Genomic DNA, 226,299 nt, shown 5'->3' with positions numbered 1-226,299 from the left:
ACTCCCGCCGTATCGACTCCCGGCGCGACGCCGCGCGCGCCGACGCGGCATGATTGACGACGTGGCGACCGACTCCAGCACCAGCAGCGAGAAAAACCGTCCCCCCTCCGCCCGGCGCACCCGCCGGGTGAGGATGACCGGCAAGGAACGCCGCGAGCAGCTGCTGGACATCGGCCGCACCCTCTTCGCCGACAAGGGCTTCGAGGGCACCTCGGTCGAGGAGATCGCGGCCCGGGCCGGCGTCTCCAAGCCGGTCGTCTACGAGCACTTCGGCGGCAAGGAGGGCCTGTACGCCGTCGTGGTCGACCGCGAGATGCGCCAGCTCCTGGACATGGTCACCGGCGCCCTGACCGCGGGCCACCCCCGCGAACTCCTGGAACAGGCGGCGTTCGCCCTGCTCGACTACATCGAGACGTACACGGACGGCTTCCGTATCCTGGTCCGCGACTCCCCCGTCGCCCAGTCCACGGGTACCTTCGCCTCCCTCATCAGCGACATCGCCACCCAGGTGGAGGACATCCTGGGCCTGGAGTTCAAGGCCCGCGGCTTCGACCCGAAGCTGGCCCCGCTGTACGCGCAGGCACTGGTCGGCATGGTCGCCCTGACCGGCCAGTGGTGGGTCAACGCCCGCAAGCCGGAGAAGGCGGAGGTCGCGGCTCATCTGGTGAACCTGGCCTGGCACGGCCTGGAGAACCTGGAGTCGAAGCCGCGGCTGATGGGGCACCGCAAGAGCTGAGGGGGCGGCGCGCAAGGGCCGTCCCGAGCGGTCAGCCGGATCAGTTCGAACGGGGCAACCGGAGCTCAGTGGGACCTTCAAGGCCGAAGTGATCGCGGCCGCGAGGGCTCACGCAATGGCGGCGATGTCACCGTTGTCGAAGTAGATCGCCTGATGCAGCTGCCCGCCGAGGGCTGCGGCGTACCGGGCGAGTACTTCCTGTCCGGAAATCTTGCCCTGTTCGATCTGGGAAACACGCCCCTTGGTGACCTCCATCCTCTCGGCGACCTGCTCCTGTGTGAGGCCACGCGCCCGTCGGATCTCAGCCAGCCGGTACCCGAGGACCTCGGCCAGAAGCTCCTGCTTCCCCTTCGCCACAGCAGCCTCACCGCCGGCACGTTCGACGTGCTCGGCGCGGATGTCCTTCCAACGTGCATAACCAGTCATGCCGTGTCCCCTTCCTCTTCCTCTGTACGGGACTGCAAATAGATCGCGTAGCGCTGCTCAGCCAGCGGGATCGCTTCGTCGTACCACTCATTCCAACGACCGCGCTTGTCTCCCGCCACCAGCAGAATGCTGCATCTCCACGGATCGAAGGCGAACAAGATTCTCGCCGTGCCCGGGCGCAGCTCCTTGAGATTCTTCACCGTGGAATCGGTGATCGTGTCGACCAGCGGGCGCCCCAGGCCGGGGCCACCCTCGGCCAGAGCGTCGATCGCTTGCACCACCCGGGTGTGCGCAGCGTCGTCGAGGCGATCGATCCACTCGCGCACCTCATCGACGATGTAGATCTCCCACTCGTCCTCCGTCATACAGAAAGTATAGCGATAGGTATACCCGGGTCGGGGTGCTGAAGGGGTGGACGGGGCGGGTGATCCCGGCAGGACGCTCCGCGCTGGGCCGTACGCCACCGATCACCCCCCATCGACGACCAGGCCACCGCCCTGGCGCGGCCCCATCCGGGTCTTCGACGGCGCAAAGAGGTCAACCTCGAGATCGCGCTGATGGACGCCTCCGCGACGGAGGCGGCGGAGGCCAAGTCCCCCGGCGAGCTGGTTCGGGAGATCGCGGTCGACCTGCACGAGGCGCTCACGGAGATCGACGCACCGGCCAAGTCCCTGGGCGTGAAACTGCCCGCCCCGGCCGCCCGCGAGTGACACAGGACAACGAAGCGGACCGCCCCGGCTGGGGCGGTCCGCTTCGTGTTGTTCCAGAGGCGGTCGCGTCAGACGGTCCGGTCCAGCCCACTGCCCTTGGCTCCGCCAAGAAACGCAGCAAACGCGTCGCCGGGTGTAGCCGGCACAGGGCTGCGCGCGACCTTCGAATCCCGGATACCGGTCATGCCTGCCACGAAGGCCACGTCGACGCATTCCCTGTCGCCCGAGCTGTAAGTGCTCGTGGCCCAGCGCGATCCGCGCGAGTCAGCTTGCGCTCTCACGTCAGCTCCTCGCCCTTCACACCGTTCACGAACGCGGTGAACGCTTCCGCAGTCACAGGGAGTACGGGCCCCCGCGTTGCTTTCGAGTCCCGGACCCCGACCCACAACCTGGCGAATGCGACCTCCACACACTCGTTGTCGGCTGCGCTGTAGCTGCTCTTCGTCCAGTCCGTAGCAGCGAACTGAGCATCGGTTGGTGCGTTGTTCATCGGATCAGCTCCTGTCGTGCTGCGGCCAGCAGTTCGACGCTGTTCGACGTATCGGCCGCTTGGGATCGCAAGTAATCAAACATCAGCTTGTAGCTCTGCACTTCGGTGGGTGCGTCGAGATACAAGCCGCGCTTGTGCAGTTCGAGGTAGACCACGTTCATGCTGTTGAGCGGATTCTTCTCGTCGTCCCGTCCAAGGATCAGAAAGTGTCCGCCGGACCCTGCGGCGTGAGCCCCCGCGGCAAACTTGAGCACCTGGATGTCCACGTTGGGACGCTGGGCCATGGCGCTCAGGTGGTCGATCTGCGCGGACATCACGTCCGGACCCCCGATAGGGCGGCGGAGAACAGCGTCGTCAAGAACGACCCACAAGTGAAGGGCGGGCGAGCGCTCCAGAATCGCCTGACGCTTGATTCGTGCGTCGACCTTGTCTGCGATCACGTCCGCGTCCGCCCGGACGTCCTGCACCCGGTGGAGCGCAAGCGCGTAGTCAGGCGTCTGGAGCAGCCCGGGAACCAGTGCGTTGGCGTAGACGTGCTCGTACTCGGCCACGTCTTCAAAGGACATCAGCGGGTCCATGACTTCAGGCAAACCGGGGTGATCCATCCACCAGCCGTTCTGCTGGTTGCGGGACCAGCCTCGCCACCCGCGCCACCGCCCTGCTGCGAAGCCTCTTCGCCCCACGCGGCCGGCACCGTGCCCTGCACCCCTCCCCCACACCCCCGCAGGCCGCCTCCCCAGGCTCCCGGCCCGGGCCGTACGCCACCGACACCCCCATCGACGGCCGGGCCACCGCCCTGGTCCGCCCCTACCTGCTCACCCCCGAGCAGCGCAGCCGCCGCCGGGCGCTCTGGCTCGCGACGTACGGCATCGACGTCGGCCCGCGCCGCATCCACGGTATGGAGGTGGCGCGGTGATCCGGCTGCTGCCCTGGACCGGGGCAGACGGGAAGCCCAACTACCTCTCCACTGACGGCACCGGCCCGTTGTCCCGGCTCGCCGACCAGATCGAGTACGTACAGCTCGGCCTCGCGGGCAAGCTCCTCGACCACGTACGAGTCGTACTCTCCGGCGCCACACCGGAGACCTCGGAACTCAGGCTCCTGACCTCCCAGTTGGCCGACGCACTGCGCGACGCCCTGCTCATCGCCGAGAGCCGAGGCGCCCGCCTCGCCCCGGTGGACACCAATGAGGACCAGTGAAGGAGGTGCGGTCATGCCGCCGCTCATCGAGATCGTCCACAACACCCTCGCGCACTGCGCCACCGCTCCACAGGCCCTGGGCCTGGTCTCCTTACCCGGCGGAACCCTCGCGTCAGCGAGCGCGGCCCGCTGTTACGTAACGACGACGGCCCGGACCTGGAGACTGCCGCCGGATGCGGTGGAAGCTCTGGAACTGATCACCGGAGAGCTCGCCGCCAACGCCCTGGAGCACAGCGCAAGCCGCTCCATCACCGTTGTGCTGTCCCGTACCGCCCGGACGGTCGTCGTCGGAGTGATCGACGAAGGGCGGGGCAGCGCCACCGCAGCGGGCACACCACCGCCGGATCAGGAGGACGGACGCGGGCTGCTGATCGTCGGCGCGCTGGCCTCCCGTTGGGGTCAGCGTCGCGCATGCAGCGGTCTCATGGTCTGGGCCGAGGTCGACACCGGCCCGGCGTCACTCCTTGTGATGACGCCGCTCGATTCCGACCGCTACCGTGAGGGAGCAGGCCCAGAATCCCGCCCATGGGAGGAATCATGACCGCCGAGCCGATCGCCGGGCACAGCAGCCGCTGGCCGGTGCCACCCCAGGACGGATACACGGTGGACGATCTGTTCACCTTGCCCGATCTCCCGCCGCACACGGAGCTGATCGACGGGAGCCTGGTTTTTGTGAGTCCACAGCGAGACTTTCACGGCACGGTGATCGATCTGTTGATGGCCGGGCTGCGTGGCACGGCGTCACCCGCGGTGAAGATTCGCCGCGAGATGACCGTCGTGCTCGACCGACGCAACGGCCCGGAGCCGGATATCTCCGTCGTCCGTGCCGAAGCCGTCACCGGCCCCGAACTGACCCGCTTCCGGGCCGCCGACGTCCTCCTCGCCGTCGAGGTCGTCTCCCCCGACTCCGAGGCCCGCGACCGCAACGCCAAGCCGCAGAAGTACGCCGCGGCCGGTATCCCGAACTTCTGGCTGGTCGAGATGGCCGGCACCGACCAGCACCCGGTGGTGCGGGTCTACGAGCTGGACCCGGTCTCCAAGGCGTACGCCCTGACGGGAATCCACCACGACCGGCTCAAGACGGGTGTTCCGTTCCCGATCGACATCGACATCACACGGGACGCACTCAAACAGCTCTGACCGCCGGGCACGGGCCACTGTGCCCCGCCGGCCTTACTGGGCGAACACCGCACCGGCACCTCTGTCGGTACCGTACGAAGACCGAACCACCCGCACCGGAGGTCACCGTGAGCGCCCAGCCCGACAGCCCATACGGACCGCTGATTCCCATGCCTGAACTCACGCCTGATGCCCTGCGGGCTGCGGTTGCCCGGATCGCCCCCAGCCGCATTCCCGCGCTCACTCAACACCTTTTCGAGGCTACGACGAACGCACAGCAGACGCAGAGCCTCGCTCCGCTACGGGCGTTCGTCCACTCCTGGGCCGTGTTCGTGGCAATCGAGCGGCATCCCGTGCACGCCGCCCGGCTGCATGCACTGGAGCGGGTTGTGAACGCGGGCGAGGAAGACCCGACCGAAGCAATCACCGAGATACAGCGTATCCGTGAGACAGCCGAGGCGGAGGCCGGACTGCGGTGACCGGCTGGACGTGGGACTACAACCCCAGCGCGGAGTACATCACTGGTGGACTACCGCCCGGCGTCGTGGCGGAAGTCGAGCGGCTCGCCACTGAGCTCACCGCGCTCGGGCACGACGCGGTGAAGGTCGGAAGGCCGCTCGACAAGGAAGGAGGTCTCAGAGAGTTCGACCTCATGGGCGGGCGCGGATTCATCAGCTTCCTCGCCGTCCCGCGCCACGAGTGCGTCTACATCTGCAACGTCACCTGGTACGGCTGAGCCCTGCCGCTCGTCAGGCAACCGGCTCCAGGAACTCCAGCCGGTTGCCCACCGGGTCGTGGCTGAAGAAGCGCCGGTGCCCCGGCAGTTCGTCGTCCCAGCGCACCTCGGCGCCGTGCTTCTCCAGTCGCGTCGCGTATGTCTCGATGTCCGTGACGCGCAGGCCCGGGTGGGCCTTCCTCGCCGGGTGGAAGTCGGGGTCGATGCCCACGTGGAGCTGGACCGGGCCCGCCTCGAACCAGCAGCCGCCGCGGGCCGCGAGGGCGGGGGGTTTGGCGATTTCCGTCATGCCGAGGGTGTCCGCGTAGTACGTGCGCAGCGCATCCTCCGAGCCTTCGGGGGCGGCCAGCTGGACGTGGTCGACGGCGGCGATCATCGCGTCTCCTTGCGGGCCACGGCGAAGATGCGGCGGAACGGGAACACCGTGCCGTGCGGGCCCTTGGGGTAGGCGGTGCGGAGCTGGTCGCGGTATTCGGCGAGGAACGCTTCGCGGGCCTCGGGGTCGTCGGCGAGGGCGGTCAGGACGGGGCGCAGGCCGGTTCCCTTGACCCAGTCGAGTACCGGGTCCTCGCCGGGCAGCAGATGCAGGTACGTGGTCTCCCAGACGTCCGCCGTGATGCCGGGGGCCGTCAGCGCGTCGAGGTAGGCGGCGGGGCTGAGCACCGCGTCGGCGTGGCGCAGCTCGCCGGCCAGACGGTCGCGCCAGCGCGGGGACCCGGCGAGTTCCCGCATCAGGACATGGCTGGGCTGGTCGAAGTTGCCGGGGACCTGGAAGGCGAACGTGCCGCCGGGGGTGATCGCGTCCAGCCAGGCCGGGAAGCGGGTGGTGTGGTCCGGGACCCACTGGAGCAGGGCGTTGGAGACGATCAGGTCGTACGGCTCCGCGGGGGTCCAGGTCGTGGCGTCGGCCTCGGCGAAGTCCAGGAGGGGGCCGGCGTGCGCCCGGGCCCGCTCCAGCATCTGCGGGGAGTTGTCGTAGCCGGTGATCCGGGCCTTCGGCCAGCGGTCGGCGAGGAGGGCGGTGACGTTTCCCGCTCCGCAGCCGAGGTCGGCGACACGGGGCGTGGCGGCGGCGGCCGGAGGCTCGGCGATGCGGGCCAGGAGGTCGTGGAAGGGGCGGGTGCGATGGTCCGCGTGGCGCAGGTACTGCTGCGGATCCCAGGTGGGTGCGGTCATGGAACAAGGATCACGCCGGAAGTATCTTGATGTCAAGACACTCGAATTCAAGAGACTTCATGTCGACAGACCCTCTACACTGATCCACATGGAGGACGAGGTCGACCGACTGGTTGCTGCATGGCGCCGCGAGCGCCCCGACCTCGACGTGGAACCACTCGAGGTGCTCAGCCGCGTCTCCCGCCTGGCCCGCCATCTGGACCGGGCCCGCCGGATCGCCTTCTTTGAGCACAATCTGGAGCCGTGGGAGTTCGACGTACTGACGTCGCTGCGCCGTGCGGGTGATCCTTATCAGCTGTCCCCCGGCCAGCTGCTCACCCAGACCCTGGTCACCTCGGGCACGATGACCAACCGCATCGACCGGCTGACCAAGAAGAACCTCGTCGAGCGGCTCCCCGACCCCAGCGACCGCCGCGGCGTGCTGGTCCGGCTCACCGCCGAGGGGCGCGACAAGGCCGACCAGTCACTGGCCGGCCTGCTCGCCCAGGAGCGCGCCATCCTGGCTGAACTCTCCACCCGGCAGCGCGGTGAACTGGCTGGACTGCTACGCCAGTTGACTGCTCCGTTCGACAACATCCCCTAGGCCCCGGGCCGGTTCCAGATCGACCGGTCCGACACCCGCCCGCCGGGCCAGCGCGACCGCCGCCAGCGTGGAGTGCACGCCGAGCTTCCCCAGCACGTTCTGCATGTGCGTACGCACCGTGTGCGGGGAGAGGTAGAGCCGCTCCGCCACTGCCTTGCGGCCCAGGCCCGCCACCATGCAGCGCAGCACCTCGCGCTCGCGCGGGGTCAGTGACTCGACCAGCTCCTCGCTCTCGGTGCGGTGCTTGCGCGCTGCCGTCAGCTCCCGCAGCACGCCCGTGAGCAGGGCCGGGGGCAGATGTGTCTCGTCCCGCAGCACCCCCCGGATGACCGTGAGCAGCCGTTGCAGCGAGCAGTCCTTGGCGACCCATCCCGAGGCCCCGGCCTGCAGCGCCAGCGCGGCCCGGTGCGGGTCGTCCTTCTCGGCGAGCACCACCGTATGCACGGAAGGCCGGCCCGAACGGACCCCGGCGACCAGCGAGATGCCGTCCACCGGGCCGTTCTCCCCGCTGCGGGGGACCGGGACGGGTGCCCGGCGCTCCCTCGCCGCGGCCAGGATGCCCAGTTCGGCATCGACCAGCATCACGTCATAGCCTCGCCCCTCGGCGGCCGCCCGTTCCAGACATCGCAGCGCGGCGGGGCCACTGCCCGCCGCCGCCACCTCGACGTCCGGCTCGGCCGCGAGCGCCGCTGCGAGCGACTCGGCGAAAATGCGGTGGTCGTCCACCACGAGAACCCGGATACGAACCACAGGCACCCCCATGCTGCCTCTGTTGCTGGGCCACCCCCGGCCCACCGAAGGGACGGAACGGCGCGGGTACGGCCGCCCGGATCGGGGAAATGGACCGCAGTCCCACGGCCGCCGCCGTGTTTCGACTGCAACCCGCCCCGGGCGCCGTACCCGACTGTCTCGTACCCCTGAATCAGCACCGGCCCCCACCGGTGCTGTGCATCAGGGTACGTCCGGGGCGCCGGTACGGAAGGAAATTCGCAGAACTGACAGGCTCTGCTCCGTAGGCTGTGTTACATGTTCCGTCTTGAGACAGAAGTGGACAAAGGGCGGCGCACCCTGCTCAGCCGGCGACTGCGCGACGACAACACAGCCGGCTCCCCTGAGCTCCGCGTGCTGCGCACCGACCCCGCCGGGCAGGAACTCCCGCTGGAAGTGTGGGTACTTGACGAGCTGGGCGCCGTCGCCGGTGGTCTGACCGGCCGCACCTGGGCGTACTGGCTTCATGTGGACCAGCTCTGGGTCGATGCCCGCCACCGCGGCTGCGGCCTCGGCTCACGGCTGCTCGCCGAGGCGGAACGGGTGGCCGGGGCCGACCGGGCCTGCACCCGCTCCCGGCTGGAGACCTGGGGTTTCCAGGCGCCGGACTTCTACCGGAAGCGGGGCTACGAGGTGAGCGGGCAGGTCGAGAACTACCCGCCCGGAGTCACCGAATTCATCCTGACCAAGAACCTCAGCTGAGGCGTCGGGCACCCGCCGAAGGAACGGCGGGGAAGATCCGCGGCGCCGCGTACCCCGCCGAAGCGAACGCCTCCAGCACGGACTTGGCGACCGTGTCCGCCTGCGCCTCGTCCACCAGCACGATCGCCGAGCCGCCGAAGCCACCGCCGGTCATCCGCGCACCGAGAGCCCCGGCCTCGCCCGCCGCCGAAACCACCAGGTCCAACTCCGGGCAGGAGACCCGCAGATCGTCGCGGAGCGAGACGTGCCCCGCGTCGAGGACCGGGCCCGCGCCCCGCACATCGCCCGCGTCGAGCAGCGCGATGACCTGCTCCACCCGCTCGTTGTCGCTGACCACATGGCGTACGTATCGCACCACGGACTCGTCGACCCCGGCCTCGGCCAGGGTGTCCAGGGCCGCGCCGAGACCCTCGTACGGGAGCTCGCGCAGCGTTCGCAGGCCGAGCGCGGCCGCTCCCGCCTCGCAGCCGGCCCGCCGCTCGGCGTACGCGCCGTCGCCGAGCGCGTGCTTGACCTGGGTGTCCACGACCAGCAGCCGCAGCCCGTGGGCGGCCAGGTCGAAGGGGACCTGGCGCTGAGTGAGGTCGCGGGTGTCGAGGTACAGCGCGTGGCCCTCGGTGCAGCAGGCGGATGCCATCTGGTCCATGACCCCGCACGGCACGCCGACGAACGCGTTCTCGGCGCGCTGGCCGATGACCGCCATCTCCGAGGCTGAGAGCCCCAGTTCGAAGAGGTCGTTCAGGGCCAGCGCGGTGACGACTTCGAGGGCCGCGGAGGAGGAGAGCCCGGCGCCGGTGGGGACGGTGGAGGTCAGCTGGATGTCCGCCCCGGTGACCGGGTGACCGGCCTCGCGCAGCGCCCAGACGACTCCGGCCGGGTACGCCGCCCAGCCGTGCCCCTGGTGCGGGGCCAGTTCGTCGACCCGGAGCCGGACGACACCGCCCGGTACGTCGGTCGAGTGGAGCCGCAGCTCGCCGTCGGTGCGGCGGGCGACGGCGGCCCGCGCGGTGTGCGGCAGCGCGAGCGGCATCACGAAACCGTCGTTGAAGTCGGTGTACTCGCCGATCAGATTCACTCGGCCGGGCGCCGCCCAGACCCCTTCGGGGGCACTCCCGTACAGCTCGGTGAAGGCGGCGGCCGGCTCACTGTTCTCGGTCATGGGGTGGTGGACTCCTCTCGGCGGGCGAACGTCCAGGCGTCGGAGACGATTCCGGCCAGGTCCGCGCGCGACGGCGTCCAGCCGAGCCGCTCCCTGGCAGTGGTGGCGGAGGCGACCAGCACTGCGGGGTCACCGGTGCGGCGCGGGGCCGCGGTCTCGGGGACCGGGTGGCCGGTGACCTCGCGGACTGTCTCGATGACCTCGCGCACCGAGAAGCCGTTGCCGTTGCCGAGGTTGCAGATCAGGTGCTCGCCCTCGGTGGCCGCGTCCAGGGCCAGCAGGTGGGCCTCGGCGAGATCGGCGACATGGATGTAGTCGCGGACGCAGGTGCCGTCGGGGGTCGGGTAGTCGTCGCCGTACACGGAGATCGACTCGCGCTGTCCGAGGGCGACCTGGAGGACCAGCGGGATGAGGTGCGACTCGGGACTGTGTCGCTCCCCGCAACTGCCGTACGCCCCGGCCACGTTGAAGTAGCGCAGCGAGACGGCGGCCAGTCCGTGCGCGGCCGCCTCGCCGCTGATCATGTGGTCGACGGCGAGCTTGGTGGCGCCGTAGGGGTTGGTGGGCGCGGTCGCGTCGGACTCCGTGATGGGGGTGGTGACCGGTTCGCCATAGGTCGCGGCGGTGGAGGAGAAGACCAGGGTCCGCACCCCGGCGTCCCGCATCGCGGCGAGCAGCGCCACGGAGCCCCCGACGTTGTTCACCCAGTACTTCTCCGGGTCCACGACGGACTCGCCGACCTGCGAGTACGCGGCGAAGTGCAGCACCCCGTCGTAGGAGGGGTCCAGCCACTTCGCCGCGTCCTGGATGCGGCCCTCGATGAACTCGGCCCCGGCCGGGACGCCCTCCCGGAACCCGGTCGAGAGGTCGTCGAGGACGGTGACCGCGTGACCGGCCTCCAGCAGATGCTGGGCGACCACGCTGCCGACATAACCCGCGCCACCCGTGACCAGGTACTTCTTCTGGGGCTTGCTCACTCGCTCGCTACCTCTCGCAGTCGCTGGGCCGCGGCCTCCGGCGGCACATCGTTGATGAACACATTCATGCCGGATTCGGAACCCGCGAGGAACTTCAGCTTGCCGGAGGTGCGTCGAATGGTGAAAAGCTCCAGATGGAGCCCGAAGTCCTGCCGCCCCGGGACACGGAACGGCGCCTGGTGCCAGGCCGAGATGTACGGGGTCGGCGGCTCGCCGGGGCCGAAGATCCGGTCGAATCGCCTCAAGAGTTCCAGATAGATCTGTGGGAACTCCGTGCGCGCGGCCTCGTCGAGTTCCCTCAGGTCGGGGACGCGGCGGCGGGGGTGGAGGTGGACCTCGTACGGCCAGTGCGCCGCGTACGGCACGAAGGCGACCCAGTGCTCGCCACTGATCACGATCCGCGAGCCTTCCTTCTCCTCGCGGGCCACGACGTCGTCGAAGAGGTTGCGGCCGGTCTCGGCGCGGTGGGCCTCCATCGAGCGGAGCATCAGCTCGGTGCGCGGGGTGACGAAGGGATAGCCGTAGATCTGACCGTGCGGATGGCCGAGCGTGACGCCGATCTCGGCGCCCCGGTTCTCGAAGCAGAACACCTGCTTGACCTGCGGCAGCTCGGCGAGTTCGGCGGTGCGGTCGGTCCATGCCTCCAGGACCAGGGCGGCCTGGTCCTCGGTGAGGTCCGCGAACGACGCGTCGTGGTCGGAGGTGAAGCACACGACCTCGCAGCGGCCGGAGTCACCGGCGAGCGAGGGGAAGCGGTTCTCGAAGACGGCGACGTCGTAGTCCGCCTCGGGGATCTCACTCAGCCGACCGTCCCGCGAGGGGCAGAGCGGGCACTCGTCGGCCGGCGGGTGGTAGATGCGGCCCTGGCGGTGCGAGGCGATGGCGACGCTGTCACCGCGAAACGGGTCACGGCGAATCTCGGAAGAGGTCGAGACGGCATCGAGGGGCCGCCGGTCGACGGCGTCGCGCACGACATCGTCACGACTGTCGTAGTAGAGCAGCTCCCGGCCGTCGGCGAGCGTCGTAGCCGTCTTCTTCACCAGATTCCTCCAAACACAACCAAACACAATGAATCACAAGTCAACATACGCGTCAATGGTGATCACGGCTCGAGAGATGCGCGCACAGGGGTCCGGAATCCGGGTCTGCCCGTGCGTGTGAGCTGAGGGAAAGTGTTCAGTTCTTGAACACAAACGGGGTGATCGTCACCATCGCCGGGATCAACCCGTCCGAGGCGGCCAGGGAGTCCACATCAACCTGTAGACCGGCTGGGAGGGGCGGTTGCCGCGTTCGACGTGATGACAGTGCGAGACGCACCGCCTTCAGCAGAGGCCCGGCGACATCACCCGATGCCGTCGGGCCCCTGCTTGTCCAGCGGCACCGCCCGGTCCAGCAGCCCCGTGCGGGCCGCGAGCGCCGCGGCCTCCAGCCGGGAGCCGACGCCCAGCTTCATCAACACCCGCTGCACATGTGTACGCGCGGTGCTCGACGCGATCCGCATCCCGGCCGCGATCAGCCGGGTGTCCTCGCCCTCGGCGACCCGGATCAGGACCTCGACCTCGCGCGGGGTGAGCATCTGCAGCAGCCGCTGCCCCTCGTCGTCCGGCGCCGCGACCGGATTGAGCAGCTCGGCGAAGGCGCCCTGGAGCATTTGCGGCGCCACCGCGGCCTCTCCGGCTCGCGCCTTGACCATCGCCCGTTCGACGCCCTCCATGCGCTCGTCGTGCCGGACATATCCCGCGGCGCCTGCCGCGAAAGCCGCCGCGATCCCGCGCGGGCTGGGCACGGGCCCGAGCACCACCACGGCCACCTGAGGGCGCTCGCGCCGGATCCGTACGATCGGGTCGAAGGCGCCGGGTTCGGCAGGTGCCGCGGTGCCGAACAGGCAGACCTCCGGCGCTCTGCTGACCACCAGCTCCGCCGCCCCCGAAGTCGGCGCGGCCGCCGCGAGCACTCGGTGGCCCCGCAGTTTCAACGCCGAGGCGAGCGCCTCGGCGAGCAGTCGGTGATCATCGACCACCATGAGCCGCACGCCCATCGAGCACACCCCCATAGCAACGGCACCAGGCCCCCCGGCCCGCCCTGACCCGGCAAGCTACACGCTTGTTCGACGTTCCGGACCCCTAACCCGGCAGAAGGCCCCCGGAGTGTCGGATTATGTGCCATTCAGGGCCGCTCGACGGGCGGAAAACGATCGGCCCTGCCGGTCGAATGATCGACCGGCAGGGCCGGGTCACAGGTACTGCGTACGGATCAACTGGTGCCGAAGGAGACGGCGAGGTACTCCTTGTCGGTCAGCGAGGCCCCGCCCCCCTTGCTGATCATCGTCTGGGAGATGCACAGCCGGCCACCGGAGTAGAGCATCTCGGAGTACTCCCCGGTAAAGCTGGTCTCGGCGTCGCGGGCGGACTTCTCGCTCGGGTTCTCCATCAGCACGGTCTGCTTGAAGGTGGCGCCGTCGATGGAGATGATCTGGCCGCCCTTGTCGTACGGGGGCGTCTTGTACGCGATGATGTTGCCGCCGTCCATGCGGAGCGGGAACATCGTGTAGCGCTCGCCCGCATCTGCCCGGTCACTGGTCGGCTTGCCCGTGGTGAGGTCGAAGGAGACGATCTCGTTGGTGTCGCCGTACTCGCCGGTGCCCTCGTGGCCCTCGGTCGGCACGTAGATGCGGTTGTTGCCAACGGCCAGTTTCCGGCAGCTCTCGACCTCGGTGGATTCGCAGCGCGCGGCGTACTTCTCGCCGCCCGCCGCGATCCTGGTGAGCAGTTTGCCGGTGGAGGCGTCGATCGAGAAGAAGTCCGAGATGCCGCTGCCGTCACCGGCGGTGCCGCCGACGTCGGCCGCGACGACCAGCGGCTTGGTGGAGACGATACTCGCGTATTCGACACCGGGTGGCATCTTGTAGGAGGAGAGCGGGGCGCCGGTGGTCGGGTTCAGCGCCTGGATGACGAGCTGCGGGTCGTCGTGCGCACCGCACCTGCGGACGGCGGCGAGCGCCTCGCCACCGGCGTAGCCCGCGTCCAAGCAGCCGTCGGTGGAGACCTTGGGCTTCCAGCGCTCGGCACCGGTGTTCAGGTCGAACGCCGCGCCGCCCTCCAGGCCGGCCGCGGCGACCGTGGTGCCGCTGAGCGTGACCCCGTGGTACCTGACCGGCTCGTCACCGCTGGTGGAGGCGGTCACCGACTTGCTCCACATCAGCTTGCCGGTGTTCAGGTCGATCGCACCGACCTGGTTGCACGGCTGGTACTTCTTGGCCTTGGTCGGCTTGGCCTCCTCGAAGGCGATGGCCGTCTTGTAGTCCTTGGACATGTGCCGGGAGGCGGCGCAGACCTGGCCCGCCAGCGGGATGGACCACAGCTTGGTGCCCTTGACCGCGTCATAGCCGACGATCTCGTTCAAGCCGGTCTTCACATACGCCTTGTCGGTCAGCCAGGAACCGTCGACCATGGTGATGTCATCGACCTTCGGCTCCGGCAACTGGAACACGACCCTGGACTTGGGGTCCGCCGGTGCCTTCTCCTTGCCTCCGCCACCGACAGCGCCGCCCTGGCCGCCGTCCTTGCCCTCGGCGGTGCCGCCGCTGGACTGGGCCGCCTCGTCCTTCTTGCCGTCGTCACCACCGCTGGAGGAGAACCATATGCCCGCGGCGACTATCAGCACGATGGCGACCGACGCGGCGACGATGATCTGCATCTGGGTGGTGAACTTCTTGCCCCCGTTCCCGTTCTGCTGCGGCGGGTACGGCTGCTGCATCGGGCTGGTCGGGTATCCGTACCCCTGCTGCGGCGGCTGGCCGGGCGGCAGGCCCTGCGGGAATCCGTAACCCTGCTGCGGCTGGCCGGGCACGGGCGACTGCGGGTAGCCGTAACCGGGCTGCGGGGGCCGGCCCTGCGGGTAGCCGTAGCCCGGCTGCGGCGGCTGGCCCTGCGGGTAGCCGTAACCCGGGCCCGGCTGCTGCGGGGTGCCTGCGGGCGGCGGGGTCTGCGGGGCGCCGAATCCGCCCGCGGGCAGGGTGGCCGGCTGCTTGCCGAACGGGTCGGCGGGCGGCGGGGTCGGTGCGCCGAACCCGCCCGGCGGGGGGTCCTGCGGGGCACCGAATCCGCCCTGGGGCGGCTCATTGGGCGGCTGGGGGGGCTGCGTCATGGCGTACGTACCTCTGGGGAAAGGGAGTTGGTGGGTCGGGGCCGTCGAATGCCTGCGTGTGCCGTCAGTTGCCGAAGGCCATCATGGTCTTCGTCTCCAGCTCTTCCTCGTCGTTGCTCGCGCTGACCCGTCCGCTCGCGATGAAGGAACGGCCGTCCGCGTAGACGATCTTCGAGTTGTAGAAGAAGTTCTCGATCTGGGCCGTCGACACCGGATGCCGCAGCACCATCTGCGGCGTGCCACCGGTCGGTGCGAGGGTGGCGATCCCGCCGCCCTTGTTGTACCCGGCCTTCACGTAGAGCAGCACATTGCCGCCCTCCATGCGCAGTGGCTTCACCACGCGCCCGGCCGGGGCCGCGACCTTCCACTTGGACTTGCCGGTGTTCAGGTTGAACGCCACGACCTTGTTCGTGTCGGTGATGCCGCTGGAGTTCGGCGTGGTCGACATGTAAAACGTGTTGGCGTCGGCGGCGACACCGGTGCAACCGTCCAGGGACTTGCCGAAGATGGCGAAGGCATTGCCGCAGTCCGGCGCGAATTTGTCGCCCTTGTCACTGACGAGTCCGGAGCGGAGCGAGCCGTTCTCCTTGAGGGAGAGGACACTCCATTCCTTGTCCTTCTTCAGGGAAACCACCAGCGGGCTCACCGAGAAGACCCGGTCGATCTCCCATCCGCGCTTGGGCCGGTACGTCCACCGGGGCTTCCCCGTGACCGGGTCGAGCTCCTGGATCTGATGCTGGGGATTGTTGACGTCATCGGTGCGGCAGCTGGAGGCGGCGATCAGCTTGGGCCCGCCCGCGAAGGCGAACGGCTGGCAGTTGCCCGGCTGGTTGCCGAACAGCTCCTTGCCGTCACTGACCCGGAAGGCGTTGGAGTTGCCGGTGCGCCCGACCGCCACGGTGTCGCCGCTGATGGCCAGCGAGATGTCCGACATCATGTCCCAGATGCCGTTCTGTTTGATCGACTTCTTCCAGCCGGCCTTGCCGGTGTCGAGGTCGATCATCTGGAGGTCCGCGCAGTCCGCCTTGTCGGTGGTGCCGTTCTCGACCCCGATGACGATCTTGCCGTCGGTGGTGGGCTGCGAGGGCGCCGCGCACAGGTCGGCGGGCAGCTTCAGCGTCCACTTCCGCTTGCCGTCGGCCACGGAGTAGCCGGAGACGGTGCGGTACATGGCCTTGACGACCGTGTCGCCGACGACCCAGGGGCCGTACACGTCCGAGCCGTTGCCCGGCAGGTCGATGTCGTTCTTCTGCAGCCAGAGAACCTTCGCCTCACCCTCCTTGCGCCCGGCGTTGAGGTCGTCATCGGCTTCTCGGCCGTCGCCGTTGCCGTCGCCCTCGTTGACGGAGGGCGAGCTGCTCGGCTCGGCGTCGCCGCTCTTCTCCGCGACGGGCTTCTTGTCGTCGTCGCCCCCGCTCGTGGCGATGAAGATGCCGCCGCCGATCACCAGGAGCGCGACGGCCGCGGCGCCGATTATCAACGCGGGCTTACGCTTGGAGGAGTTGCCACCGCCCTGACCACCGGGGCCGCCGGGGGCCGGTGCGCCGGGGTACTGCTGCTGCGGGTAGCCGTAACCGGGCTGCGTCGGCTGACCGTACGGACCGGGCTGCTGGTTGTACGGACCCGGCTGCTGGGCATAGGGCCCCGGCTGCTGCTGGTTGTACGGGCCGGGCTGCTGGGGGTAGCCGTAACCGGGGGCCTGGCCCGGCGCCTGACCGGGCGTCTGCGAGTAGCCGTAGCCGGGCTGCGCGGGCGGCGGGGACTGCGGCGGACCACTCGGCGGCGGACCCTGGGGCGGCTGAGGACTCCCCTGCGGCAGCTCCTGCGGTGCGCCGAAGCCTCCCTGCGGCGGTTGCTGGCTGGGCGGCTGGGTCATCAGCACGTCCCCCTTCGTGCGGTCCGGTGCCCGTTCCGTTCTCCCCCGCGATTCCGCAGGGCTCGAAGAGTCCGACAGACCCCCTGAACTCCCCGGAAAGGAGCGAATCGGGCATGAATCCCGCGGCGTTACGACAGTCGAGCGGGGCTTCTTTGTACCACCCGCAACACCTCGGACACCGGGGCGGTCCATCCCCTGTTCCCAAGGGAGAACCGGCCCGTGATGCCCCCGTTACGCCTCGGGCCGTCAGCTGCCGAAGCCCACGATCGACCTCATCGACTTCTCCGCCTCGTCGTCGATCCCGCTGATCCTCGCCTGCACAAGGAAACAGCGCCCGTTCTCATAGGCGACCCGGGAACGGGAGAAGTCCCTTTCGACCGCGGCGGCCACCGCCGGGTGCCGCAGCACCATCTGCGGCGTACCACCCGTCGGCGGGAGGGACGCGATACCGCCGCCCTTGTTCTTCTCCGCCCCCACGTAGAGCAGCACATTGCCGCCCTCCATCCGCACCGGCATCATGGTCTGACCGGCCGGCGCCGCAGCCTTCCACTTGGTCCGACCGGTGTTCAGGTCGAAGGCCACGACGTTGTTGGTGGGATGGTCGGCCGCCGGGTCGGCCTTCGTCGCGAGGTAGACCGCCCGGTCGTCGGCCGTCACGCCGAGGCAGTTGTCGAGACTCTGGCCGTCGGTGAGGAGTTCATCGTCGCACTCCGTCACGTAGTCCTCGGTGCCACCGATCAGTTGGGAGCGGTAGGTGCCGTTCTCGTTGAGCACGAGGATGGCCCACTTGTCGTCCTGCTTCAGCGAGACGACCGGTGGGCTCGCCGAGTAGAACTGCGCGACCTGCCAGCCCTTCTTGACCTTGTACGTCCACCGGACCTTGCCGGTGACCGGGTCGATCCGCTGCACCTGCTGTTCCTTGTGGTCGTCGGCCGCCGTCTGACAACTGGCCGCGGCGATCCCCTGCGGGCCACTGGCGAAGCCGAACGGCTGGCAGTTCCCCGGCAGTTCGCCCCAGAGCACCTTGCCGTCACTGACCCGGTAGGCATCCGTCCTGGTGGTGCGCCCCACGGTCACGGTGTCGCCGTTGATCGCCATCGCGACATGGGAGAGCCCGTCCCAGAGGCCCTGGCGCTCGTACGTCTTGTGCCAGCCGGCCTTGCCGGTCGTGAGGTCGACCATCTGGAGCGCTTCGCAGGACGCCTGGTCCCCGTTGCCGGACTTGATCCCGAGGACGATCTTGCCGTCGGCGGTGGCCTGCGAGGGCGCCGCGCACAGGTCCGACGGCATACGCAGGCTCCACTTCTGGCTGCCGTCGGTGACCGAATAACCGGAGAGCGTGTGGAACATGGCCTTGACGATGGTGTCGCCGACGATCCAGGGGCCGTACACGTCCGAGCCGTTGAGCGGCAGGTCGACGCCGCCCTCCTGGAGCCAGAGGACCTTCGCCTCGCCCGGCTTGCGCTTGGCGTTGAGCGCGTCGGCCTCCGCACGGAGGTCGTGCGTGCCCTGGTCCTGGCCCTTGGCCTTGCCGTCGCCCCCGCCGCCGGTGGAGTCCGGCCCGGGGTCGGTGCTCGCCTTTGCCGTGGGCTTCGACCCGTCGTCGCCCCCACTCGTGACGAACCAGATGCCACCGCCGGCCAGCAGCACCACCGCGAGCGCGGCAGCGATGACCGCACCGCGCCTGCGCCGGAAGAACCCTCCGCCACCGGGCTGCGGAGGCTGCTGCGACTGCTGCTGCTGCTGCGGGTAGCCGTATCCGGGCTGCGGCTGCCCCGGATAGCCGTACGGACCCGGCTGCGTGGGTGCGTCGTACGGACCGGGCTGCTGAACGCCGTACGGGCCCGGCTGCGCGGGCGCACCGTACGGACCCGGCTGCGCAGGCGCACCGTACGGACCCGGCTGCGCGGGCGCACCGTACGGCCCCGCGGCCTGAACGGGCGGCGGCACGGGGCCGTATCCGGAAGGTGGTGGTGGCGACGGCTGAACCGCCCCCGGCGGCGGATCGTACGGAGCCCCAAAGCCTCCCTGCGGCGGTTGCTGGCCGGGCGGCTGGGTCATCAGCACATCCCCCTTCGTGCGGACCGATCCGGCATCTGTACCTGTGCCGGGCGAGCTTTCTTTCTATCACCCGCCCCCACAGGCCCCACCGGTCACGCCGAAGGCACCGCAGCGGTCAGGCGTCCTCGGCCAGTTCCAGCCAGCGCATCTCCAACTCATCGCGCTCAGAAACCAGTTCACGCAGCTCCGCGTCCAGCTTCGCCACCTTCTCGAAGTCCGTGGCGTTCTCCGCGATCTGTGCGTGCAGCACGGTCTCCCGCGTCGACATCTTGTCGAGCTGCCGCTCCACCTTCTGCAGTTCCTTCTTCGCCGCACGTGCGGCCTGCGGGGAGACGCTCGCGGCCGGCGCGGCCTTCTCCTTCGCCGCCGCGGGTGCGGCGGAGGGGGTGGCCGCCTCCTCCATCCGCTGCCTGCGCTCCAGGTACTCGTCGATCCCGCGCGGCAGCATCCGCAGCGTGCGGTCGCCGAGCAGCGCCATCACCCGGTCCGTGGTCCGCTCGATGAAGAACCGGTCGTGGGAGATCACGATCATCGATCCGGGCCAGCCGTCGAGGAGGTCCTCCAGCTGGGTCAGGGTCTCGATGTCGAGGTCGTTGGTGGGCTCGTCGAGGAAGAGGACGTTCGGCTCGTCCATCAGCAGGCGCAGGATCTGGAGCCGGCGCCGCTCACCGCCCGAGAGGTCACCGACCGGGGTCCACTGCTTCTCCTTCGAGAAGCCGAACTGCTCGCAGAGCTGGCCCGCGGTCATCTCCCGGCCCTTGCCCAGGTCGACCCGGTCCCGTACCTGCTGGACCGCTTCGAGCACCCGCAGGTTCGGGTTGAGCTCGTGGACCTCCTGGGAGAGGTAGGCCAGCTTGACGGTCTTGCCGACGACGACCTTCCCGGCGGCGGGCTGCGCGTCGCCCTGTGTGCGGGCCGCTTCGGCGAGCGCCCGCAGCAGCGAGGTCTTGCCCGCGCCGTTGACCCCGACCAGGCCGATCCGGTCGCCGGGGCCGAGCTGCCAGGTGAGGTGGGTGAGCAGCGTCTTGGGTCCTGCCTGGACGGTCACGTCCTCCAGGTCGAAGACGGTCTTGCCGAGCCGGGCGTTGGCGAACTTCATCAGCTCGCTGGTGTCGCGCGGCGGCGGCACATCGGCGATCAGTTCATTGGCCGCCTCGATGCGGTAGCGCGGCTTGGAGGTACGGGCGGGGGCGCCGCGGCGCAGCCAGGCCAGCTCCTTGCGCATCAGGTTCTGCCGCTTGGACTCCTCGGTCGCGGCGATGCGCTCCCGCTCGGCCCGCGCGAAGACGTAGTCGCTGTAGCCGCCCTCGTACTCATGGACCGTGCCGCGCTGGACGTCCCACATGCGCGTACAGACCTGGTCGAGGAACCAGCGGTCGTGGGTGACGCAGACGAGCGCCGAGCGGCGTGCCCGCAGATGGCCGGCCAGCCAGGAGATGCCTTCGACGTCGAGGTGGTTGGTCGGCTCGTCGAGGACGATCAGGTCCTGCTCGGCGATGAGCAGCTTTGCCAGCGCGATCCGGCGCCGCTCGCCTCCGGAGAGCGGGGCGATGACGGTGTCCAGGCCGTGCTCGAAGCCCGGCAGGGCGAGCCCGCCGAAGAGTCCGGTGAGCACATCGCGGATCTTTGCGCTGCCCGCCCACTCGTGGTCGGCAAGGTCGCCGATCACCTCGTGGCGGATGGTCGCCTCGGGGTCGAGCGAGTCGTGCTGGGTGAGGACGCCGAGGCGCAGCCCGCCACTGTGGGTGACGCGGCCGCTGTCCGCGTCCTCCAGCCTGGCGAGCATCCGGATGAGGGTCGTCTTGCCGTCGCCGTTACGGCCCACGACACCGATCCGGTCCCCCTCGGACACACCCAGGGACACACCATCGAGCAGGGCACGGGTGCCGTACACCTTGCTGACCTGCTCGACATTGACCAGATTGACGGCCATTTCACTCCTGCCCGGGGGGTCGATCGACGTCCCAGGGTAGTCGGCTCGCGGCTGCGATAGCGTGCGGCAATCGATCAAGGGGCGGGGGCCCCGGTCGGAAGATCTTCGAACATCTCAGGGGTGGGGATTCCAGTGGGGACTTCAATGGGGACTTCGACGGTGCGTGACACCGTGCGGAACGCTGTCCGAGGGCCGGTGCGGGGCATGGTTCCGGCGGCACTGCTGGCGACGCTTGTGCTGGCCGGCTGTTCGTCGGCGTCGCAGGATGCGGGGGCCGTGGCCGAGAAGCCCGGCAGCGGGAAGCCGTCGCAGAAGACCGGGGCGGCCGGGAAGACCGCCGTCGAGGGAGGCACGGTCGGCAGCCGCGGCTCGGCCTGCCCGCTGCCCGTGACCTTCGACCTCGCGGCATCGTGGAAGCCGAAGGCCGTCCACGTCGATCCGGACTCCGAGCTCGGGGCCGCGCTCGGCGTGCAGGGCGGGGTCACCATGGTCTGCGAGATCGACGCGAAGCCGGCGGGGAACATCGGGTATCTGCGGGTGTGGCAGGGCGAGAAGCCCGGCCGCACCCCGCGCCAGGTCCTGGAGGCGTTCATCGCCGACGAGGACAGCGCCGAAAAGGTCACGTACGGCGAGACCAGGGTCGGTGACCTGGCCGCGGCCGAGGTCGGCTACACGGTCAGGAGCAAGCTGCTGGACGAGCTCAAGAAGCAGCGGGCCTTCGCCGTCGCCACCCCGGACGGGCCGGTCGTGGTCCATCTGGGCGGGATGGACTCCGAGGAGCACGAGGCGATGCTCCCGGCGTACGAGCTGGCCAAGAAGAGCCTGCGACTCGGCTGACCGGCCGGGCGGCGCCGCCCGGCCGGCCCGGCTCACAGGACCGTGGCGCCCGGCGCCGGGGACACCGCGGCCCGTGCGTTCCTGCATGTCCCCGAGGTGATCAGCGCCTCGGCCACCTTCCGCGCCGACTCCGCGTCCGCCACCAGGAACGCGGTGGTCGGCCCGGAGCCCGAGACCAGGGCAGCCAGGGCGCCGGCCTCGGTGCCCGCGGCGAGGGTGTCGGCGAGGGAGGGGCGCAGGGAGAGCGCGGCGGGCTGGAGGTCGTTGCTCAGGGCGCCCGCGAGAGCCGTGGCGTCACCGGTCCGCAGCGCGTCCAGAAGTGCGGCGGACGCGGCAGGATCCGGGACGTCCGTACCGGCCGTGAGCCGGTCGAACTCGCCGTAGACGGCCGGGGTGGAGAGCCCGCCGTCGGCAACCGCGAAGACCCAGTGGAAGGTTCCGCCGACGTCGATCGCGGTCAACTGCTCGCCGCGTCCGACGCCGAGAGCCGCGCCGCCGACCAGGCTGAACGGCACGTCACTGCCCAGCTCCGCGCAGATGGCGAGGAGCTCCTCCCGGCCGGCACCGGTGGACCAGAGGGTGTCGCAGGCCAGCAGGGCGGCCGCACCGTCGGCGCTGCCGCCCGCCATGCCGCCCGCGACGGGTATGTCCTTGGCGATGTGGATGTGCACATCGGGTGCGATGCCGTGCCGTTCGGCCAGTGCGATCGCGGCGCGGGCGGCGAGGTTCGTCGCGTCCAGCGGGACCTTGGCGGCGTCCGGGCCCGAGCAGGTGACGCGCAGTTCGTCGGCGGGGGTGACGGTGACCTCGTCGTACAGGCCGACGGCGAGGAAGACATTGGCCAGGTCGTGGAAGCCGTCGGGGCGCGGGGCGCCGACCGCGAGCTGGACGTTGACCTTGGCGGGTACGCGGACGGTGACGCTCACTCGCCACTCCCGGAGGGCTTGTTCTCGGCAATGGCGGCGAACTCCTCGACCGTCAGCGCCTCGCCGCGGGCCTGCGGCGAGATCCCGGCCGCGACCAGGGCCGCTTCTGCGGCGGGCGCGGAGCCCGCCCAGCCGGCCAGGGCCGCCCGCAGCGTCTTGCGGCGCTGGGCGAAGGCCGCGTCGACAACCGCGAAGACCTCGCTCCTGCTCGCACTCGTCGTGATCGGCTCGGTGCGCCGGACCAGCGAGACCAGACCGGAGTCGACGTTCGGGGCGGGCCAGAAGACATTGCGGCCGATGGACCCGGCCCGCTTGACGTTCGCGTACCAGTTGGCCTTCACCGACGGCACGCCGTAGACCTTGTTGCCCGGCCTGGCGGCCAGCCGGTCGGCGACCTCGGCCTGGACCATGACGAGGGTCCGTTCGATGGACGGGAAGCGCTCCAGCATGGTCAGCAGGACCGGCACGGCGACGTTGTACGGAAGGTTCGCGACCAGCGCGGTCGGCGCCGGGCCCGGCAGCTCCCGGACCAGCATCGCGTCGGAGTGCACCAGGGCGAACCGGTCGGCGCGCCCCGGCATCCGGGCGGCGACCGTGGCCGGCAGGGCGCCCGCCAGCACGTCGTCGATCTCGACGGCGACGACCCGGTCCGCCGCCTCCAGCAGCGCCAGGGTCAACGAGCCGAGCCCCGGACCGACCTCGACGACGACATCGTCCGGGCGCACCTCCGCCGTCCGCACGATCCTGCGGACCGTGTTGGCGTCGATGACGAAGTTCTGACCGCGCTGCTTGGTCGGGCGTACGCCCAGCTTGGCGGCCAGTTCGCGGATGTCTGCGGGGCCCAGGAGGGCATCGGGCTCAGTGGTGCTCACCCGGTAAGCCTACGGCCGCGGCGCGGCCGGGGGCTCGCCCCCGTTGCGCGTACGGCCTCCCGCTCCGCCGCCTCCGCTACCTCCACGCCCGGACGACGACCTCGTCGCCGTCCGCGAGTGAGCTGCCGAGGGCAGGGGTGACGGAGTCGTGGGCGGTGAGGGTGACCCCCTGGTCGGCGAGGAGTTCGTCGACGTCGTCCGCGAAGGTGTGCAGGGTGCGGGGCGTGCCGTCGACGTCGAGCGTCACCGCCTTGTCGCAGGCCACGAACGCGGTGGTGCCACCGGCCAGGAACGCGACGACGAGGGCCTGCGGGACGAGGCGGCGCAGGCTCTCGGGGCGGACGGGGACCTTGCGCCGCCGGGCGGCCCGGCGCGCCTCCGCCCGGCCGCCGTTGGTGCCGGGGAGGGCCGGCCGGCCGGGCAGGGGCGTATCGACGACTGTCGGGACACGGACCGCCCAGGCGGCGAGCGTCAGCTGCTCATGGAGCGGTACGGATGCGGCGGCCGGGAGACGGGCGGGCGGCATCGCCACCGCCGTACGCCCCCTGCCGCGTGCTGCACGGTGACTGCCCTTCGAATTGCTCACGACGCTCCAGAGGATCCGATCGGCCGGCTCGCCTGATGGCGCCCGGGACGATAGCGGAGCATCGGCAACTCTCCAAAACGGCTCAACTACACACCGTAGCAGCGGAGTCGGCCGGCACCGGCCCGTACCGGTCAGTAGTCGAATGCGCGGGCGGTGTTGTCGGAGATGGCCGACGCCAGGGTGTCCTCGTCCACGCCCTTCACCTCCGCCATGGCACGCAGCGTGACCGGAATGAGGTAGGGCGCGTTAGGCCGTCCGCGGTACGGGGCAGGGGTCAGGAACGGTGCGTCCGTCTCGACCAGGACCAGTTCCATCGGCGCGACGGCCAGTGCGTCACGCAGCGGCTGGGCGTTCTTGAAGGTGACATTGCCCGCGAAGGACATGAAGTACCCGGCGTCCGCGCAGATCCGGGCCATGTCGGCGTCGCCGGAGTAGCAGTGGAACACGGTCCGCTCGGGGGCACCCGCGTCGGCGAGGATGCGCAGCACATCCGCGTGCGCCTCGCGATCGTGGATGACCAGCGCCTTGCCGTGCCGTTTGGCGATCTCGATGTGGGCCCGGAAGGACTCCTCCTGCGCGGCCATTCCCTCCGGGCCGGTACGGAAGCAGTCGAGCCCGGTCTCGCCGACACCTCGTACGTGGTCGAGTGCGGCCAGCGCGTCGATCTCCGCGAGGGCCTCGTGCAGCGCCGCCCGGCCGCCCGCCTCACGCGCCCCCTGCCGCGACCGGCCATCGGGGTCGCCGTGCACGATGCGCGGCGCCTCGTTGGGGTGGAGGGCCACCGCCGCGTGCACGTTCGCATGCGCGGCGGCGGTCTCGGCGGCCCAGCGCGAACCGGCCACGTCGCAGCCCACCTGGATCACGGTGGTCACATTGACCGCCGAGGCCCTGGCCAGGCCCTCCTCGACAGTTACGTCCTGCATGTCCAGGTGGGTGTGCGAATCGGCGACCGGTACCCGGAGGGGTTCGGGCAGCGGCGGGGCGTCCTTGGAGCTCATAGGGCGATCCTATGAGAGCCCGGTGTCACCGGGCCCGGACCTCACTTACGGCGCTGCCGCGCACGAAACCGCTGCACGATATGCCACTGGCGCGGGCGGTGCTCCGACGCGCTCTCCGAGGACGGTATGGGCCCGGCGGTGGCGCCGGTCGGGGTCGCGAAGTGCAGGCGTCGCAGGGTTTCCGCGATGGAGGAGACCTGCCCGGCGCGCATGATGCGGACTTTGTGCCCACTGCAGTTGAGGCAGGTGAGCCGGTTCAGCGGCGAGGGAACGAGCTGCCCCTGCACGCGGTACACAACGAAGGGCTGGCCGCGGCCGTCCGTGTGGTGCTCGATGTCGTAGACCTGTTCCCAGCCGTATCCACAACTCATGCAGGCGAAGGCATACGCCTCATGCACGGTTGCTGCGATCTCGCTCATGCCTGCTCCTCTTGTCCGCCGGACAAGCGCTCCGGAGAATGCGTCCCTGGTCCAGTGGACGCCGTTACCGGCGGGAGCGCATCAGGTCCTGTCGAGTGTTGGAGCGAATTTGGCCTTCTCGTGGCAGAAAGGCCCGGTGCGCGGCTCGCACTTTGCCTTTTACGATAGTCCCTTGCCCTCAGCCAGGCCGGTTCGCGCCGCATTCTTTGCCGCAACGACCGCATCGAAGACTTCGCGCTTGGGCAGCCCCGCATCTGCGGCAACAGCGGCAATGGCCTCCTTGCGCCGTTCCCCCGCCTCCTCGCGCACCTGCACCCTGCGTACCAGCTCCGCGGCGTCCAGTTCTTCGGGCCCGGAGTCGGCAGCGCCCTCGACGACCACGGTGATCTCGCCGCGAACCCCCTCGGCCGCCCAGACCGCCAGCTCGCCCAGCGGGCCGCGTTTCACTTCCTCGTACGTCTTGGTCAGCTCTCGGCACACGGCCGCCCGGCGGTCGGCGCCGAAGACCTCGGCCATCGCCGCGAGGGTGTCGTCGAGCCGGTGCGGGGCCTCGAAGAAGACCATGGTGCGGCGCTCGTCGGCGACCTCGCGCAGTCTGCCGAGACGTTCGCCCGCCTTTCGCGGAAGGAAGCCCTCGAAGCAGAAACGGTCGACGGGCAGCGCGGACAGGGCAAGAGCCGTGAGCACTGCGGACGGGCCGGGGACCGCGGTGACCTTGATGTCCTTCTCCACGGCTGCGGCCACGAGCCGGTAGCCGGGATCGGAGACGGACGGCATCCCGGCGTCCGTGACCAGCAGGACGCGGGCACCGCCGGTCAGTGCCTCGACGAGTTCGGGCGTACGGGCCGACTCATTGCCCTCGAAGTAGGACACGACCCGCCCCGTGGTGTGGATGCCGAGCGCCTGCGTGAGGCGGCGCAGCCGTCGGGTGTCCTCGGCGGCGACCACATCGGCCGTCTCCAGTTCGGCGGCGAGGCGTGGCGGGGCGTCCGCCACATCGCCGATGGGGGTTCCTGCGAGTACCAGCGTTCCAGTCGTTCCAGTCACATGAGTCATCCTCCCAGCACGGGCGACAGCGCTCGCACAGATGCGTTCCCTACGATGGCGCGGTGACGAGTACTGCGCCCGAAGCCCGGCAGGGCCAAGACGCCGGGGAACCGCACGGCGAAGAGCCGGCATCCTGGCAGCAGCGGCTGCGCCGCTTCGGCCATTCACCCCGGCCCGGAATCGGGCTGCGTGAACGGCTGGTTCCGCCGTACACCCGCCCCGGCGCCCAGTTGTGGGCGGTGCTCGGGATCTCTCCGCCCATGGCCGAGCGCCTGGTGCGGTGGTCCGCCTGGGGCGGTCCGCTGCTGGTGGCGCTGCTCGCCGGGGTGCTGCGGTTCTGGGACCTGGGCAGCCCGCACGCGCTGATATTCGACGAGACGTACTACGCCAAGGATGCCTGGGCGCTGATCAACCAGGGCTACGAGGGGGACTGGCCCAAGGACATCGACAAGCTGATCCTCGACGATCCGTCCAAGGTGAGTGTCCCGGTGGATCCGGGCTATGTGGTGCACCCGCCGGTCGGCAAGTGGATCATCGGGATCGGTGAGAAGATCTTCGGTTTCACGCCGTTCGGCTGGCGGTTCATGGTGGCGGTGCTCGGCACGCTGTCGGTGCTGATGCTGTGCCGGATCGGGCGGCGGATGTTCCGCTCGACGTTCCTGGGGTGTCTGGCCGGCACGCTGCTCGCCGTCGACGGTCTGCATTTCGTGATGAGCCGCGCCGCGCTGCTCGACATGGTGCTGATGTTCTTCGTACTGGCGGCTTTCGGCGCTCTGCTGATCGACCGCGACTGGGCGCGGCGCAGACTCGCCGCCGCGCTGCCGGTCGACGAGGAGGGGGTACTGCGCCCGGATGCCGGGGTCGCGGAAAATCTGCGGCTGGGCTGGCGCCCCTGGCGGCTCACCGCCGGCCTGATGCTGGGGCTGGCCTTCGCCACCAAGTGGAACGGCCTGTACATCCTGGCCGCCTTCGGTCTGATGACGGTGCTGTGGGACGTGGGCGCGCGACGGACCGCGGGTGCGGTTCGGCCGTACACGGCGGTGCTCAAACGGGATCTGCTGCCGGCGTTCGTCTCGACGGTCCCGGTCGCGATCCTCACCTATATCGCCTCCTGGACCGGCTGGATCGTCACCGACAAGGGCTACTACCGGAACTGGGCGGAAACCGACGGCAGCGGCGGCAACTGGACGTGGTTGCCGGACTGGCTGCGCAGCCTGTGGCATTACGAGTACCAGGTCTACGAATTCCATGTGGGTCTGACGTCCGGCCACACCTACGAGTCCAATCCCTGGAGCTGGATCGTGCTCGGCCGGCCCGTCTCGTACTTCTGGGAGGAGCAGCCGGGCTGCGCGGCGTCGGAAACCGGCAAGTGCTCCCGCGAGGTGCTGGCCATCGGGACACCGCTGCTGTGGTGGGCGGCGTGCTTCGCCCTGGTGTACGTGCTGTGGCGCTGGTTCTTCCGGCGCGACTGGCGGGCGGGGGCGATCGCCTGCGGTGTGGCGGCGGGCTGGCTGCCCTGGTTCTTCTACCAGGAGCGGACGATCTTCCTCTTCTACGCGGTCGTGTTCGTGCCGTTCCTGTGTCTGGCGGTCACGATGATGATCGGCGCGATGCTGGGTCCGGCGGCGGGGACCGGGGCCAAACGGGAACTCGACCTGGTGACCGGCGATCTGTCGGGGGAACGGCGGCGGACGCTGGGGGCGATCGCGGCGGGTGTGCTGGTGTTGCTGATCATCTGGAATTTCATCTATTTCTGGCCCATTTATACGGGAACACCCATTCCCGACGGGTCCTGGCGGGACCGAATGTGGCTGGATACCTGGATTTGACCGGCACACCTTGATTTGACCGGCATATTCACGCCGCACGTATCGCATTCCGATAACAACCGTCTCGGCTGTCACCATCGTCCCTTAGTGTGCCCAGCAGCATTCCCTTGAACGCGTTCAAGGGAACTCCTGGGGAGGGGGACTGCAAGGATGCGCAGTGGAGCGAAGGTTGCGATAGTCGGCGGAGTGTTCGCGGTCGTGGTCGGCGGGGTGGGCTACGGGGCGTACAACGTCCTGGACGACCTGAACGGCGGTGGCGGCGGCACGGACAGCAAGTCCACCTCGGCCGAAGTGAAGACGGGGCCGGTCACCAAGGCGGAGATCGACGACACGTCGAAGAAGTTCCTCAAGGCCTGGGCGAGCGGCGACGCGGCCGTCGCGTCCCAGCTCACCAACAACGCGGCCGAGGCCGAACCGGCCCTGACCGGCTACCGCGAGAGCGCCCATGTCACCGAGGCGGTGATCACTCCGGGCCCGGCGGTCGGCACGAAGGTGCCGTACACGGTGAAGGCGACCGTGTCGTTCGAGGGGAAGTCCAAGCCCTGGTCGTACTCCTCCGAACTGACCGTGGTGCGTGGCCTGACCACCGGCAGGCCGCTGGTCGACTGGGCCCCCACCGTGATCCACCCGGATCTCACGGCCGGTGCGTCGCTCAAGACGGGTGAGGCGTCGACGCCGTCGATCGAGGCGGTCGACCACAACAACAAGGTGCTCACCAAGGAGGACTATCCCTCCCTGGGGCCGATCCTGGACGCACTGCGCGAGAAGTACGGGGAGAAGGCCGGCGGCACCGCGGGCATCGAGACCTGGATCGAGAGCGCGGACGCGGGCGGCCCGGACAAGACTCTGCTGACGCTCACCAAGGGCAGGCCGGGCAGGCTGCAGACCACGCTGGACGCGAACGCCCAGGCGGCGGCCGAGGTGGCCGTGAAGAAGTTCAGCCAGGCCTCGGTGGTCGCGGTCCGGCCGTCCACGGGCGCGATCCGCGCGGTCGCCAACAATCCGGCCACCGGGTTCAACGCGGCGATGCAGGGCAAGCAGGCGCCCGGTTCGACGATGAAGATCGTGACGGCGGCGATGCTGATCGAGAAGGGCCTCGCCTCGGCCAACCAGAAGATCGAGTGCCCGCCCACCGCGATGTACCAGAGCGTCACCTTCCAGAACCTGGAAGGCTTCTCCATTCCCGACGGCACCCTGACGACCAGCTTCGCCCGGTCCTGCAACACCGCCTTCATCAAGCTGATCGACGACACGAAGGACGACGCGGCGCTCACCAAGGAGGCCCGCGACGTCTTCGGAATCGGCCTGGACTGGCAGACCGGCGTCGTGTCCTTCGACGGCAGCGTGCCCGAGGCCACGGGAGGCGAGGCGGCCGCCCAGTACATCGGTCAGGGCACGGTCCAGATGAACGCCCTCAACATGGCATCCATCACCGCCACCGCGAAGAACGGCACCTTCCGCCAGCCGATCCTCGTGGACCGGGACCTCGACGGCCGACAACTCGCCACCGCCTCCCGGTCGCTGTCCCCGTCCGTCTCCCAGCAGCTCACCAACATGATGCGCCAGACCGCGAGTTGGGGCACCGGAAAGGCCGCGATGGCCTCGGTCGGAGGCGACAAGGGCGCCAAGACGGGCTCGGCGGAGGTGGACGGCCAGGCCACGTCCAACAGCTGGTTCACCGGCTTCAGCAACGACCTGGCCGCAGCGGCGGTCGTCCAGTCCGGCGGCCACGGCGGGGACGCGGCAGGACCGGTGGTGGCGGCGGTGCTGCGCGCGGGGTCGTGACGCCCCACTCGCCGAGGCCGTCGGCCCGCCCGGTCTCGGCGAGTGCCTCGGCCCCGGCCCGCTCGGGCCTGCTTCATGCAAAAGTGCCCTCCTGCTCGGACTGCAAAGGCCTTGGGTAAGACAGGCCTCATCGTCCCGGTTCAGAAGGCACTCTTGCTTTCCCGATCAGCATCGAGGCATTGGCCACCGCGAGCTACAGCCCTAGAACGGGAGGGGGAAGGGGAAGGGGAGGGGGGGGAGGGGAAGGGGGAGGGGGATCTGCGGGATCGGGATCTGCGGGATCGGGATCTGCGGGATCGGGATCTGCGGGATCGGGATCTGCGGAACCGGGACCTCCGGAACGGGGACCTGCGGAACCGGGACCTGCGGAACCGGGACCTGCGGAACCGGAACCTGCGGAACCGGGACCTCCGGAACGGGGACCTGCGGAACCGGAACCTGCGGAGCCGGGGGCGTCTGCGGGGTCTGCGGGTTCTGAGGTGTCTGCGGCGTCTGAGGTGTCTGAGGTGTCTGCGGGGTCTGGGGCGTCTGCGGGGTCTGCGGCGTCTGCGGGGTCTGCGGCGTCTGCGGCGTCTGCGGCGTCTGCGGCGTCTGCGGGGTCTGCGGCGTCTGCGGGGTCTGCGGCGTCTGAAGAACCCGCGACGTCTGAGAAACCCGCGGCGTGAGCACCGTCACTGAACGAATCGGTGCCGATGCCCTACACGTCGTGTTGAACCCCGCCCGATAACCGCTCTCGAACGCCACCAGCTGCCCCCGAGGGAGGTCGAACCTGCAGTTCCTGCCGTCGATCAGGCCCAGGCCGTAGCCATTGCTGTAACCGGGATCGCCCGGTCCCACTGCAGGGGCCGTTACCGCCGTATGGGCTGGGGACGGGGCGGCGAAGGCTTCCCCGGCAAGAGCCGATGGGAGTGCTAGAGCGGCCAGAACCACTGGACTGATCCGGATGACGTATCGCTTGCCACGCATGGCATTCTCCGTTCCGTCTTCGGAATGAAAGACACGCGCCGTCGATGAACGATGAACGATGAGCGGTATTCATTTTCCACACTTCAGCGCGGCGCTGCCTTTTTCAGCAGCGTCACACACGCCAGATGCGCGCAGCAAGAAAGCCGCTATCCTAGGAGTGGGGATCGTAGGGTAATGAATATCCGTAACTGTCCGCCCAGCAAAGGGGACAACGGATGAGTCACGACCAACGGCGAGCAGAGCTCGCGGACTTCCTCAGGACACGACGGCTGGCCCTTCAACCGGAAGCGGTCGGCCTGACATCTCGGGCGTCACATCGGCGCACCCCCGGCCTGCGGCGGGAAGACGTCGCAGACCTCGCGAGCATCAGCGTCTCCTGGTACTCCTCCCTCGAGCAGGCCCGGAACATCCGGGTGTCCGACCACGTTCTGACCTCGCTGGCAGAGGCGCTGCGCCTCAGCGCCGAAGAGCGTGACTACTTCTTCGCCCTGGCGAGCGAGGGCGACGCGCGTTCCAGCGCCGACGTTCCCACGGACGGTGTACCCCCGACGCTCCAGCGCATCCTGGACAGCCAGCAACCTCATCCGGCATTCGTCCTCGGCCCCCGTTTCGACATTCTCGCCTGGAACCGGGCCACCACCGATGTCTACGGAGATCCGACCGCCATTCCTCCCGAGCATCGCCACCTGGTGTGGCTTTTCTTCGGAGGCTATCTGCGCGATCTGATCCTGAACTGGGAGCCGAGTGCGCGCTCCCTGCTGGCCGAATTCCGCGCGGCCACTGGAATGTACGTCCACGAACCGTGGTTCATCACTCTGGTCGGCGAACTGAGCCGGAACAGCAGGGAATTCTGCCGATGGTGGCAACAGCACGAGGTCGAACGACACCACGTCACCGCGCGAGAAGTGAAACACCCCCGGGTCGGCCGGTTGGTATTGGAGGAGACGGCACTCGTTGTCGACGACCGCTCGGGGCGGCGGATCGTTGTCGAGATTCCGCGACCCGGTACCGAGACCGAGAGCAGGCTGGCAGCGCTCTCCTGGCGTCCCCGCGGGGTACAAGGTGCACCGCGGCAGGCGCATCCGACGCCGCCTCCAGCGGATCGACGGGACAGTCACTGACCCGGGGCCGTCCGGCACGTCCGTACGCAGTGGCATGCCGGCCATCGGGCTCATTCCTGCGCGATCGCCCTGCGGAAGCCTGCGTTCACCGCGGTCAGCCCGCCGTCCACGCGCAGCGTCGTCCCCGTGATCCAGGCCGCGTCCCGCGAGGCGAGGAAGGCGACGGCGGACGCGATGTCGTCGGGCTCGCCGACCCGGCCGAGCGGGTAGAGGCCGCTCAGCCGGGACAGTTCCGCGTCGCGGCCCGCCCAGGCGTCGGTGCGGATCGTGCCGGGTGCGACCAGGTTGACGCGTACGCCGCGCGGTCCCGCATGGCCCGCGAGGGTACGGGTCAGGCTGCCCAGACCGGCCTTGGCCGCGCTGTAGGCATGGTTACCGAAGTCCTGTTCGCCGTTGACCGAGCCGATGTTGACGATCGCGCCCCGGCCGGAGGCCACCAGGTGCGGGAGGGCGGCGCGGGCGCAGCGGTAGGGGCCGGTGAGTGTGATGTCCAGGTCGCGCTGCCAGACCTCGTCGGGCTCGTCCTCGAAGAGTGGGGCGTCGCCGGTACAGGCGTACGCGTTGTTCACCAGTACATCGAGGGAGCCGAAGGCGGCGACGGCGTGGGCCACCGCGGCCTCGACCACGGCCCGGTCGCCCACGTCGCAGGGCAGCGACTCGGCCGTCGCACCCGTCTCGCGTATCTCCGCGGCGGTGTGTCCGGCGCGGTCGCCGTCCAGGTCGGTGACCAGGACGCGCGCACCCTCCGAGGCCAGTCGACGGGCCGTGGCCGCACCGATGCCCCGGCCCGCTCCGGTGATGAGTACGCCGTAACCGTCGAACCGTGAACCAGCAGAGCGAGGAGGAGTCATAGCGCCGACCGTACTGCCCTGACCAAGGCCTGCGCACGGGGATCGGCGGTGACTCCCTTCTGCAGACCGTTCGTCACATAGCCCAGCGCGATACCGGATTCGGGGTCGGCGAATCCGAGCGAGCCGCCCCGGCCGGGGTGGCCGAACGAGCCGGGGGCCAGCAGCGGGGCCGCCGGGCCGTGCAGCATGTAGCCGAGGCCGAAGCGGGTGCTGACGACCAGGACCCGGTCCGGGCCCGCCGACTCCTCGGTGCGGGCGAGGGTGAGCGTGGCCGGGGCGAACAGTCGGTGGCCGTCGACCGGGCCGATCATCGCGGCGTAGCAGCGGGCCAGCGCGCGGGCGGTGGCGATGCCGTTGGAGGCGGGGAGTTCGGCCACCCGGTAGGCGGGGTCGTTCTCGTCGGGGAGGGGGTCGATGGCCCCGAAGGCGCGGCGGGTGAGGGACTCCGGGTCGCGGTACGCCTCGACGACGGACCGCTTGGGGCGCATCCTCAGGGCGCCGCCGTTGCCCGCGTCGGCCGGGGGGTCGACGGGCCCGATCCGGCCCACCCGGTGCGCCTCGTCCGCCGGGAGGCCGAACCAGAAGTCCAGGCCGAGCGGGCGGGCGATCTCCTCGGCGACCCAGCGGCCGACGGTGCGGCCGGTGACCCGGCGCACCAGTTCACCTATGAGCCAGCTGTAGGTCTGGGCGTGGTAGCCGTGGTCGGTGCCGGGTTCCCACTGAGGGCGCTGGGCCGCGACGGCCTGTGGCCCGGAGATCTCGTCGGCCGCCTCGGAGGGGGTCAGCGGGCAGTCGAGGGCGGGGATGCCGGCCCGGTGGGCGAGGAGGTGGCGGACAAGCACACGCTCCTTGCCGGCCGCCTTGAACTCCGGCCAGTACGTGCCGACCGGGGCGTCGAGGTCGACCTGGCCGCGCTGATGCAGCATCAGCGGTACGGCGGCGGCGATGCCCTTGCCCGCCGAGCGGACGATCTGCACGGTGTCGACGGCCCACGGTTCCACGCCGTCGACGTCTCTCGTACCGGCCCACAGATCGACGACCTTGCGGCCGTCCCGGTAGACCGCGACGGCCGCACCGCGTTCGCCGCGCTGCTCGAAGTTACGGACGAAAGCATCCCGGACCGGTTCGAATCCGGCCGCCACCGTGCCCCGTACGTCCACGCCTGCTCCTGCGCTCCCGCTCATCCCCCCATGGTGCATCCCGTCGCAGGTCGGACGCGGGGCGGGTCACCCCATGTTCACAGTCACGGAACGCGGGTCGAAGCCGAAGGGCAGCTCCAGACGGTGGGCGCGCATCAACTCCCCGTCGCAGAGCAGATCCTGGGTACGGTCATCGGCGGCGATGACGCCCTCGCTCAGGACGACCGCGCGCGGGCAGAGCTCCAGGGCGTACGGCAGGTCGTGCGTGACCATGAGCACGGTGACGTCCAGGGACCGCAGGATGTCGGCGAGCTCGCGCCGCGAGGCCGGGTCCAGGTTGGAGGACGGCTCGTCCAGCACCAGGATCTCCGGCCGCATGGCGAGGACGGTGGCGACGGCGACGCGGCGGCGCTGGCCGAAGGAAAGGTGGTGCGGCGGCCGGTTCGCGTACTCCTCCATGCCGACCTGCCGCAGGGCTTCGGTGACGCGTTCCTCCAGTTCGGCGCCGCGCAGCCCGGAGGCGGCGGGACCGAAGGCGACGTCCTCGCGGACGGTGGGCATGAAGAGCTGGTCGTCGGGGTCCTGGAAGACGATGCCGACGCGGCGGCGGATCTCGGCGAGGTTGCGCTTCTCGACCGGGAGACCGGCGACCCGGACGGTGCCCGCGCCGGCGTCGAGGATGCCGTTGAGGTGGAGGACGAGGGTGGTCTTACCGGCTCCGTTCGGGCCGAGCAGGGCGACGCGTTCGCCTCGGGCGACCGTCAGGTCCACCCCGAAGAGCGCCTGGTGGCCGTCGGGGTAGGCGTAGGCGAGGCCACTGACTTCCAGGGACGGCGCGGGGGCGGTGGGCATGCTCATACGGTCCATCCCAGCAGACAGATGATGAGGGCGAGTACGGGGAGTGCCGAGGCGTGCGCCCACTGGGTCCTGGAGGCCGTCACCTCGTCGATGACCGGCATGGAACCGGCGTAGCCGCGGCTGACCATCGCGAGGTGGACGCGTTCGCCGCGCTCGTACGACCTGATGAAGAGCGCGCCCGCCGATTTGGCCAGGACACCCCACTGACGTACCCCGCGCGCCTCGAAACCGCGGGAGCGGCGGGCGATCGACATCCGGCGCATCTCGTCGGTGATCACATCGCCGTACCGGATCATGAAGGAGGCGATCTGGACGAGCAGCGGCGGCAGCTTGAGCCGCTGGAGGCCGAGCAGCAGCGAGCGCAGTTCGGTGGTGGAGGCGAGGAGCACGGACGCGGCGACGCCGAGGGTGCCCTTGGCAAGGACGTTCCAGGCGCCCCAGAGGCCGGGGACACTGACGGAGAGGCCGAGGACGTGGGTCTGCTCGCCGGGCACCACGAGCGGCATGAGCAGCGCGAACGCGACGAACGGCACCTCGATGAGCAACCGCTTGAGCAGGAAGCCTGCGGGAATGCGGGCCAGGGCGGTGACGGCGCCGATCAGTGCCGCGTACAGCGCGAACGCCCACACCGCCTCGCGCGGCGTCGAGACGACGACCACGACGAAGCAGAAGGCGGCGGCGAGCTTGCAGTGCGGCGGCAGGTCGTGGACGGGCGAGTGCCCGTGCCGATAGAGCCTGTGCGCATGTCCGGCGCCCATGTCAGACGGTCTCCTCGGTGCGTGGGGTGCCGACGGGCGCGTCCGGCGTGCGGCGGCGGCGGACCACGTAGAAGACTCCGCTGCCGACCACGATCGTGGCACCGACACCGATCACTCCGGCGAGGCCGCCCGAGATCCGGGCGTCGGAGACGTCCTTGACGCCGTAGTCGGCGAGCGGGGAGTCCTTGGCGGCGTGCTCCTCGGTCTTCTTGTCGATGCCCTGGTCGGCGGCGACCTTCTCCAGGCCGTCGGGGTCTGCGGAGGCGTAGAAGGAGACGAAGCCCGCCAGGACGAGGGCGGTGACCAGGCCGGTGGCCCAGATTCCCCGGGTGGAGCGGGCGGCGACGGGGGCGACGGACTGCCGGGCGGGGGCGTCGACGAGCTCGCCGTCGACCCGGAGCTTGAGCGGGGCGGTGAGTCCGCGGGCGCCGTGGACCAGATCGGGACGTACGGCGACGACGGCGCCGACGGTCAGAGCGGTGATCACGGCTTCGCCGATACCGATCAGTGCGTGGACCCCGACCATGGCGGTGAAGACCTGGCCGATCGGTATGTCGGTGGTGCCGCCGATCCAGTAGATGAACGTGAACGCACAGGCCGCAGCCGGTACGGAGACCAGAGCGGCGACGAAGGACGCGGCCGTCATGGAGCGACGGGTGCGCGGCAGCACACGGACCAGCCCGCGGAAGAGGGCGTACGCGACAACGGTGGTCGTGATGCCCATGTCGAGCACGTTCACGCCGAGCGCGGTGAGGCCGCCGTCGGCGAAGAGGATGCCCTGCATGAGCAGTACGACGGAGATGCAGAGCACCCCCGTGTAGGGCCCGACCAGGATCGCGGCGAGCGCACCGCCCAGCAGATGCCCGCTGGTGCCCGCCGCGACCGGGAAGTTCAGCATCTGTACGGCGAAGATGAACGCGGCGACCAGGCCGGCGAGCGGAGCGGTGCGTTCATCGAGTTCGCGGCGGGCGCCCCGCAGGCTGACGGCGACGGCACCCGCGGCGACGACTCCAGCGGCGGCGGAGACGGGTGCGTCGATGAATCCGTCGGGTACATGCATGGGGAGGCTCCGCTTCCTGCGATCCTGCGTTGCCGCGGACGGTGTCGTGAACCGTTCGATGATAGGGCCTTGTTGCAAACACATCGCAAGAGCGGGAATGTCACAGCTGGCCGCTCGCCGTGCCCATATCTGAAAATATGCGACATTGGATGACGAAGCAGAATGCACAGGAGGAGTCGGCCCATGCCCCCCGTGATCCATGAGCAGGCCGAGGCCTGGCTCGTCAATGACACCCCTGACCTGCCGGCGGTGCCGGTCGACCTGCTGTACGACGCCGACGACGACCCGCGTACCGTCCATGTCGCCTTCCCCGGCGGCATCGACTGGGCGTTCGGCCGCGACCTGCTCGAACGCGGACTGCGCTCCCCCGCCGAGCGCGGCGGCATCCGGGTGTGGCCGTGCGGACGGACGCAGGTGGTCGTGGAGCTCCGCTCGAAGGAAGGCGTGGAGGTGGTTCAGTTCGACAACGCGCCACTGATCCGTTTTCTGCACCGCACACACGACGAGAACCCCGCCGGTCCCGCACCCATGACACACACGCACGCATGACACCACACGCACGACAGAAGCCCCCGTGCCGCTCGCACGGGGGCTTCTGTCATGGCCCCGGCCCCCGTCCCCACAGGTAACCGGCGCATCCTGGGCCGCGCTCCGCTCAGACGCGGACCCCGGAGGCTCTACGGCCCGGCCGTGCGGCTCGGACTCGGGCAGGGCCCGGCTCAGACGCGGGTCAGCTCACGCTCACCCCCGGCGTCACCGCCGTGTCCGTCGCGGCCGGTACCGCCCTCGGGCGTCTCGCCGAGCTCCTTGCGCAGCCCCTCACCCTCCACGTCCACGTTCGGCAGGAGGCGGTCCAGCCGGCGCGGCAGCCACCAGGCACGCTTGCCGAGCAGGGCGAGAACCGCGGGCACGATCGCCATCCGGACGACGAACGCGTCGAAGAGGACGGCGATGGCGAGCCCGAAGCCGATCATCTTGATCATCTGCTCGCTGGAGCCGATGAAGCCGGCGAAGACCGCCATCATGATCACGGCCGCGGCCGTGACGACCCGGGCGCCGTGGTTGAAGCCGGTGACGATCGCCTGGCCGGGCTTCTCGCCGTGGACGTACGCCTCCCGCATCCGGGTCACGAGGAAGACCTCGTAGTCCATGGCGAGGCCGAAGACCACACCCACCAAGAAGATCGGCATCATGGACATGATCGGGCCGGGCTGTTCCACACCGAAGAGCGAGCCGAGCCAGCCCCACTGGAAGACCGCGACGACCGCGCCCAGGGCCGCGACGACCGAGAGCAGGAAGCCGAGGGCCGCCTTCAGCGGCACCAGCACCGACCGGAAGACCACCATCAGCAGCAGGAAGGCCAGGCCGACGACGAGCGCCAGGTAGGGCAGCAGTGCGTCGTTCATCTTCTGCGAGAAGTCGATGTTCATCGCCGTGGCGCCGGTGACCAGGACCTCGGCGCCGGTGTCGGACTTGATGTCCTTGCCCGTGTCACGGATCGCGTGGACCACGTTCTCGGTCTCGGTGGAGCTCGGCCGGTCCTTCGGGACGACGGTGATCATCGCGGTGTCGCCGGCCTTGTTGAACTGGGCCGGGGTGACGGCGACGACGCCCGGGATGCCCGCGATCTCGTCGGAGACCTGCTTGACCGCGGTCTTGCCGTCGGAGCTGTCCGCGGTGTCGACGACAACCATCAGCGGCCCGTTGAAGCCGGGGCCGAAGCCTTCGGAGAGCAGGTCGTAGGCGCGCCGCTGGGTGGTGCTGGTGGGCTGGGAGCCGTCGTCGGGCAGGCCCATCTCCAGGGATGCGGCGGGTACGGCGATCGCACCGAGGCCGATGACTCCGGCCAGCAGCACCCACACCGGCCTGCGCAGCACGAACCGCGCCCAGCGGGTGCCCATGTTCGGCTTCGCCTCGGGCCGGTCGGAAGCGTCGGCGGCCTTGCGGACCTTGCGTCCCATGACGCGCTTTCCCGCGAAGCCCATCAAGGCCGGGACCAGGGTGAGCGCGATGAGGACGGCGATCACGACCGTGCCGGCCGCGGCGAAGCCCATCTTCGACAGCATCGGGATGTTCACGACGGCGAGGCCGCCCAGCGCGATGACGACCGTGAGACCGGCGAAGACAACCGCGGAACCGGCCGTGCCGACGGCCCGTCCGGCCGCTTCCTCGCACTCCCGACCCTCGGCCAGCTCGGCGCGGTAGCGGGAGACGATGAACAGCGCGTAGTCGATGCCGACCGCGAGGCCGATCATCATCGCGAGAATGGCGGTGGTGGAGTCCAGGTCGAGTACGTTCGCCAGTGCCGTGATCGTCGAGACCCCGATCCCGACCCCGATCAGGGCGGTGAGCAGCGGCAGTCCGGCGGCGATGAGCGAGCCGAAGGTGATGACCAGCACCACCGCGGCGATCGCGACACCGATGATCTCGGTGACCCCGATCTCCGGAATCACCAGGAGCGCGTCACCGCCGATCTCCACGGTCATCCCGCTCTTCTGCGCCGTGTGGCCCACATCCTTCAGGGCGTCCCGGGTCGCATCGGTCAGCTCCATCGTGTTGACCTTGTAGGACACGGAGATGTACGCCGTGGAGCCGTCCCTGCTGACGGCGTCGACGGTGTACGGGTCGGTGACCGAGGCGATCTGGTCCGAGCCGGACTTCAGCTCGCCGGCGATCTTGTTCACCTCGGCCTTGTTCGCCGGGTCCGTCATCTTCTGGCCGTCGGGGGCCTTGAAGACGACCCGTGCGGTCGCGCCGTCGGCGCTGCTGCCGGGGAAGCGCTGTTCCAGCAGGTCGAAGGCCTTCTGCGCCTCCGTACCCGGGATCGAGAAGGAGCTGGAGGCGGCGGTGGACGCGGAGGCCGCGCCGATTCCGGCGAGTGCCAGCAGTGCCACCCAGATCAGGGCGACGTAGCGGCGGCGCCGGAAGGCGAGCCGTCCGAGCTTGTAGAGGAATGTGGCCACGGAGGCGTACTCCCGGTCAGGTCGTGTGAGTGGAAAAGGGCGTGAGGAACCGGCCCGACGACGAGAGCGGCGTGTCAGGTGGGGCTTGGGGAGGGGCGGCGCGAAGGGGACGGGAGGGGTCAGACTCCGAGTGCGGGGAGAATCACGGAGTCGACGTAGTCGGCGAGGAACGCCTGGTCGACGGGGCGGCCCTCGACCAGCTGCCGAGCGGTGAAGGCACCGATCAGCATGTGCGATACATATTTCAGCGCCGGATGGTCCGGACGCAGTTCACCCCGGTCCACGGCTCGGCGCAGCAGTGTGTCGAGGCCGGTCATCTCCGGCTCGATCAGCAGTTCGCGCAGGGCCTGGAGCAGATCGGGATTGTCGTGGGCGGCATGGCTCAGGCCCCGCATCAGCGCGGAGTCCTTCTCCATCTGGCAGTCGTCGGAACGGCTCAGTGCGGCGTGGAAGTCGCCGCGCAGCGATCCGGTGTCGATCTCTGCGAGGGACACCGGCTTGTCGTGCCGCAGGGCCATGACGACCAGCTCGGGCTTGCTCCCCCACTGGCGGTAGAGGGTGGCCTTGCTGGAACGGGTGCGGGCGGCGACGGCGTCCATGGTCAGGGCGTCGTAGCCGACCTCGCGGAGCAGGTCGAGCACGGCGCCGTACAGCTCGCTCTCGCGCTCGGGCGTGAGCCGGGTGCGCGCCATGTGTCGACCTCCTGTTCGCGCTTCCGTTCGCGACTCCCGTACAGAGTCAATCGAACGAAACTGTTTCGTACACATCGACGCTACTCCGCCCGCCCAGCGAAACGAAATCGTTTCGCTTGTGTTCCGCACCACAAGTTGCCGGGGCTCTCCAGCGCGGAAAGCATTGGAGGGTGAGTGACGACGTCGCGTATCTCCGTTTCCCGCACCTCCACGAGGATCTGCTCTGCTTCGCGGCCGAGGACGACCTCTGGGTCGCTCCCCTCGCGGCCGAGGGGCAGCGGCCCGGCCGCGCGTGGCGGGTGACCGTCGACCGGACCAGAGTCGGCCACCCGCGGTTCTCCCCCGACGGGAGCCGTATCGCGTACACGACCTGGCGCAGCCTCGACCCCGAGATCCATCTCGCGCCGGTCGAAGGCGGCCCGGCGCGCCGGCTCACCTACTGGGGGTCGACGGACGCCCGGGTCTGCGGCTGGACCCCCGATCCGGGCGACGCCGCCCAGATCCTCGCCGTGTCCTCGCACAACCAGCCGTTCTCGTACGTCTCCTGGGCCTACGGCCTCCCCACGGACGGAAGCCCCGGCGGCAAGCTGCCCTGGGGGCCGGTCTCCGACATCGCGGTCTCCGACATCGACGGCGAGCGGCGCACCCTGCTGCTCACCGGCAAACCACCGCACGAACCGGCCTCCTGGAAGCGGTACCGGGGCGGCGCGATGGGGCGGCTGTGGCTGCACGGCGAACGGCTGCTCCCGGACATCGGCGGCCACCTCGACTCGCCCATGTTCGTCGGCGGCCGGATCGCGTTCCTCTCCGACCACGAGGGCGTCGGCAATCTGTACTCCTGCCTGCCCGACGGCAGCGATCTGCGCCGCCACACGGATCACGACGCCTTCTACGCCCGGCACGCGTCCAGCGACGGCAGCCGGGTCGTCTACCAGTGCGCGGGCGATGTGTGGCTGGTGGACGACCTGGAGTCACCGGACGCGGTGCCACGGAAGCTGGAGGTACGGCTCGGCGGTCCGCGTGCCGGACGGCGTACGTACCAGGTGCCGGCCGCCAGCAATGTCGACTCGCTGTCCGTGGACGAGACGGGCCGGGCCAGCGCCGTGTCCGTACGCGGCAGCCTGTACTGGCTCACCCACCGCGACGGCCCCGCCCGGACGATCTCCGGCACCCCGGGGGTCCGGGTCCGGCTGCCCGAGATGCTCGGCAGCGGCGGCCAGGTCGCCTACGTCACGGACGCGGACGGCGAGGACGCGATCGAGATCGCCTACCTGCCGCGCGCCAGCGGCGACCGCGAACCGCGCCGGCTGGCCTCCGGACAGGTCGGCAGGGTCCAGGAGCTGATCGCCGACCCGGACGGCGAGCGCCTGGCGATCGCCACGAACGACGGGCGGCTGCTGCTCCTGGACACGGACGAGGAGGAATCCACCGGCGAACCCACCGAACTGATCCGCTCCGTCAACGGCCCGGTCCGGGACATGGCGTTCTCGCCGGACGGCGCCTGGCTGACCTGGTCGCACCCCGGGATCGGCCGTTCGCTGCGCCAGATCAAACTGGCGCGCATCCTGGGGTCCGGCGCTCCGGTGATCGTCGATGTCACCAACGGCCGCTTCGAGGACGAGAATCCCGTCTTCACGGGCGACGGACGCTACCTCGCCTTCCTCTCCTGGCGCGGTTTCGACCCGGTGTACGACGTCCACACCGGGGACCTTTCCTTCCCGCTGGGCTGCCGCCCGTATCTGGTGCCGCTCTCCTCGGCCACGCCCTCCCCGTTCGCCCTGTCGCCGGAGGGCCGCCCGGCGGCGGGCGGTCTCGACCCGGCCGACGACGTCGTCGTCGAGGCCGGTACGGGCGAGGGGCCGTCCACGGTCACGGTCGAGTTCGAGGGCCTGGAGAACCGGGTGACACCGTTCCCGGTCTCCGCGTCGAAGTACTCGGCCCTTCATCCGGTCAGTGGTGGCGGCCTCGTCTGGCTGCGCTGGCCGATCTCGGGCGCGCTCGGCGAGACGTTCGCCAACCCGGCGGACATGTCGGGCCGCCCCACGCTCGAACACTTCAACATCTCCAAGGCCAGGAAGACCGAACTCGTCGGCCATCTGGACCGGTTCGCGGTCAGCGGCGACGCGACGCGGCTGGTCGTCATGGACGAGGGCGAGCTGCGCGCCGTCCCCGCCACCGAGACCGGCGACAGCGACTCGACGGTCTACATCGACCTGCGCCGCATCCTGCACGAGGTCGACCCGGGGGCCGAGTGGCGGCAGGCGTACGGGGAGGGCGGCCGCATCATCCGCTCGCACTTCTGGGAACCGGACATGTGCGGCATCGACTGGGACGGCGTGCTCGACCAGTACCGCCCGCTGGTCGAACGGGTCGCCTCCCCCGACGAGTTCGCCGATCTGATGCGCGAGGTCCTGGGCGAACTGGGCACCTCGCACGCGTACGTGGCCCCGGCCCGGCGCAACGAGGGCCCGCCGCACTACCAGCGGGCGATCGGGATGCTCGGCGCGAACCTGGTGTGCCGGGACGGCGACTGGACGATCCGGCGCATCCTGCCCGGCGACTCCTCCGACTCCAAGGCCCGTTCCCCGCTGGCCGGTACGGGCATCCGGGAGGGCGCGGCCCTCACCCATGTCGACGGCCGCCCGGTCGACCCGGTGACGGGCCCGTACCCCCTCCTCTCCGCAGCAGGCGGCACTACGGTAGAACTCACCTTTCGCCCGTCCGACAGCGAGGGCCACTCCCGCCGGGTCGCGGTTGTCCCCCTGGTCGACGAACGGCCTCTGCGCTACCAGGACTGGGTGGCCAAACGCCGTGAAGTCGTACGGGAGTTGAGCGGCGGCAAGTGCGGGTATCTGCACATCCCCGACATGGGCGGCTCGGGCTGGGCCCAGTTCAACCGGGACCTGCGCATGGAGGTCTCCCGCCCGGCCCTGATCGTCGACGTACGCGGCAACGCGGGCGGCCACATCAGCGAGTTGGTGGTCGAGCAGCTCACCCGCACGATCCTCGGCTGGGACCTGACCCGCAACGCCCAGCCGGTCAGTTACGCCTCCAACGCCCCCCGGGGCCCGGTGGTCGCCCTGGCCGACGAGGCGACGTCCTCCGACGGCGACATGATCACCGCCGTGTTCCGCCTGCTGAAACTGGGCCCGGTGGTGGGCCAGCGGACATGGGGCGGCGTGGTCGGCATGACCGGCCGGCACCGACTGGGCGACGGCACGGTGATCACGGTGCCGATGAACGCGGCCTGGTTCGACACATACGGCTGGACGGTCGAGAACTACGGCGTCGAACCGGACCTGGAGGCCCTGCGCACCCCGCTCGACTGGGCCGAGGGCCGGTACGCGGTACTGGACGACGCGGTGCGGGTGGCGCTGGACCTCCTGGAAGCGCACCCGGCGGCAACCCCTCCGACCTACGAGTCGGTCCCGGACCGGCGGCGTCCGCCCTTGCCACCACGGTAGAAGGACCACCGCGGCGGCACACCGCACACCGCTGCTCAGCGCGTCGGGTCGACTCCGGCGTCGGCCCCGCCATCGACGATCCGGCACTCGTGATGCAGTACCGCAAGACATACGATCGGCTGAGGGCCGCCGCATTGCCGCCGGAGGTGTCCCTCGCCCTGATCGAAAAGGCGGCTGAGGAGTACCGGCATGGCCAGCATCGACCTTGACCTCAGCATGGCGACCCGGCGCAAGAGCAGCTACAGCAACGGCAGTGGCGGCGACTGCCTCGAAGTCGCGGACGGCCACCCCGGCATCGTCCCCGTCCGCGACTCCAAGCGCCCCGAAGGCCCGGCGCTCGTCATCCCCGCGTCCGCCCGGACACCGTTCGTCGAGGCCGTCAAGGCGTCCTGACCGCCGCGCCGTTCGCCGCCGGGTCTGTGGGCGTCCCACCACGCGAGGGAACGGATCGCGGGCGGGCGGCGGATCGCCTTCGCGTACTTCCTCGCCCCACCACCACCGGCCGGCTCGTCGCCCGGCCGTGAACCTCTCTCGGCAGGAGCAACGACGTGCACCAGCTCACGTACGACGACATCAAGGCCGCCACCGACCGGATCGCCGGACACGTCCGCCCGGTCACCGTCGCCCCCGTCGACCAGGGAACGATCCGCACGGCACACCGCGGTCCCCTCGGCGCCCGGTCCGAGGAGCCCTGCGAGGTCTGGTTCGCGCTGGAGTTCATGCAGCACACCGGCTCCTTCAAGGCGCGCGGCGCGCAGAACTTCATCCAGGCCCACCGCGAGGCCGGCACCCTGCCGGGCGCGGGGGTGACCATCGCCTCCGGCGGCAACGCCGGGCTGGCCTGCGCGTGGGCCGCCCAGCAGCAGGGCGTGCGCGCCACGGTGTTCCTGCCGACCGTCGCCCCGGCGGTGAAGGTGGCCAAGCTGCGCGACTTCGGGGCGGACGTGCGGGTGGTCGGCGCGGAGTACGCCGAAGCCCTCGAAGCGTGCGAGGAGTTCGCCGCCTCGTCCGGCGCGCTCGCCGCGCACGCCTACGATCACCCGCTGATCGCCGCCGGGGCCGGCACCTTGCTGGAGGAGATCCACGCCCGGATCCCCGGTCTGGACACCGTGGTGGTCTCGGTCGGCGGCGGCGGCCTGTTCGCCGGTGTCGCCACCGCCGCCCAGCACCACGGAATCCGCACGGTCGCCGTCGAGCCGGAGAACTGCCGGGCGCTGAACGCCGCCATCGAGGCCGGTCACCCGGTCGACGTTCCCGTCGACTCGGTCGCCATCGACGCCCTCGGCGCCCGCCGCGCCACCGCGCTGGCCCTGGACGCCGCCCGCCGGGACGACGTCCGCTCCGTCCTGGTACCGGACGGCGAAATCGTCCGCGCCCGCCAGGAGTTGTGGGACCACCGCCGCGTCGCCGTCGAGCACGCCGCCGCCACCGCACTGGCCGCGCTCACCGCCCCGGACCTCCCGACCGGGCCGACAGCGCCGAGCCTCGGCTACCGGCCGGGCAGCGGCGAGCGAGTCGCCGTCGTGCTGTGCGGGGCGAACACCGACCCGAGCGATCTGGTGCACCCGGCCGGGAGCTGACCTCCGGTCGCCGGACAGGCTACAGACAGCTGAGCCGAAGCGCGGCAGCCGACACGGCGTCAGGTCTGCCCGCACAGGGGAATGGCCGGCCGGGTAGCTGCTCGCGTGACGGCCAGCCGCGGATGCCGGAGCGGCATGGCGCCACGCGCAAGGGGCGCACCCGGTCACCCGGGCACGCCCCTCACGGACAACGCGCAGAGTCGCGAAACGCGTCAGCGGTCGTACTCGTCGCGGACGTCTTGCGTCGTCTGCTGGGCCTTGTTACGGCCCTGCTGCGACGTCTTCGAGGCCCGCTCGGACGCGCCCTGCGTCCGCTCCCGGCTCTCGTTCCGACCCTCGCTCTGCTTGCTCTTCGCCTGGTCGGCGAGCTCCTGCGCCTTGTCCTTGAACTGGTCTGCGATACCCATGCTGTTCACTCCTAGTGGGTGCGTGGGGGACGGCCTGTAACGGCCTCGACCAGAGTTACACGCCCCGACATTCATCGCATTTCGATCACTTACTCTGCGTACGCACCGCCCGCGCATCCTGATCCGCCGCGCCTCCTGCGCCCACGAGTCCCTTGCTCACGCCCTCCAGCCGCGCCCCGAACCGCCGCATCTCGCGCTGTCCGACGACACCGATCACCGCGGGGAGGTATCCCCGCACGGACTGCATCCCGCGCAGCCACCACTGCGCGTACACATGCGCCGACCGCCGCTCGATACCGGCCACGATCCGGTCGACCGCCGGGCCCAGCGGATACGTACGGTTCGACGGCCGGGGCAGCCGCTGCCGCAGTTCCCGCATCACGTCGTCCTGGTCGGCGCCCCGCACCATGTCCGTGTCGGTCCAGGACAGATAGCCGACCCCGACCTTCACCCCGCGGTAGCCGACCTCGGCCCGCAGGCTGTGCGCGAACGCCTCCACGCCCGACTTGGACGCGCAGTACGCGGTCATCATCGGCGCCGGCGTCATCGCCGCGAGCGAGGCGATCTGCAGGAAGTACCCGCGGCTCTCCATGAGCACCGGCAGGAAGGCCCGCCCCGTCACCGCGCCGCCGATCAGATTGACCTCGATGACCCGGCGCCACGCCTCCGGGTCCGAGTCGACGAACGGACCGCCCGACGCGACTCCGGCGTTGGCGACGACGACGTCGACCTTCCCGAACCGCTCCTTGACCTGCTCGACGACGCGCGCCATCGCCTCGTGGTCGGTGACATCCGCGAACCAGTGGTCGCTCTCCGAGTGCAGCCGCTCGGAGACCTTCTTCAGCTCGTCCGGTTCCAGGCCCACCAGCGCGAGCTTGGCTCCGCGCGCCGAGAGCTTGCGCGCCAGCAGTTCGCCCACGCCACGCGCCGCGCCCGTGACGACGACGACCTGTCCTTCGAGACTCCGCCTGTCGCTCATGCGACATCCTCCTTCTCGGCCGTACCGTCCACACCGTCCGCGCCGCCCGCCGGGACGTACGCGGTGACGAGCTCCCGGATCTTCGCGGCGACCGTCTCCGGCGCCTCCACCGGTGTCATGTGGCCCATACCCGCCAGCTCGGTGAGCCCCAGGCAGTCGGGCAGCGCCGCCGCGATGGCACGGGCGTGCACGAGCGGCGTCAGCCGGTCCTCCGTGCCCGCGATCAACGCCGTGGGAACTCGCAACTCCCGTACCCCCGCATCGAGATCGAGCTCCGCGAGGACATGCCCCCAGGCGACTCTGGCCGCCCGCGGGCACGCGTGCACGATCCTGGCGCAGAACTCGACCCGTTCGGGTGCCGAACCCGCCCCCATCGTGCCGTACTTGAGTATCCGCCTGGAGACCGGTGTGACCGGCCCCAGCGGGGCACGCGCCCCGAGAATCGCGCGGGTCATCCGGGTACGGACGGCCCCGGCCCGCAACGGCACCACCAGCGACTCGGCGATCAGCCGCGAACTGCCGGTGCTGCACAGAAGTACGGCCGCCGCGTGCTCGCGCAGCCCGGCCCGCCGCGAGGCGGCCATCATCGTCATCCCACCCATGGAGTGCCCGGCGAGCACGGCCTTCTCGCCCGGTTCGAGGGCGACGGCCAGCACCGCTTCGAGGTCGTCGGCGAGGGCGCTTGTGCTGTACCCGTCGCGGCCGACCGCGGGCGAACGGCCGTGGCCCCGCTGGTCGTAGACGACGACCCGGTGGTCCACCGCAAGGTCCCGGATCTGCGCGGTCCAGAAATGGGTGTTGCAGGTCCAGCCGTGCGACAGGACCACCGCGGGGGCGCCGTCCTGCCCGTACACCTCGACACGGATCCGGGCGCCGTCGGCGGAGATCGCGGTCAGTTCGCGCGCGGGGACCGGCGGGGCGTCGTCGCGCCGCAGCAGCCGGCTCATCCCACGATCTCCTCGACGACGGGCCGCTCGGGGGCAGCGGCCTGCTTCGGTGCCCGGACGACCTCGTACTCCTCGAGATCGACCGACCGCGTCCCCTTGCGGAATTCGGAGGTGGTGCCCGGCCAGACCGTCGTGTTGCGACCGTTGGCGTCCAGGTACCAGCTGTTGCAACCGCCGGTGTTCCACACGGTGCGCTTCATCCGCTCCTGCACCCGGCGGTTCCAGGACCCGACCGCAGAGGCCCGCGCGTCGAGTGCGACACGGCCGCCCAGCACGTTCAGCCGGCGCAGATAGTCGGCCATGTAGTTCAGCTGGGACTCGATCATGAGGATCATCGAGGAGTTCCCGAGCCCCGTGTTGGGGCCGATGATCGTCATCCAGTTGGGGAAGCCGGACGCGCTCGCACCGCGCAGCGCCTGCATGCCGTCCTTCCAGGATTCTGCGAGCGTGATGCCTTCCGCGCCCACCACCCGGTCGGCGATCGGCATGTCGGTCACATGGAAGCCGGTGCCGAAGATGATCGCGTCGACGTCGGCCTCCGTACCGTCGGAGGCGACGACCGTGGAGCCGCGCACCTCGGCCAGACCGGAGGCGACCACCTCCACATTGGGCTGGGCGAGCGCCGGGTAGTAGGCGCTGGAGAGCAGGATGCGCTTGCAGCCGATGCGGTACGAGGGGGTCAGCTTGGCCCGCAGCGCCGGGTCCTTGATGGACCGCGCCATGTTGGACTTGGCTATCGCCTCGACCGGGCCCAGCTCGTTCGGGCGCTTGGTGAAGGCGCTGACCTGCAACTCCCTTATGCCCCAGAGCAGTCCGCGGCGCGCGGTACCGGTGAAGGGGAGCGTGCGGTGCAGCCAGCGCTCGGCGCCGCTGATCCTGCGGTCCATGCGCGGCATGACCCATGGCGGGGTGCGCTGGAAGAGCGTCAGCTCGGCAGCCTTCGGCTGGATCGAGGGCACGATCTGGATGGCGGAGGCTCCGGTGCCGATCATCGCGACGCGCTTGCCGGTCAGGTCGTAGTCGTGGTCCCAGCGGGCCGAGTGGAAGACCTTGCCGGGGAAGCCGTCGAGCCCGGGTATGTCCGGCATCTTCGGGTCGGAGAGCGGGCCGGTCGCGGAGACGACGACATCGGCGGTGAACGTGGCCCCGCCCGCGGTCTCGATGACCCAGTGGAGCTCGTCGCGCTCCCAACGCATCATCTTCACTTCATGGCCCAGCCTGATGTGCGGGCGCAGCCCGAAGGTGTCCGCGACATGCTCCAGGTAGGCACGGATGTGCTCCTGCCCGGAAAAGGTGCGCGGCCACTCGGGGTTGGGGGCGAACGAGAACGAGTAGAGATGGGACGGTACGTCGCAGGCGCAGCCCGGATAGCTGTTGTCGCGCCAGGTGCCGCCGACGGAGTCGGCCCGTTCCAGGACGACGAAGTCCGTGATGCCTTCGCGGCGCAGCCGGACCGCGGCCCCGAGGCCCCCGAATCCGGATCCGATCACCGCCACTCGTACGTGCTCGTGTTGGGCCATGCTGCCGCCTCCCGCGGTACGCCACACGACTCCGCCAGCAATCACTGGCATTGTTGGGAGAGTAGAACAGCTCCGTACCGATGGGTAGGGGGGAGACGAGGGAAAGTTACCGGCGGTACAACATAGGGTGCGGGTGTGGCTGAAGGACGCGAGCACCGTGAATACCGGATGGAAGAGCTGGCCAAGGAGGCCGGCATCCCCGTGCGGACCGTGCGCTTCTACCGGGAGCGCGGCCTGATCTCGCCACCCCGGCGCGAGGGGCGCATCGCCTGGTACGACGACCACCACCTGGCCCGGTTGCGCACCATCGCGGGCCTGCTGGAGCGTGGCCACACCCTCACCGGCATCGCCGATCTCGCCCGCACCTTCGAGAGCGGCCGCGATGTCGCCGAGGTGCTGGGCCTGGGCGAACCGACCGAGGAGACCCCGGTACGCCTCACCCCCGAACAGCTCGCGGACTACTTCGAGGGCGAGGTCACCCCGGAGAATCTGGCCGCCGCCCTCGACCTGGGCTATCTCGCCACCGACGGCGACGAGATCGTCCACATCAGCCGACGCCTCCTGGATGTATCGGCGGAGCTGGTACGGGAAGGGGTACCGCTCGCCACGGTGCTCTCGGCCGGCCGCCGGGTCCGCGAGCACGCGGACGCGCTCGCCGAACTCTTCGTCAGCGTCCTCGAAGCCCACAGCGACGGAACGGAACCGCCCCAACTGCGCCCGCTGGCCCGCGCGGTGGTGGACGCCGAGCTCTCCATGGCCCTGGACCGCCGCCTGCGCCGCGAGAACACCGACCGCCCGCCGCGGGGACCCGCCTCCTGACGGGACGGGCCAAGGCCCCCGCCACCTGCCCCGCGCCCCTGAACACGCCTGACGGAGGGCTCCTGATCAGCGCGCCCCCGCACGCCCTACAGGTCGAAGACCACCGTCACCGGCGCATGGTCGCTCCACCGCTCGCCGTGCGTCGCAGCCCGCTCGACCCAGCCCTTCACCGCACGCCCGGCCAGCCCCGGCGTCGCCACCTGGTAGTCGATCCGCCAGCCCGTGTCGTTGTCGAAGGCCCGCCCGCGGTAGGACCACCACGAGTACGGCCCCTCCTCCTCCGGGTGCAGCGCCCGCACGACATCGACGTACTCCGCCTCGTCGAAGACCCGGGTCAGCCACTCCCGCTCCTCGGGGAGGAAGCCGGAGTTCTTCTTGTTGCCCTTCCAGTTCTTCAGGTCGGCCTCCTGGTGGGCGATGTTCCAGTCGCCGCACACCACGACCTCACGGCCGTCGGCCGCCGCCCGCTTCCTGAGGCCCTTCAGATACGGGAGGAACGCGGCCATGAACCGTTCCTTCTCGTCCTGCTTCTCCGTGCCGACCTCGCCGGAGGGCAGATACAGGCTCGCGACCGTGACACCGGGCAGGTCGACCTCGATATAGCGGCCGCTCGCGTCGAACTCCTCGCTCCCGGCGTCCCCGAAGCCGCCGAACCCGATCTGCACGCGCTCGGGCGCCCGCCTCGTGTAGAGGGAGACGCCGGCCCGCCCCTTGGCGGCGGCCGGTGCGTGCACGGTGTGCCAGCCCTCGGGGTCGCGCACCCCGTCGGGCAGCTGCTGCGGCTCGGCCCGCACCTCCTGCAGGCAGATCACATCGGCTTCGGTCCCGGCCAGCCACTCGACGAAGCCCTTCTTGGCGGCGGCGCGGAGCCCATTTACATTGACGCTGGTCACAGTGAGCATTACGGCACGATACCGACAGACAGTGGGCGCATACCTGTACCATTTCCCGCATGAATATCCACTCTCGGCCCTTCGATCACGCCGATGCCGTCGAACTCAACGACCAGGTGCAGCTCGAATACGCCGAGCGATACGGCGACGAGGGCGATGTCACACCGCTCGACGCGTCGATGTTCGAGCCGCCGAACGGTCTGTATCTCCTCGCCTACGATGCGCAGGACCGCCCGGTCGCCACCGGCGGCTGGCGCTCCCAGGAGCAGAACGACGAGGGCTACTCCGACGGAGACGCCGAGATCAAGCGGATGTTCGTGATACCCGAAGGCCGCGGCAACGGGCTGGCGCGCCGCATCCTGGCCGCCCTGGAGGCCGACGCGCGGGCGGCGGGCCGTAGTCGCATGGTGCTGGAGACCGGGGACAAGCAGCCCGAGGCGATCGCGCTGTACACGTCGAGCGGTTACAGCCCGTGCGAGAAGTTCGGCCACTACCGCACGTACGAGAACAGCATCTGCCTCGCGAAGCCGCTGCAGTAGTCCGCGGGTGGCGGCCGCGGACAGGCCTCAGGCCTCGGCCGCGTACCGCCAGAACTCCCGCATCACCGCGGGCGGGGTCGGTCCGGCCATTTCCAGCTGAGTGAGCAGGACGGTGACCGTGCCGGTGGACGGGGTGAGGTGCGCCGCCGTACCGGTGCCGCCCACCCAGCCGTAGCGTCCCGGTACGTTCCAGGGGTCGATGGCCTCGACATCGACCGAGCCGCCGAAGCCCCAGCCCTGCCCCTCCAGGAACAGCGTGCTGTCGTCACGCTGCGCCTGCGTCAGATGGTCGGTGGTCATCTGCCGCACCGACTCGGCCGACAGCACCCGCTGTCCGTCGGCACTGCCCTCGGCGAGCAGCATCCGGGCGAAGGAGTACCAGTCGTCCACGGTCGAGACCAGTCCGCCGGCACCGGACGGAAACGCCGGCACGCTGCTCCACTGCCCGTCGGGCGCGTCGACCAGTTGGAGACCGCCGCCCTCCGGGTCGGTCCGGTAGTAGCTGGTGAACCGGTCGAGCTTGTCGGCCGGTACCGCGAATCCGGTGTCGGCCATGCCCAGCGGCGCGAACAGTCGCTCGGCCAGGAACTCGGGCAACGGCCGGCCCGAGACCCTGGCGATCAGCACGCCCAGGATGTCGGAGCAGGTGTTGTACAGCCAGGCCTCGCCCGGCTGGTGCAGCAGCGGAATGCGGGACAGGGTGGCCATCCACGCGTCCGGCGCCTCGATGAGCCGGGGCTGCGGCGGTCCTTGTTTCAGCTCGCTGAACAGCAGTCCGACCACCGGCAGCGAGAAGTCGGACGGGAAGCCGCACCCGGCCCGGAAGGTGAGCAGATCGGCCACCGTGATCGCCCTGGCAGCCAGGACCACGTCGTCGACCGGGGAGGCCGGGGTGCGGACCACGTTCGGTGCCGCCAGTTCCGGCAGCCACTGCCCGACCGGGTCGTCCAACGCGATCCGGCCGTCCTCGACCAGCATCATGACGGCCGCGGCGATGACGGGCTTGGTGAGGGATGCGATGCGGAAGATCGAGTCCCTGGCCATCGGGGCCGTGCCGTCCGCATCGGCGGAGCCGACCGCCGTCACCTCGACCCGGTCACCACGGGCGACCAGGCCCACGGCTCCCGGCGCCGCCCCGCCGCCGACATGCTTCTCCAAGAGGTCGTGCAGAGTGCTCATCGGTCCACCCTCTCGCCAGTGCGCTCAGAATTAGGACTGCCGCACCGCCCCGGACTCATCGGTCCCGGACATCACTCCCCCCGGATCGGCGCACCCGCCCGACACCCACGTAGAAGCCGCTGCGTTCCCGCACCGGTGCGGGCTCCTCCTGGTACCACTCCGTGGCGAACACCAGCCCGGGCTCGACGAGGTCCAGGCCGTCGAAGAAGGGCTCGACCTCGCTTCGGGTACGCATCCGCAGCGGGATCGCCCCCTTCCTGTACGCGGTCTCGGTCTCCTGCCGGAGCTCGGGATGCTGGTCGGCCGTGCCGTGCGAGAGCACCAGGAAGCTGCCCGCGGGCAGGGCGTCGACCAGGGTGCGGGTGATGCCGTACGGGTCCTGGTCGTCGGGCAGGAAGTGCATCAGGGCGATCAGGGACAGCGCGATGGGCCTGCTGAAGTCCAGCCGCTCACGGGCGTGTTCGAGGATCGCCTTCGGCTGCCGTACATCCGCGTGGATGTAGTCGGTGGCACCCTGTGAGCTGCTGATCAGCAACGCTTCCGCGTGGCGCAGGACTATCGGGTCGTTGTCCGCGTAGACGATCCGGGCGGTCGGTGTGATGGCCTGGACGACCTGGTGCAGATTGGGCGCCGTGGGGATGCCGGTGCCGATGTCGAGGAACTGGTCGATCCCGCCCAGCGCCAGCCAGGCGGAGGCCCGGTGCATGAAGGCCCGGTTCCGCGCCGCGTTGCCCCGCGCCTCCTCGGGCAGTGTCTCCCCCACCTGTTGGTCGACCGGGTAATTGTCCTTGCCGCCGAGCAGCCAGTCGTAGACGCGCGCGGGGTGGGGCTTGCTGGCGTCGATCTGAGGCCTGGGTATTCCGGCCGTCACAGGACACTCCTCCGTACGGTGAAATCACGAGCAGCTGAGAAACCCGGACCGACACGGGAGCACCCCTGGCAGGAGCCACGGAACGGGCGAGCAGTGCCAGCGTAGTTGGCCCCGCCCGCACCGTCCCGCCCCGGGCACCGGGGAACTGCCGACGAACGCTCTGCGGCCTCGCACGGCGGTCCCCGCCCTCACCCGTCGTCGGCCAGTGGCGCGGCGCCGCGGCCGTCATCGGGCAGCACCATCAGGCGTACGGCCATCTGGCCTGCGCCCGGCGGGTGTTAACCGGGCTCGCTCGCGTACTTGTGCAGCAGCACCTGGTACTCCTCGGTGAACGCGGCGACCTGTTCCTTCGTCATCCGCAGCCCGGCGCGGTGGATCTGGTTCCAGGCCGGCAGGGCGGGGCGGCCACGTGAGTGGATGAGCCCCTACGACGGCCCCACGTCCAGTACGGCCCACACCGTTTTGCCCGGTCCGTCGACGCACGGATACCAGCCCCAGCGGTCCGTGAGCGCAGCCACCAGGAGGAGGCCGCGGCCTGCATCCAGGTCGTTCGACGGTTCCGTGAGGGCGGGGATGCTCTCGCCGCGTGAGTCGGTGACCTCCACGCGCAGGGTCGCGCCCTCGGCGGAGAGCCGGAGGCGGAAGTCGCGTCCGGGTACGCGCCCGTGGCGTACGGCGTTCGCGCTGAGTTCCGCCACGATCAGCGTCAACTCGTCGTGGGCGTCGCTTCCGTAAGCGATGCCCCAGGCGTCGAGGCGTTCCCCGGCCAGGCGTCGGGCGAGTCGGGCACCGCGTGGGGTGGAGCTGAACCGCATGGTGAAGTGGTGCCAGGGGAAGCGGGGTTGGGCGGGACGGACGGGACGGACGGGACGCACGGGGAGGGGTGACTGGTCGCTGTTCATGCCTTCACGTTGCCGCTCAGTGGCGTAGCGTGACCAGGAGTGACGCGCCGTCGCGGGGTGGTTGTACGCGGCGGCCGTACGGCGTGTACGTGCATGGAACAGGCAGTGGCGATGACGCAGGACGAGGCGGTTGCGGGGGATTCGGGGAAGCGGCCGGAGGACGAGCCGGGCTCGGGCGTGGTGACTGCGTTCGGGCGGCAGTTGAAGCTGCTGAGGATGAGAGCGGGGCTGGAGCGGCCCGAGTTCGGGAAGCGCGTGGGCTACGCGGGGCAGTCGGTCGCGTCCTTCGAGCAGGGGCGGCGTATCCCGCCGCCGACGTTCATCGACCAGGCGGACGAGGTACTGGGTGCCGGAGGCGTGCTCAAGGCACTGAAGGAGGAGGTGGGGCGGGCGCAGTACCCGGCCTTCTTCCGGGATATGGCGCGCTTGGAGGCGGAGGCGGTCGAGCTATGCGCCTATGACACGCACGTGATCAAGGGACTATTGCAGACGGAGGAGTACACGCGAGCCTTGCTCGCAATGCGGCGCCCGCTGCTGGACGAGGAGACGATCGAGTTGCGAGTGGCAGGCCGTCTCGCTCGGCAGGAGATCTTCAACCGCTGGCCTGCGCCGCTGCTCAGCTTCGTACTTGAAGAGACCGCTCTGCGTAGGCCACTTGGCGGGACTGTGGTCCTGCGAGGGCAGCTCGAACAGCTGCTGCTCATCGGTCAGAAGCGCAATGTCGAGATCCAGGTCATGCCCCTCGACCGTGAGGACAATGCAGGCGTGGATGGCCCGTTCACAGTCATCACGCGCAAGGGTGGAGAGCAGCTCACGTACATGGAGGTCCAAGGGCGAAGTAGCCTGCTGACGGATCGCGAAGAGGTCCGTCTCGCGGCCGCGCGCTATGGGATCATCCGGTCCCAGGCTCTTACTCCGCGCGAGACCCTGAGATTCGTCGAGAAGTTGCTGGGAGAGCTATGAACATCGCAGAGACCTCGGTCGCAGCTCCGGAACTTGCGTGGTTCAAGAGCAGCTACAGCGGTGCTGAGGGGGGCGACTGTGTAGAGGTTGCTTGGTTCAAGAGCAGCTATAGCACTGGCAATGGCGGGGAGTGCGTGGAGGTGGCCAACGCCACCGGAGCCGTACACATCCGGGACTCCAAGGTCCCCGCTGGCCCGATCCTGACCGTCGCCCCCCAAGCCTGGGCCGGGTTCGTCGGGCTTGCCGCCGACCGTTCGGCCTGAGCCGTACTCAACCCCCGTGGGACCTGCCGCGCACCACTGGCGACAGGTCCCACGAGTGCGTCCGGGCCCCGGCCGTCAGGCCGCTTCGTCCACGCCCTCCTCACGGCGGATCATCCGCCACGCCGCGCGGCGGGCGCTGCGGTTGAGGGAGGACCGGAAGCCCTTGTCCAGGGCGAAGTACCGCTTGCCGAGGTCAGTGATGAGGCCCACGCGCTCCTCCACCTTGTTGGCGAAGACCTCGTCGAAGACTTCACCGAAGTTCGCCTCGTCGTTGACGCGCGCCACCTCGCGTACATCCGGGTCGGCGACGGCCGCCTGCCCCGGAGGTCACACTCATACGGCCACTGCGGCCGGCGGCCATCTTCAGCGCGTCCACAACCATCTCGGCACGGTGGTGCTCGGCCATCCTGTACCCGACCACCTCGCGCGTGGTCAGGTCGAGGACCGAGGCTCAATATCACCAGCCAGCCAGCATGGGCAGGTAGGTAATGTCCGAAACCAGCTTGATGCCCGGCTCGACGGCGGTTAAGTCGCGCCGACCGGGTCCCGCGACGGGGCCGCTCACGGTCCGGCCGGTTCGAACCGCAGCGCTCGCGGCGAGTGATGTGGCGGATGTTGCACTCGCGCATCAGCCGCTCGGCCCTCTTGGAGAATTGCCGCGCGGCGCTCCCCGCATGCGCGGAGCGGGCGCAGGTCCGGACGCTGGCCGGCTGGCCATTCCTGTCCGTTGCTCCCGGGAAGCGCACCATGACAACATTCGACGCGTGTTCGATAACGGGGATGACATAGCAGGGCCGCCTACTCGGCGTTCGAAGATTGCCGACTTGGCCGACTGGCCTGCTGACCAGGCGCCTTCCGCACCGCTTGAGGTGCCGGAGCCGGCCCGTGCCATGACGCCGGACGATGATCCGACGGCAGCGGCCCGGCATGAGTTTGCTGTGTTGCTGGGTGAGTTCCGGCGTACGGCGGTGCTGGTGCCGCTGGATGAGGCCGGGGATCTGTGGTCGGCGGAGCAGAACGGGGTGCGGTGGATCTGTGCGTTCTCGGACGAGGAGGCGCTGGCCCGGTTCGCGCGGGCTCGGGGGGATGCCGGGCGGGAGTGGACGTATCAGGCGGTGTTGGGCGCGCGGTTGCTGGATGTGATGGTGCCGATGCTGCCGGGGCCGGCGGGGGTGGCGCTGGATGCGGGCAGTGAGGACGGGATGTTGTTTCCGCCGGTGGCGGGCATCGTGCCGGACGCGGTGGCTGTGGATCTCGGGGGGATGCAGTGAGTGGGGATGGCGCTGATCTTCAGGTGCCGCCGGAGGCGTTGGCTGCGATCGCGAAGGGGATCGATCTGGCGCATGCCGAGTTGAAGGATCTCGGGTTCATCGGCCAGGCGTCGACAGGCCGGGGTTTCTCGGATCTGGCCTTGTCGGGGCTGGAGTTGGGGCACGGCGGGCTGACGTCGCAGTTCGAGACGTTCTGCAACCGCTGGGAGTGGGGTGTGCGGGCGCTGACGCAGAAGGGGAACGGCTTCGCGCTCGGGGTCGGCTTGTCGGCGGGTTCCTTTGCGGAGCAGGAGCAGTACATCAAGGACTCGTTCAAGGTCGGCGTGAACTCCCTGAACGGGAACCCGCACCTGTCCGAGGACGAGGTCAAGACGATGAGCTGGGACACGATCAGCAAGCAGTCCGCGTACGACGACCCGGACTGGAGCGGGGAGTCGATGCTGAAGGCGAATGAAGAGGTTAAGCAGAACTGGCAGAACACCGCCTACGACGTGGAGGACGCCGCGCTCGACTCGATGGAACGCTCCGGGCTGGTGGACCCGGCGGTGCGGGCAGCGGCGGATGAACGGCTCAAGGAGCAGCTTGATCCGTCGCAGGAAACGATCGATCAGGCCGAGCAGCCGCGGTGGGGGGAGAGCCGCTGATGGTGGACTGGGGGAAGCTCGGCGGAGACCTTTACGACGGTGCGGGCAAGCTGGTCGACAAGGGCAAGGAGATCGTCGGCGAGGGGATCGACAAGGGCACCGATTTCATCGGTGCCGGTCTGGAGAAGGTCGGCGCCGATGACTGGGCGGATGCGGTCGAGGACTGGGGCGATGAGACCGCGTCGTCCCTGGGTGCGGAGGTCGGTGAGCAGCAGCTCGGGCAGACCGAGGAAGCGAACGAGCTGATCCACGGCAGGCCGGAGAAGATCGCCGCCACGGTGAAGAACCTCCGGGACTTCCAGAAGGCGTTCGATCTCGTCGGCGGCGGGATGAAGAAGCTCGACTCCGGTCACTGGAAGGGTGAGGCCGCAGACGCCTTCCGGGCGAAGTTCGAGACCCTGCCCACGGACTGGCTGCGCGCGGCGGATGCGTTCGAGGACGCGGCCAAGGCGTTGGAGACGTATGCCGGGACGGTCACCAGCGCGCAGGCCAAGGCCGGTGAGGCGATCGCTCTCTACAAGGAGGGCAAGCAGGACTACGAGACAGCTGCTGCCGCGTTCCGGGAGAAGGCCGAGGCATACAACGCGGTCCGCACCACCGATCATCCGCTCCCGCATCCGGGAACGTTCTCCGATCCGAGCGTGGCCAAACGACAGCACGCTCAGGAGATGCTGGAGCACGCCAGGCGGGCGCGCAACGAGGCCGCCGAAGCGGCCAAAGGCGCGATCACCGCGGCGATGGCACACGCCCCGAAGGAACCCACCGGCCTGGACCGGGCCAAGCAGGAGTTCTTCGACTACGGCGTCGGCCAGGGCATCGAGCTGGCCCACTTCGGCGGCGGAATCATCAAGGGCACCGCGGCAGGGCCTCGGCGAAGTCGCGTGATGCCCGGTTTGTGATCGTGGGGTCCCAGGAGGTGAGGGGCGCCGAACGTCGCAGGCCCCACGAACTCGAGTGCTGATAGCTTCGTGCCCGTGATCGTGTATCCGCTGTGGCATGTCGGCCACCAGAACGAAGCCGGCGACGACGGCTCGACAGTGCACGTCGATGAGAGCGGCGTGTTCTGCGACGAGTCAGACGGCGACGACGTAAAGCTGCTCGGCATCTACTCAACCCTTGAACGGGTTGAAGAGCGTGTGCGGCAGGCTCGACTGCTACCGGGCTTCCGTGATGAACCGGAGTGCTTCTGCTTCGACCCGTACGAGCTCGATGCGGACGAATGGACCGAGGGCTTCGTTCGAGTTCCGCCGGGCGAGTAGGCCCGTGGGCAGAGTCTCGGCGGGATGCCGTTCCGTGGTCACGTAAGCCCCAGGGTTTCGGCATAGTCGGGTTGTGGCTATGTGAGTCCCAGGAGGGCGAGGGGGCGTCGTGCGTCGCGGGCGTTGTATCGCAGGCCGGCGGCGATGTTGGTGCTCCCTGCGAGGCGGAGGGCGCCGATGGCGAGGTTGCGCCAGGTGGCCATGGCGCGAGGGGCGGTGCCGGTCCGCAGTTGGGAAGCGTCCTCGGCGAACGTCACGTCTCGGACATGGTGTAGGGCCTCGACCTTCCAGTGGTCGCGGATCAAGCTCGCGAGGTCGGCGGGTGTGGTCTGTTCGGCGGTGAGGCTGGTGACGGCGTAGACGGTCTTGATGCTGATCCTGCCGGTCTTGCGATCCACGCGGCGACGCTTGAGCTGGACGGCCTGGCGGGCCCCAGGGAAGAGCAGGTTGTTCACCGTGCAGACCTTGATCCGGCGGATCTCGCCCCGGCCGTGTCCGGCGTCGCGGGTGCGTGACTGCAGCGGAATCTGCTTCCACGGAAGGGACTTGAGCTGCTTGCGGAGCTTCTTCTGGTTACCTTTCACGATCACGATGTAGTGCGCGTCCCGGCCGAGCAGGTACTGAGCGTGCTCGCGCTGGGTGTGCATCGCGTCGCTGGTCACGACCACGCCCGCCAGGTCGGCGATGGTCTCGAGCAGCGGCTGGAAGCAGGTGATCTCGTTGGTCTTCTCGCCCACGTCGAGCTGGGCCAGGACCAGGCCGCGGACGTGGTCGCATGCGGCGAGCAGGTGGATCTTCCGCCCCCTGGACCTGGCCGCTCCGCGCAGGCTCTTGCCGTCGACCGCCAGACCGCGCAATTGACCGTCGGTGCTGGTGCGCCGGTCGGCCAGCCAGTGACCCACCGCCTGGTCCAACGCGTCGCCGTCGATGCGGCCCAGCAGCCGCCGTACCGTCGTTTCCGCAGGCAGGCACCGCTTCGGGAACAGCGGATCAGGTCGTATGCCAAGGTGTTCCAGGACAGAGGGCGGAGCGTCAGCGATCCACTCGCCGACTGCGAGCAGGGAGGTTGCTCCGGCCAAAACCGCGCACGCGGTCAGCGCGAGCACGACGACCAGAGCATGCCGTACACCGCGCGGATCTCGCGGGTCGGGCACCTCGTGCAGTCGCTCCAGCAGGCCCGGGATCTCCCCGGGAACGGCCTGGGGCTGCTGGCGGAGTTGGTCAAAGGCAGGCGGGATCGGCAATGATGCGTCGGCAGGCACGGTCTTCCACCCGGATCACAGAGCGTCGAGAACTCCATGATCTTGGAAGTCCGTGCCTGTCACGTTCCCGGAACCCCGCCGAACCGGCAGATCATCACGAACCGGACGTCAAGCGACTACGCCGAAGCCCTGGGCACCGCGGGACTGCTGAACTTCGTCCGCTCGGTCAACCCGACCGACCCGTACAACCTGACTCACCCCGCCGAGTACTACAAGGGCGTCAACATGACGCTCGCCGGCCTCGCCTCCACCGCCGCCAACCCCGACCGCGCCCTCAAGAACGCCTGGGACGCCGCCAAGGGCGACCCCTCCGAATTCATCGGCCGACTCGTCCCGGAACTGGCCGGCACCAAGGGCGGCGGTCTGATCAAGGGCGGCCTGCGGGCCGGAATGAAGGACCTCCTCAAACACCCGACGGGCAAGAACCGGCACGGCCACGAGAAGAACCCCGACTCCAACGCCAAGAAGTGCAGCGAGGTCAAATGCGCCGGAGACCCCGTCGATGTCGCCACCGGGCGCATGCTGCTCCCTCAGACGGACATCGGGCTGCCGGGATCGCTGCCCCTTGTCTTCGAGCGAGTCTTCGACTCCTCGTACCGAGCCGGCCGCTGGTTCGGCACCGGATGGTCGAGCACGGTCGACCAGCGCCTCGAGATCGACGCGGAAGGCGTGGTGTTCAGCTGCGACGAGGGCAGCCTGCTCGCCTACCCACACCCCGCGCCCGGCGTTCCCGTCATGCCCACGCACGGCCGACGCTGGCCCCTTGACCGGGTGGACGACGGCTACACCGTCACCGACCCGGAAACCGGCAGGGTCCGGCACTTCGTCGACCACCCCAACGGAGAGCTGGCGCTCCTGGCCCAGATCGACGACCGCAACGGCCGATGGATCACCTTCGAGTACGACGAGGCCGGTGCCCCGACGTCGATCGTGCACAACGGCGGCTACCACCTGAAGCTCACCACGAACGACGGAAGGGTCACCGCCCTGCACCTGGCGGGCGCCGCACCGGACGGCACCGATCAGGAGATCCTCCGCTACGGCTACATGAACGGCCACCTCACCGAAGTCACCAATTCCTCAGGCAAGCCCCTGCGGTTCGGCTGCGACGAGCTGGGCCGCATCACGTCGTGGACGGACACCAACGGGAGCCGGTACGAGTACGTCTACGACGAGCACGACCGCTGCGTATACCAGGCAGGAACCAACGGACACCTCGAAGCCCACTTCACCTGGGACGACACCGACCCCGACACCGGCCTGCGCATGACGTCCATGACTGACGGCCTCGGCCACACCAAGCGGTATGTGATCAACGACCGCTCCCAGGTCGTCGCCGAGATTGACGACTTGGGAGCGGTGACCCGCTTCGAGCGCGACCGCCACCACCGGCTGCTGTCCGTCACGGACCCGCTCGGACACCTCAGCCGCTCCACATACGACGAGCACGGCCGCCTCACCTCGGTAGTCCGCCCGGACGGGCGGGAACTGACCGCCGACTACAACGCCCTCGGCCTACCAGTGCGCGTCAAGGGCGCGGACGGGACGATCAATCGGCAGACCTACGACGAGCGCGGCAACCGTACGTCGGTCACTGACGCTTCCGGCGCGACGACGGCCTACACGTACGACGAGGCCGGACACCTCACATCCGTGACGGATGCACTCGGACACCGCTCCACGGTGCGGTGCGACATGTCTGGCCTGCCCGCCGAGATCACCGACCCGCTGGGCGCAACGACGCGCTACGAGCGCGACGCCTACGGCCGCCCGGCATCAATAACCGACGCCCTGGGAGCTGTCACCCGGTTCGCCTGGACCACGGAGGGAAAACTCACTCACCGGATCGATGCCTACGGCAGCGAACAGTTCTGGACATACGACGGCGAAAGCAACTGCCTCACTCACACCGACGCCATGGGCGGCGTCACCACCTTCGAGTACACAGACTTCGACCTGCTCGTGGCACGGACCGGCCCGGACCGGGCGCGGTACGAATTCCGCCACGACCCGCTGCTCCGGCTTACCGAAGTCACGGACCCACGAGGGCTGACCTGGACCTACCAATACGATCCAGCCGGTCGGCTCACTACGGAGAACGACTTCGACGACCGGGCGATCACGTACACGTACGACGCCGCGAACCACTTGGCTTCCCGCACGAATGGTGTCGGTCAGACCATCCGGTTCGAGCGCAACGAACTCGGCCAACTGCTCCGCAAGGACGCGGACGGCGCACTCACCCACTACGAGTACGACATCTTCGACCAACTGGCCGTCGCGGCAGGACCGGACGTCACTCTGACCCGGATGCGGGACCGGTACGGTCGTCTGCAGTATGAGACAGTCAATGGTCGACGTCTCTCCTTCGAGCATGACGCCCTCGGACGCCGCACCAGCAGGAAAACCCCCGGCGGAGCCGTCAGCGCCTGGACCTACGATTCGGCAGGCCGACGCAGTGAGCTCACGACGTCAGGCCGCACGCTCACTTTCGAACGGGACGCGGCAGGCCAGGAGCTGACCCGGCACATCGGCGACGCGGTCACGCTCAGGCACGAGTTCGACGTCATGGGCCGCCTCACCAGCCAGTACGTGACGGGGACAAACCGCCTCCTTCAGCGCCGCGCCTACTCATATCGTGCTGACGGCAACCTCGCTGGCATTGACGACCAGCTCCGCGGCATCCGGACCTTCGATTTGGACGCACTCGGTCGGGTCACCGCCGTGCACGCCTCGGACTGGACCGAGCGATACACGTACGACGCAGCCGGCAACCAGACAGACGCGACCTGGCCCGCGTCACACCCGAGCCAGGAAGCAACGGGTGCACGCACCTACACCGGCACACGCATCAACACAGCAGGAAACGTCCGCTACGAGCACGATGGGCAGGGGCGGATCGTGCTCCGCCAGAAGCGGCGGCTTTCCCGGAAACCGGAGACGTGGCGGTACACATGGGATGCCGAGGACCGGCTCACTTCAGTGACAACGCCGGACGGCGTGGTGTGGCGCTACCAGTACGACCCGCTGGGCCGTCGCACGGCCAAGCATCGGCTCGCCGACGACGCTGACGCCATCCTGGAACAGACTTCCTTCACTTGGGACGAAGCGAACCTCTGCGAGCAGTTGACCAAGGGAGAGGGCCTACCGAACCCCGTAACGCTCACCTGGGACCACGAAGGCACGCGACCCCTGACCCAATCGGAACGCATACTTTCAGGGGAGTCATCGCAAGAAACCGTCGACGAACGATTCTTCTCCATCGTCACGGACCTGATCGGCACTCCCAGCGAGCTCATCGACGAGTCGGGTGAACTGGCCTGGCGGACGCGTACAACGCTGTGGGGCACGACGACCTGGGCGACAACGAGCACGGCATACACGCCTCTTCGATTCCCCGGCCAGTACTTCGATCCCGAAACAGGTCTTCACTACAACGTTCACAGGTACTACGACCCCTCCGCTGGCAGATATCTGAGTCAGGACCCGCTGGGTCTCGCTCCGGACCCCAACCCGGCGGTATACGTCTCGAATCCGCTTCTCGGATCGGATCCGCTCGGGCTGTTCGACTGCAAGAAGGTCAACAAGGTCATCGATCAGGCGATCGAGCGCGCGGAGGGCGGACGCCGCCGTACCTCAAGCATCTACCATGGGCACCTTTCACCGGAACGCGAGTTGGAAATCATTTCCAATCCCGATGGTGTATACCTTTCCACGGGCGGCGCCGAGCGACTCCTGTTCCACCAAGGCGAAGACATCGTGGTGATGGAGAGCAAGGGTGGCGGAAGGGGAAATTTGGTCACCAGCTACGGCCCTTCCGGCCCGAAGAACGCCAGCGGCGCCGCAGCATGGGGTGGATCTCCGGCGGATCCCGGACCGCCGGTCACTCGCGAACAGATTATCAATGGGGAAATTCCAACTCCTAAAGGAAACACGTTGCCACCCGCTACCCAAATTCGCTGAGGAGAATAATGGCCGCCGGAACAAAAATTACTGCAGGGCGAGAGTTGAAATTCACGGACGATCTCGTCGTCACCACGACCAACAAATCAGTCTCTCATCCAGCCTGCTACTCACTCTCCGGTGGCGTCGTCACGGCGTCTCCCCACACCGATCAGGCCAGCCATGAAGTGCTGCTTTCTGAGACGTTCGGCAGCGTGGACTGGCTGTGGTCGGCGGATGACGAGTTCCGCTTCGGTAAAACAGAAGGAGAGCTTCGTGGGCTGATGCTCGCGGTGCCCGAGGAAGTTCCGGGGGAGGGGGGATACCCGGAGAGGTGGCTGCAGGCGCGCCCGGTTCTGGGGGGTATGCAATTGTCCACGCGGAACAATTTCGATGCGAGGCGGACCGACCTGCGATGGATTAGCGCTTCGGGCGACCTTCTGCTGTGTTTCTTCGCCGATGCCCCGATGGCATCCAATGACATCCTGAGGCTTCGCGTAGCTCCGCACTTGGACCTGGTTTTCGCCGACCATGTCTATACAGGATGGATCCTGGAAAACCCCGCCAACCATCTCGTACACGCCTGGGAACCCGCGCCCCCCGGCGAAGCCCCGGACGGTTTGAGTATTGCGCTGCGGGACTACCTGATCCTGTTCAGCGAGCCGAAGATCGACATGATGCAGGACGGCGACACCGCTCTCCTCGCGGAACTGGACGCCCTCCTCGACCAACTTGCCGCACTTCCGGCCGACCCGCGACGCACGGTCATCCACGATCAGGTAGCCGACTTGCGCGAGAACTGGTACGGCGACTGAGGTCGCGCCTCAAGCCAGGCCTCAGCCCCCGGCCACCGGGCCTTGTCAGTCCGTCTTCTCCCACGTCCCCGACTTCAGCTCCTTCAGGAACAGCTCGTCGAGCACCACCAACCCGGCTGCCCTGTCCACCACGTCCACCGTGCGGCCGTCCAGGGCGGGTGAGGCCTCGGGGTCCTCCATGGGGACGAGGAGCCACAGGCCGTGCGGGGCGTCGGCGGGGCGTCCTGCGGCGTTCTGCAGCGCGACCAGCAACTCCCGTCCCCCCATCTCCCAGTAGCGGGCGACCAGCCCGGCCCGGTGAGCGAGAAGCACCGTGCGCGGGCCTGAAGCGGCCGCCAGCTCCGCGACATGGGCCACGAACCGCTCCAACGCCAGTCGCGTGTAGGAGGCGAGGCCCGCGCCGATGCTTCCCGAGGCGGCGAACGCGGCATCCGCCTTCAGTAGCGCCTGCCAGGGCGCCCGCTGCTCCTGAGCCAGCTCCCGCAGCGTCGTGAGGAGGAGCTCGTCCAGGGCCGGCGGCGTCACATCGAAGCGCTCCGCCAAGCGTTCTGCCACACCGGGGAGTTCGGGCCCTTTGACCGTGAGAGTGACGAATCCGCCCCGTCGGCGGGCCGCCTGGAGGCGGGCGGGCCGGACCCGTCGGGGATCGCGGCCGAGCGACAGTTCGCTCTGCGCGTCCTCGATCAGCGTCCGCGTACTGGCCGGCACGGAAACCGTCTGCTCGGTGTGCCAGGTGACGGTCTCCCGGGCGCGTGGCAGGAAACGCTTGCGCTGCTGGTCGTAGGCGAGCGGGAAGCCGGCCCGGTCCAGGGCCTCTTCCAACTCCACGTACGTGGTGTCGGCAAGCACCGCCAGCGCGGGGAAACGGGCACGGACCCGGGCCAGCAGGTCGTCGGTGCCGATCCCGGTGTCGGGCCGCACCCCTGCGGCGGCCTGCGAGATGCGCAGCGCCTGGACCAGATCCAGGCCCAGCGGGTAGAGCTCCAGCCGCGGAGAGACACGGACGTCCCGTGCCATGGCAGCGGCCAGGTCGACGAGCCGGTCGTCGGCCAGCGGGATCATGCCCTCGGGTACACCGACCGCGCGGAGTTCCCGCAGCACCGTCACCCGGCCGGGCAGCGGATCGCGGACAGCGAGTCGGCCGCCACGACGCCCAGTGCCGCGGCGTAGTCGGCAAGTTCGGCGGGCGTCGGCTCGTCCGCGCCGGGCTGGTCCTCCAGCGCCAGCAGCACGCGACCGTCGCGCCGCAGCAAGGCCAGTCGGGCTGAAGGCTCGGAGCCGGCGTCCTCGTCCCGCTTGCGGGCCTCCGTGTCCACCGCCGCGCGGACCACGGCCAGCGACCGGGCCGGCGTATCGGCCGCATCGCCGTCACCGGCCCCGTGCCGGACGCGCAGCTCGTCCGCCGGCTCCACGGCGGTCATCACTCTGCCCTGCTCGGACAGTATCGCCGCCAGTTCGTCCCGGATCCGGTCCATCCACGGCAGGCCCGCCCATCGCTCGACCGCAGCGAGCTGGTGCTGGTAGACCGTGTTCTGACTGATGTCGAGGGGGCGATGACGGTCTGCAGCGCCCGCTCGAAGAAGTGGGCCAGGCCCTCGCTCAGTGCCTGGTCGAACAGCTCGGCGGCGACGCACAACTTGGCCTTCGTGACCGTCAGCGGGTCGATCGTGCCGTCGCCCCACACCGGGCGTTCACCGGACGCCATCTCGTGCAGGGTGACCGCGGCGGCGTACCACTCGGCGTGGTCGTCGTAGCGGGCACGTCGGCTTCCGCCGAGGAACGGGTCGAGGTAGCCGCGCGTACCCGCCTGCACATCCCCGTCCGGCACGTCGGCCAGGGAGTAGTCGAACAACATCAGTTGCCAGGAACCGTCACTACGCCGGAACAGCCCGAGGTTGTCCGGTTTGATATCACGGTGGCGCACCCCCCGGGCTGCCAGGGCGTCCAAAGCCGCGAAGAGGTAGTTACCGAAACGCTCCAGCTGGTCATAGCCCAGTCGGCCCTCGCCACGCAGACGCGAACCGAGACTGACCGGGTCCCGGTCGACGGCCGGGCGGAACCCTACTGCGTACTCGATCTCCAGCACCGTACGGCCGCCGAGCTCCCGGGAATCGGCCAGCAACTTGACGATCTGTCCGCCGCCGACCTCCTTCAGGGCCGCGGCCTCTGCGTGCAGGCGTGCGTCCTTCTCATGGTCAAGAGCGACCTTGAAGACCCTCGGGGAGTCCGCCTGGCCCTCGGGGTCGTCACCGGTCCGGCCCACGAGTAGCGCGCGAGCCGTGGCACCGGTACCGAGGACCCGGGTGACCGTCCAGGTTCCGTCCAGTGGTTGTCCGGGCTGCACCGTCAACGGATCCGCGACCTCGCCTGAAACGAAAGGATCCCGGCCCGACGATGATCGTCGGACCGGGATCCTTTATGTGCGGTGGGGTGTTCACGAGTAGTTCTGAGCAGCTACGTCCGAGCCCTTCGGAGATCGCTTCCCAGATTGCTGGAGATCGTTTCCCAGAGGGCTGCGGAGCCGTCGGCAGGAGGTTTCGGATACTCCTGGTGCTCTTTCCTGCCGACGGCATCGTTCATCGTGGTCGGTAGACCGACACGATGAAGGAGGCGGTTACTTGCAGGAGGGCGTCGAGGCGAGCGATGCGTTGTTGTAGTTCGTCAGGGTTGATGTGGCGGGCGGTGGGCCCCATGGACACGATGTCGTGCGTCTCCTGAGTGGTCAGCGTGATGGGGTACTCCAGCAGTTCGGTGTGTTCTGGTCGGAAGTGGGCGTTCAGCGTGCGGTGCAGACGTTCTTCTTTGGCTGCGTCGACCGACAACAGGCCGAGCGGGTGGCGTAGTTCGGAGAGGTGCCGGGATGTGGGGGTGACGACCAGGAGTGCTCCGCCAGGTCGCAGGACGCGACGGAATTCGGGGCCGTTGCGGGGAGCGAAGACGTTCAGCAGGACGTCGACGGATCCGGTCCGGGCGGGGAAGGGCTGCCAGAGGTCCCACACTGCGGCGCCCGCGCGGATGTGAGCTCGTGCTGCGCGTCGGAGGGCGAATTTGGAGGCGTCCAGTCCCAGGCCGACCGCTCCGGGGAGTGTGTCCAGGACGGTGGCGAGGTAGTAGCCGGTGCCGGCTCCGGCGTCCAGGACAGTGCCGCCGGGCCTGCACCACCGGACAGCGAGGTCGGCCAGGGCGCATGCCAGTGGTGCGTAATGGCCGGCATGAAGGAACGTGGCACGGGCCTGGACCATGGCTGCCGTGTCGGCGCTCGCGGCGCGCATGTTCCCGGCCAGGAGACTGACGTATCCGTGGCGGGCGATGTCGAAGGCGTGCTGATGCGGGCATCGCAGGGTGCGTCCGGAGGGTTCGAGGCGGTCGCGGCACACTGGGCAGAGCAGGACGTCGAGAAGTTTGCACCGTGGGTCGCGGTGCTGGGCAGCCGTTTTTGGCATGGTTGTTCCTCGGCAGCGGGTCGGCTGCGGGTTCGGCGGTGGACGATCGGAGTCGTCGGCGTCCGTGGGTCGACTGCGACGGCATCAGGCCGTGCCGGGGAACGATGTGTTCATTCCCGGGCTCCCGCCGCCACGTCGAATGCCCGCTCATGCGGGGGATGTGGTGGAGCGGTTTGGGCGAACAGTGCAGTCGACAGCGGGTACGCCAAGGACAGCGGCGCCGTGGGACCGCTTATCGGGTCCGGCGGTCACGCCGCTGTGCCTACCGCCGCTTTAGAGGAACGAGTGCGGACTGCTGGTGAATGCCATGCCACGAGGCTACAGGGGTCCTCAGCGGGGCCGCGAAGAGCCCGTTTCCTGATGGGAGATGGGCTTCAGTAGCGCTTTGCGTTCGCGGCTACGACACGAACACGAAGTTGTCCGTATGTCGTGAGAGGTGAGCGCAAGGCGGGCGTGAGTTGTCGGTTGGGGGCATTGGCGGTCACCTTCTGCGATCTTGCTGTGGTCCCCCCTACCTTTGCCTGGAGCTTCAGGAGTCATGAAGCCAGTTGTTGGCTGCGGGGATTGGCAGGGACGAGATGACGTCGCTGTTTCAGCGTCTGGACGAGGAAGAAGCAGTCGTGCGCGGGGAGTTGTCCGCGTTGCGGGAGAAGATCACAGCAGCGGAGGAGCGGCTGGCACGGCTGACCATCACGCGGGAGACGGCGTCATCGCTTCTGGCCGGCGGCATCGCTGGGGATGCGGGAGACGAGGCGGAAAAGCCCGTGTGGGTGCCGACTCCTGGAACCTCGCCCCGTGACTCGGCCTCTTCCTCCGCTTCGGGTGATGGTGCGGGCTCGGACGCGTCTGCTCCGCCTGCGGATCCCGTGGGCTGGGAGGTGGCGCGCGAGCGGATGCTGGTGCTGCTGGCGGGTGCTGGGCGGGCCATGAAGGTGCAGGACATCTGCGCGGCGATCGGCGAGGACATCACGAACGCGCGGCGGGTGGAGACGACCCGTTCCCGGCTGAAGCGGCTGGCGAAGGAGGGCCGAGTGGCCGAAGGGCCGACAGCGTATTTCGCGATCGTGCCCACCGACAGCGGACACCGCCAGGAAGGAGTCGGCATGAGGTGAGAAATCGGCCGCCAGTTGGCGGCCGAGGAGGGTGGCACCGCCGAGGGTTCAGCTCGGCGGTGCCGGATGTGCGTGAGCGCCCATGTGAACGGTGGCTCCCGCGTTTTCGAGCGTAGTAGATGCTTTTCTCGCTCGAAGCGCGGAGTCACGAAGTCGTCATGCCCGGTCGCCGTTGTGCGGTTCCGGGTGCGAATCGAGGCTCAATGCGTCCCAGTTCGATCGGTAGTGACATTTCGCGGCCACAGCGGCCCTCCGGTGAACGCGGTCAGGCGGGCGACGGTGGCCACGTCGGGCCAAGACCGGCCGGCGAGCAGATCCGCGATGGCCTGCCGGTTGACTCCGGAGCCGGTCGCCGTCGCCCGCAGGCTCAGTCCCTGATCGGCCAGCGCCCGGGTGAGGGCTCGGGCGATCTGGCGGACCGCCTCGGCTCCGGGCTCGGGGCTGGGCTGTTCGGGCCAGGCTTCCGGATTGTCGGTCAGTTCCCGAGGGGAGCGTGCGCGGGCGTGTCCGCCGACCATGCGCACACCACCTTGTCTGTTGAAGTTGATCAGCTGTGGAATGGCTGCTTGTCCAGCCGGTATGCATGGACCGTGGTTCTTGATCCCGTGACATCCGCGAAGATCACCAGGTATCGGCCGCGGGCCGCGCCGCCGCTCTGGGAGGAGGTTGCGCCGCTGGTCAGATCGGTGGTCACCGCGGCCGTGATGGCGGTCCCCTATGACGTGGAGAGGCTGCTGCACGTCATAGGCCGGCTGGCGTTGTGGGCCGAGGCAGCGGGGACCGAGCGGTCTGCGGACGCGTGGTTGCGCAACGAGGTGATCGACGCGTTCGTTCTCTCGCGCGCCGGGGACATCGAAGCGTCGTCCGTGCGGACGTACCGGACATGGCTGCTGCGGGTGCGCGATGCCCTGGCCTGGAGCGAGCGCGGCGAGGCTGCCCCGGCGCGGATGCATGCCGAGGTCAGTCCGCACCAGCCCTACTCCGCAGCCGAGTTGGCGGGCTTGCGGCACTGGGCCACTCATCTGCCCGGGCAGCAGAGGACCGATGCGCTCGCCCTGCTGAGCCTGGGTGCCGGGCTGGGGCTGACACCGAAGGAGGTCGCGGCCAGTCGTGGTCTCGATCTGCGACGTCCGAGCCGGGACGGGCCGCTGATGCACCAGGGCGTCGAGCGGCTGGTCCCGCTTGTTACCCGGGCCGCTTGGGACACGGTTCTGGGTGAGCTGGCGGAAAGAGCGGGTGGCGGCTACTTGTTCCGGCCCCGGCGGACTGTCGAGTACGCGAAGAACCTGATCGGCTCCTGGTCCCTGATCCATCAGCCGCCGCGGGATCTGCCCGTGGTGTCGGTGGGCCGGCTGCGGGCGACGTGGATCGTCGAGCTGATGCGCGCACATATCGATCACCACCTCATCGCCCAGGCGGCCGGACTCGCTTCCGCCGCGTCCCTGGCCCGCTGGCAGCACCTGGTGCCGCCCGTGGACGACGTCACAGCGGCCCGGCTCCTGCGAGGTTCGGAGGAGAGGTGACCAAGCCCCGGGCCTGGCGAAGCCCGGAAAAAATCAAGCGGTGTCGGCCACGGCCGGTCACCGACGCCCCCGCCCGGATCCCCGACTCCAAGGTCGGACAGCTCGATGCGCTCCTCCATGAGTCCGGAGTCCTCGCACTGATCGACGGCGAGCTGGAAGGCCGACCGGGGCCGAAGGGGCTCCCGGTCCGGACCGTGCTGGTGGGGTTGTTGCTGGCGTTGCATTACCACCAGAGCGCCAGCCTCGCGGATGTCTGCCGGGTGTTGCTCGATGAGATCCGGGCCCCTGCGCGGTCCTGGCTCGGTGTCCCGAAGGGCAGTTGTGGCGACGAGCACGCCAGGATCGCGTTCTCCCGCCGTGTCTACCGTTCCTTCGACCGGCTGACCACAGTCCTCGACCCGCACCGCTGCGACCGGCGCCGTCGGCTGCCCGCGGATGAGGCCAGAGACGTGGCAGCCGCCTGGGAGGACACGGACGCCGAGCGCAAACGCCGCCGGGACCTGCTGCAGGAGGTCAGCGACCGTCTGGTGCTGATCACCGTCCGCCTCGCACATCGCCGGGGCCTGTTCAAGGGCTGGCGGGGCGACATCGCCGCCGACACCACTCCGATTCCCGCCTGGCACCAGCCGGCCCGCGAACGACGGGGCCTGGCCTCCGTCGAGCTCACCGCTGGCTGGCACTACTGCGGAGGCTCCGAGGAAGGAATCTTCGGACACTCCGCCAGCCTCCTGGTCGCTGCCAGCCGACGTCACCCCGGCGGCCATCGGCAGGCTGGTGAGCGTGTCAGCCGTCATCCGCAGCTCGCGCTCGGCCTCGTCCTGGACACCCCGGGCAAACGTATCGGCCCGAACGCGGTCCACTCCCTCACCCAGCTTGCCCCGTTCGGCTTCCCGACTGGGCTGCTGGCGGCTGACCGCGCCTACACCGACCAGATCACCGAGCACTTCGCCCAGCCGGTCCGTACCATGGGCTACCAGCTGGTTCTCGACTACAAGCAGCAACACCGGGGCGTCCAGGGCACCCACCAAGGCGCCCTCCTCGTCGACGGATCGCTCGCCTGCCCCGCCATGCCGGACGCGCTGGCCCACGCGACCACTGGACTCGACGACAAAGCCGTACGCGGCATCGACGACAGCCGCGAGCTCCGCGATCTGATCACCGCCCGCGAGCCGTACTTCCTCAGGCTCAAGGAGTCCGCGGACGAGCGGGGCGCGGTCAGGCTCCAGTGCCCGGCCAGCGGGCCTTCTCCCGCTGTGTCGTGTCCCCGCTTCAACCAGGTCCACCGCGTCCCGGCACCACGGCCGGCCGTGGTGGACCTCACCGACAAGCGGGCCACCGCCGCACACAGCGCGGCCAAACCCAACGTCCCAATCCCCCAAGGCGAACGACTGCGGCCCCTGCCCAAGAGCGAGCTTCCGCGGATCTGCCAGAAGCCCACGATCACCGTCCGGCCCGGCGACCTCGGCAAGCTCGACAAGTTCCGCCAGGACCGGCACTACCTCCACCCCACCTGGCAGGACGTCTACCGGCCCGAGCGGGCGAACATCGAAGGTCTCAACGGTAGGGCCAAGAGCCACGGCATCGACATCTCCGACCCCACGAAGCGGCTCGCTCACGGACGAGTCGCACAGACCATCCTGCTCGCGCTGATGATCTGCAGCATCAACCTGCACATCCTCTTCAGCTGGCAACAGACCACCGGCGCCCAAGCAACCGACGCCCTTCATGAAGTCGCCACGCTCATCGGACCTGCGGCACGGCCGCCCGACGCCACCGGGCTCTCCCCGCCCATGGAGCCCGGGATCCGCGAGACCACCTGAGACCCAGCACCACAGGGCCGGATCACGCACGCCCGCCCACAGCCCCAGAGCCCCCTCAAACACCCGAACCACCCGAGACTTCAGGCAGACGACCACCAGACAACCGCCTCTGGCACCGGCCTCATTCGGACACCACCTCGAACAGACCCCTCAAACGCCGAGAACCCGCCCGATCAATCAGATCGGACGGGAACTCGTCAACCATTCCCGAGCTAACTCAAGAACAGTCGTGCGGTGGACCTGTGGGGATTTGAACCCCAGACCCCCTCGATGCGAACGAGGTGCGCTACCAGACTGCGCCACAGGCCCTTGCAACGAGTGAAACTTTAGCACCCCTGGGGGGGTGCTCGGAAATCCGGTCCGTGCTGGTCAGCCGAGTCGGTGTCGCAGCGAGGCCCGAAGGGGCTCACTCGTTGGCGGCACGGGGACGTTCCCCGTCCTCGTACTGGTCGAAGAGCGGGGTCCGGCCGCGGTCGCGGGTGCGGCGGGACTGGTTGGTGCGCTGGCGCGGCGCCGGGTCGACGGGGGGTGCCACGCGGTGCGAGGTACCCGTCTGGGTGGGCTCGGCGGTGCTGGAGCGGGCCGAGCTCCAGGTCTCCGGGTTGCCGACCTCGACGCCGCCCGTGGCGCGCGGGGCGACCGGCGCGGTGACGTACGTCGGCAGGGGGACCGGGACCGGCTCCCAGCTGTCGCCCTGGACCCGGCCGCGTTCGCGCTGCTGGTCGACCCATTCCGCGTGGTCCGTCTGCTCGACCAGGGCGCGGCGGCCGGCCTCCTGTGGGGAGACCGCCGGTGCGGGCGCGGGCTCGGGGCGGCGCCCTTCAGGCTCCTCGTCGGCCTCGGCGGGGGCCGCCGCGGCCGACTGGTGCCTGCGGGGGCGGCTCTCGCGCAGATGCTGCGCCGCCACTTCGGCCCGGCGCCGGTCCATGGTGAAGGCGAACCGGCGTCGCTCCTGGGCGCGCAGATGCACGATGTACGTGCTCAGCAGCACCGCCGGAACCGCGGGTGCCCAGAGGAAGCCGAGGCCACCGACCGCCGCGACGACTGCGCCGAGGGTGAAGGCGAGGAAGAGGACGACGGTGGTACGCCGACGGCGCGCGAGGACCTGGAGCCGCTGGGCACGCCGGACGCGCTCGGCGTCCGTCCCGCCGGTGCGCGGGCGCCGCGCGGGACCGGGTTCGGGGCGTTCCCGGTCCGGGCGCTCGGGCGTGCGCGCCGGGTCGTACACCCGGGCTTCGGTATGCGCCTCAGGCGCGGCGAAGGCCCGGACGTCCACGGAATCCATTCGGTCCGTGACGACGTCCGGGTCGGCGTCGGGCCCCGCCTCCTCGGTGGTGCGCTCCCGCAGCTCCTTGGCATACCGGCGCTCCATGGCCGCCCGTCCGGACAGCAGCCGGATGGCGGTGCTGAAGCGTTCCGTCGGACGGGCTTCATTGAGCTCGTCCTGCCTGCGGAGCCACATCGGCACCAAGTAGGCGGCCCAGGCCCCGACGATGACTGCATAGATGAGGCCGCTGCTGCTCACGTCTCACACCGTAGAGGGGTTTGCGCGGGGACATCCGCCAATTGGCCCGGTGTGTCGCACGATCCGGCTGATATCAAGGACTTTTTTTGTGATTGTTCAGATCGGCAGTGGGTGTTTGCGCGTTCATTTGCGGTCACGTGCCGGATTAATATCGAACACTTATTTTATTTCTGGTGGCGTTCCGGGTCGTGCCTGGTGCCAGCGCCGGAGCAGCCCGTCGGGTACTTCCTCCACGGTGAGCGCGTAGATCAGATGGTCCCGCCAGGCGCCGTCGATGTGGAGATAGCGCGGACGCAGACCTTCCTCACGGATTCCCAGTTTCTCGACAACCCTTCTGCTGGGCCCGTTCTCCGGCCGGATGCACACCTCGATGCGGTGCAGTCCGACCCTGTGGAAGCAGTGATCGACAGCGAGGGCGACCGCGGTCGGCATCACACCGCGGCCCGCCACGTCCTGGTCGACCCAGTAGCCGATGTGCCCCGAGCACATCGAGCCCCAGGTGATCCCGGCGACCGTCAGCTGACCGACCAGACGGCCCTCGTACTCGATGGCGAAGGGCAGCATCCGGCCCGCGGCGGCCTCGGAGCGCAGATGACGGACCATCTGGCGGTAGGTGGGGCGCTGGGCCACCGGGCCGCCCGGGGCGGGCGGCGGCACGGTCGCCTCCCAGGGGCGCAGCCAGTCACGGTTGCGCCGGTTGACCTCGCGCCACATGCGCTGGTCGCGCATCTTTACCGGGCGGAGGGTGATCTCGCCGTCCTTGAGGACCACCGGCCAGGTCGGGACGTTCAGCTCGGGCTCCCGGGTCGGGGGTGATCGCCGCCGCGAAGCTGGTCGACGGCGTGCACCAGGAGACGTGCGAGGACGGCGAGGCCGTCGCGCACCCCGCCGGTGGAGCCCGGCAGGTTCACGATGAGTGTGCGGCCGGCGACGCCCGCGAGGCCACGCGAGAGCGCGGCGGTGGGCACCTTGTCGCGGCCCTCGGCGCGGATCGCCTCGGGGATGCCGGGGATCTCGTGGTCGAGGACGCGGCGGGTGGCGTCGGGGGTGCGGTCGGTGGGCGAGATGCCCGTACCGCCGGTCGTGACGATGACGTCGTACCCGGCGGCCACCCCGTCGCGCAGCGCCTGTTCGACCGGGTCGCCGTCGGGCACGACCCGGGGGCCGTCGACGGCGAAGCCGAGCTGCGTGAGCGCCTCGGAGATCAGGGGGCCGCCCTTGTCCGCGTAGACCCCGGCGGAGGCCCGGTTGGATGCGGTGACGACGAGAGCGGCGTACGGGGTGGTCAGCGCGCCACCGAGCGGAGGCTCGGCCGACCGGTCATCACCGGATTGCCCGGTTCCGGACGCCGCGTTCTCGTCCGGCCCGCCGGGGGCCACCGTGTCGGGTGTCGTCATGCGTCCGCTCCCTCCGGTGCGGTGCGCCGGTACTCGCCGGACTTGCCGCCCGACTTCGACTCGACCCGTACGTCCGTGATGACTGCCGCCTTGTCGACCGCCTTGATCATGTCGATCACGGTGAGCGCGGCGACCGAGACGGCGGTCAGGGCCTCCATCTCGACGCCGGTGCGGTCGGTGGTCTTCACCGTGGCGGTGATCTCCACCGCGTCGTCGGCGACGCTCAGGCCGACCTCGACGCCGGAGACGGCGAGCGGGTGGCAGAGCGGGATCAGGTCGGGGGTGCGTTTGGCGCCCATGATCCCGGCGATGCGGGCGGTGGCGAGGGCGTCGCCCTTGGGGACTCCTTCGCCGCGGAGCAGCTCGACGACGCGCGGCGAGACGAGGACCCGGCCGCTCGCGCGGGCCACCCGCGCGGTGACGTCCTTCTCCGAGACATCGACCATACGGGCCGCGCCCGCCTCGTCGATGTGCGTCAGCCTGTTCTGCGTACTCAACTAACTCCGCCTCGCGGTAGGGCGCCGGTTGCCCGCTCGGCCCGCACCGGGGTGCGGGCCGGGGGCCCGGGGGTGTCCCCGGGAAGGCACAGCGGCAGATACCGTACCGCCACCGCCCGGGGATCAGCGGAGCAGGATCACCTCGGTGTCCGTGCCGGGCTCGGCGGAGGTGACGTCCTCGGGCAGCACGATCAGCGCATCCGCCTGGGCGAGAGCGGCGATCAGATGCGATCCGGAGCCGCCGACAGGGGTGACGGTGCCGGCCTCCGCGTCGTACGTACCGCGCAGGAACTGGCGCTTGCCGGACGGCGAGGTGAGTGCCTTGTCGGTGTTCAACCTGGCCCGGACGGTGGGGCGGTTCACGTCCTGAAGTCCCATCAGGGCGCGGATCGCGGGGCGTACGAACAGCTCGAAGGAGACGTACGACGAAACGGGGTTGCCCGGGAGCGCCAGCAGCGGCGTGTGCTCGGGGCCGATCGAGCCGAAGCCCTGCGGCTTGCCGGGCTGCATGGCGAGCTTGCGGAAGTCGATGCCGCTGCCGGGCTCGTCCTCGTCGCCCACCGACGAAAGGGCTTCCTTGACGACGTCGTACGCGCCGACACTGACGCCTCCGGTGGTGACGACGATGTCGGCCCGGATCAGCTGGTCCTCGATCGTGGCGCGGAGCGTGTCGGCGTCGTCGGTGACGGCGCCGACCCGGTAGGCGATCGCTCCGGCGTCCCGGGCGGCGGCCGTGAGCGCGAAGCTGTTCGAGTCGTAGATCCGGCCGCCGGTCAGCTCCTCGCCGGGCTGCACCAGTTCGCTGCCGGTCGAGATGACGACGACGCGCGGCCGGGGCCGTACCTTCACCGTCGAACGGCCGATCGCGGCGAGCAGCCCGATCTGCGCCGGACCGATCACCGATCCGGCGCACAGGGCCAGATCGCCCGGCTTCACGTCGCTGCCGCGGGCCCTGACATGGGCGCGGGCCTCGACGGGACGGTGCACGCGGACCTCGCCGCCCGCGCCCTCGGGGGCGTCGCGATGGGCGCGCATGGTGTCGGCGGCGCCGCCGCCCGTGCCGCCGTCGGTCCACTCGACCGGGATCACGGCCTCGGCGCCGGCCGGCAACGGGGCGCCGGTCATGATGCGGGCGGCCTCGCCCGGGCCGACGCTGCGGCCGTCGGGCAGCCCGTCGCTGCCCGCCGCGACGTCACCGATGACGGTGAGCACCGCGGGGAACTCCTCGTCGGCGCCCTCGACATCGGCCACACGGACCGCGTACCCGTCCATCGAGCTGTTGTCGAAGGGCGGCAGGGCGATCTGCACGATGACGTCCTCGACGAGGACGCAGCCCTGTGCGTCGTGCAGTTGCAGCTCGATGGGTTCGAGCGGTCGCACTGCGCCGAGGATGTCTTCCAGGTGCTCGTCCACCGACCAGATCGTGCTGCTCAAAGTGCTACATCTCCTCGGTGACGTAACTGCGGAGCCAGGTCCGGAAGTCCGGGCCCAGGTCTTCACGTTCGCACGCGAGTCTGACAATGGCACGGAGATAATCGCCCCGGTCACCGGTGTCATAGCGGCGCCCCTTGAAGACGACGCCGTGCACGGGGCCGCCGATCTTCTCGTCCTCGGCGAGGAGTTGAAGGGCGTCGGTGAGCTGGATCTCGCCGCCGCGGCCCGGCTCGGTCTTACGCAGTATGTCGAAGACGGCCGGGTCCAGGACATAGCGGCCGATGACGGCGAGGTTGCTGGGCGCCTCGGCCGCGTCGGGCTTCTCGACCAGACCGGTGACGCGCACCACATCGCCCTGGCCGGTGGGCTCGACGGCCGCGCAGCCATACATGTGGATCTGCTCCGGTGCGACCTCCATCAGCGCGATGACACTGCCGCCCTCGCGCTCCTGGATCTCGACCATGCGGGCCAGCAGCGGGTCGCGCGGGTCGATCAGGTCGTCGCCGAGGAGGACCGCGAACGGCTGGTCGCCGACGTGCGGTGCGGCGCACAGCACGGCGTGGCCGAGGCCGCGCGGGTCGCCCTGCCGGACGTAGTGCATGGTGGCCAGGTCGCTCGACTCCTGGACCTTCTGGAGCCGTTCGGCATCTCCCTTGCGGGTGAGCGCGGACTCCAGTTCGTAATTGCGGTCGAAGTGGTCCTCAAGGGGACGCTTGTTGCGGCCGGTGATCATCAGGACGTCGGAAAGACCGGCGGCCACCGCTTCCTCGACGACGTACTGGATCGCAGGCTTGTCGACGACAGGCAGCATCTCCTTGGGAGTGGCTTTGGTGGCCGGCAGGAAGCGGGTACCGAGGCCTGCGGCCGGGATGACAGCCTTGCTGATCCTGGTGTGCGACTGAGTCATGCGCAGAACCATAACCGGTGCGTATGGGCGGAAGATGAGGCTCCGGTTAACTTTGTACGCCTATATGCGCATACAAGAGATTCAAGGTGCCCAATGAATAGCAATATGTCCCAAAAGGCGCTTCTCAGAGGTGAACTGCTGGCCGCGCGACGCCTCCTGTCTCGGGAGGACGTGGAAAACGCCGCGTTGGTTCTGTCCCGGGGCGCATTGAGCCTTCCGGAGTTGTCCGGGGCCCGAACCGTCGCCGCGTACGTCTCCGTGGGGAGCGAGCCGGGCACCCGCACTCTGCTGGACGCGCTGCGTGAGCGGGGCGTACGGGTGCTGCTGCCGGTGCTCCTCGCGGACAACGATCTGGACTGGGCGCCGTACGAAGGAGCCGGTCGTCTGGTCCGGACCGGCCGCGGGCTGCTGGAGCCGGACGGGGAGCGCCTCGGTCCCGACGCTGTCCTGGACGCCGACGCGGTCCTGCTGCCGGGCCTCGCGGTGGACGCGCGCGGCATGCGGCTCGGTCGGGGCGGCGGCAGTTACGACCGGGTGCTGGCCCGGCTCGCCTCGGCGGGGGCGCATCCGGCGCTGGTCGTCCTCCTGTACGACAACGAGGTGGTCGCGCAGGTCCCTGAGGAACCGCACGACCACCCCGTCGACGTGGTGGTGACACCGGCCGTGACCCGCCGGATGGGCCCTACGGTTTGAGGGTCAGGGTGTCGGTCGTCGACTTGGCGACGGCGTTCGTCCCGAAGGACCAGTCGAGCAGTTCACCGTTGACCCATTTGTCGGTCTGATCGGTGTAGTGCGCGCTGAACGCGTGCCCGGAGGCGCCGGTGAGGTTGATCCAGCGGGACTTGTCCCAGTCCCCCACGTTGACGACCATCCGCATCGACGGAACCCAGACGACCTCGTAGCCGCCCGCCGCGTTCCAGCCGGTGGCGTTCACCGCGGCCTCGCCGCCGCCGAGGTTCCACGGGCCGCGGTTGAGGGCCCACTGGAGCAGACCGGGGCCCTCGGTGCCCAGGGTCTGGTTCTTCAGGGTCAGCTGGTGCAGTCGGCCCCAGCTCCAGGTGGAGATGTCCTTGCCGAGCTTGGCGGTCAGCTCCCAGCGGGCGTCCTCCATGGCACGGGCGAAGAGTTCGTCCCGGTTGTCGGTCGCCTCGTCCCGGCCGCTCGCCGGTGACTTCCACCAGTCGCTGTTCTCGTCGTCCATCAGGTTGGCGACCACCTGGTACCAGCGGTCACCGCCGTCCGGCTGCGCCGTGTCCGCGTCGCGCCGGCCGCACTCGCGCACCAGCTTGTGCTGCTCGTCGACCGGGCCGGAGGTGTCGGCCCGGGGCACGTTGAGGCACTCGCCCTTGACCCGCAGTTCCTTGGGCAGCTTGTCGCCGAAAGCCAGCTTGAGGATGTTGCGCCAGACCGCGTTGAAGTACGCGGCCGCGGCCGAGTCGGGCTCCTGGGTGTAGTCCCAGCCCTCCAGGAGCTTCTGTGCCTCGCGGACGTTCTTGTCCGAGACATTGATCTTCATCAGCTCGGGCACCAGCAGCGCGGCGATCTCGCTGGTGTTGTCCATCTGCATCTTCTGCATGTCTTCGGTCGAGATCTTCCCGCCGCCCTTGATCTTCGACTCGATGAGGTCGCTGATCCGCTGGCTGCGGGTGCCGTAGCCCCAGTCCTTGGTGAGCAGGTGGGGGTACTTCTCCTCGTCGATGACGGCCTGGTTGGCGGTGACGATGTAGCCGCGCTTCGGGTCGTACTCGTAGGGCAGCTCGTCGAACGGGACGGGGTCCTTCTTCCAGCCGTACGCCGAGGACCAGCCGGGGCTGGGCATCGTGCCGTCGCCCTGGAGGCGGACCGGGATCTTCCCGGGTGCCTGGTAGCCGATGTGATTCTCGGTGTCGGCGTAGATGAGGTTCTGCGAGGGAACCTCGAAGTGCTCGGCCGCCGCCCGGAAGGTCTTGAAGTCCTTGGCCCGGTTGAGCTCGAAGACCGCGTCCATGGACTTGCCGGGTTCCAGAGCGGTCCACTTCAGGGCGACCGCGTAACCGTCGGCCCGGTCCGGGGCCGAGTTGCCGACGGGGGCCTTCTGGCCGACCTTCTCCATTTCGCTGCTGCGGTCGGAGACCAGCGGACCGTTGTTGGTCTCGCGGACGGTGATGTGCCGACTCTTGCCGCCCGCGACCTTGATGGTCTCCTCGCGGACGGTGAAGGGCTTGACCTTGCCGTCGTACAGGTAACCGTCGCCGGAGACCTTCTCCAGGAAGAGGTCGGTGACGTCCGCGCCGAGGTTGGTGAAGCCCCAGGCGATGTCCTGGTTGTGACCGATTATCACGCCGGGCATCCCGGCGAAGGTGTAGCCCGCGGTGTCGTACTGGCAGGTCTTCGTGATCTCGCGGCAGTGCAGCCCCATCTGGTACCAGAGCGAGGGCAGTTGCGGCGCCAGATGCGGGTCGTTGGCGAGCAGCGGCTTACCGGTCGTCGTGTAGTCGCCGGAGACCACCCAGGAGTTGGAGCCGATGCCGTTGCCGTTCGGGCCGAGCAGTGCCGGGATCTGGTCGAGGGTGTCGGAGAGCGAGGAGAGCTGGGCGTTCAGGCCCTCGGTGGCGCCCACCACGGTGTCCGAGCCGACGTTGCCGGACGGTGTCGCGTCCGGGTCGAACATCCCGGTGACCGGGGAGATCGCGCCCCCGCTGACGATCGGCTTGTGCTTGTCGTACGGATAGGGCGGGTAGAGGTCCTCGATCTGCTTCGCGTCGAGCCTGCTGCTCATCAGCGAGCGGTCGATCTCCTCCTGCATGTTGCCGCGCAGGTCCCAGGCCATGGCCTTGAGCCAGGCGACCGAGTCGACCGGGGTCCACTCGGTCGGCTTGTAGTCGTTGGTGAAGCCGAGGGCGGCGTACTCGACGGAGATGTCCTTGCCGTCGCGCCCCTTGAGGTAGGCGTTCACGCCGTCCGCGTACGCCTGGAGGTTCTTCTTGGTCTCCGCGGACAGGACGTTGTCGTACTCCTCCTGCGCGACCTCGTGCCAGCCGAGCGTGCGCAGGAAGGAGTCCGTCTCGACCTGTCCGGAGCCGAACATCTCGGAGAGCCGACCTGCCGTCATATGACGGCGGACGTCCATCTCCCAGAAGCGGTCCTGCGCCTGCACGAAGCCCTGGGCGCGGAACAGGTCGGCATCGGAGTCCGCGTACAGCTGCGGGATTCCGTAGCTGTCGCGCTTGACGTCGACGTTGCCGTCGAGGCCGTCGAGCTTGATGGAACCAGTCGTCTGCGGGTACGAGGCCCGCACGGTCGATACGGACCAGAACGCGCCGTAACCGATACCCGCGACAAGCGCCAGCACCAGAACGATCACGATCAGGCGGGCACGTCGCCCCTTCTTCCTGCCGGTCTTCCCACCGGCGGAACCGGTGGTGCCGGAAGAGGCGGTTGTGTTGGCGGGCATCGCTGTCCTTCGAGGGGCAGGTGGTCCTGGGAGTGCAGGAGCAACCATAGGCGCAGCGCCTGGGCGGCTCTGACGCGGCATCGGCATGGTTCGCATTGCGCAGCGATCGTACGAACGATCGAGCGCGTCAAGAAAACGTTAAAGATTAGGTAAGGTAACGAAGTACCGACCGTCAACGGCCGATGCCGAGGGTCGAATCCGGCAGGCGTACGCAGGGAAGGAACGGCCACTGACTGTCCACACGCTCAACGAACTCCTGCTCGTCTGCTCACTCGTCCTGCTCGTCGCCGTGGCGGCGGTACGCATCTCGTCCCGCAGCGGGCTCCCCAGCCTGCTCCTGTACCTCGGCATCGGGATCGCCATAGGGCAGGACGGCATCTTCGACGTCAAGTTCGACAATGCGGAACTGACCCAGGTGATCGGCTATGCCGCACTTGTCGTGATCCTTGCCGAGGGTGGCCTGGGCACGAAGTGGAAAGAGATCAAACCCGCGCTGCCGGCTGCCGCGATGCTCTCGATCGTCGGCGTCGCGGTGAGCGTCGGCGTCACCGCGGCCGGGGCGCACTACCTGGTCGGCCTGGACTGGCGGCAGTCGCTGATCATCGGCGCGGTCGTCTCGTCGACGGACGCCGCCGCGGTCTTCTCCGTGCTGCGCAAGGTGCCGCTGCCCGCCCGGGTCACCGGAGTACTGGAGGCCGAGTCCGGCTTCAACGACGCGCCCGTCGTGATCCTCGTGGTGGCCTTCTCGACCAGGGGACCGGTGGAGAGCTGGTACGTACTGGTCGGCGAGATAGCCCTGGAACTCGCGATCGGTGCGGCCGTCGGTCTCGCCGTCGGCTGGCTCGGCTCGTTCGGTCTGCGCCATGTGGCACTGCCCGCGTCCGGTCTGTATCCGATCGCCGTGATGGCGATCGCGGTGTCCGCGTACGCGGCAGGCGCCCTGGCCCACGGCAGTGGCTTCCTCGCCGTCTATCTGGCCGCGATGATCCTCGGCAACGCCAAACTGCCGCACTGGCCCGCCACCCGCGGCTTCGCCGACGGGCTCGGCTGGCTGGCCCAGATCGGCATGTTCGTGCTGCTCGGACTCCTGGTCACCCCGCACGATCTGTACGACGACTTCTGGCCCGCGGTCATCGTGGGACTGGTACTGACCGTGGTGGCGCGTCCGCTGGAGGTCTTCATCTCGCTGGCGCCGTTCCGGCTGCCCTGGCAGGAGAAGGCGTTCATGTCCTGGGCGGGGCTGCGCGGCGCCGTACCCATCATCCTGGCGACCATTCCGATGGTGTCCGGAATCGAGGGCTCCACCCGGGTCTTCAACATCGTCTTCGTGCTCGTCGTCGTGTACACCCTCATCCAGGGGCCGACCCTGCCCTGGATGGCGAAGGCCCTGAAGATCGCCGACGATCCGGCCGAGGCCGCCGACCTGGGCATCGAGTCGGCGCCGCTGGAGCGGCTGCGCGGCCATCTGCTGTCGGTGGCGATCCCCGGGAAGTCGAAGATGCACGGCGTGGAGGTCGGGGAGCTGCGACTGCCCGCCGGGGCCGCGGTCACCCTGGTCGTACGGGACCAGAAGAGCTTCGTACCGGCGCCTTCGACCGTACTGCGGCGCGGCGACGAACTGCTGGTGGTCACCACCGACCCGGTACGCGACGCGGCGGAGGAACGGCTGCGCGCGGTCGGCGAAGGCGGCAAGCTCGCGGGCTGGCTGGGGACGAGCGGCAGCGGTGGCAAGGGCCTCGCCGGGCCCCATGTGGCACATGATGTGGCGCACGCGCTGAAGGCCGTGAAGAAGCTGGGGAAGGCCGACGGGCCGAAAGCGCACCGCTGAGAGGGCCGCGGGGGCTGCGCACTGTCGATCCGAGGCGGGGGCGGACGTCCTTGCGCACAATCAGAGGTGTGCAAAGACGTCCGCCTGTATCATGAAGGAAACCTGATCGGCCTCCACAGTGGGGTCGGCCAACCCGATCGACCAACCCGAACGACCAACTCTGCCTGATGCAGAGCTGGCGCGACCGTATGGCGGTCGTGGCGTCCTCCGCCTCTGCTGAGCGCCCGGCATCTACCGCAGTTCCGCGCGAAGAGGACAGCTCTCGGCAGCACCCGCACGAGCCCGCACCACCTGTGCCGGCCCGGATCTGCGGGAGCTCGGCCACCAGGCGGCAGAAAGGCATGGACCGTGGCGTCCACGGTCTCCGACCGCCCCGGTTACGGGCAGTTGCTGCGCACCCCTGGTGCGTGGACGTTTCTCCTGCCGGGCTTCGCCGCACGGCAGCCCTTCGCGATGCTGACGATCGGCATCGTGCTACTGGTTCAGCACACCACCGGCTCTTACGGCAGCGCGGGCTCCGTCGCCGCCGTGACCGGTGTCTCCATGGCCCTGTTCGCACCGCAGACCGGCAAGCTCGCCGACCGTTTCGGCCAGCGCGCCGTGCTGCTGCCCGGTGTCCTGGTGCACGCGGCGTCCGTATCGGCGCTGACGGCGCTGGCGCTGGCGGACGCGCCCCTGTGGGCCCTGTTCGCGGCGGCCGTGCCGACCGGTGCGTCCGTTCCGCAGATCGGGCCGATGGTACGGGCCCGCTGGGCGGCCGTACTGGGCGCGGCACCGGGCCGCAAGGCCTCACCGCTGATGTCCACCGCGGCCGCCTTCGAATCGGTGACGGACGAGTTCACCTTCGTCATCGGCCCGGTGCTCACCACCGCACTGTGCACGGGAGTGCACCCGGCGGCCGGCCTGATCACGGAGGCCGGGCTGACCCTGGTCGGCGGACTGCTCTTCGCCGCACAGCGCCGCACGCAGCCCACGGTGCGCAGCACCGAGTCCGGCACCTCCCAGCAACATGCGTCCGCTCTGTCCGTACCGGGTGTGCGGGTGCTCGCGGTGGCCTTCCTGGGCATCGGCGCAGTCTTCGGCGGCATGCAGGTCTCGCTGACCGCCTTCGCCGAGGAGATCGGCCGGCCCGGGGCGAACGGTCTGTTGTACGGGGTCTTCGCGGCCGGCAACATGCTGGCCGGGATCGCCTGCGGCGCCGTCGCCTGGAAGAGCGGGCCGCGGCGGCGTCTGATCGTCGGATACGCGGCCCTGACCCTGACCGCGTCCGGACTGTGGGCCGTGCACTCCGTGCCCCTGCTGGCCGGGCTCGGACTGCTGGTCGGACTCTCCATCGCCCCGGCCTTGATCAGCGGCTACACGCTGGTCGAGGCGCTGGTGCCGGGGTCCGCACGGACCGAGGCGTTCACCTGGCTGACGAGCTCGGTCGCCCTCGGCCAGGCGGCCGCGGTGACGGTCGCCGGGCGGCTCGCCGACGCCCACGGCGCGAGCACCGGTTTTGTGGTGCCGCTGGTGGGGACTGTGCTGGCGCTGGTCACCCTGGTGGCACTGCGCTCGAGACTGACACCGGCCCGCGCGACCATCACGGCCGCACGCGGCGCGGTTCACCGCGATCCTGTCGCGGCCGGAGAGTGACGATTCATGCGCTCGCATCAGCATCAGCGGAATACGTCACTGTGACTCCTCCGCCACATAATGTGGCAGCTTTTCACTCAGGCCGGCGGCCCTCATGACGGCCAAGCCCTGACCGCTGCCCTCCGGGCAGGTGACAGGCATTACTGCAAACAGCGGCCCGTAGCAGCTACCATTGACGACTGTTAGCACTCATCGAGTGAGAGTGCCAGGAGGAAGACAAGTGCCGACCTATCAGTACCAGTGCACCGAATGTGGCGAGGGCCTCGAGGCGGTGCAGAAGTTCACCGATGATGCCCTGACCGTGTGCCCGAGCTGCGAAGGACGCCTGAAGAAGGTGTTCTCGGCGGTCGGCATTGTCTTCAAGGGTTCCGGTTTCTACCGGAACGACAGCCGTGGCTCCTCGTCGAGCAGCACGCCGGCCTCGGCGAAGGCGTCCGGTTCCGCTTCGTCCGATTCGTCGTCGACGGGGTCGGGTTCGGACACGAAGTCGTCCGCTTCCTCCTCGTCCGCTGCGTCTTCTTCTTCCTCGTCCTCCTCGTCGTCCTCGACGAGTGGCACGTCGGCCGCCTGAGCCGAACCGCACTTCCCCGAGGACCCCACCGATCCGTTCGGCGGGGTCCTCGGCGTTTTCCCGCGCCGCTAGTGTGATCGCATGGCGAACGCAGAGATCGGTGTCATCGGCGGCTCGGGCTTGTACTCCTTCCTGGAGGACGTCACGGAGGTGCGTGTGGACACCCCGTACGGACAGCCGAGCGACTCCCTGTTCCTCGGCAAGGTCGGCGGCCGCCGGGTCGCCTTCCTGCCCCGCCATGGACGCGGCCACCATCTGCCGCCGCACCGCATCAACTACCGGGCCAACCTGTGGGCGCTGCGCTCCGTCGGCGTACGCCAGGTGCTCGGCCCGTGCGCGGTGGGCGGCCTGCGTCCGGAGTACGGGCCGGGCACCCTGCTCGTGCCCGACCAGTTGGTGGACCGCACCAAGGCCCGGACGCAGACGTACTACGACGGGGAGATCCGGGCCGATGGCGCGGAGCCGAACGTCCTGCATCTGGGCTTCGCCGATCCGTACTGCCCCGATGGGCGCAGGGCCGCGCTGGCGGCGGCTCGCGCGAAGAGCTGGGAGCCGGTGGACGGGGGGACGCTGGTGGTGGTCGAGGGGCCGCGCTTCTCGACCCGGGCTGAATCGCGCTGGCATGCGGCTATGGGCTGGTCGGTGGTCGGGATGACCGGGCACCCGGAGGCGGTCCTCGCCCGCGAACTGGGCCTCTGCTACACAACGATGACGCTGGTGACGGACCTCGACGCGGGCGCGGAGGCCGGGGAGGGCGTCTCGCACGGGGAGGTACTGAAGGTGTTCGCGGCCAACGTGGACCGGCTGCGCGCGGTGCTCTTCGACGTGGTGGCCGCGCTGCCTGCGGAGACGGACCGCGACTGCCCGTGCTCGCATGCGCTGGACGGGCTCGAGACGGGGATCGAGCTTCCTTAGCGGGGTGGGTGACGGTTGCGGCGTGGGTGGGTGACGGGCTTTTCCACAACGCCGGGGCCGTCCACAGGCTTCGGCGGGAAACTCGTGGCAGGTGGATCGTGAGGGGTGTTCGTCCGAAACTCCTCACGGCAGGTGGTGTTGGCCATGTTCGCGTCGTCCCAGTCGTTCACGTCGTCCCAGTCGTCCCCGTCGTCCCCGTGTGTGCCCTCTGAACGATCCGCTCCGGCCATGGCTCCAGGACCTCCGGCGTCGGCTCCCCCGCCCTGTGGTGTGCCCGCGTTCGAACCGTTGCGGGTACGCGGAGGCGGTGGGCACCGGCTGCGGCGGGCTCTGTGGCGGCAGCGCCACGCGCTGGCCGCCGGGCTGGCCCTGACGGCTGCCGCGCTGGCCGCGACGGGTCTGGGCGGGAGCGGCGCGGGCGGCGACGCGGCGCATGGGGCAGGGGCGGGGGGTACGGCCGGGTCGGCGCCGGAGCGGGCGCGGCGGCCGGTCCCCTTGGTGTCCGCGCCGGTCCGGATCGCGGATGCGGGGACGGTGCGGCTGTTACGGCCGGGGGACCGCGTCGACGTGATCGCCGCCGAAGGGGCCGGAGCCGATGCCCGGGTGCTGGCGAAGGGCGCGCGGGTGGCAGATGTACCGCAGCCCTCGACCGAAGGCCCCGCGGAGGACGGTGCGCTGATCGTGCTGTCAGTCCCCCGGGGCACGGCCACATCGCTGGCCGGTGCGGGTATCTCGGCCAGGCTGGCGGTGACCCTGTGCTGATTCGTACTGATGAACTGTCACGTCACCTGACCAAAGGCGCAGATCGGGAGGTTCCATCGCTTACTGCCGTAAGTTGCGGAGAAGTTTGCTCCGCCTACGGCACATGTGAAGAAACGCTCACCCGTGAGCGAGAAGAAGAAGGTCAGTCTGCTGGAAGGGTTCAAAGCCTTCCTGCTGCGCGGCAACGTGATCGACCTGGCGATCGCCGTCGTCATCGGCGCCGCGTTCACACAGATAGTGAACGCTGTCGTCAAGGGCGTCATCAGCGCCCTGGTCGGTGCGTTCGGCACCAAGGACCTGGAAAGCTACAGCTCCTGCCTCAAGGGGCCCTGCGTCACGGACCCGAAGACGGGCGAGACGACCGAGGGCATCCGGACCCTGTGGGGCTCGGTGCTCAGCGCCACTCTCAGCTTTGTGATCACGGCGGCCGTCGTCTACTTCCTGATGGTGCTGCCCATGGCCAAGTACCTTGCCAGGCGGGCGGCCATGCAGGCCGCGAAGGAGGGCGTGCAGGAGACGCTGGAGGTCAGCGAGCTGGAGGTGCTGAAGGAGATCCGAGACGCCCTCGTCTCACAGCGCGGCGGCCCGGGCGCCGGGCCCCTCGGGCAGGACCCCGGCCGAGGTCACGACCAGTAGCGGGACGCGCGGCAGGAAGACCGGCAGGCAGCGTCGTCGGACCACCACGGAGCGGGGGCTCAGATGTGGTGGGGCGGCTTCTCGTCGAGAAAGCGCGCCAGATCGGCGGCGCTGCCGCCGGCCGGGGCCCGCTCGCCCCACCCCCGGTCCGTATCGTCCGCGGACTGCTGGTCCAGCGGATCGTCGAAGATCAGAGCCGGTTTGGGTTTCGTCTGTTCCGGCTGGGTCGTCTTCGAATCGCGCGGGCCGGGGGCGGGGGCGGTGCTCATATGTCAAGGGTACGGCCGTGGTCAGCGATCCTTCGGGTCGAGCCACAGGCCGTGCTCGATGCTCTCGCCCGAGCGGGTCGTGCCGACCGCCCAGATGCTGCCGTCGGTCTGCTCGGTGAGCACCACCTTGGGCAGGGCACGGGGCAGTGGCCCGGCAGTGACCTCGCCGGTGCCGGCGTCGAAGATGCCCTCGTGGCAGGGGCAGTACAGCTCGCCCTCGGGGCCGCGGTCCTTGCGCCAGAGCACGGCGCAGGCGAGATGGGTACAGATCGCGGAGTAGCCGACGAGGGTGCCGTCGTCGAACCGAACGGCGACCGGGCGATCAGCGGCACCATGTCATAGGCGAAGCGCTGGCCGGTGATGGCGCCGCGGTCCTTCATCCGCCGCCAGAGGAAGTACGAGGCGCTGGGGATGACGAGCACGGCGGCGATGTCCAGGCCGTGGAACATCAGCCAGCCCAGGATGTCCAGGGAATCGAAGCCGATGATCTTGAAGCCCCAGATGCGCATCTCGTAGCCGGGGCCCGAGCCGGAGGCGGAGCCGGAGGCGGAGGCGGAGGCGGAGCCGGAGGCGGAGGCGGAGGCGGAGCCGGAGGCGGAGGCGGAGGCGGAGCCGGAGGCGGAGGCGGAGGCGGAGGCGGAGCCGGAGGCGGAGGCGGAGGCGGAGCCGGAGGCGGAGGCGGAGCCGGAGGCGGAGGCGGAGGCGGAGCCGGAGGCGGAGGCGGAGGCGGAGGCGGAGGCGGAGGCGGAGGCGGAGGCGGAGGTGAAGGTGAACCAGCCCCAGGTCAGCGGGAAGGTGATCAGGGAGGCGAGGATGCAGCCCCAGAAGATCAGTTGGTGGGCGGCCCAGCGGGCGTGGGAGCGGGCGCCGAGGAATTTCTGGAATCCCGGATAGGTGGCGATCATCCTGGGCAGGGCGGTGGGGGCCCGGCGGAAGTTGGCCACGGAGAAGAAGCTCCGCCACCCCTGCTTGAACAGGCGCCGGGCACCGGGCGCGGAGACCCAGACCGTGTAGCGGTAGGCGAGGAAGACGGTGGCGACGGCGTACGGGAGAAGGGCGGAGTCGAAGTTCTCCAGAAGCCGGCTGCCGAACACGATCGCGAGGATCAGCAGGGCGGAGACGATGACGCCGGCCGCGGTCGCGAGGGCGGTGACGGACCGGGGCGCGGCAGCCCGGGGCCCGGTGGCCCGGGGGGCGGCGGGCACTCCGGCGGAGCCAGTGTGTGCACCGGGGGCGGGCTGCGCGACGGAGGCGTCTGGTGGCTCGGCCACCCCGTCACCGTAGGGCCGTATGGGGTAGTTGGTCCTGTTTTACGGCTCGGTGGGGTGAGCCCGTTCGTCCGACCGGCTCGAAGCCCGTCGGACGGCTCGCAGTGCGTCAGACGGCCCGCAGTCCGTGGGACGTGAAGATCTCGCAGGCCGAGGCGGTCTGCTCGGGGGTGGGTGACGGGGTGTCGTGCAGGGTGAAGGGCTTGCCCAGCGCCTGCCACTTCGCCTCGCCGAGCTTGTGGAAGGGGAGGACATCGACACGGGAGACATTGCCGAGGGAGGCGGCGAAGGAGGCGACACCGTCGACGTTGGCCGGGTCGTCGGTCAGTCCCGGCACCAGTACGAAGCGGACGTGCACCTCTTTGCCGAGGTCGGCGAGGCGGCGGGCGAAGTCCAGGGTCGGCTCCAGCGGTCGGCCGGTGACCTTGCGGTACGTGGCCCGGTCCCAGGACTTGATGTCGAGCAGGACCAGATCGACGTCGCGCAGCAGGGCGTCGGTGGCGCGGGCGCCCAGGAAGCCGGAGGTGTCCAGGGCGGTGTGCAGCCCCAGCCCGTGCTTGAAGCGGTGGAAGAGCTCACCGGCGAAGACCGGCTGCAGCAGTGGTTCGCCGCCGCTGATGGTGGCGCCGCCGCTCGCGGCCCGGATGAACGTCGTGTACTTGCCCGCTTCGGCAACGAGGTCCTCCACCGACATCCGGGTGCCGCTACGCATCCGCAGGGTGTCGACGTTGTGGCAGTAGAGGCAAGTCAGTGGACAGCCGGCCAGGAAGGCGACGAAGCGGGTGCCGGGGCCGTCGACGCCAGTCGACAGGTCCCAGGAGTGGACCGCTCCGGAGACCGGCCGACGGGTGGCCGCACCCGCCGGAGTGACGGAGGTGCCGATGTTGTCGATGTTGTCGATGTTGTCGATGTCGCCGATGTTGTCGATGTTGTCGATAGGTGGGGCCATGGCAGGGCCTCCTGTGCGGGCGGGGCGTTCGGTGGCCGGGCGCGACGGGTGCGGAGCGCGCGGCGCCGGGGCCCTACGGGGGATGGGCTCCCGACGCCGCGCGGTTCAGGGGGCTCGGAACGATCGGGGAGGATCAGAGCGAGCCGTGGAAAGTGCGGTTGATGACGTCGAGCTGCTGCTCGCGGGTCAGCCGCACGAAGTTGACCGCGTATCCGGAGACCCGGATGGTCAGCTGCGGGTAGTGCTCCGGGTGCTCCATGGCGTCTTCCAGAGTCGCCCTGTCGAGCACGTTGACGTTCATGTGGAAGCCGCCGCTCGCCATGAATCCGTCCAGAACGCCGGCGAGGTTCCGGATCCGCTCCTCGGGGGTGCGGCCGAGTGCGTCCGGCGTGATGGTGTTGGTCAGCGAGATGCCGTCCTCGGCGTCGTCGTACGGCAGCTTGGCGACCGACAGTGCGGAGGCGATGTAGCCGTGCTCGTCGCGCCCGTTCATCGGGTTGGCACCCGGGGCGAACGGGGCGCCGGAGCGGCGGCCGTCGGGGGTGTTGCCGGTCTTCTTGCCGTAGACGACGTTGGAGGTGATGGTCAGCACCGACTGGGTGTGCGCCGCGCCCCGGTACGTCGGGTGCTTGCGGACCTTCTCCATGAAGTCGTGGACGATGCCGCGGGCGATGGCGTCGGCACGGTCGTCGTTGTTGCCGTACGCAGGGTAGTCGCCCTCGATCTCGTAGTCCGTCGCGAGACCCGTCTCGTCCCGGATCACCCTGACCCGGGCGTGCTTGATGGCGGAGAGCGAGTCGGCGGCGACCGACAGACCTGCGATGCCGCAGGCCATGGTGCGCAGGATCTCCCGGTCGTGGAGGGCCATCTCCAGGCGCTCATACGCGTACTTGTCATGCATGTAGTGGATGACATCGAGCGCGTGCACATACGTCCTGGCCAGCCAGTCGAGCATCGCGTCGTACCGCTCGGCGACGGTCGCGTGGTCGAGGTACTCGTCGGTGACCGGCTCGAAGCCGCTCACCACGAGCTTGCCCGTCCTCTCGTCACGGCCGCCGTTGATCGCGTACAGCAGCGCCTTGGCGACGTTCACACGGGCGCCGAAGAACTGCATCTGCTTGCCCACCGCCATCGCGGAGACGCAGCAGGCGATCGCCGTGTCGTCGCCGTACTTCGGGCGCATCAGCTCGTCCGACTCGAACTGGAGCGCCGAGGTGTCGATGGCGACCTTCGAGGCGAACTCCTTGAATCCGGCGGGGAGTCGCTGCGACCAGAAAACCGTGAGGTTCGGCTCGGGGGCCGGGCCCAGGTTGTAGAGGGTCTGCAGGGCCCGAAAGGTCGTACGGGAGACGAGCGGGCGGCCGTCCTCACCGATGCCGGCCATCGACCAGGTGACCCAGGTCGGGTCGCCGGAGTACAGCTCGTTGTACTCCGGGGTGCGCAGGAAGCGGACGATACGGAGCTTGATGACGAAGTCGTCGATGAGCTCCTGTGCCCGCTCCTCCGTGATGAGTCCGCGCTCGATGTCGCGCCGGAGGTAGATGTCGAGGAAGTTGTCGATGCGGCCGATCGACATGGCCGCACCGTTCTGCTCCTTCACGGCACCGAGGTAGCCGAAGTACAGCCACTGCACGGCTTCACGGCCGGTGCGGGCGGGCCCGGAGATGTCGTGGCCGTACGACATCGCCATCGCCTTGAGCTCGTTCAGGGCCTTGATCTGCTCAGTGGTCTCCTCGCGGTCCCTGATGACGTGCTCGGTCGGCCACTGCTCGCCGAGGGCGGCCCTGTCGGCCTCCTTGGCTGCGATCAGCCGGTCGACGCCGTAGAGGGCGACGCGGCGGTAGTCGCCGATGATGCGGCCGCGGCCGTAGGCGTCCGGCAGTCCGGTGATGATGCCGGAGGAGCGGCAGGCCCGGATTTCGGGTGTGTACGCGTCGAAGACCCCCTCGTTGTGGGTCTTGCGCAGACGGGTGTAGATCTCCCTGACCTCGGAGTCGGCCTCGTAGCCGTACGCGTTCAGCGCGCCCTCGACCATCCGCCAGCCCCCGTTCGGCATGATCGCGCGCTTGAGCGGGGCATTCGTCTGGAGGCCGACGATCAGATCGCGGTCGGCGTCGATGTAGCCGGGCTCGAAGGCGTCGATCCGGGACGGGGTCTTCACGTCCACGTCGTGAACACCGCGGGCGATCTCGTCCGGGAACATCGCAAGGAGCTTCTCCCAGACCGCGGTTGTCCGGGCGGTGGGGCCGGTGAGGAAGGAACTGTCGCCCTCGTACGGGGTGTAGTTCTGTTGGACGAAGTCGCGGACGTCGATGGCGTCGCGCCACAGCCCGCCCCTGAAGCCGTCCCAGGCCCCGCTGTCCGTCGTCACCTCTGCCGCAGTCGCCGTCATGGCCCGCACCTTCCGAGATCGTCCGTGCGCCTCATTGCCGCTGCGTCCATTGCACTCCCGATTTCCGCAGTCCCGGGCCCGCAATGGTCCCTGCCGAAGGGCCCAAGGTCCCGTCAGATATCGGACCCGGTCCGACATCACCGCGCTGACCTGTGGTTTCTCCGAGGGCTTTGGACCCTTAGCGCTTGTGAATGCTTTCACAAGATTTTCCCGACCCGCGTCGGGGCGCGCCCCCCTGTGCGCCGCCGATCCTCGTCTGGTCTGCTGGTCCCCATGCCCGGAATGACTGCCCGCAGCCGCACTGAGAGACATCGCGCGTCGACCCCGCTGGAACTCTTCTTCGACCTCTGCTTCGTCGTCGCCGTGGCGCAGGCCGGCGGGCGGCTGCTGCACGCCGTCGCCGAGGGCCACGCCGCCACCGGAATCGTCAGCTACGCGGCTGTCTTCTTCGCGATCTGGTGGGCCTGGGTCAACTTCACCTGGTTCGCCTCGGCCTACGACACCGACGACCCGCTGTACCGCGTGGTCACGTTCGTCCAGATCACCGGTGTGCTCATCTTCGCCGCCGGGGTGCCGCGCGCCTTCGACGCGGGCGACTGGACAATCGGCGTCGTCGGCTACGTCGTGATGCGGCTCGCCCTCACCAGCCAGTGGCTGCGCGCCGCGTACTGCACCCGGGGCGCCGAGCGGCGCGTCGCGCTGCGGTACGCCATCGGGATCACCATGGTGCAGCTGGGCTGGATCGGCATGCTCCTGCTGACCGACGACACGGGCTGGGCGCGTGCCGCCGTCTTCGTCGTGCTCGCGCTCGCCGAGATGTCCGTTCCGGCGATCGCCGAGCGCGACCGCGCGACGAGCTGGCATCCGCGCCATATCGGTGAGCGGTACGGCCTGTTCACGATCATCGTGCTGGGCGAGACGATCGCGGCGGCCACGGTCGCGGTCCAGGAGGCGGTGGACGAACACCAAGCGCTCGGTGAGCTGCTGCCGATCGCCGCGGGCGGGCTTCTGATCGTCTTCTCCGCCTGGTGGATCTATTTCGCCGTGCCGATCCATGACTACCTCCGCGGCAGCAGGGAAGCGTTCGTCTGGGGATACGGGCACTACCTGATCCTCGGCTCCGCGGCCGCGATCGGCTCGGGCATCGAGGTCGCGGTGGAGGAGGCCGTGGGCAAGGCCCATGTCTCGGACACGGTGGCCGCCGCCGCGGTGACCGTGCCCTCCGCACTCTTCCTGCTGACGGTGTGGGCGCTGCACACCCGCCACTTCAAACGCGATCTCGCGGAGCAACTGTCGCTCCCTGTGGCCGCGCTGGCCATCCTGGCCTGTACGTTCGCCGGGGGGTGGGCGGTTCTCGCGGCCGGCCTGGTGGCAGCGGCGACCGTGACCGTGGGGGTGATGCTGTCCCGACGGCCCGCTGTGACGGGATGAGCGCACGGGGCGGTGAGCGATGAGTCGCAAGTGGCACGTCGTGAGTGGTGAATCCAGTGAGGAGCACGCAATGACGGAAGAACCACGGAAGCCGGCAGACCTCTCCGTCGCGCAGCGCACATCGCCCACATCGTCCGGGCCGCTCGACGCGTCGGCCGATATCACCGGGCCGCTCGACGCACTGACCGATGTCACCGGGCTGCGCGTCGGCCATGCGCAGGTGACGGGCGCGGGCGCACTGAGCGGCACCACCGTGGTCCTCGCCCCCGAGGGCGGTGCGATCGCGGCCGTCGACGTACGCGGCGGCGGCCCCGGCACCCGGGAGACGGACGCGCTCGATCCGCGCAATCTGGTGCAGCGCGTGGATGCCGTCGTCCTGACGGGCGGCAGCGCGTACGGCCTGGATGCGGCGTCCGGCGTGATGGCCTGGCTGGAGGAACAGGGGCGCGGGGTGCGGGTCGGCCCCGATCCGGCGCACGTGGTGCCGGTGGTCCCTGCCGCATGCATCTTCGACCTGGGGCGGGGCGGTGACTGGCGGGCCCGCCCGGACGCCTCGACCGGCCGCGCGGCGGTGGAGGACGCGGCGGGTACGGAGCCGGGGGCGCCGGTCGTCGAGGGAGGTGTCGGCGCCGGTACGGGCGCGGTCGCCGGGCAGCTCAAGGGCGGGGTGGGCACAGCGAGCGTGCGGCTGGCGTCCGGGATCACGGTGGGCGCGCTCGTCGTGGTGAACGCGGCAGGCTCGGTCGTCGATCCGCGTACCGGAGTGCTGTACGGGGAGTACGGCGTCGCGGAACCGCCGGTGTACCCCGCGCCCGAGGTCCACCTGGCGGCGCAGCAGCGCCTGGCCGAGGCGCGGGAGGCGAACACGCGGCCCCCGCTCAACACCACACTCGCCGTCGTCGCCACGGACGCCGATCTCACCCGGGCCCAGGCGCAGAAGCTCGCGGGTACGGCGCACGACGGACTGGCGCGCGCCGTCCGCCCCGTACATCTGCTGACCGACGGGGACACCGTTTTCGCGCTGGCCACCGGCGCCCGGCCGCTGGATCCGCAGAACCCGATCGCGCTCAACGACCTGCTGGCGGCCGGTGCGGACACCCTGACCCGTGCCATCGTGAAGGCCGTCCGGGCAGCTCGGAGCGTCAACGGCCGCCCCGGCGGCAGCAGCTGTCCCGCGTACAGCGATCTCTACGGCGCTCGTGGGAACCCCTCACGGCCGTCGCCGCACAGCCACCCGGACCCCGACTCGCCTCCCGGGTAAGGAAGTTCGGACGAACCGCCAGGAACCATCTGCGTGTGTCATACGTTTTCCTGAACCCCGGTCACGATGTCGGACCCAGGGACTACGTTAAGCACGCACCAAGTAACACGCGGCGACGGCCTGGAGACAGCACCTTGAGCGATCCGTACGAGACAACCGAGCAGCACCTCGAGCGACTCCTGCGACGGGCACTCAACTCTTTCGACCTGCCCGACAGTACGGTCGAGAGACTCGGTACCGCGCTCGCCCACAGCAGTTCCCTGCACTCCTCGCACCACAGTTCCGTACTTCACCGCGAGACCTACCGGCATACGTATCTGCTGTCCGACGGCACCCCCTTCACCCTGTGGGAGCTGGTGCACGGCGGTCCACGGAGCACGAGGGACCCGCGGCCGGGGACGGAGCCCGACCTCCGGCACCACGAGCTGTACGACGACGAGGCCGATATCCAGATCGCCGCCGCCCGGCTGGCCGGCGGCTTCGGTGAGGTCCCGGTGTTCGGGGACGACGGGCCGCACGCCGACCTGGAGCTACTCACGGTTCTGATGGCGGCTCCCCCGGTCCCGCTGCCCCGGATGTACGCCCCGGACAATTCCGCCGACCATGCCCGCCGCGTCCTGCGCCGCGCGGAGAACAGCGACGGCCCCGGCGAGGAGACCGCCCGGCTGCTGCGCGCCGCCTTCGCCCACCACATCACCCAGGTCTTCGGCCGACAGTGCCGGGTGGACGGGCGGGACGCCGGATTCACGCTCTACGAGCATGCCTTCCTGCTCCTCGACGGCAGCGAGACGAGCCTGTGGGAGGTCGAGCACACGGCCACGCCGGACGGCCGCCACATGTGCGAGGTGTACGGCGACGAGGACGCCGCACGCGGAGCCATGGAGAGCCGTACACGCATCTGCTGACCGTGGGGGGCGGGGGCCCACGCTCGCACCCGCACACGCAGGTGCCCGCACCCCCGAGGGGTGCGGGCACCGTCGCGCTTCAGGGCATCACGGCGTCAGCGCGGGCTCCTTGCCGAGCTCGACCTCGGGCTCGGTGTCCATGACCTCGTCGCCATCCTCCACGTGCTGCCGCGGCCGCGCGGGCAGCGCGAACATCACCAGGAAGATCACTGCGAGCACCCCGGCCACCCACCAGAGCGAGTGCTGGAACGCCTCCGCGAACGCCGGGCCCACCTCCTGCGGCGCCAGCCGGTCGCCGATCGAGCCGAAGAAGACGACCGAGACCAGTCCGAGCCCGAGCGCATTGCCCATCTGCTGCACGGTGTTGATCAGCCCGGAGGCCGAACCCGAGTGCTCCTTCGGCACCTCGGACAGCACCGCTTCCGTCAGCGGGGCCACGATCAGGCCCATGCCGGTGCCCATGACCACCAGCGGCAGGACCATCTGCCAGGACGTGATGCCCATGCCGTACCGGTCGGACTCCCAGATGTAGAGGAGCAGACCGACGATCATCAGCAGCGCACCCGCCTGGAGGACCTTGCGGCCGAAGCGGGGCACCAGCTTCTGTACGGAGATCCCGGCGGCGACCGAGACGGCAATCGAGAACGGGATACCGGTCGTGCCGGCCCGCAGCTCGCTCCAGCCGAGACCCATCTGCATGTAGAGCGTCCAGACCAGGAAGAAGATGCCGAGGCCGATGCCGAAGGTCAGCTGCACGGCGATGCCCGCCGCGAAGCTCTTGACCCGGAACAGCGACAGCTCGACCAGCGGCGAACCGTCCTTGCTCGCCTTCTTCCGCTCGAACACCACCAGGACCAGGAACACCAGCAGGCTGCCGACCATCGACACATAGCCCCAGACCGGCCAGCCCAGCTCGCGCCCGCGGGTGAGCGGGTAGATCAGCATCAGCATCCCCAGCGTCACCAGGGCGACACCGATCAGGTCGAGCCGGAGCGCCTTGGGGGCCTTGGACTCGGTGATGAACTTCCGCCCCAGGATCAGGCCGGCGATGCCGACCGGCAGGTTGATCAGGAAGATCGGCCGCCATTCGAGACCGGCGATGTTCCACTCGGTGAGCAGCGCGCCCAGCAGCGGTCCCGAGACGGCGCCGAGACCGACTATCGCGCCGAAGAGACCGAAGACCTTGCCGCGCTCGTGCGCCGGGAAGGTGGCGTGCACGATCGACAGCACCTGCGGAACCATCAGCGCGGCGGTGCCGCCCTGAAGGATGCGGGAGGCGACCAGCATCTCCGGGTTCGCGGCGAAGCCGCAGAGCGCGGAGGCCAGCGTGAAGCCGCCGATACCGATGAGGAAGAGCCGCTTGCGGCCGTAGATGTCGCCGAGCCGGCCGCCGGTGATCAGACCGGCCGCGAAGGCCAGGGCGTATCCGGCGGTGATCCACTGGATCGAGCTGAACGAGGCGCCGGTGTCGCGCTTGATGCTCGGGATGGCGATGTTGACGATCGTGACGTCGACCAGGTCCATGAAGGCCGCGGTCATGACGATGGCGAGGGCGAACCAGCGTCGCCGGTCCGACGGGTCCGAGGACACCGTGGGCCCGGATGCCGTGGACGGCAGAGATGCGGAAGAAGTCATAGGAAGAAGCTAAACAGCCATTAGGTCAGTTCATGACCCAATGGGTGGGCATCCTGATGAGATGACCCACACCCCGGCACGAGGCTGAGCCCATGACCGACACCCCGGCACGACTGCTGAATCTGCTGTCGCTCCTCCAGACACCCCGCGAGTGGCCGGGCAGCGAGCTCGCCGAGCGGCTCGACGTCAGCCCGCGCACCATCCGCCGCGACATCGACCGGCTCCGCGAGCTCGGCTATCCGGTCGAGGCCTCGCGCGGATCGGTCGGCGGCTACCGCCTCGTCGCGGGCACCGCCATGCCGCCGCTGCTCCTCGACGACGAGGAGGCGGTGGCCATCGCGGTGGGCCTGCGGGCGGGTGCCGGCCATGCCATCGAGGGGGTCGACGAGGCGTCCGTACGGGCTCTGGCGAAGCTGGAGCAGGTGCTGCCGTCACGATTGCGGCACCGGGTCTCGACCCTGCAGAACGCGACGATGCCGCTGACCCGCGGCGACGGCTCGACGATCGATCCGCACACGCTGACGGTGATGGCGGCGGCGGTCACCGGGCGGGAGCGGCTGCGGTTCGCCTACCGTGCGGGCGACGGCGCCGAGACGAAGCGGCAGGCCGAGCCGTACCGGCTGGTGAGCACCGGGTGGCGCTGGTATCTCGTCGCGTACGACCTCGGGCGCGAGGACTGGCGTACGTTCCGGGTCGACCGGGTCAGCGAGCCGTTCGCGACCGGGGCCCGGTTCACACCGCGCGAGCTGCCGACGGGTGATGCGGCAAAGTTCCTCAGCGGCTCCATCGCCCGACGGCAGCCGGAGCTGGCGGTCGATGTGAGCTTCGCGGCCCCGGCGGACTTCGTGTCCGCGCGGCTGCCGACCTCGATCGGCCCGTTGGAGCGGACCGGCGAGAACAGCTGTCGGCTGCGGGCGGTCCTGTCGGACTCGCTGGAGTGGGTGGCGCTCCGGCTGGCGCTGGTGGACTGCGAGTTCACCGCGCACGAGCCACCACAGCTGGTGGAGCACCTGAGGCATCTGGGCGCCCGGCTGACCCGCGCGACAGCACACTGACACGTCACCGCCCGGACGACGACCGCCCCGGCCGCCACCGAACGCACAGAAGGCCGGCTTCCACCGAGCGCGCAAAAAGAATGAGCCCCGGCGCCAGGGGGGGGTGGGCGCCGGGACTCAGTTCAGGGGGTCACACGAAGCGACCTATTTCGGAGGTTACTGGACGATGGCTCACGCCGCAGCGTCAAAACCCGTGTCGTGGGCCATTCGCTTCAGTTCGAGCAGCGCGTGCTTCTCGATCTGGCGAATCCGCTCACGGGTCAGCCCGTGCTGCTTGCCCACCTCGGTGAGGGTCCGCTCACGGCCGTCCTCGATGCCGTACCGCATACGGATGATCGATGCGGTGCGGTTGTCGAGCTTGCCGATCAGGTCCTCCAGCTCCTCGCTGCGCAGCAGCGTCATCACCGACTGCTCGGGCGACACCGCGGAGGTGTCCTCCAGCAGATCACCGAACTGCGTCTCGCCCTCGTCGTCCACGGACATGTTGAGGCTGACCGGGTCACGGGCCCAGTCCAGGACATCGCCCACGCGCTCCGGCGTGGAGTCCAGCTCGGCGGCTATCTCCGTGTGCTCCGGCTCGCGCCCGTGCTCACGGTTGAACTCGCGCTGCACCCGTCGGATCCGGCCGAGTTCCTCCACCAGGTGGACGGGGAGCCGGATCGTGCGGGACTGGTCGGCTATGGAACGGGTGATGGCCTGACGGATCCACCACGTCGCATACGTGGAGAACTTGAAGCCCTTGGCGTAGTCGAACTTCTCGACCGCGCGCACCAGGCCCGCGTTGCCCTCCTGGATCAGGTCGAGCAGGGGCAGCCCGGCCCGCGGATAGCGGCGGGCGACGGCAACGACGAGCCGAAGGTTGGAACGGATGAATATGTCCTTGGCGCGCTCGCCCTCGGCGACCAGCGCCTCCAGCTCCTCGCGCGTGGCTCCACCGGCTTCGCTCTCCACCGCACCGTCGAGAATCTGCCCTGCGTAAACACCCGCCTCGACGGTTTGCGACAGCTCGACCTCCTTTGCGGCATCGAGCAGCGGCGTACGCGCGATCTCGTCCAGGTACATGCCGACCAGGTCGCGATCGGCGATCTCTCCGCCAGAGGCGCGAACACTGCTTGCCCGGCTGGACCCGCCGGTGGCGGACGAACGTCGGGCGACGGCACGGGTTGCCATGCGTGCTCCCTTGCTGAGTAGGTCGCGACACCCTCTCGGGTGCCCTGCATCCGATGGAAACAACGACTGGAATCCGGACAGAATTCCCATGCATGGCATTCACTTTCGCGATCATGCAGTACCCTGTGCCGCCGCGAAGGGAGCGCGCATGCCGAGCATCCAGACAGAAGTGCAGGTCAGGCCGGGCACCGAAGGTGATTTGGTGGCGCTCACGGACATCTACAACCATTACGTACGTGAGACCGCGCTCACATTCGATACGGCCCCCTTTACACCCGAACAGCGGCTGCCGTGGCTTCGTTCCCATTCTGAAGACGGCCCGCACCGTCTTCTGGTTGCTCAGGATGTCCGCATTGTCGGCCCCGCCTCGGTCCTGGGGTACGCCACCAGCAGCGCCTTCCGTCCCAAGGCGGCGTACGCGACCTCGGTCGAGGTGAGCGTGTACTGCGCCCCGTGGGCCACCGGCCGCGGCATCGGCACGCTCCTCTACTCATCCCTGTTCGAGGCGCTCGCCGGCGAGGACGTGCATCGCGCGTATGCGGGCATCACCCAGCCCAACGACGCCTCGGCCCGACTGCACGAGCGCTTCGGTTTCCGCCATGTCGGTACGTACGCCGAGGTGGGCCGGAAGTTCGACACGTACTGGGACGTGGCCTGGTGCGAGAAGCGGCTGGGGCCGCAGTCCTAGGGCTCGGCCCGGTCGCGGCCTAGGCCCACGGCCCGTTACGCACCGCGGGCGCCGCGCCTAGCGTGCTGCCGTATGAACGACACGACGAGCAGGAACGGCACACCCGGCAGGGACGGCACAACCAGCGGGAACGGCACACCCGACACCACCGGTGCCACCGACGACACCACGGGCACGCTCGACGAGGCTCTGGAACGTCTCCACACCGCGGGCCCCGAGCGGAACGGCTGGCTGAGCAATCACGGCCCGATGGCCGTCGAGGCGCTGGTCCGGCACGGTCAGGCACCGGCCGTCCACCGGTGGCTCGACCACTACAGCCACAAGCTGGAGGACATGCCGGACACCGCGTCCCGGGTGACCGCGGAGAACTGGCGCGAGGCCCTGGGCGACCCGCGCCGGATCGCGGACTGGACTGTGTATTTCGAGCGGGAGACGGCCGAGCGCCCCTGGCGGGACGTCCTGACCGAGTGGTGGCCGCGGCTGCTGCCCGGCATCGCGGCGGGCGCCACCCACCCCGTGATCCGGGTCGGCCACTCCGTACGCACTCTGCTCGCCGGCGAGTCGAGCGCGCCCCGGATCACCGAACTCGCCCACGGCCTCGGCTACTGGGCCGCCCGCCACCAGCCGCTTGCCACGTTGACACCGCTGGCGCCCGCACCGAGCGCCGCGGCCGCGCTGGACGCCGTGCCGCCGGTGCCCGAGCAGAGCGGCGGCATCCGGGACCGGCTGGCGCAGCTCACCGCGTTCCCGGTGTGGCCGCAGCGGTTCACCGACGACCCGGACGAGGCGCGGGCCCGGCTGGAGGAACTGGTGCGGGCCGCGACCCACCGCTATGCCACGCACGGGCACGGCGAACCGATCATGCTGGTGCATGCCGCGACCGCACCCAATGCCGTGCTGCGCACGCTGCCCGCGCTCCCCCGCGCACTGTGGGTGCCGAGCCTGGAGGCCGCCTGGGCGGCGAGCGCCGCGGTCACCGCCGCGTACGGCCCGGCCGAGCCGGCCCCGTACACACCGGCGACAGCGTCCGCCGAGGAGCTCTTCGCACGGGCGGCGGCGCACGGCGACGATCACACCATCAAGTTCACGGACACCGCACTGGACATCGGCGATGCGACGGCCCTCGCCGCCGCACTCCGCTCGATCGAGCTGAACCCGCCGGCCCTGTGACAGGACCCTGGACAGAGCTCAGCCGAACTGCACCGACCGCTTCGCGAGTCCCATCCAGAATCCGTCGATGACGCTGCGGCCCCGGTCCAGCTCGCCCTCCGAGGCGCCGAGCGTCACGAAGAGCGGCGCGAAGTGCTCGGTGCGCGGGTGGGCCAGCCGGCCGGCCGGGGACTTGCGCTCGAAGTCCAGCAGCGCGTCGATGTCCTGCGCCTGGAGTGCCCGGTCCCCCCAGTCGTCGAACTCCGCCGACCAGCCGGGGGTGCCGCCGCCCGCATGCCGCAGGGCGGCCAGGTTGTGGGTGAAGAAGCCGCTGCCGACGATCAGGACGCCCTCGTCGCGCAGCGGTGCGAGCTTGCGCCCGATGTCCATCAGCTTCTGCGGGTCCAGCGTCGGCATGGAGATCTGGAGTACGGGGATATCGGCACCGGGGAACATCTCGACCAGCGGGACGTACGCCCCGTGGTCGAGCCCGCGGTCCGGGATGTCCTGGACCGGCGTACCGGCTCCGCGCAGCAGTTTGCGTACGTTCTCCGCCAGCGCCGGGGCGCCCGGGGCGGCGTACTGCACCTGGTAGTAGCGCTCGGGGAAGCCCCAGAAGTCGTGGACGAGCGGGACGGGCTCCGTCGCGCCGAGAGCGAGCGGGGCCTCCTCCCAGTGCGCGGAGACCATCAGAATCGCACGGGGGCGGGGCAACTGCGCGGACCAGGCGGCCAGTTCGCCGGGCCAGACCGGGTCGTCGGCCAGCGGCGGTGCGCCGTGGGAGAGATAGAGGGCGGGCATGCGCTCCGCGGTGACAGTCATGGCACTCCCCATCCGCTGCTGATCGGGGTAGGTCTTTTACTGGCTCTCTTCGAAAAAGAAGGGTTCTTTAATCTTCAAGCTCCCATCTCCCGAGACCTTAGCTCTATCTAGTTAAACTTTCAAGAAAAGGTCGTACAGTGGAGTACATGACCACGGCATCCCCCGGCGAGCCCCGCTGGCTCTCCGACGAAGAGCAGAGCGTCTGGCGTGCGTACCTCCACGCCACCACGCTCATGGAGGACCACCTCGACCGCCAGCTGCAGCGCGATGCCGGTATGCCGCACATCTATTACGGACTGCTCGTCCAGCTCTCCCAGGCGCCCCGCCGCCGGAAGCGGATGACCGAGCTCGCCAAGGACGCCAAGATCACCCGCTCCCGGCTCTCGCATGCCGTCGCGCGGCTGGAGAAGAGCGGCTGGGTGCGCCGCGAGGACTGCCCGTCCGACAAGCGCGGCCAGAACGCGGTCCTCACCGACGAGGGCTACGAGATGCTCCGCCGGTCCGCGCCGGGCCATGTCAGCGCCGTACGCCAGGCGATGTTCGACCGGCTCACACCCGAGCAGATGCGCTCGCTCGGCGAGATCATGCAGGTCGTCGCCACCGGACTGCAGCCGGAAGGCACGGACGCGGACCTGCCCTGGCTGCGCTGAACAGTCGTCGAACGCGGCTCTGCCCCGGTTCCGTCGAGCGGAACCGGGGCAGAGCCGCGTTCACCTCACTTCACGTCACGCGTTACGCGACCCACGTCGGTGTTCAGTCCTCAGTGGGCGAGGACCGGGACCTTGAACTCGTCCTCGACACCGTCGGCGTCACCCGAACCGGAGGTTCCGGTCGCCGAGGGACGCCCGGCGTTGACGAAGGTCACCGCGATCGCGGCAGCCACCACCAGGATGCCGACGGCCCACCAGATGGCACCGGTGAAGCCGTGCACCATCGACTGGAGCTTCAGCAGCTCCGGGTCGGTGGCGCCGAGTGCGGCGTGCGAGGTGGCGTACGCCGTCGCGGCCGAGGCGGCAATGGTGTTCAGCAGCGCCGTACCGATCGCGCCGCCCACCTGCTGCGAGGTGTTGACCATCGCGGAGGCGACACCCGAGTCCCGCGGCTCGACGCCGTGCGTGGCCAGCGACATGGCCGGCATGAACGCCGTACCCATGCCCAGCCCCAGCAGGAGCTGTGCGGGCAGGATGAGCGTGGTGTAGGAGGAGTCGATCTCCAGCTGCGTCAGAAGCAGCATGCCGACGGCAGCGGTCAGGAAGCCGGGGCCCATGAGCTTGCGCGCCGGAACCCGGGTCATCAGCCGGGCACCGATCTGCGTCGAGCCGGTGATCATGCCCGCGATCATCGGGAGGAAGGCGAAGCCCGTCCTGATCGGCGAGTAGCCCTTCACGACCTGCAGGTAGTACGTCAGGAAGAGGAACAGCCCGAACATCCCGATGGTGGCCAGACCCAGCGAGAGGTAGATACCACCGCGGTTGCGGTCCAGCAGGACGCGCAGCGGCAGCAGCGGCGACTTGACCCGGGCCTCGGTCAGGACGAATGCCAGGAGCAGCGCACCGGACGCGACGAACATGCCGATGGTCAGCGCGTCCGACCAGCCGGCGGACTCGGCGCGGGTGAATCCGTACACCAGAGAGACCAGACCCAGCGCCGACAGGACGACGCCCGGGATGTCGAGGGACGAGCGGTTGCGGCTGCCGGCCGGCTCACGGATCACGAAGTACGCGCCCGCGGCCGCGACGACCGCGAACGGGATGTTGACGAAGAACGTCCAGCGCCAGTTCAGCGCCTGGGTGAGGAAGCCGCCGAGGATCAGGCCGACGGCGCCACCGCCACCGGCGATCGCACCGTAGATGCCGAACGCCTTGGCGCGCTCCTTGGCATCGGTGAACATCACGGCGAGCAGCGACAGGGCCGCAGGGGCGAGCAGCGCGCCGAAGGCACCCTGGAGGGCACGCGAACCGAAGAGCATGCCCTGGTTCTGCGCCGCACCACCGAGCGCGGAGGCCAGTGCGAAGCCGATCAGGCCGACGACAAAGGTCCGCTTACGGCCCCAGAGGTCGGCGATCCGGCCCCCGAAGAGCAGCAGGCCGCCGAAGGCGAGGGCATAGGCCGTGATGACCCACTGCTTGTTGGCATCGGAAATGCCCAGGGCCGTCTGGGCGTGCGGCAGCGCGATGTTCACGATCGTGGCATCGAGCACGACCATCAGCTGCGCAAGGGCGATGAACGCCAGCGCTTTCCAGCGACTGGGGTCCGGGAGTCGGATATCAGCTGTTTTTGACATGGAGGTATCCACCTAGGGACGCGCGTGGGCGCGCGAAGTCGTGAACCGAGAGGTCGGTGAACGGGCAGTCGGTCGAGGACGGTCGGCGAGACGACCGTCGACTGAAGGGAGCGCGGCGAAAGGGAGCGCGGTGAAAGGGAAGGGATGGTCAAGGCATGGCGGGCGCGCCACCGGGCACCCGGCTCAGGGGCCCGGTGCGGGCGTCATGGCCGGCGCCGCAGATCCTCCAAGGTCGCAGCCGTTCCGGGCAGTTGGGACCGGCCCGGAGCCTCCAGCCCGTCCAGGAACAGCTGTAGATGGCGGTGGGTGAACCGGTCGATGTCCAGGCAGCCGGTGCCGGGCAGTGGCCGGGTGAGCTGGGAGAGGGCGACCAGCACGTCACCGACGGCGATGTCGGCACGCAGGCGCCCCGCGGACATGGCGCGCGCCACGAGCCCTTCGGCGGCCTCTTCGAGGCGCCGACGCTCAGCGAGCAATTCGGGATGATCCCTGTCGAAGACGCCGGACAGCATCGGACACAGCGCCCCGATCCGTTCGTCGGCCGCCGCGTGCACAAAGCGGCTGAGCGCGGCAAAGGGATCGGCCTCTTCGGCCGTCGCCTCCTCCGCACGGTCGATGGTGCGGGAGGTGACCGCGAGCACGACCTCGTGCGTCAGCGCGGCCCGGTCGGGGAAGTTCCGGTAGAGCGTGGCGTTGCCGACGCCGGCGCGGCGGGCGACCTCGTCGAGCGGCACATCAGGCCCGAACTCGACGAACATCTCGCGCGCGGCCGTCACGATCCGCTCCCGGTTGCGCAGCGCGTCGGCCCGCGGACGGGTCGTCCGGGGCTGCACTGCCCCCGTGGCGGTGCGGGTGACGGTATCCACGACGGTTGCCCCTGCCTTCCGGCTCTTTTGGCCCTCATCACGACGCTGTTGGCCATTGCGACGCTCTTCGTTCTTCATGGCGCCCCCTTCCCGTAACCGGGGACCATCTCCCCGCTTTCGCGGGGACACAGGTTCAAACGGGGAAAGGATCCCCGGTTATTTCCCACCACGACGTGACCTGACCCACACCACCAGAACGGGAAAACCAACCGATCGGCGCACCCAACGAGCGGTGCCGCACCACCCGTCACAGGCTGATCCGCAGAGGGCAGTCGGGGTCGGCCGGCTGCCGCGGACCCCGAGGCGCCTATATGCAAAAGACCCGCCACCGGATACGCAGGCACCGTCACCCGATCGCTCTCGGCTCGGCAACAGCCCTGGTCATTGCCGCAACGACCACGGCCAGCAGCAATCTCCCGATACCCAGCCGGGCCTCGGCCGGCCCGGTGACCACGGCCCGCTCGGCGGGGATCGCCCCGTGCCGGATACCGGTGACCATGGGCGTGCAGATGTCGGAAGGCATACCGACTCCGGCGGGCTACGCCCGCTCCACGGGCAGGATTCACGCCCTCAACCTGATGATCGACTTCCCGGACGCGCCGGGCCCCGAGTCGGCGATGGACCGGTACGCCGAATTCTTCCCGCAGACGGCCAAGTGGTTCCGGACCGGTTCGTACGGGCGACTCACCTACATCCCCGACGCTCCTGTGAAGTCCTGGCTGCGGATGCCCCTGTCGTTCTCGGAGTACGGGATAGACCGCGGATCACCGTACGAGCCGGGCTACCACCGCCTCGCCGAGGACATAGTCGCCGCAGCCGACCCGAAGGTCGACTTCAGTACGTACGACCTGGTCAACATCCTGGTCACCCCGAACGCCGGGCCCTCCGCCCTGGACACCGTTCTGTCCGTGACATTCTCCGGCAATGACGACGCCCCGCACGCGGACGGTGTCCCGCTCACCAATGCGTCCTTCATCTACAGCCGCCAGGACGACGGCTCCGGGTCGTACGCGCAGACCGGATACCGCGTCCTGCCGCACGAGAACGGCCATATCTTCGGCCTTCCCGACCTCTACACCCTGGAGGGCGGCGGCTCGGTGGGGCACTGGGACATCATGTCCGAGGACTGGGGGGTCAATAACGATCTGCTGGGCTGGCACAAGTGGAAGCTCGGCTGGCTGGACAACAAGCAGATCAGCTGCGCCTCCAAGCCCGGCACCAGCGACCACGTCCTGAAACCGCTGGCCACCAAGGGCGGCACGAAACTGGCGTTCATACCGCTGAGCAGTGAGTCCGGCTACGCGGTGGAGGTACGGACCCGGGCGGGCAACGACCAGGCGGTCTGCCGGCCCGGCGTGCTGATCTACAAGGTGAGCTCGGACGTCGACACCGGTCAGGGACCGGTGTCCGTGGCGGACAGCACCAAGGACAGCAGCGGCTGCACCCGGCAGCCCAATGTGCACTCCGAGCTCTCCGACGCCCCCTACGAGCCGGGCGAGACCTTCACCGACCGGGCCGGTGGGATACGCATATCCGTGATCGACAAAGACGACAAGGGGGACTACCGCGTCCGGATCACTCGCCCCTGACCACAATGATCACTCGCCCCGACCGCCCGTGATCACTCTCTCCCGCCCATTGGCGTCCACTCATCCGACCGCCCGTGATCACTCGCCCGACCGCCGGTGATCACTCGCCCCCGACCGCCCGCCGCACCTCCGCCTCGACAGGCCCGCGCAACTCCCGCTTGAGGATCTTCCCGGTCGGATTCCGGGGCAACGGTTCATCGCGTACGAGCACATGGGCCGGGATTTTGAACGCGGCCAGACTCCGCCCGACGTGCGCCCGCAGCTCCTCGACCGTGACCGTGGCACCGGCCCGCAGCCGGACGACGGCGGCGACCTCCTCGCCCAGGACCGGGTGCGCCACCCCCAGCACCGCCGCGTCCTCGACGTCCGGGTGGTCGTGCAGCGCTGCCTCGACCTCCACGCAGTACACGTTCTCCCCGCCGCGGATCACCATGTCCTTGATCCGGTCGACGACACTGACCCGCCCCTCGTGCACCACCGCGAGATCACCGGTCCGGAACCAGCCGTCGGTGAACGCCTGCGCGGTCGCCGCCTCGTCCCGCCAGTAGCCGCGGACCAGGGACTGGCCACGCAGCCACAGCTCACCGACCTCGCCCTCGGGCAGCGCCTCGCCCGCAGGACCGGCGATCCGCACCTCGGTGGTGGGCGTCGGACGGCCGACGCTGCCGGGGTGGAGCCGGTATTCGGCGCCGAAGTTCGCCAGGACACCACCGCTGGTCTCGGTCAGGCCGTAGCCGTTGCGGGGCTCGATCCGGTCACCGTGACGGGCGGTCAGCTGCGCGACGAGGTCGGGCGGGGCGGCGGCACCGCCGGTGTTCAGCATCCGGAGGCTCTCCAGGCCGTCGCCCGCGCGCTCGGCCGCGGCGAGCAGCTGGAGCGCGGTCGCCGGGACGCCCGCGTAGTGCGTGACGCGGTGCTCACGGATCAGCCGCAGCGCCTCCTCGGCATCCCATTTCCGCATCAGGACGAGCGTGCCGCCCGCCGCCATCGCCGCGTAGAAGCCGGTGAACGCGGCGACATGGAAGAACGGGAACGTCAGCAGCGACACCGGGGCGGGCCCCTGCCCCGGGATGATCCCGCGCCCGAGCATGGAGGCTGCTGCGTGGTACCGCGGGTTGAGTGCGGCCCCCACCTGGGCGAGATGCGTGGCGACCGCGCCCTTGGGCCGGCCGGTGGTGCCGGAGGTGTAGATGATCGTCGCGTCGTCCTCGGGCCGGATCTCGACCTCGGGGGGCGCGGCGAGCGGATCGGGCGCGGGCAGGTCCTCGTACCGCTCGGCGCCGTCCGGAACCGCGCCCTCCTCGTGGAGGACGACCACGCGCGCCCCGTTCTTCGCCGCCCACCCGGCGACCCTGGGCAGACGCTCGCCGTCCACCAGGAGCACCCTCGGCTCGGAATCGTCCAGCGCGTACGTGAACTCGTCCTCGGTCCACCAGGCATTGAGCGGTACGGCGACCAGACCGGCCAGCTGCGCGGCCCAGAAGGCGATCTGCCACTCCGGGTGGTTACGCATCGCGACGACGGCCCGGTCACCCCGGCGGAGCCCGTACTCCCCGGTCATCCGGCACGCCAGCGCGGACGCGGCGGCGAAGAACTCGGCGTACGAGTAGCTGCGCTCCCCCGCGATCAGGAACGGCCGGTCCCCGAAGGCCCAGGTGGCCTCCACGAACTCACGGAGCGTCCTGGGCCCGTCCGCGTACACGAGTGAGCCCGCATGCACCCCGTCCTCCACCCGCACCACGGCGAACGGGGCTCCCGGACCGGTGAGCGCGGCTTCGATACGAGCGACGGCCTCCGAGGCGGCTTCTGCGGCAGCGGCCGGTGCCTGGGCGTCCGGGTCGGGAGTGGCGGGGGTCGGGTCGGTGTGCGGCACGAACGACCTCTCCAAGCGCTTGCTCAGTACATTCGCGACGGTATGCCCGCCCCCGCCCCTCGTCAAGACACCGTCCCGCCCCGCCTCACCACCCCACGGGCAGGCTGCGCGGGGCCCGCGTGACCTGCCCGCTCGTCCAGTCGGCCGGGCCGGCCGCATGGAGTGCGGGGAAACGGCCGACCAGGGCGGCCAGGGCCTCCTGGAGCTGCACCCGGGCAAGTTGCGCACCGACACAGAAGTGGACGCCGTGTCCGAAGGCCAGGTGCGAGGAGACGTGGCGGGTGAGGTCGAGCACCTCGGGCTCGGGGTGGACACGCTCGTCGTGGTTGGCCGACGCGGTCAGCGCGATCACCGCATCCCCCTCCTTGACCGTCACGCCGGACAGCACCACGTCCTCGGTGGCCACCCGGAGGTTGGCGCCCACGGTGGCCTGGGCGTACCGCAGCAGTTCCTCGACCGCGCCGGGGATCGACGCGGGCTCGCGGCACAGCAGTTCGTAGCGCTCCGGCTGTTGCAGCAGCAGGTGGATCAGACCGGCGAGGCGGTTCGAGGTGGTGCCGTAACCCCCCGAGAGCAGGACGATGCAGAAAGAAATGAGTTCGCCCTCGCTCAGCCGGTCACCCTCGTCACGCGCCGCGATGAGGACGCTCAGCATGTCGTCGGCCGGGTGGGATCGTTTGGCGGCGATGAGTCCGGTGAGATAGCCGGTCATCTCGTCGACCGCCGCCGTCACTTCGGCATTCGTCAGGGCGGTGACGCTGCGCATCGCGCTGTTCCAGGCGTCGAGCCGGTCGCCGTCCACGCGGGGCGTGCCCAGCAGATCGCAGATGACGGCCAGCGGGAGCGGCCGGGTGAAGTGCGCGACGAGATCGGCGGGGCGGTCCTGCCCCGCCAGTTCCGCCAGCAGACCGTCGGCCAGGATCGCGATGTCGCGGCGCATCGCCTCCGCCCGGCGCACCGTGAGCGCGGGGGCGATGAGCCTGCGCAGCCGGGAGTGCTCGGGCGGGTCGGCGGCCAGGATCGAGTCGGGCAGGGTGGTCGTGCGGTTGATCCGGGGGCCGCTCCCCCGGGTCGCACGGGCGCGGCTGAAGGAGGAACCGGCCAGGACGCGGCGGACGTCGGCGTTGCGGGTGACGAGCCATGCGGTGTCGCCGCTGGGCAGCCGGACCCTGACGACGGGAGCGTCGCGGCGCAGTTCGGCGAACTCGGGGACCGGTTCGAGCCCGTCCGCGTAGTCGAAGGGGAACGACAGGAGGTTCTCTGTCCGGCCCATGAGGTTCTCTGCCTGTTCCATACGGCCCTCCATCAGCGCCGGTCAGGGGCGTTCGTACACGGAGACGTGGTGGGCGCTGTCGCGGGTGAAGGGCGCTCCCGCCCAGTCGCCCCAGCGTTCCTTGAGCCGCAGACCGGCCCGGTCGGCCATCAGGTCGAGCTCGCCGCAGCCGGCGTAACGGAACTCGACGCGCAGATGCCGGGTGCCGCCGTCCTCGTGGATGACGTAGTGCGAGCGGTAGCGCTGGGCCGAAGGGTCCAGCCGCCGGTAGCACAGGACCAGATGGTTGTCGCCCTCCATGACGATCTCGGGCCCGGTCGCCGCTGCGAGGGCTTCGGGCACATGGGAGTCGAAGACGAAGAGGCCGCCCGGGGCGAGGTGCTCCGCCACATTGGCGAAGCAGCGCAGCTGGCTCGACTGGTCCGGCAGTTCGAAGAACGTGCCACCGGCCAGGAAGACCAGCGTGAAATCCCCGGTCACCGGAACGTCGGCGAAGTCCCCGACGGTCACGGGCATCCGGTCTCCACCGAGCTTGGCGTGCAGACGGCGGACCATCGCTTCGGAGCCGTCGACACCGTGCACATCGATGCCGCGCTCCCGCAGGGGCAGGGATATCCGGCCGGTTCCTACGCCGAGTTCGAGTACGGGCCCTTCACCGGCGAGGGCGGCGAGGGCCTCGATCGTCGTACCGCTGGTGCGCCGTTTGCCGAACCAGCGGTCGTACTCGTCGGCGAACTCGGTGGCGTAGCCGGGCCGGGGGCGTGGACGGTCGCCGTTCATGTCGGCTCCTAACCGAACGGATGGGGGTGGCCGGAAGTGGTGCGGGAGGGCAGCGGAAGCGCTCCGGGGGCAAGCACCCGGACCACCCGCACCCCCGCGTCGCGGGCGGATTTCGCGGTGGTCTCGACGAGGATCACGTCCTGACCTGTGTGCTCGGCGAGGACCGGCAGCGGATCGGTCCGCACGGTGATCTCCCCCGCACCGTCCGGGCAGGGCCGCACGCCGTCCGTCCGCACAGCGGTCTCCCCGGCGCCGTCCGGGCGGGGCCGCACGGCCCACAGCCCGAGGCTGTCCTGCCGGTGGTACGCCCACAGCGCGTGCTGCACGGCGGTGGCGGGCGGCCCGGAGCCGTGCCACCGGTCCCAGGTGGCGCGGGCGACCGGCGTCCGCATGCTCCACCGCACCATGAGCGCTTCGTACGTCGCCTTCTCGACCAGGGCCGGGACCGTGTCCGCCGGACCGCACCGGGCCCCGAACGCCTGACCCGTACCGTCCGGGCGGTGGAGGCACACGACGGCGCAGACGGTTCCGGCGGGAGAAGGCACACCGAACGCCGTCGCCCGCAGCCGCCCGGCCCGGACGAAGTCGGCCAGCGGCGACGACACCGGCGCCTGGATCACGGTCGGCGGCCGGTCGGCGAGCCCGTACCAGCTGCGCCGCACCAGGTCGCGTTCGAGCACCTCCCATGCCGCGTGCCGCGCCGCCGACGCGAGGTCGGGGTGCGCGGCGACTCCGGTGGAGCCGGCGGACGGTGCCGCGTCGCATCCGGCCGGTGGGCGGTGGTGCAGAAACGCGGAGCCCGCCGGTACGAGCAGCTCCGCGCCCCGGGTCGTACGGCCGCGGACCCACAGCCGCCGGGTGTCGGGCCGCGTCCGCGGTTCGAGGGCCGGTATCCCCTTGCGGCGCAATTCCCCGTAGGCCGCGACGACTTCGGCGGCGTCCTCGGCCTCCCGGCCCGCCATCACGTTCCCCAGTCGCTCCAGAAGCTCGCCTCGCGCACCGATGGCGACCTGCTCCCGGTCGTGCCCGGCAGCACTCCCGACGAGTACCGGTGCGCCTCCGGCCGCGCTGGTCCCCGCGAACGCCGCCGACCTGGCGGCGACCCGGGCGATCAGGATGTCCGGCTGGTCCCGGTACGGAGTGAAGACCTGGGGCGTCCAGGCACTCACGCGGGCTCCTTGAGCACTGCGGCGCACTCCGCGAGCACCTGGCGCCCGTGCGCGGTCAGCGCCTCGGCGTGGGCGGTCAGAGTGTTCACGGCCTGGTGTGCGGAGCCCAGCAGCCGTTCGTGCCGGGCCTCCACCGCCGGGCCCAGACCGTCGAGCCTCCGGTACAGCAGCACGCTGCGCGCCAGAACCACGGTCTGCTGGAACAGTCCGGTCAGCGGCCGGGGATCGGCCCGCAGCGGGGTGGCGACCAGCAGATGCCCGCGCCGGCCCGACGCGTCCGACCCTGCGGAGCCGGTCGGCCGATCGGGCAGCAGGAACGGTTCTTTCAGGGCGGCGGCGTTGCACCGGGTGTGCGCCCCCTCGTGCACCAGCGCCTCGGCACATCGCACGGGACCGGGGAGTCCGGCATCACTCGTCGCCAGACGCTTCCGGTTGATGAGAACGGCGCCGTGAACGGTGAAATCCGTGAACCCGTCGATCGATCGGCCTTCGAGCAGCGCGATTTCCACCACCGTTTCCCGCGTCTCCGCGGCGCTCTCGGGCCAGACGCCGGTCAGCAGGGAGACGGCCTCCGCCAGTACCGCACGCTCGGCAGCGTGCCAGGCGGCTACTTCGACACCGGCCGGCCGGGCGTCCACGCCCTCGGCGGCCGGTATGGCCCTCAGCGCACGGGTCACACTGCGGCGCAGGTGATCCCGCGGGCCGGCCGGTCCGAACGCCGGCGGTGTCATCCGGTCGAACAGATCGGCCAAGGTCCGCCGCCGGTCCGGGGCGAGCGGTCCGGACCGCAGCGCCCGCTGCACAGTGTGCACAGCCTCGACGGCAGCCGGTCTGCGCAGACCCTCGCCAGGCGGTGGCGCCAGTTCCGCCCGGTCGAGCACCCCACGCATGCGCTCCAGCAGTCCCGTTCGGTCGTCGACGGCTCCCTGTGCATCGGGCTCGACCCGCATCCTGTCCCCTCCCCAGCTCCCCGGCAGCGACATGCGGCGGACCGGAAGGTCCGCCGCACGGCGTTCTGTTGATGCGTCAGGTTCTAGTCGGGAAGGTCGACCATCAGCGCGAACTCGGGCAGTTCCGCGTCATCGACCTGCTCGATCTCCTCGTTGTTCATCGAGACTCCCTTCACCTCACCGGCCCCACCGTTGTCGGCAGAGGCTCACCGGCGGCCCCATCGTCAGCCAAGGGATCCACACGTCGCCATGGGTGAACGGGCGGCCACGGCGCGTACCGGCCGACGTCGCGAGGGCCGGAAAGCGGCTTGCCGGGCAGGCCGGAAAGCCGGGTTCCGTATCAACACCCCGTCCAGCACAGTGCGTACCGACGCCGAAGGGCGCCCCACACCCCCGGCCCAACCGCTGGAAACCTGGCAGTTTCCGCCCACCCGCGTGACTGTCCACCCCGCAAACAGTCCGGAAACCGCGACACTCCTCTCACTCCCGTCCCGCAGGTACGAGCGGACGGCCTCCCACCTGCCCGGCCGCGATGGCGCGATCCTCCGCCGCGTAGTCGAAGGCGGTCGGCCCCCAGCGCGCAGCGAGGCGGGGAAACGCCTCGCGCCAGTCGCGTCCACGAGCTGTCTCCACCAGCCAGGCCACCGTCTCGGGCAGCGAGCCCGCGTAGTCGCAGACGGGGCGATATCCCAGCTCGCGCCCGGCCAGACCCATGTCCATCACGAAGCTGCGCCGCAGCGACCAAGGGGTCTGTCCGAGTCCGGGCTCGCCGGGGCCGTCGATCAGATACTCCTCGGCCTCGTGCCCGAGCACCTCGTCCACGGCGGCCGCCATGGCCCGTACGGTCGGCGGCGCGGGATCTCCGACATTCAGCACCCGGTCACCGGGCCGCACCGCCGCCGCGAGCACCAGCTCAGCCAGGTTGCGGGCGGCCGACGGATGGCAGATGCCCGCTCCCCGATGGGCCAGCAGGCGCACGGGGCGCCGGTCGAGGGCCCGTTTGACGAAGTACCACTCCCTGGGAGCCGCCGACCCCGCCCCGTGCACCATCCCGGCGCGCAACAGCGTCACCGGAAACGGCGCCGACTCCAGCAACACACGTTCCAGAGCGACCTTGCCGCCCGCGTACGTGGTGTCATCGGGCGCGACCGTGGCCTGCTCCTCCGTCACCGGACCGGTAAATCGGGGGCACGCCCCAGGCAGCGCGTCGAAGCCGACCCCGTCGTCGTCCCGGTACACCATGCACGTCGAGATCACGGCGGCCGAACCCACCCGGTCACCCAGCGCGGCGAGTTGTGCCCCATGACGGGAGCCGAAGGCGACACAGTCCACGAGGACATCACACCCCTCGCCGACCACCCGGACCAGCGCCCGGTCGTCGTTCCGGTCCAGGTGGACCGTACGCACACCGGATCCCACCGGCCACACCACCCGCGGCCCGCCACCCCGGCTGACGGCCCGCACCTCCCACCCGTCCCGCACCAGCCGCTCCACCACGGCGACACCGATCTGCCCGGTGGCCCCGAGGACCACAGCGCTCTTCCCCATACCGACTCCCCCCCAGGTCGCGCGCCGCGAAGCTGCCGGAGATCCTGCTGCGCCGCGTGGCGCGGGATCCTACCGCTGCTGCCGCAACTCGCCATGACGTGGCAGGGCTTGGACATGGGCGAAGTCCTCGGGCACTCCGGTCCTCTCCATCCCGTCGTCGTCGCGGTAGAGCCGTTTGCGGCACCTCAGTTGACGACGCGTCCGGCCGCTCAATTGCGCGCTGGACTCACAGCGATTTCGCCGAGAACGTCGACCCCGCCTGCTGGTACACCTCTACCCGCTTTACCTTCCATTGACCATTGCTTTACAGTCGCCGGACGTCCTCGCGTGAGAGGAAGAGACCTCCGAAAGGCTGCGAGCCGAGTCCCCACCCTCCGGTACGGGCCACACCCACCCGCTACACTGTTCGCGGCGGCCCGGCTCTCACCGGCTGGACCACCACAACCCTGTCGGCAGTCCATCTGAAGTCCACCGCCCACCCGGGCCGGGTTCCAGACACGTTTTCCGACAGATCCCCGCCTTCGTAGCTCAGGGGATAGAGCACCGCTCTCCTAAAGCGGGTGTCGCAGGTTCGAATCCTGCCGGGGGCACAAGCGGGGGCCACCTAGTGACGTCACTAGGTGGCCTTTGACATCTACTCCTGACATCAACGGCAGCGGTCACTCACGGCCGGGCCGCCTCTTGAGCAGCCGGTCCATGTAGCTGATCGCCTCACGCTGTGTGTCCTGGACGACGTGCGTATAGACATCCATGGTGATGCTGATCTGGCTGTGCCCGAGGATCTCCATCACCACGCGGGGAGCGACCCGGCCGCGGTCAACAGCGTCGCGCAGCCGTGCCGGGCATCGTGCAGCCTGATCACGCGGAGGCCGGCGGATTCGGCGATGCGAGTGAAGGAGCGGTAGACGTTCCGCGGCTCGACCGGGCGACCGGTCCGGGTGACGAACACGTGCCCACCTTCCTGCCACGACTCCCCCGCACGAGCCTTGACATCAACCTGCCGCATTCGGTGCCAGCGAAGCGGAGCGATGCACATTGCCGGGAGCGGCGCAGCCCGTCGGCGTCGTCCATTGAGGTCGTCGTCGTAGAGAACGCCACGACGCCGTTGGGTCTGCTGACGAACGTAGAGGACCCGGTTGTCCAGGTCCACGTCAGTCCATCGGAGGCCGGCGAGTTCCCCGCGCCGCAGGCCCACCACCGACAAGCCTTCCGGCTGAGCGATCCGGGTTCTGGATGCCCTCGACCAACCCTCGGTCCATGCGCGCTCCCATGACGGCCGGAAGGTCACGGCCACGCCTTCCAGCGGCCGAGCTGTTACAGGTTTCTCTACCTCATCAAGGCACCCGGCTGCGCTCCGCTCCGCCGGGCGCGCTTCCCGGCTCTGGCTGCGCCCGCGCTCCTGCCTTCGGCCCGCTCGGCGCTGCCGCCGCCGACGCGCGCCCACGATGGATAGGCCAGGGGGCATGAGACGAGAACCAAGCCCGCGGCTTCAGACATGCCTCCGGCGGGGGCGCTCAGACTCCGGGATGGACGGGGCGCCGTTCGCGAGTGCCGGCCGGAGCATGGCGAGCGTCGTGGGCTCCCATCCCGGCCACCTTCGACCCAGGCAGAGCCGAGCAGTCGCGGCCCAGGGCGTCAAGGTCGTTCGTACAGTGGTGGGTTGGGATGGGTGGGGCCACCGACTTGCACGGCATCAGGCGCACACAGGTTCTGAGCTAGTCGGCAATGAGCTGCCAAGACGTCGCGAGGAACCCCCACAGGCCTCCCAGCGCCATCCAAGCGCCGATGTGCCGCTGAAAACCGAAGGAGGCAAGGCGGCCTTGCTGACCTCCGCGCCAGTGTTCGTGCAGCCGTTCTGGCACGCCCCGGAAGTTCACCAACACGGCCAGCCCCACAACAGCGACGACCGCGCTAAGTGGCAACACGACCCAAGGCGGGGCAGGGTCACGACTTGCCCCAGCGAGTTTGAACAAGTGCTGCTCCACCCCAGGCTGCATGACCCGATCATCGCAGCTGCGTGCCCCTTGCGTGCCCGATCGGTCGGTAGCGAGGGGGAAGCAGCGGCGAACTACAGGGAACTGGCAACTCCCTCGCAGGTCGGAGTCCTCGTAGGTCAGAGGTCATCCGCGTACGGGATCCTCCAAACTGGTGCTCCAAAGCCCTCGCGCCGGCGCTTGACTGAGCCGTCAACGGCGACTCGGGGGGCCTTCTCGTTTCACATAGGCGATCACGACGGATACGACGGTGGTCACGACGAGGCTCCCCACCATGACCATCCCCACGCCGACCATGAAGAGGCCGCTGGAGTCGTCCGACCAGTCGTAATAGGCGGCAATGGTCAGGCCGACCGTGATGCCGAGCACAGCACCTGCGATGTAGCGCCGGGATGCCGCCCAGTACACCAGCGCCAGCAGAGTCAACACCAGCCCGATCACCTGCCACGCCTCGTACGGGCCGGTCGTCGAACCATCAGGGTGCACGTCACGCTGCTGGTCCCAGCCCAGCCAGGCAGCCCACGCCCCTAGCGTCACCACAGCCAGCACGAGGACCGCCAACAGCTGGGGAACGAGTTTCAGTAGTCGTTGTCGCATGGCCCAAGCGTTCCGGCTCGCCCCATAACCGACCAGAGCGCAAGTACTCAACTCTGCCCGAGTGCCTTGGCCAACATCTGATGCTGGTCGGGCTTCGGAAGCTGCCGTGCGACGCTCATCGGAGCCCACCCCTGTTCCGTAGCCGCGGTACAGGGGTGAAGTACAGAAACCCCGCCGACCGTCAGCACCCACTCTTGATCCTCAGAGCCCGTCTGACCCTCAGTGCGAACAGCCGATGCGGTTCGGTGGGTTGGCACGCTGCCAGCGGGAGGATGACGGCAAGAGGATCCACCGAGGCACATGGGGCTGCCCACGGCGGCACGTCTGGTGGCAGTGGGCCGACCGGCCGGACGGGCTCTGGAGCCCTGCCCCTGTCCGGGGCTGTTCAGCGACTGACATCAGTAGCTGACAACAACGAACCGAACGTCGGCCTGATGTGTAGCCGGATCACCGCCTCGTTCCGTTCCCTGCTGCGGTCGGCCAGCTTGCGGTCCCGAAGCCACGCATCGGCGTACTCGATGAAAGGAACAGCACCCTTGTCCGGGTCTTCCCACTGGCCGCGCGAGATGTCCGCCTCGATGTGCGTCAGCGCGACTTCGGCGTCCGTCTTGGCCGCGTAGGTCTGCTCGGCGCTGCGGAGCTGCCCTGTCGCAGGATCACGGTACCGAGCCTGCCAACGACCGGACCGCAGTTGCCGAACCGAGCCGAAGCGCCGGCGGTTGCCCTTCTTGTTGACCATCAGGCAACCCTCCGCAGCCCGGCTCGCCGGATCGTCACCGGCTCAACGGTATTGGCGGCGACGAAGGCCGCTACAGCGGTCTCGGGGATACGTACGTGTCGGCCGACCTTGACGAAGGTGATCCGGCGTTCCTCGATCAGCCACCGAGGGAACCGGACGGTCGTACCGAGGAGTTCGGCGACCTGGTCAACACTGAGCAGACGTTCCGTGGTCACCACTCCCCTGTGGCGTCGAGTTCGGTGCGGTGTTCGCGGGCGGTGTCACGGTTGTGTTGGATGTCGCGGTGGATGTTGGCGGCGAGCCAGGATTCGCCAGGGGTGTGTCCGTGGCCGGCGTAGGCCCAGTGGGCGAAGGTCAGGGGGTTGCTTCGGGGCGGTCGTCCGGGTCCGGCAGGCCGACGGCGGCGCGTTGCTGGGCGGCGCGATAGTCGGCGCGGACCTGTCGGAGTGCGCCGAGGGTGGTGGAGTAGCGGCGGGATTTGGTCGAGAAGTGGCCGCGGAAGCCGAACATGTGGGCCCAGTCCCGGAGCTTGCGATCGGGGTAGGCGTGGTGGAGGTCGAGGCAGGCTTCGATCAGGCGCCGGGGGTGCTCGGGCACGCCGAGCAGGAGGAGGGCTTCTTTGTTACCGATGCGGTGGTCCACGGTGCCGGTCGTTTCGGCTGCTTTGGTGGCGTACTTGGCGACGTAGGAGGCGACGGCTTGTTCGGTGAGGCCTTCGCCGTTCCCGAAGGCGCCGATGGGCTGGACGTCGAGCTGTGTGCCCCAGCGCAGCACCCACTCATTGACGAACCCAGCCTCCTCGTTGGCCGGCACGGTGACTTCGACCCGGGCGGCAGCAGCGTGGATGGCGTCGGTGAGCAGGTCGAGGGTGGCCCAGGCCGGGGGTGGGGAGTCGGGCCCGTCGGGTCCGTCGAAGCGGATCACGGCGTGGAAGTGGACCGCGCCGCGCTTTTGGTACTCGGCGACCTTGCCGAATGACAGGCGGGACTGTTCGCGGGCCGCCTTCTGGGTGAGGTCGGCTCGGCGGGCGATCTCTCGGCGCAGGTAGATCGTGAAGTAACGCCACAGGTCGGAGGCGTGGTTGTTCCACAGCACCGCGCCGGCGGGCCAGCGTAAGGGGCCGTGATCACTCGCGCCAAAGCGACTCCCGGCCAAAGTCGCTGCGCCGCCCGCGCTGTACAGTCCGGGCTGGGGGTTCGATGACTGACAAAGACTCGGTACCGGGCAGACTTCTCAGGGCCGGTAGCCGTTTTGGGTGGACACTCGTGGTGATCCTGTTGATCACCCTCGTGGCACTCGCCCTCATGGGCATCCTGAGCCTTTTCGTCCCGCTCTTTGTCATCCTGGGCGGCACCATCGACCATTGATCGAGCCCGTAGGTGTTGACGCGGTCAAGCACCGGCGGGAGGGCAAGTGAGCGACGGGGCAGGGTCTGGCCGTGCCACTCTCGTGCCAGAACGGACGGGGGCTCACGGGGAATCGGGGTCCGCAGGGGTGAGTTCGGCCGGAGTCTGCCCAAGGTAGGGAATCCGCAGGTCACACGTATGATCGCCCAACCTCGCTCCTACAGCGGGTGTCGCAGGTTCGAATCCTGCCGGGGGCACAGAGAAACATGAGGTCAGGAGCCCGTCCGTCCGGTGGACGGGAGGGCTCCTGCGTTTGCGGCACACGGCGCACATGCCATGCGTGGGGATGACGGGGAGCCGTGCAGCATGCCCGTCAAGGGTGATCTGGCACCGGCACCGGCACCGGCACGAGAGTTGATCGACCGCCTTGCGTCGCTCATGCGGGCTGTCCTCAAGCCTGAGTACCGGGGCTGCTGAGGACAACTGGCCCCGAGCACTGATGACCTCGCGAAGTTGGGCGAGCTCAAGAACGTCCGGCCCGCTGCTCAGGAGGCGGGGCGCCGTCTTGGTTGGAGGATTCCCACACTCAATCGGGCCGGCAAGCCGTCAAACCCATCCGGTGTTCTTGCGGGACGCGGCTGCGCACCCCACCACACCCCACCCAAGAGACTCCTGCCCGAGCCACCCGCTCCTCCCCGCCATCGGCTTCGACACCCTGGTCGTCTCCATCGTTGCCCCGCCGACCAGCCACGCCGAGGCCCTCGCGGCCGGGCACTTCACCTTCTGCCCGGGCAACGTCACCCAAGGTGGTCCGAACAGTATCGCCGCCTATGCCAAGCACCTGATTGGGCAGCCCACTTGGGCCCTCTGGTGGGACTGACCCAGCCAGGCCGCATCGCCCGCCCGTACACCACCTTCGTAGAGTCGGAGAAATGAACCCGGACCACACTCCCGACACCGACGAACTGCTGCGCTGCACGTACGCCCGGTTGCTGCCCGCCGACTCGATCACCTCTGAGATCACCGGCTCCCTACGCTACGCGCGTCTCGTGGCCGACGGCCTCGTCTTCGCCTATGCCCTCGACCGGCCCACCGACGTACGGATCCTCACCGACCCGGACGTGGAGCGCGTCGGCCTGGAGGAGCTGGGGCAGGCGGCATTCAGGAACCTGATGCGCATACCCGTCACACACGAGGAGATCCCCTTCGAGGGGACGATCCTGCACTCCTTCTACGGCGACTCGCACTTCGTCGGCAGCCAGGCTCTGTTCCTGTCCGCCGCGGTCCAGCAGGTAACCGGCGAGTCGCTTCCGCACGCTGGTGCCCTTGTCGTCATGCCGAGCCGCTACAACCTGGTGTACCACCCGATCGCCGACGGCACGGTGGTCAACGCCGTCAACGGCCTCGCCGCCTACGCGCTGGGTGCCTTCGAGGACAGGCCGGGCGCACTGTCCCCGCGGGTCTACTGGTGGAACCGCAGCAGCCTGAAGTCGCTCACGGTCATCGACGAGGACACCCGATCCTTCTCCATCCAGCCGCCGCCACGACTGCTCGGACTGATGAAGGGCTTGGTCCGCCTCGACCGCGCCGGCCGACTCGCCACCCGTACCGCCGCCGAGGCGCCCGCTCCCGACCTCGCCGAACTCACCCGTGCCACAGCCGAGTCCATAGCAGGTCTCTCCCAGGACCCGGCCGTCGGCCTGGGAGACACTTTCGCCTCCGCCGTCGCCCACGCCCACGCCCGCTGCGCCACCGATCCCAGGGCAGCGCGCATCAACACATGGGACGCCTGGGCCACCGCCGTACAACTCGGCTCCGCCCTGTTCACCGGTGCCCAGCCGCAGGACTGCCGACTGGGCGAGGAACTCATCCGGCAGCTGCCGGCCACACCCGCCGCACCGCCCGCGGACGCCCGTGCCTGGCTCGATGCCCTCTACCTGGCGATCGTGTGCCGGGAGGGGGAGCGGATCCGCCGACTGTGCCAGGTGCCGCTGGAGACGCTGCGGCAGGACGACTCCGTCGACTCGTACGTGCTGAGCTGGATCGACACCCTGCAGACCTACTTCTCCGAACGCGACTCCATGGACGGGGTCGTGGAGAAGCTGGTCGCCGCCATGAAGACGTCCGGGCCCGAAGACGTGACCCACGCGCCGTTGGAGTTCGTGAACGGGATCGACTATCAGCCGATCACGCTCTTCCACCGTCTCATCGCACGGGACCACGACACCTTCGCCAAGGCACTCGCCGAAGCCCTCGCGGAACACGACGCCTACTGGGCCGAGTCGGCGGCACCGCGCGCCCAAGTGGCCCTGGGACCGCTGGCGATTGCGAGCCTCGCCTTCGACCACGGGTTCCCCATCGCTCCGGCCCAGCCACACCTGCCCTTGTTCCTGCTGAACCGCGAACGGATCGAGGAGATCCCCAGCCCCTGACCCTGCCCCCGGCCCGGCAGCGACCGTAAGCTGCATCGGCGCTCGCCAGACCGCGACACGAGTGGCAGGGCCTCTCGTATTTGCCGCACAGGGCGGACCGGTGGCTGTCTTCGGGGCAGCCTCGCGGAACGGATTCAGCACACATGAGGCCGGGAAACCTCGTGAACACGCGAGAACTACGGAGGTGTATTTTCCCCGGCCAGGCACCCCATTGCCGAAGTTTTCGCAGGTCACAGCCCCGCCCAGGGAAAACTCCTGAAGCGGGTGCCGCAGGTTCGAATCCTGCCGGGGGCACCGGGCAACAGGCCCCGGACCGATCACGGTCCGGGGCCTGTTGACGGCACCGTTGGACGGCAGTCGCGTCTCAGGTCCCCGGCAGACGGCGCTTGAGCAGGCAGTCCATGTGGCTGATCGCCTCCCGCTGGGTGTCGTGGGCGACGTGGGTATAGACGTCCATCGTGATGCTGATCTGGCTTGACCAGGTAGAGCCGCACGTGCGCTTCGTACTTGTCGTACGTACTGAGCTTGCGACGCGGCCGAACGTCCGCGGTTGTTTCGCTGGTGCAGCGGATGGGGCGCGGCGGGTCGACAGGCGAGCCGTAGCCGCTCGGGTCCCGCAAGTCCAGTCGGCCCGGTACTGCAGGGACACATCTGGTTGCGACCTGCGGCGATGCGCAAGGGCCGCCGCCTGGTCGCCTCTACCACCTGGCCCCTTCCCGTGTGGCCAGGCTGATGTGTCCCTGTAGTACTCGTTAGCCGTGCATCGCGGTGCTGTAGACGTACAGGGCGATCACACCGGCGACGCAGGCGAGGATCACCCATGAACCGAAACTGGTGTGTTTCCCGCTGCCTTTGGGCCGCGCGGCTTTCCCGGACTGATTGGACCGCTTGGACCGCCCGGGCGCTGCCCGTCCTGGCGCGACCGGCGCCACATCGGCCGCCGCCTCGGCGAGCAGGCGACGGCAGGTCGCGGCGAGCACGCCTGTGCCGGCGGAGAGGGGCACCACGGCCTCCGAACGCGCCGGAGCGGTGGTGCCGCCGTCCAGGATGCGCCCCGCGCGTACGAGGACCTCGTCCCGGCCGCCCGCCGGAGCGAGGCTGATCCACCGCCGTACATGCTCACCCCGGATGACCACACCGCCGGACCGCTCCCGGTACACGGTGTGTTCCCGCCACAATATCTCCGCCAACTCTCCGGCGGTGTCCCTCAGTTGTGCGCTCACAGCGACTCCCCCTCCGCCCCGCGGCGAATCGAACAAGCATCGCACTCTAGCGGCAGGCGCAGAGCGGGGGTCCAGCAGTCCCCCCGGCGGCCGTTCCCGCCCCCGGGCATGGATCCAGTACTACGGGGACACATCAGCGTCCAGGCGGGCCAGCCGCCGACCTTCGTCCCGACGATGTCGGAGTCGGGTGGCCACACGGAGCCGCCCGTCGGCAACCCCGCTGCAAAAATCTGCCGGCCTCAGCAAATCGGCGTCGTGCCTGCCGTGCGCGTGTGCGACGTCCCGCTCAGCCGTCACGCGGGCCCTCTACGAGTCGAATGACGGCAGTCTCTGACGGCAACGTCGGCAGACCGGAGCGGTCTTGATCGCACCCCGAGGTGCGCACTGCACCGTGCCATAGGTTCGCCACCCAGGCGAGCGGATGGCGCGGTCGAACTCCTGAAGCGGGTGTCGCAGGTTCGAATCCTGTGCACCTGGCTCGACTTGGCCATTGAGACTCCACCGCCCGCGCCGACACACTCCCGCCGGCGTTCGTAGCCGCCGTAACCCTCTCCGGATAGGGCTGCGGCGCCGGCGACCGGCCGGTGCCCGCTCCCCCTTCCAGGGTCGGGTGGACTATGGCTGCTTTTTCTGCAGGACGTATGTACTGCGGGAGTCGGGGTCGCCGAAGAAGAAGTAGAGCTCCAGCTCTTCCCTGTTGTCGCGCCGCAACTCGAACGTCCACGTGTAGGCATCAGGTGCCGGGGCACGTTCGGTCAGCCCGTCGAGCGGCTCAGCCGGATCCGGCGCACGAGTGGCCGATGCCGTGCGCGAAGTGAGAGCCACGCGGACATGCTGACCGTCATTCCATCCCATGCGCTCGTCGGTCAACTCCCACGTCCCCGTGCCCGACAGCCGCCACCTGTCGTCGAAGTCGAATTCCTGCCCGTCCAGGAGGTGGATGACGGCCTTTCCATCAGGCCGGAGAGTGACCTCGGTGTGGTCCACGCAGAGCCACGAACCCGCAATGTCCGCCCGCTTCGCGTCACGCAGTGCGGGTACCTCGTCGTACATGTGTGGATTGCATCCCACCAATGCGAGCAGGCAGGCGACAAAACTCACCGTCCGGCACCTTGCCAGGCCAGGTGACTTGGTCTTCACGATCCGGCCCCCGTCGCGCCGCTACGAATGACTGCGGTTCGACCAGCCGTCGAGCACGTGCTCGTCATCCTGTCAGCATTAATGAACAGGTTCAACTTCTTCGTCAGGCTGCGCGCGTGAGTGCGTACGGCCGGCCTCCCATGCGCAGGTCCGTGCGGTGGACTGTGCCACAACCGCGCCGGATAGCGCGGGGATTCAGGGCGAACCACAGCAGCTGACAGGGGATGCGACCAGCCTCGGCCGGAGTCGGCGAGCCACAGGTCAGCCCCCAACTCGCCCCACCTCGCTCCTAAAGCGGTGATTGCTCGCCCGCCGTACGCCAGTGCAGGCCACCAGTGCGCCGCCGTCTTCGGTGAGGAAGAGCATGAAGACCCATGCCCCATCGGCAGCTGTGACCTGCCCAAGGCGCACCGGCTGGTCCTGCCGGCCGAGCCTCCAGGGCCGCGCAGCGACCGGAATGGCCGTCGCTGACCAATTCGGCTACAGCTACGGATCAGAACGTGACGAGCCGTCTGCTGGGGCGTCTGCGGGCCGTCCGTGGACACTCAGCAACGGCCACGGATGACCAATGACGGCCACTGCACAGTGCGTCGGACCCATCTGGGCCTGCAAAGAACCTGGTCGCCGAGATCTTCAGCAGGACCAGGGCAAGAAGAAGTACGCGCAAGGCGAGGCGGATCAGCCGGGCTGGGCCGTATCAGGCTCCGTCTCACTCAGCGCAGTTCACAGCCGTCCACGGCGATCCGATGACGCTGACCGAGCAGGTGGTAGACCTGACATGTACGCAGGTGGCCGGCTCAGGCCCCCCCAGCAGAATTGTAAGGCGGGCTGCTCAGCCGGCTCGCCAGACGTCTTCGCTTGCAGTGTGTGGAAGTCGTCAGCCGGCGGCCTCGCCGATGATGCGATCCATCTCTTCTCGACCGAAGGCCCGCAGAGTCGTCGTACGGACGTTGCCCACCCCGCCGAGCTGTAGGAGTACTGCGGTAGCGGTTTCGTCGTCGGGCGCCTCGACGACGGCCACGAGGTCGTATGGACCGACGGTCCAGTAGAGGTTCAGCAGCTTCGCCCCGAGCTTCTGTGCCGCTGCACCGAAGGCCTCGGCGCGCTTCGCGGTGTCCTTGTAATCCCGGATCCCTTGATCGGTCCAGTTCAGCAATGCGACGTACGTCAGCATGTTTTTTTCACCTTCACGAGGAAACAGATCGCGAGGTCAATCCTGGGCATCAGGACTGAAGCCTGCACGAGGTACGCACCCGAACGAGCTACGGCCGACCACAGACGGTTGATCACGGTGGTTGGAACCATCGAGGCGCTCGCACAACAGCCACGCTGACCTGCGATGTGACACTTGGCAGCTCTCGAGGTCCGGCCTCGTCCACCCCGCTCCACCGCTCCGCCGGAGTGCGCATCGAGGGACAGGCTGACATCCACGCCTGACATCAACGACAGCCGTAGCGATCCAGGGCCGCAACCATCGTCGGATCGAACTCCTGAAGCGGGTGTCGCAGGTTCGAATCCTGCCAGGGGCACCACGCATTACCACTCGGACCTGGGGATTCTCCCCCAGGGAGGCGTTCCGTTCGGCCTCGGACTCCTCGTCCGGGGCCGATTGCGTGAACGGTGCCGCTCGTCGTCCTGCACCCGTCGGCGCATCCGTCCTCCACGAGAAGAGCAAGCGCACTACAACCCTCGATGACGACGACCGTCACCCCCACCCCAGGGTGTCCACCGCCCACCCGGCCCCCACCGCGCACACCACCGGAATCACCAGCAGCGCCACACCCATCAGCAACGGGAACTCACCTCGCGCCCTTACCACCTGACGCACCGCGAAAGCCTCTTCCATCGCCGCCTCCGACCGCTTCGTCGTCAGCGGCGTCATAACGCCGAGCACCACCAAGGCCACACCGCGCCACCCCAAGTTCCCCTGGCCGCGGGCGGGCAGCGTCCACGAAGACACCCACCCACGAAACGGCACCAGCGCTACTGCAACTCCCCATAGCAGCCCGGCGCATGCGGCAAGGACGCCAGGCCACGGCGCCTGCGCGACGAACCGCAGCGCCAGCGCCATCACGACGACCACCGGAAACGGTAGCGCCGCTATCCACCGCTCCTGTTTGACCGGCAGCCACCGCAGCACCGAGCACGTCACCACGAGCTCGGGAATCACCACCGCAAGGACCCACAGAGGAACAACCATCAGAGCCCCCTCTTCACTCAGGCAACTGCGGCCTCACAGAATGACAGCCATGGCCATCACGACGGCCGCGAAGGTGAGAAGAAAGATCGCAGTCTGCTTGCCCGTCGCTTCCTCCATCGGCTTACCTGCATGTTTCAAATCGAGCTGACGCTTGACGTATTTAGCAAAAATGACCCTCAAAACTGCCAGTCCCATCGCGGTCGCCGTGTACAGCATCAGCGGCGTCAGCCCTGTATAGCCACGTGCCAACGAATTCACGGCGATGCAGGCCGCACCCACAAGGGGAAGCGATACCGCGATCAGCTTGTCCCTTCTCGTAGTGGCCATGGACTGCGCCGCCACCGCGAGGGCGATGCCGGACACAACGGCGACTGTCCACCACTCGGTGACGGTAAATGTAGATGTCAGCATGCATCTTCCTTCTCCAGCATTACGGATGAACATGCCGGGTGGGGTGGCACGAGATGTCGTCTCGCCCCACCCCACCCGCCTGCACGGACTTCCTACCAGGTGAGCCAGCCGATCACCGTGGTTGTCGCATCACTGACGACACTCGACACCTTCGCACCGACTTCCTCTGCCAAACCGAACTTCTTGAACACACTTGCCTTGCCGAAGAAGGCTCCGCCGAGCACGAAGAGCCCGAGCGCTGATTGGAACTCGCTGCTGTCCCAGCCGTACCCGAATCCGCTGAGGACGGCACTCACTCCCTGCAGGCCCCAGGACACGTAACCGGCCCCTACGGCAAACGGTGCGAGCGGCGGGAAGAAGAAGGAACCGACTCCCAGCACGACTGCGCCTGCTCCGAAAACCGTGCTCCAGTGCCCGGTGACCGTCGCCCAGTCCTTGGTGTCCGAAATATCTTCCGGCCACAGGCCCCAGAACTTGGTATCGCCGTCGTCGTCGTTCTCGGGACTGTCGGAGGGGTTGGTGCCGTTCTGCTCGTGCTGCTTCGCCTCTTCGGCCGCCTTCTTCGCCGCCTCGATAACCTCGGCCTGCCGCTTCGCGGCGGCGATCGCGTGGGCTTCGCTCGCAGCTGCTGCGGCGCCCTGCGCGTCCTGGCCGGCCTGCTCGGCTGCGGCACGCGCCTGGGAAGCCGAGGCCTGCGCGTCCACCGCGAACGAGACCGCCTGCTTCGCCGACCCCACCGCCTGCCGCATCGAGTAGTTTGCGCTCCGGGCCGCACCGCGCGCGGTGGCCGCCGCCGCCAGTGCGTCCTTCGCCGACTGGGCTGCGGCGGCCGCAGACTTGTCGGCAGCGTCCGCGTTGGTCTTCGCCTCGTCAGCCGAGTCGGCGGCGTCCTGGGCGTAGCCCTGCGCCTTCGCCGCCCACTCGCTTGCCTCCTGCGCGGCTTGGCGGGCCTCGGCCGCTGCCTTGGAGGCCAGGGCGGCGTACTGCAGCGCCTGCGCGGCGACCTTCGCAGCGTGGGCGATGGCGGCGCGGATGGCAGAAACGTGGGTGGCCCGGTCGAGGTCGAGACGGGCGACGTTGAACTGGTCGCGGACGACGAAGGCACGCCGCATCCGCGAGGAGCCTTCCAGGACGATCTGCGCGGCCGACCGTATGTAGGGGCCACCGGAGTTGAGGAGGCTGAACACCTCGACCTGGTCGTCCTCCTTCATCGCCTCCGCCAGCTCGACGGCGAGGAACCGGTGGAGGGCCTGGGCGCTTCCGTCGCTCAGCGCCGCGGTGGCCTTCTCCTTCACAGCCTGACCCGGGTTCTCGTTCAGAACCGTGAACACCGTGACGCGGTTGTCTGTCGCCGCCGCTTCGATGACCCCGTTCTCGAGGAATTTGCGGGCGGCGTCCGGATCGTCGCCGGCCAACGCCTGGTGGGCGGCCTCAGCTACGGCGGCCGGGGCGGACTTTGCGAGGGCCAGGACATTTTCCCGGTCGTCCTGCCTCTGAGCGAGGAGGCGGTCGACGCTGATCCAGTTGACCATGTCGTGGTCGGATCCGGCGAGGGCGAACTCCACAGCCTGGCGGGTCCAGGTGCCGTTCGATTCGAGGAGTTTGACAGCAGCCTTCCGGCCGGACGCGACGCCGCCGGCGGTGTCGCCGGACTGCACGGCCGCCTCGGCGGCGACGATGAGGTTCTTGATCTCCTGGGCGGTCTGGTCCGCTTGCGTGCGCTCCTTCTCGGCTCGCGCGGCGTCGTCGACCTCGGCCTGCGCTCTGAGCTGGGCCTCCTTGACGCCGAGTTCGGTGTCCTCAGCGATCTGGGCGCTCTCCGACTCGCGGGCCGCCTTCTCCACCTCCTGGGCTTCCTTGACAGCGTTGGCAGCCGTGGTGGCCGCCTCCACGGCGGCGGCGGCGAAGGCGGTGGAGCGCTTGGCATACTCGATTGCCTTGCCCGCGTTGTTCGCTGCCTCTTCGGCTGCGTCCGCGGCCTTGTCGGCGTGAGCGGCGGCGCTGTTGGCGGCGTCGCGGGCCACGGCGGCCGCGGCGGCGGCCCGCTTCGCCAGCGTCTGGGCCGTGCCCGCGGCGCGGGTGGCCCGTGCCGCAGCGGCGTTGGCCTCGGCGGCTGCCTGCTTCGCCTTCGCCGCCTGGGACTGGGCGGCGCCCGCGGAAGCAGCGGCGTCGGCGGCGGCGTTGGCGGCCGCGGCAGCATTCTGGGCCGCGCTCGCGGCAGCGGAGCCGGCTGCGGAGGCCTGGCTGGAGGCGATGGCAGCCTGGTCGGCGGCCTTGGCTGCGGTGCGTGCGCGGGAGGCGGCGTTCCGGGCACCCACGGCGGCCGAGCGGGCCGCAGAGGCCTTGGAGGCGTCCTTGGAGGCCGCGATGGCGGCGCTGTAGGCGCGGGAGGCGGCGTTTCCGGCCGATGCGGCGGCAGCAGCGGCGGCCTGCGCGGCCAGCGCAGCGCGATGGGAGGCCGACTGGGCAGTACGGGAGGCGGCGATCGCGACGTTGGCTGCGTCGGCGGCTCCGCGTGCGGCACCGGCTGCGTTGTTCGCCGCCCTGGCCGACTTCTGCACGTCCTCCTGGGCCGCCTTCGCCTCGTCTGCGGCCTTCAATGCGGCGGCCTTGGCCTGCGCGGCAGCCTCCTTGGCACTGTCGGAGGCGGCCACGGCCTGCTCTGTCGTCAGCTTCGCCCGCTGACCCTCGCGCTCGACGATCTCGACCAACTGGTCGATCGTCGCGGATTCCTCGTCGCGGGCTCGGGCGATGTACTGGCCGGAGACGAGGAACTGGTGGATCGCCTCGGGCGAGCCGTCCTCCAGGGCGCGCTGCGCGTACTTCTTCACCTCCGGGGAGGCGGTGTTGAGGATGGAGAAGACCTCCACCTGCTCATCTTCCTGCTGCGCGGTGTACTGGGTTTGTTCCAGGAATTTCTTCAGAGATGCCCGGGTGTCCAGCTCCAGCGCCTTGGACGCCTCCCGCTTCACAGCGGGGCCGCTGTTGTTCATGACGGTGAAGACCGCCACGCGCAGATCCTCGTCGACGGAGTTGCCGTATCCGTCGAGCAGGTAGGCGGCGATCGCGTCGTCCCCTGCGGCCAACGCGGCGTTGGCCGTTTCGCGAACTGCCTGACCGGCATAGGGGAGGCTGCTGAAGATGGCATAGCGGTTGTCATCCGCCTTGGCAGCCGGCAGTCCGCGGGTGAGGAAGTCGGAGACAGCGGCCGAGGTGCCGAGGAGGGCGGCTGCGGCTGCCTCGCGGGCTGCGAGGCCTCCGATCTTGTATGCCCATACGGCCTTGCCTCGATCGGTGTCCGGCAGGCCGTTCGCCGAGCCGCTGGGATCGGTGTCGGCAGCGTAGGCGGGGCCGGCGGCCAGGGTCAGAATGGAGGGCAGGGCGGGGGCGGCAGTGACCCCGGCGAGGGTGGTGAGCAGGCGTCGTCTACTCCACAACGCAGGAGACATAACGTGCATCCTTTCTGTAAGGGGTTTGAGTTACAGAAATGGATGCAGCACCTCAATTAACCGTAATTTAGGCAACATTGGGTGCAGCATCTCATTTTGGGGCGCATGTGGGCCCACCATTCGTCGGCCTCACTCCAGCAGCGAAGGGCGTTTGTTGATCAGTCCGGTGATTCGCTCTTGATGTCCTGGCATCGTGCGCTACGGGCAGCGGCCAGCCATATCGGCCATTTCGTGTGTGTCGCCCACGCAGCGACCGCGCGGGCAGGCAAGGAATGTGAAGCCGTCGAGGTGAGGACTTCGGTCCCGCGCCGCTTACCGTCCGGAACGGACTTCCGCGGGCAGACGGGCGGGGTGGCGACACCACCCCGCCCCCGGGCAGGAGCCTGGCTACCCGCGCCGGCCCGGCTGAACGGCTGCCGGCGTCCGCGGTGAACTACTGCTGGTTGTAGCGCTCCAGCAGGTGCACATTGGCGAAGGTCCAGTTGGATCCGGTGGAGGACCAGCTGCCGACATGGCCGTTGAACGTGCCATCGGCCTTGGCTGCCATGGTGAACATCTTGACGGTCCCGGCGTCGTACCCGTACATGAATCCCAGGTCGTCGCGGCCGTCGCCGTTGTAGTCGCCGGCGACGACCTTCATGTGCTCGCGCCAGAGGTTCCCGGCCGCGATGGTCGCCGCGACGGTGCGGGTCTTGAACGTGCCATTGGGCTCCGCGAGCCAGGTCGAGACGCCGTCGGAGCCGTCGCCATAGTCGTACCAGACGGACAGATCGTCCCGGCCGTCACCATTGAAGTCACCGGAGTTGACGGTGGAGCGGGCACCGTCTCCCCAGGTTACGGACTCCCAGCCGGCGACCGGGGAGGCGAAACCACCGTCGGGCTTGGCGGCGAAGGTGAACAGGCGGGCTGTCTTCTTGTCGCTGTAGCCGTAGAAGACGCCGAGGTCGTCACGGCCGTCGCCGTTGAAGTCACCGGTGGCGAACTTCATGTTCTCCGAGTACCAGTTGCCCGCAAGGCTGGAGAAGGACGCGACCGGGGCGGCGAAGCCGCCGTCGGAGTTGGCGGCGAAGGTGAACAGCTTGTCGCTGCCGTCGGAGTAGTCGTACCAGACGGAGATGTCGTCACGGCCGTCGCCGTTGAAGTCACCGCTCTGCGGATTCACGTTCGCCGCAGTCCAGTTGCCGGCCGCAACCTTCCACGACGAGAGCGGCTCGGCGAAGCTGCCGTCGCCCTTGCCGAGCCAGGTGAACAGGGCCATCGAGCCGTCGGTGTAGCCGTAGAAGGCCGCCACGTCGCCGGTGCCGTCACCGTTGTAATCCCCGGTGAGGAACTTCATCTTGTCGGCGGTGAAGCCCCCCGCCGCCCGGGTCCAGCTGGTGGCCGGTGGCAGGAAGGTTCCGTCGGGACCCGCGATGAAGCGGTGCAACGCATCGTGGCCGTCGCCATAGTCGTACCAGTCGGCGATGTCACTGCGGCCGTCGCCGTTGTAGTCATTGCGGACGACAGTTCCGCTGGACCAGCGGGACTCGTTCTTGTCGGTGTAGACGACGAAGTTGCCGCGATCGGTGAGCACGGCCGAGCCACCAGGGGCGTCGGTCTTGGACTCCCACAACTTGGTGGTGCCATCCGCCTTGAGCACGACCAGGTTTCCGCTCGCATCGAGGCGCACGGTAGCGCCCGCATTGCCGCCGGTCCCGGTCGACCACAGGGTTTTGCCCGCGTTGGAGGTAATGACGAAGTCACCGTCGGCCTGCAGGGTCGCCTTGGCAGAGTTGGAGACCAGCGAGTCACCGGGCAGAAGTTGCTGACCCGGCCGAAGGTCCGCGCCGAGTGCGGAACTGTCCGCACGGGCGGCGATTGCCCCGTTGCGGGTTTCGGTGCTGCCGAAGCAACCACCCTGCCAGGAACGGCTGCTGACGCCGACCAGTTCGTACGCCCCGCTGCCCGCAGCGCGCAGCACGGGGCCGCCGGTGTCACCCATGCAGATCGCGTCGTCGGCAGTCTTGCCGGCAATGTTCAGGGCACCGTCGGCGAGGGACTCGACCGTGAAGGCAGCCTCGTGGAGCTTGTCCGGCACCCACTGCGTCTTGGTGCGACCGTATCCGGCCACCTTCAGGACATCTCCGGTCCGAGGCGGCGTGGTGGCCAATTTGACGGGGGTGATGCCGGTAGCGGGGGTAGCCAGGCGGGCCATGACCATGTCGCGGCCCGTGCGCGGTACCAGCTGCACGATCTCGCTGACGTGACCGCCGGTGGTGGCGGTCAGATCAGTGCGGCCGATCGTGGCAACCGTTTTCAGCGACGGCTTCCCGACGGGCACTTCGGAACCCGCCTGCGGGTCGGCGGCGAAACATGAGGCGGCGGTCACCACCCACTGGGGGGCGACCAGGGCCCCGGTACAGGCTCGCTGGCCATCACCGATGTCGAGGTGCGCGGTGAAGGAGTATCCGCCGCTCGCAACGGGGGTGCCGGCGACCGCGTGGGCCGCGGGGGCGGTGAGGAAGGTGGAGCCTGCGGCTGCGGCACATGCGAGCAACGCCATGCCGCGCACCGCACCAGAACGTCTTCCGGACACGAATCGTCTCAACTCTCTGTTGGAGAAGGGGTCTTGGCGATGGCTCCTGACGAAACCTCTTCGCGGAAGGCCCCTGATCAACTGCTACTTGGTGGCGTGTACCTCAAGGAGCGTGTGGTCACGGTGCTGCGGGTCCGCGCTCTGACCGACCGAGGCATAGGTGTTCTTGGCAACGTCGAACGACGCCGCCGTGCCCTCGACCTCCATGTCGAGCTTCAGCGCGTAGTCGTTGGTCTTGACGCCGTAGACCTGCGGGATCTCCAGAGACAGGTAGCCGCTGTTGCCTGTGAGCTGAAGGCAGATCTTGCCCTTGCCGCGCGAATAGAGCTCGACCGGCGCGGTCGCGGTCGCGCAGTCGGTGAGCACGATGTGGCCGTCGCCGCGCTTCAAGCGGATGCCCTTCTCGGCGAAGATCTTGTCGGCCTCCGGATAGGCAAAGTCCTCCACCGCCACCGGCGGCACATCATCGGCGGCCACCGCGGTCCGGGGGCCGGCTCCCGCGAAGGGGGCTGCCACCGCCAACGCGCCGACGGCGACGCCCGCCGCCAGGGCGAAGGACAGAAAGGAACGGGCTCTCATGGTTTTCGTCAACCTCTCATGGCCGGACATCAAAGACGCATAAGACGTCGCGTGCGAGACGGCGCAGTTGTGCACCGCTCGACGAAAACCGAGACCGCACCCCCCAGCACGTGACACGCCCCTTGGTGTGCCAACTCTCCACACCGGGCTGCATATTCATATCACTGGGCGCAGGAAATATGCAGGCTCATTGACACTTTCAATGCGCATGCATGCGCCTCACCTGCCACCATCGGCAATGGCCGAAGATTTGCTGATGGAATTCCACCACGCAATTCGCCGCCCTTGATATACGTCCGCGGATCCTAAAGCGCGGGCCCGCTCGGGCCGTGACGCAAGGGAGTCACGGCCTGACGGACAGTCACATCATGGCGAAGTGACGGATGTTGTGAACAGATTGCGGACGGGAAGATCCGCCTGCCACCCTGCGTGCGCGCTCCATCATGCGCCGACCTCAGCTACCGCACCGGGTACTCGGGGCGTTCAGCGACGAAGGCAATGAGGAGGTGATATCGGCAGTCAGAGACGGATAAATTTGGTGATATCGCCAGGTAGATCGCCGATGCGGGCAGCGACGACCGGCGACATCGCACTCACTCCCAATCCCGGGGCACTCGGCCCGTTACCCGGAACGGGGAGGCGTCGAGTTACCCCGAGGTGTACGCACTTCGAGAGGTTCCAGCCACCACAATGCAGAAACAGGCCATCACTTGGGTATTTTCAGGCCAACGACATGAAGAAACCGCCAATGGCGCGGACGAGAACAAAGATGCCGAGAACTCCGCCTTCGGCTGCGGGTAAACCGACATCGAACGGTTTTGAGCCATTCTCACCGGCCGCTAAATGACCTGAGTATCAACGATACCCAGAAACCGACTACACACATAACCGACGTTACTGACCACGTACTGCGCTCCGGAGGCGTTCTACTCACGCAATTTGTCCGCCTATAGCCTGCCTCACCGGCGCTGGAGCCTGCGGCCAGAACCTGTTCATCATGGTGCCCTCGCCCTGGACGAAATGACCAACGGCGGATCGCGAAGCGCCCGTTTCGGGCACCCCTGGTGATCTGGTGGTGAGTTGGTGCGGCGCATCGGGAGTCGATTGGGGTGGGCTCGGCGCCCGGGGCGAGCGGGAGGCGCGCGGACACCTCGTAGCCACCGGCCGAGGGGCCTGCGCGGAGGGTGCCGCCGGCGAGACGGACTCGTTCGTCGAGGCCCACGAGTCCGTAGCCGCCCAGGCTCGGCCCCGGGTCCGGGTCCGGGTCCGACCCCGGCCCGGGGAGTGGGGCCGGCGGGGGTGTTTCGTTGGTGACAGTGATCTCGACCGTCTCGGCCTGCCACACCAGCGTGACGGTGACGGGTGCGCCCGGAGCGTGTTTGGTGGCGTTGGCGAGTGCCTCCTGCACCACGCGGTGGACGGCCCGGTCGGCCATCGGTGACAGAGGTCCGCCCGACCCTTCCCATATGAGTTCCACGGCTACCCCCGAGGCGGCCGCCCGCGCCACCAACACCTCGACGGGGTTCGGTCGGGCCGGGCCGGCCGGGAGGCGGATGCCCCGTCCGCCGTCAGGTCCCCCACGGAGTCCGCGTAGTACGCCGACCCCTCCAGGTGGAAGGCGAGTTGGCGGAAGGTCCACCCCGTTCCGGGCGACTTGTCGAGCTGGTCGGGCGTCAGGGCATCCAGGCGGTTCACCCAGATCCTGGCCAGCCGGGTGAGCCGGCTGCGCGCCTCGTCGAGGTCGGCCTCGGCGAACGGGGCGAGGTCCGCCTCGGTGGTGGTCGCCGAGGCGTGCCAGTGGTCGGGCTGTGTCTCCTCTCCTGCGAGCCTGGCCTCCATCTCCGCGAGATGGTCGACCATGTGGTCGGCGACGCGGCGGATCGCCTTGTGCGGGGTGTAGATCCGGTCGTCGGCGGGGACCGGGCGGCCGTCCCAGGCGGTCCAGGTCGAGGCGAGGGCCAGGACGTGGTCGACCATGGCCGTCAGGATCTGCGCGGGGTCGCGGTCGTCCGTCGCCGGGGCGTCTTCGAGGATGTCGGGGGCGTCGTGGATATCGGGGGCGCCAGGTGCGTCGAGCATGTCTGCGTGCTTCTTTTCCGTCATGGTCCGACGCTGGATCCAGGAAGCTTCGGTCCCGGCCGAACCGTTGCGGACCCTTCTCGGGTTCAGGACGACGTGACGTCCCTCGACCTCGGACGCCGGCCCGGTGAGGCGCAGTTCGGGCACCAGTAGCCCTCCTGCTGGATGAATATCCACCCGAGCTGCTCGATGTACGGGGAGGCAACGGTCGCACTGTGCAGCACATGGCCGAACAGGTCGGTCTCGATGTCCGGCGGTGGCTCCGCGATGACCAGGTCGAACACGGCCCGTGCCCGGCAGCCGCTGCGGTCGCACGCGAGGTAGAACCGCACAGGGCCGGGTGGCTCTCCGTCTGTGGTCAGGCTCATACGTCAACTATGGACGCAGAGTCGGCCCCGCGGTGGCGTTTCCCGGCCATCGAGCCGCCGGACCCCCCGAACCCCCCGAACCGGATCAGCGTCAGGAGACCTTCAGCTGCGCCGCCGTGTGATGCGCGCCCGTCCTCTCCTCGCGCTGCGGCGGCGGCCGGGTTCAGCGCAGTTCCTCCGGGCACGGCGTGCCGGGTGACAACTGGTAGGGCGCGGCCAGCCGGTACACGCCCGGCCGCGGCGCGAGCAGTTCCGTCCACTCGTCGCCGTCCTCGTCCTCCTCGACCTTGTTCAGACAGCCGTTGGTGTTGAGATACGTCCGCGGGCTGTTCTCGTCCTCGCGCTGCTTGGACTCCTCGGTCTCCTGCGGCCGCTCCACGCTCTTGCCCTTGTCGTCGACCAGGGCGAGCCAGGGCGAGTACGGGATACGGATCAGGATCCGGCCGGCCGTCTTCACATGGATGGTCAGCTCATCCGCACCTGCCCGGTCCACCGTGGCCGGCGGATCGGCCAGCGGCACCGGGCTGTCGACCTCGAAGAGCCGCCAGTTGGCGTCCGACCAGACCGGCTTGAGATACGGCAGCCCCTGCTCGACCAGCTCCGCCTCCTGCACCGCGCCGGTGGAGTCCGGTGGCCCCTTGGGCAGCACCACGTAGTGCACGGCCCAGCGATCGAGCCACTCGTGGTAGCCGGCGCTGTCCAGGGTGTCGTCGTAGAAGAGCGGGTTGCGCTCCATGTCCGCCTGGCGGTTCCAGCCACGGGCCAGATTGACGTACGGCGCGAGCGCGGACGCCTCCCGGTGGCTGCTCGCGGGCACGACCTCGACCCTGCCGCGCTCCGCGCCGACCTTCTGCAACTCGTTGACCAGCGGGGCCAGCTCACGTGTCCAGGAGGCAGCGGGGGCGGTCCGGATGATGTCGTCGACGCCCTTGAAGCCGATCCAGAAGTTCAGCCCGACGAACGCGAGAACCAGCGCGTACCAGCGCCGGGAGCGCGGCTGCGTGTACGGCAGCGCGGCGAGCAGCACCACGCCGGCGAACAGCATCGCCATCCGCGTCACGTTCGAGCCGATCTGCGAGTCGATCACATAGGTCAGCAGCGTCCCGACGCCGTACACGCCGGCTGCGGTACGGACCGTCTTCCAGTCGCGCGGCACGAGGACGAAGATGAGGACCGCGAAGAGGAACGGCAGCGACAGGGTCGCGATCGACATCGGCTGCGTACCGGAGAAGGGGAACAGCCACGCGGACAGCGCCACGACCGCGACCGGGGCCAGGCCCAGCGCGTACGCCCCGGGGCGCCGCCTGTTCAGGAAGAGCGCGGCGGCGACCACCCCCAGGAACAGTCCGGCCACGGGGCTGCTCGCCGTCGCGAGCCCGGCGAGCGGGGCGGCGACGGCCGCCTTCGCCCACCTCCTACGGGGGGCACAGCGACAGCTGCTCCGGTGGAGCCGGTGCTCGCACCGGAGGTATGGCCAGCAGAACACCGCGGCCACCGCACCCACCGCGAACATCATGCCGAGCCCGAACGTCACCCGCCCGGACAGTGCGTTGCACAGATACGCGAACACCCCGGCGAGCGAGCAGGCGAGCGGATTGCGGACGGCCCGGACCCGGACCAGGATCAGCGCGGTCAGCGCCGCCGACACGGTCCCGGCGATCATCATCGTCGTACGCACGCCGAGCACCGACATCAGATACGGCGACACGACGCTGTACGAGACGGGGTGCATGCCCCCGTACCAGGCGAGGTTGTACGCCGTACCGGGGTGCCGGCCGACGAATTCGGCCCAGGCGTCCTGGGCCGCGAGGTCGCCGCCACTGTTCGCGAAGAAGAAGAACCAGAGCACGTGGGTGACCGCGGCGGCTGCCGTCGCGATCGTCACCGGGTGCCGGAGCAGTCGCTCGGCGCGGGTCCGCCGGGACGGGGCGGTGCGTGGCTCGGGGGTGTCCGGGTCGGGCGCGGCTGTCCGCGTGTTGCCGCTGCTGCCCCTCATGCCTGTGCTGTCGGCCGCCTCATGGCCGGACTTCGGCTCCGCGGTGGTCACTACGGCTCTCCCCGTCTCCCCGTGCCCGCCGGCCCCGTATCCCGTACGCCTGTGAGGACGCCTTCCGAGCATCCTTGAGTTGCTCCGGGACGCTAACACGTGCGCAGTCGAGAAGAGGGTGCCGGGATCGGCACCCTCTTCCCGCTACGGGGCGGTTTCGGCCATTCGGCCGGTCAGCCGATCCGGGTCAGCTTGTCCTCGAACGTCGGCTCCGCCAGATCGCTCTGCAGCGCGACGGGCACCTTCACCTGACTGGCGCCCTCGCCCACGGTGAGCGTGCCGACGTGAGTGCCGGCCGCCGCCGAGTGCGGGATCGTCTTTCCGTCGTCGGTCAGTTCGAGCTTGACCGTGAGACCGGGCCAGCCGACCGCCGCCACGTCCTTGGTCGCGACCACCGGGGTGCTGCCGCCCAGTCCGTCGGAGACGGTGCCGACGACATCGCCCTTCTTCACGACCTTGGCGCTCGTCAGCAGATCCTGGGTGGCGATCATGGCTTCCTTGCTCACCGCGTTGGCGGTGTCGATGGACCCTCGGCGCTCTCGTCGTCATCCTTCGCCACCCGGGCGGCAACCGCCCCGCGCAGCCGCGCATCGGCCTCCTCGGCGCTGCGGCGTCGGCGGGCTCGGCAGCATCCGTACCCTTCGCGGACCCGGCAACTCCTACGCCGGGCCCGTCCGCGTCGCAGCGAACGGCAAGTGCGTGATGTGGGGCGGCGGCATCAACGAGGCGTCCTACACGAGCGGATGGAGCCACTGCGGCTGACCGGTACGCCGTCAGCTCCCAGGACAGACCCGTGCCCCGCAGCGCTTGCCGTGCTGCGGGGCACAGGCGTGACCCGGACGTCGAGCCGTACGCCAATCTGCTTGGTCAGCTGATTCGCATCATTTTCTCGCCGAAGGTCGGGGCCTCCAGATCCTGCTGAAGGGCCACGGGGGCGCTGACCTTGCCGCTCCCCGTCCCCACGGTGACTACGCCCACCTCTGTGCCCGCTGCCGCGCTGTTCGGGATGTCCTTGCCGTTGCCCGTCACCGAAAGTTCAACCTTGAGGCCCGGCCAGCCCATCGCCTTCAGGCTCTTCGTGGCGACCACCGGAGTCCTGCCGCCGTACCCATCGTCCACGTACCCGACGACGTCGCCCTTCTTGACGACCCTGGCGGAAGTGACGGTCTTCTGCACGTCCTGAATCAGCTTGAGACTCCTGTTCAGCGACTGCTCAAGACTGTCGTAGACCCGGCCGGTGCCGGCCTGCTGGCCCATGACGGCTCCGTAGACCCAGAGCTTCTTGCCATCCACGACTGTGTTGGCGGACCAGAGCAGGTTGCCGCCCGCCGGGGTGGAGGAGCCCGTCTTGATGCCGCTCACACCGGGTTGCAGCAGGATGGTGTTGTTGTTGTAGATCTTGCCGTCGATGCCGTCGATCTCGACCTCGGGCGTATCGACAATCTCCCGGAACACCTCGTTCTGCATAACCGCCTTGGCCAGCTTGACCTGGTCGGTCGCGGTGGACACCGTGGTCTTCTCCAGACCGCTCGGGTCCGTGTACGTGGTGTTGGTCATCCCGAGCGCCTTGGCCGCGTCGTTCATCTTTGTCACGAAGGCGGCTTCACTCCCCGAGTCCCAACGCGCCAAGAGCCGCGCCGCATTGTTCCCGGAGGGAATCATCAACAGCTGGAGCATCTGCTTCTCGGTGAGCCGCTGCCCCTTCTGCAGCGGAGCCGTCGACTCGTCCGGACGCTTGGACTCGTCCTCCGCCTTCTGGTCGACAGTGATCTTCTCGCCATTGTCCTTGGCGGTGAGGGGGTGCTCCTTGAGAATCACGTACGCCGTCATGACCTTGGCGACGCTGGCGATCGGCACGGGCTTCTGGGCCCCGTCCGTGCCGAGGGATCCGACACCGTCAACCACCACCGCGGACTGGCCCTGGCCCGGCCAGGTCAGGTTCGGTGCACCCCCCTCGAAGGTGTACGTCGGGTCGGCCGAGAGTCCGAGGGCGGGCTCCGGAAGCGGGCGCACTATCTGCGCGATCGCAAAGATGATCAGCAGCAGCAGGACCAGCGGGGTCCAGATCTTGACCCGGCGGACAGCGGTGCGGACCGGCGTCTCAGGCGGCGGAGGCGTGTTCGTCAGCTCGGCCAGCAGGTCGAGCGGCGGCTTGGGCGGCATCGGCTGCTGCGTGGTCCGCTCGGCTCCGGAGAGGGAGACGGCGGGGGGCGGCGGGGTGCCGGGCGCCGAGGCGGAGGCGGCTGCCGGTGCCTTGGGCTTGCGGGGCACGGGAGCCGGTGCCGGTCGTATGTCGTCCCCGCGCAGCGGTACGAACTTGCTGGTCCGCTCGGCGGCGGACTCGGGCTTCGACTCCGAGTCCGAGTCCGGCTTCGCTGCGGGCGGAATGATCTTCAGCGCGGTCGTCGGCTGATCGACCTTGGCCGCGGCGGGCGCCCTGAAGACGGCGGTCGGCTGATCGATTCCGCGCTCGCCCTCGGCGGTGTCCGGCTTGTCAGCCTTGCCCGCCTTGCCTGCTTTGCCTGCCTTGCTGTCGGCGTCAGCGGTGTCCTCGGGGTCGGCTTCTGAAGCTTCGGCGTCTTCGGATGCGTCATCGGACAGCTCGTCTGCGGCATCGGCATCGTCTGCGGCATCGGCATCGGCATCGGCATCCGCATCATTCGACGCGGTCGCCTTGTCCGAGGCTCCGTCGGCCGGAGTGACCGACTCTGGCGCGTCGCCCTCCGACACGGCGTCAGTGCCCGCGTCGGTGTCCGCATCCGCGTCGATCTCAGTCTCGTCCCCGGACGTGGCGACCTTCGCGTCGTCGCCCTTCGGGTCCTCGTCGCTCTGGTCGTCATCCTTCGTCACCCACGCAGCGACCGCCGCACGCAGCCGAGCGTCGCCCTCCTCGGGCGCAGCGGCATCAGCGGGCTCGGTGACATCCGCGTCCTCCGAGGAATCGGCGACGTCCACGCCCTCCGCGCTCTCCACGCCCTTCGAGGACCCGGCGGCCTCGGCGGAGTCATCGGAGGACTCAGAGGCCCCGTCCGGGCCCTCAGTGGCCTCCCCCGCCCCCTTGACGGCCTCAGCGCCCTCAGCGCCCGAGGAGCCACCCTGAGCCCCGGAGGCCTCCGGCTGCCCCGAGCCCTGGCCCGCCTCGCCGTCCTCGCCGTCCCCGGACGGCCGCGCCCGGAAGACGGCCGTCGCCGAATCCGTCCCGACGCTCTCGGAGCCCTCGCCGTCGCTCGACGGGACCGGCTCCGTGCGGAAAGCGGCCGTCGCTGTGTCCGTCCCGCCGCCGGCTTCGGCCCCGGCGGGCGGTTCACGGAGGACGGCAAGCCGCGGATCGCTCTCACTCCGCGCCGTCCCCGACGACTTCTGCTGCTTCGACTTGTCGGGGGACTCGCCCGCCACCGATGCCTCCTCCATGCGGCGCGGGGACATCCCCGCGCTGTCCGAACCATCTACCAGTGTCCCGTGTGAACCACCGGCCCGGCTGCTAGACGAGAACGACATACCTACTGGTTCCCGCACAAAGCACCCAGGCGCCCTCGACAGACCAATGTGAGAGGGGTCACCCTGTCATTCATCCACGCGGGGAGGCATGGATGGGCAGGAGCCGCAGAACAATTCCGGAGGAGCTTCTGCTGCTCGCTCTGGACCCGGCCACGGGTACCACAGCGCAGCCGCAGTCGCTCGACCTCGGCCTCGCCGGAGCTCAGCTAGTGGAGCTGGCTCTGGCAGGACGGATAGCCCCTGACGGGGATCGTATCGCCGTGGTGATGCCACGGCCGACAGGAGATCCGACTCTGGACTCCGCACTGGAACTGCTGCGCCGACGCGGCAGCCCGGTTCGGGCGGTCCACTGGATTGGCGGGCCCCGGCTGGGGCTGCGTCAGATCTACCTCGCTCATCTGGAGCGATGCGGCATGGTGCATGCCGTGGCGGGCCAGATGTGCGGAGTGCTGCCGACAACTCGCTACCAGGCGACGGACACGGCAATCAGCCGGGACATCAGATCCAGGCTGGACAGTGCGATCCGCACCGGCGTACCGCCGGACCCGCGGACCGCGGCGCTCGCCGCGCTGGCCCACGCGGTCGGACTCGGCAAGCACCTGTATCCCGGGAACGAGGGGCGTTCATCGCGCTCCCGGCTCCGGGACCTGATCAGGCACGACCCGATGGGCGGACTCGTGGCGCATGCCGTGATGGACGTCCAGAACGGTGCGGTCGCACAGCCGCGCCGTAACCAGGCGGCCGGAGTGCCGTTGCAACCGCAAGTGCAGTCGCAGTCACGCCGCGGCAGCATGGCGCACACCGCGGCCCACTAGGACCGCACCCGTCGCCACACGCACCGCAGCACCGCAGCACCGCAGCACCGCAGCACCAACCGAATACCGCCGCACCGTCGTCCCCAAGACCCGGTTCGGGAGCCGCACCATGCGCGGGGCAGCCGGAATCATGGCTGCCCCGCGCGCCTGCGTGTCGCCATTTCCCAGCGCGGCCGGGGGCATGGGTGGCAATCTGCTCAGCAGTAGATACGCACAGCTACACAGCCGGAGGTGCCGTTTCCGTGCCGTCCAACGTCAATCCCACCGTCAGACGACGCCGGTTGGGCCAGGAATTGCGCCGACTGCGCGAGCTCAAGGGCATGACGGCCGAGGAGGTGGCGGAGCGGCTGCTGGTCTCGCAGTCGAAGATCAGCCGCCTGGAGAACGGCCGCCGCTCCATCAGCCAGCGCGATGTACGTGATCTCTGCGGGGTGTACGAGGTCGAGGACCACCGGATCGTCGACTCGCTCATGCAGATGGCCAAGGACTCGCGCCAGCAGGGCTGGTGGCATGCCTTCGGTGACATCCCGTACAGCGTCTACATCGGCCTGGAGACCGATGCCGAATCGCTGCGGGTGTACGAACCCCAGGTGGTGCCGGGCCTGTTGCAGACCCGGAGTTACGCCGAGGCGCTGATCCACGGCGCGCTGCCGGAGGCCCCACCTGCCGACATCGACAAGCGCGTCAGCGTCCGGGCCCGCCGCCAGGACCGGATCACCTCCCCGGAGAATCCGCTGCGGCTGTGGGCGGTGATCGACGAGTCCGCGCTGCACCGGCTGGTCGGCGGCAAGCAGGTGATGATCGAGCAGCTGGAGCAACTGGTCGAGCTCTCGCACCTGCCGCACGTGACCGTGCAGGTGCTGCCGTTCGAGATGGGCGCGCACCCCGGCATCAACGGGCAGTACGCCATTTTGGAATTCCCGGACGCCGCGGACTCCAGTGTCGTCTATATCGAAGGCGTCACCAGTGACCTGTATCTGGAGAAAGCCAATGATGTGCAGCGGTACAGCGTCATGTACGAGCACCTGCGGGCACAAGCGCTGAATGTGGAACAGACCCGGCACTTCATCAGCAACATGGCGAAGGAGTACACCGGGCGCTCGGGTGCGTAAAACCGGACAGCCCACAAAGTCCGGTATGCGGGAAATGGAGCGATGTTACGGACGGGCGGCGGCAAGGTACACCGCCGCCCGTCCGCAGTGGAAGACTTGATGGTTTATACCATCCGGTCGAGTGAACGCCCCCTTCACTCAAGAGCCTTGGCGAGTAGCGTCGATCACGCCAACCGGAACGCTGTTGGTGTCTTTCACACGACTCTCTGAACCGGAGTGAACATGGCCATTCGTCAGGGTGCTACGGACAAGTGGACGAAGTCCTCGTATTCCGGGGGCAACGGCGCCTGCGTCGAAGTCAAGTCTCCTCTCGCCCAAGCCATTGCCGTACGCGACTCGAAGGCTCCCGAGGGCCCTTCGATCACGTTCGTCCCCGCCGCGTGGAACGCCTTCGTACGTGACGTCGGCAAGGGCGCCGTCGACGCCTGACCGATACTTTCCGCCGTTCGCATCGCAGCATCGATTCCGGTGTTGCCGGTAGCCCTCTCGACCGGTCCGCCGTCCTGGCCGAGGGGGCTCGATGCCCGACCCGGAGCATGCTTGACCGGGAAATACCCGGCCGGGAAATGCCTCCCCCGGAGTTCCGGGGATCTCAGCGCAACTGGTCGACGTACCGGTCGGTGCCGGGCACGGTCGGAATGAACGGCGCCATCAACTCCACCCGCCCCAGGCCGGATTCCTCGACCATCGCGTCGAGCCCGGTGAAATGCCCGTCCCAGCAGTCCCGCGGGTCCTCCTGAAGGAACCACAGCAGGGTCAGCCGGGTGTCGACGCCCTCGACCTGCTTCACGTAGGTCATCCGGTCGCCCGGCAGCGGCGTGGGGCGGAAGACGGTCACCATCGCCACCGGGGAGCCGCCCAGCCGCTCCGGAAGATGCCGCGAGCGCAGCCATTCCAGCAACTCGGCCCGCTGCGCCGCCCCTTCGGTGTCGATCACCTGAAGGACCAGCCCACGGTAGGGGTGGTCGAGTGCGTGGAAGTCCCGGGGCCCCGCGGCGCCGTCCCGGTAGACCGTCGCCTCGTGGTCCTGGAACGACGTGAACACATGGGTGCGGTCCTGGTAGACCCGGCCGTCCCGGTTCAGCCGCTTGTTGATCCCGACGGTCCACCTCATGTGGTCGTCGTAGCGCCCGTCCGTCACCCAGTACGTGGACAGGTAGCACCCCGCGCCGAGCGGCTGCGCGACCGCGGAATTCTCCGGGTAGCGCAACTCCTGGAGCTCCCGGGTGGCCACCCAGCGCCGCCCGGCGAACATCCAGGGCATCGCCATCGCGCCTGCGTAGTAATGATCGTCTTCGTACCAGCGGTTGTACGCGTACTCATGGCCCGGGTGCGGTTCGACCATGGTGATCAGCGCGTGGCCGGGATGGACTCCGTACGGTCCCAGCGCGGCCAGTTCGGCGTACGTGTCACTCCGCGTCTCGTCGCTCATGCCGTTCCCCTTCCGTACTCCGCAGCGGCGTCCTACTCTGACGCCCCGTCAGAAGAACTGCCAGAGCCGGGAGGCCACCGATGTTGCTCGCGGGGAAGACCGTCATCGTGTCCGGGGTGGGCGCCGGGCTCGGACACCAGGTCGCGGCGACGGTCGTACGGGACGGCGGCAGCGCGGTACTCGGGGCGCGTACCGCCGCCAATCTCGCCAAGTCGGCCGCGGAGATCGACCCGGAAGGCCGGCGCACCGCCCATCTGGCCACCGACATCACGGACGAGACGCAGTGCGAGGCGCTCGCCGCACTGACGCTGGAGCGGTTCGGACGGATCGACGCGGTGGTCCATGTCGCCGCCTGGGACAGCTGCTTCGGCGGGATCGAGGACGCCGACTTCGCCACCTGGCAGTCGGTCATCGACGTCAATCTGCTCGGCACGCTACGGATGACCCGCGCCTGCCTGCCCGGCCTCAAGGAGCGGGGCGGCTCGGTGGTCGTCATCGGCACGCAGTCCTCGGTGGCCGCACCGTCCCAGGTGCAGCAGGCGGCGTACGCGGCCTCGAAGGGTGCGCTCACCTCGGCGATGTACTCCATGGCACGGGAGTTCGGCCCGCACCGGATCCGGGTGAACACGGTGCTGCCCGGCTGGATGTGGGGTCCGCCGGTGCAGGCGTACGTACGGTTCACGGCGCACACCGAGGGCGTGCCCGAGGCCGAGGTGCTGGGCAGGCTCACCGAGCGTATGGCGCTTCCGGACCTTGCCACGGACGGCGATGTGGCCGAGGCCGTCGCATTCCTGGCCTCGGACCGGGCGCGAGCGATCACCGGGCAGTCCCTGCTGGTCAACGCCGGCGAGCTGATGCGGTAGGACCAGTTCGCAGGGCCGAATCATAGGTCCGTTCACAGGGCCGTTCACAGGGCCGTTCACCCGGGACGGTTGTCAGCCGCGCGGATAGCGGGTCAGCCAGCCCGGTGCGGCGGCCGACGGGCTGTGCAGGGCGGGGCCCTGGGTCATCTCCATCGCGAAGTCGTCGGCGAGTTCCAGGAGCGTGGCCCGGCCCTCCAGTTCGGCGAGCCAGGCCGGTGGCAGCGCGGTCTCGCCGTGCAGCGCGCCGAGCAGTGCCCCGCACAGGGCTCCGGTGGCCGCGGAAGGTCCGCCGTGGTTGACGGCCAGCCGCAGCCCGTGCCGCACGTCCTCGCCGACCAGGGCGCAGTACACGGCGACGGCGAGGACTTCCTCGGCGGAGTCCGTGGCCCCCAGCGACTCGATCAGGGCCGGTCCCGGAATGCCCTGGCGTACGGTGCCGAGGGCCTGCTTCAGCGCCTCGGTGACCGGTTCGTGCCCGGGGCGCTCGGTGAGCAGGGCCAGGGCGTGCTGGACGGAGCCGTCCAGGGTCTCGCTGCGGGCCAGCCCGTGCACGATGACGGCCAGGGCGCCCGCGGAGAGCAGCGCGGCAGGGTGGCCGTGGGTCTGGGCGGCGCATTCGACGGCGAGTTGGAGGACGAGCTGGGGCTCCCAGCCGACGAGCAGCCCGAACGGCGCGGACCGGGTGAGGGCCGCCGAGTCCCGTGCGGTGGGGTTCTTGGGCTTGTCGAGTGTGCCCATGGTGGTGTCGCCGAGGCCGGTCAGGCATTCCCGGGTGGGGGCGCGGCGGGCGTAGAGCCACTCCTGCTGAGCGAGCCAGCCGTTGTCCTTGCGGCGCTCGTCGGGCCCCCAGTCGTGCTGGGTGGCCGCCCACCGCCGATGGGCCCGGTGCACATCGGTGGGCGGGTGCCAGGCGCCGGTGTCGCGGCGGACCTGGGCGCGGATCAGCCCGTCGACGGTGAACAGGGTGAGCTGGGTGACCGCGGTGACGGTGCCGCGTCCGCCGTGCGCGGGTACGAAGTCGGTGACGGCTTCGGCGCCGTGGGCCACCCGGATCTCTTCGAGCGTGAGCCCGTCGACACCCGCGCCGAGCGCGTCGCCGATGGCCCCGCCCAGCAGAGCGCCGCGCACCCGGCTGCGGAAGTCCTGCTGCTCGGCACGGCCCCAGACAGCTGTGGTCCCTGTGCTCACCGTGCCCCTCCCCCGTCGGCCCACCCGCCTGCGACTGCGCAGCACTGTAATCGAACGGGAACGGGCGGTTGAGGGGGCGGAATTGGGTACGAGCGGGTATGTGGACGGACGTCCCGCAGGTCGTTTTTGACCGGTCGGGCGCCGGTCGGGGCCGGGCCGGAGGCGTACGGCACCCCCGCGTCGCCATAAGCGTTCTATAGTGAACCTATGGCAACCACGACTATCCAGGTCCCCAAAGAGACCCGCGACCACCTCGCTCAGCTCGCCAAGGAGCGCGGCCTGAGCCTGGGCCAGCTCGTCGATCAGCTGGCCGCGCAGCAACCCACCGCCGCCCAGATCGCCGAGCGCGTCGCGACCACCCGACGCGTCCTGCGGGAGCGCATGGGGTGCACCTTGACCGACGAGGAATTCGAACAGGGTCCGAACGTGCTGGCCAATGTGTACGCGATGGCTGCCGAGAAGATGCACGCCGGGCGGGACAAGGCGGCGTGATCATCCTCGACACCAGTGCGGTCACGGCACTCGCACAGGGTCATCGCGCCCTGCACCTTCTCGCCGACAATGTCGCCCACACGCCCGGAGACCGGCTGCACATCCCGGCCTTGTGCCTCATGCAGGGCGAAGCGGCATCGGAGGGGCTGGCACGCGATGTGCTGGCGCTCCCGGGAGTCTTCGTCGACCCACTCGACCAAGCGGCAGCAGCCACCATCGGCGGCATGGTACGCGACGGCTGGGGAGGGCCCGACACCTGTCACGCGTTGTACGTCGCGACGCCTCACCAGGAAAGCGGTGGCATGTCGATCATTCTGACCGGACGTGAAGGTGACTATCCGCCCGGCATCCTCACCGTCGACATCGACTCGCCCGGGATGCTCGGCTTCCACTGAGCCCCGGCGGCACAGACCTCCGCAGCGTCGCGTTCAGCAGTGCTGGCGCCCGCCCCGGCTGTGCGCGACGGCCAGCACCTCCCGTCCGACGGGCGACCACCGCGGCACCGCTCAGATCGCGATGGACTCCCAGAGGGCGATCAGTTTCCGGGCGAGCGATGGGGCACCTGCGGCCAGGACCATGGCCACACCTACCTCGGGCCCGTCCCCGGCGGCGCGACGGAGTAAAGCTTGCCGGTGGGGGCACTAGGCGAAGGCGAAGGCGAGGACGATCAGTACGGCGAGCACGGCAAACGTCTCCCACCGGTCCGCGCGCAACAGTGTGCTCAACGACAGGGATTTCCCGGACCGTTGGGCCCGTGAGCCGCTGGAGGCCGAGTTGTCGTCGGACGTGTCATCGCTCATCGGGCCCATCGTAGCGACCGTTTCCGCGTGCACCCCGCCCGCTGGTCCCGCGGACCGTATGCATGGCCGGTCGGTGAAGACATACGGCTCAGTCCGGCAGCACGGGAAGCAGCTCCGGAAGGTGTCCGTCGGACGCGGCAGCCGCCGCCACCCGCTCCTGCGGCACCTCCCCGTACAGCGTCGTACGCGGCTTCGCCGGGCGGCCGGCCAGCTCGGCGATGGCGACCAGGTCCTGGATCGACCGGTACGAGCCGTAACTCGACCCTGCCATCCGGGAGATGGTCTCCTCCATCAGCGTGCCGCCCAGGTCGTTGGCGCCCGAGCGCAGCATCTCGGCCGCGCCCTGTGTGCCGAGCTTCACCCAGCTGGTCTGGATGTTGGTGATGTGCGGGTGGAGCAGGAGCCGGGCCATGGCGGTGACGGCCCGGTTGTCGCGGTCGGTCGGGCCTGGGCGGGCGATGCCTGCCAGGTAGACCGGGGCGTTGGTGTGGATGAAGGGGAGGGTGACGAACTCCGTGAAGCCGCCGGTCTCCTGCTGGAGGTTCGCCAGGGTCCTCAGGTGGCCGAGCCAGTGGCGGGGCTGGTCGACATGGCCGTACATCATCGTCGACGACGATCGCAGGCCCACCTCGTGGGCGGTCCCGATGACCTCCAGCCAGGTCGCCGTGGGCAGCTTGCCCTTGGTGAGGACCCAGCGGACCTCGTCGTCCAGGATCTCGGCCGCCGTACCGGGGATCGAACCGAGCCCGGCCTCCTTCGCGGCGATCAGCCAGTCGCGGATGGACATGCCGGTGCGGGTCGCCCCGTTGACGACCTCCATCGGGGAGAAGGCGTGCACATGCATGCCGGGTACGCGTTCCTTCACCGCCCGCGCGATGTCGAAGTACGCGGTGCCCGGCAGGTCCGGGTGGATGCCGCCCTGCATGCAGACCTCGACCGCGCCGACGTCCCACGCCTGCGCGGCCCGGTCGGCGACCTGGTCCAGGGAGAGGGTGTACGCGTCGGCGTCGGTGCGCCGCTGGGCGAAGGCGCAGAAGCGGCAGCCGGTGTAGCAGACGTTGGTGAAGTTGATGTTCCTGGTGACGATGTACGTGACGTCGTCACCGACCACGTCACGGCGCAGGGTGTCGGCGATCCGGCACAGTTCGTCGAGCGCCGGGCCGTCCGCGTGGAGCAGGGCGAGCGCCTGGTCGTCGGTGAGTTTCGTCGGATCGTCGGCGGCCTGGCCGAGCGCCTGGCGTACGTCGGCGTCGATGCGGGACGGGACCATGCCGGGGGCCGCCGCCTCGCGCAGCGCCTCCCAGTCCCCGTACACCTCGTCGAAGTCTTCGCGGCGGTCGCCGGTGCGGCCCTGGGTGTCGATGGTGCGGTGCAGATCGGTGCGGCCGGTGGCGCCGAACTCCTCGTCGGGCTCCTGCCAGGGCAGGCCGACGGGGATCGCGCCTTCCTTCGCGAGGCCCGTCTCCGGATCGGCGAGGGCGCGGACGTGCGGGAGCAGGCGGGGGTCGAGCCAGGGCTCGCCGCGCTGGATGAACTCCGGGTAGATGGTGAGGCGTTCGCGGAGCGCGAAGCCCGACTCGGCGGTCTTCGCAGCCAGTTCGTCGATGTGGGGCCAGGGGCGTTCGGGGTTCACATGGTCGGGGGTGAGCGGGGAGACGCCGCCCCAGTCGTCGATGCCCGCGCCGATGAGCAGCGCGTACTCGGCGTCGACGAGGTTCGGCGGCGCCTGGATGCGGGCGGACGGGCCGAGGATGTGCCGGGCGACGGCGATGGCCGCGGCCAGTTCCTCCAGCTCGGCGTCCGGCATGCCGCGCATCGCGGTGTCCGGCTTGGCGCGGAAGTTCTGGACGATGACTTCCTGGATGCCGTGGTAGGCGCGGGCGGTCTTGCGCAGCTCGAAGAGGGAGTCGGCGCGCTCCTCGTACGATTCGCCGATCCCGATCAGGATGCCGGTCGTGAACGGGACGTTGGAGCGGCCCGCGTCTTCGAGGACGCGGAGGCGTACGGCCGGTTCCTTGTCCGGGGAGCCGTGGTGCGGGCCGCCCGGTTCGGACCACAGGCGGGTCGCCGTCGTCTCCAGCATCATGCCCATGGAGGGGGCGACGGGCTTGAGCCGCTGGAGGTCGGTCCAGGTCAGCACGCCCGGGTTGAGGTGCGGGAGGAGGCCGGTCTCCTCCAGGACACGGATCGCCATGGCGCGTACGTACGCGAGGGTGTCGTCGTACCCCTCGGCCTCCAGCCACTCCCGTGCCTCGGGCCAGCGGTCCTCGGGCCGGTCGCCGAGCGTGAACAGCGCTTCCTTGCAGCCCATGGCCGCGCCCTTGCGGGCGATGTCCAGCACCTCGTCGGGCGACAGGAACATCCCGTGGCCCGCGCGCCGGAGCTTGCCGGGGACGGTGACGAAGGTGCAGTAGTGGCACTTGTCGCGGCAGAGCCGGGTCAGCGGGATGAAGACCTTGCGGGAGTACGTGATGACACGCGGCCGGCCGGCGGCTTCGAGGCCGGCGTCGCGCACCCGGGCGGCCGAGGCCGCAAGATCCGTCAGATCGTCACCTCGTGCCTGGAGCAGCACGGCGGCCTCGGTCACATCGAGAGCGACACCGTCGCGGGCCCGCTTGAGGGCGCGCCGCATGGAATTGGTGGTCGGACGTCCGCGCTGAGGATCGGTCATGGAGCGAGCATACGAGCGAGGCGCGCGCCCCGGACCAGGGCCTCCGCCGGGAGTGACCGTGACCGCCGGGCATCCGTCGTCACCCACGACCGCCGCATGCGAGCCCGCTTCACCGGCAACCACCTGGAGCTGAGCGCAGGCCGCATCACACAGCACCGGTCACTCGCGGCGACAGAGCGGGCCGCCCCCGCCCGGAGCCCGATCCACCCGCCGACTCACTCCTGAGCACGCACCTTCCCCTGCCCGGGGTGGCCCGGCCCGCTCTTCGGCCGGGCCGGGCCACCCCACCCGTATCCGCGCGGCCCGATAATCGCTGGATCCGGCCCGGGCGCATTGTTACGGTCACCTCGACCACGGTGTCGACCGTCGCCGAACCATGGGCGCTTGCCCTGGAAAGAAGTTGATGTATGCCCCGGCCAGTAGTTCCGAGCTTCCCTCGTCGCGCCTCCATCCGCGCCGGGGCCATCGGAGCTGCGTGCATGCGCACGCCCGCGGCATCGTGCTGACCCGCGTTCCCTGACCGGTACGCGTTTCCGCCTCGTCAGTACGTGATCCCGGCTGACGACTCACGCCTCTGAGGCCCATGCCCCCGAGGGCTGCTCGGTACTTCCCTGCTGCATTGCTCATCCTCTTCGGCAAGGAGAAAACCGGGTGTCCACCGACAACCCCCAGAACCGTTCGACCAAGTCCTCCGCCAGCAGCGCCGGCGCCTATCTGAGGACCGACACCTTCATCTGCCTGTGGTGCGGGCTGACCGTCGCCACGCTCGCGCCCGACGGCAGCCGTCACAACCATTGCCCCAGCTGCTTGCACTCGCAGCACTGCCTCGACCACATCGAGGGCGGACCGTCCGACTGCGGGGCGCGTATGACCCCGATCTCCATCGCGGTGCTCCGCACCGGTGGCTGGATGGTCATCCACCGGTGCACGCGCTGCGACGAGCTGACCTCGAACCCGGTCTGCGGAGACGACAACCAGCTGATCCTGATGCGGATGGCCGTACGCCCACTGGCCCAACCGCCTTTCCCGCTCGAAGCGTTCGGTGACCTGTGAGCCGGCGGCGACGACCGAGAACAGGACGGAGGACCCCCCGTGCCACGGCGTAGACCCCGACGACCGTCCCACCGCCCGCAGAGACGCAAGGACGTTCTGCACGGACCGGGCGGCGCTCATGGCGACGCGTTCCGTTGCGTCGGCTGCCGGCTCGACGTGCCGCTGATCGCACCGGGCACCGCCCATCGCAACCACTGCCCGCACTGCCTGACCAGCCTGCACGTCGATCTGCGGATTCCGGGAGACCGGGCCGCCGACTGCCGCGGGCGGATGACGGCGCTCAGCCTGTCCGTGCGGCAGAACGGGGAGTGGTCGATCATCCACGAGTGCCTGACCTGCGGCGAGCTCAGCGCCAACCGCATCGCGGGAGACGACAACGCCCTGGCGCTGATGCGCATGGCCGTACGTCCCCTGTCGGACACCGTCGTCCCCGTGCGAGCACTGCTCGCGCTGTGACACGGGGGCGCCCGGTCACCGCCGTGATGACGACGGCGACCGGGCGCCGAGGCACCGATACCGCCGCCAACTGGACACAAGATGCAACAAGTGTACACTTCCGTGTATGAGTGACACGTTGCCGATCACTGAAGCCCGCGCCCGCTTCGGCTCGCTCGTCCGCAGAGCCTCGAATGCCCGGGAACGCATCACGATCACCGACCACGGTCAGCCTGCGGCCATACTGATCAATCCTCAGGAACTGGCCGAACTGGAGGATGCTCTGGCCCTCGCCCAGTACCAGGCACGCCAGGCCGCCGGCACCGTGGAAACCGTTCCGCATGACCAGGTCCGTGCACGACTTGGCCTGGAGCAGCGTTGACGTATCTGATCACGTGGGACGAGCACGCCATCGACCAGGCTGCCCGGTTCCTCAAGGACGATCCCGACGGCTTGCGCCAGTTAATGGATGCCGTCGACCTCGTCGCCGACAACCCTCTGCCTCAAGGATCTGCACCATACGGCTCCCACACGCTGCGACGCGTGCACGTCGGGCGCTACCGAGTGCTGTACGAGATCGCAGAAACCCAGGTCACCATTATCGTGATCCACCTCGGCCGCGTCGGCTGACCGTCACGGAGTCGTGGCCAACTGGGCCCACACCGTCTTGCCCACAACCCACTCCGTCACGCCGGGCACGGCGCGGTGCTGGACGCATGGGGCGAGGACCTGGAACTGATGCGACCGCAATAACCGCAATAGCGGGGTCACACGCGGGGTGCAGGCCATTCCTGGGCGTCCACCCATGCGCCGTACGGAGTCCAGGGGACGGTGGGGAACTGCGTCCGCAACGCCTCCAGGTCCACCTGGTAACCGGTGTCCGCCAGAAAGCTGTACATGGCGAACATGTCGGGGTTGGTGCTACGCAGGTCCGCCAGCGGCGTCTGCCGGAACGCGACCGTGCCGCCCGCGGCCCGTCCGATCTCCTCGGCCATCCGGACCGGCGTGGGATCGTCGCCCGCCACCTCGATCCGCTGCCCGATCCAGCGGTCCGGATCGGCCACGACCGCGGCCACGACACGGCCCAGGTCCTGCCGTGCCACCTGCTGGAGGGGGGTGTCGCCGGGAAGCGGCATGGTGAGGAGGCCGGCGGCGACCTCGTCCAGCGCGCCCAGCGCGTTGTCGTAGAAGTAGGTCGGTGCCACCACCGTTGCCGGAAGTCCGGAGCCGGCGAGCAGTTCCTCGGTCCTGGCCTTGGTCTCGAAGTGCGGGATGCCGGTGCCACGGTCCGCACTGGCGACGGAGGCCAGCACCAGATGCGGCAGTGCGGCGTCCTCGGCGGCCCGCACGATCGCCGCGCCCTGGGCCACCTCCGCGTCCAGACCGTCCTGGAACGGTGTGGTGACGGCGAACGCGGCCGTCGTGCCCCGGAACGCCTCGGCGAGCGAGCCCGCGTCGAACAGATCCCCGGGGACGACCTCCGCTCCGGCCGCCGCCAGCGCCTTGGCCCGCCCGCTGCCGGGATCACGCACCACGGCGCGCACGGCACGCCCTGCCTCCAGCAGGGCGGCGGCCACCGCGCCGCCCTGGCCGCCGGTCGCTCCGAGTACCGCGATGGACATGAGGTCTCCCTGGTCGACGGATATGGGTCCATGCTGACCAGCGGCGGCCGGACCTGCCACCAGGAGGGCCCCGGGTGGTGGGCGTCGGCCCTGCCGCGAATCCGTCTCAAGGATGACAGGCGAGCAACTCGGCCCAGACCGTCTTGCCCACGACCCGGCCGGTGATTCCCCAGGACGTGGCCAGCGCCTCGACCAGGTGGAGGCCGTACCCCGACTCTGCGCCACTCGTCGGCGCACACCGCTGCGGCCCCCGCTCACCCAGTGCGTCCGACACCTCGACACGGAGCGTGTCCGCCAGGCTGAGAAGCCTCAGCTCGAAGTCCCGCCCCTTCACGTGCCCGTGCAGCACCGCATTCGCCGCCAGCTCGGCCACGACCAGGGCGGCATTGTCGGAGAGCTCGCTCCCGTACGGCACACCCCACTCGTCGAGTTGATGCACAGCGAGCCGACGGGCGAGCCGCGCGCCTCGGCGGGTGGCGCTGAAGCGTTGGACGAACTCGGCGCCCACAAGAGTGATTTCGGCGTTCATGTGACTCAGCGTGTCCGGTTACTCGTACGCTGACCAGGAGTGACACCACGACTCCGAGGAGCTGTACGGGCACGCCCGGTCGGCTGTACGGGGCGTCGGCCGTGACCGGGCGGACAGAGGGCGGTGCGGGGCGGATGGCAAATGCGGAACGCGAAGAACGACCGGAGCGACCGGCCGAGTCGGACGGGACGGCGCACCTGTTCAGGGCGCTGGGCAAGCAGATCAAGGTGCTGCGAGAACGCGCGGGCCTGAGCCAGAAGGATCTGGGCACGGCGACACACTGCGGCGAAGACCTGATCTCAGCGATGGAACGGGGTGTACGGACACCTCAGCCGGACTTCCTGGGCCGCGCGGACCAGGTGCTGGACGCGGGCGGGGTGCTTCGAGCAGCGGTCGACGAGGTGCGGGAGGCACTGTCACGGTCACGGACGCGGCACCCGGACTGGTTCCGGGACTTTGCGCGGGTGGAAGCCGATTCCGTGGCGCTCCACGAGTACAGCAACCAGGCGATTCCCGGCCTGCTCCAGACAGAGGAGTATGCGCGGGCAGTGTTCACGAAGCGCCGCCCTCTGCTGGACGAGCAGACAGTAGAGAATCGGGTCGCGGATCGACTCGCCCGCCAGCAGATTTTTGAACGCTGGCCCGCGCCGACCTTCAGCTTCGTGGTTGAGGAAGCAGTCCTTCAACGCCCGCTCGGCGGACGTACCGTCCACGTCGGCCAACTGCTTCGGCTGAGCCAGGTCGGCCGCATGCGAACGGTAGAACTTCAGGTCATGCCAATCGACCGAGACGAACATCCCTCGATGGATGGCCCATTCACCCTTCTCACCCCCAAGGGCCGTAGCGAGGCGGCGTACACAGAGATTCAGGGGCATGCCCGCCTCGTCACCGATCCAGACGAGGTCCGCTTGTTCAACGAACGCTATGGAATCATGCGGGCGCAGGCTCTCACCCCCAGGGAGTCCTTGACGCTGATCGAGAAGATGCTGGGAGAGCGATGAACACCGAGCAACTGCGCTGGTTCAAGAGCAGCTACAGCGGCGGCGAGGGCGGAACCTGCGTCGAGGTGGCCTACGACTGGCGCAAGTCCAGTTACAGCAGCGGCGAGGGCGGCGCGTGCATCGAGGTCGCGACCTGCCCCACCACCATCCACATCCGCGACTCCAAGAACGTCCAGGGCCCCCACCTCGACGTCGCCCCCGCCGCCTGGTCCGCCTTCGTCTCGTACGCGCGCCAGGGCTGAGCGCGGCCCGATCCGCCTGGCACACCTGGTCCCGCACCGGATCGCGACAGCCGCGACCCGGTGCGCCGCGACCCGGTCGACCGCGACGCGGCGGCCCCCGACGTAAAGGCTTTAAAGGCTTTGGGGAGAAGGAACTTCCCAACCAAACCCCTCCCCCGGCCTCAACCAGCGGCCCGTCACTCACACGGGTGAGGTTTGCCAACTGAGCTGGATTTCATAGCGGTTGGCTGGCATATGCTCGCCGCGACAACCGCAAACATGCGTCGGCCCCCGGCCGGGACTCGCAATCCCGATCGAGGGCCTGACCACCGAGGAAGACGAGACCTTCCCGATGGATACCCAGCAGATTAGCGCGCCCTCGCGCGCCCCGTCTCCCGTTCGCGGGGACGCCACGCCGTCATCCGGTGTCGTACACATCAATTCCCGGCACACCAGCCGCTTCACGGTCGTCGGCAACCACCTCGCCCAACACCGCGAGCTCTCCCTCCTCGCGATCGGCCTCGCCACCCACATCCAATCGCTCCCCGCCGGGGCAAAGGTCGGGATCAAAGCTCTCGCCGAACGCTTCCCGGACAGCGAGGCCCGCATCGCCGCCGCACTGCGCGAACTGGAAGTCCACGGCTACCTGCACCGCACCCGCGAACGCCTCCCCAACGGCCACGTCGTCACCCGCACGTGCTCGTAAAACCAACCGGGCTCCATCGACGCCCACCCCGCCCCGGCCCGCAAGCGGGGCACCAAGCCGGATGATTGCGTCGAAGGAAGCCGTGGTGTGGAGCGCGACGTCGGCGGTCCCGGTCCGGTTCGTCAGGCGATGACGGGGACGGCCTCGGCGCGGTTGGTGGCCCAGTTGGTGACGATGGGCTTGTCGACGTTGGCAGTGTCGGGGAGCTTGAGTTCGGCGGGGTTGGGATCGTCGTCGGTGGTGGCGATGATGACGTTCTCGAACTCCTTGCCGGCATTGCTGTTGGTGGTCTTGGGGCTGATACCGGTGTATGCGACGGTGGAGCCCGTGAGCTTGATGGGGTCTTCGCCACCCTGTCCGACGGGGGAGGCGACGCCGTCGGCGCCGGAGCCGAAGGACACGCTGGGGGTGTTGATCTCCAGGTAGCAGGTGATGCCGGACTTGGCCTTGGCGGTGACGAGGTAGTAGCCGCCGGCCTGGGACTCCGAGGTGACCGTGAAGTCCAGGTCGTTGGTGCCGCAGGACTGCCCGTAGCCGCTCTTCCCGCCGTCGCCGGAGTCGGTCTTGTCGGTGGAGCCGCTGGAATTGGAGCCGCTGGAGTTGGAGCCGCCGGTGGAGGAGCCGCTGGTGGAGGGGCTGTCGCTGGAGGGGCTGTCGCTCCCGCCGCTGCCGGCGGAGGCGACGGCGGAGGGGGCCGCGGAGCTGCCGGCGTCCGCGACGTCGTCGGGGTCGCAGGCGGTGGTGGTGGCGGCGAGGGCCGTCACGGCCACGGCGGCCAGGACGAGACGGGCGGAACGGGCGGCGAGACGCGAACGCATCGTGATCTCCAGCGACTGTCGGTTGCGGTGTTTCCTGCTGACACCGATCACACTAGGGCCGATTCGATCCTGAAATGATCCTGTGAATGTCCGGGTCCTGTCTCAGCAACTTCGGTTCCAAGAAATGGCGTTGGATTGCACCAACCCCAGCTCAAGGGGCATGTCCGGGACCAAGCGTCAGAACTGCGACATCGCGAGATCAAGTGGCTTCGCGATCACGGCACCCGCGTCCATTGCTCCTGGGGACCACTGGCCGCCGCCAGCAATGAAGAGACCAGCTGAACACCAGACAGCGGCCCCGGACCTCACCCGGTGCCGCGCAGTACTTCACCCATGGACCGGTGTACCCGGCCGTCGCGCCAGGCCCGGTAGGCCCGGTAGGCCCGGTAGGCCACGGTCCCGTCGGCCGCCTCCTCGCGCGGCAATCGTGCCGCGCCGAGGAGCAGGCGGAAGCAGTTCACGCAGGGCGCCCCGTGCCCCAGGCCCTCCTCTGCCTCGCCAGACGCCGAGCCGACGTGCTGTTCGCGATGCTCCGCGACGGCACCTTCTACGAACCCCACCCCTCCCCAACGGGTTGACGAAACCCATAGGGGCACCCCCGGCCAGGGCGTTTCCCTGGCCGCAGGGGGCACTCGCGTATCAGCCTGCGGGGGAGTCGCTGACCTTGCCGAGCGGGCTGATCCGGATCGGCCGGTTGGTGCTTTGGGAGTCCGGGTTCTCGGCCGGGAGGGAGCCTGCGGGCCAGGCGATGGTGACGGTCTTCGTCTCGTTCGGCGGAGCTTTCCCGGCCGGGTCGCGCTCGGTATGCATGTGCTCGACTGCGTAGTCCACGGCTGGGACGTCGCTCAGACCATCGGTGTTGCCTTCGATCCGGGCGCCGACCTCGTCCGCTACTCACTCAAGGTCGCGGCGCTGATCCCGACCGGAGCAGCATCCGGCGACCGGCCAAGGACTGCGTTCGCCCCGGCGGTCGAGATCTCCGCGAGCTCTCCCGCCCTGGAGCGGCTGCTCGGACTCGTCGGCCGTCGTCCAGCGGCAAGCTGAGCGACGGCTCATAGGCAAAGCTGTTCTGAACGCCCAGATCAAAAACGATCAGTTGCTCGATGAGGTCCTCGAAGTGCTGTGGCTTGGGCTCAGCGAGGAGGAAGTCCGCGTGTTCAGCGAGCGTTATGGGATCATCCGCTCGCGGGCTCTCACCCCCACGGAGTCCTTGACGCTCATCGAGAAGATGCTGGGAGAGCGATGAACACCGAGCAACTGCACTGGTTCAAAAGCAGCTACAGCAGCGGCGAGGGCGGCGAGTGCATCGAAGTCGCCTACGACTGGCACAAGTCCAGTTACAGCACGGGCGAAGGCGGCAACTGCGTCGAGGTCGCAACCTGCCCCACCACCATCCACATCCGCGACTCCAAGAACATCCAGGGCCCCCACCTCGACGTCGCCCCCGCCACCTGGTCCGCCTTCGTCTCGTACGCGCGCCAGGGCTGAGCGCGGCCCGATCCGCCTGGCATGCCTGGTCCCGCACCGGATCGCGACAGCCGCGACCCGGTGCGCCGCAACCCGGTCGACCACGACGCGGCGACCCCCGACGTAAAGGCTTTAAAGGCTTTGGGAAGAAGGAACTTCCCAACCAAACCCGCTCCCCGGCCTCAACCAGAGCCCCGTCACTCACACGGGTGAAATTTGCCAACTGAGCTGGATTTCAAAGTGGTTGGCTGGCATATGCTCGCCCCCACAACCACAGACATGCGTCGGCCCCCGGCCGGGACTGCAATCCCGATCGAGGGCCTGACCACCGAGGAAGACGAGACCTTCCCGATGGATACCCAGCAGATTAGCGCGCCCTCGCGCACCCCGTCTCCCGTTCGCGGGGACGCCACGCCGTCATCCGGTGTCGTACACATCAATTCCCGGCACACCAGCCGCTTCACCGTGGTCGGCAACCACCTCGCCCAACACCGCGAGCTGTCCCTCCTCGCGATCGGCCTCGGCACCCACATCCAGTCGCTGCCCACCGGTGCGAAGATCGGTATCAGGTTCCTCGCCGACCGCTTCCCGGAGAGCGAAGCCCGTATCGCCGCCGCCCTGCGCGAACTGGAACTCCACGGCTACCTGCGCCGCACCCGCGAACGCCTCCCCAACGGCCGCGTCGTCACCCGCACCTGCTCGTACAACCAACCGGGCTCCATCGACGCCCACCCCGTCCCGGCCCCCAAACGACGCCCCAAACCCACCCATCCAGCCCCGGTCGCTGCCCCGGCCCCAGCTTCGGTCGCCACTCCCGCGCCACCCGAGGCGCCCGCACCCACACCCGTGGCCGCCGCACCGCCCTACGTCCCCGCCCCCACCGCGCCCAAGCCCCCACCCCCACCACTCCCCCAACCCACCAAACCCCTCCCCCAACTTCTCCGCGCCGCCACCGCGCTCCTCACCGACATCCACCGCCGAACACCCCACATCGCCCTCACCGAAAGCGACATCCACCACCTCGCCCCCGCCGTCGCCACCTGGTTCGAACGCGGCACCACGCCCGCCGCCGTCCGTCAGGCCCTCACCAACGACCTCCCCCACCCCCTCAAATTCCCGGCCAAATTCTTGAGGCACCGCCTCATCGCCCTCCTCCCACCCCCGACCACTCCCGCCTACCAGCCCACCCCACTCCAGAACTGCGACCGCTGCGACCGCGCCTTCCGCTCCCCCACCCCCGGCCACTGCCACGACTGCGCAGCCGACGAGCCGCACCTCCTGTCGGCCTGAACAAGTGAGATCTCTACCCTGTGGTGATCACTGCTGCAGGAAGGTGCCCGGCTGGTCGGGGTCCGGCCTGGAGGTGGGGGCCCTGCTCATGTTGCGCCTGGGCCGCGTTCGGGTGCCCCAGCTCGGGGCCGGCAGACCCCGTACCCGGCCCCGGCGAGTGCGGGCCGACAAGGCGTACACCTCCCGAAAGAACCGCGCCTACCTGCGCAGACGCGGGATCCGCTGCACCATCCCGGACAAGGCCGATCACGTCCGCAACCGCAAGAAGCTCGACTCCCGCGGCGGCCGTCCGCCGAAGTTCGACAAGACCGGCTACCGCGAGCGCCATGCGGTCGAGTGCGGCATCAACCGCCTCAAGAGGCACCGGGCCGTAGCTACGAGGTACGGCAAGCTCGCGGTCCGCTACGAGGCGACCGTTCTCATCGCGGCCATCAATGAGTGGCTATGACCAGCCGTTATACGCAATCGGCCAGGGTGGCGTGAGCGTCAGGAAGTCATCGCGGCTTGGTCGGACTCGCTGTGAAGAACGCAGAATTCGTTGCCTTCGGGGTCAGCAAGGACTGCCCAGCCCGAGCCATCGGGATTCCGGTGATCGGTTACAAAGGTGGCACCGAGGCCCAGCAGCCGTTCCACCTCCCGCTCACGCGAGGTCTCAGGGCGCAAGCACAGGTGAATCCGGTTCTTGATCGTCTTGGACTCGGGCACCTGGTTGAAGTACAGGACTGGGCCCTCCGCCAGCAGCACCAGAGTCTCCCGGTCACCTGGTTTGACCTCCGGATGCAGCGGACGGCCAGTCACCCTGCTCCAGAACTGGGCCAGTTCGTAGGCATCCGCACAGTCAATCGCCACGTTCTGCAATACCGAAACCATGCGCGCGAGCTTTCCTGACTTCCATTCCAGTCGCAACCGAGTTGCGCTCAGCCTTCGCGCACACATAGCTCAGGCGCATGGCGGCACTTTCGACGCACGCCCTACACGAGGGCCACGGCGAACAGCGTGAAGGCGAGCACGATGACGCCCACGCGGACGTAGTGGAACCGGTCCCAACGCCCCACCTGCTGCTTCCAGTCCGCGGGCACGCCTTCCTGTGACCAGGTCGCGACGCGTGAGTTGATCGGCACGAGCAGCAGGATCGACATCACCACGCTCACCACGAGCAGCACTGCGCCCGCGGCGACGAGCGACGCGCCCGCGTCGCCCCACGCCAGCGTGGACCACACCGCGCCGAGGACGACCGAGCCGATGTACCAGAACGGCATGACCCGGCCCAGGACGCGCGCCCCGTCGCTTCGCGCTTCGACCCCGCCGTCGTTCGGAAGCCGGTCGAGGATCGGGTTCACGAACACCGCCACCGCGAACTCCACGCCCACCATCAGCCCGACCACAACGACCGTGACGACGGCCAGTACGTCCTGCATGACGCCTCCAAAGCCTGAGCGACCTAGCGGCGCTAGGTTCTGATGCGATGCTAGGCATGCCATCGCTCCATTGTCTAGCAGTGCTAGAATCTGCTTATGTCAGTACACGAACGCAAGGAACGCGAGCGGGCCGACCGCCACAGGCTGATCGTCTCCACGGCCCGCGAACTCGCCGAGGCCCACGGCTGGGACGCCGTCACCACGCGCCGGCTCGCCGAGCGGATCGAGTACAGCCAGCCCGTGCTCTACAGCCACTTCCGGGGCAAGAACGAGATCGTGGGAGCGGTTGCGCTGGAGGGGTTCGCCGAGCTGACGACCGCGCTGCGCGTCGCGGTGCCGGAGGGGCCCGCCGGCCGGGAGGCGGTGGCCGAGCTGGCCCGCGCCTACACCGACTTCGCCGCGCACAATCCCGCCCTGTACGACGCGATGTTCAGCCTCGACAACGGCCTCCCCTTCGCCGATGAGACCACCCCCGCTCCACTGCGCGAAGCGTTCCAGGCCCTGCTGGACCCGCTCGTCGACCACGCGCACCCCGATGAACCGGGGTTGTTCGTCGAGACGTTCTGGGCCGCGCTGCACGGACTGGTCACCCTCACCCGCGCCGGACGCCTGCCCGCCGACCGGGTCCCCGACCGCCTCGCGCTCCTGGTCGACCGCTTCGTCCCCCGCTAGGGTCCACGCCGGCCCGGCTCGCCGCCTGTTCTCCGGATCACCACGTCCGGGCTCAGATCGAGTGGGGGTGTCCGCATCAGGATTCATGACGCCCCCTCACACGGCACTCGTGCCCGATGCGGACGATGCCGAGCGCCATCCCTGCCCGCGCCGCCAGACTCATCCCGCCCCCGTTGAAGTGCAGGTTTCCTTATCCTGGCCGGATGACCACTCCTCCTGAACTCGTCATATTCGACTGCGACGGCGTACTCGTCGACAGCGAACGCATCGCCGTGCGCATCCACGTCGAAGTGGGCGCCGAGCTGGGGTGGCCGCTGACTGCGGACGAGGTCGTCGAGAAGTTCGTGGGCCGGTCCAACAAGTCGATCGGTGTGTTGATCGAGGCCCACCTGCCCGGCCGGTCCGCCGCCTGGCAGCGGCGCTTCGAGGACCTCCACCGCGCCGCCGTCGACACCGAACTCGTCGCGGTCGAAGGCATCCACGAGGCGCTGGCCGCCCTCGGGCTCCCCACCTGTGTGGCATCGAGCGGCAGCCACGAGAAGATGCGCCACACTCTCGGCCACACCGGACTCCACTCCCACTTCGAGGGCCGCATCTTCAGCGCCAGTGAGGTCGCGCACGGCAAGCCCGCACCAGATCTCTTCCTCCACGCGGCACGGCAGATGGGCGTCGAGCCCGCAGCCTGCGTCGTCGTCGAGGACAGCAAGTACGGCGTGCAGGCGGCCCGTTCGGCCGGGATGCGGTCGCTCGGCTACGCGGGCGGGCTGACTCCGGCGCACTGGCTGGAAGGCCCGGACACTGTGGTCTTCGACGACATGCGCAAACTGCCGACACTCTTGGTGGAAATCTGACTCCTGATCAACTCGGCTCCTCGCAAGTAAGGCACGTCAGGGTGACCGCTACTCTGTCCTCCCCCTGCCACGAGGCGGGGAGAACAGGGGTGGGACATGCGCAGAAGAATCGCTGCGGCCTCCGTGGTCGCGGCAGTGGCCACCGGGATCGCGGTGGCGCCGGCCGCTCACGCGGAGGGGCGGGGTGACATCCGGGTCACCAAGACCGTCGTGAACGGTGGCAGCAACGTGATCGTCGGAGTCAAGAACGTCAAGCGGTTCCCGATCACCATGACGATCAAGGACAACTCGGGGGTGAAGGGGGTCGCCGATGTGTCCGCGTACAACACGACCAATGGTCATGGGCCGGTAGACCACCTCGGCACGACGTGCAAGAAGGTCAGCACGACGACGTCCGTGTGCACCGCGACGATGGAGATCGACCCAACGTGGATCGACTCGTACGGAAGCGGCAACGAGGGCTGGGACGCCAACGCGGTCGCGGGGAACTGGCAGGTCAACGCCACGGTCCAGGCCAATGACCGCGACTACTGGATCTCCGACCGCATCGCCCTTTTCAAGGTGAAGCGCGCCGCGACCCTGACCACGGACGCCACGCCCGAGCCGGTCAGGAAGGGGGGCACGCTGACCGTCACCGGAAAGCTGTCGCGGGCCAACTGGACGGACCTCAAGTACCACGCGTTCACCAAGCAGGTGGTGAAGCTGCAGCACAAGAAGCCCGGCGGCGCGTACAGCACCGTGACGACGGCGACCACGGACAGCAAGGGCCATCTCCGCGCGACGGTGAAGGCCACTGCTTCGGGCAGCTGGCGCTGGGCGTTCCTCGGTACGACCACGACCATGAAGGTCGTCTCCACCGGCGACGCCGTAACGGCGAAGTGACCTCGTGACCCGTCGGCGGGCCGTTTCCGGCCCGCCGACGGGTCACATTTTTGCGGGACCTTGCCACCCCTCAAGGAATATGGCGGGCGAGCCGACTACTCCACGAAACTCCAAGTGACGTCGATGCCCCCCAGATCGAGGGGGGCGAGCGCCTCGAATGCGGCCCGCGTCAGACTGAGGCCATACCTTCCCGACCCTGGGCTTTCGTCAAGAACCGTCGCGATTATGGACTCTCCGTTGTGCGTGACCACGACCTTCCTTCCGCAGTGAGGAGCCGGGTATCCGGATCCAAACATGCTGGGGCCGAGCGCAACAACGAAGTCGCTGTCTCTGAAGACTTGGCCGCACGCCCCCACACCGGCGTCGTAGTAAGTCGCCGTTCCGTTGTAGCCCAGCGGCGGCTGTTCCGCTGACTTGCCCTGCTCCGGAGGCGGTGTCGTTGTCTGGTCCGGCTCTGGGGGCGATGCCGTTGTCGTGCTCTGCTCCGGGGGCGGCGTTGTTGTGCTGCCCGGCCCCGGAGGTGGTGCGGTTGTGCTGCCCGGTTCCGGGGCAGGAGTGGAACCGGGCAACTCGGTCAGGGTGGGGGCGGGTTCCTCCGGTAGCCCTGAAGCGCTCAATGCCGGGATGGGGGTGCCGGTGTCCTCCGATGCGGAGGCGGTGGCGACGGTGATCACGGCAGCGGAGCCGACGGCCAGCAGTGCGGCCACGGCGATTTTGGCGATTCTTGCTCTCAACGTTCCCTCTCTGAATGTCACATTCCGGACGGCGCGCATTCGGGGCATTCGTGACGGGGTGTTCCACGCGACGATTCCTCGCCATCACGCCACCGCGATGCTCGCCAGCATGGGCGGTGATCGCAGCGGCCCCATGATGACCAATCCCGCTGACGCTCCACTAACGCCCCGCTGACGTTCGGCAACAGGCCGCGAAAGCCACGCCCGGCCACTGCCGTGACTGCCGCACCGCCGCGCTCCACCCGCCGTCCCGTGCGACGGTTCAAGGCTGCGCCAGGTGAAGGCGGAGCTACTCCCCCAGCACCGCCCGCATCACGCTCTTCGCAATCGGTGCACCCAGCCGGCCGCCCGAGATGTCCGCGCGGGAGATGTCCATGTCCGTCGGGTCGATGAACACCGCGACCGCCACCGACTGCCCGTCGGACTTCTTTCCGTACGAGACGAACCAGCCGTACGGCACCTCGTCCCTCACGTTCACGCCGCGCTGCGCCGTGCCGGTCTTGCCACCGACCGTGACACCGTCGATCAGGGCTCGTTGGGCGCTGCCCTCCTTGGCGGTGAACTCCATCATTTCCTGGACCTTCTTCGCCGTTTCCTCCGACACGGCCTGGCTCTTGAGCTTCGGCTCGTTCTTCTCCAGGACCGAGAGGTCCGGGCCGCGCAGCTCGTCCACGATGTACGGCTGCATCAGCTTGCCGTCGTTGGCGAGGGCGGCCGTCACCATGGCCATCTGCATCGGTGTGCTGGTGAGGCTGCCCTGGCCCATGCCCGTCAACGCGGTCCCCGGCTTGTCCAGTTGGCTCGGATAGAGGCTCTTGGTGGCGAGCATGTCGCCGAACTCCTCCGAGTAGACGCCGGAGTTGAAGCCGAATTTCTCCGCCGTCTCGCGCATCTTGTCGGCGCCGACCTTGGACGCCGCGTCGAGGAAGACATTGTTGCAGGAGTACTGCATCGCGGTCTTCATGGACGCCTTGTTGCACAGCGCGTCGCCCGCCTCGCTGCCGATCTTGTTCGTGGACAGTGGCAGGGGGTACGGGGAGACGGCGTCGGATGCCGCGTCGACATCGGTGACCACGCCGTTCTCCAGGGCCGCGGCCGCCGTGAGGATCTTGAACGTCGAGCCGGGCGGGTAGGTCTCACGCAGTGGACGGTTGGCCAGCGGCTTGCTCTTGTCGTCGACGAGCGCCTGGAATTTATCCCCCTCCTTGAACGAGTTCCCGGCGAAGACGGACGGGTCGTACGAGGGCGTGGAGACAAGGGCCAGGACCTTTCCCGTAGGCGGGTCCAGCGCGACGACCGCGCCCCGCGCGCCGAGATCGGTGAGCCCCTTGTAGCCGGCCTTCTGCGCCTTCGGGTCGATCGTGGTGATCACATCGCCGCCGCGCCGCTGCTCACCGGTGAGGATGTCCTTGGCATGTCCGAACGCGAACCGGTCGTCCTGGCCGCTGAGGACGCTGTCGTACGTCTTCTCCAGCAGGGACATGCCCTGCGCCTGCGAGGCGTAGCCGGTGACCGGGGCGTACATCGCGCCCTGCTTGAAGGTCCGCTGGTACTTGAAGTCTGTGCCGTCGACCGCCTTGGAGCCGGTGATCGCCCGGCTGCCGACGACGATGTCGCCGCGCGGGGTGGCGAACTGCTCGATCTTCACCCGGCGATTGTGTTCATCGGTGGCCAGCGACTCGCTCTGGAAGTACTGGAGCCAGTTGGCCCGCAGCAGCAGCGCCATCACCAACAGCCCGCAGAAGATGGCTATGTGCCGCAACGGCCTGTTCATCGTGGATCCACTCCCGTGCTCACAAATCTATTCGGTTCTTGGACCGACCGGTCCATAGGGGGCGGCGTGGCGGGGCTGGGCACGCATCTGCCGCCCCCCCCATTCGCCGGACAGTATTAAATATTGAAGATGCTTCGCTCCGGGCAGGTGGTTGCATCCGGGAGCAACCTGCGGAGTGGGCTCATGGCCGGGCGCGAGCCCTTACAGGTACTCCGCGTACGCGTCCAGCGCCCGCAGCACCGCCGTCTCCTCGGCCGGAGGCAGCTGGAGCACGACCTCCTCGATGCCCAACTCCGCGTAGTGCGCCAGCTTCCCCGGGCTGGGGAGCACCGCGTACGGGACCACCTGGAGCTGCTTCGGGTCGCGGCCGGCCGACTCCCAGGCCTCGCGCAGCTTCGGTACGGACTCCGTCAGGCCGCGCCCGCCGATCGGCAGCCAGCCGTCGGCGTACTGCGCGATGTGCGCGAACAGCTTCGGGCCTGCCGCGCCGCCGATCAGGGTGCGGGGGCCGTTCACCGGGCCGCGGGGCCGCTGGACCGGCTTCGGGTACGCGTGGCTGGCCCGGACCGAGCCGAACTCGCCCTCGTACGCCCTCGGTTCGTCCGACCACAGGGCGCGCATCAGGGCCATGCGGTCGCGGACGAGTTCCCGGCGCGTCGACCAGTTCACCCCGTGGTCCGCGGCTTCCTCGATGTTCCAGCCGTAGCCGAGGCCCAGCGTGAAGCGGCCGTCGGAGAGATGGTCGAGGGTGGCGATCTGCTTCGCCAGGTCGATCGGGTCGTGCTGGGCGATGAGCGTGATGCCGGTGCCGAGGGTGAGGCGTTCGGTGACGGCGGCGGCCTGGGCGAGGGCGATGAAGGGGTCGAGGGTGCGGCCGTACTCGGGCGGGAGTTCGCCGCCCGCCGGGTAGGGGGTGTCCCTGCTCACCGGGATGTGGGTGTGCTCGGGCAGATAGAGCCCGGCGAACCCGCGCTGTTCGAGCTCGCGGGCGAGCCGCAGCGGCGTGATCGTCTCATCGGTGAGGAAGATCGTTGTGGCGATCCGCATATGAGGAAACCTCCGTCGTGATCCGCTGAGGGCCCCAACGTATGCCGTGGCGGTGCGCAAAGCCGAGTGTCCGGGACTCCGGGCCCCGGTCATGCCTCCCGCCGTTTCCCCGGAGTTCATGGCTCCCGGCCAGGGTCGGGTACGTCACCCCTCGCCAGTCACGACACCCCGGGGAGCCACTCGTATGTCCGCATCGCAATCCGCCCACGGCCGCCCGATGGCCAGGCGCGGCCTTCTCATCGGTACGGCCGCCACCGCTCTGACGTTGGGCACTGTGAGCTTCGCCGACGCCGCGACCGGGGACGACGCCCCGGACCGGACCAGGACCGTGCGCGGCACCCTGCCGACCGGGTCGCCCGACTATGTGTATCTGCCGGTCGAAGTACCGCGCGGGGTACGGGAGATCGCCGTCTCGTACACGTACGAGAAGACGCCCGTGCCGGCCGGGACCCAGGGCAACGCCCTCGACATCGGAATCTTCGACGAGCGCGGCACGGAGCTGGGCGGGCGCGGGTTCCGGGGGTGGTCCGGCGGTGCGCGCAGCAGCTTCTTCATCCGGGCGGACGAGGCGACGCCCGGCTACATCGCGGGGCCGGTAGGGGCCGGGACCTGGAACATCGCCCTCGGGCCGTACACCGTCGCCCCGGAAGGGCTCCCGTACGAGGTGACGATCACCCTGCGCTTCGGGCCCACCGGGTCCAGGCCGAAGCCCCTATACCCGCCGGAGCGGGTGAAAGGGCGCGGGCGCGCCTGGTACCGCGGGGACTGCCATCTCCACTCCGTCCACTCGGACGGCAAGCGCACCCCGGCCGAGATCGCCGCCGCCGCACGCGCGGCCGGGCTCGACTTCATCAACAGCAGCGAGCACAACACGTACTCCGCGCACAGCGCGTGGGACGGGCTGTGGGGTGACGATCTGCTCGTCCTCACGGGCGAGGAGGTCACCACCCGCAACGGGCATGTGATCGCGCTCGCCACCGACCCGGGAACGTTCGTCGACTGGCGCTACCGGGCCCGTGACAACCGGTTCGGGCACTACGCGAAGGCCGTGCGCCGGGCCGGTGGTCTGGTCGTGCCCGCTCATCCGCATGCCACGTGCATCGGCTGCCACTGGAAGTTCGGCTTCGGCGAGGCGGACGCGGTGGAGGTGTGGAACGGGGCGTACACCCCGGAGGACGAGATCGCCCTCGCCGAGTGGGACAACTCCCTTGTGGCGGCCGTCCGTACGTCGAAGCCGTGGGTTCCGGCGATGGGCAACAGCGACGCGCACCGGGAGCCGGACAAGGTGGGGCTGCCGCAGACCGTCGTCCTCGCCGACGATCTGTCGCGCGAGGCGATCACGGCCGGAATCCGGGCCGGGCACTCCTACATCGCCGAGTCGTCCGCCGTCACCCTGTCCTTCGGGGCGTCGGGCGGGCGCGGCCTGCACGCGGGGATCGGTGAACGGCTGCGGGTGGACGGGGACGACACCCCGGTCACCGTACGGCTGGAGGTGACCGGGGCACCGGGCTGCACCGCGCACTTCGTCACCGACCAGGGCACGCTGTTCACGGCCACGCTGCCGAAGTCGGGGACGGGGGTGGTGGAGTGGCGTACGACGCCGGTGTACGCCACCTATGTGCGGGCCGAGGTCCGGCACCCGGCGACGGTGCCGGGGCTGCCGGGGGCACTGGCGGCGCTCACCAATCCGGTGTTCCTGGAGGGTTAGGGGCAGCCGCTGGGTTGCCCGGTGCGCACCCCGCTCCCGTCCGGGGACCGTCCTGCAGCTTCCCCTCGCCCGAGGCCGCGTACTCGCCGGCCTCGGGCCCGCCGTCCGCCGTGCGCTGTTCGTTCATGCGTCGACGAACGTGACGGAAGCCGAAGGTCTCACGCGCCGTTCGTCTGCCCGGATTACGGGGTCACTGCGTGCGGTAGGCGTCGACGATGGTCTGCGTGAGGGTGTTCCCGGCAGTGTCGGTCAGCTCTGCGCGCAGGGAGACGCCGGTGCCCGCGCGTGGGTTGCGGATCGTCACGGCACCGTTCTCGGCCGGGACCCGGGTCCACGAGGCTCCGCCGTTCACGGATACCGAGACGGCCAGCGAGCGTGTGCGTCCGTCCGCGGCGGCGCCCTGCACGGTGACGGGGACACGGAGTGCCGTGTCCGCCGCTGCGGTGCCGGTCGGGCTGAGCGCGGGCGAGAATCGCACGGCGCTCACCGGCACCGGGGCCGGACCGGCCGTCGTGTCCGAGGTGAAGGTCCACGACGCGGTCACACGGGTAGCGGTGCCGGGCGCACCGCCGCGCTTCACCGTGCTGGTGACGCGGTACGCCGCGCGCCCCGGTGGCACGGTGAACTCGGCTCGTCCGGGGGCACCGGTCTGTGTCCCGACGAGCACCCCGTTGCGGTGCAGAGTGGTCGAGGCCGCGCCGTACGGCGGTGACGACGGCACGTGGCCGTCGCCGTCGGCGAGCAGCGGGACATCGACGGTGACGCTGTCGCCGTCGCGTACGACGCCGGGGCGGCCGGTGAGGTGGGGGCCGAAGACGGCGTTGTCGAAGGTGTGCGTGGTCGTGGCCCCGGCGCGCACGGCGATGCCGTCGGCGCTGTAGCGGTTCGCTGCCGTGCCTGGCTCAGCGGGGGCCCAGTAGGTGACGTCCCAGGTGCCGCGTTCGGGTGTCACGAGGTAGGTGGCTGTGCCGGGGGTCGTCAGTTTCTGCGTGACGCCGATGGTCGGTCCGGCACTCGGTGCCAGGTCGATGGTCGCGGCGCCGGCGGTGCCCGGCCGGGCCGCGCCGCGGATCTGCACGGTGGCCAGGTCCTTCGCGGAGGGGTGCCGGGTGAGCCCGGTCAGGGCGCGGGTGCCGGTGAAGGTGTAGCCGAGCGCGTAACCGGTGGCCTCGGTCGTCCAGTGCGAGTCGTACCACTGCTTCACCGAGCCGGGTTCGGCGGCGGGGCCCAGGTGGGCGACGCGCAGGTTCGGAGCGGCGATGACCTGGTTGATGAAGCGGGTGGTGCCGCCGTGTGTGACCTCGACGAACATCCCGCCGTTCAGGAAGCCCGCGGCGCGGTCGGGCGGAGTCACGTCGACGGGGGCGGTGGTCCGCGCGTCGACGGTGACGGTGGTGTCGTGATCGAGGTCGAGGCGCGGCTGGACGATCCAGTCCATCCCGTCCGCGCCCTTGCCGCCGGTCAGGAGACTGTCCAGCAGGTACCGGCCCTTGGGCAGGCGCACGGTGGTCGTGCCGGAGGCGTCGTGCGGCTTGACGGACTCATCGGCACCCGCGCCGGAGATCCCGGTCACGGTGGTTTCGTAGTCCCCCGTCGAGCGGCCGGCGCGGTCGAGGTGGTTGATCGTGAGCGCGTACGTCTCCGGCTCTGCGGCGAAGGCCGCGGTGTCCCAGGCGGGCGTCGCGCTGCCGACCAGGGCGACGGCGAGAGCCAGAGTCCGCAGGACGCTCCGGCGGGATACGCGGGATACGGAAGAACTGTTCATGACTTGCACTGCGCTGCCGAGCGCCGGCGTTCCCGTGAGCCGCGTCACACCGCGCACGAGGTCGCGACCCCGGGCCGCATATGTGGCGCACGTCACGGGAACCGGCGCAACGGACGCGGCAGAGCAGAGTGTGGAATCACTCATGAGGAATCGCTTCCGCCGCGGAGACCGCGATGCCCTGGGAGAGCTGTACGACGAGCACGCCCAGGTGCTGTACCGCTATGCGCTGCGGGTGACGGGCGACTGGGCGGATGCCGAGGACGTCGCCTCGGCGACCTTCCTGGAGGCATGGCACAGCCGGGAGAAGCTGCACCCCGACGGGGACAGTCTGCGCCCATGGCTGCTGGGAATCGCCACCAACATCATGCGCCGCAACGCACGCGCACGCCGACGCCGCGAGATCGCGCTCGCCCGCGTCCCGGAACGCGGCTCCATTCCGGACTTCACCGACGATCTCGTCACGCACCTCGCGGATGCCGAGCAACTGCGCGCCGCGCACACCGCACTCGCCCGCCTGCGGCGGCGCGATCGGGAGGTCTTCACCCTCGTGGTGTGGGCCGGCCTGGACTACGCGGCCGCGGCCGAGGCACTCGGCGTGCCGGTCGGCACCGTCCGCTCACGCCTGTCCCGCGCCCGTACCCGACTGCGCGAACTCACCGAAGCCGAAGCCCGCGCCACACGCTCGCAAGGCACGCGGGCCGGAGCCGAACGGCCCCCCGCGGCGGACAACAGGGAACCCTCCGCCACCCCGACAAGCCAGTACCGGGCCGCTTCCCTGCCGCCCGGTCGTTGACCCAGGAGAACCACGGATGAACACCACCCCGCGACGCCGTACGCACCACCGGTCCGAGGAGACCGAACGCCTCGGCCTCACCGACCTGCTGCCCCCGCCGCCGGTCCCCGGCCTGGGCCCCGACCGTGAACTGCTGCTGAAGGAAGAACTGCTGCACAAGGCCACCCTCGTCGAACCGCCCGGCAGCCTCATCACCCGGGCCCCACGCCCGCGTCGGCGTCTGGTCCGGTTCGCGGCGCCGGCTGTCGCCTGCGCCCTGGCGGTCGGCGGCATCATGGTGGTGAACCTCGCGGACACCCCCGGGCACGGAACCACCGCGGTCAAGAAGGGCAGCGCCACCGGCGCACCCGAGGCGACACAGCTCCTCGACCGCATCGCACTCGCCGCCGCCGGGACGAAGCAACCGGCGGTCCGCGCCGACCAGTTCCTGTACATCGAGAGCAAGGTCGCCTACGCCGCGCAGAGCGCCGCGGGAGGCCCCGTGACCATGGCTCCCGCGCACACGCGGCAGGTGTGGTCGTCCGCCGACGGCAGTCGCCCCGGCCTGCTGCGCGAGGAGGGCGAGCCCGACAGTCGGCTCGACGACGACGCACCCGTTTACCACCTCGACGGCCCGGGGGCGACACCCCGGCCGGGAACCCTGCACAAGAAGGGCCCGTCGATCAGCGACCCGACCCACGAGTACGTCGCGTCGCTGCCCACCGACCCCGACGCCCTGCTGAAGCTGATCCGGGACGAGACCCGCGGACAGGGCCAGGACCCGGACCAGCGAGCATTTACCGCGATCGGCGACCTGCTGGCCGAGACCTGGGCACCACCGAAGGTCAGCGCCGCGCTCTACAAGGCCGCCGCGAAGATCCCCGGAGTCACGGTGATCCATGAGGCCGCCGACGCCACGGGACGCGAAGGCGTTGCCGTCGCCCGTACGGCACACGGGCAGCAAACGCAGTGGGTCTTCGACCGGACCACGTACGCATTCCTCGGTGAACGCACGGTCCTCACCGAAGCCGGCGACGCCGGCCCGGCCGGGACCGTGGTCGGCACCTCCGCGATCCTCACCAAGGCCGCAGTCGACCGAGTCGGCGAGACTCCCGCGCCGACGACGACGTAGCGCGGCAACCATACGCATCGTCCGCCCCGGGTCACGGTCCCACCGGGGCGGCCGATGCGCCGCGCCCTTCGGCTCACACCCTGGAGCCCGTCGGGCGACCTCTGATCGGGCGGCCACTCCCTGGCACGGATCAATGGATCAAGGGGGAAGCCTGGAGAGTCGTCTCGATGTCAAGATACTTGATGTCGACATACCTGTCGTCCGTGCCGACGCACCCCGCCCCTGTGCGCTTCACGGCCGGGAGCGTCACAGTGGAAGGGGGGACACCGGGCGGGCCTGCCGGAGGAGGTGTCCGGATGGATATGACCGGCGAAAGCGACGACCGGCTCCGGGACTACCGCAGCGAACGGCACTTCGACGCGACGACGGAGCCGCGCGGCGACGGCGGGCGGACGGGTGCGGCGCCCTGTTTCGTCGTACAGATCCACCAGGCGCGGCGCATGCACTTCGACTTCCGGCTGGAGGTCGGCGGCGTACTGAAGTCCTGGGCGGTGCCGCGCGGACCTTCGGAGAACCCGCGCGAGAGGCGGCTGGCCGTCCCCACGGAGGACCATCCGCTGGAGTACCGCACGTTCGAGGGAGTCATCGCGAAGGGCAAGTCCGGCGGCGGCACGGTGATCGTCTGGGACCAGGGCACCTACCGGCCGCTCAGCCACGACCGCTGGGGCGCGCCCGTGCCGTTCGAGCAGTCCCTGGAGGACGGGCACGCGACCTTCTGGCTCGACGGCACCAAGCTGCACGGCGAGTTCGCCCTCACCCGCTTCAAGGGAGGCGGTGCGGACGACGCCCCGGGCGAGGAGATATGGCTGCTGATCAAGGCCAAGGACGGGCGCGCCACCCATGACGGGCCGGACGCACCGGACCCGTACCGGGCACGTTCGGCCCGTACGGGGCGCACCCTGCAGCAGGTCGCCGCCGAGGAAGGGGGCGGGCCCTCGTGACCGCCCGCAGAACCGTGGAGGTTCTTCTCAGCCGCTACGGCACCACCTATGCCGCCGAGGCCGGCATCCGGCTGCGGAACGCACCGCAACCCCTGTACCAACTCCTCGTGCTCAGCGATCTGTTGAGCGCCCGCATCCGGGCGTCCGTGGCGGTGGCGGCGGCACGCGCGCTGTTCGCCCACGGCATGCGGACCCCGGACCGGATGATCGGGGCGACATGGCAGCAGCGTGTCGACGCGCTGGGCGAGGGCGGCTACCGGCGCTACGACGAACGGACCGCCACCCAGCTCGGCGACGGGGCGGAGCTCCTGCTGGTCGAGTACGGGGGCGATCTGCGGCGGCTGCGCAAGGAGGCCGACGGCGACCTGGACATCCTGCGGTCCGGGCTGCGCAGAACCCCGGGCATGGGCCCGGCCGGTGCGGACATCTTCGTACGCGAGGTGCAGACCGTGTGGCCGGAGACGGCACCGTTCCTGGACGGAAAGGCTCTCCAGGGCGCCGAGAAGCTGGGGCTGCCCGCCTCGTCGGCGAAGCTCGCACGGCTGGCGGAGCAGGCCGAGCAGGCCGACGACGACCACGGTCCCGCCGTGCTCGCGGCGGCCCTGGTGCGCGCCGCGCTGGACAAGCACGTCGTGGACGATGTCGCAGCGCGTGCCTGAGGGAACGGCCCACCGCCCCGGCCCGTCGGCCGGCTGCTCCCCTACACCCCCGCGGCGGCCGTCCGGCTCAGGAACGCCGGCCGGGCCCGCTTCTCCGGCTTGTCGATCTCCGGCCCCCTGCCCTCAGCCCGAAGTCCCGGTCCTCGGTCCTCAGTCCTCCACGACCAGCGCCGGAGTCTCCTTCGTCAGCACCTCGCCGCGGAAGAACGCCGGGCTGCGGCGCTGCATCACCAGCATCAGCACCACACCGAGCAGCAGCAGCCCGACGCCGATCACGAACACCGAGCCGACCCCGAAGACCGCCGAGCCGGAGCCGTACGCCGGATCCCACATGTCGTAGAGGGTCTTGCCGAAGACCGCGGTGAGCAGGATGCCGCCGACGACCGGGAAGAGGCCCTTGAAGACCAGGTCGCGGACGGAGCGGGTCAGGTCCGCGCGGAAGTACCAGGCGCAGGCGAACGCCGTCAGCGCGTAGTAGAAGCAGATCATCAGGCCGAGCGCGTAGATCGTGTCGACCAGGACGTGCTCGCTGACCAGGGTCATGACCGTGTAGAAGACGCCGGTCGCCACGCCCGCCGTGACGGTGGCCTTCCCCGGGGTCCTGAAGCGCGGGTGGACGCGGGCGTACGAGGCGGGCAGGGCCTCGTACGTGGACATCGCCAGGACCGTGCGGGCCACCGGGATGAAGGTGGTCTGCAGGCTCGCGGCGGCGGAGGCGAGCACGGCGATGAAGAGCAGGACGCCGAGGCCCGGGCCCATGACCGGGCCGGCGAGTGCGGCGAAGACGTTGTCGGAGGTGTCCGGGTTGGCCAGGCCGAGACCCGAGTCGCCGGAGCCGACGGCCATCTGGGCGGCGATGGCGGTCGCCAGGTAGGAGCCGACGAGCACGACCATGGCGATGAGGGAGGCGCGCCCGGGGGTCTTCTCGCTGCCGATGGTCTCCTCGTTGGCGGTCAGACAGGTGTCCCATCCCCAGAACATGAAGATCGACAACGACAGACCCGCCGTGAACGCCCCGAACGACTGCACCGCGAACGGGTTCAGCCAGGACCAGGAGAAGTCCAGCGACGAGGCGAACTCCCCACTGTTCGCCTTCTGTACGGCCATCGCCACGAACAGCGCGAGGACGACGAGCTGAAGGCCCACCAAGGTGTACTGGACGCCCTTGGTGGCCGTCATCCCCCGGTAGCTGATCGCCGTGGCGATCGCGATCAGGATCAGACAGGTGAGGATGTGGACGGGCTTGCTGTCGTCCAGGGCGGCGATCGAACCGTTGCCCGTGACCTCGCCCGCGAGGAGCCAGAAGTACGAGGTGGCGACGCCCGCCAGGTTCGACAGGACGATGATCGTCGCAATGACCAGGCCCCAGCCGCACATCCAGCCGAGGCGCGGGCCGAATGCCTTCACGGTCCAGGTGAAGGAGGTGCCGCAGTCCGGCATGGCCTTGTTGAGTTCGCGGTACGCGAATGCGACGAGCAGCATCGGCAGGAAGCCGGCCAGGAAGACGGCGGGCATCTGCACGCCGACCTCGCCCGCGGTGGAGCCGAGGGTGGAGGTGAGGCAGTAGACGGGGGCGACGGTGGAGATGCCGATGACGGCACTGCCCATCAGGCCGACGGAGTTCCCGCCCAGGCCCTTGCCACGTACACCGCCGTCGGCCGGGGCTGTGCCCCGTACCGGGTCTCCGGCCTGCGGCCGCGCATCCAGCTGTGTCATGTAGAGGACGTTATGCGCTGCGATATCCACATTCGGAGGATGAGACTCCGGCACCTCCCCCTTGAATTCCTGGTTACAGAACGGCCACTTGGAAATTAATCGAAGGCGATTGACGACCACGACCTGCCAATGAGGGGCCAACGCTCGACCACAGCGACGTACGAGAATCGCAGCACTGTCCGTTTTGTGGGGGTTCAAAATTTTCCCGCGGGTGTCCGCTCAGCGGACACCCACGAGGTGTGCCGGTTCAGCCCGGCCAGACGATCGCCTGGAGTTCGCTGTATGCGTGCAGGGCGTACGAGCCGACATCGCGCCCGACTCCGCTCTTCTTGAACCCGCCGAACGGGGCCTCCATGTTCCGCCCGATGGTGTTCACACCGACCCCGCCGGCGCGCAGCTGCCGGGCCACCCGGAAGGCGCGTGCCACGTCCGAGGACCAGACGTAGTCGATCAGTCCGTAGTCGCTGTCGTTGGCGAGTGCGATGCCCTCGTCCTCGTCGTCGAAGGGGACGACCACGACTACGGGGCCGAAGATCTCCTCACGGACGACGCGCATGTCGTTGGTGCAGTCGGCGAGGAGGGTGGGCGCGACGTAGAAGCCCCGGTCGAGTCCGGCCGGGCGTTCGCCGCCCGTGACGATCCTCGCCCCCTCCTTCCGGCCGAGCTCGATGTACGACTCGATGCGGTCGCGGTGGGCGGCGGAGATGACCGGGCCGACGACCGTGCCCCGGTCCGTCGGATCGCCCACCTTCAGGTGACCCGCGTACGCGGTGAGTTTCTCGATCAGGGCGTCGTGGGCTGCGCGCTGCACGAGGACGCGGGTCGGGGCCGTACAGATCTGGCCGCTGTAGAAGGAGAACGTGGTGCCGATGCCCGCCGCCGCGGAGTCGAGGTCCGCGTCGCCGAGGACGACGGCGGCCCCCTTCCCGCCCAGCTCCATCAGCTGCCGCTTCATGGAGCGCCCGCACACCTCGGCGATGCGCTGTCCGACGGCCGTGGAGCCGGTGAAGCTGACCATGTCGATGTCCGGTGAGTCGACGGCGGCCTCGCCCGCCCCGGGGCCCGATGCGGTGACCACATTGACGACGCCCGCCGGAACGCCCGCCTCTTCGAGCGCCTCGGCCATCCGGTAGACGGAGAGCGGGTCCTGCGGTGCGGGTTTCACGACGACCGTGTTGCCCATGGCGAGTGCGGGGGCGACCTTGCCGGCCGGGTTGGCCCAGGGGTTGTTGTACGAGGTGATGCAGGTGACGACGCCGACCGGCCGGCGTACGGCGAGCGCCCCGAAGACACCGGCCCGTCCCATCGGCCCGGCCTCGTTGATCTGTGGTGCGATCGGCTCCTCGACCGGTTCCAGGGCGCCCCTGGCGTACCGGCGGAAGCGGGCGGCGCCGACGGCGGCCTGCATGGCCCTGGCCGTGGACGTGGTGGCGCCGCTCTCCGCCTGGGCGAGTGCGGCGTTGGCGGTGAAATCGCGCTGCATCAGATCGGCGGCGCGGTCGAGGATCGCGGCGCGCTCCTCGGGGCGGGTGCGGGACCAGGTGGCGAAGGCCTCGCGGGCCGCGGCCGCCGCGGCGTACACCTGCTCGCGGCTCGCCTCGGGGGCGAGGCCGACGACCTCCTCGGTGGCCGGGTTGATCACCTCGTAGTGGCCGTGGTCGGGTTCGGTCCACTCGCCGCCGATGAAGAGGCGCCGGTTTCTGTCGCTCATACGGTGCTCACCGTCCGGGTGTCGCGGCCGGAGCGGAGCACCGTACCGGGGACCGCGCCGGTCACCTTGTCGTCGCGCAGGGTCTCCACGCCGTTGACGCGGACGGACACGATGCCGATGGCCTTGGAGTCGAGGCGGGGGCTGTCGCCGGGCAGATCGTGTACGAGGGTGGCGGGCCCGGCGTCGATGCGTTCGGGATCGAAGAGGACGAGGTCGGCGTGGAAGCTCTCTTCGATGCGGCCGCGGTCGCGTAGCCCGAAGAGCCGGGCGGGGTCGTCGGTGAGCATCTTGACGGCCTGTTCGAGGGGGAGGAGTTTGCGTCGGCGCAGGCAGTCGCCGAGGAAGCGGGTGGTGTACGGGGCGCCGCACATCCGGTCCAGGTGCGCGCCCGCGTCGGAGCCGCCGAGCATGACGTCCTCGTGCTGCCAGGTCTGCCGTCGCAGCGCCCAGGAGTCGGGGTCGTTGTCGGTGGGCATGGGCCACAACACCGTGCGCAGCTCGTCGTCGGCGCAGATCTCGACGAGGCAGTGGAAGGGGTCCTGCCCGCGTTCGGCGGCTATGTCGCCCACGACGCGGCCGCTCAGTCCTTCGTTGGCCGCGCTGTACGTGTCCCCGATGACGTACCGGCCGAAGTCGGCGAGGCGGCGGAAGACGCCGGCCTCCTTGCTGTCGGCGCGGCGGAGCATTTCGGCGCGGGTGCCGGCGTCGCGGAGCCGTTCGATGCGTTCGGGGACGGGGAGGGCGAGGATGTCGCCCCAGCCGGGGATGAGGTTGAGGGCGCAGAAGGTGCCGAGCGACATGTTCATGGGGGTGAGGATCGGCATGGTGAGTGCGACGATCCGGCCGCCGGCCCGGCGGGCCCGTTCGCTGGGGACGAGCTGGCGGGGTACGCGTTCGGGGACGGCGGCGTCGATGGTGAGGACGTTCCAGTTCAGTGGGCGGCCCGCGGTGGCGGTCATGTCGACGAGGAGCTCGATCTCTTCGTCGGAGAACTGGTCGAGGCAGCCCGCGACGATCGCTTCGAGCTGGGTGCCTTCGTGTTCGCCGACGGCGCGGGAGAGGGCGAGGAGCTCCTCGGGGAGCGCGTACCGGGAGGCGACGGGCTGTCCGTCGCCGTCGGAGTGGGTGGAGGACTGGGTGGTGGACAGCCCCCAGGCTCCGGCGTCCATCGCGTCGTGGAACAACGCGAGCATGGCGTCGAGCTGTTCGGGGGTGGGCTGCCCGCCGATCGCGTCGGCGCCCATGACGTGTCTGCGCAGGGCGCAGTGGCCGACCATGAACCCGGCGTTGACGGCGATCCGTCCTTCGAGGGCGTCGAGGTATTCGCGGAAGCTGGACCAGGTCCATTCGACGCCCTCCTCCAACGCCTTGAGAGCCATGCCCTCCACCCGCGACATCATGCGGCGGGTGTAGTCGGCGTCCTCGGGGCGTTCGGGGTGGAGCGGGGCGAGGGTGAATCCGCAGTTGCCCCCGGCGACGGTGGTGACGCCGTGGTTCATGGAGGGTGTGGCGTACGGGTCCCAGAAGAGTTGTGCGTCGTAGTGGGTGTGGGGGTCGACGAAGCCGGGGGCGAGGACGAGGCCGGTGGCGTCCTCGGTGGTGACGGCTTCCTCGGCGATCCTGCCCGGTTCGGCGATGACGGCTATGCGGCCGTCGCGGATACCGATGTCGGCGGGGTACGAGGGTCCGCCGGTGCCGTCCACGACGGTGGCTCCGCGGATGAGGTGGTCGAGCATGACGGGGATTCCCTTCTGTGTTTCCCGCCGCGGGTACGTGGGTGTGCAGCCGGGGTGCGCACGACCGCGGTACGCACCCCGGCTCCACGGAGCGGCGGTCCGGGAAGACGCCGCTGGTCTCTTGAGCCCCTCCGGCTTTCGAGGAGCGGGAACAGCTTTCAGCCCCGCCGGCGATTGAGGCGCGGGGTCCGGGGCGGAGCCCCGGTCAGGGAAGGGGCGGGCAGGGGACAACGCCCGCCGCAGGCGCACCGCACCCGCACCGCACCCGCACCCCGCCCCCGCCCCTACGCCCCCGCCGCCCCCCGGAACCGCGAGGTCCGGTGCACCGGATCCGTGTCGATCTTCGGGATCACGTGCTCACCGATCAGCTTGATCGAGTTCAGCGTGTCCTCGCGGCTCATCCCGATCGGCAGCCCGAAGCTCAGCTGATCCGCCCCCGCCTGCTCCCACCGCTTGCACTGCCGCAGCACCTCGTCCGGATCACCGCAGATCATCAGCTCCTCGGCGATCAACAGCTCGATGATCTCCTCGGAGTACTCCGGCAGCAGTTCGGGCCACTCCGGGATGCCCTCGGGCCGGGGGAACGTGTCGTGATAGCGGAACAGCAGCGACTGCAGATAGTTCAGCCCGCCGCCCACCGCGATCTCGACGGCTTTCGCGTGCGTCTCGGCGCAGATGGCGGTGGAGGTGACCATGACGTTGTCGTTGACGAAGTCGCCGACGGGTTCGGCCTCCTTGACGGCCGTCTTGTAGGACTCGACGACCCACTCCATGTCGGAGACCTTCTGCACGCTGAAGCCCAGCACGCCGAGCCCCTTCTTGCCCGCCATCGCGTACGAGGACGGCGATCCGGCCGCGTACCACATCGCCGGGTGCGACTTCCCGTACGGCTTGGGCAGGATCTTGCGCGGCGGCAGCGACCAGTGCTTGCCCTGGAAGCCGGCGTACTCGTCCTGGAGCCACATCTTGGGGAACTCGGCGATGGTCTCTTCCCAGAGTTCCTTGGTGTGGTTCATGTCGGTGATGCCCGGCATGAAGCCCAGGATCTCGTGGCTGCCGGCCCCGCGCCCGGAGCCGAATTCGAAGCGGCCCTCGGAGAGGTGGTCGAGCATGGCGACCTTCTCGGCCACCTTCACCGGGTGGTTGACGGGGGCGAGCGGGTTGAAGATGCCGGATCCGAGGTGGATACGGTCGGTGGCGTGTGCGAGGTAGCCCAGGTACACATCGTTGGCCGAGAGATGCGAGTACTCCTCCAGGAAGTGGTGCTCGGAGGCCCAGGCGTACTTGAAGCCGGACTTGTCCGCCTGGATGACGTACTCGGTCTCCTCGATCAGCGCCTTGTGCTCTGCCCCGGGGTCGACCTTGGCCCGTGCGGCTGGCACGTACCCCTGCACAAAGAGCCCGAATTCCAAGGGGGTTCACCGTCCTCATTCATTTCTGACACACCGTCAGATTGCGATGCGTCCGACTGTTCCACCGGCACCCGCACCCGTCAATACCTGATACATCGTCAGAACAGGCTGACACCAGCCAGCCAGCCCCCGTCGATGACGAACGGCTGCCCCGTGATGTACGAGGAGTCGTCCGAGGTCAGGAAGAGCGCCAGCGCCGCCACCTCCTCCGGCTGCCCGATCCGCCCCAGCGGTACGAGCTTCCGGTACAGCTCGGCCACCGCCGCTTTGGACTCCTCCGGGTCCGCGGTCGGGTCCAGCGCCGCCGGGTTGGTCATCGCGGTGTCCACAGCGCCGGGACAGACGGCGTTGACCCGTATCCCCTTCGCGGCCAGCTCCACCGCCGCCACCTTGGTCAGCCCGAGCACCGCATGCTTGGTGGCGGCGTACGCGCCCACGAACGCCATGCCCGTGAGCCCTGTGTACGAGGCGGTGTTGACGATGGTCCCGCCGCCCGCGGCCTCGATCTCGGGCGCGACGTTCTTGATCCCGAGGAACGCGCCCACCTGGTTGACCTGCACCACCTGCTGGAACTCCTCCAGCGGTGTGGTCACCAGCTCGTTGAAGCGGAGAATCCCCGCATTGTTGACCAGTCCGTCGATCCTTCCGAAGGTGTCCTTCGCGGCGGCGACGGCGGCCTGCCACTCGTCCTCCCGGCTCACATCCAGATGGACGAACCGGGCGACGCCCTCCCCCAGCTCCTTGGCCAGCGCCTCACCCTGCTCGTCGAGCACATCGGCGATCACCACCCGCGCGCCCTCCGCGGCGAAGAGCCGCGCCTCCTGCTCGCCCTGTCCGCGCGCCGCGCCGCTGATCAGCACGACCCGCCCGTCCAGCTTGCCCATGGCCTGACTCCTACCTGTCGAGATGGGGTGCGACCTCGGCGGCGAACGCCGCCATCTGGTCGGTCAGCTCGCTGCGGCTCCGACTGCGGAACCGCACCTGGATCTGGTGGACGCCCATGGCCCCGTACTCGCGCAGCGACTCGGCGAGGACCTCCGGCTTTCCGGTGAGAGTGCGCCGCCCGACGGACCACTCCGGCTCACCGACGTACAACGGCTCGGTGATCGCGCCGATGACGATCGGGGCCTCGATCCCGGCCGCCTCGCGCAACTCCTTCACCCTGGCGATCTGTGCGGGCAGCTTCTCCCGCGGATCGCCCTGCGGCAGCCAGCCGTCCCCCCGCACCGCGGCCCGCCGCACGGCGGCGCGCGAGGAGCCGCCCACCCAGACCGGCACCCGCTCCTGGGCCGGGCGCGGCAGCTGCCCGAGCCCGGCGAAGGAGAACCGTTCCCCCGCGAACTCCGGGTACTCCTCAGGGCCTAGCGCCGCCTTCAGTGCGTCGATGGTCTCGTCGAGGACCCCGCCCCGCCCCTCGAAATCCGCCCCGAGCGCCTGGAACTCCTCCGGTACGTGCCCGGCCCCGACCCCGAGGATCAGCCGGCCGCCGCAGAGGTGGTCGAGGGTGGCGTACTGCTTGGCGGTGGCCAGCGGGTGCCGCAGGCCGACGACGGCGACATGGCTCATCAGCAGCACCCGCTCGGTGATGCCGGCGAGAAAGGCGAGAGTGGCGACCGGGTCGTACCAGACGGTGCTCATGACCCCGGCGAGCCGCCGCGGGATCGCGACATGGTCGCAGCTCGCGAGGTAGGCGAAGCCGGTACGGTCGGCGGTGCGGGCGATCTCTGCGAGGTCCAAGGGGGTGGCCTCGACCTCCCACCCCTCCGCGTAAATGGTGCTCTGCGACTGGATCGGCAGCTGCATCCCGTACGACAGCGGCCCGGTGGGCAGTATCGGCACCGGACGGCCTCCTTCCCGAGGGAATCTGACGCATCGTCACCTGACGGCGCGGGGGCCATCGTCGTACCTGACGTCACATCAGACAAGAGGCGGGCGCGAACCGGGCGGCCTGCCGGCCGGGTCGAGCAGCGGCGTCCGGCACCGACGAGCCCGTCGGACGGGCGGCATCATCGCCGGCATCGCCCGTCGGGGGCGTCGGCCCAGGCGTTACCGGCGGCCAACTGGCCCTGGCAGAAGGCACCGAGGACGTCCACCGGGGCCGCACGCGCCTTCGACGAGGCGAATCCCGCGATCCGACTCTCTCCCGGTCGCACGGTCCGGTCCGGACACGGCCCGTTTCGCTGTGGTTCGCGTGCGCCGGGGCCCCGGTGGCGCGTGGGGGTGCGCCACCGAGGCCCCTGCGTTCGGGATGAACAGTGACGAGGCGGGCGCGGCCCGCTCCCGGCGCACCGTTCGCGTCAGACGGACACGGGCTCACGGACGGTGTGGTGCCTGCTGATGTTCTTCTCCAGCAGTTCCGTCGAACGCCGCACTCCGATTCCGCCGGAGGGCGCGAGCTCGGGGAGCCGTCCGTCGGACTGCTTGAGGTCCGTCGGCGCGGCATCGATGGCGGCATGTGCGGCAAAGAGGCAGGGAGTGCTGTAGATGGCCGCCTGGCACTCCAGCTCGGTCAGTTCGGAGAGCGAGAGCCTGGGCGACTTTCCGCCCGCGATCTGGTTGAAGAGCAGCGGCTTGTCACCGACCACCTTCCGGATGCGCCGGATCCATTCGACGCTGCGCACCCCGTCGACCAGGACGACGTCGGCGTCCGTCCCGGCCAGCGCCTCGGCCCGGCGCAGGATGTCGTCCTCCTCCGTGGCGTCCGTCCGGGCGACGACCACCAGATCCTGCCTGCTCTCCAGCACGAGGTTGAGCTTCTCCAGATACTCCTCCAGCGGAAGCACGCGAGTCGTTCCCGGAGATCGGACTTCTTCCCTCAGCGCACTTCCGTATCGCACAGCGTCTCCTTGCCAATGAGTCATTGATTCGCGAATCAATGTCCGGCACATCGCTGATGCGTCGAATTTCTGATTCGGTGATTCCATTGCGAGGAAAAGGTGTCGAGCGACGCCTTCTCAGATGATGCGGAATTCGGCGCCACCGGGACCGGGAGTCACCGAGACACCGGTGGCCGAATCGGGGGCATGCGGATCGGCGATTCAGCAATCCACTGATGCGACGAATACGGAAACACCACGCGCAGTGCTCACTTGCGGAAGAGGTGACGGCACCCATGCCGCGCAGGAAGTGAAGAACTGCCCTCTTCGCGAAGACGCGTATATCTATACAGGCATGACCGTCCCTTCACTTCGGGACACGCCGCGTTCGACCCTGCATACGAAACCGGAGGGTCGTTTTCCTGCGGATCATCCGACGCATCGCCGGAAGGACCGTCGACTGCCCGACAGCGACGTCCTGTTGGGGCGCTGTGGCAATGACCGCCGATCAGGCGAACCGGTCGAGCAGGCACTCCACATAGCCCTCCAGGCGCGCCGTCAGCACCTCGGGCGTCAGATCGGTCCGCCCCAGCTCCCGCCACGGGACCGCGACCTTCTCCGCGTCCGGCGCGTAGGCCAGCGCGTCCAGCAGCCGCCAGTACAGGTGGTCCGCACCGCTCGCGGCCAACCGCCCGCCCGCACCCGTGTACTCCTCGGCAAAACTCATCCCGGCCGGGACACCGTGCAGAAGCGCCAGTGCCGTCGAGCAGTGGGCGACGTCGAGGTCGGCGGGGCCCCAGGAGGTCTCGACCCAGTCGACGACCCCGCTGATACGGAGATCCGCACCGACACCGGTGAAGAGCACGTTGCCCGGGTGGAAGTCGCGGTGCAGGAACCGGGGAGTGTACGTCGGCGGCTCGCGGCGGATCACATCCACCGCCCGCTGCCAGAGCCGCGCCTGCCCGGTCGACCCGGGTACCCGCACCCGGTCCGGCGCGGTCCACGCCTCGTAGTCGCGCGGGCGGGTCGCCTCCGTCACCCGCACCCGGTGGATGTCGGTCAACTGCCGAGCCAGCAAACCGATGCGCTGTTCTGCCCCGGCATCGTCCACTCGCACCTGCCCGGGCAGCAGGGTCATCAACAACGAAGGGTGGTCGCAGTGTTCAGCCCTGGCATCGACGGCCACGAGCCGGGCCGCCGGGACATCGGTTCCGGCCAACTGCCGCAGGACGTCCGCCTCCCGGGTGAGCAGCCCCGGCGCATGACGTACGAAGAAGGGCTTGACGAAGGACCTCAGCACGAGCGAACGCCCGCCCTGCGGCCCGGAGACGTCCAGCCGTCGCGTCTGCGAGGTCCATCCGCCGCGCAGTCGCTCCACGCTCTCGATCCGCTCCCCCGGCGCAAGGGCCTTCTCCACCCACGTACGCGTCGCCGCCCGGTCGAGTTCGCCGCCTGCCGCTTCACCCATACGTGGAGCGTACTGATCTCACTGATGCGGAGAACAGCCGGCAGAGGTTGCCGGTAACGGAGGCGACAGGTGGGACGGCGTCCACTTCGACGCGTTCCTTTCACCTGAAGGGTGGATACGCAGGTAGTTCGCCGCTGGGCAGGCTTCCCGCGCTTGGAAAGCCACACAGCCAAGCAGCGTTCGAACTCGTAAGACAGACAAGGAGCACGTCTTGAAGCGCATGGGACTTCTGTCCGCCCGCATGGTGATCGCCGCTACCGCTTCGGTCCTGTTGGTGGCCGGTACCGCACAGGCCGCACCGGCGAAGTACGCGCGGCACGCGGATGCCGCCGCCCAGTTGAAGAAGGCGGGCATCACCTGGACGTCCAGCGGCAACTGCTCCGACTGGAACAAGAAGTCGTGTACGTCATTCACCCAGATCAACAAGGCGACCATCGCGGGCACGATCGCCTTCAAGAAGGTCAGCGGCTGCAAGGTGATCGTCACCGGCGGCACCGAGAAGGGCCACAGCTCCGGCACGTACAGTCATCGCAACGGGTACAAGACGGACATCTCCACCAAGGTCTCGTGCGTCAACGACTACATCACCCACAAGTTCGCCAAGGCAGGGCAGCGTAGCGACGGGGCCGCTCTGTACAAGTCCCCCGCCGGCAACGTCTACGCGCGGGAAGGCAGCCACTGGGACATCACGCACTACAACAGCAAGGCGTAGCGGACACTGCCGCTTCTGGACGGGGTCTTCCGGCATCGGACAGCGGCACGCATGTGAAGGAAGCAGCCGCCTCCTTCACATGCGTGCCGCGACGCCGGATGCCACTCCCGTCCGTCCTCGACCGGCGGACGGGAGTGGCATCGGCCAGGCGTGCCGGTCAGCAGTCCGGGATCACGGTCCCGTTGTTGTCCCGCGCCTCGTCGTTGCCCCAGCGGGACAGGTAGTACGCCGAGACATACGCGCCGCGCCCGTTCTTGCCCGCGTACACCGTGTCCAGGTCCGTCTTCAGCCACCAGTGGTTGTAGCTGGAGCCGGAGCCGACCTGGGCGCCCCACACCTTGCAGTAGACGTAGTTCGTGCCCGCGTTGAGGACGCCCTGCGCGTCGCCCGTGCCGGCCGCCGCGTAGCCCGTGGCATCGGCGAACGTGTCGACCCAGTACTTGCCGCCACCGCCACCTCCGCAGCCGTTGTCGCTGGTCAGGTACTTGCTGTAGTACGAGCCGGGGTACGGAGCGAGTGACTGGCCGTTGATCGCGATGGTCTGACCGACGCCGTTGTACAGCTGCTCGTAGTGGATGTGGGCGCCGCTGCTGTTGCCGGTGGAGCCGGTGACGCCGATCTGCTGGCCCTGGGAGACGGAGGCGCCGTCGGCGACGGAGTACGAGGCGAGGTGGAAGTAGTAGGTCTGCCAGCCGCCGCCATGGTCGATGGCGATGTAGTTGCCCGCACCGCTGGGCTGGGAGTAGCGGTGGGCCGTCCCGCCGGACGAGGCGAGGACGGGGGTGCCGGCCGTGGCGCCGCCGTCGGTGCGGACGAAGTCGAGGGCCTGTCTTACTTCCGCCGAGTGATGACTGTAGGTCCAGGTCTGGCCGCAGGGGAACGGTGCCTTGAAGTTCGGGGCCGCGGCGGCGGGGGTCGCGGTCAGCAGTCCTGCGACGAGAGCCACCAGGCCCAGCAGGGCGATGCGTATCGAGCGCATGCGCGGTCAACCTCCGAGTCGAATCCGAGTGGAGTACCGGGGTACGGGGAACAGCAATCCGGGTTGAACGGACCCAAAAGTGCCGGAAGTTCAGCTGCCCCAGTAGACCCAAACGCCCCGAGAACCGAGCCGGCCGCTTCGGAGAAGTGCGGCCGGCGTGCGCCGGTGCGATGGCACCGGATGGGAACCCGGGGGCTGTGGAACTCGACGGAAACGACATGGAGCTGCCGCAGCAGAAGACCCTTCATCTGCTGCGGCAGCGATCACAGGGACTGTCCCGAACCCTGAGCGGGTTCCCGTCCATTCCCCTTGGAACTAGTTACCTCACGGTCCAACGTTGCCAGGAATGCAGACCGCGTACGACTGGACGGTCTGCGCGGTGGCGCCGTTGTTGTATGCGGAGACGTGCCAGGTGTTGGTGGCGGTGTCCGGGTAACTCGCGGTCCAGATGATGTCCGGGTTCTGGAACTGGCTCACGGCGCCTCCCCCGGTCAGCACGGTTCCGGCAGGGCACACGGCCACGATGTCCGTGGTGCTGCCCCCAGCGGGCACAGACGTGACGTTGCTGTTGGCCTGCTGGGACGGGCCAACAGGTCCCGTCGGGCCGGTGGCACCCGTCGGGCCAGTAGCACCGGTGGCACCGTTGGTGCCGTTGGTGCCGTTGGTGCCGGCCGGACCCGTGGGACCGGCAGGACCGGTCGCGCCGTCAGCACCATTGGTACCGGCCGCACCCGTGGCACCCGTCGGACCCGCAGGACCCGTCGCGCCATCAGCACCATTGGTACCGGCCGCACCCGTGGCACCCGTCGGACCCGCAGGACCCGTCGCACCATCAGCACCATCAGCACCATTGGTACCCGCCGCACCCGTGGCACCCGTCAGACCCGCAGGACCCGTCGCACCATCAGCACCATCAGCACCATTGGTACCCGCCGCACCCGTGGCACCCGTCAGACCCGCAGGACCCGTCGCACCATCAGCACCATCAGCACCATTGGTACCCGCCGCACCCGTGGCACCCGTCAGACCCGCAGGACCCGTCGCACCATCAGCACCATTGGTACCGGCCGCACCCGTGGCACCCGTCGGACCCGCAGGACCCGTCGCACCATCAGCACCATTGGTACCGGCCGCACCCGTGGCACCCGTCGGACCCGCAGGACCCGTCGCACCATCAGCACCATCGGTACCATTGGTACCATTGGTACCATTGGTACCGGCCGCACCCGTGGCACCCGTCGGACCTGCAGGACCGGTCGCACCATCAGCACCATCGGTACCCGCCGCACCCGTGGCACCCTGCAGACCCGCCGCACCCGTCGGACCAACAGGCCCCATAGGACCGGTGGCACCCGTAGCACCGTTAGCGCCGGACGCACCGGTAGCACCGGTGGCGCCCTGCAGACCCGTCGCACCCGTCGGACCGGTCGCACCGGTCGGACCGTGAGCACCAACAGCACCGGACGCACCGGTGGCACCGGTGGCGCCCTGCAGACCCGTCGCACCCGTCGGACCCATCGGCCCCATAGCGCCGGTGGCACCATTAGCACCATTGGCACCCGCCGCACCCGTGGCGCCCTGCAGACCCGTCAGACCCGTCGCACCCGTCGGACCCATCGGACCCATAGCGCCGGTGGCACCGTCAGCACCATTGGCACCCGCCGCACCCGTGGCACCCGTGGCGCCCTGCAGACCCGTCAGACCCGTCGCACCCGTCGGACCCATCGGACCCATAGCGCCGGTGGCACCATTGGCACCCGCCGCACCCGTGGCGCCCTGCAGACCCGTCAGACCCGTCGCACCCGTCGGACCCATAGCGCCGGTGGCACCATTAGCACCATTGGCACCCGCCGCACCCGTGGCACCCGTGGCGCCCTGCAGACCCTGCAGACCCGTCAGACCCGTCGCACCCGTCGGACCCATCGGACCCATAGCGCCGGTGGCACCATTAGCACCCGCCGGACCCGTCGGACCCATCGGCCCCGTCGGGCCGGTGTCGCCCGATCCCGGGAAGTCGTCACAGAACGGCACGGTGGTCTGCGTCGAGATGAAGCGGGCGGTCATCCAGCCGCTGCCGTTGGACAGCAGGTACCAGAATGAGTTCCCGCCGACGTTCTGGCCGACCACCTTGCAGGCGATGGACACCGTGCCGCCGGACGGCACGGTGCCCACGATCTGCGACTGGGTGGTGGGAGCGCTACGGATGTTCTGAGAGGACTGGGAGGTGACTGTCCCGGACACGCTGGCCGCCACCCGGCCGGCCATCACTCGGTTGGCCGCCTGCGAACCCGTGGGGTTCGGCGCTCCGTGAGCGATGTCCATGGGGCACAGCGTCAGGGTCACACCCAGCGACATGGCACCCAGGGTTGAACGGGACAGAATGTCCCAGCTTCTCGATTTATGCATCTCGGATTCCTTACCGGGTCTGCGTGGATCGGAGCCGTGACTGTGACAGCCGCAACTGGGCAAGGGCATATGCGCCACGCCGATGATCTACCGTCTGAGTACTGACAGCTCCCCTTGTGAGTGAGTAGAGCTTCGACCATCTGCCCCTATTCACATATTGGTTAGGTCCGTTGGCCATTCCGGCCCCGCCGCCTACGCACCCCCGAGAACTCCGTGTCGCGCCGGGGCCCCCGGATTCCGGCGCACTAGCGTCGCTTTCCTCGGTGACCGGATCGGCCGATCCCGTACACCGCACCAATTCGCCGTGGGGTGTTACTCCATAGAAGCCAGATTGGGAGATGTATATGACAAATCTGATCGACCGTCCTACCGAAGAACGGCCACCCACGCTGCACCGCAAGCCGTCGATCTGCCTGTGCATGATTGTCAAGGACGAGGCGAAGGTCATCGAGCGATGCCTGAACTCCGTACGCGACCTGGTGGACACATGGGTCATCTCCGACACCGGCTCCCGTGACGGAACACAGGAACTGATCCGCGCCACGATGAAGGGGATTCCGGGAGAACTCCACGAGGACCTCTGGGCCGACTTCGGCCACAACCGCACCCTGAACATCCAGCGCGCACGCGGCAAGGCCGACTACCTCCTGCTCATCGACGCCGACATGGCCGTTCGACGGGAGGGCTCACTGTCCGAACTGTCCGAACTGAGCGCCGATTCCTACATGTTGCGCCATCTCGGTTCTCTCGAATACCGAATCCCCCGGCTGGTCAAGGGGGACATCCCATGGCGCTACGAGGGCGCGACCCACGAATTTCTGACCACCGCTCAGCAGCACACGGTTGCCGATCTCTCGGCCCTCAGCATCGAGCATTTCGCCGACGGCGGCTCGCGCGGGGACAAGTTCACCCGGGATGCCCGCCTGCTGCGCGAGGACCTCAAGCGCAACCCCGGCAATCCCCGCACGGTCTTCTACCTCGCGCAGACTCTCCGTGACATGGGTGAGACCCGAGAAGCGATCGCGACGTACGAACGTCGGGCCGGCATGGGCGGATGGGACGAGGAGGTGTACTACGCCCTGCTGCAAGTGGGAGTGCTCAAAGCCGACTCCGGTGACTGGCCCGGCGGCATGGACACTCTCACCCGCGCATGGGAGAGCCGGCCGCAGCGATTGGAGGCCTGCTACGAACTGACCTGTCGGCTGAGGAAGATGGGACGCTATCAGGCGGCCAACGCAGTCGCCGTCGCCGGTATCAATCGCCCCACCCCCAAGGACTGGCTGTTCATGGAGCCCTGGATCTACAGCTGGGGCCTGCTCTTCGAGCACTCCATCACCTCCTACTGGACCGGCGACGCGCGCGGATCACTGGCTTCCTGCGATCGCCTCCTCGCCCTGCCGGACCTTCCGGCCGACTACCGCGAACAGACCATCAGCAACCGTAAGTTCGCGTCCGACCTTGTCGCAGCACGCTCCAGCCGGTCAGCACCCGCCACCTTTGCCCGCCCGAAGACCGCATGACAGGCGCGCGGGACGGCTGAGGGTGGGCGCGCAGCCAGTCCTCCAGTGGTGCCGGGGTGACGTTCTTGCTTCCGGAGGTGATGACGATGTCCTTCTTGCGGCCGGTGATCGTGAGGTAGCCGTCCTCGTCCAGCGCGCCGAGGTCGCCGGTGGCGAACCAGCCTCCCTCCTGTACGGGCACGACAGCGCGCCCGGCCCGCAGACGGGGCCGGCGGCTGCCACGGACGGCCCTTCATAAGGTTCTCCAGACCCGCCCAGGCGAAGTTCATCAGCGTGGCCGCGGCTTCCTTCGCCGAGACGCCCGGGGTGTCGTTGGCCCAGCCGGCGAGCGACTCCGCGGCCCCCACGAGGGCCTGCGCCAGACCCGCCACATCGCGGTCCGGGAGTGCCGGATCACGGTGGGCCTCACGGGCCGCCGCACCGATCAGACCCGTCACGAACGCAACGATCTCGTCGCGCATCACCATGACCTCGGTGGCGAACGGCTCCCCGTGCGTACGCGCCTGCCGGTGCAGCACCGCCCAGCCGTCCGGGTTCTCCGCGGTGTGCGTGAAGAATGCCCGCAGCCCGGCCCACAGTTGCCGATCGGCCAAAAGCCCCGGCTCCACCCCCGACTGCACCGCTGCGACCAGCGCTTTCGCCTCGCGCTGGATGCAGGCGGTGAAGAGCTCCTCCTTGGAATTCAGATACAGATGGACCAGCGGCTTGGACACCTCGGCCAGCTCCGCGATCTAGTCCATCGAAGCGGCCCGGTATCCACGCTGCCCGAACGTCTGTACCGCTGCGTCCATCATCTACTGCTCGCGCACGGCACGCGGCATCCGTTTGCTCTTCACAGCACCCACGTCCGACTTCCTCCGGCCCCCACTGCCCTACTCCTCGGTAAGAGTACGGCGCAGAACCCTGGCCCGTCGTACGGAGAGGGCTTCCGCAGCCGCCGAGTGGCCGGTTGTACACCCACCGGAAGTCATGTCTCCCGGGGCCCGGGATCACCCTGTGGTGGGAGAACGGTCCCCCCTGCGCACGATGTACCCGCACGGCCGGATCCGTAGCGTCTTCACCATGATCAGTCTTTGCAGCCGGGCCACGGCCACGGCGATCACCCTGGCCGTCCTGCTCGCCTCACCCGCGACCGCCTTAGCCGCCCCGGGGCCCGGAACCCGTCCCGGTGCACCCCCTGCGGCACACGCCGCCACCGGACCGTCGCTGGAAGTCCCCCGGCCGACCGGACCCTACGCAACAGGCCGGGACACCCTGCATCTGACCGACAGGAGCCGCCCGGACCCCTGGGTCCCGGCGGCCGGCGCCCGGCAGTTGATGGTGTCGGTCCACTACCCGGCCCGCCCCGGCGGCGGCACGACGACCGCGCCCTACATGACCACGGACGAAGCCCGGCTGATGCTGGCGTCCCGGGGGCTGGAGGACGTGATCCCCGCGACCACGGTCAGCGCCACCCTCACCCACGCCCGCCTGGCCGCCCGCCCGGCACCCGGCAGGTTCCCGCTGGTGGTGCTCTCCCCCGGCTTCGGCACTCCGCGGACAACGCTGACCGGCCTGGCCGAGGACCTGGCCAGCCGTGGATACGTCGTCGCGACGGTCGACCACGCCTACGAGTCCACCGGCACCACCTTCCCCGGCGGGCGCCTGCTCACCTGCGCCGCCTGCGAACAGACCGCGACGACGACGGGCATGGCAGCCGTGGCCACGGGGCGGGCCAAGGACCTCTCCTTCGTACTGGACCGACTGACCGGCCGTCACCCGGCCTGGCGTCACGCCCACATGATCGACCCGCACCGGATCGGCATGGCCGGCCATTCCATCGGCGGCAACGCCACCGCCTCGACCATGGCCGCCGACCACCGCGTGCGCGCCGGGGTCGACATGGACGGCACCTTCTTCGACCCGATCCCCGCCGGCGGACTCGGCGGCAGACCGTTCCTGATGCTCGGCACCGCCTCCGACCACCATCCCGGCGGTGAGGACGAGAGCTGGGACGAGGGCTGGGCGCGGCTGGACGGCTGGAAGCGCTGGCTGACCGTCACCGACTCCGGCCACTTCACCTTCACCGATGTCCCCGCACTGGGAGGCCAGTTGGGCATGGTCGACCCCGAGGCGCCGCTCTCCGGTGAACGCTCGATGCGGATCACCCGGGACTATGTCGCGGCCTTCTTCGATCTGCATCTGCGGGGCACGCCCCAGCCGCTCCTGGACGGCCCGACACCGGACAACCCCGAGGTCGGGTTCCAGCAGCCCTGACCCGCCCCGGACGGAACGGGGGGCACGTCGCGTCGCATACGCACGTGGTGCTCAGAGCCCGAGTGCCACGTGCGTGCGGTAGTGCGGGCACCGGCTGAAGTCGTCGTGCTCGCAGCCCAGCGCGCACTCGACCAGGTCCAGCGAGGCCTGCACGGCAGCAATACGGGTCCGCAGCCGCGCCGCCTCACCGACGAGCACCACCCGACGCTCGGCGGGGTCCGCGGCGGAGACCAGAACCCGGATCGCATCCAGGCCGAGACCCGCCTGCTCGGCCCGGACAAGGACCGCGACCCGGGCGAGGTCGTCCGTACCGTAACGCCGTCCCCCCGAGGAGGCCGCGGCCTGGACCACGGACCAGCGCGCACGCGCCCGAACAGGGCGGCTGTTCCTCGCCCTCCCCCTCTTCGTCGCCTCAGGCACCGCTCCCTGAGGTGCCGGCCGGCGCCCGCGCAACGGCGAGCGCCCCCGGTCCGTCGACGGACGGACCGGGGGCGCTCGGTGCACGCTTCGGTCGTTACGCGGCGACCGGCACGCGCTGCGGCTCGGCGTCGCGCACCTCGGCGTCGCGCACCTCGGCGTCGTCGACCGGGGAGGACGAGGCCGAGTTGTACGCGTCGCGGTCGAGGATCTTCTCCCGCGAAGCCACAATCAACGGGGTTACAACCTGACCAGCAACGTTGGTGGCCGTACGCATCATGTCCAGGATCGGATCGATGGCCATGAGCAGACCGACGCCCTCCAGGGGGAGGCCCAGCGTCGACAGTGTGAGGGTCAGCATGACCGTCGCACCGGTGAGACCGGCGGTGGCCGCGGAACCGATCACCGAGACGAACGCGATCAGGACGTAGTCACCGACACCCAGCTGGACGTCGAAGATCTGCGCGATGAAGATCGCCGCCAGCGCCGGGTAGATCGCGGCGCAGCCGTCCATCTTGGTGGTCGCGCCGAACGGGACCGCGAAGGAGGCGTACTCCTTCGGGACGCCGAGGCGCTCGGTGACCTTCTGGGTGACCGGCATCGTGCCGACAGAGGAGCGGGAGACGAAGGCCAGCTGGATCGCCGGCCAGGCGCCCTTGAAGAACTGCAGCGGACTGAGCTTGGCGACGGTGACGAGCAGCAGCGGGTACACACCGAACAGCACCAGGGCGCAGCCGATGTAGACGTCGGCGGCGAACGTCGCGTACTTGCCGATCAGGTCCCAGCCGTAGTCGGCGATCGCGTAGCCGATGAGGCCGATGGTGCCGATGGGGGCGAGGCGGATGACCCACCACAGGGCCTTCTGGAGCAGCTCCAGGACGGACTCGCTGAGGGTGAGGATCGGCTGGGCCTTCTCACCGAGCTGGAGAGCTGCGATACCGGCGACGGCCGCCATGAAGACGATCTGGAGCACGTTCAGCTCGGTGAACGGCGTGATCACGTTGTCCGGGACGATGCCGGTGAGGAAGTCGAGCCAGGAGCCCGCGTGCTCCGGCAGCTTGCCGTCCTTCGGGGTCAGTCCCGTGCCGGAACCCGGGTTGGTGATCAGGCCGATCGCGAGGCCGATGGCGACCGCGATCAGCGAGGTGATCATGAACCAGAGCAGGGTACGGGTGGCCAGCCGGGCGGCGTTGTTGACCTTGCGCAGGTTGGTGATCGACACCAGGATCGCGAAGAAGACGAGCGGCGCGACGGCCAGCTTCAGCAGCTGGACGAAGATGTGGCCGATCTTGTCGAGCGTGGTGTAGAGCCAGTTGACGTCGTATGTACGGGCAAGCCACCCGAGTATGACGCCGAGGACGAGACCGGCGACTATCTGGGCCCAGAACGGGACCTTGGGTATACGGAAACCGGAGCCGGAGCCGGACGGGCTGTCGGTCGCGGCGGCGGACGCGGGATTCGCGGACACGGACACACTCCAGATGTGACGCATCGGGGCGCACGGGGACGTCGTGCGGGGGGACGGGGGTGCGGCGCCCGCGTCAGGGGCGGCGCCGCTGCATGGTGCCGGTTCAGACGTTGCGGCAACAGACCGCGGACATACAGCGGCATAGATCGACATGCAGGCGCTCCACGAGCGGGACGCTCGCGGCGAATCGATGGCGCACCGCTGTCTTCATGTCGAACACGTTAACACTTGAACTTTGAGAACCTCAAAGGTCTTCTTTGGGTGAGAACACAGGTCCCGGAGCACCCGTAACACGTCCGGGAACGACGAAACCCCAGTACAGGAGCGCTCGCTCCGGCACCGGGGTTTCACACGGAAACTGTGCGGGGTGTGAGGAACCTTACGTAGCCCTTACGTCATCCTCACCAGGTCGTCACTGGGTGACGTGGTCCTCGCGGGTCCGGTTCGCGTCGAGTCGCGCCTTCGTGCGGTCGACCCTGGACACGATCTGCGCGGACATCTCGTCACGCTGCTTGCGCAGCAGCACGTAGCTGAGCGGCGCGGACAGGATCAGCGCGAGCAGGATCACCCAGATGAAATTGGAGCCACCCACCCCCGAGGGAAACAGACCGAAGTGGACGGCCACGGCTACGACGGCGAAGCAGCCCACGAAGATGCTGAGGCGCATCGCGGTGTACCGAATCGTCGCGCTCGGCTTGGCAGCGGACACAGTTGGCCCCTCTCTCTACGTACGGCAGTCCTGCGATCCTGCCCGACCAGTGAAGCATGCCCCGGAATCGATCACTTCGGAGGGCTGCACCAAAGGGGTTCGACGGGGCCGCCGGCCTCTCCGGCGAATCAGGGCCGAGGACCTCGGTCGAGCGGCAGCAGCATGATGATGTCGTCGCGGTCGTCCCCGTCGGCCACCCGTATCGCGTCGGGCACCCGCCCGACCTCCTTGTACCCGCACGAGGCGTAGAACCGGTCGACATCGGTGCCGCCACGGCAGGTGAGGCGGATCGCCTCCATCCCCTCCATCCCGCGCACGGCCTCCGCCACGGCGTCCATCAGGTCGCGCCCATAACCCTTGCCCTGGTGGCGGGGATGGACCATCACCGTGTACAGCCAGAGCCAGTGGGTCATCAGCCGGTGTGTGTTGAAGGCCAGGAAGGCCGTGGCCGCGACGGCGCCCTCCTCGTCGTAACCGACCAGCAGCCGGGTCCTCCCCTCTGCCATGGCGATCAGGTGCTTGACCAGTTCGGGCCGGACGTCGTCGGCCGTGACGGGCGGCACGAAGCCGACCGCACCGCCCGCGTTGGAGACATCGGTCCACAGCTCGGCGATGCCGTCCCGCAGGGTGCGGTCGAACTTGGGATCCAGCTCAAAAGTAAGCGTCATAAATGCAGATTAACTATTACCGATCCATCACCTCAAGCCTTGCCCGGTACGCGAGAAAGCCCCGGCCGGCGGCCGGGGCTCTCGTGCACCTGAACTACTGACGACGCGACAGGTCGGACGGGTCAGACGCGCATCGGCTGCGGCGACTCGCGCCGCCCGGCGTCCGGGCCCGGGTACTCGCGGATGATCTCGTACCGCGTGTTGCGCTCGACGGGCCGGAAGCCCGCGTCACGGATCAGTTCCAGCAGATCCTCACGGCCGAGCTTGTTCGGCGTGCCGTAGTTGTCCGCATCGTGCGTGATCTTGTACTCGACGACCGAGCCGTCCATGTCGTCCGCGCCGTGCTGCAGCGCGAGTTGGGCGGTCTGCACACCGTGCATCACCCAGAAGACCTTGACGTGCGGGACGTTGTCGAAGAGGAGCCGCGAGACCGCGAAAGTCTTCAGCGCCTCGGCGCCGGTCGCCATCGTCGTCCGCGCCTGGAGCTTGTTGCGGACCTTGCCGTCCTTCATGTCCACGAAGTCGTGCTGGTAGCGCAGCGGGATGAAGACCTGGAAACCGCCGGTCTCGTCCTGCAGCTCGCGCAGTCGCAACACGTGGTCGACGCGATGACGCGGCTCCTCGATGTGCCCGTACAGCATCGTCGCCGGGGTCTTCAGGCCCTTCTCGTGGGCGAGGCGGTGGATGCGCGACCAGTCTTCCCAGTGGGTGTTGTGGTCCACGATGTGCTGGCGGACCTCCCAGTCGAAGATCTCCGCGCCGCCACCGGTCAGCGACTCCAGACCGGCCTCGATCAGCTCGTCGAGGATCTCGGAGGCCGAGAGCCCGGAGATGGTCTCGAAGTGGTGGATCTCGGTGGCGGTGAACGCCTTGAGGGAGACCTGCGGCAAGGCCTCCTTCAGCGCACTGAGCGAGCGCGGGTAGTAACGCCACGGCAGGGTGGGGTGCAGCCCGTTGACGATGTGCAGCTCGGTGAGGTTCTCGCCCTCCATCGCCTTCGCCAGCCGGACGGCCTCCTCGATGCGCATGGTGTACGCGTCCTTCTCGCCAGGCTTGCGCTGGAACGAGCAGTACGCGCACGACGCGGTGCACACATTGGTCATGTTGAGGTGCCGGTTGACGTTGAAGTGCACGACGTCGCCGTTCTTGCGCGTACGCACCTCGTGCGCGAGGCCGCCGAGCCAGGCCAGGTCGTCCGACTCGTAGAGGGCGATGCCGTCCTCACGGGTCAGCCGCTCCCCTGCGCGGACCTTCTCCTCCAGCTCGCGCTTGAGCCCAACGTCCATGCGGCTGCCTCCCAGTTGTCGACGCGCTGTACCTTCCCGGCGATACCGGGCGAAACCCCCGGTCACCCGGGGGCCCCACCACGTTACGCCTACGCCTCCTCGGGAAGTTCCCCGACCCGGTTCTCCCACTTGGTGGAGAGCACGATCGTGGTACGCGTGCGCGAGACCCCCCTCGTACCGCTGATCCGGCGAATGGTCTTCTCCAGACCGTCCACGTCACCGACCCGCACCTTGAGCATGTACGAATCGTCGCCCGCGATGAACCAGGCGTCCTCGATCTCCGCAACGTCCTTCAGCCGGCGCGCCACGTCCTCATGATCGGCCGCGTCGGAGAGCGAGATGCCGATCAGGGCCGTGACCCCGAGACCCAGGGACGCGGCGTCGACGGTGGCGCGGTAACCGGTGATGACACCGGCGGTTTCCAGCCGGTTGATGCGGTCGGTGACGCTTGGCCCGGAGAGCCCGACGAGCCGCCCCAGCTCGGCGTACGAGGCCCTGCCGTTCTCCCTGAGGGCCTGAATGAGCTGCCTGTCCACCGCGTCCATGTGACTGAAACCTTCCATTGTTCAGCAGTATCGCGAGTTTACGTGTAGAATCTAAGGCACGCAGGCTTCAACGCCTGCAAATCTTCCCGAACATCCAAAAAACGCTTTCGAATCTTCAGGAGTGAGAACACCGTGTACACGATCGAGATGGCCTACGCCCGGATGCGCGAGCTGCAGGACCTGGCCAACCGCTCGCGTGCCCACCAGCCCGCCGCCGCGCACCGGGTCGACAAGACCCGCACCTCGCGCGCCAAGAAGAAGCGCTGACCACAGGCTCAGTCTCCGGAGCCGCGAGAGCCGCCACCGAGCTCTCCCTCCCATCGGCGGTACAGGTCGTGCGGCACCCCCGCCGCATCCAGCACCCGCCCCGCGACGAAGTCCACCAGATCCTGGATGTGCGTCGCCCCCGCATAGAACGCCGGAGAGGCGGGCAGCACGACGGCGCCCGCCTCGTCCAGGCTCACCAGATGCTTCAGCGTCTGCCCGTTCAGCGGCGTCTCCCGCACCGCTACGACCAGCTTCCGCCGCTCCTTGAGCGTCACGCTCGCGGCCCGCTGGAGCAGATCCTTCGAGAGTCCGAGCGCCACCCCGGCCACGCATGCCGTCGAAGCCGGGACGATCAGCATCCCCTTCGCCGGGTACGACCCCGAGGACGGCCCGGCGGCGAGATCACCGGCCGCCCAGTGCCGTACGCCCTCGATGTCCACATCGAAGGTGTGCGGCTTCCCGTCCGCCCCTCGCGCCAGCCAGCTGCACAGATCCTCCTGCCAGTGCGCGTCGCGGAACGCGATCCCGGTCTCGTCCAGCAGCGTCAGCCGCGACGCCCGGCTCACCACCAGATCGACGCTCTCCCCCGCGGCCAGCAGACCGCGCAGCACGGCGGCGGCGAATGGGGTGCCCGAAGCGCCTGAAACCCCGACAATCCAAGGCTGCCGCTGGTGCTGACTCACTGAAGTCCCGGAATCCACACAGCCGAGCCTATCCGGCTGCCCGAACCCGGAACCGAGTAAGGTGCCTCAGCCGTTTCGAGGGGTGGAAACAGGGGCGACCCAGGAGACCGGCAGGGGACCACGATGGCCGCATCGTCAGATCGAATTGCACCGGCGTGGAGCACGGGCGACCGCGCGAAGGCCGCGGCCAAGCTGATGCTGGGCTGGGTGGCGTTCCTCTGGATACTCGAAGTCGTCGACGTGTCGACCGGCCACTCACTGGACACGTACGGGATCGAGCCGCGCCGGCCCGGCGAATTGCTGGACGTCGTGCCCGCGTCCTTCATCCACTTCGGCTTCGGCCATGTCGCCTCCAACAGCGTGCCGCTGCTGGTCTTCGGCTTCCTGGCCGCGCTGGGCGGCATACGCCGGTTCGTGGCCGTGGCCGCGCTGATCATCGTGGTCGACGGTCTCGGGGTCTGGCTGGTCTCGCCGGCCGACTCCAACACGGCGGGCGCGTCCGGACTGGTCTTCGGCCTCTTCGGCTATCTGCTGGTCCGCGGCTTCGTGGACCGCAGAGTGCTGGACATCGGCGCCGGGCTGGTGATCGGCGCGATATGGGGCTCGTCGATCCTGCTGGGGATCTCCCCCGCCAACACCTCGGTCAGCTGGCAGGGCCACCTGTTCGGACTGGCGGCGGGTGTGGCGGCGGCGTTCGTCTTCCGCCGCCGGAGCACGGCGACACCCGCCCAACCGCTCGTGCCGTAGGGCCTGTCCGGCTCAGACCGTCAGACCCCGCACCAGCAGATCCATCAGCGCGCACGCGAACAGCGCTATTCCGATGAACCCGTTGACCGAGAAGAACGCCCGGTTCAGCCGGGACAGATCGTGCGGCCGCACCACCCGGTGCTCGTACACGAAGGCGACGGTGACGATCACCATGCCGATCCAGTAGAACAGTCCGGCCTCCGTGGCCAGCCCGAACCAGACGAGCAGCCCGGTCGTCACCGCATGGCAGACCCGCGCACCCCACAGCGCGGCCGGAATCCCGAACCGGGCCGGCACCGACAGCACCCCCTGCGCCCGGTCTGCCTGGACGTCCTGGCAGCCGAAGATCAGGTCGAATCCACCGATCCAGATCCCGACCGCGAGACCGAGGATCACCGCCTCCCACGACCAGCTGCCGGTCACGGCCAGCCAGGCACCGATCGGCCCTATGGCCTGCGCGATCCCCAGGATGGCGTGCGGGTAGTGGGTGAACCGCTTCCCGTACGGATAGACCACCATCGGCACGACGGCGACCGGCGCGAGCGCCAGACAGAGCGGGTTCAGCAGAGCCGCCGCCCCGAGGAAGACGACAACGGCGACGAGCGCCCCCGTCCACGCAGACTTCACGGACACCGCCCCGGTGACCAGCTCCCGGCTCGCGGTGCGCGGGTTACGGGCGTCGATCTCCCGGTCGATGATCCGGTTGCAGGCCATCGCGAACGTCCGCAGCCCCACCATCGCGATGGTGACGAGCAGCAGCGTGACCCAGTGGATGGACTTGTCCGCCCGGAACATCGCGGTCAGGGCGGCGATGTACGCGAAGGGCAGCGCGAAGACCGAGTGTTCGATCATCACGAGCCGCAGAAACGCCTTGACCTTGCTGTTCGGTTGTACGGGCTCTGAGCCCAGTGCTGCTTCGGCGGCGCTCACAGTCCGTATTCCTTCCACCGGCGGTCGACCTTCGCCGCCGTCTCCGGGTCGGACTCGACCATGTTCGGCCAGCCCCCGTCCCGGGTGTACCCCTCCTCGGGCCACTTCTTCGTCGCGTCGATGCCCGCCTTGCCACCCCAGAACTGCTGGTAGGAAGCATGGTCGAGATGATCGACGGGCCCCTCGGTGACGGTGAGGTCACGCGCGTAGTCCGTATTGCCGAGCGCCCGCCACGCCACCTCGTGCAGATCGTGGACGTCGCAGTCGGAGTCCACGACGACGATCAGCTTGGTCAGCGACATCATGTGCGCACCCCAGATGGCACTCATCACCTTCTGGGCGTGCTTCGGGTACTTCTTGTCGATCGAGACGATCGCACAGTTGTGGAAGCCGCCCGCCTCCGGCAGGTGGTAGTCCACGATGTCCGGCACGATGATCTTGAGGAGCGGCAGGAAGAACCGCTCCGTGGCCCGCCCCAGCGGCCCGTCCTCGGTCGGCGGCCGGCCCACCACGATCGACTGCAGCAGCGGACGTTTCCGCATGGTCACGCAGTCGATGGTCAGTGCGGGGAACGGTTCCTGCGGCGTGTAGAAGCCGGTGTGGTCGCCGAACGGCCCCTCGGGAAGCATCTTCCCGGGCTCCAGCCACCCCTCGATGACCACCTCCGCCTGTGCCGGGACCTGCAACGGCACGGTCTTGCAGTCGACCATCTCGATCCGCTTGCCCTGGATGAACCCGGCGAAGAGGTACTCGTCGATGTCCCCCGGCAGCGGCGCGGTGGAGGCGTACGTCACCGCGGGCGGCGCCCCGAACGCGATCGCGACCGGCAGCCGCTCCCCGCGCTTGGCGGCGACCTGGTAGTGGTTGCGGCTGTCCTTGTGGATCTGCCAGTGCATCCCGATGGTGCGCCGGTCGTGACGCTGGAGCCGGTACAGACCGAGGTTCCGCACACCCGTCTCCGGGTGCTTGGTATGGGTGAGCCCCAGGTTGAAGAACGATCCGCCGTCCTCGGGCCAGGTGAAGAGCGCGGGCAGCTGATCCAGATCCACGTCGTCGCCGGTGAGCACGACCTCCTGCACGGGCGCGCTCTCGGACTTCACCTTCTTCGGCGGCACATGCACCATCGAGCCGAGCTTCCCGAAGGCCTCCCGCACCCCGACGAAACCGTGCGGCAGCTCCGGCTTGAGCAGCCCGCCGATCTTGTCGCTGATATCGGCGTACGACTTCAGCCCGAGCGCCTTGAGCAGCCGCCTGTCGGTCCCGAAGACATTCATGGCCAGGGGCATCGAGGACCCCTTGATGTTCTCGAAGAGCAACGCGGGCCCGCCCGCCTTGTTCACCCGGTCGACGATCTCGCCGACCTCCAGATACGGGTCGACCTCGGCCTTGATGCGCTTGAGCTCGCCCTCGCGCTCCAGGGCCCGGAGGAGGGAACGAAGATCGTCGTAAGCCATGCCGTCCAGTTTGTCATCACCGTTGGCGATCACCTGGGGTGCCCCACCTCGGCGGCCCTCACGGAACGCGGACGCGCCCACGTCCGCCCGGGACGGTACGGCGGAAGTTGACTGCTCCCCTCCCTGAAGGAAGGGGATTCCCTCCTTCGGGGTTAAGCGGGGATTTCTAGCTCACGCTGCCTGGCCAGGCAGCGCCTGGTCAGGTCTTCCACGATCAGCACCAGCCGGGTCCAGACCAGCCCGGACAAGCATCACACCTGCGGAGTTCTTGTCCCTTGGGGATACGGCTCCGCAGGCGGTGCAGGTGTAGGTGCGCTCTCCCAGCGGCAGTGCGTGCTTGGCTCTCGCTCCGCAGTGCGCGCAGTCCATCGTGGAGTACGCAGGGTGGATCAGGTGCACGGACCGTCCGTGCTTGCGGCCCATCTCGATCAGGGCTTGTTTGGTCGCGCCGATGGCGGCGTCAGCAGCCTTGCGGGCCATGGTGGTCCGGCTGAGGAACTTCGGCTTGAAGTCCTCGACAGCGAGCGCGTCATGGTCGCGGACAACCCTCTTGGCCCACTTGCGGGCGGTGTCCTGGCGCTGCCGGGCCACTTTCTTGTGCAGCCTGGCACGCAGCCGCTTCGCCTCGCGGTATCCCTTCGACCCGGCGTGGCCCTTCTGCGGCTTGCGTCGGGCCATCATCCGGTCGTACCGGGTCAGCTTCTCCCTAGCCTTCCGCCCATGCCCGGCATGGGGGAGATCATGGGCACTACTGGTGGTGGTCGCGGTCTCCTTCACACCCCAGTCGATGCCGATCACGCGCCCGGTCCCGGGCATCGGCCGGATCTGGGCAGGGACGACAAAGCTGGCGTACCAGTGCCCGATACCGTCCTGATAAACACGCACGGACGATGGGTCGGCGGGCAGCTCCCGCGACCACACCACCGTCAGCACAACGCCTCCGGCCAGATGCAGTTTCCCGTCGTTGAGCCGGAAGCCGCGCCGCGTGTAGTTGAGGGAGGGCAGGGCTTCACACTTCTTCTTGTACTTCGGCATCCCGGCCCGGCGGTGCATGGGCAGCCGTTCCCTGATGTCTTTCTGCGCCTTGGCCTTGGACTTCCCGAAATCACGGATGACCTGCTGCTGGGGAACCGAGCTGCCCTCCCGCAGCCACGCAGCACTCTTCCTGGCCTCGGTCAGCATCTTGTCGAGCTGCGCCGGGCCACAGGTCCGCTTGTCGGCACCCGCGGGCTGGGCCTTGTTCCAGGCGTGGACCTGCTTGGACTTCGCCACGCACTCGTTCCAGATCCACCGGCACCGGTCCCACTCGGTGAGTAGCGCGGTACGGGCGGTGGACGACACACGGAGCCGGAAGGTCCACCGTGCGCGCTCCGCACCCTCGGTTTCCTTTAGTGTCGTCACGACGTCATACTAGCACCATGATGAATGAAGTCCGCATGACCCTGCGTCTCCCCCAAGACCTCCGCGACCGGCTGAGCGCTCACGCCAAGTCCGAGCGGCGGTCCCTCAACTCCGAACTGGTCTACATGCTTGAGGTCGGCCTCCGCGCCACTGGAGTGGACGCCGAATCGCCCGGCGGCGATTCGACTTCTCCTGCCCCGCTACGCGGGAAACCGGATTCCTCCCCAGCCTGAAGGCCGGGGCATCCTCCGGCTATCAGGTGACCTGTGCCGTGTCCAGAAGGTGGCGCAGGCGAAGTCCGTCCGGGGCGACGGCGGTGACCAGCGCGGCAGGACCGGCGAGTGGTGTCAGTACGGCTTGGCCGTCTTCCGGGGAGCCGCCGAGCAGTTGAACTTCGAGGGGCGTCTCCTCCAAGGCCGGGTCGACGATCAGGAGCTGCCCGGCCGCGCGGTGGCCGGCGAGGACGGCGGGGCCGTCCCAGCCGGGTGCACCCGGACCTGTTCTCTCCCGGCCGACTTGAGAGTTGGCCCCCTCAGTCTCTGTCAGTGCTCTCGTCTAGATTCGCGGCGTGACTGAACTCGCCTGCCTTGCTGCGATCCGAGAGTCGTACGACACCGTCGCCGCCGCCTATGCCGCCCGCGTCCCGCCCCCCGCCGAGCTTGATCCCTTGTCGCGCGCGATGCTGGCAGCATTCGCCGAAATCGTGGAGGCCTCTGATCGAGGACCAGTCGCGGATCTGGGCTGCGGCCCAGGCAAGGTGACAGCACACTTGGCCGAGCTGGGCGTGTCAGCTTTCGGTGTCGATGTGTCGCCGAAGATGATCGACCTGGCCCGAGAGGCTTATCCGGACCTGCGGTTCACTGTGGGCTCAATGACCGAGCTGGAGCTCGACGACGACGAACTCGGCGGCATCCTGGCCTACTACTCCACCCACCACACGCCGCCTGAATTGCTCCCAGTTGTGTTCGCCGAGTTCCATCGCACTTTGGCGCCCGGTGGCCATCTGATGTTGGTCGGCCACGTGGGAAACGGCGAGCGTCGGCGTCCAACGCAGGCTTATGGCGGCCACCCCGTGACCTACGAGTCCCACCTGCTGCCACCAGCCCAGATCGCCGAAATGCTGGGGCGGACTGGACTGGCCGTCAGTGCGCAACTGGTGGAGGAACCCGACGCAGGGGCAACGAGGACGTTCGCTACCTTCATGGCCCGCAAGTCGGAAGTAGTTTCTGAGCCCCAACCCCGTTGATTCCGATCCCAGGCTGCCCAGATCAGGGCACGAGGGACTTACCTTGATGCCGTGATGAGACGGCGCTGGTGGCCATCGTCGACGGCCTCGTCAACGGCACGGTCATCGAGCCGGCACCGACTCCTACCGCTTCGCCAGCACCCGAGCACGAGCCGAAAAGGTTCGAGCCGACTGACGAGAGGGGGACGCAAAGGGCGCCGCCTACTGCCGGTTGAGCTGCTTCAAGACGCGGTCGCGGAGAAGCTCGTACTCCTCCCGGAGCCTGCGCCACTCGGTCACAGGCGGGCGGGGAATGACGATGCCCTCGGTGACAGTCTCCCCCTGCCCAAATTGCTCGCGGGTGAGGTCGATCTCAATGCCCATGCCCAGGCGGTTCCACCAGTGATAGTCCACTTGCTCTCCGTCGACATGGACCTCCCCCCGAAGCAGCTCGCCTCCCAGCAGATCATTGAGGACCATGACGGTCACCCCGCACTGGTCCCGAGCCGGGTTGTCCTTGGTCCAGCGCGATCGGAACTCAGGCGTGCACGTCTCGGCACTCCAGCTGCTGCGAACGGCTCGTTCGATGTCGGTGAGAAGCAACGGTGTCATGCCAGTGATCCTGCCGGTAAGCACTGACAGTGGCCGGGACACCGAGCACTATCGGGGACATGCCAAAAGTTACCCGGAGGCCCGTAGCGCGGCGCGGTCGCGGAACCGCCACAAGGTCAGCAGGACCCGGATGGCGAGGTTGAGCGGCACCAGGAGCCGGGGCGGGTTCCGGCGCGCCGGCCAAACCCGGTTTGCATACCGGTGAGGCACTCACCGGATCACGGATGTTCGCCTCCGCGCCGGCCGCGGCCCGCATGGCGGAGCCGTACCCCGACCTGCTCGCCGCCAGTTCCCACCTGCTCGCCGTGGGACGTAATTGACACCGGCTACTCTGGGCCCGTCACCGGGGCGGGACAAGCCCCGCCATCTCTCCGCAGGGGGACCTTTCCATCATGTTCCGGGCCCTGATCTATCTCCTGCCTCTGGCACTGACGATCTACGCGTTCATCGACTGCCTGAACACCCCCGAGGACGAGGCGAAGCACCTGCCGAAGATCGCCTGGGTCTTCATCATCCTGCTGTTCTGGATCGTGGGCCCGATCGTCTGGCTCGCCGCGGGCAAGATGCGCACCGTGCCCGCCGGAGGCCGTACGCCGTCGGAATGGCACCGCAATCACCGCTCGCAGTGGGTGGCGCCGGACGACAATCCGGAGTTCCTGAAGGCGCTGAAGGAAGAGAACAAGAAGGACGAGTCGCTCCTCAAGGACTGGGAGGCGGATCTGCGCCGCCGCGAGGAGGAGCTCAAGCGCCGCGAGAGCGGGGAGAGCTCAAGCCCCTCCGGCGAGTGAGGAACGAGCGTCCGGGGGTGACAGCGCCCCCGGCAACGGCGATCTGGAGCACGTACACGTGAACGACAGCGCCATGCTCGCCACCGCCCTCGCCGAGGCCCGTGCCGGGCTCGCCGAGGGCGGTATCCCCATCGGTGCCGCGCTCTACGGGCCAAACGGCAGCCTCCTCGGCCGCGGCCACAACCGCCGTGTCCAGGACGGCGATCCGTCCATGCACGCGGAGACGGCGGCGTTCCGAGCGGCCGGACGGCAGCGCTCGTACCGGGGCACGACGATGGTGACGACGCTCTCCCCGTGCTGGTACTGCTCCGGCCTCGTGCGGCAGTTCGGGATCTCGCGGGTGGTGATCGGCGAGGCGGAGACCTATCCCGGCGGGCACGACTGGCTGGCCCGGCACGGGGTGGAGATCGTGCTGCTCGACGATGCCGAATGCATCGCACTCATGCGGGACTTCGTACGGGACCATCCCGACGTGTGGAACGAGGACATCGGCGTTGACTGATTTACCGACCCGCGTCCCCGATCGTTCGAAAATCTTCATCTTTCTCCAACACCCTGCCGATATCCTTCTGTTGACGGCGTGACAGATCTGGTGGGGCATCGGCGCTGGGGGTGCTGTGGAGAGAGAGCTGTACGGGCGCGAGGCGATCTTCGGCAACGACGGACTTGCGGCGCGTCTGACAGGTCTCACTCCGTACGGCTCCGCCCGGGTCGCCTACGAGCACCGTGAAGATCCGCCGGTCGCCGTGCTGACCGGCGGCCGCGGCATGGGAAAGACGGCTGCGCTCAAGCAACTGCGCCATCTGTACCGGGAGATCACCCCGGTAGCCCTGATCGACTGCGAGGCCGTCGTGCCGCCCGCGGACCCGGGCCCCGGCTGGACTCCGGTCACCGGCGCGCTGCCGGAGCTCGCCACCCAGCTGACGGCGAAGGTGCGTGCCGCGCGGCCGGTGCAGTTTCCCCGGCTGAGTCTCGGGCTCGTGGCGGTCGCCTCGATCTCCTGGACGCGGGAGGACGAGACGCGGGCGCAGCGGGATCTGCAGTCGCTCGGCCCGGTGCTGGCGACCGTCGACACCCGTGGGGACGCGGCGACGGGCTGGGTCACCAAGGTGCTGACGAAGCTGGCCGCAAGTGCCTTCGACTCGGTGGTCCCGCTGGCCGGGATGGTCGCCGAGGCCACGATCGAGACGGTGCTGGAGGAGACGTTCAGCCGGTTCCAGCGGCGCTCGGCGGACTGGTACGGGAGTTATCCGCACGCGGGCGGCAACGGCAGGATCGGGCTGAGGCAGCTGGCGGTCGATTTCGAGCGCGGCGGCGATCTGCGCCGCCGGGCCGAGGATCATCTGGTGCTCGCGCTGGTCGCGGATCTGGTGCGGGCGTACGGGGGTCTGGCGCGGGGTGCCCGCCGGGGCCGTCCTGTGCTGCTGCTGGACAACGCGCACACGTTGCTGGGCCGGCAGCTGGTCGAGCCGGTGCTGCGGCAGCGGGCCTCCGGGGTGCGCGATCAGATCGCCCTGTTCGCGTCCTCGCGCGCCCGTGACCACGAGGGGCTGAGCCATGCGGTGCGCCGGCGGCTGCCCGAGGTGGCGCACGGCTCGCACTGGGCCCGCGGTTCGGAGGTGACGTCCGGGATTCTGGCCGTGGAGCTCACCGCGCTGGGCCCGGCGCACGTACAGGCGGCGTTCGACCGGCACGATCCGGTGGGCCGTACCCCGGCCGGGCTGGCACGTGGGGTGCACCGGCTGACGGGTGGGCGCCCGCTGGGTGTGGCGCTGTTGGCGCAGGCGGCGGGCGAGGCGCTGGTGCCGGGGGCGCCGCGGCCGGGGTCGTCGCAGCCGGGTGCGTCGCAGCCGGGTTCGCTGGTGCCGGGGGCGCTGCTGGACCGCGCGGTGGAGCTGCGTGAGGACCGGGCGCCGGTGCGGGTCGCGGACGAGCTGTTGGCTCAGCTGCTGCCGGGGCAGCAGCTCGACGTACTGAGTGTGCTGGCCGCCGCGCACGGTGAGGACTCGGCGCGACTGCTGGCCACGGCCCGGCTGCGCGGCCGGTCGCTGGACGGCGATGTGGCGCTGCAGGTGCGGGACGTGCTGCGGGCGCAGGACTGGCCGGTCGGTCCCGAGTACTTCGTCGCCGATCCGCTGCTGCGTGCGCTGCTGCTGCACCGGCTGCGTTTCCAGGACGACGACCATCCGTACTACGCGGTGTGGCGTGCGGTGCACGAGACGCTGCGCACGGCGTACGCGCCCGGGGGCCGCTGCCCGAGCGTCCCGCACCGGCTGCACCAGGAGCTGGTGCTGGGCAGGACGAGGGACTGCGTGACGCATCTGCGGGAGCGGTTCACCGACGGGGATGTCACCGCCTGGCTCGGCTCGTTGCGGTTCATCGCCTCGGCCCCGTATCCGCGTCCGCCCGGTTACGCCGGCCCCGATCCGCGGCAGGCGGTCGCGCTCGGCCGCGAGGCGGCCGGTTCGCTGCCGGACGGGGAGACGGGGCTCGCGGGGCTCGGCGAGCGGGCCGTGGAGCTCCAGTTGCAGCTGCGTCGGCTGCTGCACGCCGTATGGCTGCTGTCCGATCCACTGGCTCTGCCGGACGAAGAGGTGATCGACAAGATGGCGCACGAACTGCGACAACTGTCCGGCAGACATCCGACGGGCAACAGCGTGCTGTGGGACGCGGCGACGCACTGGCCGCAGGACATCAGGGCCTGGCGGCCGCTGTCCATGCCGCCGGGATCGCCGGACACGGGCGGACCGGGCACGGGCGGAAGCGGGCAGAGGCGGGGGAACGGTGGCTCGGATGCTTAATCCACTGCGTTATCGCGTCTGGTACACGGCGAGGCAGAAGGTGGTCACCACGGTGGTGGTCGGCGCCCTGGTCGTCACGTCCGGCTGGTACGGCATCGGCCGGCTGACCGCCCCCGAGGACCGCTCGTGCGCGAAGGGTGTCGAGCGGCCGCAGGGCAGCGACGAGTGCATAGGTGTCTCCGGCGACGGCTACGACTTCGGGCGGCCGAAGCTGACCGAGGTCGCCGCGGCCATCGCCCGGGAGAACAACACCCTGAAGCCCGGCCGGTACGCGACGGTCGCGCTGCTGCTGCCGCTGACGTCGACGGACGAAGCCATGCAGACGAAGATGCAGCGCGAGCTGCAGGGTGCGTTCGCCGAGCAGTACCGGGCCAACCATCTGTCGAACGAGCAGGTGCCGGGGATCCGGCTGGTTCTCGCCAACACGGGGAAGAACAACCTGCTGTGGCAGCCGACGGTGGACCGGCTGAAGAAGATGACCGGGGCCCCGGACCATCTGCGGGCCGTGTCGGGGGTCGCCACCAGCAGTACGCAGGTCAGGTCGGCGGTCAAGGAGCTGACCGCCGCGCACATCGCGGTCGTCGGTACCACGATCACCGCCGACGACATCGCCAACGGCCCGGGCGGCGACCCGTTCCCCGGTCTGGCGCGGGTGTCGCCGACGAACCGGGACGAGGCGCGGGCGCTGGCGCACTTCGGGAAGGTGAAGGCGAACAAGGCGCTGCTGGTGCAGGACACCCGTACCGGGGACCACTACACGGACACGCTGCGGGCGGCGTTCACCTCGCTGGTGAAGGGCACGCAGTACGAGCCGCAGCTGTTCACCTCGCGCAAGGACCCCAACGACGAGGGCACCACGGCCAACACGTTCCAGCAGATCACGCACCTCATCTGCGACACGGATGCGGAGACGGTGTTCTTCGCCGGACGCCACACCCAGCTACGGCAGTTCATCAACGCGCTCGGGGCCCGCGGCTGCCAGAGCCGCCCGTTCACGATCCTCACCGGCGACGAGGGCTCGTACCTCGGCAACGACAAGAAGCTCGACCGGGGCGCGCTGCGCCGCAAGGTGACGGTCCGCTACGCCTCGCTGGCGCACCCGGACGCCTGGGCGGCGGCGAAGGAGCAGGGCGGGGCGGCGACGGGCGGTTCCCCGGGGGACTACCGAAGCTTCCTGGACCTGCTGGCCACCGTGGCGAAGAAGCCCGTGGGCCCGATCGGTCCGACCGGTCACCAGGAGCTGACCGACGGCCAGGTCATCGTCGCGCACGACGCGATGTCACTGGCGGTGCACGGCATCAGGCAGGCGACCCCTGTCGGCAAGCAGCTTCCGCAGCCCTCGGACGTGGGTGAGCAGTGGCCGCGGGTGAAGGGTTCGCTGCGGGTATCGGGGGCCAGTGGCTGGATCTGCCTGGACAACCACGGGAACCCGTACAACAAGGCGGTGCCGGTGGTGGAGCTGGCGCCCGAGGACGCCCGTCAGCGGTTCGTGGCGATCGCCTGGCCGGAGCACACGCCGCCGGACCCGAAGTGCCTGCCGCCGTCCTCGGCACCGTGATGCCGCGTCACCGCTCGGCCGCCGCGTACTCCTCGCGCAGCCCCGCCCACCGGACCGGGGTCCACTTCGACCAGTCGGCGGGGTATCCGTCGAGCGCGTCGACGAGGTAGCGGAAGTGGTCGTGCCAGCCGGCGAGGCAGTCCAGGCGCAGCTCGTCGTCGCCCCGGAACTCGTTGGTGAAGCGCAGCAGCACATGGTCGCCGCGCGGTGGCTCCAGGTGGAAGCGGATGCGGCCGTGGAGTCCTTCGAGGGTGTATTCGGCGACCCGCTCGATGTCCCAGGCGGTGACGGTGCCGGAGGCGACCGTGGCATGCCCGTCCCGGTCGGTGTTCAGCCAGCGCAACGTGACGGCCCCGCCGATGCGCGGTTCGAACGGGTCGGCGGCGGCGAGCCAGCCGGGCAGCCCCTCGGAACTGGCAACGGCTGCCCACACCCGTGGGACGGGGTGGGGCAGCCGTAGCGTGAACCGCAGGGTGTGCCGGTCACCGTGGGTTTCACTGGTGCCACGCTCGATGACGGGGGTCGCATCGGTCATGGTTCCAGCGTGGCCCGGTGGTGCGGGATCCGCACCCGTACGGGGTGGGGCCGGTCAGACGCCCGCGTAGGAGTGCTTGCCGGTGACGAAGATGTTCACGCCGTAGTAGTTGAAGAGCCAGCAGCCGAAGGCGATCAGTGCCAGGTAGGCGGCCTTGCGGCCCTTCCAGCCTGCGGTGGCGCGGGCGTGCAGGTAGCAGGCGTACGCGACCCAGGTGATGAAGGACCAGACCTCCTTGGGGTCCCAGCCCCAGTAGCGGCCCCACGCGTCGCCCGCCCAGATGGCGCCCGCGATGATCGTGAACGTCCACAGCGGGAAGACCGCGGCGTTGATGCGGTACGAGAACTTGTCGAGCGTCGAGGCGGCAGGCAGCCGGGAGAGCACGGACTGGGCGAACGAACCGGGCTGCCCGCCATGGGCGAGCTTGTTCTCGTAGCTGTCGCGGAAGAGGTAGAGCAGGGTGCCGACCGCGCCGATGTAGAAGACGGCGCCGCAGAGGATGGCGGTGGAGACGTGGATCCACAGCCAGTACGAGTGCAGTGCGGGCACCAACTGGTCGCTGTCGGTGTAGAGCCACGTGGTCGCGATACCGAGGTCCAGCAGGACGGTGGTGACCAGGAGCAGCCCCATCCAGCGGACGTTCTTCTTCAGCGCGAGGAGGGTCAGGTACGCGCCGACCGCCACCGTGGAGAAGGTGATGGAGAACTCGTACATGTTGCCCCAGGGGGCACGCTGCACGGACAGTGCACGGGCGAGGACACCCGCGGCCTGCACGAGAAAGGCGAGCACGGTCATGGAGATCGCCATGCGTCCGTACAGGTCGCCCTTGAACGTGCCGCCGCCCGCGCCGGGCCCGTCCGGAACGTCGCGGGTACCGGCCGCGGAGCGAGTGATGATCTTCGGGCGGTCGAGTACGGCGGTGCCGCCGCCCTTCTGCGCGACCTGTACCTTCACCGTGGCGCCGCCGGCCGCGCCCTCGGCACCGGTCAGCGCGGCGGCGGTGCGGCCGACCTTGCTGCGGCTGCCGAAGACCCATTCCGCGATGTGCGCGAAGAAGGCCAGGGTGTAGACGGCCATCGACGAATAGATCAGCACATTGCTGGTGTGCGCCAGGTTCTCGTTGGTTGCGGCGGCGAGATTCACTTCTCAGCCCCTTCGGCAGGTTCTACGGAGGATTCTTCGACGGAGCCGGCATCGGATCCGGGGTCGGTGTCAGGACCGGGCGCTGTGGGCGCCACGGCGTTGAGCGTGACCGCGAGATCGGCCAGCTCCTCAGGAAGCTTCGCGGACTCGCTGCGGCCGAGACCCGCCATTTCGACGACGGTGACGCCGTCCGCTCCGCGTACGGCCCTCACCCAGACCCGGCGCCGCTGGATGAACAGCGAACCCACGAGTCCGACGATCGCGGCGATGGCTCCGGTGAGCGCCCAGCCGCTGGCGGGCTGCTCCGAGATCTGGAAGCTGGCCCACTCCTCGACGCCCTCGAAGGTGACCGAGCCGGCACCGTCGGGCAGCTGCATCGTGTCGCCGACCGCCAGCCGCTGCTTGAGCTGCTTGCCCTCGTCGTCCTTGAACTCCTTCATCTTGGAGGAGTCCAGCTGGTACACGTTCTGCGGCAGTCCCGAGTCGACGCCGAGGCTGCCGTAGAAACCGTTGAGGGCGAGTACGGGCATGTCGGCGGCCGGGAACTGGGAGAACATCGTGCCCTTGCCAGCACCCGCGAAGGTCGGCACGAAGAACGCCTGGAAGCCCAGCTGGGTCTTCTTGCCGTTCTTGTCGCGGTAGCCGTCCATCACCTTGATCGCACCAGTCGAGGTGACGTTGTTGTCGATGGGCAGCAGCGGCACGGCGTTCCGGTAGACCTCCTTGCCCCTGCCGTCCTTGACGGAGACGACCGGCGCGTAGCCGTGCGCGTTCAGATAGACCTTGGTGCCGTCGACGACCAGCGGCTCGTTGACCTTGATGACGGTCTTCTGCGGCTTGCCGTAGGCGCCCTTCGTGTACGTCACATGGGCCTCGTAGGTCCGGGGCGTACCGATCTGGGGGCCGCTGCGCTCGTACGTACCGATGAACTCGTCGAGGTTGAAGCTGAACGGGGCGAGCGAGTCGGCGTCGAACAACGAGCCGGACTTGAAGTCGTCGTACTGGGTCTGCGTGTTGGAGAAGCCGTCGCCCTCGACGATCAGCTTGCCGCCCTCGGACTTGAAGAGCTGCCCGAAGGCGAACGCCACCAGCATCACGATCAGGGCAATGTGGAAGATCAGGTTCCCGGCCTCGCGCAGATAGCCCTTCTCGGCGGCGACCGCGTCCCCCGCGATGTGCGCGCGGTAACGGCGCTTGCGCATCATCGCGAGTGCGGCCTCGCGGACCTGCTCGGGCTCGGCCTCGGTGCGCCAGGTGGTGTACGCGGGCAGCCGGGTCAGGCGCCTCGGGGCACCCGGCGGGCGGCTGCGCAGCTGGCCGACGAACTGGCTGGTGCGCGGGACGATGCAGCCGATGAGCGAGATGAACAGCAGGATGTAGATCGCGGAGAACCACACCGAGCTGTAGACGTCGAAGAACTGGAGCTTCTCGTAGATCGGCGTGACGGTGGTGTGGGCCTCCTTGAAGGCCTGCACCTTCAGTTCGTCCACGCTGTTCTGCGGGATCAGCGAGCCGGGGATGGCGCCGAGCGACAGCATGAAGAGCAGGATCAGCGCGACCCGCATCGAGGTGAGCTGCCGCCAGAACCAGCGGGCCCAGCCGATGACGCCCATGGCCGGCAGGTTGGCCGCGGTCTCCTCGCGCGGGGCGGTGGAGAGCTGGGAGCCGGCCGCACCGAGTTCGCGGGCGTTCTCCCGGTCCTGCTCGTCCCGGACCTCCCGCTCGTCCCGGTGCTCACGCTCCGGGGCCGGGTTGGACTTGGTATTGCTCATGGAACTCAGATCCCCACCGTGAAGCCGTCGGACCAGCCCTGCAATTCCTGCATCATGCTGTCCCACACACCGGTCAGCAGGAGCAGCCCGGTCGCGATCATCATGACGCCGCCGATCCGCATGACCCATGCGTAGTGGCGCTTGACCCAGCCGAAGGCGCCGAGCGCCTTGCGGAAGGCGACCGCCGCGAGCACGAAGGGCAGGCCGAGCCCGAGGCAGTACGCGACGGTCAGTATCGCCCCGCGTACGGCGGTGCCCTGCTCCAGCGCGAGGAAGGTCACCGAGCTGAGCGTCGGGCCGAGGCACGGAGTCCAGCCGATCCCGAAGAGCGCGCCGAGCAGCGGTGCGCCCACCAGCCCGGTCACCGGCCTCTTGTGGATACGGAATTCGCGCTGTGTCATCCACGGCATCAGGCCCATGTAGAAGATCCCCATCAGGATCATCAGCACACCGAGGACCTTGGAGAGCGTGGTGCTGTACTCCCGGAGGGTCTGGCCGAAGAAGCCGAAGAGCGCGCCGCCGGAGACGAACACGGCGGTGAAGCCGAGCACGAAGAGCGAGGCACCCGCGACCATGCGCCCCCGCCTGGCCTGCGCCAGGTCGGTGCCGCTGACGCCGGTGACGTAGGAGAGATAGCCGGGCACGAGCGGCAGGACGCACGGCGAGAAGAACGAGACGAGTCCAGCGAGTACGGCGATGGGCAGGGCGACGACCAGCGCCCCGTCCACGACGGTCGGGTTCACCGCGGCAAGGGTGAGCACGGAATCACTTCTCCGCGATCAGTGGGTCGATCATCTTGTGCAGCTGGGTGTCGTCGAGCGCGGCCAGGGAGCGGGCGGCGATCTTCCCGTCCCGGTCCAGGACCACGGTCGACGGAATGGCCTGCGGGTTCAGCGTGCCCTTGGGGAAGCGGAGCATGAGCTTGCCGGTCGGGTCGAAGATGCTCGGGTAGGGGACCCCGTAGTCCTTTTCGAAGCTGATCGCGGGGCCCTTCTGGGCATCGCGGGTGTTGATCCCGACGAACTGGACGCCCTTGTCCTTCGTCTCCTTCGCCACCCTCGCGAAGTACTGGGCCTCCAGACGGCAGGGGCCGCACCACGAGCCCCACACGTTCAGCACGACGACCTTGCCCTTGTAGTCGGCGACGTCCAACTGCTTGCCGTCGAGGGTCTCACCGTCGAGCTTCGGGGCGGCCTCGCGGTCGGCCTTGGCCACGGTGGAGATTCCGCCACTACCCGTGACGAAGTGGGTGTTGCCACCGCCGCCGGCCTTGTTGCCGTCCCCGCTGCACGCGGTCAGCGTCAGTGCGAGTGCGACGACCGCTGCAGGAGCGGCGAGCAGGGTGAAGCGGCGTCGGGGCGCGCGGCCATAGCTCATGTGAAAAGTTTCGCATGGCGGTTTCGGTGATCTCGGGCACCCCCCTCGGTGCCCGTAAAGCCCGTTGTCAGGCCTGCTTAAAGAAGGCGTTCCAGCCTCCTTCGGGCGACTGACCGACCTCCAGCGTACGGAGCTTGTCGAGCACGTCCGGGTTCTGGACGTCGAGCCAGTCGACGAACTGCTTGAAGGAGACGAGCCTCACATCCGGCTTCCCCGCGATCTTCTTGATCATTGCCTCGACCGCGTCCATATATATGCCGCCGTTCCACTCCTCGAAGTGGTTTCCGATGTAGAAGGGCGCGCGATTGGTCGTGTACGCACGGTTGAAACCGCCGAGATACGACTGGGTGGCCTGCTCGCGCCAGCCCGGATAACGCGAGGGCATGCCCTTGGTCGAATTCTGCGACTGGTTGGCGAGGATGTTGTAGTCCATCGAAAGGACTTCGAAGGTGTGCCCCGGGAACGGCATGCCCTGCAACGGCAGGTCCCAGACGCCCTGGCGCTTGCGGGGCCACACCTGGGTGCCGCCGGGCGAGCTGGCGTCGTAGCGCCAGCCGAGCCTGCTCGCCGTGGGCAGCAGATTGTCCTGGCCGAGCAGGCAGGGAGTGCGTCCGCCGACCAGTTCCTTGCGGTAGTCGAAAGGCAGCGGATCGAGGTCACTCCAGCCGGTGTTGGTGCGCCATTCGGTGACGAAGGAGACCGCCTGATCGATTTCGCTCTGCCACTGGGAGGCCGACCAGTTCGCAACCGATCCGGAACCGCCACAGAAATGCCCGTTGAAGTGGGTGCCTATCTCATGCCCGTCGAACCAGGCCTGACGGACGCACTTCAGTGTCTCCTTGATGTGGTCATCGGTGAGATAACCGATGTCGGAAGCACCGATCGGGTTGTTGGGCGGCCGGTACATGGACTTCTTCGACTCGGGCAGCAGATAGAGGCCGGAGAGGAAGAAGGTCATCGACGCTTCATGATCCTTGGCGAGTTCCAGAAAGCGTGGGAAGAGCCCGTTGCCGACCTCGCCCGCCCCGTCCCAGGAAAAGATCACGAACTGCGGTGGCGTCTGCCCGGGTTCGAGCGGAACCGGCGCGGAAGGCTGGTGCGGCTGCTTCCCGGTGTCCGCGGTGGAACCGTCCCCTATCTCGCGAACGTCCTTCTTCGCAGGTCCGGTCCCCCGGGTGTGCCCGTCGGCGCCCTTCTCCCCCGTGGTCCCCGCATCAGCGCCCGAGCGGACCGTATCGGAGGAACCGCACCCCGTCAGACCGATGGCGGCCGCGGCCCCGAGCCCGGCTCCGAGCAAACCCCTTCGGCTGATGTCGCGCATGAGTTCCCCATCTGCGGTCGATTTACCTCAAGTCCATACAAACTGACAAAGGCTTAGATGAGGGAAGCGGCACAGGGGTTCCGCGGATCAGCGGATTTTTCTTTGCGCGACCAGACCTCGGCCTCGGCCGCGCGCATGGCCGAGCAAGCTGGACGCCGCGGGAGCAGGGCTCAACCGCCGGCGGAGTGATCAATCGCTGAAGGGGAATCGGTCCCCGGCTTCGGGGCGCCGGTCCCGAGGCGGCAGCAGAATCGCCGGACGGGCCGAAAGATCAGGCCCGTCCGGCGATTGAGGACAGAACGGCAACCGGACGACCGGGAAGACCGGCGGGCCGGGGCACGGCGCACCCCCGCCGGCCCCGGGCCGGCTACGCGCCGAACGCCTTCGACTTCCCCTTCACCGGCTTCGCGCCGGCCCGCAGATGCGCCGGCACCAGATCCCGCGCCGGCTCCGTGTACCCGACCGACACGATCTTGTCGCCCTGGTACGTGAAGCTGGTCAGCGACGCGAGCGTGCACTGCCGCTTGCGCGGGTCGTGCCACAGCCGCCGCCGCTCCACGAAGCTGCGCACGATCCAGATCGGCAGCTGATGGCTGACGCACACCGCCTCGTGCCCGCGCGCCGCGTCACGCGCGGCGTCCAGGGCGCCCATCATCCGTACGACCTGCTCGATGTACGGCTCGCCCCACGACGGCCGGAACGGATTCGTCAGGTGCTTCCAGTTGTCCGGCTTGCGCAGCGCCCCGTCGCCGACCCCGAAGGTCTTGCCCTCGAAGACGTTGGCCGCCTCGATGAGCCGCTCGTCGGTGGCCAGGTCGAGGCTGTGCGTCTTGGCGATCGGTGCGGCCGTCTCCTGGGCGCGCTCCAGCGGGGAGGCGACGACATGGGTGATGTCACGGCCTTCCAGGTGCTCGGCGACCCGGTCGGCCATCTGCCGGCCGAGCTCGGAGAGGTGGTAGCCGGGGCGACGCCCGTAGAGCACGCCCTCCGGGTTGTGCACCTCGCCGTGCCGCATCAGATGGACGACGGTGATGTCCTTGCGGCTTCCGTTCTCGCTCATGCGGTGGCCTCCGATGCGGCACGGGCGGCGGCGGGCAGCGCGGCGGCGATGCGCTCGACGGCCTGCGTGTCGTGGGCGGTGGAGACGAACCAGGACTCGAAGGCGGACGGCGGCAGGTAGACGCCCTGCGACAGCAATGAGTGGAAGAAGGCGGTGAAGCGGAAAGCTTCCTGCTGCTTCGCGTCCTCGTAGTTCCGCACCGGCCGGTCGGTGAAGAAGACGGAGAACATGTTGCTCGCCGCCTGCACAGTGTGTGCCACACCTTCCTTGGCGAGCGCCTCGCCGACCAGGCCGCGGATCTCCGCGGAGACCGCGTCCACCTTCGCGTACGCGGCGTCGTCGAGCAGCCGCAGCTGGGCGAGACCGGCGGCGGTGGCGACCGGGTTACCGGAGAGGGTGCCCGCCTGGTAGACGGGACCGGCCGGGGCCAGGTGCGCCATCACGTCCGCACGCCCGCCGAAGGCCGCGGCCGGGAAGCCGCCGCCCATGACCTTGCCGAAGGTCATCAGGTCGGGCCGCACCCCGTCGACGCCGAACCAGCCGGCCTTCGAGGTACGGAAACCGGTCATGACCTCGTCGGAGATGTAGAGCGCACCGCCCGCGGCGCAGATCTCCTTGAGCCCGGCGTTGAAGCCGTCCAGCGGCGGTACGACGCCCATGTTGCCCGGCGACGCCTCGGTGATCACACAGGCGATCTCGCCGGGCTGCGCGGCGAACGCCTCCCGCACGGCGTCCAGGTCGTTGTACGGCAGCACGATCGTGTCGCCGGCCTGCGCACCGGTGACCCCGGGGGTGTCCGGAAGGCCGAAGGTCGCGACCCCGGACCCGGCGGCGGCGAGCAGTGCGTCGACGTGGCCGTGGTAGCAGCCGGCGAACTTCACCACCTTGGCCCGGCCGGTGAACCCGCGGGCGAGACGGATCGCGGACATGGTCGCCTCGGTGCCGGACGACACCAGCCGCACCTGCTCCACGGGCTCGACCCGGGCAACGATCTCCTCGGCGAGCGCGACCTCGCCCTCACCGGGCGTACCGAACGAGGTGCCGCGGGCGACAGCCTCCTGGACTGCGGCGATGACCTCGGGGTGGGAGTGGCCGAGGATCATCGGCCCCCACGAACAAACGAGGTCGACATACTCACGGCCGTCGGCGTCGGTGAGGTACGGACCGGTACCGGACACCATGAAGCGGGGCGTACCGCCCACGGCCCGGAAGGCACGGACGGGAGAGTTCACGCCGCCGGGCGTCACGAGGGACGCGCGGTCGAAAAGCGTCTGCGAAACTGGGGCGTCATAGGGAAAGCTCACACAAGCCATGGTGTCAGAGCCACGGACGGTCTTGCGGACAGGTGTTTCACCGCACGCCCGTGGGGGAGGTCACTGACACGATGATCGGGTTGCGCGGCGGGGGCTGTGTCTCCTAAGTAGTAGTCGGGTGGATGAGATATGCATCGCGGTGGCGGAGTGGGCGAAGGGACCGACGACCTGGGGCCCGAGCCTGCCCGGCGGGGTCGGCACCGGCGTGAGGCGGAACGCAAGCAGGGCATACAGGCCGGTGGTGCGCAGGGTGTCGGATCCGGAAGCAGGAGTGGTGGCCGGGTGGGGGTGACCTACAAGTATTTCGGTGCCCCCGACGGGGCGACCGCGGCACGCGTGCCCATTTCGATGCGCCCCGAGGAGCTCGGCGGCGACGAACTGGGCATGGGCGGCATGTTCACCAAGATCAAGCCGGAGACGGTGGCGGCGATGATCCTCACCGGCATCCAGGGCATACCCCTGCACAAGGTCCCACCGCTGGAACTGGTCGTACTGCACCCCGACTACGCGGTGGTCAGGCTCCCGATGACGGTCGTCGACCCGCTGCGCGGCGTCGGCGAGGAGTCGGTGGGTGCCGCAGCCTTCATCTGGTCCACGGTCCCGGACCGCGGCGGCCCGCGCGACGCGTTCAACGTCTACCAACTGCTGCACGAGTGGCAGGATTTCAGCCATCGTCTGCATGACGCGGGGCATCAGGCGTACTGCCTGGTCTGGCCCTGACCTGGGGTTTCTTGTTGTGTGGGCGGGGCTTTCGGGTCCCGCCCCCGTCATGTGCGGGGAGGGGCCGTCAGGCGGCCAGGGCACATTGAGGGCACATGGGTTTCGGCGAGGGCACCGATGTACCCCGGGCTTCTCCGGTGTCCGCCTCCGCTTCCGTGAAGGCGGAGGCGATCGCCTTGCGGGTACGGGTCTCGCTGGACGGCAGCGGGTGCGTGTACGTACGCAGCGTGAAGCCGGGGTCCGAGTGGCCGAGGTACTCGGAGAGCTCCTTGATGCTCTCCCCCGCGTCCAGGAGCACAGAGGCGTACGCGTGCCGGAGAGTCCCTGAGACTGATCGTCTCCTCACCCGGCATCCGCCGGTCTGACCGGCCCCGTTCCCGCGCCGCTGTCCGCGCGATCAAGGAGATGGCCTGATCAGGTCTGCTCGAAGTGGCTGGGCCTGTCGTCACAGCTCATCAGGCGCCCGAGTTGAGCGGCTTCGGCTCGGGGCATGAGGGTCCATGTGCCATCGGTACGGCGCAGAGCGGCCGAGTGCCAGGGGGTGGTCCAGGCGTCGGGGGCGTCGAGGAGTTGGATGCCGAACTTGGGGGCGCCGATGGGCTGGGGATGGATGGAGAGGCGTACGGCATGGGGGTGGTGCTCGGCGATCAGGTCGCCCCAGGCGCGGCTGCGCTGGATGACACCGTAGGCACGCTTTCGGCACTCGCGTTGCAGGGCGGAGCGGGTGCCGGAGTGGTCGGCGGTGTCCTCGACGAGGAAGCGGGTGATGCCTCGGTAGAGGGCGAGGGTCTGGTCCTCTGCACGGACTTCGGTACGCAGGGCGTCCAGGGTGGGTGCGTAGTGCTCGTGGACAAAGGCACGTTTCGTGTCGTGCGGGAGATCGCCGAGTACGTCACGCAGATCGAAGACGGACAATCTGTGCAGGCCCAGTTGGCCTATGAGTACGCGTAGTTCGTCAGCGTAGGAGTCGATGTGCTCGTCCGGGACGTGGATGAGGTCGCCGAAGACGTGGCCGTCGGAGCAGATGATCATGCGGGCGCCGGGTGGGTAGATCCGCTCGATCTCCGTGCAGAGGGTGTTCAGGAAGGTGAGGGAGAGGTGTTCTCCCCGGTCGGGTAGGTGGCCGAGGACCTTGGCCGGGTTGGGTGACTTACAGGGGAAGCCGGGCAGGGTGAACACGACCGGGGCGCCGACGCGCACGAATTCTGAGATGTGGCGCAGCTGGTGGGGGAACGCCTCCACAAGGGTGGCAGGGGCGCGGTCGGTCGTGCGGTGGTACGGCAGAAGCAGGTGCAGGATCGCGGCGCTGATGCTCGTGGGAAGGGTTTCCGGCGCGGTCGTCGGCGGCATGGCGTTCCTCCAGAAGGGCATGACGGCATGGCGCCTTGGCGGGCAGCCAAGACGCTGTCGGGCAGGTGGGGTTGGTCAGCCGAGGCCGGGTCGGGCGGGGAGCAGGGACCCGGTCACCCGGGAACTGGTGTCAGCGGCGTCGGTCGTAGCCGACGGGCAGGTGGTTGGTGCCGCGGCCGAGGACGGCCGGGATCCACTCGATGTCCTCGTCCCGGATGGCGAGGTGGAGACCGGGGAGCCGGATGAGCAGGGCGCTCAGGGCGATCTGGAGTTCGGCGCGGGCGAGGGCGGCGCCGGGGCAGAAGTGGATGCCGTGGCCGAAGGCGAGGTGGGGGTTGGGGCTGCGGTCGAGGTCGAGGGTGTCGGGGTCGGGGAAGCGGCGCGGGTCGCGGTTGGCGGCGCACAGGGAGACGATCACCGAGTCGCCGGCCGGGACCTCGGTGCCGTGCAGATCGCTGTCCTTGTCGAAGAAACGCCAGGTGGTCAGCTCGAAGGCGCTGTCGTAGCGGAGGAGTTCCTCGACCGCGCGGGGCAGGAGGTCCGGATCCTCGCGCAGGCGGGCCAGTTCGGCCGGGTTGCGGAAGAGGGCGATCAGGGCCGTGGTGATCTGGTTGGTGACCGGCTCCTGGCCGGCGACCAGGAGTTGGAAGATCACCGAGTCCAGCTCCTCCTGGGACAGTTCGCGCCGGTCACGAGCCACGACGAGGCGGCTGAGCAGGTCGTCTTCCCAGTGCTCGCGCTTGTGAGCGACGACGTCGGCTATGTAGCTCTGCAGGCCGTGCAGCCGGGCCTCGTACAGCGGCCGTCCGGGATCAGTGGGGCCGACCGGCTGGACGACCTTGCCCCAGTCCCGGTCGAAGCGGGCCGCCAGCTCCTGCGGGAGGCCGATGACCTCGGCCAGGACCTGGAAGGGGAAGTGAGCGGCGAAGCCGGTGACGAGGTCGGCGGGGCCGGTCTCGGGCAGAGCGTCGATCAGCGCATCCGCCAGTTCCTGGAACCGGGGCCGCAGGCTCTCGATCCGACGTGGCGTGAAGGCGTCGGTGACGAAGCTCCGCATCCGGGTGTGCTTCGGCGGGTCCTGGTGGAGGAGGTGGACCTGGAGCTGGGAGTGCTGGGGCTCGGGCATGATCGAGGCGCGGGCGCGCCAGCGGTCGTTCCCGCGGTCGTGGTTCTTGCCGAGGCGGTCGTCGTTGAGTGCGGCGTGGGCGGCGTCGTAGCCGGTGACGAGCCAGGCTTGTACACCGCTGGGGAAGAGGACGCGGTGGACCGGGCCGGCCTCGCGCATCCGCTCGTACAGGGGGTAGGGGTCGGCCTTGTAGGGGCAGCCCATCAGCGGCACGGGCTCGCTCAGTGCCCCGGTGGCCGTCTCGGGTTCCTGGATGGTCATGAACGAGGCTCCTCAGAGGGCGAGTTCGGGCTGGTAGTGGTCGATCCACAGGGCGAGGTCGACGACACGTTCGAGGCGCAGCCGGTGGCCCCAGTCCAATTGGCCGGGCGGGCTGTCCAGGCAGGGCTTGATGAGGGTCTCGTCGGCCAGGGCGCGGACCTGGTCGTTGGCAAGAGCGTCGCGGGCCATGCCCTGCAGGCCGCGGTTGTAGTCGGGGTGGTGGGTGGCCGGGTAGTGGTTCTTGGGCCGGTACAGCACCGATTCGGGCGCCAGCCCGGCGCCCGTGGCGCGCAGCAGGCTCTTCTCCCGGCCGTCGAAGCTCTTCAGCGCCCAGGGCGTGGTGAAGGCGTACTCGACGAGGCGGTGGTCGCAGTACGGGACGCGGACCTCCAGGCCCTGGGCCATGCTCAACCGGTCCTTGCGGTGCAGGAGTTGGCGCAGCCATCGGGTCAGGGACAGGTGCTGCACCTCGCGCTGCCGGTACTCGGTCGCGGTCTCACCGTCCAGGTGCGGTACGGCGGCCAGGGCGCTGCGGTAGATGTCGTCGCGGAACTCGCCGATACGAAGGTCGAGTTCCGGGTTGAGCGGCATGGCGGCCTCGTCGCCGGTGACCAGCAGCCACGGGAAGGTCTGAGCGGCGAGAGCCTTGGGGTTGTGGAACCAGGGGTAGCCGCCGAACACCTCGTCCGCCGCCTCGCCGGACAGGGCGACGGTCGAGTGCCGCCGTATCTCCCCGAACAGCAGGTACAGCGAGGTGTCCATGTCGCCGACGCCGATCGGCGAGTCGCGGGCCACGACGACCGCCTTGCGGTGCTCGAGGTCGAGCAGGGCGCGCGGGTCGAGTACGACAGTGCTGTGGTCGGTGCCGATGAAGGCGCCGGCCTCGGCGGCGAACGGGGTGTCGTGGCCGGTGCGCAGGACGTCGCCGGTGAACTGTTCGGCTTGGTCGCTGTAGTCGACGGCGTAGGAGCGGATACGGGCGTCCGGGCCCTCGCGCAGCCGGAGTTCATCGGCGAGCAGGGCGGTCAGGACGGTGGAGTCGAGGCCGCCGGAGAGCAGGCTGCACAGCGGGACATCGGCTTCCAGTTGGCTGCGCGCCGCCGTACCGACCAGCTGACGGATGCGCTCGACGGTCGCGTCCTGGTCGTCGTCGTGGGCGCCGGCCTCCAGCTGCCAGTAACGGCGTTCACGGATGCCGTCCCGGTCCAGGACGAGCATCCCGCCGGGCTCCACCTCCCGCACGCCGGACCACACCGTCGGCCCGGTGTTGAACAGCAGGCTGTACGCCTCTCGCAGCCCATCGGCGTCCACCCGGGGCCGTATCTCGGGGTGGGCGAACAACGCCTTCGGTTCGGAGGCGAAGGCGAGACCTCCGTCGACGGCCGCCCAGAACAGCGGCTTCACACCGAGCCGGTCGCGCACCAGCACCAGCCGCTGGGCGCGCTCGTCCCAGACGGCGAAGGCGAACATGCCTTCCAGATGGTCGGCGACGTTCTCGCCCCATTGGGCGTATGCGCGCAGCACGACCTCGGTGTCGCTGCGGGTGTGGAAGTGGTGTCCGCGGGAGCGGAGTTCGGCCCTCAGTGCATGGTGGTTGTAGACCTCGCCGCTGTAGCTGAGCACAGCCGTGGGCTCGTCGGACCGGTCGGTCATCGGCTGCCTGCCGCCTTCGATGTCGATGACGGCGAGGCGGCGATGGCCGATCGCGGCCCGCTCACCGAGCCAGACGCCTCCGGCGTCCGGGCCTCGTGGGGTGAGGGTGGCGGTCATGGCCTCGATGACGGGGGCCTGGGTGCGGGCGTCGTGGTGGTAGGACGCCCAGCCGGTGATTCCGCACATGGGGAGGTCTCCTGGGTCAGGTGTGGGCGGCGTCGGTGGTCTGCTCGGGCACGGGGGCGGGTGGCCGGCCGGGCAGTGCGATGAGAGGTACGGCGAGAGCGGCGGCGATGGCGGCCAGGGCGAGGCCGGCGTGCACGCCGTTGGCGGGACCGGTGAGGCCCCAGACGGCTGTGGCCAGGGCGGGGCCGAGGGTGAAGCCGAGGCTGCGAGCGAGTTGAACCGTGGAGCCGACGGTGGCGATACGGTCCGGCGGGGCCGTACTCATGACCAGGGCTTGGGTGGGGCCCCCGTTCAGGCCCATGCCGACGCCGGCCAGCGCCAGCCGCCAGGCCACCTGCCAGGGTGACCAGTCGGCGCCCAGCGGGACGAGCAGGAGCAACCCGGCGGCGGTGAGCGCGGCGCCGGTCACTGCGACCGGTCTCGCACCGTACCGGTCGGCCAGACGCCCGCCGAGCGGTCCGGCCAGCCCCATGCCGAGTGGGAAGGCGAGGACGATCAGACCGGTCGTGGTGGCACTGACTCCGTCGTCGCGCTGGAGGTGCAGAGCGACGACGTAATGCATCGCGGCGAAGCCGGCCGCCAGCGCCAGCACCGCCCCGTGCGCCCGAAACAGCCCCGAGGCACCCAGCACGCCCGTCACCGGACGCCCGCCTGGGCCGCGCAGCCACCACCACAGCGGCGGGATCGCTGCGAACACGAGCAGCAGCCACCATGGATCGTTCGAGGCCAGGGTGAGCGTGAGCAGGAGCACCGCCACACCGGCAGCCACCAGCAGGGCATCCGCCAGCGAACGGTGATCCGGCCGCCGCGGACGAGCGTCGCGCGGCATCGCCCTCCATGCCACGAGCAGGGCGAG

215 protein-coding genes, 2 tRNA genes and 12 pseudogenes (2 of these 229 running past the window's edge) are annotated in these 226,299 nt (G+C 69.2%); 90 read left to right on the top strand and 139 right to left on the bottom strand.

The genetic code is table 11. The annotated features are described in order from the left end of the window. Positions 1 to 53, top strand: the 3' end of a protein-coding gene (locus OG953_RS25920) for an acyl-CoA desaturase (RefSeq protein WP_405687230.1). It extends 949 nt beyond the left edge of the window; the window shows 53 of its 1,002 coding nt (coding positions 950-1,002); the start codon falls outside the window, past its left edge; its stop codon occupies positions 51 to 53. After that, on the top strand, positions 50 to 736 hold the full coding sequence (locus OG953_RS25915) for a TetR family transcriptional regulator (protein ID WP_405687229.1): 687 nt from the start codon (positions 50 to 52) through the stop codon (positions 734 to 736). The genes OG953_RS25920 and OG953_RS25915 overlap by 4 nt, the downstream gene beginning before the upstream one ends. A 108-nt stretch (positions 737 to 844) precedes the next feature. On the opposite strand, the gene OG953_RS25910 is transcribed toward OG953_RS25915, so the two are convergent. Next, positions 845 to 1,162: a helix-turn-helix domain-containing protein gene (locus OG953_RS25910; protein WP_405687228.1), complete on the bottom strand. Its 318-nt coding sequence runs from the start codon at positions 1,160 to 1,162 to the stop codon at positions 845 to 847. After that, positions 1,159 to 1,527: a type II toxin-antitoxin system RelE/ParE family toxin gene (locus OG953_RS25905; protein WP_405687227.1), complete on the bottom strand. Its 369-nt coding sequence runs from the start codon at positions 1,525 to 1,527 to the stop codon at positions 1,159 to 1,161. The genes OG953_RS25910 and OG953_RS25905 overlap by 4 nt, the downstream gene beginning before the upstream one ends. 192 nt (positions 1,528 to 1,719) lie before the next feature. Between OG953_RS25905 and OG953_RS25900 the strand changes: the two genes are divergently transcribed. After that, positions 1,720 to 1,872, top strand: coding sequence for a hypothetical protein (locus OG953_RS25900; protein ID WP_405687225.1), 153 nt, complete (start codon positions 1,720 to 1,722; stop codon positions 1,870 to 1,872). Positions 1,873 to 1,940: 68 nt separating this feature from the next. On the opposite strand, the gene OG953_RS25895 is transcribed toward OG953_RS25900, so the two are convergent. The 3 genes from OG953_RS25895 to OG953_RS25885 are packed head-to-tail and all read right to left on the bottom strand — an operon-like array spanning position 1,941 to position 2,940. Beyond that, a complete protein-coding gene (locus OG953_RS25895; protein ID WP_405687223.1) occupies positions 1,941 to 2,153 on the bottom strand; it encodes a DUF397 domain-containing protein in 213 nt (70 codons plus the stop codon). Next, positions 2,150 to 2,362, bottom strand: coding sequence for a DUF397 domain-containing protein (locus tag OG953_RS25890; protein ID WP_405687222.1), 213 nt, complete (start codon positions 2,360 to 2,362; stop codon positions 2,150 to 2,152). The genes OG953_RS25895 and OG953_RS25890 overlap by 4 nt, the downstream gene beginning before the upstream one ends. Then, positions 2,359 to 2,940, bottom strand: coding sequence for a DUF5753 domain-containing protein (locus OG953_RS25885; protein WP_405687221.1), 582 nt, complete (start codon positions 2,938 to 2,940; stop codon positions 2,359 to 2,361). The genes OG953_RS25890 and OG953_RS25885 overlap by 4 nt, the downstream gene beginning before the upstream one ends. A 334-nt stretch (positions 2,941 to 3,274) precedes the next feature. Between OG953_RS25885 and OG953_RS25880 the strand changes: the two genes are divergently transcribed. The 5 genes from OG953_RS25880 to OG953_RS25860 all read left to right on the top strand — a co-directional run bounded on the left by OG953_RS25880 (position 3,275) and on the right by OG953_RS25860 (position 5,417). Then, the gene (locus OG953_RS25880; RefSeq protein ID WP_405687219.1) at positions 3,275 to 3,562 is read left to right on the top strand and encodes a hypothetical protein; all 288 of its coding nucleotides are present in this window, start codon (positions 3,275 to 3,277) and stop codon (positions 3,560 to 3,562) included. Between the two features lie 13 nt (positions 3,563 to 3,575). After that, a complete protein-coding gene (locus tag OG953_RS25875) occupies positions 3,576 to 4,103 on the top strand; it encodes an ATP-binding protein (protein WP_405687218.1) in 528 nt (175 codons plus the stop codon). Then, the gene (locus OG953_RS25870) at positions 4,100 to 4,702 is read left to right on the top strand and encodes a Uma2 family endonuclease (protein ID WP_405692063.1); all 603 of its coding nucleotides are present in this window, start codon (positions 4,100 to 4,102) and stop codon (positions 4,700 to 4,702) included. Before OG953_RS25875 ends, OG953_RS25870 begins: the two co-directional genes overlap by 4 nt. Positions 4,703 to 4,851: 149 nt before the next feature. Next, a complete protein-coding gene (locus OG953_RS25865; RefSeq protein ID WP_405687217.1) occupies positions 4,852 to 5,160 on the top strand; it encodes a DUF6247 family protein in 309 nt (102 codons plus the stop codon). Further along, positions 5,157 to 5,417, top strand: coding sequence for a hypothetical protein (locus tag OG953_RS25860; protein ID WP_405687216.1), 261 nt, complete (start codon positions 5,157 to 5,159; stop codon positions 5,415 to 5,417). The genes OG953_RS25865 and OG953_RS25860 overlap by 4 nt, the downstream gene beginning before the upstream one ends. A 13-nt stretch (positions 5,418 to 5,430) precedes the next feature. Here the strand turns inward: OG953_RS25860 and OG953_RS25855 are convergent, their stop codons facing one another. Both OG953_RS25855 and OG953_RS25850 read right to left on the bottom strand, forming a co-directional pair. Beyond that, positions 5,431 to 5,793 carry a VOC family protein gene (locus OG953_RS25855; protein ID WP_405687215.1) on the bottom strand — a complete coding sequence of 121 codons (363 nt, stop codon included), beginning with the start codon at positions 5,791 to 5,793 and terminating at the stop codon, positions 5,431 to 5,433. Further along, the gene (locus OG953_RS25850) at positions 5,790 to 6,593 is read right to left on the bottom strand and encodes a trans-aconitate 2-methyltransferase (RefSeq protein WP_405687214.1); all 804 of its coding nucleotides are present in this window, start codon (positions 6,591 to 6,593) and stop codon (positions 5,790 to 5,792) included. The genes OG953_RS25855 and OG953_RS25850 overlap by 4 nt, the downstream gene beginning before the upstream one ends. An 88-nt stretch (positions 6,594 to 6,681) precedes the next feature. Between OG953_RS25850 and OG953_RS25845 the strand changes: the two genes are divergently transcribed. Beyond that, the gene (locus OG953_RS25845) at positions 6,682 to 7,176 is read left to right on the top strand and encodes a MarR family winged helix-turn-helix transcriptional regulator (RefSeq protein ID WP_405687213.1); all 495 of its coding nucleotides are present in this window, start codon (positions 6,682 to 6,684) and stop codon (positions 7,174 to 7,176) included. On the opposite strand, the gene OG953_RS25840 is transcribed toward OG953_RS25845, so the two are convergent. Next, entirely contained in the window at positions 7,138 to 7,926 is a 789-nt protein-coding gene (locus OG953_RS25840) for a LuxR C-terminal-related transcriptional regulator (protein WP_405692062.1), read from the bottom strand. The two genes, OG953_RS25845 and OG953_RS25840, sit on opposite strands and share 39 nt — an antisense overlap. 276 nt (positions 7,927 to 8,202) lie before the next feature. Between OG953_RS25840 and OG953_RS25835 the strand changes: the two genes are divergently transcribed. Continuing rightward, positions 8,203 to 8,646, top strand: a complete 444-nt coding sequence (locus OG953_RS25835) for a GNAT family N-acetyltransferase (protein WP_405687212.1) — start codon at positions 8,203 to 8,205, stop codon at positions 8,644 to 8,646. On the opposite strand, the gene galK is transcribed toward OG953_RS25835, so the two are convergent. The 8 genes from galK to OG953_RS25795 form a co-directional block, all read right to left on the bottom strand. Further along, entirely contained in the window at positions 8,639 to 9,805 is a 1,167-nt protein-coding gene (galK, locus tag OG953_RS25830) for a galactokinase (RefSeq protein ID WP_405687210.1), read from the bottom strand. The two genes, OG953_RS25835 and galK, sit on opposite strands and share 8 nt — an antisense overlap. Then, the gene (gene galE / locus OG953_RS25825) at positions 9,802 to 10,782 is read right to left on the bottom strand and encodes a UDP-glucose 4-epimerase GalE (RefSeq protein WP_405687209.1); all 981 of its coding nucleotides are present in this window, start codon (positions 10,780 to 10,782) and stop codon (positions 9,802 to 9,804) included. The genes galK and galE overlap by 4 nt, the downstream gene beginning before the upstream one ends. Continuing rightward, positions 10,779 to 11,822 (bottom strand): galactose-1-phosphate uridylyltransferase, encoded by a 1,044-nt coding sequence (gene galT, locus OG953_RS25820; protein WP_405687208.1) that lies wholly within the window; start codon positions 11,820 to 11,822, stop codon positions 10,779 to 10,781. Before galT ends, galE begins: the two co-directional genes overlap by 4 nt. 302 nt (positions 11,823 to 12,124) lie before the next feature. Further along, a complete protein-coding gene (locus OG953_RS25815; RefSeq protein ID WP_405687207.1) occupies positions 12,125 to 12,820 on the bottom strand; it encodes a LuxR C-terminal-related transcriptional regulator in 696 nt (231 codons plus the stop codon). A gap of 215 nt (positions 12,821 to 13,035) precedes the next feature. After that, on the bottom strand, positions 13,036 to 14,928 hold the full coding sequence (locus tag OG953_RS25810; RefSeq protein WP_405687206.1) for a PQQ-binding-like beta-propeller repeat protein: 1,893 nt from the start codon (positions 14,926 to 14,928) through the stop codon (positions 13,036 to 13,038). 64 nt (positions 14,929 to 14,992) lie between these two features. After that, on the bottom strand, positions 14,993 to 16,804 hold the full coding sequence (locus OG953_RS25805; RefSeq protein ID WP_405687204.1) for a PQQ-binding-like beta-propeller repeat protein: 1,812 nt from the start codon (positions 16,802 to 16,804) through the stop codon (positions 14,993 to 14,995). 246 nt (positions 16,805 to 17,050) lie between these two features. Further along, complete coding sequence (locus tag OG953_RS25800) at positions 17,051 to 18,865, bottom strand: collagen-like protein (protein WP_405687203.1); 1,815 nt, start codon at positions 18,863 to 18,865, stop codon at positions 17,051 to 17,053. Between the two features lie 115 nt (positions 18,866 to 18,980). Then, positions 18,981 to 20,798, bottom strand: coding sequence for an ABC-F family ATP-binding cassette domain-containing protein (locus OG953_RS25795; protein WP_405687202.1), 1,818 nt, complete (start codon positions 20,796 to 20,798; stop codon positions 18,981 to 18,983). A gap of 204 nt (positions 20,799 to 21,002) precedes the next feature. On the opposite strand from OG953_RS25795, the gene OG953_RS25790 reads away from it, so the two are divergent. After that, positions 21,003 to 21,635 (top strand): lipoprotein, encoded by a 633-nt coding sequence (locus OG953_RS25790; RefSeq protein WP_405687201.1) that lies wholly within the window; start codon positions 21,003 to 21,005, stop codon positions 21,633 to 21,635. Positions 21,636 to 21,667: 32 nt separating this feature from the next. Here OG953_RS25790 and OG953_RS25785 read toward each other — a convergent pair whose 3' ends face one another. The 6 genes from OG953_RS25785 to rsmI all read right to left on the bottom strand — a co-directional run bounded on the left by OG953_RS25785 (position 21,668) and on the right by rsmI (position 26,492). Beyond that, the gene (locus tag OG953_RS25785; RefSeq protein WP_405687200.1) at positions 21,668 to 22,561 is read right to left on the bottom strand and encodes a 4-(cytidine 5'-diphospho)-2-C-methyl-D-erythritol kinase; all 894 of its coding nucleotides are present in this window, start codon (positions 22,559 to 22,561) and stop codon (positions 21,668 to 21,670) included. After that, positions 22,558 to 23,433: a 16S rRNA (adenine(1518)-N(6)/adenine(1519)-N(6))-dimethyltransferase RsmA gene (gene rsmA / locus OG953_RS25780; protein WP_405687197.1), complete on the bottom strand. Its 876-nt coding sequence runs from the start codon at positions 23,431 to 23,433 to the stop codon at positions 22,558 to 22,560. Before rsmA ends, OG953_RS25785 begins: the two co-directional genes overlap by 4 nt. Before the next feature lie 76 nt (positions 23,434 to 23,509). Continuing rightward, complete coding sequence (locus OG953_RS25775; protein ID WP_405687195.1) at positions 23,510 to 24,019, bottom strand: ubiquitin-like domain-containing protein; 510 nt, start codon at positions 24,017 to 24,019, stop codon at positions 23,510 to 23,512. Between the two features lie 131 nt (positions 24,020 to 24,150). After that, complete coding sequence (locus OG953_RS25770) at positions 24,151 to 25,017, bottom strand: TatD family hydrolase (protein WP_405687193.1); 867 nt, start codon at positions 25,015 to 25,017, stop codon at positions 24,151 to 24,153. A gap of 41 nt (positions 25,018 to 25,058) precedes the next feature. Beyond that, complete coding sequence (locus OG953_RS25765) at positions 25,059 to 25,436, bottom strand: hypothetical protein (RefSeq protein WP_405687191.1); 378 nt, start codon at positions 25,434 to 25,436, stop codon at positions 25,059 to 25,061. Between the two features lie 159 nt (positions 25,437 to 25,595). After that, positions 25,596 to 26,492 carry a 16S rRNA (cytidine(1402)-2'-O)-methyltransferase gene (rsmI, locus tag OG953_RS25760; protein ID WP_405687190.1) on the bottom strand — a complete coding sequence of 299 codons (897 nt, stop codon included), beginning with the start codon at positions 26,490 to 26,492 and terminating at the stop codon, positions 25,596 to 25,598. Between the two features lie 53 nt (positions 26,493 to 26,545). Here rsmI and OG953_RS25755 point away from each other — a divergent pair, with 53 nt between their 5' ends. The 3 genes from OG953_RS25755 to OG953_RS25745 all read left to right on the top strand — a co-directional run bounded on the left by OG953_RS25755 (position 26,546) and on the right by OG953_RS25745 (position 32,184). Beyond that, a complete protein-coding gene (locus OG953_RS25755) occupies positions 26,546 to 28,312 on the top strand; it encodes a dolichyl-phosphate-mannose--protein mannosyltransferase (protein ID WP_405687189.1) in 1,767 nt (588 codons plus the stop codon). Positions 28,313 to 28,462: 150 nt separating this feature from the next. Beyond that, on the top strand, positions 28,463 to 30,097 hold the full coding sequence (locus OG953_RS25750) for a penicillin-binding transpeptidase domain-containing protein (protein WP_405687187.1): 1,635 nt from the start codon (positions 28,463 to 28,465) through the stop codon (positions 30,095 to 30,097). A 1,181-nt stretch (positions 30,098 to 31,278) separates the two neighbouring features. Then, a complete protein-coding gene (locus OG953_RS25745; protein WP_405687184.1) occupies positions 31,279 to 32,184 on the top strand; it encodes a helix-turn-helix transcriptional regulator in 906 nt (301 codons plus the stop codon). Positions 32,185 to 32,234: 50 nt separating this feature from the next. Here OG953_RS25745 and OG953_RS25740 read toward each other — a convergent pair whose 3' ends face one another. The 5 genes from OG953_RS25740 to OG953_RS25720 all read right to left on the bottom strand — a co-directional run bounded on the left by OG953_RS25740 (position 32,235) and on the right by OG953_RS25720 (position 36,850). After that, positions 32,235 to 33,035 carry an SDR family NAD(P)-dependent oxidoreductase gene (locus OG953_RS25740; protein WP_405687182.1) on the bottom strand — a complete coding sequence of 267 codons (801 nt, stop codon included), beginning with the start codon at positions 33,033 to 33,035 and terminating at the stop codon, positions 32,235 to 32,237. After that, positions 33,032 to 34,195 carry a serine hydrolase domain-containing protein gene (locus OG953_RS25735; RefSeq protein WP_405692060.1) on the bottom strand — a complete coding sequence of 388 codons (1,164 nt, stop codon included), beginning with the start codon at positions 34,193 to 34,195 and terminating at the stop codon, positions 33,032 to 33,034. The genes OG953_RS25740 and OG953_RS25735 overlap by 4 nt, the downstream gene beginning before the upstream one ends. 66 nt (positions 34,196 to 34,261) lie before the next feature. Next, positions 34,262 to 35,032: an energy-coupling factor ABC transporter ATP-binding protein gene (locus OG953_RS25730; protein ID WP_405687180.1), complete on the bottom strand. Its 771-nt coding sequence runs from the start codon at positions 35,030 to 35,032 to the stop codon at positions 34,262 to 34,264. Then, complete coding sequence (gene cbiQ / locus OG953_RS25725) at positions 35,029 to 35,790, bottom strand: cobalt ECF transporter T component CbiQ (RefSeq protein ID WP_405687178.1); 762 nt, start codon at positions 35,788 to 35,790, stop codon at positions 35,029 to 35,031. Before cbiQ ends, OG953_RS25730 begins: the two co-directional genes overlap by 4 nt. A 1-nt stretch (position 35,791) precedes the next feature. Continuing rightward, positions 35,792 to 36,850: an energy-coupling factor ABC transporter permease gene (locus OG953_RS25720; RefSeq protein ID WP_405687176.1), complete on the bottom strand. Its 1,059-nt coding sequence runs from the start codon at positions 36,848 to 36,850 to the stop codon at positions 35,792 to 35,794. A gap of 183 nt (positions 36,851 to 37,033) precedes the next feature. Between OG953_RS25720 and OG953_RS25715 the strand changes: the two genes are divergently transcribed. After that, positions 37,034 to 37,399, top strand: a complete 366-nt coding sequence (locus tag OG953_RS25715) for an SsgA family sporulation/cell division regulator (protein ID WP_405687175.1) — start codon at positions 37,034 to 37,036, stop codon at positions 37,397 to 37,399. A 170-nt stretch (positions 37,400 to 37,569) separates the two neighbouring features. On the opposite strand, the gene OG953_RS25710 is transcribed toward OG953_RS25715, so the two are convergent. Together OG953_RS25710 and OG953_RS25705 are read right to left on the bottom strand one after the other, a co-directional pair. Continuing rightward, positions 37,570 to 39,813, bottom strand: a complete 2,244-nt coding sequence (locus OG953_RS25710; protein ID WP_405687174.1) for an MMPL family transporter — start codon at positions 39,811 to 39,813, stop codon at positions 37,570 to 37,572. A 119-nt stretch (positions 39,814 to 39,932) separates the two neighbouring features. After that, positions 39,933 to 40,505, bottom strand: coding sequence for a TetR/AcrR family transcriptional regulator (locus tag OG953_RS25705; RefSeq protein WP_405687172.1), 573 nt, complete (start codon positions 40,503 to 40,505; stop codon positions 39,933 to 39,935). Between the two features lie 170 nt (positions 40,506 to 40,675). Between OG953_RS25705 and OG953_RS25700 the strand changes: the two genes are divergently transcribed. From OG953_RS25700 to OG953_RS25685, 4 genes and pseudogenes are all read left to right on the top strand, one after another. Then, the gene (locus OG953_RS25700; protein ID WP_405687171.1) at positions 40,676 to 43,969 is read left to right on the top strand and encodes a S41 family peptidase; all 3,294 of its coding nucleotides are present in this window, start codon (positions 40,676 to 40,678) and stop codon (positions 43,967 to 43,969) included. 62 nt (positions 43,970 to 44,031) lie between these two features. Then, positions 44,032 to 44,178: pseudogene (locus OG953_RS25695) on the top strand (XRE family transcriptional regulator); the annotation flags it as partial. Next, positions 44,159 to 44,362, top strand: a complete 204-nt coding sequence (locus tag OG953_RS25690; RefSeq protein WP_405687170.1) for a DUF397 domain-containing protein — start codon at positions 44,159 to 44,161, stop codon at positions 44,360 to 44,362. The pseudogene OG953_RS25695 and the gene OG953_RS25690, both read left to right, overlap by 20 nt. A gap of 155 nt (positions 44,363 to 44,517) precedes the next feature. Then, positions 44,518 to 45,549, top strand: a complete 1,032-nt coding sequence (locus OG953_RS25685) for a threonine/serine dehydratase (RefSeq protein ID WP_405687169.1) — start codon at positions 44,518 to 44,520, stop codon at positions 45,547 to 45,549. A 212-nt stretch (positions 45,550 to 45,761) separates the two neighbouring features. On the opposite strand, the gene OG953_RS25680 is transcribed toward OG953_RS25685, so the two are convergent. The 4 genes from OG953_RS25680 to OG953_RS25665 all read right to left on the bottom strand — a co-directional run bounded on the left by OG953_RS25680 (position 45,762) and on the right by OG953_RS25665 (position 49,402). Further along, positions 45,762 to 45,956 carry a hypothetical protein gene (locus OG953_RS25680; protein ID WP_405687167.1) on the bottom strand — a complete coding sequence of 65 codons (195 nt, stop codon included), beginning with the start codon at positions 45,954 to 45,956 and terminating at the stop codon, positions 45,762 to 45,764. A gap of 85 nt (positions 45,957 to 46,041) precedes the next feature. After that, entirely contained in the window at positions 46,042 to 46,935 is an 894-nt protein-coding gene (locus OG953_RS25675) for an SDR family oxidoreductase (protein ID WP_405687165.1), read from the bottom strand. Then, positions 46,932 to 47,882 (bottom strand): alpha/beta fold hydrolase, encoded by a 951-nt coding sequence (locus OG953_RS25670; protein ID WP_405687164.1) that lies wholly within the window; start codon positions 47,880 to 47,882, stop codon positions 46,932 to 46,934. The genes OG953_RS25675 and OG953_RS25670 overlap by 4 nt, the downstream gene beginning before the upstream one ends. After that, positions 47,879 to 49,402 (bottom strand): flavin-containing monooxygenase, encoded by a 1,524-nt coding sequence (locus OG953_RS25665; protein ID WP_405687163.1) that lies wholly within the window; start codon positions 49,400 to 49,402, stop codon positions 47,879 to 47,881. The genes OG953_RS25670 and OG953_RS25665 overlap by 4 nt, the downstream gene beginning before the upstream one ends. Before the next feature lie 168 nt (positions 49,403 to 49,570). Here OG953_RS25665 and OG953_RS25660 point away from each other — a divergent pair, with 168 nt between their 5' ends. Further along, complete coding sequence (locus OG953_RS25660; RefSeq protein ID WP_405692058.1) at positions 49,571 to 50,221, top strand: MerR family transcriptional regulator; 651 nt, start codon at positions 49,571 to 49,573, stop codon at positions 50,219 to 50,221. 86 nt (positions 50,222 to 50,307) lie between these two features. Here the strand turns inward: OG953_RS25660 and OG953_RS25655 are convergent, their stop codons facing one another. Beyond that, a complete protein-coding gene (locus OG953_RS25655) occupies positions 50,308 to 51,123 on the bottom strand; it encodes an exodeoxyribonuclease III (RefSeq protein WP_405687161.1) in 816 nt (271 codons plus the stop codon). A gap of 50 nt (positions 51,124 to 51,173) precedes the next feature. Here OG953_RS25655 and OG953_RS25650 point away from each other — a divergent pair, with 50 nt between their 5' ends. After that, positions 51,174 to 51,653 (top strand): GNAT family N-acetyltransferase, encoded by a 480-nt coding sequence (locus OG953_RS25650; protein ID WP_405687159.1) that lies wholly within the window; start codon positions 51,174 to 51,176, stop codon positions 51,651 to 51,653. 27 nt (positions 51,654 to 51,680) lie between these two features. On the opposite strand, the gene OG953_RS25645 is transcribed toward OG953_RS25650, so the two are convergent. The 3 genes from OG953_RS25645 to OG953_RS25635 form a co-directional block, all read right to left on the bottom strand. Next, positions 51,681 to 52,832, bottom strand: a complete 1,152-nt coding sequence (locus tag OG953_RS25645; protein WP_405687158.1) for a serine hydrolase domain-containing protein — start codon at positions 52,830 to 52,832, stop codon at positions 51,681 to 51,683. A gap of 55 nt (positions 52,833 to 52,887) precedes the next feature. Next, entirely contained in the window at positions 52,888 to 53,703 is an 816-nt protein-coding gene (locus OG953_RS25640; RefSeq protein WP_405687156.1) for an SAM-dependent methyltransferase, read from the bottom strand. Between the two features lie 425 nt (positions 53,704 to 54,128). Continuing rightward, positions 54,129 to 54,605, bottom strand: coding sequence for an ATP-binding protein (locus tag OG953_RS25635; protein ID WP_405687154.1), 477 nt, complete (start codon positions 54,603 to 54,605; stop codon positions 54,129 to 54,131). A 93-nt stretch (positions 54,606 to 54,698) separates the two neighbouring features. Between OG953_RS25635 and OG953_RS25630 the strand changes: the two genes are divergently transcribed. Then, complete coding sequence (locus tag OG953_RS25630; protein WP_405687152.1) at positions 54,699 to 55,568, top strand: helix-turn-helix domain-containing protein; 870 nt, start codon at positions 54,699 to 54,701, stop codon at positions 55,566 to 55,568. Next, positions 55,565 to 55,831, top strand: coding sequence for a DUF397 domain-containing protein (locus tag OG953_RS25625; RefSeq protein WP_405687150.1), 267 nt, complete (start codon positions 55,565 to 55,567; stop codon positions 55,829 to 55,831). Before OG953_RS25630 ends, OG953_RS25625 begins: the two co-directional genes overlap by 4 nt. Before the next feature lie 75 nt (positions 55,832 to 55,906). Here OG953_RS25625 and OG953_RS25620 read toward each other — a convergent pair whose 3' ends face one another. Further along, complete coding sequence (locus OG953_RS25620; protein ID WP_405687148.1) at positions 55,907 to 56,116, bottom strand: hypothetical protein; 210 nt, start codon at positions 56,114 to 56,116, stop codon at positions 55,907 to 55,909. A gap of 605 nt (positions 56,117 to 56,721) precedes the next feature. On the opposite strand from OG953_RS25620, the gene OG953_RS25615 reads away from it, so the two are divergent. The 4 genes from OG953_RS25615 to OG953_RS25600 all read left to right on the top strand — a co-directional run bounded on the left by OG953_RS25615 (position 56,722) and on the right by OG953_RS25600 (position 59,005). Further along, entirely contained in the window at positions 56,722 to 57,102 is a 381-nt protein-coding gene (locus OG953_RS25615) for an SseB family protein (protein ID WP_405692056.1), read from the top strand. After that, positions 57,099 to 57,746 carry a hypothetical protein gene (locus OG953_RS25610; RefSeq protein ID WP_405687146.1) on the top strand — a complete coding sequence of 216 codons (648 nt, stop codon included), beginning with the start codon at positions 57,099 to 57,101 and terminating at the stop codon, positions 57,744 to 57,746. Before OG953_RS25615 ends, OG953_RS25610 begins: the two co-directional genes overlap by 4 nt. Next, entirely contained in the window at positions 57,746 to 58,645 is a 900-nt protein-coding gene (locus OG953_RS25605; protein ID WP_405687144.1) for a putative T7SS-secreted protein, read from the top strand. The genes OG953_RS25610 and OG953_RS25605 overlap by 1 nt, the downstream gene beginning before the upstream one ends. Before the next feature lie 75 nt (positions 58,646 to 58,720). Then, positions 58,721 to 59,005: a hypothetical protein gene (locus OG953_RS25600; protein ID WP_405687143.1), complete on the top strand. Its 285-nt coding sequence runs from the start codon at positions 58,721 to 58,723 to the stop codon at positions 59,003 to 59,005. A 77-nt stretch (positions 59,006 to 59,082) separates the two neighbouring features. Here OG953_RS25600 and OG953_RS25595 read toward each other — a convergent pair whose 3' ends face one another. Further along, a complete protein-coding gene (locus OG953_RS25595; RefSeq protein ID WP_405687142.1) occupies positions 59,083 to 60,267 on the bottom strand; it encodes an ISAs1 family transposase in 1,185 nt (394 codons plus the stop codon). 36 nt (positions 60,268 to 60,303) lie between these two features. Here OG953_RS25595 and OG953_RS25590 point away from each other — a divergent pair, with 36 nt between their 5' ends. Both OG953_RS25590 and OG953_RS25585 read left to right on the top strand, forming a co-directional pair. Further along, on the top strand, positions 60,304 to 64,230 hold the full coding sequence (locus OG953_RS25590) for a DUF6531 domain-containing protein (RefSeq protein ID WP_405687141.1): 3,927 nt from the start codon (positions 60,304 to 60,306) through the stop codon (positions 64,228 to 64,230). Between the two features lie 8 nt (positions 64,231 to 64,238). After that, entirely contained in the window at positions 64,239 to 65,024 is a 786-nt protein-coding gene (locus OG953_RS25585; RefSeq protein ID WP_405687139.1) for a hypothetical protein, read from the top strand. Positions 65,025 to 65,069: 45 nt separating this feature from the next. Here the strand turns inward: OG953_RS25585 and OG953_RS25580 are convergent, their stop codons facing one another. From OG953_RS25580 to OG953_RS25565, 4 genes are all read right to left on the bottom strand, one after another. Then, positions 65,070 to 66,131, bottom strand: coding sequence for a hypothetical protein (locus OG953_RS25580; RefSeq protein WP_405687138.1), 1,062 nt, complete (start codon positions 66,129 to 66,131; stop codon positions 65,070 to 65,072). Next, positions 66,128 to 66,445 carry a hypothetical protein gene (locus OG953_RS25575; protein WP_405687137.1) on the bottom strand — a complete coding sequence of 106 codons (318 nt, stop codon included), beginning with the start codon at positions 66,443 to 66,445 and terminating at the stop codon, positions 66,128 to 66,130. The genes OG953_RS25580 and OG953_RS25575 overlap by 4 nt, the downstream gene beginning before the upstream one ends. Then, complete coding sequence (locus OG953_RS25570; RefSeq protein ID WP_405692054.1) at positions 66,445 to 67,368, bottom strand: protein kinase domain-containing protein; 924 nt, start codon at positions 67,366 to 67,368, stop codon at positions 66,445 to 66,447. The genes OG953_RS25575 and OG953_RS25570 overlap by 1 nt, the downstream gene beginning before the upstream one ends. A 232-nt stretch (positions 67,369 to 67,600) precedes the next feature. Further along, positions 67,601 to 68,467, bottom strand: coding sequence for a putative RNA methyltransferase (locus OG953_RS25565; RefSeq protein WP_331736061.1), 867 nt, complete (start codon positions 68,465 to 68,467; stop codon positions 67,601 to 67,603). 578 nt (positions 68,468 to 69,045) lie between these two features. Here OG953_RS25565 and OG953_RS25560 point away from each other — a divergent pair. Continuing rightward, a complete protein-coding gene (locus tag OG953_RS25560; protein WP_331736064.1) occupies positions 69,046 to 69,579 on the top strand; it encodes a hypothetical protein in 534 nt (177 codons plus the stop codon). A 200-nt stretch (positions 69,580 to 69,779) separates the two neighbouring features. Here OG953_RS25560 and OG953_RS25555 read toward each other — a convergent pair whose 3' ends face one another. Continuing rightward, positions 69,780 to 70,097 carry a helix-turn-helix transcriptional regulator gene (locus tag OG953_RS25555; protein ID WP_331736066.1) on the bottom strand — a complete coding sequence of 106 codons (318 nt, stop codon included), beginning with the start codon at positions 70,095 to 70,097 and terminating at the stop codon, positions 69,780 to 69,782. Between the two features lie 72 nt (positions 70,098 to 70,169). On the opposite strand from OG953_RS25555, the gene OG953_RS25550 reads away from it, so the two are divergent. Beyond that, the gene (locus tag OG953_RS25550) at positions 70,170 to 71,102 is read left to right on the top strand and encodes a hypothetical protein (RefSeq protein WP_405687136.1); all 933 of its coding nucleotides are present in this window, start codon (positions 70,170 to 70,172) and stop codon (positions 71,100 to 71,102) included. Continuing rightward, positions 71,099 to 72,922 carry a hypothetical protein gene (locus OG953_RS25545; RefSeq protein ID WP_405687135.1) on the top strand — a complete coding sequence of 608 codons (1,824 nt, stop codon included), beginning with the start codon at positions 71,099 to 71,101 and terminating at the stop codon, positions 72,920 to 72,922. The genes OG953_RS25550 and OG953_RS25545 overlap by 4 nt, the downstream gene beginning before the upstream one ends. Before the next feature lie 235 nt (positions 72,923 to 73,157). On the opposite strand, the gene OG953_RS25540 is transcribed toward OG953_RS25545, so the two are convergent. From OG953_RS25540 to galU, 7 genes are all read right to left on the bottom strand, one after another. After that, positions 73,158 to 73,231: transfer RNA gene (locus OG953_RS25540), tRNA-Ala, on the bottom strand. Between the two features lie 97 nt (positions 73,232 to 73,328). Beyond that, positions 73,329 to 74,447, bottom strand: a complete 1,119-nt coding sequence (gene glpR / locus OG953_RS25535) for a gephyrin-like molybdotransferase receptor GlpR (RefSeq protein WP_405687134.1) — start codon at positions 74,445 to 74,447, stop codon at positions 73,329 to 73,331. 159 nt (positions 74,448 to 74,606) lie between these two features. Then, the gene (locus OG953_RS25530; protein WP_405687133.1) at positions 74,607 to 75,218 is read right to left on the bottom strand and encodes a GNAT family N-acetyltransferase; all 612 of its coding nucleotides are present in this window, start codon (positions 75,216 to 75,218) and stop codon (positions 74,607 to 74,609) included. 17 nt (positions 75,219 to 75,235) lie between these two features. Then, on the bottom strand, positions 75,236 to 75,844 hold the full coding sequence (locus OG953_RS25525; RefSeq protein WP_405687131.1) for a molybdenum cofactor biosynthesis protein B: 609 nt from the start codon (positions 75,842 to 75,844) through the stop codon (positions 75,236 to 75,238). Continuing rightward, complete coding sequence (gene moaC, locus OG953_RS25520; RefSeq protein ID WP_405687129.1) at positions 75,841 to 76,341, bottom strand: cyclic pyranopterin monophosphate synthase MoaC; 501 nt, start codon at positions 76,339 to 76,341, stop codon at positions 75,841 to 75,843. The genes OG953_RS25525 and moaC overlap by 4 nt, the downstream gene beginning before the upstream one ends. 123 nt (positions 76,342 to 76,464) lie before the next feature. Further along, the gene (gene glp, locus OG953_RS25515; protein WP_405687127.1) at positions 76,465 to 77,775 is read right to left on the bottom strand and encodes a gephyrin-like molybdotransferase Glp; all 1,311 of its coding nucleotides are present in this window, start codon (positions 77,773 to 77,775) and stop codon (positions 76,465 to 76,467) included. A gap of 4 nt (positions 77,776 to 77,779) precedes the next feature. After that, on the bottom strand, positions 77,780 to 78,682 hold the full coding sequence (gene galU, locus OG953_RS25510; protein ID WP_405687126.1) for a UTP--glucose-1-phosphate uridylyltransferase GalU: 903 nt from the start codon (positions 78,680 to 78,682) through the stop codon (positions 77,780 to 77,782). 93 nt (positions 78,683 to 78,775) lie between these two features. Here galU and OG953_RS25505 point away from each other — a divergent pair, with 93 nt between their 5' ends. After that, positions 78,776 to 79,375 (top strand): 5-formyltetrahydrofolate cyclo-ligase, encoded by a 600-nt coding sequence (locus tag OG953_RS25505; RefSeq protein ID WP_405687125.1) that lies wholly within the window; start codon positions 78,776 to 78,778, stop codon positions 79,373 to 79,375. Here the strand turns inward: OG953_RS25505 and OG953_RS25500 are convergent. Further along, positions 79,365 to 82,115, bottom strand: a complete 2,751-nt coding sequence (locus tag OG953_RS25500) for a penicillin acylase family protein (RefSeq protein ID WP_405687124.1) — start codon at positions 82,113 to 82,115, stop codon at positions 79,365 to 79,367. The genes OG953_RS25505 and OG953_RS25500 overlap by 11 nt on opposite strands. A gap of 289 nt (positions 82,116 to 82,404) precedes the next feature. Between OG953_RS25500 and OG953_RS25495 the strand changes: the two genes are divergently transcribed. From OG953_RS25495 to OG953_RS25470, 6 genes are all read left to right on the top strand, one after another. Then, complete coding sequence (locus tag OG953_RS25495) at positions 82,405 to 83,943, top strand: potassium/proton antiporter (RefSeq protein ID WP_405687123.1); 1,539 nt, start codon at positions 82,405 to 82,407, stop codon at positions 83,941 to 83,943. A 348-nt stretch (positions 83,944 to 84,291) separates the two neighbouring features. Then, complete coding sequence (locus OG953_RS25490; protein WP_405687122.1) at positions 84,292 to 85,578, top strand: MFS transporter; 1,287 nt, start codon at positions 84,292 to 84,294, stop codon at positions 85,576 to 85,578. 220 nt (positions 85,579 to 85,798) lie between these two features. Then, on the top strand, positions 85,799 to 86,149 hold the full coding sequence (locus OG953_RS25485) for an FmdB family zinc ribbon protein (RefSeq protein ID WP_405687121.1): 351 nt from the start codon (positions 85,799 to 85,801) through the stop codon (positions 86,147 to 86,149). A gap of 81 nt (positions 86,150 to 86,230) precedes the next feature. Beyond that, positions 86,231 to 87,064, top strand: coding sequence for an S-methyl-5'-thioadenosine phosphorylase (locus OG953_RS25480; RefSeq protein ID WP_405687119.1), 834 nt, complete (start codon positions 86,231 to 86,233; stop codon positions 87,062 to 87,064). Between the two features lie 228 nt (positions 87,065 to 87,292). After that, positions 87,293 to 87,826 carry a hypothetical protein gene (locus OG953_RS25475; RefSeq protein WP_405687117.1) on the top strand — a complete coding sequence of 178 codons (534 nt, stop codon included), beginning with the start codon at positions 87,293 to 87,295 and terminating at the stop codon, positions 87,824 to 87,826. 123 nt (positions 87,827 to 87,949) lie between these two features. Further along, on the top strand, positions 87,950 to 88,462 hold the full coding sequence (locus OG953_RS25470) for an MscL family protein (protein ID WP_405687115.1): 513 nt from the start codon (positions 87,950 to 87,952) through the stop codon (positions 88,460 to 88,462). A gap of 59 nt (positions 88,463 to 88,521) precedes the next feature. On the opposite strand, the gene OG953_RS25465 is transcribed toward OG953_RS25470, so the two are convergent. The 5 genes and pseudogenes from OG953_RS25465 to pflB form a co-directional block, all read right to left on the bottom strand. After that, on the bottom strand, positions 88,522 to 88,731 hold the full coding sequence (locus tag OG953_RS25465; RefSeq protein WP_405687114.1) for a hypothetical protein: 210 nt from the start codon (positions 88,729 to 88,731) through the stop codon (positions 88,522 to 88,524). A 21-nt stretch (positions 88,732 to 88,752) separates the two neighbouring features. Then, positions 88,753 to 89,001, bottom strand: coding sequence for a Rieske (2Fe-2S) protein (locus OG953_RS25460; RefSeq protein WP_405692053.1), 249 nt, complete (start codon positions 88,999 to 89,001; stop codon positions 88,753 to 88,755). 47 nt (positions 89,002 to 89,048) lie between these two features. Then, positions 89,049 to 90,002: pseudogene (locus tag OG953_RS25455) on the bottom strand (hypothetical protein); the annotation flags it as partial. Positions 90,003 to 90,108: 106 nt separating this feature from the next. Beyond that, positions 90,109 to 90,948: a pyruvate formate-lyase-activating protein gene (pflA, locus tag OG953_RS25450; protein ID WP_405687112.1), complete on the bottom strand. Its 840-nt coding sequence runs from the start codon at positions 90,946 to 90,948 to the stop codon at positions 90,109 to 90,111. Positions 90,949 to 91,081: 133 nt separating this feature from the next. Further along, positions 91,082 to 93,340 (bottom strand): formate C-acetyltransferase, encoded by a 2,259-nt coding sequence (pflB, locus tag OG953_RS25445; RefSeq protein WP_405687110.1) that lies wholly within the window; start codon positions 93,338 to 93,340, stop codon positions 91,082 to 91,084. A gap of 282 nt (positions 93,341 to 93,622) precedes the next feature. Between pflB and OG953_RS25440 the strand changes: the two genes are divergently transcribed. From OG953_RS25440 to OG953_RS25430, 3 genes are all read left to right on the top strand, one after another. Continuing rightward, complete coding sequence (locus tag OG953_RS25440) at positions 93,623 to 94,771, top strand: low temperature requirement protein A (RefSeq protein ID WP_405692051.1); 1,149 nt, start codon at positions 93,623 to 93,625, stop codon at positions 94,769 to 94,771. 70 nt (positions 94,772 to 94,841) lie between these two features. After that, positions 94,842 to 96,032: a P1 family peptidase gene (locus OG953_RS25435; RefSeq protein ID WP_405687109.1), complete on the top strand. Its 1,191-nt coding sequence runs from the start codon at positions 94,842 to 94,844 to the stop codon at positions 96,030 to 96,032. A gap of 134 nt (positions 96,033 to 96,166) precedes the next feature. Then, the gene (locus OG953_RS25430; RefSeq protein WP_405687108.1) at positions 96,167 to 96,937 is read left to right on the top strand and encodes a DUF6227 family protein; all 771 of its coding nucleotides are present in this window, start codon (positions 96,167 to 96,169) and stop codon (positions 96,935 to 96,937) included. Between the two features lie 87 nt (positions 96,938 to 97,024). Here OG953_RS25430 and OG953_RS25425 read toward each other — a convergent pair whose 3' ends face one another. Further along, positions 97,025 to 98,572 (bottom strand): MFS transporter, encoded by a 1,548-nt coding sequence (locus tag OG953_RS25425; RefSeq protein WP_405687107.1) that lies wholly within the window; start codon positions 98,570 to 98,572, stop codon positions 97,025 to 97,027. Between the two features lie 92 nt (positions 98,573 to 98,664). Here OG953_RS25425 and OG953_RS25420 point away from each other — a divergent pair, with 92 nt between their 5' ends. Continuing rightward, positions 98,665 to 99,627: a helix-turn-helix transcriptional regulator gene (locus OG953_RS25420; protein WP_405687106.1), complete on the top strand. Its 963-nt coding sequence runs from the start codon at positions 98,665 to 98,667 to the stop codon at positions 99,625 to 99,627. 171 nt (positions 99,628 to 99,798) lie between these two features. Here the strand turns inward: OG953_RS25420 and OG953_RS25415 are convergent, their stop codons facing one another. Continuing rightward, entirely contained in the window at positions 99,799 to 100,797 is a 999-nt protein-coding gene (locus OG953_RS25415) for an RNA polymerase sigma factor RpoD/SigA (protein ID WP_405687104.1), read from the bottom strand. Positions 100,798 to 100,945: 148 nt separating this feature from the next. On the opposite strand from OG953_RS25415, the gene OG953_RS25410 reads away from it, so the two are divergent. Both OG953_RS25410 and OG953_RS25405 read left to right on the top strand, forming a co-directional pair. Next, a complete protein-coding gene (locus OG953_RS25410; protein ID WP_405687103.1) occupies positions 100,946 to 101,485 on the top strand; it encodes a GNAT family N-acetyltransferase in 540 nt (179 codons plus the stop codon). 72 nt (positions 101,486 to 101,557) lie between these two features. Next, complete coding sequence (locus OG953_RS25405) at positions 101,558 to 102,655, top strand: questin oxidase family protein (RefSeq protein WP_405687102.1); 1,098 nt, start codon at positions 101,558 to 101,560, stop codon at positions 102,653 to 102,655. An 18-nt stretch (positions 102,656 to 102,673) separates the two neighbouring features. Here the strand turns inward: OG953_RS25405 and OG953_RS25400 are convergent, their stop codons facing one another. Continuing rightward, positions 102,674 to 103,456, bottom strand: coding sequence for a dioxygenase (locus OG953_RS25400; RefSeq protein WP_405687101.1), 783 nt, complete (start codon positions 103,454 to 103,456; stop codon positions 102,674 to 102,676). Between the two features lie 137 nt (positions 103,457 to 103,593). On the opposite strand from OG953_RS25400, the gene OG953_RS25395 reads away from it, so the two are divergent. After that, positions 103,594 to 104,106: a MarR family winged helix-turn-helix transcriptional regulator gene (locus tag OG953_RS25395; protein WP_266360841.1), complete on the top strand. Its 513-nt coding sequence runs from the start codon at positions 103,594 to 103,596 to the stop codon at positions 104,104 to 104,106. Between the two features lie 110 nt (positions 104,107 to 104,216). Here the strand turns inward: OG953_RS25395 and OG953_RS25390 are convergent, their stop codons facing one another. The 3 genes from OG953_RS25390 to OG953_RS25380 form a co-directional block, all read right to left on the bottom strand. Beyond that, positions 104,217 to 105,740, bottom strand: a complete 1,524-nt coding sequence (locus OG953_RS25390; protein ID WP_405687100.1) for an MFS transporter — start codon at positions 105,738 to 105,740, stop codon at positions 104,217 to 104,219. A gap of 203 nt (positions 105,741 to 105,943) precedes the next feature. Next, positions 105,944 to 106,606: a TetR/AcrR family transcriptional regulator gene (locus OG953_RS25385; RefSeq protein ID WP_405687099.1), complete on the bottom strand. Its 663-nt coding sequence runs from the start codon at positions 106,604 to 106,606 to the stop codon at positions 105,944 to 105,946. Between the two features lie 346 nt (positions 106,607 to 106,952). Then, the gene (locus tag OG953_RS25380) at positions 106,953 to 107,129 is read right to left on the bottom strand and encodes a hypothetical protein (protein ID WP_405692476.1); all 177 of its coding nucleotides are present in this window, start codon (positions 107,127 to 107,129) and stop codon (positions 106,953 to 106,955) included. Here OG953_RS25380 and OG953_RS25375 point away from each other — a divergent pair. Next, complete coding sequence (locus OG953_RS25375) at positions 107,053 to 108,195, top strand: M6 family metalloprotease domain-containing protein (protein WP_405692050.1); 1,143 nt, start codon at positions 107,053 to 107,055, stop codon at positions 108,193 to 108,195. The genes OG953_RS25380 and OG953_RS25375 overlap by 77 nt on opposite strands. 100 nt (positions 108,196 to 108,295) lie before the next feature. Here the strand turns inward: OG953_RS25375 and OG953_RS25370 are convergent, their stop codons facing one another. From OG953_RS25370 to OG953_RS25345, 6 genes are all read right to left on the bottom strand, one after another. Further along, positions 108,296 to 110,068: a class I adenylate-forming enzyme family protein gene (locus tag OG953_RS25370; RefSeq protein ID WP_405687098.1), complete on the bottom strand. Its 1,773-nt coding sequence runs from the start codon at positions 110,066 to 110,068 to the stop codon at positions 108,296 to 108,298. An 85-nt stretch (positions 110,069 to 110,153) separates the two neighbouring features. After that, on the bottom strand, positions 110,154 to 111,362 hold the full coding sequence (locus OG953_RS25365; protein WP_405687097.1) for a cytochrome P450: 1,209 nt from the start codon (positions 111,360 to 111,362) through the stop codon (positions 110,154 to 110,156). Positions 111,363 to 111,383: 21 nt separating this feature from the next. After that, positions 111,384 to 112,121: a class I SAM-dependent DNA methyltransferase gene (locus OG953_RS25360; RefSeq protein WP_405687096.1), complete on the bottom strand. Its 738-nt coding sequence runs from the start codon at positions 112,119 to 112,121 to the stop codon at positions 111,384 to 111,386. A gap of 8 nt (positions 112,122 to 112,129) precedes the next feature. Next, on the bottom strand, positions 112,130 to 113,290 hold the full coding sequence (locus OG953_RS25355; RefSeq protein ID WP_405687095.1) for a YcaO-like family protein: 1,161 nt from the start codon (positions 113,288 to 113,290) through the stop codon (positions 112,130 to 112,132). Next, entirely contained in the window at positions 113,287 to 114,240 is a 954-nt protein-coding gene (locus OG953_RS25350) for an aKG-HExxH-type peptide beta-hydroxylase (RefSeq protein ID WP_405687093.1), read from the bottom strand. The genes OG953_RS25355 and OG953_RS25350 overlap by 4 nt, the downstream gene beginning before the upstream one ends. A 480-nt stretch (positions 114,241 to 114,720) precedes the next feature. Continuing rightward, a complete protein-coding gene (locus OG953_RS25345) occupies positions 114,721 to 115,788 on the bottom strand; it encodes an NAD-dependent epimerase/dehydratase family protein (protein ID WP_405687092.1) in 1,068 nt (355 codons plus the stop codon). A gap of 517 nt (positions 115,789 to 116,305) precedes the next feature. Here OG953_RS25345 and OG953_RS25340 point away from each other — a divergent pair. Continuing rightward, a tRNA-Arg gene (locus OG953_RS25340) sits at positions 116,306 to 116,378 on the top strand. 69 nt (positions 116,379 to 116,447) lie between these two features. On the opposite strand, the pseudogene OG953_RS25335 reads toward OG953_RS25340, so the two are convergent. The 5 genes and pseudogenes from OG953_RS25335 to OG953_RS25315 all read right to left on the bottom strand — a co-directional run. Further along, positions 116,448 to 116,983: pseudogene (locus OG953_RS25335) on the bottom strand (tyrosine-type recombinase/integrase); the annotation flags it as partial. 991 nt (positions 116,984 to 117,974) lie between these two features. Beyond that, complete coding sequence (locus tag OG953_RS25330; protein ID WP_405687091.1) at positions 117,975 to 118,379, bottom strand: hypothetical protein; 405 nt, start codon at positions 118,377 to 118,379, stop codon at positions 117,975 to 117,977. 385 nt (positions 118,380 to 118,764) lie between these two features. Then, positions 118,765 to 119,118, bottom strand: coding sequence for a hypothetical protein (locus OG953_RS25325; RefSeq protein WP_405687090.1), 354 nt, complete (start codon positions 119,116 to 119,118; stop codon positions 118,765 to 118,767). Next, entirely contained in the window at positions 119,118 to 119,336 is a 219-nt protein-coding gene (locus tag OG953_RS25320) for an excisionase family DNA-binding protein (RefSeq protein ID WP_405687089.1), read from the bottom strand. The genes OG953_RS25325 and OG953_RS25320 overlap by 1 nt, the downstream gene beginning before the upstream one ends. Further along, positions 119,330 to 120,222 (bottom strand): annotated as a pseudogene (locus tag OG953_RS25315) (replication initiator); the annotation flags it as partial. The pseudogene OG953_RS25315 and the gene OG953_RS25320, both read right to left, overlap by 7 nt. Positions 120,223 to 121,083: 861 nt before the next feature. Here OG953_RS25315 and OG953_RS25310 point away from each other — a divergent pair. Together OG953_RS25310 and OG953_RS25305 are read left to right on the top strand one after the other, a co-directional pair. Beyond that, complete coding sequence (locus OG953_RS25310; RefSeq protein WP_405687087.1) at positions 121,084 to 121,344, top strand: DUF4253 domain-containing protein; 261 nt, start codon at positions 121,084 to 121,086, stop codon at positions 121,342 to 121,344. Positions 121,345 to 121,396: 52 nt separating this feature from the next. Then, entirely contained in the window at positions 121,397 to 122,896 is a 1,500-nt protein-coding gene (locus OG953_RS25305) for an immunity 49 family protein (RefSeq protein ID WP_405687085.1), read from the top strand. Positions 122,897 to 123,648: 752 nt separating this feature from the next. Here OG953_RS25305 and OG953_RS25300 read toward each other — a convergent pair. The 14 genes and pseudogenes from OG953_RS25300 to OG953_RS25235 all read right to left on the bottom strand — a co-directional run bounded on the left by OG953_RS25300 (position 123,649) and on the right by OG953_RS25235 (position 142,393). Next, positions 123,649 to 124,119, bottom strand: a complete 471-nt coding sequence (locus OG953_RS25300) for a hypothetical protein (protein ID WP_405687083.1) — start codon at positions 124,117 to 124,119, stop codon at positions 123,649 to 123,651. Positions 124,120 to 124,734: 615 nt separating this feature from the next. Then, entirely contained in the window at positions 124,735 to 125,172 is a 438-nt protein-coding gene (locus OG953_RS25295) for a hypothetical protein (RefSeq protein ID WP_405687081.1), read from the bottom strand. 964 nt (positions 125,173 to 126,136) lie between these two features. After that, positions 126,137 to 126,433: a GYD domain-containing protein gene (locus OG953_RS25290; protein ID WP_405687080.1), complete on the bottom strand. Its 297-nt coding sequence runs from the start codon at positions 126,431 to 126,433 to the stop codon at positions 126,137 to 126,139. 531 nt (positions 126,434 to 126,964) lie between these two features. Then, entirely contained in the window at positions 126,965 to 127,459 is a 495-nt protein-coding gene (locus OG953_RS25285; RefSeq protein WP_405687078.1) for a hypothetical protein, read from the bottom strand. A 33-nt stretch (positions 127,460 to 127,492) separates the two neighbouring features. Beyond that, entirely contained in the window at positions 127,493 to 127,870 is a 378-nt protein-coding gene (locus OG953_RS25280; RefSeq protein ID WP_405687076.1) for a hypothetical protein, read from the bottom strand. A gap of 92 nt (positions 127,871 to 127,962) precedes the next feature. Continuing rightward, positions 127,963 to 131,319 (bottom strand): ALF repeat-containing protein, encoded by a 3,357-nt coding sequence (locus OG953_RS25275; RefSeq protein WP_405687074.1) that lies wholly within the window; start codon positions 131,317 to 131,319, stop codon positions 127,963 to 127,965. 433 nt (positions 131,320 to 131,752) lie between these two features. Beyond that, complete coding sequence (locus OG953_RS25270) at positions 131,753 to 133,861, bottom strand: FG-GAP-like repeat-containing protein (protein ID WP_405687072.1); 2,109 nt, start codon at positions 133,859 to 133,861, stop codon at positions 131,753 to 131,755. A 117-nt stretch (positions 133,862 to 133,978) separates the two neighbouring features. After that, positions 133,979 to 134,473 (bottom strand): hypothetical protein, encoded by a 495-nt coding sequence (locus tag OG953_RS25265; RefSeq protein ID WP_405687071.1) that lies wholly within the window; start codon positions 134,471 to 134,473, stop codon positions 133,979 to 133,981. An 829-nt stretch (positions 134,474 to 135,302) separates the two neighbouring features. After that, complete coding sequence (locus OG953_RS25260) at positions 135,303 to 135,908, bottom strand: ATP-binding protein (protein ID WP_405687069.1); 606 nt, start codon at positions 135,906 to 135,908, stop codon at positions 135,303 to 135,305. Positions 135,909 to 135,952: 44 nt separating this feature from the next. Then, positions 135,953 to 136,576: a hypothetical protein gene (locus OG953_RS25255; protein WP_405687068.1), complete on the bottom strand. Its 624-nt coding sequence runs from the start codon at positions 136,574 to 136,576 to the stop codon at positions 135,953 to 135,955. Positions 136,577 to 136,638: 62 nt separating this feature from the next. Further along, positions 136,639 to 136,920, bottom strand: a complete 282-nt coding sequence (locus tag OG953_RS25250) for a hypothetical protein (RefSeq protein WP_405687065.1) — start codon at positions 136,918 to 136,920, stop codon at positions 136,639 to 136,641. 163 nt (positions 136,921 to 137,083) lie between these two features. Continuing rightward, on the bottom strand, positions 137,084 to 138,967 hold the full coding sequence (locus tag OG953_RS25245; protein ID WP_405687064.1) for an MFS transporter: 1,884 nt from the start codon (positions 138,965 to 138,967) through the stop codon (positions 137,084 to 137,086). Positions 138,968 to 139,140: 173 nt separating this feature from the next. Beyond that, positions 139,141 to 139,491 (bottom strand): annotated as a pseudogene (locus OG953_RS25240) (D-alanyl-D-alanine carboxypeptidase); the annotation flags it as partial. Positions 139,492 to 139,834: 343 nt separating this feature from the next. After that, positions 139,835 to 142,393, bottom strand: a complete 2,559-nt coding sequence (locus tag OG953_RS25235; RefSeq protein ID WP_405687063.1) for a serine hydrolase — start codon at positions 142,391 to 142,393, stop codon at positions 139,835 to 139,837. Between the two features lie 164 nt (positions 142,394 to 142,557). Between OG953_RS25235 and OG953_RS25230 the strand changes: the two genes are divergently transcribed. From OG953_RS25230 to OG953_RS25220, 3 genes are all read left to right on the top strand, one after another. Beyond that, complete coding sequence (locus OG953_RS25230) at positions 142,558 to 143,280, top strand: GPP34 family phosphoprotein (protein ID WP_093894223.1); 723 nt, start codon at positions 142,558 to 142,560, stop codon at positions 143,278 to 143,280. Positions 143,281 to 143,522: 242 nt separating this feature from the next. Next, complete coding sequence (locus OG953_RS25225) at positions 143,523 to 144,392, top strand: helix-turn-helix domain-containing protein (protein WP_405687061.1); 870 nt, start codon at positions 143,523 to 143,525, stop codon at positions 144,390 to 144,392. A gap of 222 nt (positions 144,393 to 144,614) precedes the next feature. After that, positions 144,615 to 144,821 (top strand): DUF397 domain-containing protein, encoded by a 207-nt coding sequence (locus tag OG953_RS25220; RefSeq protein WP_266360788.1) that lies wholly within the window; start codon positions 144,615 to 144,617, stop codon positions 144,819 to 144,821. Positions 144,822 to 144,984: 163 nt separating this feature from the next. On the opposite strand, the gene OG953_RS25215 is transcribed toward OG953_RS25220, so the two are convergent. After that, a complete protein-coding gene (locus tag OG953_RS25215; RefSeq protein WP_405687060.1) occupies positions 144,985 to 145,824 on the bottom strand; it encodes a hypothetical protein in 840 nt (279 codons plus the stop codon). A gap of 80 nt (positions 145,825 to 145,904) precedes the next feature. On the opposite strand from OG953_RS25215, the gene OG953_RS25210 reads away from it, so the two are divergent. Beyond that, positions 145,905 to 146,687, top strand: a complete 783-nt coding sequence (locus OG953_RS25210; RefSeq protein ID WP_405687058.1) for an SDR family oxidoreductase — start codon at positions 145,905 to 145,907, stop codon at positions 146,685 to 146,687. A 72-nt stretch (positions 146,688 to 146,759) separates the two neighbouring features. On the opposite strand, the gene OG953_RS25205 is transcribed toward OG953_RS25210, so the two are convergent. Beyond that, complete coding sequence (locus OG953_RS25205; RefSeq protein ID WP_405687056.1) at positions 146,760 to 147,875, bottom strand: ADP-ribosylglycohydrolase family protein; 1,116 nt, start codon at positions 147,873 to 147,875, stop codon at positions 146,760 to 146,762. 207 nt (positions 147,876 to 148,082) lie between these two features. On the opposite strand from OG953_RS25205, the gene OG953_RS25200 reads away from it, so the two are divergent. Together OG953_RS25200 and OG953_RS25195 are read left to right on the top strand one after the other, a co-directional pair. Then, entirely contained in the window at positions 148,083 to 148,367 is a 285-nt protein-coding gene (locus OG953_RS25200) for a hypothetical protein (protein ID WP_405687054.1), read from the top strand. Continuing rightward, positions 148,364 to 148,762 (top strand): hypothetical protein, encoded by a 399-nt coding sequence (locus tag OG953_RS25195; protein WP_405687053.1) that lies wholly within the window; start codon positions 148,364 to 148,366, stop codon positions 148,760 to 148,762. Before OG953_RS25200 ends, OG953_RS25195 begins: the two co-directional genes overlap by 4 nt. Before the next feature lie 246 nt (positions 148,763 to 149,008). Here OG953_RS25195 and OG953_RS25190 read toward each other — a convergent pair whose 3' ends face one another. Continuing rightward, positions 149,009 to 149,167, bottom strand: a complete 159-nt coding sequence (locus tag OG953_RS25190; RefSeq protein WP_405687051.1) for a hypothetical protein — start codon at positions 149,165 to 149,167, stop codon at positions 149,009 to 149,011. An 88-nt stretch (positions 149,168 to 149,255) separates the two neighbouring features. Next, positions 149,256 to 151,838, bottom strand: coding sequence for a bifunctional FO biosynthesis protein CofGH (locus OG953_RS25185; protein WP_405687049.1), 2,583 nt, complete (start codon positions 151,836 to 151,838; stop codon positions 149,256 to 149,258). Positions 151,839 to 152,489: 651 nt separating this feature from the next. Here OG953_RS25185 and OG953_RS25180 point away from each other — a divergent pair. The 4 genes from OG953_RS25180 (at position 152,490) to OG953_RS25165 (ending at position 153,956) form a co-directional block, all read left to right on the top strand. Then, a complete protein-coding gene (locus tag OG953_RS25180) occupies positions 152,490 to 152,891 on the top strand; it encodes an RNHCP domain-containing protein (protein ID WP_405687048.1) in 402 nt (133 codons plus the stop codon). A 39-nt stretch (positions 152,892 to 152,930) separates the two neighbouring features. Next, positions 152,931 to 153,347: an RNHCP domain-containing protein gene (locus tag OG953_RS25175; RefSeq protein ID WP_405687046.1), complete on the top strand. Its 417-nt coding sequence runs from the start codon at positions 152,931 to 152,933 to the stop codon at positions 153,345 to 153,347. Between the two features lie 106 nt (positions 153,348 to 153,453). Next, entirely contained in the window at positions 153,454 to 153,708 is a 255-nt protein-coding gene (locus tag OG953_RS25170) for a type II toxin-antitoxin system Phd/YefM family antitoxin (RefSeq protein WP_405687044.1), read from the top strand. Continuing rightward, on the top strand, positions 153,705 to 153,956 hold the full coding sequence (locus OG953_RS25165) for a type II toxin-antitoxin system RelE/ParE family toxin (RefSeq protein WP_405687043.1): 252 nt from the start codon (positions 153,705 to 153,707) through the stop codon (positions 153,954 to 153,956). The genes OG953_RS25170 and OG953_RS25165 overlap by 4 nt, the downstream gene beginning before the upstream one ends. Before the next feature lie 137 nt (positions 153,957 to 154,093). Here the strand turns inward: OG953_RS25165 and OG953_RS25160 are convergent, their stop codons facing one another. Further along, the gene (locus OG953_RS25160) at positions 154,094 to 154,948 is read right to left on the bottom strand and encodes an NmrA family NAD(P)-binding protein (RefSeq protein ID WP_405687041.1); all 855 of its coding nucleotides are present in this window, start codon (positions 154,946 to 154,948) and stop codon (positions 154,094 to 154,096) included. Positions 154,949 to 155,054: 106 nt separating this feature from the next. Further along, positions 155,055 to 155,477 (bottom strand): ATP-binding protein, encoded by a 423-nt coding sequence (locus OG953_RS25155; protein ID WP_405687040.1) that lies wholly within the window; start codon positions 155,475 to 155,477, stop codon positions 155,055 to 155,057. 134 nt (positions 155,478 to 155,611) lie between these two features. Here OG953_RS25155 and OG953_RS25150 point away from each other — a divergent pair, with 134 nt between their 5' ends. The 3 genes and pseudogenes from OG953_RS25150 to OG953_RS25140 all read left to right on the top strand — a co-directional run. Next, the gene (locus OG953_RS25150) at positions 155,612 to 156,478 is read left to right on the top strand and encodes a helix-turn-helix domain-containing protein (RefSeq protein WP_405687039.1); all 867 of its coding nucleotides are present in this window, start codon (positions 155,612 to 155,614) and stop codon (positions 156,476 to 156,478) included. Continuing rightward, positions 156,475 to 156,720 (top strand): DUF397 domain-containing protein, encoded by a 246-nt coding sequence (locus OG953_RS25145; protein WP_405687037.1) that lies wholly within the window; start codon positions 156,475 to 156,477, stop codon positions 156,718 to 156,720. Before OG953_RS25150 ends, OG953_RS25145 begins: the two co-directional genes overlap by 4 nt. Positions 156,721 to 157,051: 331 nt before the next feature. After that, positions 157,052 to 157,402, top strand: a pseudogene (locus OG953_RS25140) (helix-turn-helix domain-containing protein); the annotation flags it as partial. 125 nt (positions 157,403 to 157,527) lie between these two features. Here OG953_RS25140 and OG953_RS25135 read toward each other — a convergent pair. The 3 genes from OG953_RS25135 to OG953_RS25125 all read right to left on the bottom strand — a co-directional run bounded on the left by OG953_RS25135 (position 157,528) and on the right by OG953_RS25125 (position 159,033). Beyond that, on the bottom strand, positions 157,528 to 158,223 hold the full coding sequence (locus OG953_RS25135) for a hypothetical protein (protein ID WP_405687036.1): 696 nt from the start codon (positions 158,221 to 158,223) through the stop codon (positions 157,528 to 157,530). A 305-nt stretch (positions 158,224 to 158,528) separates the two neighbouring features. Then, a complete protein-coding gene (locus OG953_RS25130; RefSeq protein ID WP_405692474.1) occupies positions 158,529 to 158,783 on the bottom strand; it encodes a hypothetical protein in 255 nt (84 codons plus the stop codon). A gap of 79 nt (positions 158,784 to 158,862) precedes the next feature. Further along, positions 158,863 to 159,033: a hypothetical protein gene (locus tag OG953_RS25125; RefSeq protein ID WP_405687034.1), complete on the bottom strand. Its 171-nt coding sequence runs from the start codon at positions 159,031 to 159,033 to the stop codon at positions 158,863 to 158,865. Here OG953_RS25125 and OG953_RS25120 point away from each other — a divergent pair, their 5' ends adjacent. The 5 genes from OG953_RS25120 to OG953_RS25100 all read left to right on the top strand — a co-directional run bounded on the left by OG953_RS25120 (position 159,034) and on the right by OG953_RS25100 (position 161,428). Continuing rightward, positions 159,034 to 159,267 (top strand): hypothetical protein, encoded by a 234-nt coding sequence (locus OG953_RS25120; RefSeq protein ID WP_405687032.1) that lies wholly within the window; start codon positions 159,034 to 159,036, stop codon positions 159,265 to 159,267. It begins immediately after the preceding gene. Positions 159,268 to 159,319: 52 nt separating this feature from the next. After that, positions 159,320 to 159,469 (top strand): hypothetical protein, encoded by a 150-nt coding sequence (locus OG953_RS25115; RefSeq protein ID WP_405687030.1) that lies wholly within the window; start codon positions 159,320 to 159,322, stop codon positions 159,467 to 159,469. Then, positions 159,466 to 159,711: a DUF397 domain-containing protein gene (locus tag OG953_RS25110; protein ID WP_405687028.1), complete on the top strand. Its 246-nt coding sequence runs from the start codon at positions 159,466 to 159,468 to the stop codon at positions 159,709 to 159,711. The genes OG953_RS25115 and OG953_RS25110 overlap by 4 nt, the downstream gene beginning before the upstream one ends. Before the next feature lie 330 nt (positions 159,712 to 160,041). After that, positions 160,042 to 160,980 carry a helix-turn-helix domain-containing protein gene (locus tag OG953_RS25105; RefSeq protein ID WP_405692048.1) on the top strand — a complete coding sequence of 313 codons (939 nt, stop codon included), beginning with the start codon at positions 160,042 to 160,044 and terminating at the stop codon, positions 160,978 to 160,980. Positions 160,981 to 161,068: 88 nt separating this feature from the next. After that, the gene (locus tag OG953_RS25100) at positions 161,069 to 161,428 is read left to right on the top strand and encodes a transposase (RefSeq protein ID WP_405687027.1); all 360 of its coding nucleotides are present in this window, start codon (positions 161,069 to 161,071) and stop codon (positions 161,426 to 161,428) included. 38 nt (positions 161,429 to 161,466) lie between these two features. Here the strand turns inward: OG953_RS25100 and OG953_RS25095 are convergent, their stop codons facing one another. Together OG953_RS25095 and OG953_RS25090 are read right to left on the bottom strand one after the other, a co-directional pair. After that, positions 161,467 to 161,850, bottom strand: a complete 384-nt coding sequence (locus OG953_RS25095) for a VOC family protein (protein ID WP_405687026.1) — start codon at positions 161,848 to 161,850, stop codon at positions 161,467 to 161,469. A 101-nt stretch (positions 161,851 to 161,951) separates the two neighbouring features. Then, positions 161,952 to 162,398, bottom strand: a complete 447-nt coding sequence (locus OG953_RS25090; protein ID WP_405687025.1) for an anthrone oxygenase family protein — start codon at positions 162,396 to 162,398, stop codon at positions 161,952 to 161,954. A gap of 96 nt (positions 162,399 to 162,494) precedes the next feature. Between OG953_RS25090 and OG953_RS25085 the strand changes: the two genes are divergently transcribed. From OG953_RS25085 to OG953_RS25070, 4 genes are all read left to right on the top strand, one after another. Beyond that, on the top strand, positions 162,495 to 163,070 hold the full coding sequence (locus tag OG953_RS25085; RefSeq protein WP_405687023.1) for a TetR/AcrR family transcriptional regulator: 576 nt from the start codon (positions 162,495 to 162,497) through the stop codon (positions 163,068 to 163,070). Between the two features lie 203 nt (positions 163,071 to 163,273). Beyond that, complete coding sequence (locus tag OG953_RS25080; protein ID WP_405687022.1) at positions 163,274 to 163,921, top strand: HAD family hydrolase; 648 nt, start codon at positions 163,274 to 163,276, stop codon at positions 163,919 to 163,921. Between the two features lie 96 nt (positions 163,922 to 164,017). Next, a complete protein-coding gene (locus OG953_RS25075) occupies positions 164,018 to 164,803 on the top strand; it encodes a hypothetical protein (RefSeq protein ID WP_405687021.1) in 786 nt (261 codons plus the stop codon). A 636-nt stretch (positions 164,804 to 165,439) separates the two neighbouring features. Beyond that, the gene (locus tag OG953_RS25070; protein ID WP_405687020.1) at positions 165,440 to 165,712 is read left to right on the top strand and encodes a hypothetical protein; all 273 of its coding nucleotides are present in this window, start codon (positions 165,440 to 165,442) and stop codon (positions 165,710 to 165,712) included. Between the two features lie 114 nt (positions 165,713 to 165,826). Here the strand turns inward: OG953_RS25070 and OG953_RS25065 are convergent, their stop codons facing one another. Together OG953_RS25065 and OG953_RS25060 are read right to left on the bottom strand one after the other, a co-directional pair. Further along, complete coding sequence (locus tag OG953_RS25065; RefSeq protein WP_405687019.1) at positions 165,827 to 167,311, bottom strand: peptidoglycan D,D-transpeptidase FtsI family protein; 1,485 nt, start codon at positions 167,309 to 167,311, stop codon at positions 165,827 to 165,829. Between the two features lie 201 nt (positions 167,312 to 167,512). Further along, entirely contained in the window at positions 167,513 to 168,358 is an 846-nt protein-coding gene (locus OG953_RS25060) for an LLM class F420-dependent oxidoreductase (RefSeq protein WP_405687018.1), read from the bottom strand. 217 nt (positions 168,359 to 168,575) lie between these two features. Here OG953_RS25060 and OG953_RS25055 point away from each other — a divergent pair, with 217 nt between their 5' ends. Beyond that, complete coding sequence (locus OG953_RS25055) at positions 168,576 to 170,066, top strand: CehA/McbA family metallohydrolase (protein ID WP_405692046.1); 1,491 nt, start codon at positions 168,576 to 168,578, stop codon at positions 170,064 to 170,066. 190 nt (positions 170,067 to 170,256) lie between these two features. Here OG953_RS25055 and OG953_RS25050 read toward each other — a convergent pair whose 3' ends face one another. After that, positions 170,257 to 171,831 carry a serine protease gene (locus OG953_RS25050; protein ID WP_405687016.1) on the bottom strand — a complete coding sequence of 525 codons (1,575 nt, stop codon included), beginning with the start codon at positions 171,829 to 171,831 and terminating at the stop codon, positions 170,257 to 170,259. A 142-nt stretch (positions 171,832 to 171,973) separates the two neighbouring features. Here OG953_RS25050 and OG953_RS25045 point away from each other — a divergent pair, with 142 nt between their 5' ends. The 4 genes from OG953_RS25045 (at position 171,974) to OG953_RS25030 (ending at position 175,335) form a co-directional block, all read left to right on the top strand. Beyond that, on the top strand, positions 171,974 to 172,624 hold the full coding sequence (locus OG953_RS25045) for an RNA polymerase sigma factor (RefSeq protein WP_405687014.1): 651 nt from the start codon (positions 171,974 to 171,976) through the stop codon (positions 172,622 to 172,624). 16 nt (positions 172,625 to 172,640) lie between these two features. Further along, complete coding sequence (locus OG953_RS25040; protein ID WP_405687011.1) at positions 172,641 to 173,735, top strand: CU044_5270 family protein; 1,095 nt, start codon at positions 172,641 to 172,643, stop codon at positions 173,733 to 173,735. Between the two features lie 296 nt (positions 173,736 to 174,031). Then, a complete protein-coding gene (locus OG953_RS25035) occupies positions 174,032 to 174,676 on the top strand; it encodes a DNA polymerase ligase N-terminal domain-containing protein (protein ID WP_405687010.1) in 645 nt (214 codons plus the stop codon). Next, positions 174,673 to 175,335 (top strand): endonuclease, encoded by a 663-nt coding sequence (locus OG953_RS25030; RefSeq protein ID WP_405687008.1) that lies wholly within the window; start codon positions 174,673 to 174,675, stop codon positions 175,333 to 175,335. The genes OG953_RS25035 and OG953_RS25030 overlap by 4 nt, the downstream gene beginning before the upstream one ends. 150 nt (positions 175,336 to 175,485) lie before the next feature. Here OG953_RS25030 and OG953_RS25025 read toward each other — a convergent pair whose 3' ends face one another. From OG953_RS25025 to OG953_RS24990, 8 genes and pseudogenes are all read right to left on the bottom strand, one after another. Next, on the bottom strand, positions 175,486 to 177,051 hold the full coding sequence (locus tag OG953_RS25025) for an APC family permease (RefSeq protein ID WP_405687007.1): 1,566 nt from the start codon (positions 177,049 to 177,051) through the stop codon (positions 175,486 to 175,488). A gap of 247 nt (positions 177,052 to 177,298) precedes the next feature. Continuing rightward, entirely contained in the window at positions 177,299 to 178,762 is a 1,464-nt protein-coding gene (locus tag OG953_RS25020; protein ID WP_405687006.1) for an aldehyde dehydrogenase family protein, read from the bottom strand. Next, entirely contained in the window at positions 178,759 to 180,498 is a 1,740-nt protein-coding gene (locus OG953_RS25015; protein ID WP_405687005.1) for an amidohydrolase family protein, read from the bottom strand. Before OG953_RS25015 ends, OG953_RS25020 begins: the two co-directional genes overlap by 4 nt. A gap of 284 nt (positions 180,499 to 180,782) precedes the next feature. Next, positions 180,783 to 181,910 (bottom strand): LLM class flavin-dependent oxidoreductase, encoded by a 1,128-nt coding sequence (locus OG953_RS25010; protein WP_405687004.1) that lies wholly within the window; start codon positions 181,908 to 181,910, stop codon positions 180,783 to 180,785. Positions 181,911 to 182,008: 98 nt separating this feature from the next. Further along, positions 182,009 to 182,794 (bottom strand): SDR family NAD(P)-dependent oxidoreductase, encoded by a 786-nt coding sequence (locus OG953_RS25005; RefSeq protein WP_405687003.1) that lies wholly within the window; start codon positions 182,792 to 182,794, stop codon positions 182,009 to 182,011. 10 nt (positions 182,795 to 182,804) lie between these two features. Continuing rightward, on the bottom strand, positions 182,805 to 183,749 hold the full coding sequence (locus OG953_RS25000) for a TIGR03619 family F420-dependent LLM class oxidoreductase (protein ID WP_405687001.1): 945 nt from the start codon (positions 183,747 to 183,749) through the stop codon (positions 182,805 to 182,807). 458 nt (positions 183,750 to 184,207) lie between these two features. After that, positions 184,208 to 184,696 (bottom strand): annotated as a pseudogene (locus OG953_RS24995) (isocitrate lyase/phosphoenolpyruvate mutase family protein); the annotation flags it as partial. Between the two features lie 538 nt (positions 184,697 to 185,234). Further along, positions 185,235 to 186,194, bottom strand: a complete 960-nt coding sequence (locus OG953_RS24990) for a phosphotransferase family protein (protein WP_405687000.1) — start codon at positions 186,192 to 186,194, stop codon at positions 185,235 to 185,237. A 220-nt stretch (positions 186,195 to 186,414) separates the two neighbouring features. Between OG953_RS24990 and OG953_RS24985 the strand changes: the two genes are divergently transcribed. After that, positions 186,415 to 186,906, top strand: coding sequence for a hypothetical protein (locus OG953_RS24985; protein ID WP_405692044.1), 492 nt, complete (start codon positions 186,415 to 186,417; stop codon positions 186,904 to 186,906). Positions 186,907 to 187,063: 157 nt separating this feature from the next. Here OG953_RS24985 and OG953_RS24980 read toward each other — a convergent pair whose 3' ends face one another. The 3 genes and pseudogenes from OG953_RS24980 to OG953_RS24970 form a co-directional block, all read right to left on the bottom strand. Then, the gene (locus OG953_RS24980) at positions 187,064 to 187,885 is read right to left on the bottom strand and encodes a M23 family metallopeptidase (RefSeq protein WP_266360715.1); all 822 of its coding nucleotides are present in this window, start codon (positions 187,883 to 187,885) and stop codon (positions 187,064 to 187,066) included. Between the two features lie 324 nt (positions 187,886 to 188,209). Continuing rightward, a complete protein-coding gene (locus OG953_RS24975; protein WP_229845982.1) occupies positions 188,210 to 188,362 on the bottom strand; it encodes a hypothetical protein in 153 nt (50 codons plus the stop codon). Between the two features lie 1,626 nt (positions 188,363 to 189,988). Further along, a pseudogene (locus OG953_RS24970) lies at positions 189,989 to 190,150 on the bottom strand (SH3 domain-containing protein); the annotation flags it as partial. Between the two features lie 485 nt (positions 190,151 to 190,635). Between OG953_RS24970 and OG953_RS24965 the strand changes: the two are divergent. Then, positions 190,636 to 191,811, top strand: coding sequence for a glycosyltransferase (locus tag OG953_RS24965; protein ID WP_405686999.1), 1,176 nt, complete (start codon positions 190,636 to 190,638; stop codon positions 191,809 to 191,811). 206 nt (positions 191,812 to 192,017) lie between these two features. On the opposite strand, the pseudogene OG953_RS24960 reads toward OG953_RS24965, so the two are convergent. Continuing rightward, positions 192,018 to 192,605 (bottom strand): annotated as a pseudogene (locus OG953_RS24960) (TetR/AcrR family transcriptional regulator); the annotation flags it as partial. A 268-nt stretch (positions 192,606 to 192,873) separates the two neighbouring features. Here OG953_RS24960 and OG953_RS24955 point away from each other — a divergent pair. Further along, positions 192,874 to 194,067: an alpha/beta hydrolase family protein gene (locus OG953_RS24955; protein ID WP_405686998.1), complete on the top strand. Its 1,194-nt coding sequence runs from the start codon at positions 192,874 to 192,876 to the stop codon at positions 194,065 to 194,067. 51 nt (positions 194,068 to 194,118) lie between these two features. Here OG953_RS24955 and OG953_RS24950 read toward each other — a convergent pair whose 3' ends face one another. The 6 genes from OG953_RS24950 to OG953_RS24925 all read right to left on the bottom strand — a co-directional run bounded on the left by OG953_RS24950 (position 194,119) and on the right by OG953_RS24925 (position 199,160). Beyond that, entirely contained in the window at positions 194,119 to 194,418 is a 300-nt protein-coding gene (locus tag OG953_RS24950; protein WP_405686997.1) for a hypothetical protein, read from the bottom strand. 163 nt (positions 194,419 to 194,581) lie between these two features. Beyond that, a complete protein-coding gene (locus OG953_RS24945) occupies positions 194,582 to 195,952 on the bottom strand; it encodes a dicarboxylate/amino acid:cation symporter (RefSeq protein ID WP_405686996.1) in 1,371 nt (456 codons plus the stop codon). Positions 195,953 to 196,364: 412 nt separating this feature from the next. Continuing rightward, entirely contained in the window at positions 196,365 to 196,619 is a 255-nt protein-coding gene (locus tag OG953_RS24940) for a DUF4229 domain-containing protein (RefSeq protein WP_405692042.1), read from the bottom strand. 170 nt (positions 196,620 to 196,789) lie between these two features. After that, positions 196,790 to 197,329, bottom strand: coding sequence for a GNAT family N-acetyltransferase (locus tag OG953_RS24935; protein WP_405686994.1), 540 nt, complete (start codon positions 197,327 to 197,329; stop codon positions 196,790 to 196,792). A gap of 122 nt (positions 197,330 to 197,451) precedes the next feature. Then, positions 197,452 to 198,615 carry an aminofutalosine synthase MqnE gene (gene mqnE / locus OG953_RS24930; protein WP_405686993.1) on the bottom strand — a complete coding sequence of 388 codons (1,164 nt, stop codon included), beginning with the start codon at positions 198,613 to 198,615 and terminating at the stop codon, positions 197,452 to 197,454. Between the two features lie 89 nt (positions 198,616 to 198,704). Beyond that, positions 198,705 to 199,160: an Lrp/AsnC family transcriptional regulator gene (locus OG953_RS24925; protein ID WP_405686992.1), complete on the bottom strand. Its 456-nt coding sequence runs from the start codon at positions 199,158 to 199,160 to the stop codon at positions 198,705 to 198,707. Between the two features lie 132 nt (positions 199,161 to 199,292). On the opposite strand from OG953_RS24925, the gene OG953_RS24920 reads away from it, so the two are divergent. Next, complete coding sequence (locus OG953_RS24920; RefSeq protein ID WP_327274611.1) at positions 199,293 to 199,427, top strand: hypothetical protein; 135 nt, start codon at positions 199,293 to 199,295, stop codon at positions 199,425 to 199,427. A gap of 8 nt (positions 199,428 to 199,435) precedes the next feature. On the opposite strand, the gene OG953_RS24915 is transcribed toward OG953_RS24920, so the two are convergent. Beyond that, positions 199,436 to 200,110 (bottom strand): UbiX family flavin prenyltransferase, encoded by a 675-nt coding sequence (locus OG953_RS24915; RefSeq protein ID WP_405686990.1) that lies wholly within the window; start codon positions 200,108 to 200,110, stop codon positions 199,436 to 199,438. 123 nt (positions 200,111 to 200,233) lie between these two features. Here OG953_RS24915 and OG953_RS24910 point away from each other — a divergent pair, with 123 nt between their 5' ends. Further along, complete coding sequence (locus OG953_RS24910; protein WP_405686988.1) at positions 200,234 to 200,857, top strand: rhomboid family intramembrane serine protease; 624 nt, start codon at positions 200,234 to 200,236, stop codon at positions 200,855 to 200,857. A 12-nt stretch (positions 200,858 to 200,869) separates the two neighbouring features. On the opposite strand, the gene mqnP is transcribed toward OG953_RS24910, so the two are convergent. The 3 genes from mqnP to OG953_RS24895 all read right to left on the bottom strand — a co-directional run bounded on the left by mqnP (position 200,870) and on the right by OG953_RS24895 (position 204,642). Next, positions 200,870 to 201,787 (bottom strand): menaquinone biosynthesis prenyltransferase MqnP, encoded by a 918-nt coding sequence (gene mqnP, locus OG953_RS24905; RefSeq protein WP_405686986.1) that lies wholly within the window; start codon positions 201,785 to 201,787, stop codon positions 200,870 to 200,872. Next, a complete protein-coding gene (locus OG953_RS24900; RefSeq protein ID WP_405692040.1) occupies positions 201,784 to 203,241 on the bottom strand; it encodes a menaquinone biosynthesis decarboxylase in 1,458 nt (485 codons plus the stop codon). The genes mqnP and OG953_RS24900 overlap by 4 nt, the downstream gene beginning before the upstream one ends. Before the next feature lie 171 nt (positions 203,242 to 203,412). Further along, positions 203,413 to 204,642 carry an RNA-guided endonuclease InsQ/TnpB family protein gene (locus OG953_RS24895; protein ID WP_405686985.1) on the bottom strand — a complete coding sequence of 410 codons (1,230 nt, stop codon included), beginning with the start codon at positions 204,640 to 204,642 and terminating at the stop codon, positions 203,413 to 203,415. A 17-nt stretch (positions 204,643 to 204,659) separates the two neighbouring features. Here OG953_RS24895 and OG953_RS24890 point away from each other — a divergent pair, with 17 nt between their 5' ends. Continuing rightward, entirely contained in the window at positions 204,660 to 204,875 is a 216-nt protein-coding gene (locus OG953_RS24890) for an Arc family DNA-binding protein (protein WP_405686984.1), read from the top strand. 22 nt (positions 204,876 to 204,897) lie between these two features. On the opposite strand, the pseudogene OG953_RS24885 reads toward OG953_RS24890, so the two are convergent. After that, positions 204,898 to 205,140 (bottom strand): annotated as a pseudogene (locus OG953_RS24885) (urease accessory protein UreD); the annotation flags it as partial. Positions 205,141 to 205,210: 70 nt separating this feature from the next. Here OG953_RS24885 and OG953_RS24880 point away from each other — a divergent pair. Then, positions 205,211 to 205,888 (top strand): class I SAM-dependent methyltransferase, encoded by a 678-nt coding sequence (locus tag OG953_RS24880; protein ID WP_405686982.1) that lies wholly within the window; start codon positions 205,211 to 205,213, stop codon positions 205,886 to 205,888. A gap of 201 nt (positions 205,889 to 206,089) precedes the next feature. Here the strand turns inward: OG953_RS24880 and OG953_RS24875 are convergent, their stop codons facing one another. Continuing rightward, positions 206,090 to 206,479, bottom strand: a complete 390-nt coding sequence (locus OG953_RS24875; protein ID WP_405686980.1) for a hypothetical protein — start codon at positions 206,477 to 206,479, stop codon at positions 206,090 to 206,092. Positions 206,480 to 206,703: 224 nt separating this feature from the next. Between OG953_RS24875 and OG953_RS24870 the strand changes: the two are divergent. From OG953_RS24870 to OG953_RS24850, 5 genes and pseudogenes are all read left to right on the top strand, one after another. Further along, positions 206,704 to 206,799: pseudogene (locus tag OG953_RS24870) on the top strand (SAM-dependent methyltransferase); the annotation flags it as partial. Positions 206,800 to 206,871: 72 nt separating this feature from the next. Beyond that, positions 206,872 to 207,267, top strand: coding sequence for a PLD nuclease N-terminal domain-containing protein (locus OG953_RS24865; protein ID WP_266360680.1), 396 nt, complete (start codon positions 206,872 to 206,874; stop codon positions 207,265 to 207,267). Between the two features lie 73 nt (positions 207,268 to 207,340). After that, positions 207,341 to 207,769 carry a nucleoside deaminase gene (locus OG953_RS24860; RefSeq protein ID WP_405692038.1) on the top strand — a complete coding sequence of 143 codons (429 nt, stop codon included), beginning with the start codon at positions 207,341 to 207,343 and terminating at the stop codon, positions 207,767 to 207,769. Positions 207,770 to 207,884: 115 nt separating this feature from the next. Beyond that, positions 207,885 to 210,068 carry a hypothetical protein gene (locus OG953_RS24855; RefSeq protein WP_405686978.1) on the top strand — a complete coding sequence of 728 codons (2,184 nt, stop codon included), beginning with the start codon at positions 207,885 to 207,887 and terminating at the stop codon, positions 210,066 to 210,068. Further along, positions 210,061 to 211,626 carry a hypothetical protein gene (locus OG953_RS24850; protein WP_405686977.1) on the top strand — a complete coding sequence of 522 codons (1,566 nt, stop codon included), beginning with the start codon at positions 210,061 to 210,063 and terminating at the stop codon, positions 211,624 to 211,626. The genes OG953_RS24855 and OG953_RS24850 overlap by 8 nt, the downstream gene beginning before the upstream one ends. Before the next feature lie 7 nt (positions 211,627 to 211,633). Here OG953_RS24850 and OG953_RS24845 read toward each other — a convergent pair whose 3' ends face one another. From OG953_RS24845 to hemL, 8 genes are all read right to left on the bottom strand, one after another. After that, entirely contained in the window at positions 211,634 to 212,161 is a 528-nt protein-coding gene (locus tag OG953_RS24845; protein WP_405686976.1) for an SRPBCC domain-containing protein, read from the bottom strand. 54 nt (positions 212,162 to 212,215) lie between these two features. Continuing rightward, positions 212,216 to 213,304 (bottom strand): c-type cytochrome biogenesis protein CcsB, encoded by a 1,089-nt coding sequence (gene ccsB, locus OG953_RS24840; protein WP_405686974.1) that lies wholly within the window; start codon positions 213,302 to 213,304, stop codon positions 212,216 to 212,218. Then, entirely contained in the window at positions 213,301 to 215,076 is a 1,776-nt protein-coding gene (locus OG953_RS24835) for a cytochrome c biogenesis protein ResB (protein WP_405686973.1), read from the bottom strand. Before OG953_RS24835 ends, ccsB begins: the two co-directional genes overlap by 4 nt. A 5-nt stretch (positions 215,077 to 215,081) precedes the next feature. Then, on the bottom strand, positions 215,082 to 215,837 hold the full coding sequence (locus tag OG953_RS24830) for a cytochrome c biogenesis CcdA family protein (protein ID WP_405686971.1): 756 nt from the start codon (positions 215,835 to 215,837) through the stop codon (positions 215,082 to 215,084). Between the two features lie 4 nt (positions 215,838 to 215,841). Then, positions 215,842 to 216,453 (bottom strand): TlpA family protein disulfide reductase, encoded by a 612-nt coding sequence (locus OG953_RS24825; protein ID WP_405686969.1) that lies wholly within the window; start codon positions 216,451 to 216,453, stop codon positions 215,842 to 215,844. A gap of 67 nt (positions 216,454 to 216,520) precedes the next feature. Further along, positions 216,521 to 217,774 carry a hypothetical protein gene (locus OG953_RS24820; RefSeq protein WP_405686967.1) on the bottom strand — a complete coding sequence of 418 codons (1,254 nt, stop codon included), beginning with the start codon at positions 217,772 to 217,774 and terminating at the stop codon, positions 216,521 to 216,523. A gap of 367 nt (positions 217,775 to 218,141) precedes the next feature. Then, complete coding sequence (locus OG953_RS24815) at positions 218,142 to 218,834, bottom strand: histidine phosphatase family protein (protein WP_405686966.1); 693 nt, start codon at positions 218,832 to 218,834, stop codon at positions 218,142 to 218,144. After that, positions 218,831 to 220,147: a glutamate-1-semialdehyde 2,1-aminomutase gene (gene hemL, locus OG953_RS24810; RefSeq protein ID WP_398633530.1), complete on the bottom strand. Its 1,317-nt coding sequence runs from the start codon at positions 220,145 to 220,147 to the stop codon at positions 218,831 to 218,833. Before hemL ends, OG953_RS24815 begins: the two co-directional genes overlap by 4 nt. A 129-nt stretch (positions 220,148 to 220,276) precedes the next feature. Between hemL and OG953_RS24805 the strand changes: the two genes are divergently transcribed. Further along, positions 220,277 to 220,867, top strand: a complete 591-nt coding sequence (locus OG953_RS24805; RefSeq protein ID WP_405686964.1) for a hypothetical protein — start codon at positions 220,277 to 220,279, stop codon at positions 220,865 to 220,867. Between the two features lie 67 nt (positions 220,868 to 220,934). Here the strand turns inward: OG953_RS24805 and OG953_RS24800 are convergent. From OG953_RS24800 to OG953_RS24780, 5 genes and pseudogenes are all read right to left on the bottom strand, one after another. After that, positions 220,935 to 221,186, bottom strand: a pseudogene (locus tag OG953_RS24800) (site-specific integrase); the annotation flags it as partial. Positions 221,187 to 221,281: 95 nt separating this feature from the next. Next, positions 221,282 to 222,217: an L-tyrosine/L-tryptophan isonitrile synthase family protein gene (locus OG953_RS24795; RefSeq protein ID WP_405692037.1), complete on the bottom strand. Its 936-nt coding sequence runs from the start codon at positions 222,215 to 222,217 to the stop codon at positions 221,282 to 221,284. A gap of 130 nt (positions 222,218 to 222,347) precedes the next feature. Beyond that, entirely contained in the window at positions 222,348 to 223,604 is a 1,257-nt protein-coding gene (locus OG953_RS24790; protein WP_405686963.1) for a cytochrome P450, read from the bottom strand. Positions 223,605 to 223,616: 12 nt separating this feature from the next. Continuing rightward, positions 223,617 to 225,443 (bottom strand): asparagine synthase (glutamine-hydrolyzing), encoded by a 1,827-nt coding sequence (gene asnB, locus OG953_RS24785; protein WP_405686961.1) that lies wholly within the window; start codon positions 225,441 to 225,443, stop codon positions 223,617 to 223,619. 16 nt (positions 225,444 to 225,459) lie between these two features. Next, positions 225,460 to 226,299, bottom strand: partial view of an MFS transporter gene (locus OG953_RS24780; protein WP_405686960.1) — the 3' portion only. It continues 561 nt past the right edge of the window; 840 of the gene's 1,401 nt are visible here — the last part of the coding sequence; its start codon lies beyond the right edge, outside the window; the stop codon is at positions 225,460 to 225,462.

This window comes from Streptomyces sp. NBC_00057 (assembly GCF_045041165.1).
Lineage (GTDB): Bacteria > Actinomycetota > Actinomycetes > Streptomycetales > Streptomycetaceae > Streptomyces.
This window is presented reverse-complemented; position numbering and strand designations above follow the sequence as displayed.

Bases quoted from the DNA above. Each gene is read 5' to 3' on its own strand.
- OG953_RS25125 (WP_405687034.1), bottom strand. From the start codon at position 159,033: ATGCATACCGAGCGCGACCCGGCCGGGAAAGCTCCGCCGAACGAGACG.
- OG953_RS25015 (WP_405687005.1), bottom strand. From the start codon at position 180,498: ATGCTCGACCACCTCATCCGCGGAGCCACCGTCGTGGACGGCACCGGC.
- galU (WP_405687126.1), bottom strand. From the start codon at position 78,682: ATGACTCAGTCGCACACCAGGATCAGCAAGGCTGTCATCCCGGCCGCA.
- OG953_RS25890 (WP_405687222.1), bottom strand. From the start codon at position 2,362: ATGAACAACGCACCAACCGATGCTCAGTTCGCTGCTACGGACTGGACG.
- OG953_RS24825 (WP_405686969.1), bottom strand. From the start codon at position 216,453: ATGAGCTATGGCCGCGCGCCCCGACGCCGCTTCACCCTGCTCGCCGCT.
- OG953_RS25065 (WP_405687019.1), bottom strand. From the start codon at position 167,311: ATGAACAGGCCGTTGCGGCACATAGCCATCTTCTGCGGGCTGTTGGTG.
- OG953_RS25305 (WP_405687085.1), top strand. From the start codon at position 121,397: ATGAACCCGGACCACACTCCCGACACCGACGAACTGCTGCGCTGCACG.
- OG953_RS25005 (WP_405687003.1), bottom strand. From the start codon at position 182,794: ATGGGCAAGCTGGACGGGCGGGTCGTGCTGATCAGCGGCGCGGCGCGC.
- OG953_RS25675 (WP_405687165.1), bottom strand. From the start codon at position 46,935: ATGAGCGACAGGCGGAGTCTCGAAGGACAGGTCGTCGTCGTCACGGGC.
- OG953_RS24865 (WP_266360680.1), top strand. From the start codon at position 206,872: ATGTTCCGGGCCCTGATCTATCTCCTGCCTCTGGCACTGACGATCTAC.
- OG953_RS24940 (WP_405692042.1), bottom strand. From the start codon at position 196,619: ATGCGCCTCAGCATCTTCGTGGGCTGCTTCGCCGTCGTAGCCGTGGCC.
- OG953_RS25145 (WP_405687037.1), top strand. From the start codon at position 156,475: ATGAACACCGAGCAACTGCGCTGGTTCAAGAGCAGCTACAGCGGCGGC.
- cbiQ (WP_405687178.1), bottom strand. From the start codon at position 35,790: ATGGGCGCCGGACATGCGCACAGGCTCTATCGGCACGGGCACTCGCCC.
- OG953_RS25295 (WP_405687081.1), bottom strand. From the start codon at position 125,172: ATGTACGACGAGGTACCCGCACTGCGTGACGCGAAGCGGGCGGACATT.
- OG953_RS25745 (WP_405687184.1), top strand. From the start codon at position 31,279: ATGAGTCACGACCAACGGCGAGCAGAGCTCGCGGACTTCCTCAGGACA.
- OG953_RS25630 (WP_405687152.1), top strand. From the start codon at position 54,699: ATGGAACAGGCAGTGGCGATGACGCAGGACGAGGCGGTTGCGGGGGAT.
- OG953_RS25865 (WP_405687217.1), top strand. From the start codon at position 4,852: ATGCCTGAACTCACGCCTGATGCCCTGCGGGCTGCGGTTGCCCGGATC.
- OG953_RS25100 (WP_405687027.1), top strand. From the start codon at position 161,069: ATGTTGCGCCTGGGCCGCGTTCGGGTGCCCCAGCTCGGGGCCGGCAGA.
- OG953_RS25360 (WP_405687096.1), bottom strand. From the start codon at position 112,121: ATGAACGGCGACCGTCCACGCCCCCGGCCCGGCTACGCCACCGAGTTC.
- OG953_RS25905 (WP_405687227.1), bottom strand. From the start codon at position 1,527: ATGACGGAGGACGAGTGGGAGATCTACATCGTCGATGAGGTGCGCGAG.
- OG953_RS25215 (WP_405687060.1), bottom strand. From the start codon at position 145,824: ATGAGCGACGAGACGCGGAGTGACACGTACGCCGAACTGGCCGCGCTG.
- OG953_RS25390 (WP_405687100.1), bottom strand. From the start codon at position 105,740: ATGTCAAAAACAGCTGATATCCGACTCCCGGACCCCAGTCGCTGGAAA.
- OG953_RS24845 (WP_405686976.1), bottom strand. From the start codon at position 212,161: ATGACCGATGCGACCCCCGTCATCGAGCGTGGCACCAGTGAAACCCAC.
- OG953_RS25400 (WP_405687101.1), bottom strand. From the start codon at position 103,456: ATGACTGTCACCGCGGAGCGCATGCCCGCCCTCTATCTCTCCCACGGC.
- OG953_RS25855 (WP_405687215.1), bottom strand. From the start codon at position 5,793: ATGATCGCCGCCGTCGACCACGTCCAGCTGGCCGCCCCCGAAGGCTCG.
- OG953_RS25875 (WP_405687218.1), top strand. From the start codon at position 3,576: ATGCCGCCGCTCATCGAGATCGTCCACAACACCCTCGCGCACTGCGCC.
- OG953_RS25575 (WP_405687137.1), bottom strand. From the start codon at position 66,445: ATGACCGCCGTGGAGCCGGCGGACGAGCTGCGCGTCCGGCACGGGGCC.
- OG953_RS24980 (WP_266360715.1), bottom strand. From the start codon at position 187,885: ATGCGCTCGATACGCATCGCCCTGCTGGGCCTGGTGGCTCTCGTCGCA.
- OG953_RS25105 (WP_405692048.1), top strand. From the start codon at position 160,042: ATGGATACCCAGCAGATTAGCGCGCCCTCGCGCACCCCGTCTCCCGTT.
- OG953_RS24875 (WP_405686980.1), bottom strand. From the start codon at position 206,479: ATGACACCGTTGCTTCTCACCGACATCGAACGAGCCGTTCGCAGCAGC.
- OG953_RS24955 (WP_405686998.1), top strand. From the start codon at position 192,874: ATGATCAGTCTTTGCAGCCGGGCCACGGCCACGGCGATCACCCTGGCC.
- OG953_RS24910 (WP_405686988.1), top strand. From the start codon at position 200,234: ATGGCCGCATCGTCAGATCGAATTGCACCGGCGTGGAGCACGGGCGAC.
- OG953_RS25425 (WP_405687107.1), bottom strand. From the start codon at position 98,572: ATGACTTCTTCCGCATCTCTGCCGTCCACGGCATCCGGGCCCACGGTG.
- OG953_RS25870 (WP_405692063.1), top strand. From the start codon at position 4,100: ATGACCGCCGAGCCGATCGCCGGGCACAGCAGCCGCTGGCCGGTGCCA.
- OG953_RS25845 (WP_405687213.1), top strand. From the start codon at position 6,682: ATGGAGGACGAGGTCGACCGACTGGTTGCTGCATGGCGCCGCGAGCGC.
- OG953_RS25500 (WP_405687124.1), bottom strand. From the start codon at position 82,115: ATGCCCGCCAACACAACCGCCTCTTCCGGCACCACCGGTTCCGCCGGT.
- OG953_RS24990 (WP_405687000.1), bottom strand. From the start codon at position 186,194: ATGGGTGAAGCGGCAGGCGGCGAACTCGACCGGGCGGCGACGCGTACG.
- OG953_RS25795 (WP_405687202.1), bottom strand. From the start codon at position 20,798: ATGGCCGTCAATCTGGTCAATGTCGAGCAGGTCAGCAAGGTGTACGGC.
- OG953_RS25480 (WP_405687119.1), top strand. From the start codon at position 86,231: ATGGCGAACGCAGAGATCGGTGTCATCGGCGGCTCGGGCTTGTACTCC.
- OG953_RS25850 (WP_405687214.1), bottom strand. From the start codon at position 6,593: ATGACCGCACCCACCTGGGATCCGCAGCAGTACCTGCGCCACGCGGAC.
- rsmI (WP_405687190.1), bottom strand. From the start codon at position 26,492: ATGACTCATGTGACTGGAACGACTGGAACGCTGGTACTCGCAGGAACC.
- OG953_RS24815 (WP_405686966.1), bottom strand. From the start codon at position 218,834: ATGAGCGAGAACGGAAGCCGCAAGGACATCACCGTCGTCCATCTGATG.
- OG953_RS25525 (WP_405687131.1), bottom strand. From the start codon at position 75,844: ATGACGACACCCGACACGGTGGCCCCCGGCGGGCCGGACGAGAACGCG.
- OG953_RS25465 (WP_405687114.1), bottom strand. From the start codon at position 88,731: ATGAGCACCGCCCCCGCCCCCGGCCCGCGCGATTCGAAGACGACCCAG.
- OG953_RS24820 (WP_405686967.1), bottom strand. From the start codon at position 217,774: ATGCGCGACATCAGCCGAAGGGGTTTGCTCGGAGCCGGGCTCGGGGCC.
- OG953_RS25250 (WP_405687065.1), bottom strand. From the start codon at position 136,920: ATGAGCCTGACCACAGACGGAGAGCCACCCGGCCCTGTGCGGTTCTAC.
- OG953_RS25220 (WP_266360788.1), top strand. From the start codon at position 144,615: ATGGCCATTCGTCAGGGTGCTACGGACAAGTGGACGAAGTCCTCGTAT.
- OG953_RS25365 (WP_405687097.1), bottom strand. From the start codon at position 111,362: ATGGAACAGGCAGAGAACCTCATGGGCCGGACAGAGAACCTCCTGTCG.
- OG953_RS25615 (WP_405692056.1), top strand. From the start codon at position 56,722: ATGACGCCGGACGATGATCCGACGGCAGCGGCCCGGCATGAGTTTGCT.
- OG953_RS25235 (WP_405687063.1), bottom strand. From the start codon at position 142,393: ATGTCCCCGCGCCGCATGGAGGAGGCATCGGTGGCGGGCGAGTCCCCC.
- OG953_RS25155 (WP_405687040.1), bottom strand. From the start codon at position 155,477: ATGAACGCCGAAATCACTCTTGTGGGCGCCGAGTTCGTCCAACGCTTC.
- OG953_RS24795 (WP_405692037.1), bottom strand. From the start codon at position 222,217: ATGCCGCCGACGACCGCGCCGGAAACCCTTCCCACGAGCATCAGCGCC.
- OG953_RS25045 (WP_405687014.1), top strand. From the start codon at position 171,974: ATGAGGAATCGCTTCCGCCGCGGAGACCGCGATGCCCTGGGAGAGCTG.
- OG953_RS25230 (WP_093894223.1), top strand. From the start codon at position 142,558: ATGGGCAGGAGCCGCAGAACAATTCCGGAGGAGCTTCTGCTGCTCGCT.
- OG953_RS25810 (WP_405687206.1), bottom strand. From the start codon at position 14,928: ATGACGCAGCCCCCCCAGCCGCCCAATGAGCCGCCCCAGGGCGGATTC.
- OG953_RS25900 (WP_405687225.1), top strand. From the start codon at position 1,720: ATGGACGCCTCCGCGACGGAGGCGGCGGAGGCCAAGTCCCCCGGCGAG.
- mqnE (WP_405686993.1), bottom strand. From the start codon at position 198,615: ATGGACGTTGGGCTCAAGCGCGAGCTGGAGGAGAAGGTCCGCGCAGGG.
- OG953_RS25345 (WP_405687092.1), bottom strand. From the start codon at position 115,788: ATGGGGAAGAGCGCTGTGGTCCTCGGGGCCACCGGGCAGATCGGTGTC.
- OG953_RS25420 (WP_405687106.1), top strand. From the start codon at position 98,665: ATGACCGACACCCCGGCACGACTGCTGAATCTGCTGTCGCTCCTCCAG.
- OG953_RS25790 (WP_405687201.1), top strand. From the start codon at position 21,003: ATGGTTCCGGCGGCACTGCTGGCGACGCTTGTGCTGGCCGGCTGTTCG.
- OG953_RS24935 (WP_405686994.1), bottom strand. From the start codon at position 197,329: ATGACGCTTACTTTTGAGCTGGATCCCAAGTTCGACCGCACCCTGCGG.
- OG953_RS25270 (WP_405687072.1), bottom strand. From the start codon at position 133,861: ATGGCGTTGCTCGCATGTGCCGCAGCCGCAGGCTCCACCTTCCTCACC.
- OG953_RS24850 (WP_405686977.1), top strand. From the start codon at position 210,061: ATGCTTAATCCACTGCGTTATCGCGTCTGGTACACGGCGAGGCAGAAG.
- OG953_RS24835 (WP_405686973.1), bottom strand. From the start codon at position 215,076: ATGAGCAATACCAAGTCCAACCCGGCCCCGGAGCGTGAGCACCGGGAC.
- OG953_RS25075 (WP_405687021.1), top strand. From the start codon at position 164,018: ATGCGCAGAAGAATCGCTGCGGCCTCCGTGGTCGCGGCAGTGGCCACC.
- OG953_RS25730 (WP_405687180.1), bottom strand. From the start codon at position 35,032: ATGAGCATGCCCACCGCCCCCGCGCCGTCCCTGGAAGTCAGTGGCCTC.
- OG953_RS24900 (WP_405692040.1), bottom strand. From the start codon at position 203,241: ATGGCTTACGACGATCTTCGTTCCCTCCTCCGGGCCCTGGAGCGCGAG.
- OG953_RS25705 (WP_405687172.1), bottom strand. From the start codon at position 40,505: ATGGCGCGCACCCGGCTCACGCCCGAGCGCGAGAGCGAGCTGTACGGC.
- OG953_RS25625 (WP_405687150.1), top strand. From the start codon at position 55,565: ATGAACATCGCAGAGACCTCGGTCGCAGCTCCGGAACTTGCGTGGTTC.
- OG953_RS25410 (WP_405687103.1), top strand. From the start codon at position 100,946: ATGCCGAGCATCCAGACAGAAGTGCAGGTCAGGCCGGGCACCGAAGGT.
- galK (WP_405687210.1), bottom strand. From the start codon at position 9,805: ATGACCGAGAACAGTGAGCCGGCCGCCGCCTTCACCGAGCTGTACGGG.
- OG953_RS25660 (WP_405692058.1), top strand. From the start codon at position 49,571: ATGGAAGAGCTGGCCAAGGAGGCCGGCATCCCCGTGCGGACCGTGCGC.
- OG953_RS25765 (WP_405687191.1), bottom strand. From the start codon at position 25,436: ATGAGCGAGATCGCAGCAACCGTGCATGAGGCGTATGCCTTCGCCTGC.
- OG953_RS25380 (WP_405692476.1), bottom strand. From the start codon at position 107,129: ATGCCTTCCGACATCTGCACGCCCATGGTCACCGGTATCCGGCACGGG.
- OG953_RS25885 (WP_405687221.1), bottom strand. From the start codon at position 2,940: ATGGACCCGCTGATGTCCTTTGAAGACGTGGCCGAGTACGAGCACGTC.
- OG953_RS25325 (WP_405687090.1), bottom strand. From the start codon at position 119,118: ATGGTCAACAAGAAGGGCAACCGCCGGCGCTTCGGCTCGGTTCGGCAA.
- OG953_RS25650 (WP_405687159.1), top strand. From the start codon at position 51,174: ATGAATATCCACTCTCGGCCCTTCGATCACGCCGATGCCGTCGAACTC.
- OG953_RS25475 (WP_405687117.1), top strand. From the start codon at position 87,293: ATGGCTCCAGGACCTCCGGCGTCGGCTCCCCCGCCCTGTGGTGTGCCC.
- OG953_RS25035 (WP_405687010.1), top strand. From the start codon at position 174,032: ATGGATATGACCGGCGAAAGCGACGACCGGCTCCGGGACTACCGCAGC.
- hemL (WP_398633530.1), bottom strand. From the start codon at position 220,147: ATGGCTTGTGTGAGCTTTCCCTATGACGCCCCAGTTTCGCAGACGCTT.
- OG953_RS25915 (WP_405687229.1), top strand. From the start codon at position 50: ATGATTGACGACGTGGCGACCGACTCCAGCACCAGCAGCGAGAAAAAC.
- OG953_RS25110 (WP_405687028.1), top strand. From the start codon at position 159,466: ATGAACACCGAGCAACTGCACTGGTTCAAAAGCAGCTACAGCAGCGGC.
- OG953_RS25330 (WP_405687091.1), bottom strand. From the start codon at position 118,379: ATGCGACAACGACTACTGAAACTCGTTCCCCAGCTGTTGGCGGTCCTC.
- pflB (WP_405687110.1), bottom strand. From the start codon at position 93,340: ATGACGGCGACTGCGGCAGAGGTGACGACGGACAGCGGGGCCTGGGAC.
- OG953_RS25085 (WP_405687023.1), top strand. From the start codon at position 162,495: ATGTCAGTACACGAACGCAAGGAACGCGAGCGGGCCGACCGCCACAGG.
- OG953_RS25135 (WP_405687036.1), bottom strand. From the start codon at position 158,223: ATGCGTTCGCGTCTCGCCGCCCGTTCCGCCCGTCTCGTCCTGGCCGCC.
- OG953_RS25715 (WP_405687175.1), top strand. From the start codon at position 37,034: ATGCCCCCCGTGATCCATGAGCAGGCCGAGGCCTGGCTCGTCAATGAC.
- OG953_RS24965 (WP_405686999.1), top strand. From the start codon at position 190,636: ATGACAAATCTGATCGACCGTCCTACCGAAGAACGGCCACCCACGCTG.
- OG953_RS25055 (WP_405692046.1), top strand. From the start codon at position 168,576: ATGGCCAGGCGCGGCCTTCTCATCGGTACGGCCGCCACCGCTCTGACG.
- OG953_RS25190 (WP_405687051.1), bottom strand. From the start codon at position 149,167: ATGAGCGATGACACGTCCGACGACAACTCGGCCTCCAGCGGCTCACGG.
- OG953_RS25160 (WP_405687041.1), bottom strand. From the start codon at position 154,948: ATGTCCATCGCGGTACTCGGAGCGACCGGCGGCCAGGGCGGCGCGGTG.
- OG953_RS24805 (WP_405686964.1), top strand. From the start codon at position 220,277: ATGCATCGCGGTGGCGGAGTGGGCGAAGGGACCGACGACCTGGGGCCC.
- OG953_RS25200 (WP_405687054.1), top strand. From the start codon at position 148,083: ATGGCAACCACGACTATCCAGGTCCCCAAAGAGACCCGCGACCACCTC.
- OG953_RS25815 (WP_405687207.1), bottom strand. From the start codon at position 12,820: ATGGGCGTGCGGCTCATGGTGGTCGATGATCACCGACTGCTCGCCGAG.
- OG953_RS25835 (WP_405687212.1), top strand. From the start codon at position 8,203: ATGTTCCGTCTTGAGACAGAAGTGGACAAAGGGCGGCGCACCCTGCTC.
- OG953_RS25435 (WP_405687109.1), top strand. From the start codon at position 94,842: ATGACGGAAGAACCACGGAAGCCGGCAGACCTCTCCGTCGCGCAGCGC.
- OG953_RS25690 (WP_405687170.1), top strand. From the start codon at position 44,159: ATGGCCAGCATCGACCTTGACCTCAGCATGGCGACCCGGCGCAAGAGC.
- OG953_RS25150 (WP_405687039.1), top strand. From the start codon at position 155,612: ATGGCAAATGCGGAACGCGAAGAACGACCGGAGCGACCGGCCGAGTCG.
- OG953_RS25680 (WP_405687167.1), bottom strand. From the start codon at position 45,956: ATGGGTATCGCAGACCAGTTCAAGGACAAGGCGCAGGAGCTCGCCGAC.
- OG953_RS25185 (WP_405687049.1), bottom strand. From the start codon at position 151,838: ATGACCGATCCTCAGCGCGGACGTCCGACCACCAATTCCATGCGGCGC.
- OG953_RS25670 (WP_405687164.1), bottom strand. From the start codon at position 47,882: ATGAGCCGGCTGCTGCGGCGCGACGACGCCCCGCCGGTCCCCGCGCGC.
- OG953_RS25280 (WP_405687076.1), bottom strand. From the start codon at position 127,870: ATGCTGACATCTACATTTACCGTCACCGAGTGGTGGACAGTCGCCGTT.
- OG953_RS25565 (WP_331736061.1), bottom strand. From the start codon at position 68,467: ATGCCAAAAACGGCTGCCCAGCACCGCGACCCACGGTGCAAACTTCTC.
- OG953_RS25090 (WP_405687025.1), bottom strand. From the start codon at position 162,398: ATGCAGGACGTACTGGCCGTCGTCACGGTCGTTGTGGTCGGGCTGATG.
- OG953_RS25050 (WP_405687016.1), bottom strand. From the start codon at position 171,831: ATGAACAGTTCTTCCGTATCCCGCGTATCCCGCCGGAGCGTCCTGCGG.
- OG953_RS25805 (WP_405687204.1), bottom strand. From the start codon at position 16,804: ATGACCCAGCCGCCCAGCCAGCAACCGCCGCAGGGAGGCTTCGGCGCA.
- OG953_RS25750 (WP_405687187.1), top strand. From the start codon at position 28,463: ATGCGCAGTGGAGCGAAGGTTGCGATAGTCGGCGGAGTGTTCGCGGTC.
- OG953_RS25605 (WP_405687144.1), top strand. From the start codon at position 57,746: ATGGTGGACTGGGGGAAGCTCGGCGGAGACCTTTACGACGGTGCGGGC.
- OG953_RS25655 (WP_405687161.1), bottom strand. From the start codon at position 51,123: ATGCTCACTGTGACCAGCGTCAATGTAAATGGGCTCCGCGCCGCCGCC.
- OG953_RS25645 (WP_405687158.1), bottom strand. From the start codon at position 52,832: ATGAGCACTCTGCACGACCTCTTGGAGAAGCATGTCGGCGGCGGGGCG.
- OG953_RS25415 (WP_405687104.1), bottom strand. From the start codon at position 100,797: ATGGCAACCCGTGCCGTCGCCCGACGTTCGTCCGCCACCGGCGGGTCC.
- OG953_RS24860 (WP_405692038.1), top strand. From the start codon at position 207,341: ATGCTCGCCACCGCCCTCGCCGAGGCCCGTGCCGGGCTCGCCGAGGGC.
- OG953_RS25665 (WP_405687163.1), bottom strand. From the start codon at position 49,402: ATGGCCCAACACGAGCACGTACGAGTGGCGGTGATCGGATCCGGATTC.
- OG953_RS25080 (WP_405687022.1), top strand. From the start codon at position 163,274: ATGACCACTCCTCCTGAACTCGTCATATTCGACTGCGACGGCGTACTC.
- OG953_RS25040 (WP_405687011.1), top strand. From the start codon at position 172,641: ATGAACACCACCCCGCGACGCCGTACGCACCACCGGTCCGAGGAGACC.
- OG953_RS24790 (WP_405686963.1), bottom strand. From the start codon at position 223,604: ATGACCATCCAGGAACCCGAGACGGCCACCGGGGCACTGAGCGAGCCC.
- OG953_RS25285 (WP_405687078.1), bottom strand. From the start codon at position 127,459: ATGGTTGTTCCTCTGTGGGTCCTTGCGGTGGTGATTCCCGAGCTCGTG.
- OG953_RS24985 (WP_405692044.1), top strand. From the start codon at position 186,415: ATGGGACTTCTGTCCGCCCGCATGGTGATCGCCGCTACCGCTTCGGTC.
- OG953_RS25405 (WP_405687102.1), top strand. From the start codon at position 101,558: ATGAACGACACGACGAGCAGGAACGGCACACCCGGCAGGGACGGCACA.
- OG953_RS25020 (WP_405687006.1), bottom strand. From the start codon at position 178,762: ATGAGCGACAGAAACCGGCGCCTCTTCATCGGCGGCGAGTGGACCGAA.
- OG953_RS25555 (WP_331736066.1), bottom strand. From the start codon at position 70,097: ATGGTCGGCGGACACGCCCGCGCACGCTCCCCTCGGGAACTGACCGAC.
- OG953_RS25265 (WP_405687071.1), bottom strand. From the start codon at position 134,473: ATGAGAGCCCGTTCCTTTCTGTCCTTCGCCCTGGCGGCGGGCGTCGCC.
- OG953_RS25095 (WP_405687026.1), bottom strand. From the start codon at position 161,850: ATGGTTTCGGTATTGCAGAACGTGGCGATTGACTGTGCGGATGCCTAC.
- OG953_RS25800 (WP_405687203.1), bottom strand. From the start codon at position 18,865: ATGACCCAGCCGCCCGGCCAGCAACCGCCGCAGGGAGGCTTTGGGGCT.
- OG953_RS25910 (WP_405687228.1), bottom strand. From the start codon at position 1,162: ATGACTGGTTATGCACGTTGGAAGGACATCCGCGCCGAGCACGTCGAA.
- OG953_RS25060 (WP_405687018.1), bottom strand. From the start codon at position 168,358: ATGCGGATCGCCACAACGATCTTCCTCACCGATGAGACGATCACGCCG.
- OG953_RS24925 (WP_405686992.1), bottom strand. From the start codon at position 199,160: ATGGACGCGGTGGACAGGCAGCTCATTCAGGCCCTCAGGGAGAACGGC.
- OG953_RS25170 (WP_405687044.1), top strand. From the start codon at position 153,454: ATGAGTGACACGTTGCCGATCACTGAAGCCCGCGCCCGCTTCGGCTCG.
- OG953_RS25635 (WP_405687154.1), bottom strand. From the start codon at position 54,605: ATGAACAGCGACCAGTCACCCCTCCCCGTGCGTCCCGTCCGTCCCGTC.
- asnB (WP_405686961.1), bottom strand. From the start codon at position 225,443: ATGTGCGGAATCACCGGCTGGGCGTCCTACCACCACGACGCCCGCACC.
- OG953_RS25560 (WP_331736064.1), top strand. From the start codon at position 69,046: ATGACGTCGCTGTTTCAGCGTCTGGACGAGGAAGAAGCAGTCGTGCGC.
- OG953_RS25585 (WP_405687139.1), top strand. From the start codon at position 64,239: ATGGCCGCCGGAACAAAAATTACTGCAGGGCGAGAGTTGAAATTCACG.
- OG953_RS25275 (WP_405687074.1), bottom strand. From the start codon at position 131,319: ATGTCTCCTGCGTTGTGGAGTAGACGACGCCTGCTCACCACCCTCGCC.
- OG953_RS25740 (WP_405687182.1), bottom strand. From the start codon at position 33,035: ATGACTCCTCCTCGCTCTGCTGGTTCACGGTTCGACGGTTACGGCGTA.
- OG953_RS25255 (WP_405687068.1), bottom strand. From the start codon at position 136,576: ATGACGGAAAAGAAGCACGCAGACATGCTCGACGCACCTGGCGCCCCC.
- OG953_RS25505 (WP_405687125.1), top strand. From the start codon at position 78,776: ATGAATAGCAATATGTCCCAAAAGGCGCTTCTCAGAGGTGAACTGCTG.
- OG953_RS25440 (WP_405692051.1), top strand. From the start codon at position 93,623: ATGACTGCCCGCAGCCGCACTGAGAGACATCGCGCGTCGACCCCGCTG.
- OG953_RS25025 (WP_405687007.1), bottom strand. From the start codon at position 177,051: ATGACACAGCTGGATGCGCGGCCGCAGGCCGGAGACCCGGTACGGGGC.
- pflA (WP_405687112.1), bottom strand. From the start codon at position 90,948: ATGGCCCCACCTATCGACAACATCGACAACATCGGCGACATCGACAAC.
- OG953_RS25290 (WP_405687080.1), bottom strand. From the start codon at position 126,433: ATGCTGACGTACGTCGCATTGCTGAACTGGACCGATCAAGGGATCCGG.
- OG953_RS25210 (WP_405687058.1), top strand. From the start codon at position 145,905: ATGTTGCTCGCGGGGAAGACCGTCATCGTGTCCGGGGTGGGCGCCGGG.
- OG953_RS25350 (WP_405687093.1), bottom strand. From the start codon at position 114,240: ATGCGGGTCGAGCCCGATGCACAGGGAGCCGTCGACGACCGAACGGGA.
- OG953_RS25590 (WP_405687141.1), top strand. From the start codon at position 60,304: ATGATCTTGGAAGTCCGTGCCTGTCACGTTCCCGGAACCCCGCCGAAC.
- OG953_RS25720 (WP_405687176.1), bottom strand. From the start codon at position 36,850: ATGCATGTACCCGACGGATTCATCGACGCACCCGTCTCCGCCGCCGCT.
- OG953_RS24890 (WP_405686984.1), top strand. From the start codon at position 204,660: ATGATGAATGAAGTCCGCATGACCCTGCGTCTCCCCCAAGACCTCCGC.
- OG953_RS25770 (WP_405687193.1), bottom strand. From the start codon at position 25,017: ATGAGCTCCAAGGACGCCCCGCCGCTGCCCGAACCCCTCCGGGTACCG.
- OG953_RS25260 (WP_405687069.1), bottom strand. From the start codon at position 135,908: ATGGCCGACCGGGCCGTCCACCGCGTGGTGCAGGAGGCACTCGCCAAC.